Source organism: Acidovorax sp. GW823-FHT01C06 (assembly GCF_058798375.1).
Genome location: NZ_JBXAKN010000012.1, coordinates 1 through 186,576 on the forward strand (window position 1 = coordinate 1; position 186,576 = coordinate 186,576).

The following is a 186,576-nucleotide window of genomic DNA, read 5'->3' on the forward strand; positions in this document are numbered from 1 at the left end:
TTGGGCAGGCCCGTCAGCGCGTCGAAGAACGCCAGGCGCTCGATCTCCTGCTCCGCTCGCTTGCGGTCCGTGATGTCGCGGCACACGCCCAGCACGCCGGTCACGCGGCCGTGCAGGTCGCGGATGGGGGTCTTGATGGTCTCGAACTGGCCCTGGTAGCCATCCTCGGCGAAAGTGAGCGTTTCCTCGTACACCAGCGGCTGCCAGGCCTGCATGGCGCGCAGGTCGTAGTTGCGGAACCGCTCGGCCTCGGGCTGCGCCACCAGATCGAAATCGCTGCAACCCACGATCTGGCGCTCCGGCCGCCCGGCAAAGCGCTCGAACACGGGGTTGACCGACAGGTAGACACCCTGCGCGTCCTTGAGGAACACCATGTCGGGCATGGCGTTGACCACGCGCGCAAGGTGTGCCTTCTGGTGCGCAAGCTCTTCCTCGATGCGCTTGAGCTCGGTGAGGTCGTAGGCGAACAGCACCACGGCGGGCACGCCCTGGTCCGTCACGCTTTCGGGGGCGATGGTGGTGTGGTGGCACTGGGTGCCGCCGGGTCCGTCGATGCGGTTCTCGAACACCGCCGCCTCGCCCGCGAACGCCTTGTCGAAATGAGGCTGCATGCGCTGCATCACTTCGGGCTCCAGTACATCGCTCAGCAGTTGCCCCTGCAGCTGCGCGGGCTCGCGGTGCAGCCAGCGGGCCTGCTGTTCATTGACGTAGAGCACGCGCAGGTCGCGGTCCAGCCGTGCCACCCCGCCAGGCACCTGCCGCAGCATGTTGGCCATCAGGGCCTCGTGCGCGTGGGAGGCTTCCTCGGCCAGGTGGTGCGCGGTGATATCGGTCTGCACACCGTCCCACATCACCCGGCCATCGTCGAGCCGGCGCGGCGAGGCGCTCAGGTGCATCCAGCGCAGCTGGCCGTCCGGGCGGCGCATCCGGAAGACCTCTTCCACCGCCGCCATGTTCACGAAGGAGTTCTCCTGGGCCCGCAGCAGGCGCGCGCGGTCTTCCTCGAGGATCTGCCCGTACAGGACGCTGGGGTTGCGCACCACGTCCTCGACGCTGACCCCGTTGAGGCGGGCAATGGCCTCGCCCATGTGCACGAAGTGCGTGCGCCCGTCGTGCTCGCGCACCACCTGGTACAGCACGCTGTGGGGCAGGTTGCGCCCAAGCAGCGACAGGCGGCCCTGGCTTTCGCGCAGCAGCCGCTCGGCCTCCTGCACACGCGCAAACGGCTGGCGGATGCCCGCGTTGAACACCGCCTGGTACAGGAGCGCATAGGCCACGATGCGCCAGCCGTGGGCGAGCGGGCCGCCCACGGGAGAATGGCCGCCCAGCAGGCCCACCGAAAGTTCACCGCAGGCGAAGGCCGCCGCCGCCCAGGCGAAAACGCGCTCGCGCGCCTGCCCCCGGCGCACCGCATCGCGGTGCAGCAGCAGGGCCACCGCCGCCAGCACCAGCACGAGCCCGAACGCCAGGTACTGCCGCAAGGCTCCGCCCGCGGCCTGCGCAAACGATACGGGCAGCGGCCCCAGCGCCGTTCCCAGCAGCAGCAGCGCCATGCCGGCGGAGGCGGCCAGCCACGCCTTGGCAGGGCCCGCGGCGGTGAGGTGCACCGCCGTGAGCAGCAGGGTGAGCGTCTCCGCCACCCGGGCCCAGCTGCTGAGCCACAGCGAGATGCCGGCCGTGCCCGTGGGCATGTGGACCGAGGTCGAATGCGCCAGCACGCCGTGGAGAAAATTGCATGCCGCCGCCACGCCGAAACCCGCCACCAGCACGTTGGCACGGGTTTGCTCGGGGGCTTCGAGGGTGTGCAGCGATACCGACACCACCAGCAGCCCGAGCAGCACGGCCACCAGTTCCATGAAAGGCTCCAGGCCGTGCTGGGAACCCGCGCCATCGCCCATCATCTGCGCCAGCGGCACCATCACGGCCGCCAGCGCGGCCACCACCAGCACCACCGTGACGGCTGGTGTGTCCGTCAGCAGCGCGCGATAGGGCCTGAAGCGGGTGGAAGGGGGCATACGGGCGTGAGGCAGTGCGGGACTCTATTTCGACACAACGTCACAAGTGTATCGGCGAGTAAGCAGGCATTCACATTCTTTACGGTCTCCCTGGCACACGGCTGACTGGGCGCGCGGCCCCCGGGGCGCGGCGCCGCAGCGCCGGCCACCCCCGCATCATCTTCAGCCGGCCAGCAGCTGGCGCAGCACAAAGGGCAGGATGCCCCCCGCCTGGTAGTAGTCCACCTCGATCGGCGTGTCGATGCGCAGCGTGACCGTGACCTCCTGGCGCGAGCCGTCCGCGCGGCGGATGACGAGCTGCGCATCGCTTTGCGGGGTGAGCGCGGGGTCCGGCACCACATCGATCACCTCGCTGCCGGTGAGCCCCAGCGTCTCCCACGACTCGCCCGCCCGGAACTGCAGGGGCAGCACGCCCATGCCCACCAGGTTGGAGCGGTGGATGCGCTCGAAGCTGCGCGCCACCACGGCCTTGATGCCCAGCAGCTGCGTGCCCTTGGCCGCCCAGTCGCGGCTGGAGCCCGTGCCGTATTCCTCGCCGGCGAAGATGACCGTGGGGGTGCGCTGGGCGATGTACTGCATGGCGGCGTCGAAGATGAACATCTTCTCGCCCTGCAGCGCGCCCTCGTTCTGGAACACCGTGACGCCGCCCTCCTCGCGGGAGCCGTCGGCCGTGGGGGCAATCATGAGGTTCTTGATGCGCACGTTGGCGAAGGTGCCGCGCATCATCACGTCATGGTTGCCGCGCCGCGCGCCATAGCTGTTGAAGTCCTGCTTCATCACGCCGTGCTGCAGCAGCCACTGGCCCGCGGGCGAGCTTTCCTTGATGGAGCCTGCGGGCGAGATGTGGTCGGTGGTGATGGAGTCGCCGAACAGCGCCATGATGCGCGCACCCAGCACGGACGGAAGTTTTTCGTCATTTTGGCCGCCAGCGCTTGATGCATCTGCGCTGGCAGCTCCTTTTTCAAGAGCAAACTGGGCAAAAAACGGCGGCTCGGCGATGTAGGTGCTGGCGGGCCAGGTGTAGGCATTGCCGCCCACGCCCTTGATCTTTTCCCAGAGCTTGCCGGGGTCGGAGCCCACCTTGGCGTAGTTCTCGCGGAAGGCCTTGCCGTTCATCGCGAACTTCATCAGCTGGTGGATCTCGTCGCTGGTCGGCCAGATGTCGCCCAGGTAGACGTCGCGCCCGCCCTTGCCCTTGCCGACGGGCTCCGTCATCAGGTCCTTGAGCACCGTGCCCGCGATGGCGTAGGCCACCACCAGCGGCGGGCTGGCCAGGAAGTTGGCCTTGAGGTTGGGGTGGATGCGCGCCTCGAAGTTGCGGTTGCCCGAGAGCACGGCCGCGCACACGAGGTCGTTGCTGGTGATGGCCTCATTCAGCTCGGGCGTGAGGTCGCCCGCATTGCCGATGCAGGTCGTGCAGCCGTAGCCGGCGAGCGCGAAGCCCAGCTTTTCCAGGTAGGGCAGCAGGCCGGTCTGCGTGAGGTATTCAGTGACGATGCGCGAGCCGGGCGCCAGCGATGTCTTGATGTGCGGCTTGACCTTGAGCCCCGCCTCCACCGCCTTCTTGGCCAGCAGGCCCGCGGCCAGCAGCACGCTGGGGTTGCTGGTGTTGGTGCAGCTGGTGATGGCGGCGATCAGCACGTCGCCGTTGCCCAGGGTCACGTCGCCAGCGCGGCTGGCCTGCTGGGCGGGCACCTCGGCGTGCGCGGCGGCCAGGGTGGGCTTGTTGTGCTCCATCTCCACCACGAAGCGCGGCGCGCCCGAGGGCAGGGGCTTCTCGGCGGGTGCGCTCACCTCGGCCGGCGCGTCGGACGGGCGCACATGGTGGCGGGTGTGCAGCAGCTCGGCCGGGCGGTTGAAGCCGTTTTGCGCGATGGGCTTGCTGAACAGGTCGGCGAACTGGCTGCAGACCTTGCCCAGCTCGATGCGGTCCTGCGGGCGCTTGGGGCCCGCCAGGCTGGGCGTGACGTCGCCCAGGTTCAGCCGCACGACCTGCGAGTAGTCGATCTCGCCCGCCAGCGGCACGCCGAACAGGCCCTGGGCCTTGAAGTACGCCTCGAAGGCCTCGATCTCGCCCTTGGTGCGGCCCGTGCCCTGGAAGTAGTCGATGGTCTTTTCATCCACCGGGAAGAAGCCCATGGTGGCGCCGTACTCGGGCGCCATGTTCCCGATGGTGGCGCGATCGGGCAGCGACAGCGTGCGCGTGCCCTCGCCAAAGAACTCCACGAACTTGCCCACCACCTTGTGCTGGCGCAGGATCTCGGTCACCGTGAGCACGAGGTCGGTGGCCGTCACGCCCTCGCGCAGCTGGCCCGTGAGCTCGAAGCCCACCACGTCGGGCGTGAGGAAGTACACCGGCTGGCCCAGCATGGCGGCCTCGGCCTCGATGCCGCCCACGCCCCAGCCCACCACGCCGATGCCGTTGATCATGGTGGTATGGCTGTCGGTGCCCACCAGGGTGTCGGGGTAGTAGACGCCGTCCTTGCGCTTGTGCACGCCGCGCGCCAGGTATTCGAGGTTCACCTGGTGCACGATGCCAAAGCCCGGAGGCACCACGCCGAAGGTGTCGAACGCCTGCATGCCCCATTTCATGAACTCGTAGCGCTCGCGGTTGCGCTGGAACTCGAGCTTCATGTTCAGGTCGAGCGAATTCTTCTTGCCGTAGTGGTCGATCATGATCGAGTGGTCCACCACCAGGTCCACGGGCACCAGCGGCTCGATCTTCTTGGGGTTCTTGCCCAGCTTCACGGCCACGCTGCGCATGGCGGCCAGGTCGGCCAGCAGCGGCACGCCGGTGAAGTCCTGCAGCACCACGCGCGAGACCACAAAGGGAATCTCGTCCTTGCGGTCTGCCTTGGGCACCCAGTGGGCCAACTCCTTGACATGCTCGGCGGTCACCTTGCGGCCATCGCAGTTGCGCAGCACCGATTCGAGCACGATGCGAATCGACACGGGCAGGCGGTGGATCTGGGGAAACTGCCGGGCCAGCGCGGGCAGGGAGTAGAACTGGCCCTCCTTGCCGGACGCTGTCCTGAAACTCTTGAGGGTGTTGGCAAACGCGTGACGGGCGGGCTTGGGCGATGAGGCCATGGCGAACTCCTGTGAAAGGCAACAAGGCCTATTCTGGCAGTCCTGCGTGACGGTGCAATCGTGGGGCTATGCGGGCCGCCGGGCCCCGGTGCCGGTGCGGCGCAGGCCGGTGCTCCGGCCCACGCCGCCGCCGCATGGAAGATGAATCAAGAATGCCCCTGGCGCTTGTGCGACAAGCGCCAGATGCTATTAATTCAAGAGCAAACGATGGATGCCCATCAAGCGGCGGCCCATGCGGGCAGGCGGCGCACGCCCATCCACTGCAGTTCGGCCAGCAGGGCGACGGACACCACGTGCACCAGCAGATAGGCCTGGCCCAGCAGGGTGGGCGCGGCCGCGGAGCCCAGCAGCAGCGCCAGGCTGGCCAGCGCCCAGGCGAAGTTGCCAACGATCAGCACCCACAGCCAGCCACGGGGCATGGGCTCGGACCGCGCGATGGCGGTGGCCAGGGCGGCGTAGCCCAGCAGCAGCACGCCCGAGGCCTGCAGCAGCCCCGGCGCGAGACCCAGCCACCCGGCCAGCGGCGCCGTCAGCAGCAGGTGCAGGGCACCGAGCAGCACACCGGTGGAGGCATCGAACCAGACCACGGCGCGCAGGAATCGGGGGGAAGACATCAGGTTGAACATGGAAGACTCCTTGGTGGGTAAAAAAATGAAGAACAGGCCTGCATCGTTCCCGTCCCGGTGCACCGCGTCGATGACCTGGCAGGTAATGGCCTGCACGCTCTTTCCCCCTAGGATGTGGCCCATGACCTCCACATCCCCCCCTTCGCACCGCCCTGTGCGCCCCAGCCTGCCGCACCGCGCGGCGCCGCCGGGGCCCGCATCGTTTGGCGACCATCTGCGCACCTGGCGCCAGCAGCGGCACCTGAGCCAGCTGGAACTGGCCGACGAGGCCGACATCTCCACGCGGCATGTGAGCTTCATGGAAACCGGACGCACCAACCCGAGCCGCGACATGGTGCTGCGCCTGTGCGAACGGCTGGCCATCCCGCTGCGCGAGCGCAATGCCCTGCTCGTGGCGGCCGGCTACGCGCCGATGTACCGTGAGCGCGCACTGGACGACCCCGCCCTCGCGGCTGCGCGCCAGGCCGTCGAGCTGGTGCTCAAGGGGCACGAACCCTGCCCCGCCATCGCGCTCGACCGCTGCTGGAACGTGGTGGCGGCGAACCAGGCTGCCCAGGCCCTGCTGGCCTCGCACGTGAGCCCGGAACTGCTCGCGCCCCCGATCAACGTGTTTCGCCTGAGCCTGCATCCCCAGGGCCTGGCCCCCCGCATCGCCAATCTGCCGCAATGGCGGGCCCACCTGTTTGAACGCCTGCGCCAGCAAATACAGGCCACCGCCGACCCGGCGCTGATCGCCCTGCAGGCCGAGTTACAGGAATATCCCGCGCCGCAGGCACCGGGCGCGCCGGTTCTGGCGGGTGAAATGCTGGGCGTGGTAATGCCGTTCTGCTTTGAAAGCGTGCACGGAATGCTCTCGCTCATCAGCACGACCACGATATTTGGCACCCCGGTGGACGTGACCCTGCAGGAACTGGCCGTGGAATCATTCTTTCCGGCCGACGATTTCACGGCGGAGGTTTTGCGCAAGGTGGCCTCGCAACCACATCCGCAGGAACCCGCGTGATACCAATGGGCTCGAAGGGCCTTCAGCGGCCGCGAGCCCATAAAAATCCCTACCCCGCCGCCGCCGCCCCAAGAGGCCCCGGGGTACCCGGACTCATTCGCTGAATGCACGAAGTAAATGGCGCATAAAAAAAGCCCGCGGGTGCGGGCTTTATTTTCTGTGCGATGGCTGTGCAGCCATGCCGCACCGGGCCTTCAGGCGAATCAGGCCATCCGATATGCCTGAAGAATTCCTGGCGGCATCGGTTTGCCGCCTTTTTAAATGGCAAACTTCTCGCGGCTCTCGTTTTGAATCCACTTGGGCGCCTTGCCACGGCCCGTCCAGGTTTCGCCCGTGGCGGGATTGCGGTACTTGGGAGCCACCTTGGTGCCAGCGGTGGAGCTGCGCCCCGTGGCCTTGCCAGCGGCCTTGCCCGCGGGAAACACGTCCTGGGCGGTCAAGCCATATTCGGCCACCAGGGAACGAACCTGGGACACCGCGTCCGACAATTCACGCCGGCGGGCCTCGCTGATTTGTTGCTCAAGGGCTTCGCGCTGCTTCAACAGTTCTTTATAGCTGGTGGTCATGGTGTCAGGGTTCAGGGTGGAGGAAAGTGTGACGGATGAATTATATGAATAATCTGCCGCCTTTGCCATCCGCCCCTTCAAATTCATGGAATTTCCATATTACCTGCCATGCCCATAATGAATGGCACCCGGCGGCGGGGTATTGGTGCCGGGCCTTTCAGAGACTGGAGGCGGCCGGTGGCTCCGGCTGCGCCAATACCTTGTCGATGCGCTTGCCGTCGAGCTCGAGCACTTCAAATATCCATCCGGCGCAGCCGATTCTCTCGCCAATGGCAGGCAAATGTCCGGTTTCCGCCATCAAAAGGCCGGCCAAGGTGTTATAGCGCCCCCGCCCTTCACCGGGTAAATCCCGAATATCCAGCCGCGCCTTGAGCTCGGCCACCGGCACCAGGCCGTCGAGCAGCCAGGTGCCATCGCCCCGCGCGGTGGCCCATGCGTCCGTGGCCGCGCCCGGCTGCAATTCGCCGGTAATGGCTTCGAGTAAATCGCGCGGGGTCATGATGCCCTGCACCACGCCATATTCATCGACCACAAACACCATGCGCCCCGAGCGCGCGCGAAACTGCTCCAGCAGCTCCATGCCGCTCAGCGTTTCCGGAAGGAAAGCCGCGGGCTGCGCATGGCGCTCGAGCAGCCCCTGCGCCTGCGGGCCGAGTTCGAGAAGGCGCGCCACGCTCAGGAGCCCCACCACCTCATCCAGCGAGCCCCGGCACACCGGATACCAGGAATGCGCTCCCTGCTCCCCGCCGCTGCCGGCCATGCGCAACCCCTCGGCCACCGTCAGTCCGGCGTCCAGCCAGGCCACGTCGCTGCGGGGCACCATGAGCGAGGTGAGCGGCCGGTCATCGAGCCGGAACACGTTGCGCACCATCTGGTGCTCATGGTGCTCGATCACCCCGGCATCGCGGCCCTCTTCCAGGCTGGCCACGATCTCCTCCTCGGTGACGGCGCGCCCCGCCGCGTTGTCCACGCGCATCAGCGCCAGCACGCCCTGCGTCGAGAGCGAGAGCAGCCGCACGAATGGCTTGGCCACCTTCGCCACCCAGGCCATGGGGCGCGCGACCACCCGGGACACGGTTTCCGGATAAAGCTGGCCGATGCGCTTGGGCACCAGCTCGCCAAACACGATGGTGATGAAGGTGATGACCGTCACCACCAGCGCGGTGGCCGCGATGCCGGCGGGGCGGGCGGGCATTCCGGCCTCCTGCAGCCAGATACCCAGGCCGTCGCTGAAGGCCGCCTCGCCAATGATGCCGTTGAGCATGCCGATGGACGTGATGCCCACCTGGACGGACGAGAGGAACTGCGTGGGGTTGTCCAGCAGCGCCAGGGCCGCCTGCGCGCCCTTGTCACCGGCCTCGGCCATGGCGGCCAGGCGCGACTTGCGGCTGGACGCCAGGGCGAGTTCAGACATCGCGAACACGCCATTGAGCAAGGTCAGCAGCGCGATCAGCAGAAAATCCATGCTTCACCGGATAAGAAACACACCATGGCACTTTACTGTATCGGCGACATCCAGGGCTGCGACGCCGCACTGGGCCGCCTGCTGGACACCATCGGCTTTTCTGCCAGCCGCGACACCGTCTACCTGCTGGGCGACCTCGTCAACCGGGGGCCGGACTCCGCCGCGGTCCTGCGCCGCTGCATGGCCCAGGGCGACGCCCTGCGCTGCCTGCTGGGCAACCACGACCTGCACCTGCTGGCCGCCGCACACGGCGCGCGCAAGCCCTCGCGGCGCGACACGCTGGGCACGGTGCTGGACGCCCCCGACCGCGCGGCGCTGCTTGACTGGGTGCGCCAGCAGCCACTGGCCCGTGCCCACACGCATGCCGGGCAGGCGCTGCTGATGGTGCACGCGGGCGTGCTGCCCGTCTGGTCTGCCGCAGATACCCTGGGACACGCGGATGAAGTGCACGCGGTATTGCGCGGCCCCGATCTGCCCGGTTTTTTGCACGCGATGTACGGCAACACCCCCGACCAGTGGCGGGACGACCTGACAGGCGCTGACCGCCTGCGCGTGATCGTGAACGCGCTCACCCGGCTGCGCTTTTGCTCGGCCGACGGCGTGATGGATTTCGAAAGCACCGAAAGCGCGGATGCCGCACCGCCCGGCCTGATGCCCTGGTTCGACGTGCCGGGCCGGCGCACCGCGGGCACGCTGGTGGCCTTCGGCCACTGGTCCACGCTGGGCTGGCTCCACCGCAACGATCTGCTGGGGCTGGACACGGGCTGCGTGTGGGGCGGCTGCCTGAGCGCCGTGCGCTTTGGCGCGACGCTGGCGGAGCGCGAACTGCTGCAGGTGCACTGCGAGCAGGCCCAGGCCCCGGGCTGAATGCACCCTCAGGACGGCACGGGCTCCAGCAGGGCCGACATGGCCGCCGACTGCCAGACCCCGCCGTCCTGCCCGGCGATCAGCACGGCCAGCCCCGGCATGCGCTGCGCCAGTGCCCTGCCCGCCTGCGGGCCCCGCACCATCAGCGCGGCGCCCAGGCCGTTGACGGCCGCCACATCCCGCGCCACCAGGCTCACGCCATGCACGCCCGATGACGGGCGGCCGGTGCGCGGATTGAGCACATGGTGCTGGCGCCGGCCTTCGTGGAAGAAGAAACGTTCATAGTCGCCCGACGAGGCCACCACACCGGTGCCCGCCACGGCCACCACGCCCAGCAGATGCTCCGGGGAACGCGGGTCGCGCAGCCCCACGCGCCAGGGCCGGCCCTGCCACAACCCCTGGGTCAGCACATCGCCGCCGCCGTTGATCATGGCGTTCTCGACCCCCTCGGAGCGCAGCATGTTCATGCCGGCTTCCAGGATCGGGAGCTTGGCGATGCCGCCCAGGTCCAGCGCCATGCCCTGACGGGCCAGGAAGGCCGTGCCTGCGGCCCCATCCAGCACCAGGCCGCGCGCATCCACCAGCGGCAGCTGCCGCGCGATCTCGCTGGCGCCGGGCACCACCTTGTCGCCGGGACCAAAGTTCCAGGATTTGAAAGCCCCCACGGTCACATCAAAGGCCCCACGGCTCATCGCCGACACGCGCTGCGCGCCCTGCAGCACCGCCATGACTTCGGGTGGCACCGCCACGGGCATGATGCCCGCCGCGAGGTTGATGCGGCTGACCACGCTGCGGGGCTGGTAGCGGCTCATGAGCGCCTCCAGCCTCTGCATCTCCGCATAGGCCCGGTCCATGGCCTGGCGCAGCAGCGCGCGGTCAACGCCCTCCACCGCCATGTCCACCTGCGTGCCCATCAGGGGCCGCGAGCTGCGTTCAGACAACCCCCGTCCACCTGCGGCCGCTCCCGCACTCCAGACCGCGCCGCCCAGCAAGGGCAGCGCCATCACCAGGCGGCGGCGCGACAGGCCGTGGGGGCGCACAGATGCTTGCTGCATGGCGCCTCCGGTCAGAGCGACTTGTCGGCCATGAAGTCCACGGCGGCCTTGACCTCGGCATCGGTCAGGTTGGCGGAGCCCCCCTTGGCGGGCATCATGCCCTTGGCCCCGGTAAAGCCCTCGATCGCATGCTTGTACAGCGTGTCCTTGCCCTGGGCGATGCGCGGGCCCCAGTCGGCCTTGTCGCCCGGCTTGGGGGCACCGGCCACGCCAGCGGCATGGCACATGGCGCAGGTCTTGCCAAACACGCTCTTGCCCAGTTCGTTCTCTGCGGCGGCCGGGGCGGCAGGGGCCGCCGCGGGCGCGGGGGCCGGTGCCGCCGTGGCAGCGGGGGCCGCGGCCGGGGCGGGCTCCGGCTTCTTGTCGCCACAGCCGGCCAGCAGTGCAGCCAGGATCGCCACGGCGACCATCACGGTTTTCTTTTGCATCGCATACATCCTGTTCTTCGTCATTGAAACAACCAGTCCAAAGAGCCCGTGGCCCCGCGCGAAACGCGTCCACGGTGCAACCTGAAAGCAGCCCTGCGGGCCATGCCCGCGCCCTCTTCAGGCTGGCGTATTGACTGTAGGTGCAAGAGGCAGTTTTGGGCAGGTGCGGGCCCCGCCGAAGCATGATCCAGATCAAATTGATTCATATTATGTGAATCTATTATCCAGGCCATGCAAGATCACCACGCCCTCCGATCACTGCGCCTGTGGGTGCTGGCGTGGTTCGTCATGGCGCTCGGTGCCGCGGTGGCCTCGCCCATGCTGCAGCCACAGGCCGTCGAACTCATCTGCGCGGGCAGTGGCGGCGCCCAGCTTTTCCTGCGGACCGCCGACGGGCTGGTCTCCACCGACTCCGCCGGCATGCAATGCCCGCTGTGCCTGGCCGCCGACGCGCCGCCCGTGGCACCCGCCGCCGCACAGGCCTTCACGGCCCCGCCCGATGGCACGCCCCGCGCGCCCCTGCGCCGCTGCATGGCCGCCAGCGCACGGACCCACCCGCCCGCCCGGGCGCCCCCCTTTTTCAACTGAGCCATCCCAAAAGAGGAAAAACCATGAACGAGAGAAAAGACAGTCCGCAACCCGCCGCCGGCATGGGCCGACGCAGCTTCATCAACACGGCGGCCCTGGTCGGATTGACCGCCGGCGTCGCCGCCTGCACCGAAAAGCCCAATGCGGCCACCCCCGCGGCACCCGCTCCGGCCGCGTCCGCGGCAGGCCATGCCGGCACCGGCGCGAACCCGCACCTGAAGCCGGGCGAGCTGGACACTTACTACGGCCTGTGGAGCGGTGGCCACACCGGCGACATGCGCGTGCTGGGCCTGCCCTCGGGCCGCGAGATCACACGCATCCCCTGCTTCGTGCCCGACGCGCTCGTGGGCTGGGGCGTGACCAACGAGAGCAAGAAGATCATGGGCACCAAGCCCGATGGCAGCCTCAAGTACACGGTGGCCGACACCCACCACACGCACGCCTCGTACAAGGACGGCAACTACGACGGCCGCTACGCCTGGATCAACGACAAGATCAACAGCCGCATCGCGCGCATCCGCCTTGACTATTTCATCTGCGACAAGATCACCGAGCTGCCCAACGTGCAGGGCTTCCACGGCATCTTCCCGGACAAGGCCGACCCGGTGGACCCGGCCATCAACTACACCACGCGCGTGTTCTGCGGCGGTGAATTCGCCATTCCCATGCCCAACACCGGCACGGAAGATTCGAGCAAGTACCGCTCCATGTTCAGCTGCGTCGATGCAGAAACGATGGAAGTGCGCTGGCAAGTGCTGATCGACGGCAACTGCGACCTGGTCGCCACGTCGTACGACGGCAAGCTCGCGGCCACCAACCAGTACAACGTGGAGATGGGCGCGAAGTACGAGGACATGATGGCCGCCGAACGCGACGCCTGCCTGTTCTTCAACGTGGGCCGCATCGAGGCCGCCGTGAAGGCTGGCAAGTTCAAGACCATCGGCACCAGCAAGGTGCCCGTGGTGGACGGCACCCACGAGGCGAACAAGGACCCCAAGACGGCGCTTACCGCGTACGTGTCGGTGCCCAAGAACCCGCACGGCGTGAACGCCAGCCCCGATGGCAAGTACTTCATCTGCGCGGGCAAGCTCTCGCCCACCGGCACCGTGATCGAGCTGGCCAAGGTGCTCGACTACTTCGACGGCAAGCTCGAAAAGCTGGACTCCGCCATCGTGGCCGAGGTGGAGCTGGGCCTGGGTCCGCTGCACACCGCCTTCGACGGCCGTGGCAATGCCTACACCACGCTCTTCCTGGACAGCCAGGTCGTGAAGTGGAACGTGGAGGCCGCCATCAAGTTCCACGCGGGCGACAAGACCGCCAAGTACGTGGTGGACCGCCTCGATGTGCAATACCAGCCGGGCCACTTGAACGCCTCGCAGTCCGAGACCAAGGCCGCCGACGGCAAGTTCCTGGCCGTGGGCTGCAAGTTCTCCAAGGACCGCTTCCTGCCCGTGGGCCCGCTGCACCCCGAGAACGAGCAGCTCATCGACATCTCGGGCGAGAAGATGGTGCTGATGGCCGACCACCCCGTGCGCGGCGAGCCGCACGACTTCATCATCTTCAAGCGCGACCTGGTGCGCCCCAAGCAGGTCTACACGCTCGACGAGTTCCCGCTGGCCGTCAAGGACCCCAAGGAGTCCGGCGTGTTCCGCAACGGCAAGAAGGTCACCGTGAAGATGACTTCGCAAGCCCCGGCCTTCAGCCTGCGCGAGTTCAAGCTCAAGAAGGGTGACGAGGTCACGCTGATCCTGACCAACCTGGACAAGATCGAAGACCTGACGCACGGCTTCGCGATCCCGAACTACAACGTGAACTTCATCGTGAACCCGCTGGAGACCGCGTCCGTGTCCTTCGTGGCCGACAAGCCCGGTGTGTTCTGGTGCTACTGCACGCACTTCTGCCATGCACTCCACCTGGAGATGCGCACGCGGATGATTGTGGAAGCATAGCCAGGCGGCATCCCCCTGAGGCGCTGCGCGCCTTCCCCCTTCTCTCTGCGCGCTTCGCGCTCCGGGAAGGGGGACGATGCACTCGCTGCGGGGCGGCCCTTGCTCTGCATCCCTGGTCTGGGGGCGCGCCAGTTGCGTCGATGGCGCCCCATTTTTATGTCAAATGTTGCTCTATCGCTTTATCAATAAGCGCTAGCAGCTATCAAAAAGATAGTCCCATGATTTCCCTTCGTCGGCAGTTCGCCACGCTTCTTCTGGTCTTGTTGGCAGCACTTTGGCTGGCGCCGCGCGCGCATGCTGCGGCAGGCGCCTACGAGGCCGAGCTGCCTGCGGAACTCGCTACCGCGCGCGACATGTGCGCGCTGGTGCCGTGCAAGGACGTGTTTCCCGGCGCCAGTCATTTTTCTGAACGCAAGGGCCAGCCGCCCTATGTGGAGGCCTACGACAACAACAGTGCCCAGAAAAAGCTGCTGGGCTATGTGATGCTGTCCACCGACATCACGGACACCCCCGCCTACTCGGGCAAGCCCGTGGTCACGCTGATCGGCATGGACAAGGAGGGCCGCTTCGTGGGCGTGAAGGTGCTCAAGCATTCCGAGCCCATCCTGCTGCTGGGCATCCCTGAATCTGCGCTGCTCAAGTTCAACGCCCAGTACCTGGGCAAGTCGGTGGCCGACAAGATCGAGGTGGGCCAGTCGCGCCCCGATGAAAACGTGCTGGGCCTCGACGCCATCTCCGGCGCCACCGTCACCGTGATCGCGCAGAACCAGGTCATGATGGCCTCGGGCTCGGCCGTGGCGCGGCAGGTGGGCATCCTCGCGCCCACGGTGCGCGAGCCGGCCCGCTATGCGGAAACCGGCAAACGCCTGAGCTGGGCCGAGCTGGTGCAGCAAGGCACCGTACAGCGCCTGCGGGTGGCGCCCGAACAAGTGGGCCTGGACAAGGGCCCCGAGCCCTTCATCGAGCTGTGGTTTGGCGACCTGAACCACCCCGACATTGGCAAGAGCCTGCTGGGCGAGAACGGCTGGAACAACCTGCGCCTGCAGCTCAAGGAGGGCGAACACGCCTTCTTCATCATCCGCACCGGCGGCAAGGAATCGTTCAAGGGCTCGGGCTTCGTGCGCGGCGGCATCTACGACCGCGTGCAGGTGCGCCAGGGGGCGGATTCGTTCACATTCCGCGACCTGGACGCGCTCAACCTGTACGGCATCGAGGCCGCAGGCGCGCCCAGCTACAACGAGTCGGTCATTTTCATCATCCGCTCACCCGCGTTCTCGGCCGCCTACCCGTGGAAGCTGAGCTTTCTGGGCAACCGCGTGGACCGCGCCACGGGCGCGCGCAGCTTCACCAGCTTCGACACGCCCTACTGGCTGCCCGCCGCCATGCTGCAAGACGGGCGCCCCACCCTCGACGAGCCCGACGCCCCCTGGGTGCGCGTGTGGAAGTCGCGCGCGGTCGAGATCGCGCTGTTCGCCGTGCTGCTGGTCGCCGTGACCGTGGTGTATGCCCTGCGCGAGAAGCTCACGCGCCTGTCCACCCACAAGAACAAGTGGCCCGTCAACGCCTTCAAGTACAGCTTCTGGGCCCTCAGCATTGGCTGGATCGGCTTTGGCGCCATGGCGCAGCCCTCCATCACGCAGGTGCTGACCTGGTTCCATTCGCTGCTGTTCCAGTGGACCTGGTCGCTGTTCCTGTCCGACCCGTTCATCTTCCTGTTCTGGATCTTCATCATCGTCACGGTGTTCCTGTTCGGGCGCGGGTTGTTCTGCGGTTGGATGTGCCCGTTTGGCTCGCTGCAGGAGGGCATCTACAAGATCGCGCGCGCGGTGGGCCTCAAGCGCTTTCAGACCCAGCTGCCGCCAAAGTGGCACGACCGGCTCAAGTGGATCAAGTACGCGGTGTTCTTCGGGTTGCTAGTGGTTTCGATGTTCTCGATGGGACTGGCCGAAAAGCTGGCCGAGGTGGAGCCGTTCAAGACCACCTTCCTCGTCGGTGTGCTGAACCGCGCCTGGCCCTACAGCCTGTTTGTGGCGGCCATCCTGGGCGTTTCGATCTTCATCGAGCGGCCCTACTGCAAATACATCTGCCCACTGGGCGCCTCGCTGGCCATGCCCAGCACGTTCCGCTGGTTTGGCCTCAAGCGCAAGCAGGACTGCAACCGCTGCAAGGCCTGCGCCGTGGGCTGCGGTGCACAGGCCATCGACACCGATGGCCGCATCGACCACCGCGAATGCCTGCACTGCCTGGACTGCATGATTCTCTACACCGATACCAAGGGCTGCCCGCCCCTGGCCAAGGAACGCAAGCGCCGCGAGAAAGATGGTCTGGAAATCACGCCCATCGGCAAGAACGGCTATTTCATCCCGATCCACCCAGCCACGGTGCAGGACCAGATCTCGGCCAAGGCCGCCCAGGGGCCCGACCCACGCATGCCTACAACGCCTGCACACCCCGCCCACAAGGCTGGAAGCCAAGGCCTGCGCTGGATCTGGCTGGAGCTGGTGGACCACCTGTGGCCCTGGAGCCGCGAAGGCTGGGCCTCGCGGCGCGCGCTGCAGATCGCGGGCTTCTCGCTCGCCGTGGCCGCCAGCGTGGCCTGGGTGATGACAGCCCTGGGCACGTTGTCTTCGGGCGCCATCATCGGCTGGTGGTTTGGCTGGAGCGTGTACGAGGTGCTGATCCGCCTGTCGGGCAAGCGCTATGTGAAGGACGGCCCGTGGTGGCGCGACCAGTACCGCCGGGCGGGCGTGATGGACATGTTGAGCTACGTGGGCTTCAAGAACCTGCTGATCGGCGCGGCGCTTTTCCTGGCCATCAAGGCCGTGGTGGGATTGGCGTGATGAAGCCCCCCCTTGCTGCCACCGCATTCGCCGCATGCGTGGCGCTGGCTGCGTGCCTGCTGGCCCTGCCCGCCCACGCCGCCACCGTGTTGGTGCGCCCCGGCCAGGACCTGCAGGCCGCCATCACGGCCGCGGCGCCGGGCGACACGGTGGAGGTGCAGCGGGGCTTCTACCGCGTGAACCTGCGCATCGACAAGGCCGTGACCCTGCGCGGCATCGACCGCCCCACGCTCACCGGCGGCCAGACGGGGGACACCATCCGCGTCACCGCGCCCGACGTGGTGATCGAAGGCCTGATCGTGCGCGACTCGGGCACCAGCCTCAAGGACCAGAACGCGGGCATCTACATCTACCCCGGTGCACACCGCGCCGTGGTGCGCCACAACGACCTCACCTACAACCTGTTCGGCCTGTGGATCGAGAAGGCCAATGACGTGCAGGTGCTGCACAACACCATCACCGGCCTGCGCGATGTGAACTCGTCGCAGCGCGGCAACGGCGTACAGCTGTACAACACCACGGGCGCACGCATCGAGGGCAATCACATCAGCTTCGTGCGCGACGCGCTGTATGTGGACGTGTCGCACCACGCGGTGTTTCGCGGAAACCGGCTGCACCACAGCCGCTACGGCACGCACTACATGAACTCCTACTACAACCTGTGGGAGGACAACGATACCTACCTCAACCGTGGCGGCCTGGCGCTGATGGAGGTACGCGACCAGGTGGTGCGCAACAACCGCGCGTGGGGCAACAGCGACCACGGCATCATGCTGCGCACCCTGCAGGACTCGGTGATCGAGAACAACGTGGTGGCCGAAAACGCCCGGGGCTTCTTCATCTACGACGTGGAGTACATCACCCTGCGCGGCAACCTGGTGACCCGCAACACGGTGGGCGTGCACCTGTCGGCCGGCTCCAAAAACAACAAGGTCGAAGGCAACGACTTCATCGGCAACCGCGAGCAGGTGCGCTATGTGGGCGCCCGCGACGAGCGCTGGGGCACCGAGGGCGGCAACCACTGGAGCAACTACCTCGGCTGGGACCGCGACGGCAACGGCGTGGGCGACGTGCCTTACGAGGCCAACGACATGGTGGACCGCCTGACCTGGCGCCACCCCGCCATCAAGCTGCTGCTGGCCAGCCCTGCCGTGCAGGCGCTGCGCCTGGTGGGCCAGCAGTTTCCGGTGCTGCGCGTGCCCACCGTGGTGGACCCAAAACCCCGCATGCAACCGAACCAACCTCAACGGAATTTTCAGCGTGACACGCAACCCTCCCCCCATTGACCTGAGCGAGCCCCCCGCCATCGAGGTGCGGGGCGCGCACAAGCACTACGGCGCACTGCACGCCGTGGACGGCATCGACCTGCGCATCGCGCGCGGCGAGATCTTTGGCCTCATCGGCCACAACGGCGCGGGCAAGAGCACGCTGTTCAAGATGATCCTGGGCCTCACGCCCGCCACCTCGGGCGAGATCCGGGTGGGCGGCGCCACGGTGCAGGGCCGCGACTTTCGCGCCGCCCGCCGCCACCTGGGCTACCTGCCCGAGAACGTGGTGCTCTACGACAACCTGAACGGGCTGGAGACGCTGCGTTTCTTCGCCCGCCTCAAGGGTGCGCCCCTCGCGCAATGCCCCGCGCTGCTGGAACGCGTGGGCCTGGCCCATGCGGGCAACCGCGCCGTGCGCGAATACTCCAAGGGCATGCGCCAGCGCCTGGGGTTTGCACAGGCCCTGCTGGGCGAGCCCCGGGTGCTGCTGCTCGACGAGCCCACCAACGGCCTGGACCCGCAGGCCATCCGCGACTTCTACGCCACGCTGCGCGGGCTGCAGGCGGGTGGCGTGACCATCGTCATCACCTCGCACATCCTGGCCGAACTGCAGGAGCGCGTGGACCGCCTGGCCATCCTGGCCTCCGGCAAGCTGCAGGCCCTGGGCAGCGTGCAGGCGCTGCGCGAGCAGGCGCACATGCCGCTGACCATCCACCTCACGCTGGCCGCGGCCGACCGGCCTGCCGCGCTGGGACTGCTCGCTGCCGTGCCCGGCGTCACCGGGACGGAAACGCCGGAAGGCCTGCACGTGGACTGCCCGCGCGGCAGCAAGATGGCCGTGCTGGGTGCGCTGGCCCCGCTGGGCTCCGCGCTGCAGGACCTGCAGATCCAGGAGCCCTCGCTGGAGGATGTGTACTTCGACCTGCGCAAGGGCTAGCCATGGAATTCCAACAAATCTTCACCATCGCGGGCAAGGAGTTCCGCGACCGCATGCGCAACCGCTGGGTGCTGGCCGTGGCACTGGTGTTCACCGTGTTCTCGCTGGCCATCGCCTACTTTGGCGGCGCGCAGCAGGGCACGGTGGGCTTTCGTTCCATCGAATTCACCATCGCCAGCCTTGTCAGCCTGGTCATCTACCTCATCCCGCTGATCGCGCTGCTGCTGGGCTTCGACGCCATCGTGGGCGAGCGCGAGCGCGGCTCGCTCGACCTGCTGCTGTCATTGCCCATCACGCGGCTGGAGCTGCTGCTGGGCAAGTACCTGGGGCTGGCGGCGGCGCTCACGCTCTCGACGCTGGCGGGGTTCGGTCTGGTGGCGGTGCTGCTGGTGCGGCAGTTCAGCGGGGCTGCGCTGTTCCACTACGGCGGCTTCATGCTCAGCTCGGTGCTGCTGGGGCTGGCGTTCCTGAGCATGGCGGTGCTGCTCTCGGTGCTCACGCACGAGCGCACACGCGCCTCGGGCCTGGCGATTGCCGCCTGGTTCTTTTTTGTGCTGGTGTTCGACCTGCTGCTGCTGGGCGCCCTGGTGGCCACGGGCGGCAGCGTCGGCGGCGAGGCCATGGCCTATTTGCTGCTGCTGAACCCGGCCGACGTTTTCCGCATCCTCAACGTGTTCTCGCTCGACGACGTGCGCACCCTGTACGGCCTGACCAGCATCGTGCCCCCTGCCTTGGCCAAGCCATGGCTGATGGGCGCGGTGATGGCGGGCTGGATCGTGGTGCCCCTGGGCCTGGCGAGCTGGAGATTCAAGCCATGACGAAAAAATCCCACAACCAATACCAATGCGCCTGCGCCACACGGCGCCAACTGCTGGGCTGGGCGGCCCTCGCATCGCTGGGCACGCTCACCGGCCTCACGGGCCTGACCGGCTGCAGCCCGGCGGACAACAGCGCGCAGTCCCTGCAGCCCGTGGAGATCGACCGCACCACCAGTTGCGAACTCGACGGCATGCTGCTCGCCGACTACCCTGGCCCCAAGGCGCAGGTGCGTTTCGCGGGGCAGGACAGGCCATCCTTCTTCTGCGACACGGTGGAGCTTTTCAGCACCCTGCTGGCCGGCGAGCAGGTGCGCGCCGTGCAGGCCGTGTATGTGCAGGACATGGGCCAGGCCGACTGGAATGCCCCGCAGGGCCACTGGATCGACGGCAAGACCGCCCTCTACGTGGTGGGCGGCAAGCGCCACGGCTCCATGGGCCCCACCATCGGCAGCTTCGCGCAAGAGGCCGACGCGAAGAAGTTCGCCGCCGAATACGGCGGCAAGGTGCTGCGCTTTGCCGAGATCACGCCCGCCATGGTGGACCTGAGCGGCGGGGCACTGCACGACACGCGGATGTAGGCGATGCAGCCCCCCACGCCCCCACGGCCGGCCCCCTCGGCCCAAGCCCCGTCCCGCGCGCCCACGCGGCGCATGGCGCTGGCGGCGGTGCTGCTGGGCGCCGCCAGCCTGGGGGCCTGGCAATGGCCCCCGAGGTGGCGCCGCGCCCCGGCGGCAGCCGCCGATGCCGCGATGGTGGGCGACGATGTGTGCGTGGTGGCCCCGACGACGCCGTACGACCCCGCGCTGGGCCAGCCGCCACAGGCCGCCCGCGAAGTGCCCCCCGAGGCACGCTGCCCCGTGTGCGGCATGTTCCCGGCCCGCGCCCGCGACTGGGCGGCGCAGGTCATTTTTGCGGACGGGGACGCCCAGTTCCTGGATTCGCCCCTGAGCCTGATGATGTACCTGGGCAACGTGGGCCACTATGCGCGTGGGCGCACGGCGCAGGCCATCGTGGCCCGCTACGTCACCGATGCGGACACCGGCGCGTGGCTGGATGCCCGGCAGGCGCTGTATGTCCATGGATCTTCCGCGCGAGGGCCCATGCGCGCGGGCAACCTGCCGGCCTTTGCCGACGCTGCCGCGGCGCAGCACTTTGCGCAGCGGCGTGGTGGGCGGGTCTTGGGGTTCAGCGCCATCGACGCGGCGCTGCTGCGGTCATTGGCCCCGGGCAGGCGGCAGGACCACGCCGTCCATGCAGGCCCACCGCAGCCGTAGCCACGATCTCAATGCACTATCAAAAATAGAGCATCCAGCGCTTGCTCATCAAGCGCCAGCGGCCAATTTCACCCAATTATTGTGCCGACGTCTCGGTCTGCGGCTGAACTGCCTTGAACAGCGCGGCCACCTTGCGCTTGGGCTTGATGTTGGCCGACACGCTGCTGCGCGGCGCCGACTTGGCGGCTTCCCAGGCAGGGGCCGCATCGGCGGCGGTGCTGGCCTCGTACGGTTTCTCGAAGAAGGGATCGCGCGAAGCGACCGCAGGACGGAAGCCCCGGTGCTGCTCGCGTGTCTCGCGGGATTCGCGGCCGCCACGGTGCTCGCGCTCACGCTCGCGGCGGGGGCCCGCCGAGATCGCATCGCGCCCGTCGCCCGTCTCGCCCGCTTCGCGCCAGGCGCGGCGGCCGTCGTTGATGCGGCCACGCGGCTGGTCTTCCTCGTATTCGATGGCTTCGAGTTCGATCTTTTTCTTGATCAGCTTCTCGATATCGGCCACCAGGCGGGCATCGCTGCCCGACACCAGCGTGACCGCCAGGCCCGAGGCGCCCGCACGGCCCGTGCGGCCAATGCGGTGCACGTAGTCTTCGGCGTTGAACGGCACGTCGAAGTTGAACACCGCCGGCACGTCCTTGATGTCGAGGCCGCGGGCGGCCACGTCGGTGCACACCAGCAGGTCCACTTCACCCTTCTTGAACGCTTCCAGGGCCTTCAGGCGCTCGTCCTGGCTCTTGTCGCCGTGCAGCGCGGCCGTCTTGAGGCCTTCGCGCTCCAGGCTGCGCGCCAGGCGGGCACAGCCGAGCTTGCTGTTCACGAAGATGAAGGCCTGCTTCAAGCCCCGGGTCTTGAGGACCTGGTGGATGGCACGGCGCTTGTCGTCGTCGTTGGCGCTGTAGAAGCGCTGCTCCACCGTGGAGGCCGTCTCGTTCGGGCGGGCCACCTCGATGGTGACGGGGTTCTGCAGGTAGCTGCCGGCCAGGCGCTTGATCTCGGGCGAGAACGTGGCGCTGAACAAGAGCGTGGTGCGCTGCTTGGGCAGGTAGGACAGGATGCGCTGCAGGTCGGGCAGGAAGCCGATGTCCAGCATGCGGTCGGCCTCATCGAGCACCACGTACTCGACCTGGTTGAGCACCGCGTTCTTGGCCTCGATGTGGTCGAGCAGTCGGCCCGGCGTGGCCACCAGCACTTCGACGCCCTTCTTGAGCTCGATGGTCTGCGGCTTCATGTCCATGCCGCCGAACACCACGGTGCTGCGCAGCTTGGTGTACTTGGCGTACAGCGCGATCTGCTGGGCGACCTGGTCGGCCAGCTCCCGCGTGGGCAGCAGCACCAGCGCACGCACGGGGTGGCGGGCGGGAGAGGTGGAACTGCTCTCGTGCTTGAGCAGGCGTTGCAGCAGGGGCAGCGAGAACGCCGCCGTCTTGCCGGTGCCGGTCTGGGCCGCGCCCATCACGTCCTGGCCGGTGAGCACCACCGGAATGGCCTGCGCCTGGATGGGCGTCATGGACTCGTAGCCCATTTCGGCCACGGCGCGCGCCAGCGGCTCGGCCAGCGATAGATTGGAAAAGGAACTTGTCATTTAGCCCTCTATTGTCGCACCGGTGGCCCAAAATGCCATTTTTAGCGTTTTGGCGGCACGTCGGCAGCCGTAGTGCAGGGCATGCACGGCGGCCATTCACTATGTTTTTGATAGCTGCCAGCGCATAGGGGACAAGCGCTGCATGCCATCTGGACGGAAAACTACTCCAGCACCGCCCGCAGCTGGCGGGTGGTGGCCGCCAGGCGCCTCGCCCCGATCTGGGCGAGGTTATTCATCACCGTGAGCGCCGCCTCCGGGTACTGGCGGGCCCACGCGTCGAAATGCGCGCGGGACAGGCGCACCAGGTGTGCGCTGCCCCGCTCGGCCCCGGCGCTGGCGCTGCGGGCCGCCCCATTGAGGAACGCCATCTCGCCAAATGCCATGCCCGGACCGACGGTGGCCAGGCGCAGCCCCTTTTCCGGGGGCCACTGCGTGACCAGGGTGATATGGCCCGACTGCACCACGAGCAGGTCGTGGTCGGTGTCGCCCGCATTGAAGACCACGCCGCGTGCCGGCACCGTCTCGCGCTCGAGCAAGGCCAGCAGGGCATCGCTCGCCGCGCGCGGCACGCCTTCCCCGATCTCGCCCAGCAGGTCCCGGGCGGGATGGGCCGGGCGCTGCTCGATGGGCCGCTGCGACAGGATGCCGGCCTCCGCCCATTCCAGGGCCCGGTCCACATCGGAAAAGGAGCGCACATGGTCCCTGGCCTGTTCGGCGGCCAGGGGGTCCAGCGCCGCCACGGCCGCCGCGATGCCCTGGTGGCCCAGGTCGCGCACCAGGGCGCGCAGCTGCGCGAGCGCGGTGCTGTCCCACGCGGGCACGCGCCCCGCATCGAGAATCACCCACCGGTGGCGCGGCTGCAGCAGCAAACGCACCTGCTCGGCCAGGTGGGCGGCCACGCCAAACGACATCACTCCCTGCAGCTCAAAGACGGCGATCTGGTTCATGCGCGGAACGAGCCAGGTGTCGGACCCGGCCCGGCGCAGGCGGCGCGAGCGCAGTTCGCCATCGAGCCGCACATGCCGCAGCACCTTGGCGGCCGAGTCGTGCAGCAGCACGAACGTGGCCACGACCAGGCCCGCCACCAGCGCGCCCACGCCGCCCATGACGGCGAACACCAGCGCCACCAGCCAGCTCTGCGCCCAGGTCACGCGCGAGCTGCGCGCATAGCGCAGCGACCACATGAGGCCAGGCACCTGCAGCAGCCCCGCCAGCACCAGGCCGCCCGCCAGGCAGGCCATGGGCACCCAGTGCAGCCACCATGCGCCCGTGGCGGCCACGCCCAGCATGATCGCCGCATGCCACCGCGGCGCGTCGCGCGAGGCCCCGGCCTGCGCCAGCACGATGCGCGAACGCGATGCGCTGGTCGATGCGGGGATCATTCCGGCCAGGCCGCACAGCGCTCCGAGCAGGCTCTCGCGGCGCAGGGCCAGGTTGGCATTGCCGCGCAGCCCGTGCTCCAGTTCCAGCTCCTGGTTGAACACCAGGATCTCCAGGCTGTTGACCAGGGCCATCAGCAAGGCCAGCACGACCAGCGCCGAGCCCTCCTGCTGGGCCAGCGCCATCCAGGGGATGCCCGTCCAGTCGGGCCACAGCGGCCCGGCGAAGCTGCTGGGCTGCACGGCGGGTGCGAACACGGCCCCCAGGCCGCCGCCCCACAGCCCGGCCAGCGCCACCCCCAGCGTGACCAGGACCACCGCGGACAGCAGGCCCGGCGAACGGGGCCAGCGGTGGCGCAGCGCCCAGGCGATGGCCACCACGGCCGCGGCCGCCAGCGCATGCCAGCCGGTGCGCGCGTCCCACAGCGCGTCGGGCCCCGCGCCAAACCCATTGCGCACCTGGCCCACCACCATGGACAAGCCCACCCCCGCGGCGAAGCCGTGGGTCACCGAGATCGGCAGGAACCGCGCCACGGAAGCGAGCCGCAATACACCCAGCAGCCACTGGAACACGAAGGCCAGCCCCACCGTCGCCCCGCTCACGGCCAGCACCTGGCGCGCGCTCAGGCCCAGCGCGGGGGCCGCGCCGTGGGCGGTGGCCAGCACCGCCGCGAACAGCAGCGCGACCACGGTGGTGGGCGCATACACCACGCCGGCGCGCGGCGCGGCCAGCGTGAGCAGCAGCCCCGGCAGCGCGGCGGACCACAGCGCCAGTGCCGCCAGCGGGTAGTCGCCCGCCAGCGGTGCGAACGCCAGCAGGCCCAGCCCCACCGCATGGGGCACCGTGACCGCCGCGGCCGACCATGCCGCCGCGACCCCCGAGGAGGGCGGCTGCGGCAGGGGCCCGGCCACCCCGCTGCTGGCGCCGCCGGAGGGACCGTGGGTCGAAGCCGTCGAAGACAAGGCGGTGGCGGACATGGCAACCGTGTTTTTTCTCAGGGCTTGCGGGCCGCCGGACACCGGGTGCAACCCGCCGCGGCGGCCAGCGCGCTACAGGCTGCGGGCCGAGAAGGTGTCGCAGGCCTTGACGCTGCCGTTTTGGAGCCCGTTGTTGAACCAGCGCTGGCGCTGGGCGCTGGTGCCATGGGTAAAGCTCTCGGGGACCACCGCGCCGCCGCTCGAGCGCTGCAGCGCATCGTCGCCAATCTTGGCGGCCGCGTTCATGGCCTCCTCCACATCGCCCTGCTCCAGGATCTGGCGCGCGTTCTGCGCATGGTGGGCCCACACGCCCGCGAAGCAGTCGGCCTGCAGTTCCAGGCGCACCGACAGCGCGTTGTATTCCGTCTTGCTCACGCGCCCGCGCATCTGGTCCACCTTGCCGCTGATGCCCAGCTGGTTCTGCACATGGTGGCCCACCTCATGCGCGATCACGTAGGCCTGCGCGAAATCGCCCGGGGCGCCCAGGCGGCTCTTGAGGGTCTCGTAGAAACCGAGATCGATGTAGACCTTCTGGTCGGCCGGGCAGTAGAACGGCCCCATGGCCGCCTGGCCCGTGCCGCAGGCCGTGGGCGTGGCTCCGCGAAACAGCACCAGGCGCGGTTCCTGGTAGCTGCCGCCACCCTGGCGGAACACGGCCTTCCACACGTCCTCGGTATCCGCCAGCACGGTCGAGACAAAACGGGCCATGGTGTCATCCGCCGGCGGGCGCTGGGCGGGCCCCTGCGACTGCACCTGCGCCGGGGGGCCGCCACCGCTGAGCAGCCCCAGGATGGTCAGCGGGTTGATGCCCAGCACCCAGCCGCCCACGAGGGCGATGACGATGGTGCCGATGCCGATGCTGCGTCCGCCAAAAACCGGCGATCCGCCGCCGCCTTCGCCGCGGCGGTCCTCCACGTTGTCCGATTCGCGATTGCCTTCCCATTTCATACCGTATCTCCAGCGCCCTCGCCCTGCGGAAGGCATTGCCGCCATATTACGCGCCCGGCAGGAACTCCAAGGGCAGATTACGATGGCCTGCCTGTCCGCGCCCCGCGGGCATGCTCCACCATCGACCTGGCCACAACCCGTCCGCACTCCCTCCATGCTCCACGACGCATCGCACTACGCCCCCCTCGCGGGCGGGGTCATCCTGCTCACCGGGTTCGACCCTTTCGGGGGCGACGCCCTGAACCCCAGCTGGCTCATCGCCGAGGCCCTGCACGGGCAGCACATCGCCGGCAATCGCGTGGTGGCCGCGCAACTGCCGACCGTGTTCGGGGAATCGCTGCAGCAGCTGCGGGCCTTGGCCGAGGCCCACCGGCCCGCGCTGATCGTCTGCCTGGGCCAGGCGGGCGGGCGCGGCGCGCTCTCGCTGGAACGGGTGGGCATCAACATCAACGATGCCCGCATTCCCGACAACGCCGGCCGCCAGCCCGTCGACACGCCCGTGGTGCCCGGCGGCCCCGCCGCCTACTTCGCGAGCCTGCCCGTCAAGGCCATGCTGCGCGCCGTGCAACGCGCGGGGGTGCCCTGCGAGGTGTCGCAGACGGCGGGCACCTTTGTCTGCAACCATGTGCTGTACGGGCTGATGCACATGCTGCAGGCGCAGGACGCGGACCTTCCGGGCACCCGCGGCGGCTTCGTGCACGTGCCCTGGCTGCCAGGCCAGGGCACGCCCCACCTGGCGCTGCGGGAGATGGTGCGCGGCATCCATGCCGCCCTGTGGGCCGCCATGCTGGTCCGCCACGACATCGCGCTGGGCGCCGGCGCCACGCACTGACTGAATGCCGGTCTCCGCACCACGGGCTTGCCCGCTTCCCCGGCACCATGGCCCTGTATAAAGTCTCGCGATGCCTTCCCACCTTCTTTCCGGATCCCCCCGCGCGCTGGACGCCGCGGCCACCGCGGCATGCCTTCCCTGGGATGCGCTCGCCGACGAGATCGCGGCCCTGCTGCGGGACGGTTCGGTGGCGGTTCCTGCGCGCACGGTGGTGGCGCTGGCCGGGGGCGCCAACCTGTTCGTCATGCCCGCGGCCGACAGCCGCGTGGCCATGGCCAAGCTCATCACACTGACACCAGGCAACGCGGGAACCCACCGCCCCGCGATCCAGGGGGATGTGGTGGTGTTTGATGTCGCGACCGGCGAGCGCCGCCTGGTCCTCGACGGCCCCACGATCACCGCGCGGCGCACCGCGGCGGTGTCGCTGCTGGGCGCACGGCACCTCGCGCGCGCGCCCGAGGGGCCACTGCTCATCGTGGGTGCCGGCGTGCAGGGCCTGGCCCACCTGGAGGCGTTTGTTCTGGGCATGGCGGTGCGCGAGGTGTGGGTGGCCTCGCGCAGCGCGGCCAGCGCCGAGGCGCTGGTCCGGCGCGCCCATGCGCTGGGCGCCCGGGCGCGCGTGGTGGCGAACGCGGACGACGCGGTGCCGCACTGCCCGCTGATCGCCACCTGCACGCCCGCGCACGCCGTCGTGCTGGCCGCGCCGCCACGACCCGATGCCTTCGTGGCGGCGGTGGGCGCCTACACCCCCGCGATGGCCGAGCTGGCGCCGGCCCTGTGCCGCCACGTGGCGCTGCGGGGACACATCGTGCTGGACAGCGACGATGCGCGCCACGAGGCCGGCGATCTGCTGCAGGCAGGAATGGATGTGAGCGTGCTGCCTACCTTGCGGGACGTGCTGCACGGCCGGCCCATCCCCCCGGAAGGCCCCGTGCTGTTCAAGAGCTGCGGCTGGGCAGGCTGGGACCTGGCGGCGGCACGCCTCGCGGTGCACCCGCCGGTGTCGACAGGGCACGCCCCGCGGGCCACGCCATGACCCCCCTCCGCTTCTCGGACCACAGCCTGCGCGCCCAGATCGCGCTGGTGTTCGGCGCGCTGGTGGTGGGCCTGGCGGTGCTGCTGTCCCTTGCCTTCGGAGAGCTGCTCAAGCGGCGCATCGAGCGCGATGCCGGCACCGCCCTGCAGGTGATCGCCGAGAACGCCGGCAAGCTGCTGGCCAACGGCTTGCTGGAACGCAGCCGGGAAGCCGAGGTGCTGGCCGCCGCCGAAGTGGTCTGGGTCAAGGGGCTGGACACCCCCGAAGGCCACCACATGCTGGCCCGCAGCCAGGCCACCCAGCCCCACAGCGTGTGGATCGGCGTGGCCGACGCCCAGGGGGTGGTGCGCACAGCCACGGGCGGCCTGCTCGTGGGCCAGAGCGTGGCTCAGCGGCCCTGGTTCCAGGAAGGTCTGCAGAAACTGCACGTGGGGGACGTGCACGCTGCCAAGCTGCTGGAAAAGCTGCTGCCCCCCAACCCCTCGGGCGAACCCTACCGGCTCGTCGACTTCGCGGCCCCCATCCGCATCGGCCCCACCACCGTGGGCGTGGTGGGCATCCATGGCAGCTGGGAATGGACCCGCGAGGTCATGGTCAGCCTCACGCCCGCGCACACCGAAGACAGCGCGGTGGAACTCTTTGTCTTTGACCGCGAGGGCCAGCTCATCTATGCCCCCGGCGGCCAGACCCAGGCCCTGCGGGAGGCCGGGCAGCACCTGCCGGCCGGGGCCGCGGCGCCCGGAGACCGGGCCGCCAGCCCGGCGGCCGTGGTGCCGTGGAGGGACGGCCGCAGCTACCTCACGGCGATGGTCCCGCTGCGGGCGCGCAGCAGCGCCAGCGACCTCGGATGGCGGGTCGTCGCCCGTGAGCCCGTGGAGCTGGCCTTCGCCGAGGCGAGCCGCACCGTGCGCATGGCCCTGGCCATCGGGCTGGCTGCCGCGCTTCTGGCCTCGGTGCTGGCCTGGCTGGCGGCACGCCGGCTGAGCGACGATCTGTACGCGCTGGCCGATGCCGCCAGCGCCGTGGAAGCCGAAAAGGCCGGGGCCCGCATTCCGCAGGCGCACAGCAGCCGCGAGGTGCGCCAGCTGTCAAGTGCCCTCGGGCGCATGACGCACCGGCTTCTGGCATCCCGCGAGGCCATGGAAGAGAAGGTGCGCGTGCGCACGCTGGAGCTGGAGGCGGCCAACCGCGCGCTGGACCTGCAGGCCCGCACCGATGCGCTGACCGGCCTGCTCAACCGCCGGGGCTTCGAAACGCAGATGGCGTTTGCGCTGGCGCTGGCCCGGCGCAGCGGCCGCCCCTTGAGCCTGATCACGATCGACGTGGACCATTTCAAGCGCGTGAACGACACCTACGGCCACGAGGCGGGCGACGAAGTCCTGCGCCGGCTGGCACGCACGCTGGAGGTGCGGCTGCGCAACTCGGACGTGGTGGCGCGGTTGGGCGGGGAAGAGTTCGTGGCGCTGCTGCCCGATACCGACCTGGCGGGCGCCCAGGCCATTGCCCAGTCCCTGGTCGCGGCCATGGCCGCGCAGCAGGACCCGGTGGTCGGGCTCATCACCGTGAGCGCCGGCGTGGCCAGCATGCGCAGCCTGCAGGACAACGGCACGGACCTCCTGCGCCGGGGCGACGCCGCGCTCTACGAAGCCAAGGGACAGGGACGCAACCGGGTCTGCGTGGAGGCCTGAGAAACGGAGGGTGAGTGGATGGGTGGATGGTGCCGCGCTGGCGCTTGGCCCGGTGCCACCTAGGCCCCGTCGATGTCCGCCACGACGGCGCAGCCTTGCGGGGCCGTCGCGTCGAAATAGGCCTGGAGCCGCTCGGCCAATGCATTCAGGCCGCCGTCGTTCGCGGCGCGCGCCATGGCAAGCTGTTCCAGCGCGTAGGGCCGGTGTCCCAGCATCATCGCGGTGTTCACGCAATGGCCCGCCGCCGCCATCTTGAGGACGAAGGCATTGAGCGATTCGCACGGCCAATAATGCGCCTGCGGCCCGCCGTGCGGCTGCGAGGGCGCGAACCCGAGGTCGCCCGCGCCACAGGCGGCGTGCAGGGAAAGGCCCGTACCCCGGGCCTTGGCGGGTGTGAACGGCGCAGCAAAGGTCAGCATGGGAGGACTCCTTCTTGCCCACCGCGACATCGGGGTGGCATGACACGATGCTAAGAACCTTACCTGCGCTTGCACTTCAGCCAACGGGCTGACGCGCTGTAGGACGCGGCCCCTGGCGGCCCGCCGGCCGCGCAGGCGGCCGATGTCAGGCCTTGGGCTCACACACGGCGTCCTTGTCGCTCTCGAAGAACAGCAACTGCGCGCAGCCCTCGCCCGCGTAGATGCGCGCGGGCAGCGGCGTGGTGTTAAAAAACTCCAGCGTCACGTAACCTTCCCTTGGAAACAAGTTGCATTGGGAATTGCTCAGGGCTGGGTGAATTCCAGCGAATTCACTAGGCTTCGGTTGCCATCGTCACCCACCAGGTACAAGCTCGTACCCTGCAATTCAAAATGCGCCGCAATGCACGACGGAGTTCTGGTAGTGGTCGCGGCACACTTGATCGCTCTTGAGCTTCCAGCTTTTGCCGACGTAGTGACCTCCTTTAGGACCGGAATCGAGCTTGCCGCCCGGCTTAAAGTACTTGCGGAACAGCCGCACCTGCCGGCTGCGCTACGCGGCCAATGGCTGCTCGGTCGTGCCGTACTTGACCACCGCGGACCAGCCGCCGTCCTGGCCCAGGATATGCCTCGCCGTGATGACTCCTGTCTCCGCAAGCCGGGACAGGGTGCCATGGCCGATTGTTTCTGCCATGCCTCGCCTCGGTGTTTCAATGAATCCGCCGTGCGGACAACAGTTGGCAGTTAACGCAAACAACAGTTGTTTGCAATGAAACTTGCCTTACCGCCCGAGGCGATGTGGCTACTCCTTGGCCATGTCCAAGTCCACCTGACCACGCTTGCCCTTGGCCGTGGTGGGCGAAGTCAACGTCATCTGGACGGTACCGTCGCGGCCACCTGGGAGCGCCTCGGAGAATTTGAGTGTGACGAGGGCCTCCGCCTCGCTCTTGAGCTCCAGCGCCACCGGGACCTCCCGGCCTGCGCAGGGGTCGTCCCTGTTGCTGGTGAACGTTCGCCACGTGTTGCCCCCCTTGCCGAGTTGCAGCTTGGCTTCTTACGACCTCTTGGCGCCCTGCCAAGTGACCTTCCAGGTCCCGTGGAAAGACTCTGGCGACTGGGCGAGGGCGATGGACGCGAACAGCGCGCCCAGGGTAGCAATACAGGCTTGTTTCATGAATGGGACTCTATTTCCTATGGATTCAGTTTGGCCCTGGCGCTTTGTGGACAAGCGCCAGAAGCTCTCATTTTCATAGCAAGTAGAAAAATCAACAGTGCGCTGGCAACCTTTCTCACCTAAACCCTGCGGCGCCACGCCAGCAAGCCCAGCAGGGCCGCCAGCAGCACCAACCCCCACTCGCCCAGCGTGGGAATCGCCGCAGCCCCGCCGGGGCCAGGCGCCGCCAGCACCGCAACACCGCCCGGATCGACGATGCGCCCATTGGGCGCGCCGCCCTCATCGTCGCCCGCGCCGCCGTCCACCAGCGTGAGCACCGCCTTGTTCGCGGCCAGCGCGGCACCCGCGAACGGCCCCCACGCGCCGCCCTGGCGCTTCCAGTATTGCGCGCCCTGCGCCAGTGTGCCGGGGTAAGTGATGTCCACGGTGACGGGCGAGGTATCGCAGCCGTTCAGCACGAAATCCAGCACGCCGTGCGGAAAGCTCGGGCCCGCAGGCGCACCCGCGCTGGCGGCGGAAAGCAGCCGCACGCTCTCGAACGCACAGGTGGCTCCACCGCCCGAGACCGCCACCGCGACGGGGCCCGAGCCCGTGGACGACGGGGCCGAGAAAGCCTTGCTGTCGGCCAGCGGCGTGGCGGGGTTGGAGGGCAAGGGGGAGGTGGCGCTGCCCGCGCCGTTGGTGGCCTGCACGGTGAAGGTCTGGGTCTGCCCGTTGGGCAGGCCGGTGAACGTGCAGGTGGTGGCCGTGGGCGGTATGGGCGTGCAGGTTTGCCCGCCTGGCTGGGCGATGACCACGTAGCTGGTGATGCCGCCGCCGGTGTCGGCGGGCACCGTCCACGTCACCGTGACCTGACCGCTGCCGGTGGGCGTGGCCAGGATATGGGTGGGCACGCCGGGGAAGCTAGCGTTGATCACCACGCTCTGAATCTGCTGCGCGGCGGCGCTCCAGAGGGCATCGCCCGCCTGGTTGGCCGCGATGGTGCAAGTGCCCGCACTCACCATGGCTACCGTACTGCCCGACACGGTGCACACGCCCGGCGCCTGGCTGGTGTAGACGATGGCCGCGCTCGACAGGCCCGTGGCCAGCGGGCTGATGACAAAGGTGCCACCCGATGCAAACGGGCGGGACGCCTGCGTGGGGAAAGTGATGGTGTTCACGCCCAGGCCAATGGCAACGCTGCTGGTGGCTTGCAGCGCGGCGGCCCAGGCGGCACTGCCCGGCTGGTCGGCCGTGAGAACGCAGGCGCCCACGCCGGTCATCGTCACCGTGGTGCCCGACACCATGCAGACAGCCGCGTTCTGGCTGCCGTAGGTCAGCGGCTGACCCGACGTGACGCTGGCCATGGGGGCAATGGCGAAACTACCGCTGGGGGTGTAGCTGCGGTTGGCCACCGTCTGGGGCAGGAAGGTGATGGTTTGCGTGCCCTGGGGTGTGATGGTGTTGCTTGCCGTGGAAGAAGTGGCCGTGACCCCCTCGGCATTGGCCGCCGTCACGGTAAAGCTGTAGGACGTGCCATTGGTCAGCCCCGCCACCACGCAACTGACATCCCCCGGCCCTGCGGTGCAGCCGCTGCCACCACCTGCCACGGTGTAACCTGCCAGCGCACTGCTGCCACTGGACGCGCTGGGCGTCCAGCTCACCGTGGCTTGCCCGCTGCCTGGCGCGCCCAGCGCGGCCTGCACGCTGGTGGGCATGGCGGGGGCAACAACCTGGCGGTTGACGGTCACGGTATAGGTGCGGGTGGATACTTCGTCGCCCGACGTCACCGCCACGCTCAGGTTGTTGCCACCGGGGTTCAGCGCAATGGGCGCCGATGCGCTGCCGCTGACTGTGGGCACGCCATTGACCGTAATGGCTGCGTCATTCATCCACGCCGTGGGCACGAGCGTGGCGTTGGCGGCCCCCTGCACGGTGGCGGTGTAGTTCAGCGTGGCACTGTTGAATGCGGGGGACAAGGCCACGGGGCTGCTACCCACGACCAGCGCGAGATCAAGCAGGCGCGATTCACTGGAGAGTGCCCCGTTGGCGCTTTTGAACACGCCGCTGCCAAGGGTTCCGGCATAGATCGTTGTAGGTGTCGCGGGGTCGACGGCCAGGGAATACAGGGCGATATTGGCCAAGCCAGTCTTTGTGGCCGACCAGTGAGCACCGCCATCATCGCTCTTGAAAACGCCGTCACTGGCGCCGGCATACAGTGTCGAGGGCGTGGTGGGGTCGATGGCTAAAGCGTAGGGCGTCTCGGGCAACCCCGCCTGGGCACTTACCCAACTGGCGCCCCCATCGGTGCTTTTCAGTAGCCCGACGTAGCGGATAGCTGCGTACACAGTCGCAGAACTGTCGATCACCAAGACAGGGATTTCCCCACCTGCCCTGCTTACCGTCCAACTCGCCCCTGCATCGGTGCTTTTGTAAATTCCGCCCGTATTGAGACCCGCATAGAGCGTGGACGGCGAAGTGGGATCAATCGCCAGTGAAAACACGTACTCGGCCGGCAGCCCGGTACTGACCGGCAGCCAGGCGGCGCCCCCGTTGGTACTCTTGAACACGCCGATGTTGGTAGCCGCATACAGCACGGCCGGCGCCGCCGGGTTGATGGCCAACGCGAGAACCGTGTAGGTCGTCATTCCACTGTTGGATGGCGCCCAGGACGCTCCGCCGTTCACGCTTTTAAAAATGCCCCCGCTCCAAGTCCCTGCATAAAGTGTCGTGGGTGTACCCGGATCCATGGCCAATGCGCGGATGTCGGTAACCGTAAGACCCGCGTTGACCGCAGACCAGTGCATCCCGGCATCGTTGCTCTTGAAGACTCCGCCCGCCTCGACGCCCGCATAGACGGTAGAAGGCGAGACCGGATCAATCATCAGCGCGCGCACCGTACTGCTCGTAAGGCCGGTATTCGTCATCGCCCAGTTGGCCCCCCTATCCACGCTGCGGAATACGCCTCCAGAAGCGCCCATGTACACATTCGAAGCATGGATGGCCACCGACCTCACTCCAAGGCTCGGCCAATCCCCGGGCCCATGCTCAGCCCAAGTCAGCCCTGCATCCAGGCTTCTATACAAACGGCCATCGGTGCCGGCATAGACCGTCGAAGAGGCTGCAGGGTCGATGGCGATGGATATCGGCTGTTGGAACAATCCACTGCCCGCCGCAGACCAGTTGGCCCCGCCATCCATGCTCTTCATCATCAAGGGCCCCATGCTGCCCCCCGCATAGAGTGTGGCAGGGTTGGCGGGATCGATCGCCAGGGCACGCACGCCGCCAGTCGCCAAGCCTGTGGCGGACCAACTGGCGCCAGCGTCAACACTTTTGAAAACGCCCCCACCCGACGTGCCCACGTACAGTGTTGAAGGCGTAACGGGGTCAATCGCCAATGCAGCCGAATAGGTGCTCGTCAGCCCGAGGCTGGCAGCCGCCCAGTTCGCGCCGCCATCAACGCTCTTGAACACGCCGCTGTAGGTGCCTGCATACAAAGTAGTGGGCAAAGCGGGGTCGATTGCCAATGACAGCACGTAGGCTCCTGCAAAGCCGGGGCTGGCAATCGCCCAGTTCATGCCCCCATCCGTACTCTTGAAAACCCCGCCGCCACTGGTGCCGGCATACACCGTGGTCGAAGCCGTGGGATCGACGGCAACGGCAGCCACGAACCTGCGCGTCAACCCGTTGCTGGCTGGCGCCCAGTTCGCACCGGCATCGGTGCTTTTGAACACTCCGCCACCTTCAGTGCCGACATAAAGGGTCGTGGGCAGATTGGGGGCCACGGCCAATTGATTAATCCAGCCGCCCTCCGGCCCCAAGGTCTGCTCCCAGGCATTCGCCGCCCAGGCGGTAGACATACATCCCCAGGCGAGGACAAAGCTCAGCGCCAGCGCCAGCGCCAGCGCGAGTAGCCAGCGTAGTCGCCCAACAATGAGTTCACAGGGTTCTTTGTCTCCAGCGCTTTCTGGACAGGCGGTAGCAGCTCTTATTTTCATAGTGATTTTTTGAATAAACGCAGGCGCCCCAAATATCCCTGCTGCCGCAGCCGCGCGCCATCCTGCATTTGTAGGATGGCGCGGGCACGGCCCGGTCGGTAGGCTGAACGTGTGGTGGACGAGGGGAGTGGCGCAGGCCCGCCTCCGCCGCGACGACTGCACATTCATCGAAGAAAGGCCCACTGACATGACGATCCCAAAAACCACCTTGTGGCGCTGCTCGGCGCTTGCCAGCGCCGTTTTCGCACTGTCCGCCTGCGGCGGAAGTGGCGGGGGCGATGCCGACCCACCCGCCGAGCCTCCGGCTGCGGCTCCCACCACGCAGGAGCTGGTGGCGGCCTACGTGAAGGCCACCGAGGCGGTGCTGGCCCAGCAGATGCCCGCCAGCGGCGCCGAGCGCTTTGCGCTGGTGGATGCGTGCTACCTGGGCAACGGCAGCACAAAGGACATGCTGGTGTCCAACTGGAGCGCCGCGCAGGCGCAAAACACCGCCTATCTGGTGGGGCGCAAGATGGCCAACGTGCAGGTACTTGCAGAGCGCAAGACCACCAACGCCGACGGCTCGGCGCGGCACGAGGTGGACATCGGCTACGACGAGCAATACGCGGACGGCACCGCCGGCACCGGGTTGACCGAAACGCTGGTGGCCGGCAGCACCAGCGGCACCTGCGCCGCGCCGCAGACGGGCGATGCCCTCCGCGCGCTGGGCAACCGGCGCGTGGCGGCGGTGGGGCTGCTGTCGCGCAACCGGCTGGATGTACGCCGCCAACTCGCCAACGGAGAGCCGACCGTACAGCGGCCCAATGCGCTGCGACGCGAGGTGTTGTTCAGCATTACCGACCCGGCCAAGGTGGCGACCTATGCGGTGGTCTCCTGGACATCTGGCCAGGGCGGCAGCACGGCCCGCTCGCTCAAGTTCCTGTCGCCACGCATTGCACGCGATGCACCGGAAATGCAGGGCTTGCCCGGGAACGCCAGCTACGGTGACGGCGACCGCTTCCGCCAATGCGCCGCGAGTGACAACGGCACCGACGCCGCCACCGCCGACTGCACCACACTGGGGGTAACGTCGGACACGTGGGGATGGACCTTCGTGCTGAACAGCAACAACCCCAGCACCGCAGACCTAGCCATTGCGGATGCCGGCTTTGCAGCACAGGGCCTGGACACGGCAGGCGCCGAGTTCACCTTCGCCCTCTACGCCGACGACGGCTGGAAGACGGTGAACGGTCAACAAGGCAAGACGCCGGTAGCCATCTACAAGACGAAGCTCAAGAACGCCTCTTACCCGTTTGCGCAACTGCCGTTGTCGTCGTACCCCATGTTCACCAGCATTGCGCCCGAAGAGGCCAATATCGCGGCGGCTTTCAAGGCAACCGGCGGCACGGCCACGGCCGAACTGCAAGCGGCCAAGCAGCCCGCTGGCGGGTCACCCTTGGCGGCCCCCACCCTGTATTCCTTCCGCCAAGGCCCCAAGGACGCGTCGGCCACCGGCCCCGCCACCGTGCGCACGCCCATCATGGCCGGGACGGTCGCGAACGGTAAAACGGCCACCATCCCCTTTGGCGGCAAGCCTGAAGGCGCATCGGCCAGCACGTATGGCGAATTCGGCCTGACCTACGCCGACCGCAATGGCCGGGAGATGTTCTATAGCCTGAGCTACCGCTGAAACGCCACGACGCCGCGCCCGACACCAATCACAAGGACAAGAGGATTCGCAATGAAGACCATTCAGAGATTACTGCTGATCGCCGTCGCAATGGCCATGGGCACCAGCGCCATCGCCCAAACCGCCGACTTCCCCGAAGGCGCCGAACAGTTGACGCAAGAAGCCTTGCGCGAGGCCCTGGCTGGCAAGGTGTTCTCCATGACCCCAGTGAAAGGACCCGACTGGCGCTGGCAGTTCGACAACAACGGCTATTTCTTCTTCAACGCGGGCAGCTACACCAATTCCGGAAAGTGGAGCACCAAGGACAGCACCGTGTGCCAGGACACGGGCAAGACCACCGGCTGCAACCCGATGCGGCAAAAAGACGGCGTGCTGTACCTCAAGCGGGACAACGGTGAACTGCTGACCTTCAAGCCACAGTGATCCAGCCACCTCGCTCATTCATTCATTCACTCATTCGTTCATCCTTCATCGCCATGCGTCACGTTCAACACACCCTCCCCACCTGCCTCGCAGTCGCCACGCTGTGGGGCGCGGCCGGCATCGCCACCATCGCGCACGCTCAGACGCCCGCACCCTTCGTGGGCATCTGGACGGTGGCGTGGCAAGGCGTGCGAACACCCCAGCAGGCGCGGCTTGTCATCACCGAGTCCGGGGGCACCTACAAAAGCAATGCAACCTCGAGGGACGACCCCTGCGTGGGCAAGCAAGTACCCATCGTGCTCGAAGACGTCGATGGCGAGGAGGCCACAGTGCTCCTGAAGTTTTCAGAAGCGCTTCACGGCTGCACCGACAGAAAGCTCAAGATCAAGAAGGTCGACGACAAGAACATGATGGGCTCGTTCGGCAAAACGGCGGCGACCATCACGCGCGACTAACACGTCGCCAAGATGCTAGATTTTTAATAGCACTTTTCGCTGACTGCGAAAGCGCTGCAGGTCATTTTCCCTTTGACCACCGCCCTACCCGACCCGCAGAGCCTGCAGCAATTGCACCAGCTCCACCTGCCTGCGGCACCCTGTCTTGCCCAACAGATTGGCCAAGTGAGTGCGAGCGGTGTTCCAGGTGCAGCCCTGGATGGCGGCGAAGTCCTTGACGGTCTTGCCCGATGCCAGCAGCAGGGCCAGCCGGGCTTCGGTGGGCGACAGGCCCAGCATGTCACCCACCAGCGCGTGGTCCATGCCGGCCATGGCGCCCCCGGGTATGGCCGCCACGACCAGTGCCATGGGCACTTGGCGCAGTGCGGCCCAGGCGTGGTGGGCCTGCAGCGGCAACACGGTGACGGCCAGCCGCTGCGGCCCCTCTTCCGGCAGGGCCAGGACGGCGGCCCGGCCCGGGCTGGCGCAGGCGGCGGCAACCAGTTGGCGCAGTTGCGCATGCGCCGCGCCGTCGGCGCAGCCCATGCCCCCCTGCCGGGTGCGCAATGCTCCGGGTGCCGCCAGTAGCCGCTCCATGGCGGCATTGGCGTGGTGGATGCGGCATTGCGCATCCACCACGGCGATGCCCTGGCGCAGGCTGTCCAGCGCTGCCATGCCCAGGGTGGCGTTGCGCGCCAGGCTGAGCATGCGCGCGCGCAGGCGGGCTGCGCGGGCGATGTCGGGCACCAGCCGCTCGATGAAGCGCTTGTCGTGCGCCGAATAGGGCTTGGCGTCCCGGGGGCGCATGAAACTGATGAGGTCTGACGCACTGCCCTCCTTGCGCACGGCGATGCCCGCCGTGTGCCGGAGGCCCAGGGGGATAAGCCAGTCCGCGTACACGGGGTTGTGCAGCGCTTCGCGCTGGCTGAAGTGCTCGTGGTCCAACATGATCCCACCCGGCGCGAGACCCAGCGTCGCTGCCAGGCGCAGGTCGCAGCCCGCGTGCTGTGTTTCGTATTCGGCCATGTGCCCGGCATGCAGGCCAAAGCTCTCCAGGTTGCCCACGCTCTCGGGCGTGGGCGCACCGCTGGCGTCCAGCGTGAAGCAATGGAACACGCCTGCCTGCAGCCGGGCACGCATGGCATCCATGCCCGCGTGCCACGCATGGGGCTGCAACACACCCTCGTAGAAAAGGCCGGCGATGGCTTCAGGTTCCTGATGGCGCATGTGCTTTTCAACCCATGCGCAGCGACTGCAGCAGGCCCACCAACTCCGCCTGGCGGCGGCAACCCGTGCGGCGCAGAAGCTGCGCCAGATGCGCGCGGGCGGTGTTCCAGGTGCAGCCCTGGATGACGGCGAAGTCCTTGACGGTCTTGCCCGATGCCAGCAGCAGCGCCAGACGCGCTTCCGTGGGCGACAGACCCAGCATGTCGGCCAGCAGGCCAGGGGTCAGGCCGCCAGGGGCGTCCGGGTCTACCAGGACCACCAAGGCCATGGGCACCTGGCGAAGCGCTGCTGCATGATCAGCCTTAAGCGGTAGCACCGTGACCACAAGGCGAGACAAGCCGCCTTCAGGCCGGATGGCCCCTGCAGCGGTGGGTCCTGCACTGGCGCACGCAGCGGCCACAAGAGCCTGCCACCGGGCCTGGGACGCGCCATCACGGCAGTGCACCCGCCCGTACCGGACGCCTATCGAACCGTCCCGAGCAAGCAGCCTGGCGGCGGCGGCATTGCCATGCTGCACGCGACATTGCGCATCCACCACCGCGATGCCGTGCGGCAAGGCATCCAACGCCGCCAGGCCCAGGGCCGCCTGGCGGGCCAGCGGCCTGGCCTGCGCGCGCAGGCGGGTGGCGCGCAGCAGGTCGGGCATGAGCTGTTGCGCGAGGCGGCGGTCGGCATCGCCGAACGGGCGCTGGTCCCGATGGCGCATGAAACCCACGTATTCCTGCACGGTTCCTTCCACGCGCTGCATCAGCACCATGGTGTGCTTCATGCCCAGCGAGGCCAACCATTCCGCGTAGATGGCGCTGCGCGACATTTCGCGAGCGCTGAAGTGTTCATGGTCGAGCATGGCCTGCCCTTGGCACAGCCCCATGACCACGGGTAACCGCTCATCCGTCATGGCGTAGTGCTGTTCATAGGTGGCGACCGCTTCTGCGTCGTCAATGCCACCGCTGGCAACGCTGTCCACGACCGTGCCCAGTTGGTGGTCCAGCGCAAGCTGGTGGAACTTGAAACCGCCGACGGCATGGTTGAAGGCGTCCATGGCGCCATGCCAGTCTTCGGGCGACAGCACGCCGTCATACAGCAGGCCGGCAATGGTTTTGATCCGCCTCTGCATAGGGTCAACCCAGCCGCAATGACTGCAGCAGCCCGACCAGTTCCGTCTGCCGGCGGCAGCCCGTCCTGCGCAGGAGTTGCGCCAGGTGCGCGCGGGCGGTGTTCCAAGTGCAGCCCTGCAGGGCTGCGAAGTCCTTGACGGTCTTGCCCGATGCCAGCAGCAACGCCAGGCGCGCCTCGGCGGGCGACAGGCCCAGCACTTCGCCGATCAGGTCCGGGTTCAGGCCGCCAGGCGCCGCAGGGTTGGTGATCACCACCAGGGCCAGCGGCATTTGCCAATGCGCGGCCGCTGCGTGGCTGGCCTGGAGCGGCAGAACCGTGACCACCAGCCGCCCATGCTCCCCCGCAAGGCTTTGCACGCCAGCAGCAGCCGGCCCTTGGCATCCGCAAGCCTGCACAATGTGCTGCAGCAGTTGCGCATGGTCCGGAGCGTCGCTGCAATGCAGCCGTCCACGGCGCACCCGCAGCGCATCGGTGCTGGCCAGCAGGCGGTGGGCTGAAGGGTTGCCGTACTGTATGCGGCATTGCGCATCGACCACGGCGAGGGCTTGCGGCAGCGTGTCGAGCGCCGCCAGCCCCAATGCGGCCTGCCGAGCCATGTGGCTCGCGCGGGCGCGCAGTGCGGCGGCGCGGCGCAGGTCGGGCATCAGTTGGTGGACCAGCGCCTTGTCATTCGCTCCATAGGGCGCATGGTCCGCCGGGCGTATGAATCCCAGGAAATCGCGCGCGCCGCCTTCGTCGCGCACCAGCGCCCCCAGCGTATGTTGAAAGCCGTGGGGGCGCAGAAAGTCGGTGTACACGATGTTGCGCGACCTCTCGCGCGTGCTGATGTGCTCGTGGTCCAGCATGATTTGCCCCACGGGCATTTGCGCCAGGGCGGCCATGCGCAGATCGTGGCCGATGTAATGATCTTGGTACTCGCGCAGTTTCTCGGCGTGCAGGCCCGCCTTGCCTTGGTTGTCCACGCCGTTGAACACCTGGGAACTGGCGGTGTCCAACGTGAAGTAGTCGAACAGCCCGGCGCCTAGCGACCCGCGCAGGGCATCGAGACCGTCATACCAGCCTTGCGGAGACAGCACGCCGTCGTACAGAAATCCAGCGATGCGGCGGATGGATTCTTCCCTCATGCAGGAATTCTAGTAACAGTTGTGTCCATCACGCCATCCATGGTTGCCCCTCCTCCCAGGCCATGGATCTGCTCCTGCAGCACAGCATGCTGGCACCCGCATTGCATCGCCAAGGAGCTCTGCAGTTTGACGTCCGCGCAGCGCTTAGAAACCGTAATAGGGTAATACGCGCTGTAGGACGCGGCCCCTGGCGGCCCGCCGGCCGCGCAGGCGGCCGATGTCAGGCCTTGGGCAGGGTCACGCCCACCTGGCCCTGGTACTTGCCCCCGCGGTCGCGGTAGCTCACCTCGCACACGTCGTCCTTGTCGCTCTCGAAGAACAGCACCTGCGCGCAGCCCTCGCCCGCGTAGATGCGCGCGGGCAGCGGCGTGGTGTTGGAGAACTCCAGCGTCACGTAGCCTTCCCACTCGGGCTCGAACGGGGTCACGTTGACGATGATGCCGCAGCGCGCATAGGTGCTCTTGCCCAGGCAGATGGTGAGCACGTTGCGCGGGATGCGGAAGTACTCCATCGTTCGGGCCAGCGCGAAGCTGTTGGGCGGGATGATGCAGCTGTCGCCATGGAAGTCCACGAAGCTCTTCTCGTCGAAGTTCTTCGGGTCCACCACGGTGCTGTGGATGTTGGTGAACACCTTGAATTCGGGCGCGCAGCGGATGTCGTAGCCATAGCTGCTGGTTCCGTAGCTGATGATCTTGCGGCCCTCGGCCTCGCGCACCTGGCCTGGCTCGAAAGGCTCAATCATGCCGTGCTCGGCCGCCATGCGGCGGATCCATTTGTCGCTCTTGATGCTCATAGCAGAACTCCCTGCGCTGTGGCCCGCACAGTGGTGGACTGTCGGGCGCTATTAAATACGTAGCTGGTAGCGCATGAATATCAAGCGCTAGAGCCGTATTTTGCTTGAGAAATCACTGTTTCCTGCACCACCCGGTCGTCGCCGAGCACGATCAGCGCAAACAAAAGCTCATCCAGGTTGCGCGCCTGGCGGGTCTTGCGCGCCAAAAGGGGGGTGGCCTCAGGGTTCAGCACCAAAAAATCGGCCTCGCAGCCCGGCTGCAGATTGCCCACCACGCCCGCCAGGCCCAGCGCCTTCGCGGCTCCCGCCGTGTGCTGCCACCACAGCTGCCGGGGCGACAAACTCAGGCCCTGCTTGCTCTGCCCTTCGCGGCCCACATAGTAGGCCGCCAGCATGGTGTGGAACGGGCTGAAGCTGGTGCCCCCGCCCACATCGCTGGCCAGGCCGTAGCCAAAGCCCACGCGGTCCGCGCCCGCGTAGTCGAAGAAGCCGCTGCCCAGAAAGAGGTTGCTGGTGGGGCTGACGGCCGCCACGGTGCCGGTGTCGCGCATCAGCGCCCGGTCGTCGTCGTCGAAGTGGATGCAATGGGCGTACACCGCGCGCTCGCGCATCAGGCCAAAGCCGTCATACACCGCCAGGTAGCTGCGCGCATCCGGAAACAGCTCGCGCGCCCAGCGGATCTCGTCGCGGTTCTCGGCCACATGCGACTGGATCCATACATCCGGGTAGCGCGCGGCCAGCTCGCCCGAGCCGCGCAGCTGTTCATGCGTGCTGGTGGGCGCAAACCGCGGCGTGATCGCGTAGCCCAGGCGGTCCACGCCGTGCCAGCGCTGGATCAGGGCCTCGGTGTCGAGCAGGCTCTGCTCTGTCTCGTCGCGCACGCCGTCGGGCGAGTGGCGGTCCTGCAGCACCTTGCCGGTGATCAGGCGCATCTGCCGGCGCTGCGCCTCCCCAAACAGCGCATCCACGGATGCGGGGTGCGAGGTGGCGAACGCCAGCGCCGTGGTCACGCCGTTGCGCAGCAGCTCGTGGACGAAGAAGCCCGCCACCTCGGCGCCGTAGGCCGGATCGACAAAACGCGACTCGTGCGGAAAGGTGTAATTCTCCAGCCAGGGCAGCAGGCCCTCGGCGGGGGAACCAATCACATCGGTCTGCGGAAAGTGAATGTGCATGTCCACGAAGCCCGGCGCCAGAATGCGCCCCGGTAGGTGGACGACAGGCTCGCCGGCGTACCGGTGCGACAAGGCCTGCCACCCGCCCGCCGCCAGCACCCGCTGGCGGCCGCCGGCGTCGGGGCCCACGGCCAGCAGGCCGTCTTCATCGTAGAGGGCCGTGCCGTCATCGGCAAAGCGCAGGAGGGCGGATCGGTAGACAGGCATGGCGCAAGCTTATCCGCCCGCCGCGAGGAGCACATAAGCTCTGCCAGATACACACTATGACGGCACGCGAACTGCGCCTGCGGCGAATGCCCGGAGCCGACCGCGCCAGCCCTCCTGCGGGCTCAGTGCCCGTGCGCCGCCCCGCTCACCAGCGTGACGATGACCATGCCCGCGACGAGCCAGGCGATTTGCAGCACCGTCTCCCGTGCCGTGAGGCGCTTTTGCAGTTGCGGGATCAGGTCGGCCAGCGCCACATACACAAAGCTGCTGGACGCCACGGCCAAGAAGTAGGGCAGCAGGTCCTGCAGCTGCCCCACCAGGAAGTAGCCCACCACGCCGCCCAGCGCCGTCACGGCGCCCGCCAGGGACACCTTGACCAGCGCCATGCGGCGGTTGGGGCTGGTCTGGCGCAGCACCACCAGGTCGCCCATGTGGTGGGGCACCTCGTGCGCCAGCACCGACACGGCAGCGATCACGCCCAGCCGGATGTCGGCCAGGAAGGCGGAGGCGATCAGGATGCCGTCGCCAAAACAATGCACGCTATCGCCCGTCAGCACGGCCCAGCCGCCGGATCGCGGGGCATGGTGGTGGTGATGGTGGTCGTGGTGCGCATGGTCGTGCCTGCCGCCGTGGTCAGGGCCGTGGCCGTGTTCAGCGCCGAGCGGATGTGCCGGCGCCTGCGCCACATGGCTGTGCTCGTGCCCGTGGTGCCAGAGTTCCGCCTTGTCCAGCAGGAAGAAGAACACCACGCCCACGAGCAGCGTGGCGAACAGGTCGTGCGCGCCCGCCTGGCTCTCGAATGCCTCGGGCAGCAGGTGCATGAAGGCCGTGGCCAGCAAGGCGCCCGCCGCCAGGCTGAGCAGGTGCTGGGGGCCGACGCTGTCCGGGCGCCCGCCCAGGCCCAGCCGCATCAGCAGCGCGGCCAGCCACACGCTGCCAATGCCCGCGGCCAGTGTGGCCAGGATGATTGCTACCAAAGTCATAGCTTCTTGCGCTTTATAGATATGCCCTGGAGCCTATTTTCGTTCAAATACCGCATCCCGGATGCGAGATTAAAAAAGCCGCCCCGGGTGGGGGCGGCTGCGGTGGCCAGGGACTTCCCCTGCCGGGCCCGCGTGGGCCCACGCTGCCTCAGGCCACGCCGTGTGTCTTGAACCAGGCCAGGGCCCGCTTCCAGCCGTCCTCGGCCGCTTCCTTGCGGTAGCTCGGGCGGTAGTCGGCATGAAAGGCATGGGGCGCGTCCGGGTACACCACGAATTCCGACGCCTTGGCCTGCGGCGAACCGCTGGCCAGCGCGGCTTTCATCTTATCAATCGTGTCAAGGGCGATGCCCGTGTCCTTCTCGCCGTACAGGCCCAGCACCGGCGCCTTGAGGATGGGCGCGATGTCCACCGGGTGCTTGGGCGTGAGTTCGCCCGGCTGCCCCACGAGGCGGCCATACCAGGCCACGCCCGCCTTCACGGGGCCATGCGCGGCGTACAGCCAGGTGATGCGGCCGCCCCAGCAAAAACCCGTGATGCCCACGCGCGCGGCGTCGCCGCCATTGGCGGTGGCCCATTGCACCGCGCCGTCCAGGTCGGCCATCACCTGCGCATCGGGCACCTTGGACACCACTTCGGCCATGAGCTTGGCCACTTCGGTGTACTGGGACGGGTCGCCCTGGCGCGCATACAGCTGCGGCGCGATGGCCAAGTACCCGGCCTTGGCGAAGCGGCGGCAGGTGTCGGCGATGTATTCGTGCACGCCAAAGATTTCCTGGATCACCAGCACCACGGGCAGGCCGGTCTTGCCGGCGGGCGCGGCGCGGTAGGCGGGCACCTTGAAGCCGTTCACGGTAAAGCTCACCTCGCCCGCCGTGAGCCCGTCCGCCGGCGTGGCGATGGCCGTCTGCGCCATGATGGGCGCGGCCGCGGCCGCATAACCCAGCCCCAGGGCAGCCTGCAGCGCGGTGCGCCGCGTGGCGCCGGCGTCGGTGCTGCGGCCGGGCAGCAGGGCCCGGGCGTCGGAATGGAGGTCGTCATTGAACATCGGGTTTCTCCAGGAAAAGAAGGATGGGCAAGGGATGGGAACCGCAGTCTAGGGGGTTTGCCGCATCCCCGCTTCCCTGGGTACCGAAAAACAGGGACCGCTGCTAGACTTTCCGCAGACCGGCACCGCACCCAGCCGCTGGCCCCCTGGTTGTGCGCCACCACGGCGCTTCCTGGGGCGGTCGATCCCTTCACCAGAGAGACCCGTGACCGCCACCTTGGGAAACCCTGCACGATGAGCCCGCCCCCACCCCGCGAAGACCCGCTGGCGCTGCCGGTGGCGGGGCTCTGCGGCGTGGGCGGGCTGGCGCTGCTGGGCTGGGCCCTGGCGGGCCAGGATGCCGGCAACGGCACCGCGCGCGCCATGCTGGCCGCCGCGGGCGTGGCGCTGGCGGCGCTGGCCCTGCTGCACGGTCGGCTGACGCTGCGGGCCCGGCGCCTGCGCCGCGACGCCGCCGCATTGCGCCAGGCGGCCGGGCGCGCCAGCATGCAGCTGTCCGCCACCCTCGACATCCTGCCCGACGGGCTCGCGATCTACGACGCCGAAGACCGGCTCGTGCTGTGCAACGCGCAGTACCGCCAGGTGGCCGCGGACTCCGTGATGCCGCTGGAGTACGGCACCCGCTTCGAGGACGTGCTGCGCCGTGCCGCGCAATCGGGCAGGATCACCGCCGCCCTGCCCGACACCGAGGCCTGGCTGCGCGAGCGCATGGCGCGCCACCGCTCTCCGGCGGGCCCCGAGGTGCAGGAGATGCAGGGCGACCGCTGGCTGCGGATCACGGAACGTGGCCTGGACGGCGGGGGCGTGGTGGTGCTGCGCACCGACATCACCGAGGCCGTGCACAGCGAGCGCGCGCTCAAGCGGGCCCTGCACGACGCCGAGCGCGCCGAGCGCAGCCTGCGCGAGGCGGTCGACGCCATGCCGGCGGGACTCGAAATCTACGACGAGACCGACCGCCTGGTGCTGTGCAACAGCCACATGGAGCGCCTGCGGCCCCACCTGCGCTCGGAGACCTCGCTGGGCAAGACGTATGAGGAACTGCTGCGCGAAGGCCTTCGCCAGGGCATCCCCGAAGCGGCGCAGGGCCAGGAAGAGCTGTGGCTGGCGCACGAGATGGCGCTGCGGGGCCACCGCCCAGGCCCCGAGGTGCGCCATGAAGGGGGCGGCGCGTGGATCCACATGCACGAAAGCCGCACGCCGTCGGGCATGACGGTGTGCGTGCGCCTGGACATCACCGACCTCATCGAACAGCGGCAGGTGGCCGAGGCGGCCCGCCAGGAAAGCCAGCACACCCGCCAGCTGCTCGAGCGCGCCGTGGAGGCGCTGCCCGTGAGCATCGAGATCTTCGACGAGCAGGACCGGCTGGTGCTCTACAACCAGCAGTTGTCGCGCATGTACCCGCACATGAACTACGCGGAGCACCTGGGCAGGAGCTTTGCCGACATCCTGCGGCATTCGGTGGACCGGGGACTGATTCCGTCCGCCCACGGCCGCGAGGAGGCCTGGATCGCCGAGCGCCTGTCCGAGCATGGCAGCCGCACCTCCACCCTGGTGCAGCGGCTGGCCGACGGGCGCTGGATCAACATCTACGAGACCCGCACGCCCGAGAACTACGTGGTGGCGGTGCGCCTGGACATCACCGACCTGATCGAGCAGCGCCAGGCGCTGGAGGCCGCGCAGGAGGCCGCGCACAAGGCCCGCGAGCTGCTGCAGGACGCCGTGGAATCGTTGCCCGAGGGCTTTGCCCTCTTCGATGCCGACGACAGGCTCGTGGTGTGCAACGCCCAGTACCGCAAGCTGTACCCCATTTCCGCGCCCATGATCGTGCCCGGCAGCACCTTCGAGCAGATCGCGCGCTACGGTGTCGAGCGTGGCCAATACCTCGACGCGGTGGGCAACGAGGAAGACTGGATCGCGCAGCGCGTGGCCGACCACCGCGCCGCCAGCCAGGCCGTTCTGCAGCGCCTGCCCCACGGCCGGTGGCTGCAGGCCGACGAGCGGCGCACCCCGCAGGGCGGCATCGCCGGCGTGCGCACCGACGTGACGCTGCTCGTGCGCAAGGAGCAGGAACTGGCGGCCGCCAACGAGAAGCTGGCCCTGCTGTCCACCACCGATGGCGTGACGGGCATCGGCAACCGGCGCCGCTTCGACGAGCGGCTGGCCACCGAATGGCTGCGCTGCGGCCGCCACCAGGCGCCGCTGGCGGTGGTGCTGATCGACATCGACCACTTCAAGCTCTACAACGACCACTACGGCCACATCGCCGGCGACGCCTGCCTGCGCCACGTGGCGCAACTGCTGCAGGCCACCATCCGCCGCGCGGACGAGGTGGCCGCCCGCTACGGCGGTGAAGAGTTCGTGCTGCTGCTGCCCGACACCCTGCTGCCCGATGCCGTGACCGTGGCCCAGCGCTGCATGGACGGACTACGCGAGGCCGCCCTGCCCCACCCGCGCTCGCCCACGGCCCCCATGCTCACCCTGAGCATCGGCGTGGCCAGCCTGGTGCCCCGCCCCGATACCGGATCGGACACCCTGGTGCAGGCGGCCGATGCCGCGCTGTACCGCGCCAAGCATGGCGGACGCAACCGGTTCGAGGTGTTCTCCCCGCCGCCCTCCACGCTCACCGCGGCATGAAGTCCGGCGGGTACGTGAGCGAATCCACCAGCAGCAGGTGAGGCATCCGCATGCCCGGTTTCACCCACCCTGGGTGCAATGGGCGCGGTGAAGCATTTGTCGTACACGCGGTGTGCGTGCTGAACCAGGCCATCCCCGGGATTCAGGCCGGGTGGGCCGCAGGCCGGGCGGGTGGCAGGGTCGCGTCGCGGTACGCATGCCGAGCCAATGCGCTGGCCAGCACCAGCGAGGGGTTCACCAGCGCCACCCCGTCCAGGCGCGGGCTTTCGCTCAGCGCCAGCGGGATCTCGGTGCAGCCCATGATGAGCGTGGACACGCCGTGGCGCAGCTGCAGCGCCCGCGAGACGGACTCGAACCGGTCCCGCGCCAGGGCATAGTCGCCGGCCTTCACGCCGCCGTAGATGCCCTGCATCAGCGCGTCCTGCTCCGCGAGCGTGGGCACGAAGCACTCGATGCGGCTGTACGCCAGCTCGCGCTGGTACAGGCCCGCGTCGTAGGCGCCCCGGGTGGCCAGCAGGCCCACGCCCTGCACCCCGGCGGCGGCCAGGCCGCCCACCACCTCCTGCATGCCGTGCAGCACCACCATCTGCGGGAAACGCTGCTGCAGCAGGCCATGCCAGGCATGGGCCGTGTTGCAGGCAATGGCCACCACGCGGGCCCCCAGCGCCGCAAGCCGCCCCGTGGCCTGCAGCATGGGCTCGGCCGGCTGGTGCGCGCCCGCACGGGTGTCGCTCAGCGCCGCCGTGCGGTCCGGGATCGGCACCTGCGCCAGCCAATGCTCGGGATAGGCCTGGTCGTGCACGGGAATGCCCAGCGCGCCCATGCGCTCGGTACAGGCTTGCACGAACAGGCGCACGAAATCAGCCCCCGCAGCGGGGCCCATGCCCCCGAGGATTCCCACCACCTGCGGCAGCGGGCCGTGGCTTGCGGACACTGGCATGTGCTCTGCGGCTCGCGCTTCAAAGGGCCGGCTTGTCGCTCTGCGCCACCAGGTTCTCGCGCAGCTCGGTGCTCATGGGCAGGTTGAGGTTCTGGTTGCGTGGCGGCACGGGCGAGCTGAACCACTTGGTGTAGAGCTTCTCGAATTCGCCGGACTTCATCATCGTGCCGATCACGCCGTTGACGAGCGCCTGGAACTGCGGGTCGTCCTTGCGCAGCATGCAGGCGTAGGGCTCGACCTGCAGCGAGTCGCCCACCACCGCCCAGTCGGCCGGATTGCGCACATTGCCCATCAGGCCGAAGAGCAGGATGTCGTCCATGGCGAACGCCTCGGCGCGGCTGCTGTCCACCAGCAGCACGGCATCGTCGTGGTCCTTGCCCAGCACGATGTCCAGATCAAGGTTGTTGTCCCGGCTGTACTTGCGCAGCACCTGCGCATTGGTGGTGCCGGAGGTGCTCGCCACCTTCTTCTTGGCCAGGTCGGCGTAGTTCTTCACGCCCGACGACTTCTTGGTCAGCAGGCGCGTGCCGGTGTAGAAGTAGTTGATGGCGAACTGCACGTCCTTGCCGCGCGTGCTGTTGTTGGTGGTGGAGCCGCATTCCAGGTCGATGGTGCCGTTCTGCAGCAGCGGGATGCGGTTCTGCGAGGTGACCGCCTGCAGCTCCACCTTGAGCGCAGGGTTGTTCACGCGCTTCTTCACCGCGTCGACCACCGCGTTGGTGATGTCCACCGCGAAGCCCACCGGCGCGCCCGGGCCGGCCAGGTAGCTGAAGGGCACCGACGACTCGCGGTAGGCCACGGTGATCTTGCCCGACTCGGCAACCTTCTTGAGGGTGTCGGCACTGGCCACGGTGCTGGCCAGCAGTCCGGTGGCCACGATGGCGGCGGTGGTGAGGGCAGAGAGCTTCATGGAAATCCCTTTGTGCAAAAGCAGATGGATGGAGGAGGAGCAAGCAAGCAAGCGAACGAACGAACGAACATGAATCATGGAATGAATGCGAAAAATCCGGACGCAGGGGCACTGTAGGAATTTGCGCCGCCCTTGAACAATTCATTTGCACGGGTAGGCCATGACCAAAAGTTATGCCGCCAGACTGGTGCACGCCATCGCACCATCCGCGTGCCTCTTTCCACGAGGCCCTCGCAACTTCCGCACCCGCGCGCCCCCTTCCCGTGCGCGCATCCACATAACTTCCCGGCATGGCTGCCCCGCGCATTGGCATTGTTCAGGCGCCGGCCCGCGCCCTACATTGCGCTTCCATCCACCAAAAAGCCCACAAGATGCAGGTATGTGTCCTCGGCGCAGGCATCGTCGGCCTGGCCACCGCGTATGAACTCCACCAGCGCGGCATGCAGGTGACCGTGGTCGACCAGGCCCAGCCCGGCGCCGGTGCCAGCGGCGGCAACGGTGCGCAGCTGAGCTACAGCTACGTGCAGCCGCTCGCGGACGCGGGCATCTGGGCCCAGCTGCCCCGGCTGCTGCTGTCGCCCCAGTCCCCGCTCAAGCTGCGCCCGCAGTGGGACCCCCACCAGTGGCGCTGGGGCGTGGCGTTCCTGCGCGCCTGCAACCGGCGCACGTCGGAGCAGAGCACCCGGCAACTGCTCGATCTGGCCGCGCTGAGCCGCCGCCGGTTCGAGGCCATGCTGCGGGCCGAGCAGCTCGACTGCGACTTTTCGACCACCGGCAAGCTGGTGCTGTACGACACGCCCGCGGGCCTCGCGGGCGCGCGCCGGCAGATGGAACTGCAGCGCCCCTGGGGCCGCCCGCAGGAGGCCGTGTCCGCCGCGCAGTGCGTGGAGCTGGAACCCGCCCTCGCCCATTACGAGCGCCACATCGCGGGCGCCATCCACACGCCCAGCGAATGCGCGGCCGATTGCCTCAAGGTCTGCCAGGGCCTGCAGGACCTGCTTGCTGCGCGCGGCGTGCGCTTCGTGCTCGGCGCCCGGGTGGAGGACTTCGTGCGCGAGGGGCAGCACATCCAGGCCGTCCACACCAGCCAGGGGGCCATCGAGGCGCGGCAGTTCGTGCTGGCCTTGGGCAGTGCCAGCCACGCCGTGGCGCGGACACTGGGCGTTCGCCTCCCGGTCTACCCGCTCAAGGGCTACAGCATCACGCTCGATGCCACGGGCGACGCGGGTGCCGCGCCACGCGTCAACGTGACCGATGCGGCGCGCAAGGTGGTGTTCGCGCGCATCGGCCAGCGCCTGCGCGTGGCGGGCATGGCGGAACTGGTGGGGCACGATGCGCAGATTCCTCCCGCGCGCATCCGCAGCCTGTGCCAGGCCACGAGCGCGGTCTTTCCACGCTGCAGCGACTTTGGCGAGCTGCGCCCCTGGACGGGCATGCGCCCGGCCACGCCCACCGGCGTGCCCGTGGTGGGCCGCCATGTCCGTGCGCCCGCCAACCTGCTGCTGAACACGGGGCACGGCGCCCTGGGTTTCACCCTCGCGTTCGGCACCGCGGCCCAGGTGGCGCAGCTGCTCGCGCCGGCCTGAGCGTACGGCGCTGCCCGTGCCCGCCGCGGCGGGCTGCGGGAGCGCGCCGCCAGCTCAATCGGCCACGGGCAGGCCCACGGATTCCATGGTCTCGGCCACCGCCTGGCGCATGCAACGCGTCATGGCGCTGGCCAGCAGCGAGCTGGGCCGGTTCACGGTGCGCAGCGACTTGATGGGCACGGCGATATGGGGCGCGAGCGCCAGCACGTCGACCTTGCCGCGGTCCGCCGATGCGGCGGTGCACGCATCCACCACCGCCACCGCATGCCCGTGGTGCGCCAGCGCCAGCGCCGCGTGGTAGGTCTGCACGGTGATCGCCGTCTTCAGGCCCACGCCCGCTTCGCGGCACGCATGGTTGACCACGGTGCCGATGGGGTCGCGCACGTCCAGGCGCACCACGGGCGTCTCCACCAGATCGGCCAGGTGCACGGTGCCCGAGCGCACCAGCGCCGCATCGAGCATGCCCTTGGGCGCCACGCAGAGCATGCGCCCATCGGCCAGGTGCTCCTGCGTGAGCGAGGGGTGCGCCACGGCGCTGAACACGAAGCCCACGTCGGCTTCCTGCAGCACCAGGGCCGAGACGATCTGGGGCGAATGCAGCGCATCGATGGTGATCACCACATCCGGGTGCGCCTGGCGAAAGAACCGCAGCGCGCGCGGCAGCACTTCGTAGCTCAGCGCCAGCACGCTCAGGATGTGCAGCTCGCCTTCGCGCCGGTCGCTCTTCAAGCTGTTGGCCAGGCGCTGCACGTCGTCGAGCTGGGTGAACAGGCGCTCGATGTGGGGGTAGAGGGTCTGCGCCTCGGTGGTGGGCACCAGCCGGCCCTTGAGGCGGTGGAACAGCGGAAAACCGAGCTGCAGCTCCGCGTGGGCGAGGATGCGGCTCACGGCGGGTTGGGTGACGTTGATGAGGCGGGCCGCCGCGCTCACACTGCCGGTGAGCATGACGGCGTTGAAAACTTCTATGTGGCGAAGGCGCATGGTGCAACGATGCAAGGAACGCGCCGGGCACGCAATCCTTGAATCTCCCATTGCGGAAACGGGCTGCGGCAGCCCGGTCGGGCGGCTAGCTGGCGGCCGTAACGGTTCTCTCAGCTACAGCTACAACGACATCGACGGCCGCGCCGCCATGGCCGCGCGCCAGCGCAGCAGGTGCGGGTGCTGCTCGCCCGGCTTGTGCTTGACCACGCGCGCAAAATCCACCGCCACCACGGCCGTGATGTCGGCCACGCTGAAGCGGTCGGTGGCCATGAAGTCGCGCCCCGCCAGGCGCTCGTTGAGCAGCTGAAAGAACTGCCCCACCCGCACCAGCCCACGCTCGGCCAGGGCCGGGATCTGCGGATAGTCCACCGCGCCCGGCAGCGCCCGGTTGGCCATGGCGGGCGCGCTGTTGCGCAGCGCCTCGGCAATGGCCTGCAGGCCCTCGAACTCCATGCGCCAGTTCCAGCTGGCGATCTCGGCCTTCTCTGCAGGCGTCTCGCCCAGCAGTGCAGGCTGCGGGTAGCGCGCTTCGAGATACGCGGTGATCGCCGCGTTGTCGGTCAGCAGCAAACCCTCTTCGGTGCGCAACGCGGGCACTGTGCACTGCGGGTTGATCTGACGGTAGGCCTCGCCCAGTTGCTCGCCATTGCGCAGGTCCACCTGCACGGTGTCGTGGGCCACGCCCTTTTCTGCCAGCAGGATGCGCGCGCGGCGCGGGCTGGGCGCGGTGGCGCAGTCGTACAAAGTGATCATGGTGACGCCTTGCAAGAAAACTCAGCGTGCGGGTGAAGAAGCTGCTGCTGCCGCCGCCTCGATCTTGTCCTGCGTCTTGGTGTCAAAGTCGCTGGCGTCATGCCGCTCGCGCAACTGGCTGGCCGGGTCGCCATTGACGCGGTTGACCTTGCGCCCGCGCTGCACCGCCGGGCGCTTGGCAACTTGCTCGGCCCAGCGCACCACATGCGTGTACTCGTGCACCTGCAAGAACTCGCCTGCGTTGTAGGCCTGCCCTTTCACCAGCAGGCCATACCAGGGCCAGATTGCAATGTCGGCCACTGTGTATTCATCGCCCGCCACGTACTCCGTCACGGCCAGGCGCTGGTTCAGCACATCCAGCTGGCGCTTGGCCTCCATCGCATAGCGGTCAATCGCATATTCGATCTTGACCGGCGCATAGGCATAGAAATGCCCAAATCCGCCGCCCACAAACGGCGCACTGCCCATCTGCCAGAACAGCCACGACAGGCACTCGGCCCGCGCCGCGCCCTCTTTGGGCAAGAAGGCGCTGCCGAACTTCTCGGCCAGGTACATCAGGATGGCGCCGGACTCAAACACGCGCACTGGGTGGGCCGGATCCGTGCGGTCCAGCAGTGCAGGGATCTTGGAGTTGGGGTTCACGGAAACAAACCCGCTACCGAACTGCTCCCCCTCGTTGATGCGAATCAGCCACGCGTCGTACTCCGCGCCGCTGTGGCCCAGCGCGAGCAGCTCTTCCAGCATGACAGTCACCTTCACGCCATTGGGCGTGCCCAGCGAATACAGCTGCAGCGGATGCCTCCCCACGGGCAATTCCTTGTCGTGCGTGGCACCGGCGATGGGCCGGTTGATGCTGGCGAACTGGCCGCCGTTTTCCTTGTTCCATTGCCAGATGGCGGGTGGGGTGTAAGGGGTGGGATCGGGCATGCAGGGGCTCCAGGCAAATGTGGGAGAGGCGGCCATGCGGCCACGGGTTGCCTCACGAGTTTAGCGGCGACCCTGCGCGCCTGCATGGCTACCACCCATGCCCTTTCCGGCGTCCGCTTCCAGACTCTTTCATGGAGCAGGGCAATGCCGGGGGCACCGCAGAGCGGGGTCGACCAGGCAGCCTCGGCGGCCCGCACCGGAGGACCGCGACGCGGCTCAGAACGTATGCGCGATGCCGCTGCTGATCCCGGTGGCTCGGCTCTTGGGGGCCGCGCCCTGGTAGCCCGCGCGCCAGCGGGTACGGTCCAGCTCGGCGTAGAGCTTGGTGCGGCGTGAGAATTTATATTCTGCAAACAGCATGGTCCGGCTGTACCCGTCCTCCCTGGCCCCGGTGCGCTCGCGCTCCACGCGGTACCACGCCGCTGTGAGGTCGATCGTGTTCGTCGCCGACCAGGTGGCGCCGGCCGAATGGGTGCGCTGCCCGGTGCGGGCCGATGCTGACGTCTGCGCATGGTTGCGCGCGGTGTTGACCGCCAGGCGCACGCTGCCGGACTGGTAGGCAGCGCCCAGCGTGGCGGCACGCAGCGGCAGGTCTGCCGCCGTGGTGAACCGCTGGAACGCCCCCGAGATGACCCAGCCCCCGGCCGTGTACGCCAGGCCGGCACCGGCCGAGTGCTGGGCGGCGGTGGACCCGGCGTTTTCACCCACGCTGTACATCGCCCGGGCCGTGACCGGACCGAAGAAACCGGTGTATTTGAAGGAGTTGTCCAGCCGGTACGACCCGCTGGAAGACCCGGTGGCACCGTACTCCACCCCGAGGCCGTGGTTGCTCAAGGCCGCAGTGACGATGTTGGGATTGAAGGCCGCAAAGCGCATACCCACGGCATCCACCGGGCTGACGGCATCGGCCAACAGATTGGTCTGACGCCCAAGGGTGACCTGCCCCCACGAACCACCGACGCCAACGATGGCGGCTCGATCAAAGAACTTGGTGACGTTGGCCGTGCTGCCCGTGTCCACGTTCAGGCCCGTCTCCAGGTTGAAGAGCGCGTACATGCCATCGCCCAGGTCCTCGCGGCTGCGGAACCCGATGCGGCTGGTGTTGTCGACCCCGCTGGCCAGGCCGGTGGCCGACGCGGCGGCCGGTGCGTTGGCGGAGGTCATGCCCGAGGTGTGCCGCACGCTGGCGTCGACGATGCCATACACGGTGGGGCCACCCTGCTGGGCAAATGCGAAGGCCGGCACACTCAGTGCGGCGACGAGGACAGGAATCAAGCGGGTCATAGGACTCTTTTGTCGTTGTAGTGATGTGCGCGCAGCCGCCAGCCGCACCGTGCAAAGCCGGTGCCTGTCGTGTCTGAGGTGCGCGCAGGAAGGGGCATGCGCCCCGGGCGCAGGGGGCGTGCCTGGGCGGTGCCGGGAGTCGCCGCGTCAGCGAGCGGTGGCGGGCTCCATGCCGGTACTGCGGATGATGGGTGCTGCAGCCGACGCCGAAAGGAAGCGGATCAGATGGCGGGCCGCTTCCGGATTGGCCGACCCAGCCGCCACACCGGCCGAGAAAAACACGCGCTGCTGCACTTCGTCCGGCAACGGGCCGACAAACTCCAACTCCTTGAACGGTAACAGCTCACTCACCTGCTGAAAGCCGATCTCGGCATCGCCGCGCAGCACCACCGCGCCCACGCGTTCGCTGAATATCTTGGTGGCCTTGTCCTTGATCTGCTCCGCGACACCCAGACGCGGGAACAATTCGGTCGACAGATAGACGCCGCTCGCGCTGGCCGAGTAGGCGATGGATTTGGCATCGAGCAGCGTCTTCTTGAGCGCATCGACCGTGCTGATGTCGGGCTTGGGCGTGCCCTTGCGCACGCTCATGCCGATCATCGAACGCGCGAGATCCACGCGGCTGCCCTGCTGCACCTTGCCCTGGGCAATGAGTGCCTCCAGGCCCGAATCGGCCAGGATGACGATATCGAACTGCTCGTTGCGGGCAAAACGGCTCGGGATCGAATCGGGCGCGTTGCCCATGGATGCACCCCGCTCCGTGACCACCTTGTGGCCGGTGGCCTGCTCGTACAGCGGGATCAACTGGTCGTACGCAGCCGAGAAGCCGCCCGATGTGACCACGCGGATCTCTGCGGCCTGGACGCTGGCCGGCACGGCGCCCGCCATGCCCAGGCCCACCGCCAGCGCGGTGCCCAGCATGGCGTTCAGGAATCGTCGGCGCGGCGCCCGCGGAGGCCGGGTAGTCGTCGAATAGACGGATTGCATGTCTTGTCTCCTGATGTCTTGTTGGAATGCGGGGCGCTGCGCCTCAGTCCGCAGTGATCTTTCGCTCGCGCACGATGCGGCCCCACTTGCCGTGCTCTGCCGCGATGAACTTGCCCAGTTCTTCCCGCGTGCCGGGCGCAGCCGTCTGGCCGTGCTTGAGGAGGTTTTCGCGCACCTCGGGGGTGTTGAGCACCTTCACCAGCTCGACATTCCAGCGGTCGAGCAACGGCTTGGGCGTTTTGGCCGAAGCCACGAACGCATACCAGTTGGTGGCATTGAAGCCCGGGAACGTCTCGGCCACCGTGGGCACATTGGGCAGGTAGGCGGGGCGGGTCAGCCCGGTGGTGGCCAGCGGCACCAGCTTGCCCGATTCGATGTGGGGCAGCGCCGTGGGAGGCGCTGCATAGAACGACGTGACCCGCTCGCCCAGCACGTCCTGCAGCGCCGGGGCGCCGCCCTTGTAGGGCACATGCACGGTATCGATCTTGGCCACATCGTTAAGCAGCTCGCCCGCCAGGTGGGAGGCAGACCCAGGGCCGGTCGAGGCAAAGTCGAGCTTGCCAGGCTCACGCTTGGCCTTGGCCACAAATTCGCCCAGGGTTTTGATGCCGGTGCTGGCCGGCACCACCAGCACATTGGGGAAGCTCACGCCCATGGTGATGGGCGACAGATCCTTGAGCGGGTCGTAGCGCACGGCCATGAAATGGGGCGCGATGGTGAGCGGCCCGATCGACCCAAACAGCAGCACCGAACCATCCGATGGACCAGTGGCGACCTGCGTGTGCGCCAGATTACCGCCCGCGCCTGGCTTGTTGTCCACCACCACGCTCTGGCCAATGTTTTCGCCCAGCTTCTTGGCAATCAGCCGCGCAGCGATATCCGCCGAACCGCCGGCGGCAAAGCCCACGACCAGGGTGACCGGCTTTTTGGGAGGGAAGTCTTGAGCCTGGGCTGTGGTGTGGGCCAGCGCAAGGCTGACCGCCAGGGTGGCCGCCGCGATCAGTGAACGTCGTTGCATGTCGGTGATTTCCAGAAGCGGCCGAAGCACGGTCGGCCTTGCTAGGAGCGCAAGTCTAGGCAGGGCACAATGGTCTGTGAATTGCAATTTAAGGAGCGACTGTTGCATGGCACGCATCAAATTCGATATGGGTGAACTGCAGGCATTCGTGGCCACCGCGGAGAAGGCGAGCTTCCGGCTTGCCGCCGAAGCGCTATGCCTGTCGGCACCCGCCTTGAGCCGGCGCGTGGAGCGGCTGGAGCTGGCCCTGGGCGTGCGACTGCTGGAGCGCACCACCCGCAGCGTGGAACTGACCGCCATCGGCCAGGAGTTTCTGCACGAGGCTCGCACCGCGCTGGCCGGGCTGGATGCGGCCGTGCAGCGTGTGAGCGACCAAGTACACCTGCGCCGGGGGCGGGTCACGATTGCATGCATCCCGTCGGTGGCCAGCCATCTCCTGCCCCGTGTGCTGCGCGGCTTTGCAGTCGCGCAACCTGAAGTGCAGGTGCATGTCATGGACGAAAGCGCAAGCCAGGTCCTGGACGCCGTGCTCAGCGGCGCGGCCGATTTCGGGCTCAGCTTCACGGGAAGTCAGGAGTCTGCCGTTCGCTTTGAAGCCCTGACCAAAGAGCGCTACATGCTGGCCATGCCGCGCAGCCACCGCTGGGCCAAGCGCAAGGAAGTGCCCTGGGCCGAACTGGCCGGGATGCGGCTGGTGTCGGTATCGCGCGACAGCGCCAACCGCCTGCTGCTGGACCAGGCCACGGCCGACCTGCCCGAGCAACCGGTGGCTTGGTACGAATGCAATCACGTGGCGGGCGCGCTGGCCCTGGTGGAAGGTGGCCTGGGGCTGGCCGTTCTGCCCCAGCTGGCACTGCCGCCTGCTCACGCCGAGGTCTGCGGCGTGCCCCTCAGCGCGCCCGACTTGTGGCGCACCCTGGGTCTGCTGCAGCGGCGCGACCGTGTGCTGTCACCTGCGGCTGACGCGTTGAGGGCACGGGTGAAGCAGTTGCACGGCGCGGGTTGAGGAAGAACCGGCAGCCGCAATGCGTACTCTGGTGTGGCTTACCCACGGGCAATTCACCGTCACACGGCGCACCAGCGATGCGGGCTTGATGCTGGCTGTACCTTCCGAACCTGGAGAAGCTTGTCTTTGGAGTACCACTTCACTTCGAAGGTCGGCTGTTCGTGTTCTCACCCAGGGCGTAAACGGGTCTTGCGAGCAGCTAACTAGCCGCTCGTCTCTCCAGCGAGACGGCGACGCAGGCAACGACATAAAATTTGATAGCTGCCAGCGATTGCTGGATGAGCGCCGGGGCAAAAATACCGAAATTTCTGCCTCCCCGCGTCGGTTCTCTCCTGGGCCTCAGTGGGCCTTGTCCCAATTCGCCCCCACCCCCACCTCGGCCAGCAGCGGCACCTTCAGCGCAGCCACCTCCGCCATCAGGCGCGGGATGTGGCTCTTGAGCCAGTCCACCTCGCCCTCGGGCAGCTCGAACACCAGTTCGTCGTGCACCTGCATGATCATCTGGATGCTGGGCTTGTGCGCGTCCAGTTCCTTCTGTACGGCCACCATGGCCAGCTTGATCAAATCCGCCGCAGTGCCCTGCATGGGCGCGTTGATGGCCGCGCGCTCGGCGCCTGCGCGGCGGGGGCCGTTGGGGGAGTTGATCTCGGGCAGGTACAGGCGACGGCCAAACACGGTTTCGACATAGCCCATGGACTTGGCGGCGGCCTTGGTGTCGTCCATGTACTGCTTCACGCCGGGGTAGCGCTGGAAGTATTTGTCGATGTAGGCGGCTGCGGCCTTGGTTTCTATCCCTAAGTTCTTGGCCAGGCCGAAGCTGCTCATGCCGTAGATCAGGCCGAAGTTGATGACCTTGGCGTAGCGGCGCTGTTCGCTGCTGACCTGCTCCACCTCGACGCCAAACACCTCGGCCGCCGTGGCGCGGTGCACGTCCAGGCCCGCGTGGAAGGCGTGCAGCAGCGAGTGGTCGCCGCTGAGGTGCGCCATGATGCGCAGCTCGATCTGCGAGTAGTCGGCGCTGGCGATCACGCGGCCTGCGGGCGCCACGAAGGCCTCGCGCACGCGGCGGCCTTCGGGAGTGCGGATGGGGATGTTCTGCAGGTTGGGGTCGTTGCTCGACAGGCGGCCCGTCACCGCCACGGCCTGCGCGTAGTGGGTGTGCACGCGGCCCGTTCGCGGCAGCGCCAGCTGGGCCAGCTTGTCGGTGTAGGTGCCTTTGAGCTTGCTCAAGGATCGGTGCTCCAGCAGCTTGGCGGGCAGGGGGTAGTCCTCGGCCAGTTTTTCCAGCACCTCTTCGTCGGTGCTGCGCGCGCCGGTGGCGGTTTTCTTGACCACGGGCATGCCCAGCTTGTCGAAGAAGATTTCGCCCAGTTGCTTGGGGCTGCTGAGGTTGAAGGGCTGGCCTGCGATCTCGTAGGCCTCGGTTTCGAGCTGCAGGATGCGCTGGCCCAGCTCGTGGCTCTGCGTGGCCAGGGTGGGCGCATCGATCAGCACGCCGTTGCGCTCGATGCGGTACAGCGCCTCGCTGCTCTGCATCTCCAGCTCGTAGATGAAGCGCAGCTTGTCGTCCGCCTGCAGCAGCGGCCACAGCGCGTTGTGCACGTCCAGGGTCTGGTCCGAGTCTTCACACGAGTAGGCGGCAGCCTTGTCCACGGGCACCTGGGCAAACGGGATCTGGTGCGCGCCCTTGCCGCACAGGTCTTCATACGTGATGCCCTTGCGGCCGGTGTGGCGCTCGGCCAGGCTGGTCAGGTTGTGGGGCTTGTGCACTTCGAGCACGTAGCTTTGCAGCATGGTGTCGTGTGCGTAGCCCTGCACCTCGATGCCGTGGTTGGCGAACACATGGCGGTCGTACTTGATGTGCTGGCCCAGCTTGTGGTGCCTGGCGTTCTCCAGCCAGGGCTTGAGGCGGGCCAGCACCTCGTCCATCGGCAGCTGCGCGGGTGCGTCGGGGCCTTCATGCCGCAGCGGTATGTAGGCGGCCTCGCCGGGCTGCACACTGAAGGAAATGCCCACGATCTGCGCACGCATCTCGTCGAGCGAATCGGTTTCAGTGTCGATCGCCGCCAGCGGGGCCTTGTGCAGGCGTTCCAGCCACTGGTCAAAGTCGGCCCAGTTGAGGATGGTGTCGTACACCACGGTGCGGTGCTGGGCTTCTTCGGCCACGGTGCTGGCCGAGTGGTCGGCAAACAGATCACCACTTTGACCGGGCATGGCAACGGTGGGAGCTGTGGTGGCGGGGGCCGCTGCGCCCTTGATCGCGCTGGCCAGGCCCTTGAAGCCATACTTTTCGTAAAACGGCAGCAAGCCGGTGTTGTCTGGCGCGTCCAGCGTGATGTCGTCAAACGCAGGCAGACCGGGGATGTAGTCGGCCAGCGCGCAATCGGTCTTCATGGTGACAAGCTGACGGCTCAATGCCAGCTGACCGCTGGCAATCGCCTCGCGCAGATTGTTGCCCGCCGCGCCCTTGATGGCGTCGGCGTTGGCAATCAAGCTGTCGAGCGAGCCATATTCTTCAAGCCACTTGGCGGCGGTCTTGGGCCCTACCTTGGCAACGCCGGGCACGTTGTCCACGGTGTCGCCCACCAGCGCCTGGTAGTCCACCATCAGCGCAGGCGGCACGCCAAACTCTGCCGTCACGCCCGCCACATCGCGGCGCTTTCCGCTCATGGTGTCGATGATGGTGATGTGCTCGTTGACCAGTTGGCTCAAATCTTTGTCGCCGCTCGACACGATGACCTCAATGCCCTGTGCGGCCGCCACGTTGGCCAAGGTAGCGATCACGTCGTCGGCCTCCACGCCAGGCACGGCCACCACCTTCCAGCCCAGCAGGTCCACCACCTCGTGGATGGGCTCGATCTGGCTGCGCAGGTCGTCTGGCATGGGCGAGCGCGTGGCCTTGTATTCGGTGTAAAGGGCATCGCGGAAGGTGGGGCCCGAGGCGTCGAACACGCACACGGCATAGTCGGCCGTCACCTCCTTGCGCAGGGCCTGCATCATGTTGATCATGCCCCGGATGGCGCCCGTGGCGGCACTGGTCGGGTCGCCCGGCACGGCCCGCAGGTCGGGCATGGCGTGGAAGGCGCGGTAGAGGTAGCTGGAACCGTCCACCAGCACCAGGGTCTTTTTGTTGCTCATGCGGCAATTGTGCACGGCCGAGCCCCGCCCAGCCCGCGCCCTACAATCGCCCCATGCGCGCTCTTCACCTCCTTTTGCTGCTGGGCATTGCCTCCGGCACCGCCCTGGCCCAGAGTTCAAGCCCAAATGCCCCCCAGGGCACGGCAGACACGCGCGAGGCGCTCTCAAACCAGGAGCAACCTGCAGGCCGTTCCAACCAGCGCACCGAGCGCATCCATGTCGAAGACGCGGGCAACCGCGTGGATGAGCTGCGCGTGGGCGGCCAGACCCAGATCATTTCCGTGCAGCCCAAGACCGGCAACCTGCCCGGCTATGAAGTGCAGTCGCCCGACGGCGCCCGCAGCCGCGCGGGCAGCAACAGCGGCGCGGAGACCACCACCGCCCCGCGCGTCTGGAACGTGCTGAAGTTCTGAGGCCCCTGCGGCGCCGGGCAGCGCCACCGCGCTGCCCCCCATGAAGCCGCTGCACGCCCTGCCCTTTTGCTGTCAGTTTTTCATTTCTTTGTAACCCCCCTGAGCGATGGCCGTCTTTACCGAAGTCTCCAACACCGAGGCGCGCGAGCTGCTGCGCCGTTTGCAACTGGGTGAGCTGGTGGAGCTGCGCGGCATCGAGGGTGGCATCGAGAACACCAACTACTTTCTCACCAGCGACCAGGGCGAGTTCGTGCTGACGCTGTTCGAGCGCCTCACCGCCGCGCAGCTGCCGTTCTACCTGTACCTGATGAAGCACCTGGCGCACGGTGGCGTGCCCGTGCCCGATCCGCGCGCCGACCAGGACGGCGACATCCTGCACACCGTGTGTGGCAAGCCCGCCGCCGTGGTGAACAAGCTGCGCGGCAAGAGCCAGCTGGCGCCGCAGGCCGCGCATTGCGCCGCCGTGGGCACGATGCTCGCCCGCATGCACCTGGCGGGCCGCGACTTCGACCGCCATCAGCCCAACCTGCGCGGCCTGCCCTGGTGGAACGAAACGGTGCCGGTGGTGTTGCCGCACGTCGGCGCAACCCAGGCCGCCCTGCTGCGCGCCGAACTGGCCTACCAGAACCATGTGGCCGCCGGCGCCGCCTACGCGGCCCTGCCGCGCGGCCCCGTGCACGCCGACCTGTTCCGCGACAACGTGATGTTCGAGGGCGAAGAGCTCACCGGCTTCTTCGACTTCTACTTCGCGGGCGTGGACACCTGGCTGTTCGACCTGGCCGTGTGCCTGAACGACTGGTGCATCGACCTCGCCACGGGCCAGCACGATGCCGGGCGCGCCACCCGCATGCTCGACGCCTACCAGGCCGTGCGCCCGCTCACGGCGGCCGAGCGCGAACTGCTGCCCGCCATGCTGCGCGCGGGCGCCCTGCGGTTCTGGATCTCGCGCCTGTGGGACTTCCACCTGCCGCGCGAAGCCTCGATGCTGACGCCCCACGACCCCACGCACTTCGAGCGGGTGCTGCGCGCCCGCATTGCGCAGCCCGTGCACGCCTGAGATGAAGCCCCTGGAGCCGCCCGTGGGGCCCGCCCCCACCACGGGGATGTCGCGCTCGCGGCGGCGCGGCCCGTGCGGCATGTTCCGCGCCGGCACCGACCCCGCCGCAGGGGCCACGGCGGACGCGGAGCGCCCTGGATCACCGGAGCACGAAGACGCGAAGCGCCTTTCTTGACCGGCCCGGCGGAAAATCCGCGTTCAGGCCCTCGCGGCAGGGGGGATCCCTTGCACCGCGGCCGGAATGGGCCGCTGGGGTAAATTCCAAGCTATGCATTGCACTGCCAGCGGAAGCATCTCGGCTGCCAGCAGTGCCCGGGCGCAGGCCCCACCCTCTTTTCTCCTCCTAAGCATCCATGAAACTCCACATCGTCCCCGCCCGCACCGGCATGGCCTGGGTCAAGCTCGGCATCCGGACGTTCTGGCGGCAACCCATGGCGCTGGCGGCGCTGTTCTTCATGACCATGGCGTCCATGTCGCTGGCCACGCTGATTCCGCTGGTGGGCCCGGCCATCGCGCTGGTGCTGCTGCCCTCGGCCACGCTGGCCATGATGGTGGCCTCGGCGGAAGCCACGCAGGGGCGGTTTCCCACCCCCGCCGTGCTGCTGGTGGCGTTTCGCACCGGCCAGCAGCGGCTGCGCGACATGCTGGTGCTCGGCGCCCTCTATGCGGCGGGCTTCCTGGCGGTGATGGGCCTGTCGGCGCTGCTGGACGGCGGCCAGTTCGCGCGGGTGTACCTGGGCGGCGCCGCCCTGACCAAGGAAGTGGCGGAAGACCCCGCCTTCCAGGGCGCCATGTGGCTGTCCATGATGCTGTACCTGCCGCTGTCGCTGCTGTTCTGGCATGCCCCGGGGCTCGTGCACTGGCACGGCGTGCCGCCGGTCAAGGCGCTGTTCTTCAGCATCGTGGCCTGCGTGCGCAACTTTGGCGCGTTCCTGGTCTACGGGCTGGGCTGGCTGGGCGTGTTCCTGCTGGGGGGCGTGGTGGTCACGCTGGCGTCCGCGCTGCTGGCGGCGGCGGGGCTGGCCGGATCGACCGCGGGCGGCATCATGGTGGGGGCCGCGATGGTGATGGCGGCCATGTTCTTCACGTCGGTGATTTTCACCTTCCGCGACTGCTTCGAGCCCCCGTCCCATCCCGCCTCCGAGGCACCACCCCATGACGACGCACTGCCCCCACCCGCACCAGCTCCTGGGCCGCACTGAGGACGAGCTGGCCTGGTACCAGCGGCGCGGCCTGCTGCAGGCCGCAGCGCTGTGGATGGCCACGGGCGGCTGGGTGGCCGCGCACGCCCAGTCGCGCAGCAACATCGTGGAGCTGCGCGGCCAGGTGCTGCGCAACGGCGAGGCGCTGACCCCGCAGCACAGCATCGCCGCGGGAGACCGCCTTGAAACCGGGCCCGGCGCCACCGTGGTCTTTGCGGTGGGCGACGGCGCCTTCCTGGTGCGCCAGAACTCGCGCGTGGCGCTGGAGGGCGAGACGCCCACCGCCGTCAGGGTACTGCGCCTGGTCAGCGGCGCCGTGGCCAGCGTGTGGGGCCGGGGCGCGGAGCGCCAGGTGATCCTGCCCACCGCCACCGCCGGCATCCGGGGCACGGGGGTGTACGCCGAGGTCTTCGCCGATCAGGACAACCGGGGCTACTTCTGCAATTGCTACGGCACGGTGGACCTGGCGGCGGGCACCGAAAGCCTGGTCAGCGAGGCGTCATACCACCAGTCGTTCTGGGTCGAGAGCGCGCCGCGCAATGGCCGCCTGCTCACCCCGGCCGGCGCCATCAACCACACCGACGAGGAACTGGAGTTCCTGGCCAGCCTCATCCACCAGCGCACGGCCTGGCAGATCGCCGGGCGCAAGGGCACCAAGGACGGCAGCGGGCAGATGGGCTACACCGCGACGCCCGGCGCGGGCGGCACACCCGCCGCCACGCCGGCACGCCCCTCGCCCCCCGCCCCGCCGCCGCCCCCGGGTTCGGACTACTGAGCCCCTGCCCCCAAAACAAAAAGGCCGGCCCCCCTGGGCCGGCCTGCAAGCAACCAATCCATCAAGGAAGGTGAGAGGCCCATTCCCTCTCACCCCGCCCCGTCAGGTGCCCACGTTGCCGCCGTCGTTCTTCGTGATCACGATGGTGGCCGAGCGAGGGCGCTTGCCCGCGCCGTAGCCGGCGTTGGCGGGCCACTGGCTCTGGAACTTGGCGGGGTCGCCCAGGTTGGCCATGCCGGTGGACTCGCCCGGGTGCTGGATGTTCACGAAGATCGTCTTGCCGTCGGGCGTTTCGGCCAGGCCCGTGATCTCGCAGCCCTTGGGGCCGACCAGGAAGCGCTTGAGCGTGTCGGCCGTGGCGGCCTTGCCCACGGGCGAGACGATGTCGAACTTGCTGCCATCCGCCTTGGTGTAGGTCAGCGTCTTCTTGCCGCCGTCGCCCACCTGGCCGGGCACCGCCGCCAGCATCATGCAGTTGCTCGCATCGGTGTAGGCGCCGTCATCGGTCTGGATCCAGCAGATGCCCGTGGCCTTGCTGAAGGCCAGGCCGTCGGGGCTGGAGAAGTCCTGGTCGTCCGTCAGGGCCGAGATGTTGATCAGCGTCTTGTCGGCACTGGCTTCCGCGCCGAACAGGTACACGTCCCAGGTGAAGGCCGACACGGACGCACCTTCCTTCAGGCGCACCATGTGGCCGTTGGGGTTGCCTTCCTGCTTGGTCGTGCCCTTCATGTCGGTGTAGGCGCGGGGGTTGGCCGCGTCGGGCAGGTACTGGCCGCTGCCAGGGTTGGCGCTGCGGGCGCTGTTGTTGGTCAGTGTGAAGTACACCTCGCCGTTGGCGGGGTTCACGGCGTTCCACTCGGGGCGGTCCATCTTCGTGGCACCCACGGCGTCGGCGGCCAGGCGGGTGTTGATGACGATGTCGGCCGCGTCGGCGAACTTGTAGGTGGCATAGCCGCTGATGGCGGTGTTGGTGAGCGACAGCTCCACCCAGCCGCCGGTGCCGTCGGCGTTGAACTTGGCGGCGTACAGCTTGCCGCTGTCCAGGTACTTGTCGCCGATGGCCAGGCGGTCGCTGGCGTTGGCGTCGGCCGGGTTCCACGTGGCGGTGGACACGAACTTGTAGATGTACTCGCCGCGCGAGTCGTCGCCCATGTAGATGGACAGCGGCTGGCCGGCCACCACCTTGCCGAAGGCCGCGCTCTCGTGCGCGAAGCGGCCCAGGCCGGTGCGCTTCTTGGCCATGCGGGTCTTGTCGTAGGCGTCGATCTCGACGATGTAGCCCATGCCGTTCATCTCGTTGCGGTAGTCGTCCGTGCCGTCCACCGACGTGCCGGTCTTGCTGTTGTTCCAGCGCTGGTACTTGTCGTCGGTGCCGCCGCTTTCCCAGCCGTGGCGCGATGCGGCGCCCTGGTTGCGGCCATAGCGCTTGAGGGCCGTCACGCTCTTGTCGTTGCCGCGCGCGGCATCGTCGGCGGCGCCACGCGTGAAGTAGCCGAACCAGTTTTCCTCACCGGTCAGGAAGGTGCCCCAGGGCGTCTTGCCCGTGCCGCAATTGTTCAGCGTGCCGCGCGTGGTGGTGCCGGTGGGCGAGAACTTGGTGAACAGCTGCGCGCTGCCGCGGGCCGGGCCCGAGATCTCGATGGGGCTGAGCGACGTGAGGCGGAAATTCAGCGCGGAGTTCTGCGCGTAGGCCCACTTGCCACCGGACTTGGCCACTTCGATCACGGCGATGCCGTGGATGGCCGTTTCCTTGTCGATTTCCGCCGCGGGGCGGGGCAAGGTGGTGGTGCCGCCATTGGCGTGCAGGAAGTACGAAGACAGCTTCTCGTCGGTGGTGGCTTCGTGGTTGATGGCCAGCAGGCCGCGCTCGGTGGCGTTGTCGCTGCGCTTGCCGTCGGCGCCCAGGCCGAACCATTCCATGCCGTCATGGTGGTCGCCGGCGCGCTTGTCGAAGTCGCCGTCGGTGCCGTCGTTCTTGTACGCGGACACGCCCGCCGCAATGGGGTCGCCCAGCGCGAAGATCACGCTGGCGGTGTAGCCCGCGGGCACGGCCACCACGTCGGCCAGGCTCTTGGACACGGCGCCGAAGCCCAGCAGCTTGGGGCCGGCGGGGGGAGGCGTCACCACGGGGTCGTCGCTGCCGCCACAGGCACTCACGCCGAACCCGGCCAGCACGGTGGTGCCGACGGAGCCCACGCCGCCGCGCAGCAGGCCACGGCGCGACAGGCGGGCGCCCAGCACCGCGTCGAACGTGGGGTTGGCGGAGGTGTTGGCGTTTTCGTTGTTGAAGTCGATGGCCTGCTCGGGCGTATCCACGCGGTGGGTCATGGGGGTTCCTCGGGTTGTTGGTTACAAAACCCCTGGAGCGTAGAAACCGCGGGTGACATCCCCGTGAAGGTTTTGCGTCGGTTTGATGACAGGCGTTCCCGGCCAGGACCCAGGGAATTCGGCAAATACGAATCACTACCATTTGTATAATCCCTTCTCACTCCCGCCCACCCAGCCAGTCGTCTGTGCCCACGCTCGCGCGCAGGCCCCTTCCAGCCAGTGCGGCCCCGCCATCCACACCCATCCTTCGCGGTGCCGCCACCGGCCCATGGCCCGTGCGGCAGCCCGCGTGATTCCCTGGAGACCACTGCATGACATTCCCCTCCCTGAAGACGTCCCTGCTGGGGGCTGCGTTTTTCGCGGGTAGCTTCGCCTGCGCCTACAGCACCGGCGCTGCCGCCCAGACGGCACCGGCGGCGGCCCCGCAGGCCCAGGCGAAACAGGCAGTGACGGCCCAGGCCGTGGCGGCGCACTACGCGCAGCTGGTGCATGCCAACTACAGCGACACCCTGGCCAGCGCGCAGGCATTGCGCGAGGCCGTGCAGGCCTTCACCGCCAAGCCCTCGGCCGAGACCCTGGCAGACGCCCGCAAGAAGTGGCTGGCCGCGCGCGAGTTCTACGGCCAGACCGAGGCCTTCCGCTTCTACGGCGGGCCCATCGACAACGACAACGGACCTGAGGGCCGCATCAACGCCTGGCCCATGGACGAATCGTTCGTCGACAGCGTCCAGGGCAAGCCCAATGCGGGCCTGGTGAACAACCGCAAGTTCGTCATCAGCAAGAAGAACCTGTCTGCGCAGAACGAGCGCGGCGGCGAGGAGAACATCGCCACCGGCTGGCATGCCATCGAGTTCTTCCTGTGGGGCCAGGACCTGTCCGAGACCGGCCCGGGCGACCGCAGCTTCGAAGACTTCGTGGACGGCAAGGCCCCCAACGCCGACCGCCGCCGCCAGTACCTGACCGTGGTGACCGACCTGCTCATCGACGACCTCAACTCGCTGGTGAAGGCCTGGGCGCCCGACGCCAGGAACAACTACCGCGCCCGCTTCGCGCGCGGCGGCCAGGAGTCCGTGCGCAAGATGCTGGTGGGCCTGGGCTCGCTCTCGCGCGGCGAGCTGGCCGGCGAACGCCTGGAAGTGGCCCTGAACAGCCAGGACCAGGAAGACGAGCACTCGTGCTTCTCGGACAACACCCACCGCGACGCGGTGACCAACGCCAAGGGCATCCAGAACGTGTGGCTGGGCGAGTACCAGCGCGCCGACGGCAGCGTGGTCAAGGGCGCATCGCTGCGCGACCTGGTGGCCGCCAAGGACGCGGCGCTGGCCGACAAGACCACGAAGCAGATCGCGGCCTCGGTGGCTGCCGCCGAAGGCATCCAGGCACCGTTCGACCGCGAGATCATCGGCGGCAAGGACGCACCGGGCCGCCAGCGCATCCAGAAGACCATCGACAGCCTCACGCAGCAAAGCAAGGACCTCGTCGCCGCGGCCAACGCGATCGGCATCACCAAGCTGACCCTGGTCCAGCCCTGAGCATGAAGCCTGCGCAAGCCATTGCCCGCCGGCGCACCGTGCGCCTGGCGGCAGCCAGCACCGCCATCGTCGCACTCGCAAGCTTCGGCGGCTTGGGCCTGCAGTCGTTGACGGCGGCGCCCCAGCCCGACCCGCTGGGCGAAAAAACCGGCGGCGAGACCACGGTGTTCGCCACCGGGCGCAACGCCTTCTCGTTCCCGGCCGCCAACCTGACCGATGAGGAGCGCACGCGCTTCGTCATCGGCAACTCGTTCTTCCGCCGCAACTGGGTGGAGGCGCCCGCCTCCACCAAGGCGCGCGACGGCCTCGGCCCGCACTTCATCGCGCGCTCGTGCGGCGGCTGCCACGTGCAGGACGGCCGGGGCGAGCCGCCAGCGATCTTCAACCGCCTGGGCGAAACGAAGGACCCCACGGTGGCCCTGCTGATCCGCCTGTCCATACCCGGCACCGACGTGCACGGCGGGCCGGTGCACGACCCGGTGTACGGCGACCAGTTCAACAACGCGGCCATCCAGGGCGTCAAGCCCGAAGGCCGCGTGACCCTGCGCTACGACACCATCAAGGGCAAGTTTGCCGACGGCACGCCCTACACGCTGCAAAAGCCCATCTACGGCTTTGCCGACCTGGGCTACGGCCCCCTGCACAAGGACGTGATGACGAGCCCGCGCATCGCGCCACAGATCATCGGCGTGGGCCTGCTCGAAGCCATCGCCGAGGCCGACATCCTGGCCAACGCCGCCGATCAGGCCGCCGCCCCCGGCCCCATCAAGGGCGTGCCCAACAAGGTGTGGGACGGGCCCGCCGGCCGCATGATGGTCGGGCGCTTCGGCTGGAAGGCCAACGTGGCCACCATCGCGCACCAGACGGGCGGCGCCTTCCTGGGCGACATGGGCATCACCTCGCGCCACTTCGCGCAAGAGGCCTGCACGCCCACGCAGAAGGACTGCCTGGCCGCCCCGAGCGGCAAGAGCGGTGGCGACCAAGGCCAGCCCGGCGTGGAGATCGACGACAAGACCCTGGCCGACGTGATCTTCTACCAGGCCACGCTCGCCCCGCCCGCGCGCCGCAACATCAACGATGCACAGGTGCTGCGCGGCCAGGCGCTGTTTGCGCAGGCCCAGTGCGCCACCTGCCACCGGCCGAGCTACGTCACCAAGGAGGGGCCCTTCCCCCAGCTGACGAGCAAGGCACTGAACGGCCAGCGCATTGCGCCCTACACCGACCTGCTGCTGCACGACATGGGCGAGCGCCTGGCCGACGGCCGGCCCGACTTTGGCGCCAACGGCCGCCAGTGGAAGACCCCGGCGCTGTGGGGCACGGGCCTGATCAAGGACGTGAACGGCCACACCCGCCTGCTGCACGACGGCCGTGCGCGCGGCGTGCTCGAAGCCGTGCTGTGGCATGGCGGCGAGGCCGAGGAGGCCAAGAACCAGGTGCTCAGGATGAAGAAAGCCGACCGGGATGCGCTCGTGAAATTCGTGGAGTCGTTATGAGAATTTACCCCCACACTTCCCACTCCGTGTGGTCGCTGCCCCCTGAGGGGGCCGCGTTTTCATCTTGGGGCGGCCCGGCAATGAAAACATCCCTCCTTGCAGCCGCCCTGCTGCTGGCCACCCTGCCCCCTCTCACAGCGCAGGCACAGTCTGCGGCGCCCACTGCACCCGCCATCCCAGCCTGGCAGCGCAACGCCGTGCCGTTCTACGACACGGTGCACGCCCTGCAAGGGATCTACGGCCACTGGGCCCTGCCACGCGCACAGGACTTCGACCGCGATGCCCGCGCCCTGGTGCCCGCCGTGGCGGCGCTGTGCCAGGCGCCGGCGGCAGACGGCAAGGCCGCGCTCGACTCCGCACGCACTGCCTGGCAGGCCACGGCCCGCGCGTGGGAGCAGCTCGCCGCCGTGCCCGTCGGCCCCGTCATCGCACGCCGCAGCCAGCGCGCCATCGACTTCACGCCCACGCGCCCCGCGCTGATCGACAAAGCCATCGCTGCCCAGCCTCAGGGCGCCAAGGCCTTCGAGCGCATCGGCACGCCCGCCAAGGGCCTGCCCGCGCTGGAATGGCTGCTGTGGACGCGCCCTGCCCAGCCCGGCAGCCCCGCCTGCGGCTACGCGCACGAAGTGGCGCAGGATGTGGCGCGGGAATCGGCCGCACTGGCCAAGGCCTATGCCGATGCGGCGGCCACCGACTGGGGCGCCGAGGACGAGCAGGAGGCGTCCACCCAGGCCATCGGCGAATTCGTGAACCAGTGGGTGGGTGGCATCGAGCGCCTGCGCTGGGCACAGATGGACAAGCCGCTGCGCGCCGCTGGATCGGGATCCGGCGCCCGCACGCCCGACTACCCCCGCACCGCCAGCGGCACCACGCTGGCGGCCTGGGCGGCCACCTGGAGCGGCCTGCGCAGCCTGACCACCCTGCCCGCCAATGCCGACATCCCCGCCGCCGGCGAGGCGCTGGTGCCGCTCGAGATGTACCTGCGCGGCAAGGGCCTGAACCCGCTGGCCGACAAGCTGCGCCAGGCCACCGGCAAGGTCGATGCGTCGATGGCCCAGGTGCAGAAGTCCGGCCTGCAGAACAAGGCGGCCATCCAGCAGGCTGCCAGGGACCTGGCGGCGCTGAAATTCCTGGCCGAGTCCGAAGTGGCGCCCGCGCTGCAGGTGAGCATTGGATTCTCTGATGCAGACGGCGACTGATCTTCTGCACCGCCGGCACGCGCTGACCCTGCTGGGGGGCCTCGGTGCCTGCGTGATTGCGCCAGGAGCTGTCTTCGCCAAAACCGGTGACCGCGTGCACCTGGCTGCCGCATGGGAACACCAGGGCAGCTTCCACATCGGCGTGCTATCCACGCAGGAGGGTGCCGGGCAGGCGCTGCAGGTCCACGCGTCGCTGGAAGTGCCCACGCGCGCCCACGGCCTGTGCGTGCTGCCTGACGGCTCCGTGCTGGCCACCGCCCGCCGGCCCGGCGACTGGCTGGTGCGCTGGCAGCCGGACAAAGACAGCGAGCCCCAGTGGCTCTGGCAAGACGGCGAGCGCTCCTTCAACGGCCACGTGCTCGCCAGCGCCGATGGCCAGCGGCTGTACACCACCGAGACCGTCGCCGAGACCGGCGCGAGCTTGATCGTGGCGCGCGACGCCCACACGCTCGTGAAAACCGCCGAATGGCCTACCCACGGCATCGACGCGCATGAATTGCTCTGGGACACGCAGGGCGGCAAGAGCAAGGGCCAAGGCAGCGCCGCCCCCACGCTGATCGTCGCCAACGGCGGCGTGCCCACCGCGCCAGAAACAGGCCGCGTCAAGCGCGACCTGGGCACCATGGACTCATCGCTCGTGCGGCTCGACGCCCGCACGGGCCGGCTGCTGGGCCAATGGCGCCTGCAGGACCCCCGCCTGAGCCTGCGCCACCTGGCATGGAGCCCCGATGGAACCACGCTGGGCATCGCGCTGCAGGCCGAGCACGACGACGCAGCCGCCAAGGACGCCGCCCCGGTGCTGGCCCTGTTCGACGGCACGGCGCTGCGCGTGGTGGCTGCACCCCAGGCCATCGCCCAGGGCATCCACGGCTACGGCGGCAGCATGGCCGCCACGCCCGCCGGCTGGGCCGTGAGCTGCCCCCGCGCCCACGGCATTGCCACGTTTTCATTGCAGGGCGAGTGGCAGGGCCTGGTGCCCCTGCCCGAGGCCTGCCCCCTGGCGGTGCAAGGCGGCGCGCTGTGGGCAGGCGGCCTGGGCGCCAGCCTGCAGGGCGCGCAGGCCGCCGCGCCCCTGCGCCACCCGCATGGCCGGGGCTTGCAGGATGTGCGGCTGGACAACCACTGGGTGCTGGCGCAGAAAATTGGAGTGAAAAGTGCCCCCAGCGCTTGATGGACAAGCGCAACCAGCTATACAAAACATAGCAACCAACCCGCAAGCCTGCTACTGCTGCTGGCGCGCGTAGCGGCCGGGCGCCAGCCCGACATGGCGGCTGAACGCCGTGCTGAACGTGCTGGCCGAGCTGTAGCCCACGCGTTCCGCGACCTCATGAAGCCCCACGCCGCCACCGCTGCGCAGCAGGTTCTTGGCCAGCGCCATGCGCCAGGCGAGCAGGTATTCCATGGGCGGCACCCCCACGGCGCGCAGGAAGCGCTCGAAAAAAGTGGACCGTGACAACGCCGCCTCCCGGGCCAGCGCGTCCACCGTCCATGACCGCTCCGGGGCGCTGTGCATCAGGCGCAGGCCCACCGCCACGCGGGCGTCCGCCAGCCCACGCAGCAGCCCGGGGGGCGCACCATCGCGGTTGCTCGATCGCAGGGCCTCGATCAGCAGCACCTCCACCAGGCGGTCCAGCACCAGTTCACGGCCCGGCAGCGCGGCCAGGCACTCTTGCCGCACCAGTTGCACCAGGGTCGGCAGCCGCTCCACGCCGCGCACGTGCAGCATGTCCGGCAGCAGCGACACCAGCAACGCGGCGTCGGGGGAGTCGAACTCGAAGTAGCCGCCCAGCATGCGCATGTCCGGCGGGCCGTCGGGCGTGCCATGACGCAGCCCATGCTCGCCGTCTGGCGCGGGCATGCGGTGGGGGTCCATGAACACCGGCGCCGCCGGTTGCTCCATGCCCGACAAGGTGAACCCCGGTGTCGCCGGCAGAAGCACGAAGTCGCCCGCTTCCAGCGCCACGGGCTCTTGCCCCGCGAGGGCGAGCACGCACTGTCCCTCCAGCATGGTGCAAAAGCTCGGGCTGCCGAACTCGCCATAGCGCACGGCCCAGGGCCCCGCGCCGCTGATCAGCTTGGAGAACACGGCGCGCGGCCGCAGCAGAGCGATGACCTGCGCGAGGGGATCGACCACGGTCGGACTCCTGCAAAAGAAAATCAGACTTTAGATTGTAGTTAATCCGGCTCCGGCCCGATATCGTTGCACCACGTTCCATCGCAACCCATCCACGGAGTTTCACCATGAAGACCATCCTGATCACCGGCTGCTCGTCCGGCTACGGCCTTGCCACCGCCCGCCACTTCCACGCCCAGGGCTGGAACGTGATCGCCAGCATGCGCACCCCGCGCACCGACCTGCTGCAGCCATCGGACCGCCTGCGCATCCTGCCGCTGGACGTGACCCGGTCCGACAGCATCGCCCAGGCGCTGCAGGCCGCAGGCCCCATCGACGTGCTGGTGAACAACGCGGGCCTGGGCCTGTTCGGCGCCTTCGAGGCCACGCCCATGGCCACGGTGCGCGACATCTTCGACACCAACACCTTCGGCACCATGGCGGTGACCCAGGCCGTGCTGCCGCAGATGCGCGACCGGCGCGCGGGCCTGGTGGTCAACGTCACGTCCAGCGCCACCCTGGCACCCATGCCGCTCGTGGCCGCCTACACCGCCAGCAAGACCGCCATCGAGGGGTTCACCGCCTCGCTGGCCTTCGAGCTGGAGGCCTTTGGCGTCCGCGTGAAACTCGTGGAGCCCGGCTATGCGCCCACCACGCAGTTCACCGCCAATGGCGCCGAGCGCATGCAGGGGCTGATCCCGCCCGCCTATGCGCCCTGCGCCCAGTCCGTCTTCGCCGCCCTGGGCCAGCCCGCGGCCGTGACGACCGAGCAGGATGTGGCCGAGGCCGTGTGGGCGGCGGTGAACGATGCGTCAGCGCGGCTGCGCTATGCGGCGGGCGCGGATGCGGTGGCGCTGGCGGGCGCCCATGGCGCAGGCACCTTGGCGCATTGATGCGCTCTGTGGACTCGCAAGCGCGAACCCTCCGGGACGCGCAAGGTCACCGCCCGGTGAACATGAAATACGCCAGCACGCACACCGCCAGCGCCACGATGAGCCTGGCAATCCAGGGGGTGACCAGCCACGCGCCCAGGGCCAAGGCCACACGGCCCCACACATGCGGCGACTGCAGCGCGTTTTGGGGTTCCGCGGGCGAAGCGCCCTGGGCCTGCAGGGGGTAGCCGCAGGACGGGCAGGCGGGCGCCTTCGACGAGACTTCACGCCCGCATTCCGGGCAACGCACAAGGGCCATGGTCTACCTGCCTTCCCGGGACGGCACGCCGATGAGGATCTGGACGCGCCGGTTGAGCTGCCGGCCCTGCGGGTCGTCCCGGCCGTCCGGCGTGGTGTTGGGCGCCACGGGCTGGCGCTTGCCCTGGCCCTGCACAGCGGCCTGCCGGCCCGTCTGGCGGTGCAGTGCACGCGCCACGGCCTCGGCGCGGCGCAGCGACAGGCTGTCGTTGTAGGCGTCGGTGCCTTTGCCATCGGTGTGGCCCACCACCGTGAGCGGCGCCGCCGCATAGCTCTTGATGAGTTCCGCCGCCTTGTCCAGCGAGGACGCCGCGTCCGCGCGCAGGTCGGATTTGTCGAAATCGAACAGCACGTCCGCCGGCAGGTCGATGGAGATGGCCTGCTCGGGCGTGGGCCGGGCCTTGAGCTCCGCCAGCAGGGCGCGCGTCTGCTCCAGCCGCTCCCTGGGCACCTCGGCCTCGCGCAGGATCGTTTGCGGCCCTGCGCTGCGCTGCAGCGTGGTGTCCTGCCGCCGTCCCACCAGCCCGCCCGCGGGCTCCTGCGCGCGCAGCGTGGTCGATGGCGCGCCCGATGCGGGCACCAGCCGCGTGGGCACGGCGCCCAGCGCCCGGCCGCTGCGCACGACCTCCAGCGCATGTGCCGGCCCGCAAGCCGCCAGCGCTACCAGCAGGGCGCAGGCCGGCGCGACGGCGTGCGCCCCGGCGGCCGCCAAGCCCGGATGCCGCATCAGCCGCCCTGCAGCGGCAGGTCGACGACCAGCCCCGGCGCCACGATGTTGTCGCCCTGGTTGCCATCGTTGAACACGAGCTTGAGCTTGCGCGCCGACGGCGCCACGGCGCCCATGAACACGAGCTGGCCGTCCAGCGTCTCGCCCTCGCGGATGGTGATGTCACGGTTGTTGTCGGGCCGCTTGATGTGCAGGCGGGCACCGCTCTCATCCTGCAGGTAGGTGTCGGCCAGGGCCAGCATGGTGGTGTCGGTGATGCGGTTGGCGAACGAGATGCTCACGTCGAGCACCGTCGCGTCCGCGCCGATCTCGACCGCCTTGACGCGCACCGTGACGCCCGCGGCGGCCACGCCCTGGATGGACATGGGGACCTTCTTGGGCGTGGCGGCGGCTGGCGCGGCCGCCGGTGCCGGTGCTGGCGCTGCCTGGGTTGCAGGTGCAGTGGGTGCGGGGCCCGCGGCGGGCACGGGCGCGGTCGCCGCAGCCACCTGCGGCTCGGGCGCGCGCTCCTTGCACGCTGCCAGCACAACGGCGGCAGCGGCCACGGCCAGGGCCGCCCCCCTGCGCGATGGCGTCCACACGGGAGTCGTTGAATTCATGGTGTCTGGTGCTCCTGGTTCATCAATCACTGTCCATGGTGGTTGCCGTGGCGCGGTTTGCGAGGTGGCCTGCGGAACGGCGGGTCGGGCGCCACGCATCAGCGAATGCGGATGCTGTTGGTCTGGCCCGCCGCCCCCCCTGCCTTCGGGGGCTGCGGGCAATCGCCGGTGCGCACGTCATTCGCATTGCGGCCCTGCACGATGACCGTGCGGCCCTCCAGGCGCGCGCCCGATACGTCCACGCTGTTGACGGAGGCCGAGCCATCCGCGGCGCAACGTGTGCCGGACGCGGTATTGCCCGAGACCTCGATGCGGTTGCCCGCGCCCGCGCCGCTGGCAGCGCTGGTGGCAGGCTGCACTGGCGCGGCAGGCCGTGGCACGGGGTTCGCGCGGCCCTGGCGAGGCGGGTCCAGCGGCCCGGCGCGCTCGGGCCCGATGGGCCCCACGGGCCCCACCGGGCCTGCGGCCCGGACCGTGGCACACGCCAGCAGCAACAGCAGCGCGAACAATGATGTGCCGTTCATGGTGGGAAAACCTCGCATCAGGGCGGTGCCTTTCCGGGCGTTCCAGGCAAGCTGCCGCCAGGCACCGCAGCCGGAGCCGGCGCACCCGAGGCCGGGCGGGGCACGGCCGACATGCCCGGCAGGACGGAACCCGGCCGAACGGCCCCCGCCGCCGCGGGCCGCGGGTCACCGCCTTTGTCGGAGCCCTCCCCCGCGGCCTGGCGCTGGATGCGCGCCTCCAGTTCCGATGCGAAGCGCTCGGCCAGGGCCACTTCTTCCACGGCCATTTCCGCGCCCAGTTCGTTGATCACCGACACCACATTGCGGTGGGTGCCGGTGTCGGGCTGGCTCATGCGCTCCAGCAGGCGTGCATAGCCCAGGGCCCGCACGTTGTCCTTGGGGACGCCCTGGCCCTTGCGGTTCATCTCCGTCAGGCGCTGCATCGCGCGCGGATCGCCGCGCACGGCGGCCAGCAGGTACCAGCGGTAGGCCTGGCCCATGTCGCCCAGGCCGGACCGGGGGTTCTGGTACGCATCGCCCACGAACGAAAGCAGCTGCGGGTTCTGCGTGTTCAGGGCTTCGCGCTTCAGGCGCTCGAGCTCGTTGCGGTAGATCGGCCCCTGGCAGCCCAGCTCGGCCACGCCGCGCTCCAGCGCCTCGTTGCACGCTTCGAGGAAACGCGCACCCGCCGTGGCCCCGGGGGCCGCCGCCTGCTGTGCCGGCGTGGGCGCGGGTGCAGGCGCCGGCGGAGCGGCCGGCGGCAGCTGCGCGAAGGCGGGCGCATGCAGGGCAGCCCCCACCACCCAGGGCGCGCAGCGGTAGAACATGCGGGCGCCACGCATCATGTGCCAGCCTTCGTGCCCGCCGGGGCGCCGCCGGGCGCTGGCGCCGCACCGGCCAACGCGGGTGCCTGCGCCGTGTCCCAGGCCATGGGCACACCAAAGAACAGGGGCTCAAAACCCTGCCAGGTCATCACGTCCACGGCGCCCAGGGAGGGGTACCGCTGCGCATACACCTTCTCCAGCGCCTGCCGGGTCTCGTCGTCGTATTTCTGCGTCACCTGCAGCGGCTCGCCGTACTTGCGCAGCGTCACCTGGATCAGCCCCAGCTTGAGCTCGGGCGTCAGCCCGTTGTAGGCCGCGCGCATGTTCTCCACCACCACGGGGTCCGGCGTGCCGTTGGGAATGCAGCGCCAGTACGGCGTGTTGGTGGCCTTGCCGATCAGCTCCAGCACACTCAGGTCCACCAGCGTGCGGATGGCCGAATGGCGCCCCTGCAGGTACTTGCCTTCCAGCTTGAAGCCGAAGGCATCGCCGTAAAAGCCCAGGCTGGCGTTGTCCTCGGAGCTGAAGTTGAGCACCTTGACCACGTTGGAGGCCTGCACCTGGGGCACCATCTGCTGCGTGGAGAAACTCACGAGGTTCAGGTCCAGCGCCAGTGCCGAATAAATGGCCGTGCGCTTGATGTCGCCTCCCAGCGTGGTCTTGCCGTTGCCCTTGCCGAACTCGATGCCCGCCGAATTCACGCGCCCCGCGCCCGCGATGGCACGGTCGAACTCCGTGAGCGCCCCCGTGATCAGGAAGTCCGGCATGGTCACGCCAAACTTGGCGCCCAGCTGGGCCTGCGACACCAGGTAGTCCGGGTGGTAGGGCACATAGACCACGCGCGCACCGATGCGGTTGACGGCCGTGCGCACCATCTCGGTGATGTCGCCGGGAATCTCCGCCCCCACGAGCGGGCTGGAGAGGTTGGTGGCATCCAGGATGCTGCGCGTCTGCATGTAGATGACGGGATCGCCTTCCTTGTAGACATCGAGCATGCGCCCGAAGCGGCCGAGCGCCAGCGCGTAGGGGCTCAGGTTGGTGACCGGCAGCAGCTTGTCGGCCTCGCGCTCCTGCAGCAGCGTATTGGCGTCCTTGAGGGCGTTTTCCGTGGATGCACAGCCAGCGAGCGTGGCCACTGCCAGCGCCAGCGCTCCCCATCGCAATGTTCTTTTCGTCATGGTTCTTTGTTGTGGTGGTGGTATCAAAAGCCCCGCTCTCCCGGGGCTGCAAGGCAGAAGGCCCGCGGCCGTCAGCGGCCGGAATTGAGGACGGTGATGTTTTCCACGCCCTTGCCTTCCACGTACAGCGTCACGTTGCCGTTCACGTTGCCCTGGATCACGGGGCTGGCGATGCGCAGCGTGCCGTCGGGCGCGCGCTGCACATCGGAATACGTGGAACGGATCACGATGTTCTTTTGCCCGTCGGGCAGCTTCAGCGTGCCGTCGGGCTGCACCAGCGCGCTCTGGTCCACCAGCGTGTTCTGCGAGATGGCGCGGTTCACGCGGGCCTTGGCACTCACCGACGGATAGACCCCGTCGTTGAGCCGCACACCGCTTTGCGCCATGTCCTTGTAGGCACCCAGCTGTTCGCCGTAGTTCACCAGCTGGGCCTGCGCGCCGGCGCCCATCAGCGCCAGTGCCCCTGCCCCGCACCAAAGGCCCAGGGCGCGAAGCGTGCGCCGATGGGAGTTTTCGTCCAGATTTTTCATTGCGACTCCTTCATCCACTGAAAACCAAAAACGCGCCGCTGCGCACCCGCCAGGCAGCGCCGCCCTACATGCTGAGCAGGTTCACGGCCGGCAGCACCGTGACGGACTGGTTCACCACGCCCGTTGAGGGGATGGCGTACGTGTAGCCGGGATTGGCGGCAAACGGGGTGTTGCCCGCCACGCCGACCACGCCGGTGATGGCCCCGCCCACATTGCGCACGCTGCCAGAGGTCATGCCCGCCGCGGCCGCCGACATGTTTCCGACGATGGTCACCGCGCCCGTGATCACCCCCTGGTTGACCACCGAGTTGGACACGCCGCCCACGGCCGCATGGCCCTGGTTGCCGGCGATCACGACCGTGCCCGCCATCACGCCGTGGTTCACCAGCGAGTTGACCGTGCCGCCCAGCGTGGCGCTGCCCCGGTTGCCCGCGATCAGCACCCGGCCCGAGAGCTGGCCCCGGTTGTCCACGCTGTTGACGGTGCCGCCGCCCGTGGCATTGCCCTGGTTGCCGGTCACCACGACCTGCGCGCCCGCCATGCTGCCGCTGTTGTTCACACCGTTGACAAGGCCGCCGCCGCTGGCCCGGCCCGTGTTGCCCGCGATCAGGATCTGGCTGCCCTTGATGGAGCCCGATCCCGTGACGCTGTTGACCTTGCTGCTGGCACCCTGCGCACTGGCCTGGTTGCCCAGGATGGTGATGCTCGACGCCGTGATGCTCCCCCCGCCGCGCACGCTGTTGGCCAGCCCGCCGCTGGCCGACCCCGCGTTGCCGATGATGGTGATCTGGCTGCCCGAGATGCGGCCATCGCCCACCACGCTGTTGATCGCCCCGCCATCCCGCGCCGAGCCCTGGTTGCCCAGGATGGTGATGCTGCCGCCCTGCAGCGTGCCCGCGATGTCCACGCTGTTGGCCACCCCCTGCTCGCCCGAGCCCTGGTTGGCGGTCACGGTGACCGACGAGCCGGCCACGCGCCCACGGCCCTGCGTGCGCACGCTGTTGGCCAGCCCGTCCCGGCCGGCGGCGCGGGCGCTGCCCTGGTTGGCCACCACCTGCACCGCGCTGCCCTGCAGCGTCCCGTCGGCCTGCACGCTGTTGGCCAGCGCCGTGCTGCCCTGCTCGGCCTGGGTGGACACCGCCGTGTTGGCGGCCACCAGCGCCTGGACCCCGTCCACACGGCCACCGGAGCCCTGCGAAAAACTGTTGGCCGCCGCCAGGCCCTCGGTGGCGAACACACGCCCCGCCGTGTTGCCCATCAGCTGCAGGCTGGCCGCGCGCATGTCCCCCAGCACCTGGATGGCGTTGGCATTGGCCTGCCCCACGCCCCTGCCAAACGCGGCAAAGCCGCCCACCGTGCCCTCGCGCCCTTCGCTGCGCACGTCGGCCGCCGTGTTGCCCGCGAGCGTCAGCGCGCTGGCCTCCACGCGGCCCTGGGCGTTGACCGACAGCGCATTGGCGTTGATGCGGCCACCGTCAGCGTTCAGCTGCCGGGCCGTATTGCCCACCACCTGCAGGGTGCTGCGGGCCAGCGCCGTGGCGCCCGAGCCATCCATGTACAGCCCGTTGGCCGCCAGCACGCCATTGGACTTGGTGCCCACGCCCAGTGCCTGCGCGCCACTGCCGGCGGCGCGGATGTCCTCGCCCGTGTTGCCCGCGATGACCACCGGGCTGCCCTGCACCCGCGCGCCACGGTAGGCCGCCAGCGCATTGACCAGGGCGGTGCCTCCGGGCGCGTGCACGCCGCGCGCGGAGTTCCCGGCGATCAGCCAGGGCGAGGATGCATCCACCAGCGCATCGTCGTGCAGCACCAGGGCATTGGCGGCGGCCCGCGCACGGCTCTCGCGCCCGGCCAGCCCCCCCGCGCCGGAGACCGAATCCGCCGCGGTGCTCATGTCGCTGGCCGTGTTGCCGCTCAGCACACCCGCCGCCGACAGGCGCGAGGGCGCGCCCGCGCCGTTTTCCAATGCAATGCTGTTGGCCAGCAGCGCGCCTCCGCGTGCCGTCAGCCGCGATGCGGTGTTGCCCGCCAGCGTCAGCGTCTGCGCATCAAGCTGCGACCCCGTGACCGCCAGCGTGTTCGCCAGCGCGGCCGACTGCTGGCTGGCCGAAAACAGAAGCCCCCCGCCCGCCTGCGCCGCATAGCCGGTGGACCGCACCCCGTCGGCGCTGTTGCCCGCCAGGGTCAGGGCGGTGTCCTGCACGCGGCCCTCGCTCACCATCAGCGTGTTGGCCGCGGCCAACCCGCCCGAGCCCGTGATGGACTGGCCGTGGTTCCCGCTGACGGTGACGGCGGCGCGCTCCAGCGTGGACTGGTGGTCCGCCACCACGGTGTTGGCCAGTGCGCGGCCGTTGCGCTCCAGGGCGCCGACGAGGCCACCCCCAATGGTGCCCGAGCCTGCGGCCGTGCGCACCTGGTCGGCCACGTTGCCCGCCAGCAGCACGGTGCCAGCCCGCACGGTCGCGTTGTCCAGCCACAGGCTGTTGGCCGCCGCCCCGCCCCCGGTCGCGACCACATCGCGCGCCTGGTTGCCACTGAGGCGGTGCACGGGCCCCTCGGCCAGTTCGCCCCGGGTCACGGAGATGGTGTTGGCCAGGGCCGAGGCGGACACCCGCACGTCGGCCAGCGCCCCGCCGAGAATGGATCCTTCACCGCCCCAGGCCTGCACGTTGCGTGCGGTATTGCCCGAAACGCCCGCCTGGTAGCCCGCCGAACCGGCGAGCTTGTGGTCGGAAAAGCTGATGCTGTTGGCCAGGGCGCTGCCGCCCGTCGCGATGACCTGGGCCGCTTCATTGCCCGCCAGGACCAGTTGCGCGCCCTTGAGCTCGCTCGACGCCAGGGTGACCGCGTTGGCCGCCGCCACCCCCGTCAGATCCACCTGGGCAATGGTGCCGCGCCCCACGCCGGCGCTGCCGCCGCCTGCGCGCACGTCCTGCGCGCGGTTGCCGGTGTGCAGGATGCGGGTGTCCTCCAGGGTGGACCGGGCCGCGGTGAGCGCATTGGCGAGCGCCGATCCGCCGATGGAGGTGACGCCACGGGCCTCGTTGCCGACCAGCGCCACCTCGGAATTGCGCACGTCGGTCGCATCCAGCAGCACGCTGTTGGCCGTGGCGCGGCCGGGCATCTGCAGCGAACCGGTGCCCAGCAGCACCTCGGACTTGGCGCCGAAGGCCGCGACGTCGGCCGCGCGGTTGCCCTGCACGATCAGGCGGCTCGCCGTGAGCTGCTTCGTACCCGTGGCGCTGGCCGCCAGCACCATGTTGGCGGTGGCGGCACCGCCCAGGGCATGCACGAAGCCCGTTACCTGGTTGCCCAGCACCTGCACCTGGGACTGGCGCACATCCATCGCTGCCAGGCCGATGCCGTTGGCCTGCGCGGTGCCCGCCAGGTCCACGCGCATGCCGACATTGGCCAGGGCGGAGCCCTTGCCGCCGGTGGAGATCACCGGTCCCGTGGAGCGGTTGCCGAGCACCTGGATCTGGCTGCCCGCGTCCACCTGCGTGCCGGCACTGTTTTTGTGCCAGCCCACCCCGGCGAGCATGGACTCCTGCGCCTGACCGCGCAGCGGCGCCAGGGCCACGGAAAGACCGAGCAGCCAGAGCGCCGCGGCTTCATGGCGTTGCGTCTTGCGCGTTGTGTGCACTCACAGCCCCTTTTCTGGATGGACAGGATGGTCGGACGGCTTGCGGTCCGGCCGGCGGCTGCCGGACGGACCCGCGGCACGCCGGTCAGTTGATGTTGACGCTGTTCACGTTGGCCGTGCCGCCGATGGCCTTGATGTCGGTGGCTTCGTTGCCGCTCACGGTGATGTCCGAGTTGCGGATCTTGGAGCCGGTGATGTTGACGCTGTTGACGTTGGCCACGCCTTCCATCGAGATCTCGGCCACCTTGATGCCGGCCTTGCCGCCGCCAGCGATGACGTTGGTGGCCTTGTTGTTGGTGACGGTGATGCGGCTGTTGGTCACTTCGGAGCCGGCGGAGCCCTTGCCCGAGATCAGGCCAGGAATCGCGACGTTGCCGCTCTGGGCGAAAGCTGCGCTGCAGGTAAATGCGAGTGCTGCGACGGTGGTAATGGCAAGTTTGCGCATATCAATAATCCTTCGAAGGGTTGAAATTAATTGACGAAGCAGCCGCTTGCGGCCTGCGAACGAATTCTTGAGGCGCGCACCCGTCCACACCGTAAAGAAATGTAGGCCCGGCCCGGGCTGGCATTTTCCGAGTTATCCACAGGTCGTACCTCCCAGGATCCGCGCTATGAGCCGCCCGGGGTTTTGGCATGTAGGACAAGCACTTACTCCGCCAGCGGGTGCATTCCCACATTTGAACGATGCCGCCGTACTTCCATAATCCACTGTAAAAACAAACAAGTCTTTACACTTCAAATCATCATGAAACCCGCAATAACATTCAGAAATCCATACTTTCAAGAAAATGAATGGAATCTCCTGTTTTATTGTCACAAATATGAAATCAATTATCTTTCGTGGCTTTTTGTATATGGGGGCCGTGGGCGCCCTGGCGGCCTGCTCGCCCGCGGCCATCACCTATCCCAGCGATGCGCAGATTTCGGCGGCCCTGGAGACGCAGTTCGCCAGCGACCGCCACAGCGCCGCTGCGCGCGACCTGATCCGCACGCTCGGGGGCGAGAAGGGCAAGCTGCGCTATCAGATCCACCAGGTGATCTACCGCCAGGGCTCGTATGAGGCCCGCTACGACGCAGTGCTGGTGATGGGGCAGCCGGGGACCCAAAGCCTCCTGGGGCTGTACGGCAGCATGATCCCCGAGGCCGAGCGCGCCAAGCTGCCGCAGGCCAGCCTGGAGGCCTATGAAGGCTGGCTCAGGCAGCAGGCCGAAACCCTCCGGAAAACCTCGGCACAGCAGGCGGGTGCGCTGGAGGCGACCCTGGAACTGCTGGGCAAGTGCTACCGGGACCAGCAGGCCGGGGCCGAGGTCACGGTGATGCAGGGCCTGGGGGCGCTGATCTCGCCCGAGCGCAGCGGGCTATACGCTGAAAAGCTGGCGCTGCCGGACACCACGGCGCGCTGCCTCCCCGCCTAGCCGGCCGTGCGTTCGCGCAGCGCGGCCAGGATGTGCCTGGCCGCTTCGCCCGGGCTGCGGTACGCGGTGTCTACCACCAGCTGGTTGTTGTCCGCCGCCCAGGGCACGTAGTCGTGCCGGCACACGGCATCCCAGAGGGGCGGCACGAGACCGGGTACGTCGCTCACCCGCTGCTCGACCCGCCGGCGGTGCTCGGCGGGATCGCCGCAGACCACCTCCACGGCCAGCATCGGCGCCTGCGCGTCCAGGGCCACGCGGTGCCAGGACGCGCGCGTCTCGGCCCAGGGGTTCACGCAGTCCGCCAGAACGGACAGTCCTTGCGAAAGATGGGTGCGCGCCAGGGCATACGCCACCACATAGCCCGCGGCCCCCACGCCACTGCCTCCCAGCGCGCCGCAATCCCGCAGCGCCTGCTCGATGGTGTCGATGCGCAGGTACACCGCCGGCCACTGCCCCAGCAGCGCGCGGGCGATCGTGCTCTTGCCCACGCCCGGCAGCCCGCCGAGCACCACCAGCGCCGGAGCGGCGGGCGATGATTTCAATCAGTCCACCACCGTGAGCTTGGCCACCGACAGCGCCAGCCACTTGGTGCCATGGCGCGGAAAATTGACCTGCGCGCGCGCGTCGTCGCCCGTGCCTTCGATGGCCAGCACCTTGCCTTCGCCGAACTTGGTGTGGAACACCGCGATGCCCACCCGCAAGCCGTGGGCGGGCGCGGTCTTCTGCACGGGCACCGGCGGGCTGGCGAAGGTCTCGGACTTGAAGCCAAATGGGCCTCTAGCGCTTGACCCATAAGCGCCAGAAGCTCCTGAATTAGGAGCAAAGGAGCCAAACCCCTGCTGCTTGGGCGTGATCCACTTGAGCGCGCCCTCGGGCAGTTCGTCAAAGAAGCGGCTCTTGATGTTGTAGCGTGTCTGGCCGTGCAGCATGCGCGTCTGCGAATGGCTCAGGTACAGGCGCTTCCTCGCACGGGTGATGGCCACGTACATCAGGCGGCGCTCTTCCTCCAGTCCGTCGCGCTCGCTGGCGGAGTTTTCGTGCGGGAACAGGCCCTCTTCCATGCCGCCGATGAACACGCCATCGAACTCCAGGCCCTTGCTGGCGTGCACGGTCATCAGCTGTACCGCGTCCTGCCCGGCCTGGGCCTGGTTGTCGCCCGCTTCCAGCGCGGCGTGCGTGAGGAAGGCGGCCAGGGGCGAGAGGGTTTCGCCCGTGTCCGCGTCCACGATGCCCGGCACGGGCTTGAGCGGTTCGTCGACGACCGGGGCATCGGGATCCAGCCCCTGGCTGACCGTGCTCTGCGTGAGCGGCGTGCCATGCTCGTCCAGCGGCAGGGCCACGGCATCGCGGCCAAACCCCTCCTGCGTGACGAAGCTCTCGGCCGCGTTGACCAGTTCTTCCAGGTTCTCGATGCGGTCGGCGCCTTCCTTCTCGGTGCGGTAGTGCTCCACCAGCCCCGAGGATTCGAGCACCTGCTCGATGATGCCGCGCAGGTTCAGGCCCTGCGTCTGCTCGCGCAGCACGTCCACCATGGCGACAAAGGCGCCGAGGTTGGCGCCCGCCTTGCCGGGCACGGCGCTCACGCCGTCGTGCAGCGAGCAGCCGGCGGCGCGCGCTGCGTCCTGCAGCACCTCGATGCTGCGCGCCCCGATGCCGCGCGGCGGAAAGTTGACCACGCGCAGGAAGCTCGTGTCGTCGTGCGGGTTCTCCAAGAGGCGCAGGTAGGCCAGCGCGTGCTTGATTTCGGCGCGCTCGAAGAAGCGCAGGCCGCCGTACACGCGGTAGGGCACGCTGGCGTTGAACAGCGCCGATTCGATCACCCGGCTTTGCGCATTGCTGCGGTAGAGCACGGCGATCTCCTTGCGCTCGAAGCCGTCGCTGCGCACCAGCTGCTTGATCTCGTCGACCATCCACTGCGCCTCGGCCAGGTCGGTGCTGGCCTCGTACACGCGCACGGGCTCGCCGGGCCCCTGCGTGGTGCGCAGGTTCTTGCCCAGGCGCCGGCTGTTGTGGCTGATGAGCGTATTGGCCGAGTCGAGGATGTTGCTGTAGCTGCGGTAGTTCTGCTCCAGCTTGATCTGCTGCTGCACATCGAACTCGCGCACGAAGTCGGCCATGTTGCCCACGCGCGCACCGCGAAAGGCGTAGATGCTCTGGTCGTCGTCGCCCACGGCGATCACGCTGCCGCGCGCCTCGAAGCGCCCGCCAGTGTCGTTGCCCGCCAGCTGCTTGAGCCAGGCGTACTGCAGCTTGTTGGTGTCCTGGAATTCGTCCACCAGGATGTGCGCGAAGCGGCGCTGGTAGTGCTCGCGGATCGGGTCGTTGTCGCGCAGCAGCTCGTAGCTGCGCAGCATCAGCTCGCCAAAGTCCACCACGCCTTCGCGCTGGCATTGTTCTTCGTACAGTTGGTAAATCTCGACCTTCTTGCGGGCGTCGCTGTCGTGCGTGGGCACGTCGCCGGGGCGCATGCCCTCTTCCTTGCAGCCGGCGATGAAGTACGACAGCTGCTTGGGCGGAAAGCGCTCGTCGTCCACGTTGTGCTGCTTGCACAGGCGCTTGATGGCCGAAAGCTGGTCCTGCGTGTCCAGGATCTGGAACGACTGCGGCAGGCCGGCCGCCTTGTGGTGCGCCCGCAGCAGCCGGTTGCACAGGCCGTGGAAGGTGCCGATCCACATGCCGCGCACGTTCACCGGCAGCATGGCCGACAGGCGCGCCACCATTTCCTTGGCGGCCTTGTTGGTGAAGGTGACGGCCAGGATGCCGCCGGGCGTGGCGTAGCCGTTTTGCAGCAGCCAGGCGATGCGCGTGGTGAGCACCCGCGTCTTGCCCGAGCCAGCGCCCGCCAGGATGAGCGCATGCCCCGCCGGCAGGGTGACGGCGGCGAGCTGCTCGGGGTTCAGATGGGCCAGGAGGGGCGACGCAGCCGAGGGCGCATCAAGGGAGGTGGGCGCCAGCACATCTGGCCCCCCCGGGAACGGGTCTTGTGGGAACATCCAGCCATTGTAGAAAGCGCCCCGCCGCCCTCCCATTCTTTTATGAAAAACACTGCCCGCACCCTGGCCAGCCTCGTGGCCCTTGTACTCGCCCATGCACCCGCGGCCACCTGGGCCCAGGCCAGCTGCAGCAGCGACGGCACCCCACGGCCCACCGCCCTCTTCGAGCGCTTCCTCAGCGCGGACTGCGAGGCCTGCTGGACGGACCGCGCGCCCCCCGCGCCGACCGCCGGCGCCGGCACGGCGGTGCTGGACTGGATCGTGCCCGGCGCGGCGGGCGAGGATGCACCGCTGGCCGCCGCTGCCGCCCGCGACGCCCTGGTCCGGCTGGAGGCGCTGGGCCGCAAGTCGCCCCGGGCCACCGACGTGCACACCGCTGCGGTACAGGCAGCCCGGCCTGCCGGACTGCGGGTAGCCCACGGCATGCCGTTCAACGACTACCTGGGCACGGCGATCGCGTTCACCCCGGGCCGGACCGCCGCGCCTGGCCCCCTGGAGTTCTACCTGCTGCTCGTGGAGGCCGTGCCAGCGGGAACCGATGGCACGGCCGTGCCCCGGAATATCGTCAGGAACATGCTCCACGGCGCATGGGGCAAGCCCGGCCAGCGGCCGGTGTCGGGATTGGGGCCATCGAAATGGATGGAAACACGGTCCATGCGCATCCCCGAAGGGGCGCAGGCCGAGCGGCTGCGCATGGTGGGCTGGGTGCAGGATGCCCGGGGGACGGTCATCGCCGCGGCGCAATCCACCTGCCGGTGATACCGGTAATACCACCATCGTTATAGGGTGGAACGGACAGGCGGGTAGAATCAATCACCGGGCCCAAGTTTCTTGGCGTCCGGTTTTTTTGTGCCCGCGCACCGCGGGGTTCGGAGCGGCCTGAACGGCCCCGCCCACAAAGCCGGTCCCAAGCCAAGCGCCCACCGCCGCTGAAATTGTTTGGCTGCGTCCCTTTATGGAGCTTGGAATCTCATGGAAATCTTCGACTACGACAACGTTCTCTTGCTGCCGCGCAAGTGCCGGGTGGACAGCCGCTCGGAATGCGACGCCAGCGTGGAACTGGGCGGACGCTCGTTCCGGCTGCCCGTGGTGCCCTCCAACATGAAGACGGTGGTGGATGAAAAGATCTGCACCTGGATGGCACAGAACGGCTACTTCTATGTCATGCACCGCTTCGATCTGGACAATGTCCAGTTCGTCAAGGACATGCACGCCCAGGGCTGCTACGCCTCGATCTCGCTGGGCGTGAAGCAGCCCGACTACGACACCGTGGACCAGCTGGTGGCACTGGGGCTCACCCCCGAATACATCACCATCGACATCGCGCACGGCCATGCCGACAGCGTGCGGAACATGATCGGCTACCTCAAGCAGCACCTGCCCAAGGCCTTCGTGATCGCCGGCAACGTGGCCACGCCCGAAGCGGTGATCGACCTGGAAAACTGGGGGGCCGATGCCACCAAGGTCGGCGTGGGCCCGGGCAAGGTGTGCATCACCAAGCTCAAGACGGGTTTTGGCACGGGCGGCTGGCAGCTCTCGGCGCTCAAGTGGTGCGCGCGCGTGGCCACCAAGCCCATCATCGCCGACGGGGGCATCCGCAGCCACGGAGACATCGCCAAGAGCATCCGCTTTGGCGCCAGCATGGTGATGATCGGCTCGCTGTTTGCGGGGCATGAGGAATCGCCGGGCCAGACCGTCGAGGTCGACGGCGCGCTGTACAAGGAATACTACGGTTCCGCGAGCGACTTCAACAAGGGCGAGTACAAGCACGTCGAAGGCAAGCGCATCCTGGAGCCCGTCAAGGGAAAGCTGGCCGGCACCCTGATCGAAATGGAGCAGGACGTGCAAAGCTCCATCAGCTACGCGGGCGGCAAGAAGCTGATGGACATCCGCAAGGTGAACTACGTGATCCTGGGCGGCGACAACGCAGGCGAGCACCTGCTGATGTAGCACGGGCGGCCGGCACGGCAGCGCCGGCCCCTTGCGCCGCCACGGCACATGCAGATGGCGCAGCCCAGGCCAGCGGGCGCCACCCCTGCGCGAAGCCCGAGGGGCGGGAAACACGGGCAGCGCCGCAGGGGATTGCCCCCACTTCAGGCGCGCAGCAGGTTTTGCGCCATGTGGTGCAGGTCATGCCCCGGCCTGGCCAGGCAATCCACGATGCTGAAATGGTGCAGGCCCGGCAGTGCCTGGCTGCGGGGGACGAAATGGCTGCCCCAGGCGTCCTGCATGAGCTGGTTCTGCCGCAGGAACTCCGTACTTTCATCAGCCCCCACCACGCAGTAGAGCGTGCCCGCTGGCGGCTCCAGAAGCCGCGCGGGGCTGCACTGAAGGACCTGCTGCTCCGTCAGGTTCAGCACCGACTGGTACATGGGGGTGTGCATGATGGGCTCCAGATCGTGGATCCCGGAAATCGACAGCGCATTGCGCACCAGCCCATCGGGCAGCCCCTGGCCGACCAGGGGCCACACGCTGGTAAGCAGCATGGCGGCCAGTTGCCCTCCCGCCGAGTGCCCGGCCACCGTGATGCGCCGGGGGTCCCCGCCGTGGCTGGCGATGTGGCGCCACACCCATTCCAGTGCCTTCTCCATCTGCCGCACGATATGGGGAATGGTGACCGGCGCCTCCGGCGTGCCTGGGCACAGCGCGTAGTTCACCACCACCACACAGAAACCGGCCTGCGTGAAGGACGGGGCAATGAACGAATGATCGGACTTGTCCAGCGAGCGCCAATACCCGCCGTGCACGAACACCAGCACGGGAACACCGTCATCCGAGGCACGTGCGGACGAGAAAATATCCAGCGCCTCTCCCGTCCCGGTACCGTACGCCACGTCCAGCACGCACGGGTGGCTCGCCCGCACCCGGGCGGAATCGTCGGCCCAGCGCTGCAGATAGGCCATGTGGTCGGGCACCAGCGCGCGGTTGTTGTACATGCGCTCGAGCCAGGCGGGGTCGTGCAGGGGCAGGCTCATGGATGAAGTCTCCTGTGGCGGTGCGGCATCATCATTCCAATCCAACCATGCTGCAAGCTCCTTGACAGGGTGACGCACCAAAAAAGCACATGATGCACAGAGAGACAACCTTCCTGGGTGAATGACGCCATGACCACCACACCGCTTCGCATTGCAGTCCTCGGCATCGGAATGATGGGCCTGCCCATCGCGCGGCGCCTGAAGGACGCTGGACATCAGGTGCACGCATGGAACCGCACCCGCGCCAAGGCGGAGCCCCTGGCTGCATCCGGCATCACCGTGCATTCCCTGGCCGCCGATGCCGTCCAGAACGCCGACGTGGTGGTCAGCCTGCTTGAAAACGGCCCCGTGGTCGGCCAGGTGCTTTTCGAGGCCGGCGCGGCCAAGGCCATGCGCAAGGGCGCGCTGTTCATCGACATGGCCTCCATCCAGCCCCGCGAGGCCCGGGACCACGCCGCTCGCCTGGGAGAAATGGGGCTGTCCCACCTGGATGCGCCGGTGTCTGGCGGAACCGTGGGTGCGGAAAACGGCACGCTCGCCATCCTGGTCGGCGGTCGCCCCGAGGATTTTGCGCGGGCCCAGCCTCTCTTCGCCGCCTGCGGCCGCGCCACCCACGTCGGACCGCATGGCGCTGGCCAGCTCACCAAGCTGGCCAACCAGATGATCGTGGGCATCACCATTGGCGCGGTGGCGGAGGCTCTGCTGTTCGCCGCCAAGGGCGGGGCCGACATGGCCAAGGTGCGCGAGGCCATCCAGGGAGGCTTCGCCGACAGCCGCATCCTGCAACTGCACGGCCAGCGCATGGTGGAGCGCGACTTTGCCCCGCGCGGCCGCATGGCGGTGCAGCTCAAGGACATGCGCAACGCCCTGGCCACCGCCGGCGAGATCGGCTTCGATGCCCCCATCACGGCCCTCTTCGAGACCCTCTATGCCGAAGGCGTCGAGCATGGCCTGGGTGAACTGGACCACAGCGGCCTTTTTGTGGAACTCGCAAGCCGCAATGCGATGCAATAATTTTTTGCGGCGCTTGCCAACTCGCAGAAAATTGGTGCATAATTCGAGGCTCTGCAGCAATGCAGACAGATTAACAAGTTTGGGTTCTTAGCTCAGTTGGTAGAGCAGCGGACTCTTAATCCGTAGGTCGAGTGTTCGAGTCACTCAGGACCCACCAAACTAAAAAAAGCCGCTATAGCTATCAAGTTGTAGCGGCTTTTTTCATTCATTCCCAACACGGGAGCCGGGTAGATCGACGGCTTCCATCATCCCCTGATGGAAGCCCTCTGCCCGCCCCTGCGCCGTCAGGCCCCTGTCGGTGCAATCGCACCGGGCCCGGAGCAATCCATGCAGTTCCGGCCTGCGCCCTGCGGCTGGGCATGGGCGCGAGGCACGCGGGGGCACCGGTCGCAGCGCCACCCAGAAGCCCATCCTCATCTGAAGGAGCATGGTCCGTTCTCAAGCGAAGTCGCAAGAAAAAGCCAGGGCTCCCCACAACCCAAACGCAGCTCAGAAGGCCTTGGAGAATGCCATCCCATTGGGAAGCAACGTCGGCAAGGCGGCGCAATGGACTCCTGAGGCCTGCCCAACGGGCGTTTGCGCAGCTCCCGTAACCATTGCATTGGCCGTTCCGGCCCCAAAACGAACGGTGACATCCACTGTGCACGCGTTAAATAGCATCTGACCTGAGAGCTTCATGGTGTCTCCTGCCACCGTTCCTCCCAGCAGATCCCAGGTGTTCAGTTGGCTGGGCTCCACGTTGCCCACCAGGCTCGTCATGCGGATGCCACTGGCGGGGATGATCCCGTACACGGTGGCAAGCACACGGTCACCATTGGTGTGCACTGAAAGATATGAGCCCGATTGGCCAAGATTGACATAGACACCGTCATAGGACCCTGCTGCCATGGACGTCCCGCATACGAGCAATGCAAGGGCTGCAATCATCTTCTTCATTCGATAACTCTCTCGGTTGACGACAAAACTATTTTTGCCATTCCACATTTTCACCCCCGCGAGCCATCGGAATCGGTTGGAAGCAGCATCAAAGCGTCCAGTGGCCGCCACCCATGCGATGCCAGCGTCGCTCGCCAGCCTTTCCATCTTCGGTTCACAGGTGGGATGTGGGCATCCGCCTACAAACGCTGCCACCAATCAGGTGCAAGCTTTGTGATGACTGCGAAAGAGTTGCCCGTCGCGCCGCTGCGGGGCCACAGCCCGCCCGAAACCCTCATGAGCATCACCATCACCATCGCGCACACCCTTTCGCAGTACGACTATGCACGTGTTGAAACTCTTGCGCAGCAATTGCCTCATCGGGATGGCAACTTCAAGGGCCGGGTGATCGCCGTGCAGCGAGGGAATGCGACATCAGTTGCTGACAACGACGGGATGAGGGCGGCGCTTTTGGAGTTGATGGTGGACGGCGTGCTGCATTCCGAGGGCCGACCACGTTGACCGCAGGGATCTGGGGAAAGCCGCTAGGCAGCTAGCGGGACTTGTTGCCCGACCTTCGTGCGCAGTCGCCACATCCTCAGCGGTCACCCGCGCCCATCCTTTGTAAGCTTGGCCATCAGCCCCCACAGTTGCCTGCATTTTGGAGGCGGATTGAACCGCCTCAAACAATGCCGCCAGAACCCGCCCGGGATTTCCTTGGCTAGTATAGGCAACCCTTGCGCCCGCCACGCTGTCCAGGCCCGTGGCAGCCCGTGCTTCCCCCGGGTGCCTCCAATGCGCTGCATTGACAGGACGGCGGAAAGAAGAAGGCGCTCCACCACAGTATGCGAAACGAAAACTCTCCCGACATGACTGCTGCATTGCTCTTACGGCGGACGGCCCTGCTCACGGGGCTGGGTTTCCTCGCACCCACGGCGTTCCTGGGCGCCAACGGACAGGCACGTCCCTCCGCGGACCTGGCCAGCGGCGGCCAGTGGCCCGCATGGGACCGCTTCAAGGCGCAATTCGTCAGCGACGAAGGCCGTGTGATCTCCGACGATGGCGAAGGCGGGCGTACCTACTCCGAAGGCCAGGCATACGGGATTTTCTTTGCCCTGGTGGCCAATGACCGCAAGGGGTTCGATGTCCTCCTGCGCTGGACTGAAAACAACCTGAGCGGCGGCGACCTCGGCGCCCGCTTGCCCGCGTGGCTATGGGGCCGCCGGCCTGACGGTACCTGGGGCATCCTCGACAGCAACGCCGCATCGGACGCGGACCTCTGGATTGCCTATGCCTTGGGTGAGGCGGCCCGCTTGTGGCAAGTGCCGCGCTACCACGCACTGGGAGCCCGGCTGGCCGCACGCATCATTGCAGAAGAAACAGCCGACCTGCCAGGCCTGGGCCTGTGCCTGCTGCCCGCGCCACGCGGCTTTGTGGAAGCCGACGACCGATGGAAACTCAACCCCAGCTACCTGCCTTTGCAGGCAATGCAACGGCTCGGCGCGCTGTACCCGCAGACCGCCTGGAAGCAGTTGGTACCAAGCTCCGAGAAGGTCATCGTGGGCGCATCCCCCCAAGGCTATGCCCCGGACTGGGCCATTTACGACGCGCGGCAGGGCTTTCTCATCGACGAAAAGGGCAAGGAAAAAGGCCAGGGCACCTACAACGCGATCCGCGTTTACCTGTGGGCCGGCATGCTGCACCCGGCCGCCAGCGGCCGCAAGGCGCTGCTGTCGGCACTGGCCCCCATGGCCCGCTACGTGCGGGAACAGGGGCACCCCCCCGAATCCATCGATGTACGGAGTGGACAAGCCTCCGGGGCAGGCCCGTCGGGCTTCTCTGCCGCGATGCTGCCCTTCCTGCAGGCGCAAGGAGACAGCGCCGCGCTGCAAGCGCAACGCAACCGCCTGGCAGCAAGCCCCGTGCGCACCACGGCCTACTATGAGCAGACCCTCTCACTCTTCGGGCTGGGGTGGATGGAGGGCTGGTACCGGTTTTCGCCCGGGGGCCAGCTCCTGCCCAGGCGGCCCAGGCCCTGACGATCCCGCGGCAGCTCCACCGCCCGCCATCCCACGACGCCCCTTCCACCGCCCTTCGAAATTCATCCATGAACCCTAACGCCCACACGCTCTGGCGCGCTCCCCAATGGGCCCTGGCCGTCCTCCTCGCCGTGCTGGGCATGCTGGGGCCTTTCTCCATCGACACCTACATCCCCGCGTTCACCGGCATTGCGCAGGCGCTGGGCGCCACCCCCGTGGAGATGCAGCAGACCCTGTCGGCCTATCTCTTCGGTTTTGCGTTCATGAACCTCTTCCATGGCGCACTGGCGGACAGCTTTGGCCGGCGCCCCGTGGTGCTGTGCGGCATCGCGATGTTCACGCTGGCCTCCGCGGGCTGCGCGCTGTCGCAAAGCATCGGCCAGCTCATTGCATTCAGGGCGCTGCAAGGGCTATCGACGGGCGCCGGCATCGTGGTGTCGCGCGCGGTCATCCGCGACATGTTTCCCCCGGCACGCGCGCAGCAGGTGATGAGCCAGGTGACGATCTACTTTGGCGTGGCCCCGGCCATCGCCCCCATCGTGGGCGGCTGGCTGTTCGTGCACACGGGCTGGCACAGCATCTTCTGGTTCCTGACGCTGGTCGGCGTGGTCCTGTGGATCGCCAACTTCCGCCTGCTGCCCGAAACCCTGCAGCCCGAGCTGCGCCAGCCCTTCAACGTGCCCCACCTGATGCGCGGCTACTGGCAGCTGGGGTCCAGCCCACGCTTCGTGCTGCTGGCGCTGGCCAGCGGCGTGCCCTTCAACGGCATGTTCCTGTATGTGCTGGCGGCGCCGGCCTTCCTGGGCGAGCACCTGGCGCTGGCGCCCACGCAGTTCTTCTGGTTCTTCGTCCTCACCATCTCCGGCATCATGGGCGGCGCCTGGCTCAGCGGCCGTCTGGCCGGCAAGATCGCGCCGAAGCGGCAGATACGCCATGGCTTCGTGATCATGTTCACCGTGGCCATCCTCAACCTGGGGGCCAATCTGCTGTTCCCGGTGCATGCGGCGTGGGCACTCGCGCCGATCGCGGTCTTCGCGTTTGGCTGGGCCCTGATGGTGCCCGTGGTCACCTTGCTGGTGCTGGACCTTCACCCCGAGCGCCGCGGCATGGCCTCGTCCATGCAGGCGTTTGTAGGCTCCACCGCCAATGGCCTGGTGGCAGGGGTCGTGGTGCCGCTGGTGATGCATTCCACCGTCTTGCTGGCACTGGCCTCGCTGTTGATGATGTGCGTGGGCATGGCCGCATGGATCTATCTGCACCATCGCTGGCCCGATATTGGACGGACCGCCACGCCAGGCTGACCCGCCCGTTTGTGGAACCCCACGCATGCTGCAACAATGGGGCGAAATTTCATTCTCGACAGAACCCGTGTGCTCGCGCAGCGGACGAGGAGGCTCAGGCACTGGAGGACGACCATGCAGCTGCTGAAACTGGTTGAATCCAAGGTACGGGTGGGCGTGCCGCTGCCTTGGAATGTGCGCAACCAGGATTGCACCCTGCTGCTCGCCCGTGGGCACGTGATCCGCAACGACAGCCAGCTGGAAGCACTGCTCGAGCGCGGCATGTTTGTCGATATCGAAGAATTCAAGGCGGTGCAGGCGCTGGCGGCCCCTGCGGCAAAACCACCGGAAAGCATCTATACCCGCTGGGCGCTGGCCATTGACGCACTGGAATCGGCGCTGCCGCACCTGGGTGAAACCTCCGACAGCCTGGATGCGATCCAAGCGCTGGCGGACGAGATACTGGAGCTTGCCGACGCGGACCCCGACATCGGCCTGTTCATGGCCGTGCGGCAGGACCATGCAAAGCATCTGCGCTACGGATACAGCCATGCGGTCTACACAGCGCTGCTGGGCATATTGATGGCGCGGCAGCTCGGCTGGGCCGCCGTGCGCATCCGGCAGATCGCACTGGCGGCGCTGACGATGAACGCCAGCATCGCCGAGCTGCAGGGCCAGATGGCCGCGCAGGACTATCCGGCCCTGGACCGGCAACGCACCCAGATCCGCGCACACCCTGCCCTGAGTGCCGCGCTGCTGGAGAAAGCCGGCGTTACCGACGCGGAGTGGATCGCCGCAGTGATGCAACACCACGAGCAGCCGGATGGCAGCGGCTATCCACACGGCATCTCATCGGTGAGCGACGCTGCGCAGGTATTGCGCATGGCGGACCTGTTCATGGCACGCATCAGCCCCCGGCAGCTGCGCCAGCCGCTCTCCATCCAGGACGCCGCCCGGCTGATGTTCAGGGATGACAAGGGGGGCCCCTTCTCCACGGCGACCATCAAGGTGCTGGGCATCTACCCACCTGGCGACTTCGTGAAACTCGCGTCCGGAGAAATGGGGGTCGTGATGCGGCGGGGGGCCGAAGCACGCACCCCGCTTGTGGCCGCCGTGACGGACTCCCAAGGCAAGAGCGTGACCAGCACCCTGCAGCGCGACACGTCACAGACCGCCTACGCCATCACGGGCCCGGCCACGGATCGCAGCCTGCTGGCCAGAGTGCCTCCCGAGCGGCTGTACGGCTACGCGGTGCACACGGGCTGAATCCAGCCAGGGGCGGGCGTTTGCGCGGTGCGGCTAGCTGGCGTGCCGCCTGTCCAGGCCATTGTCCTGGTAGTAGCGGTTCTTTTCGGCATACATGGCCTGGTCGGCGCGGTTGATCGTCGCCTCCATCTGATCGCCGGATCGACACGACGCGACCCCCATGGCCAGGCTGATCGGCTGTCCCGGATAGAACTGGTTGTTCAGATCCAGCATCGAGAGGATGCGGTCCTGCAACGCAAAGGCACTGCGCTCATCCATGCCCGGCAGCAACACGGTGAACTCGTCGCCGCCAATGCGCGCGGCGCATGCCGGCGGATCCACCGCCTTGGCCAGCACTTCACCCACCCTTCGCAGCATCGAATCGCCCGCGGCATGGCCTTGCTCATCGTTCACGGCCTTGAGCCCGTTCAGATCGATCGCAATGATGGACAAGGGCCAGGGCCCCTTGCGCGTGACCCGGTTGAGCTCCTCGGCATAGAAGGCCCGGTTGCGAAGCTGGGTCAGCACGTCATGTTTGCCCAGGTATTCCAGGTAGGCCTCGGCCTTCTTGCGCGCGGTGATGTCCACCAGCGAGAGCAGCACCAGCCCCCAGTCCGCCAAATGGTCCGCCAGCACCGAGAACTGCATGTGGATGTGCACCGCGTCGCCCGACAGGGCGTAGTTGACGACTTCGCGCTGCTGAAAGGTCTTGCCCTCCCACAGATCCAGCAACTGGTCGGCGAAAGACTCGTGCATTTCCCCCCGGAACACCCGGCCGATGTTGTTGAGCAGCATCTCCTTGCTGGATGCTCCGAACATGCGCAAGGTCTGCTGGTTGACATCCACCACCCGGATCTCCTGCATGCAGCGCGTGACGAACTCGGGATGCACCGTGATGAAGGTCTTGAAGTCGTCGATGCCTTGCGCGCGCACGCCATCAAGCAGGTTCTTCACGGCGCTGAAATCCTCCACCCACAGGGAGACGGGCGAATGCTCGAACAGATCCCGGGCATATTGTTCGCTGCGCCGCAGCTGGCGCGCGCCCCGCATCTGGGCCGTGATGTCTTCCAGCGAGAGCAGGACGCGGCTCCAGTCGTCCTCATACCCTGGCAGGATGCGCGCGCGGATCTGCACATCGAGCCGCCGGCCGTCGAGCGCGTAGTTCACGGTCTGGTTCGAAAACTCCAGCTGCCCCGACCAAAGCGCCGCCAACTCATGGGAGACCGCATCGTGCATGTCATCCCTGAAGACCTTGTCCAGATTCGCCTCGAGCACCTGCTGGCTCGGGGCAGCGAACAGCTCCAGCGTGCGGCGGTTCACCTTCAGAACCTGGAGCGCGGCACTGCATTGCCGCACCCGTGCCGGGTCTTGCGCGAGGTGGGCACGGATATCCGTGACTCCGGTGGCGCGCCAGCCGTCCAGAATCTGCTTGAGTGCGCTGTAGTCCTCCAGCCAGAGGGACACAGGGGCCAGCTCGAACATGTGCTCAAAGTCCGCACCCGACGATAACGAAGACGACACTGCAGATTCCTCCCGGAAGGATTATTGTCGAGCCTCTCTCTATATTCTCGCGCCCGGCAGGCGGCGGCAACAAAAAAAGGCTGGCACCTTGCGGTGCCAGCCTTTCAGGGCTCGCGTCGAAACGACGGGGCGGCCGAATCAGCGCGCGGGGCGCGCAGGGCGCTTGCGCGCATCATGGGCCACGAAGGGCTTGCCGCCGCCACCGCCTGCGGGCTTGGCGAAGCCGGGCTTGCGGGGTGCGAACTCGCCACGGGGCGCGCCAGCGTCGCCTCGGGGGGCAAAACCACCCCGGCCTGCATCACCGAAACCGGGCTTGCGGCCATAGCCGTCACCGTCGCGGCGGGGAGCGAAGCCCCGGTCATCACGGGCACCAAAACCACCACCCTCGCCGCCACGGGCAGGGGCTGCTCGCTGGCTATCGCGGCCGGCGAATCCGCCGCCAAAGCCACCACCAAATCCGCCGCGGTCGTTGTTGCCGCGTGCGGGGCCGCCGAACTTGCGGTCACGGCTGTCGCGGTCGTAACCGCCACCGGGGCGGCCACGGCCACCAAAGTCACCACCGCGCGGTGCCTGGGGAGCACGTTGCGAAGGCTCCATGCCGGGAATCACATCGGCCTTGAACTGCTGGCGGCTGTACGACTCAATGTCGTAGATCTTGCGGCGGTCGCGGAACTCGGCAAACGTGATGGCCAGGCCATCGCGGCCCGCACGGCCGGTGCGGCCGATGCGGTGGGTGTAGTCCTCGGCCTTCATGGGCAGGCCGAAGTTGAACACGTGGGTGATCGTGGGCACGTCGATGCCGCGCGCAGCCACATCGGTGGCCACCAGGATCTGCACCTGGCCGGCACGCAACGCCATCAAGCGGCGGTTGCGCAGGCCCTGGCTCAGCGCGCCGTGCAGCGCCACGGCCGAGAATCCTTCCTGCTGCAGGTCGTTGGCCAAACCATCGCACTCCACCTGGGTGCTGGCGAAAACGATGGCCTGATTGATCGTGGTGTCGCGCAGCCAGTGGTCCAGCAGCTTGCGCTTGTGCTGGGCGTTGTCGGCCCAGTACAGCATCTGCTTGATGTTGGCGTGCTTCTCTTGCGGAGAATCGATGGTCACCTTCTGCACCGACGAACCGCCGTCGTGCATCACGCGCATCGCCAGTTGCTGGATGCGCGGCGCGAACGTGGCGCTGAACATCATGGTCTGCTTGCGCTGGGCGGTCAGCTGGTTCAGTTCGGCCAGGTCGTCCGAGAAGCCCAGGTCCAGCATGCGGTCGGCTTCGTCGACGACCAGGAACTGCACCTTGTCGAGCTTGATCTGCATCGAGCGCTGCAGGTCCAGCAGGCGGCCGGGGGTGGCGACCACGAGGTCGGCGTTCTGCAGCTTGGCGATCTGCAACTGGTAGGGCATGCCGCCCACCACGTTGGCCACGCGCAGACCACGGCAGTGCTTGACCAAGTCGATGGCGTCGTGCGCCACCTGCTGGGCCAGTTCACGCGTGGGGCACAGGATCAGGGCGCCCGGGGTGGCGGCCTTGAAGTTGCGCGAGCTGGTGGGGTCCTTGCGCTTGGCACGCTTGGGAGCGGGTTCGCCACGCGCAGCGGCTTCGGCCACGGCGCGCTCGAAAGCGGCGCGTTCCTCGGCTTCGGCGGCGGCTTGCTGGTTGATCAGCGTGTGCAGCACGGGCAGCAGGAAGGCGGCGGTCTTGCCGGAGCCGGTCTGGCTCGAGACCATCAGGTCGATGAACTTGGTGGAGTCGTTGCCACCGCCCATGGCCAGGGGAATGGCCTTGAGCTGCACGCTGGTGGGCTGGGTGTAGCCCAGGTCAGCCACGGCTTGCACCAGTTCGGGCGCCAGGCCCAGTTCGACGAAGCCATTGGGTTCGGCGGTGACGGCGGCATCGCCTTCAGCGGCGGCCACCACGGCGTCCAGGGGGGAAGGCTGCACGGAAAGGTCGGCAGCAAAGGAAGTTTCTGCAGGCGCGAATTCGCCCTGCACCAAAGAGGTGTCGGTCATGATTTTTCTCTCACGAAGACGATCGCAGGCGCAGCCTGCGAGTGGCTTCGTCAATGGTTAAAAAACATCAACCATCAAACGAAACCTGCATTGCTCTGGGCGGATGCTGGTGGGCGTTGTTCGCTAGTCCTGCACTGCACGAAGCAGTCGGCTGGCAAGCCCGGTGTGTGAGGGGAGATGCACAATCTGCGAGGAACCGTTTCCTGCGCAGCCGCTGATTATGGCATGAATAGGGGTTTCCCCGCAAGCCCCTTCACCTTGCAGCACGCTTCATGCCTCAGCGCGACCACGGTCTCGAAGGGATCGCAAGCCGGTCTCGCACAGGTGCAGCCCGGCCCGGCCGCGCGCAACGGGTCACACCGACAGCAGATGCCTGCGGTAGTGCGCCAACTCGTCGATGGACTCATGCACGTCGGCCAGGGCCGTGTGCTTCTGGGCCTTCTTGAAGCTCGTGTAGGCCTCGGGTTTCCAGCGCTTGGCCAGCTCCTTGAGGGTGCTCACGTCCACATTGCGGTAGTGAAAGAACCGCTCCAGCTTGGGCATGTAGCGCACCAGAAAGCGCCGGTCCTGCCCGATGCTGTTGCCGCACATGGGTGCCGTGCCCTTGGGAACATACTGGCTCAGAAAGGCAATGATCTGCTGCTCGGCCTGCGCTTCGGTCACGGTGGAGGCCTTGACCTTGTCGATCAGGCCGCTGCGGCCATGGGTGCCCTTGTTCCAGGCATCCATCTTGTTGAGGAGTTCGTCAGGCTGGTGGATCGCAAACACCGGGCCTTCGATGCGCGGCTCCAGGCTGGGGCCGGTCACGATGACGGCGATTTCGAGCAGACGGTCGGTATCGGGCTCCAGGCCGGTCATTTCGCAGTCGAGCCAGACGAGGTTCTGGTCGGACTTGGCAAGCGCCTGGGGGGTGGGATGGTTGGCTTCTGGCATGGCGCGCATTGTCGCCGATGGCCCGCAGCCCTTGCACCACAGTCCCAGGGGCTTCCCCATTAAACTCCCCCCACCACCATGCCCACCTCCTCCGACGCCCTCTCTCCTTCCTCGGTGCTGACGTTCGCCTTCGCGGCGGCACTCCTGCTGGGCCTAGCCCTCAAGCTCTGGCTGGCCACGCGCCAGATGCGGCACGTGGCCCGCCACCGTGGCGCGGTGCCGGCGCCGTTTGCCGAGCGCGTTGCGCTGGCAGCCCACCAGAAGGCCGCCGACTACACCATCGCCAAGGGGCGCCTGGGCCTGCTGGAGATGGCGCTGGGCGCCGCCGTGCTGCTGGGGTGGACGCTGCTGGGCGGCCTGGACGCCCTGAATCAGCTCCTGCTGGACGCACTCGGAGGCGGCATGTGGCAGCAGTTGGCGCTGCTGGCGGCGTTTGCGGCGATCAGCGGGCTGATCGACCTGCCCCTGTCGCTGTACCAGACCTTCGTGGTGGAGGAGCGCTTCGGTTTCAACAAGATGACCTGGCGCCTGTGGCTTGCGGATGCCGCCAAGGGCTTGCTGGTCGGTGCGGCCATCGGCCTTCCGATCGCCGCGCTGATCCTGTGGATCATGGGCGCTGCCGGCCCGCTGTGGTGGCTGTGGGCCTGGTGCTTCTGGATGGGGTTCAACCTGCTGCTGATGGTGGTCTACCCCACCTTCATCGCACCGCTGTTCAACAAATTCCAGCCACTCGAGGACGAATCCCTCAAGACCCGCGTGACGGCCCTCATGCAGCGCTGCGGCTTCTCGGCCAAGGGGCTGTTCGTGATGGACGGCAGCCGCCGCAGCGCCCATGCCAACGCCTACTTCACGGGCTTTGGCGCCGCCAAGCGCGTGGTGTTCTACGACACGCTGCTGCGCCAGCTATCGCCGGGCGAGGTGGAGGCGGTACTGGCCCATGAGCTCGGGCACTTCCGGCATCGCCACATCATCCAGCGCATCGTGGCCATGTTCGCGCTGAGCCTGGCCGGATTCGCGTTGCTCGGCTGGCTCTCCACCCAGGTTTGGTTCTACACAGGCCTGGGAGTGCGCCCCAACATCTCCTTCGACCCGGCAATGGCCGCCGCGCCGAACGATGCGCTGGCGTTGCTGCTGTTCATGCTGGTGGTGCCGGTGTTCACCTTATTCATCTCGCCCGTGTTCTCCCGGCAATCGCGCCGCCACGAGTTCCAGGCCGATGCCTATGCCGTTGCCCAGGCCAGTGGCGCCGACCTCTCTTCGGCCCTGCTCAAGCTCTACGAAGACAATGCCTCCACGCTCACCCCCGACCCGGTGTACGTGAAGTTCTACTACTCGCACCCACCCGCCACCGAGCGGCTGGCGCGCATGCACGCCCCCGCCCACCCATGACGACTATGCTGAAGAAAAAAGACTGGTCCACGCAGACCCGCCGTGCGCTGACAGCTACTGAAGTTGTAGCAAATCTGGCCAAACTCGAAGGCTGGAGCCTGACCGGAGATGGCGCCGACGTAGCCATCGAGAAGACCTACCGGTTCGCGAACTACTACGAAACCATCTCGTTCGTGAATGCACTGGCCTTCATCGCCAACGCGCAGGACCACCACCCCGACCTGTCGGTGCACTACAACCGCTGCGTGGTGCGGCTGAACACGCACGACGTGCACGGCATCTCGTCCACCGATTTCGAATGCGCGACCCAGTTCGATGCCCTGGTGGCGTGACCCCATGACGCCGCGCACCACCACCAACACAACATCCCATGGCTGAACGCAGCGCGCTCATGGAAGGCACCGTGGTGGCCAGCCATGGCCGCCACTGCATGGTGGAGACGCCCGACGGCGAACGCCGCATCTGCCATCCGCGCGGCAAGAAGAGCCAGGCCGTGGTGGGTGACCATGTGCTGTGGCAGGCCCCCCCGCCTGGCCAGGGCGAAGAGGGCACCATCGAAAAGGTCCAGGAGCGGCGCAACCTCTTTTACCGCCAGGACGAGATCCGCACCAAATCGTTTGCGGCCAACCTCGACCAGGTGCTGATCCTCATCGCGGCGGAACCCGTGTTCTCGGAAAGCCAGCTCTCCCGCGCGCTGATCGCCGCCGAGGCCGAAGGCATCACGCCCCTCATCGCGCTCAACAAGAGCGACCTGGTGGAACCCTTCGCCCGGGCCTGGGAGCGCCTGCTCCCCTACCGCCACATGGGCTCTGGCAAGCACTACGGCGTGCTGCCGCTGTCCCTGGCGCTATCGAGCGATGTGGACCGCGCGCTGCTGATGGAGCACCTGCAGGGCAAGACCACGCTGGTGCTGGGGCCCTCGGGCTCGGGCAAGAGCACCCTCATCAACCTGCTGGTGCCGGGCGCCTCGGTGCTGACCGGCGAAATTTCGCAGGCCCTCAACTCAGGCAAGCACACCACCACCAGCACCCACTGGTACTGGATGGACAAGGCCCGCACCACGGCCCTCATCGATTCGCCGGGTTTCCAGGAATTCGGGCTGCACCACATCGCCCCGATGCAGCTGGCCGCCTGCATGCCCGACATCGCCCAACACGCGACCCACTGCAAGTTCTACAACTGCACCCACCTGCACGAGCCGGGCTGCGGCGTGCTGGACGCAGTGAAACTGGGCCCTTCCGCAGGCGGGATCAGCCCTACACGCTACAAAATATATAGCGATTTATTCGAAGAGCTGAGCCATACGCGGTATTGACCGGTGCTGATCAGTATCGATGTATGCGCAGCGCCGACGGCCGGGTCGGAGCCGGAGATACGAGGGCATCGACGCGAACCGCCCTCCGCATGGCATGTACCACGCCAGCGCACCCGTGGAACTGGCTTTGCATGGCCATCGGGTGCGCCCCCTCCGGGGGAAGGCGCCGAAGGCTACTAGGGGGATTTCCAGCTACCCCAGCAAACGCGCCAGCGTGAGCAGCGCCAGCAGCAGCATCCACACCACCACCGAGCGCCACACCAGCCCCACCACGCTGCGCAGGTGGCCCACCTCGGGCTCCCGGCCCGGCGTGGAATCGCTGTCGCCCATGTCGGCGTCGATCTCCAGGCCCTGCGGCGCATGCAGCTCGGTGCGCGCCTTCAGCGCCTCGCCCCCCAGGCGCACATTGATCGCGCCCGCGGTCGCCGCCAGCACCACGCCGTCGTTGTCATTGGGAAAACGCTGCGCATGGAATCGCCAGCCCTCGATGGCTTCCTCAAAGCTGCCCACCACGGCAAAGCTCAGCGCGGTGAGCCGGGCCGGAAGCCAGTCGATGGCCGTCCACGCCTGGGCAGAAGCCTGCTGCAGCGAGGCACTGGCGGGCTGGGCGCCCGTGCGCTGCTTGTAGTGCCAGTAGCGCGATACGAATTCGGCCAGCCGGTACAGCACGGCACCCGTGGGCCCCAGGCCCAGCGCGGCCAGCACCGAGAACCAGGCCAGCACCCCGAACACATGCCGGTGGGCCGCCAGCACCGAGTACTCGATCACGTGGCGCACGATCTCGCTGCGTGGAAGCGCACCCACGTCCACCTGCTGCCAGTGGGCCAGGCGCTCCCGGGCGCCATCTTCATCGCCCTCTTCCAGCGCATCGCGGATGCCGGTGAAATGGTGGCTGAACTGCCGAAAGCCCAGGGTGATGTAGAGCACCGCCACGCTCCAGAGCACCGCGAAGGGCCAGCCCAGGCCCCACAGCAACAGCCAGTGGATGGCCAGCGTGAGGAGCGCGGGCACGACGACTGCGAGGCCCCAGGCCACCCAGCCATGGTGCGGCTTGCCCGCATCGAAATTGCGGCTGACGGACAAGGCCCACGCACGCAGACCTGCATGGATGGGATTGCTGCGTGCCAGCGGGCGGGCCTGCTCGATCAGCAAAGCGAACAGGATGGCGAAGAAACTCATGGGGGGCAATGATACTGGCGCCAAGCCGCAGGAGCGCGTGTTTGCGCCGAACCTCAGCGATACATCCACCATGAACAGCGCGACACACCCGCAGCCCGCGGAACTGGCGCGGCCCAGGCCCGCCCTCCCGCGCAAGGTCCGCCCCGCCGCGCCGGGGACAGCCCCGGCCGGGGAGGCCTCACTCGGCCATCATGAAGCGGTAGAAGTTGCGCAGCATGCCCGCCGTGGCACCCCAGATGTAGTGGTTCTTGCCACCATCCTGGTACGGCATCGAGAACCACTCGCGGTGCACGCCATCGCGGTCGAACACATGGCGCCGGTGGTTGGCGGGGTTCAGCAGGAAATCCAGCGGCACCTCGAAGAGGTCCGCCACCTCGTAGGGATTGGGCTGCAGGACACAGTCGGGCCGCACCAGCGCCACCACGGGGGTGATGATGAAGGACGACCCCGTGACATAGGTCGGCAGGGTTCCGAGCACTTCCACGAACTCGCGGCCGAGCCCCACCTCTTCCTGCGCTTCGCGCAAGGCCGTGTCGGCGGGGGAGGCATCGCCAGCGTCTGCCCGCCCTCCTGGAAAGGCCACCTGCCCCGAATGTGTGGACAGATGGGCCGTGCGCTCGGTCAGCAGCACCATGGGCTCTTCGCGCAGCACGATGGCGAGCAGGACCGACGCGTGGGCCGGCTCGCGGTTCATGAACTTCTTCTCCAGCAGCACCTCGGGCTCCCAGCGGAGCGGGTGCGCGAAGCGCGCGCGCAGCGCCTGCGGCGTCTGCGCAGCCGCCGGCACCGCGGGCAGGTGCGCATCCACCCCCACCACCGGCACGAGGCGGGGGTCGAAGTCGGGCAGGCTCGACAGCGGCGCAATGACCGACGAAACGGCAGGGATGGAAGATGGGTTCACGAAAGGGGGTTCAACGGACCAGAAAACAAAAAGCCGCTACAGGCAGATGCTGTAGCGGCCTTGTCAGGACGAGCCCGCGCCTTATGCGGCGGTGGCTGCAACCTTGACGCGCGAAGGCAGCTTTTCCTTGATACGTGCCGACTTGCCGCTGCGGTCACGCAGGTAGTACAGCTTGGCACGGCGCACGTCGCCACGGCGCTTGACTTCGATGCTGGCGATCAGCGGGCTGTAGGTCTGGAACGTACGTTCCACGCCCTCGCCGCTGGAGATCTTGCGCACGGTGAAGCCGCTGTTCAGGCCGCGATTGCGCTTGGCGATCACCACGCCTTCGTAGGCCTGCACGCGCTTGCGGGTACCTTCCACCACGTTCACGCTCACGATGACGGTGTCACCAGGGGCGAATTCGGGGATGGTCTTGTTCAAGCGGGCGATTTCTTCCGCTTCCAGGGTCTGGATCAGGTTCATGTGAGTTTCCTAGCGATCTTGTCCGCGCCAAAAATGGCTGCGTCGGGATTGACGTCTCAGTGTTTCGCGGGAGAACTCCCTGTCAAAACGGCCGGCCAGAGGATCGAAAAGCCTTTGATTATAGCAATTCAGGCGAGCTTGGCCAATACCGCCTCGTCAGCGGGCGCCAGCCGCCCTGCCTTTCGCGCGGCGTCGATGAGGTCGGGCCGGTGCCGGGCCGTGATGGCCAGGCGCTGGTCGCGCCGCCAGCGCTCGATGTGCGCGTGGTGGCCGGACATCAGCGCGGCCGGCACCTGCTGCCCTGCCCATTCCTCGGGGCGCGTGTAGTGGGGGCAGTCCAGCAGGCCATCGAGCGCCGGATTGAAGCTGTCGAGCTGGTGGCTGCCCTCGTCATTGAGTACGCCGGGCTGCAGGCGCGCCACGGCGTCCAGCAAGGCCATGGCTGCGATTTCGCCTCCTGACAGCACGAAGTCGCCCAGGCTCATCTGCACATCGACATGGGCGTCGATGAATCGCTGGTCGATGCCCTCGTAGCGCCCGCACAGCAGGATGGCCCCCGCGCTGGCCGACCAGCGCTCCACGGCCGCATGGTTGAGCGACTCGCCAATGGGCGAAAAAAGGACCAGCGGCGCCTGGCTGCCCTGGAGCTCGCCGCGCTCGGCCCGGATGGCCGAGAGGCACCGCGCGAGGGGCTCCGCCATCATCACCATGCCCGGGCCGCCGCCAAAGGGGCGGTCGTCCACACGGCGGTAGTTGCCGTCGGCATGGTCCCGCGGGTTCCACAGGCGCACATCAACCTGGCCGCTGGCGTAGGCGCGCCGGGTCACGCCGCTGGCCAGGAAGGGCGCGAACAGCTCGGGGAACAGGGTGATGAGGTCAAAGCGCATGGTGCGCGGCGCGGTCCGTCAAGGCCGATCAGTAATCAGGCTGCCAGTCCACCGTGATGCGCTTTTCCGGCAGGTCCACCTTGTCGACGAAGGCCGAGACAAAGGGAATCATGCGCTCCAGCGCCTTGCCGTCCTGCTCGTAGGCCAGCACCAGCACCGTCTGCGGACCGGTGGACATGAGCTCCCGCACCTCGCCGAGCGCCACGCCTTCGCGGTTGACGACCACAAGGCCGATCAGGTCGACCCAGTAGTACTCGTCGTCCGTGGTGGACGGAAAGCTCGATCGCGGCACGAAGATGCGCGCGCCGCGCAAGGCCTCCGCAGCATTGCGGTCGTCAATGCCCTGCGCCCAGGCCACCACGGTGTCGGAATGGTCCTTGGCCTGCCGGATGGGCAGCAGCACGGTCCCGGTGAACGTCCTGGCCCCGCGCTCGGACGGCTGCAGGTACCAGCGCTTGGAGGAAAACAGTGCCTCGGGGCTGCTGCTGTGGGGCAGCACCTTGAACCAGCCCTTGACCCCCCAGGCGTCGGCGATGCGGCCCACTTCGATGGCATCGGGGGGCAGCTCGGCGGGTTCGAGGGTCAGGGTGGCGGCCATGGTGGTGATTCCAGAATAGGAAAAGGGCGGGTTCCGCGCGGCAAGCCGACGGAACCCGCCCTTTTCAGGGAGCTTTAAGCAGCCTTCTTGGCGGCTTGCTTGATCAGGCGGTCCACGGTAGGCGAGGACTGGGCGCCCACGCTCTTCCAGTACGTCAGACGGTCTTGCACGATGCGCAGGCCTTCTTCGGATTCCTTGGCGGTGGGGTTGTAGAAGCCGATGCGCTCGATGAAGCGGCCGTCACGGCGCACGCGCTTGTCAGCAACGACGATATTGAAGAAAGGACGGCCCTTGGAGCCGCCGCGGGAGAGTCGAATGACGACCATGATTTATCCTTCGGGTGGTGAACTCCGGCAACATTTGCCTTGAGCCACAGTGTTCGCAACCATATTCGCAACGCTTGAGACACGCGACATGGCCACCCGGCCAGCGACACGCTGCAAAGCCCACGATTATATCCACTTCCCCGCAAATGCCTACCATCCGCCCCAGCCGCGACGAAGATATCGCGGCCATCACCGCCATTTATGCCCACCACGTCCTGACCGGAACAGGCACTTTCGAGATCGATCCGCCCACCGAAACCGACATGGCGGGCCGCCGGGCCGACGTGCTGGCGCGCAATCTGCCGTACATCGTGGCCGAAAAGGACGGGCGGGTGACGGGCTTTGCCTACGCCAACTGGTTCAAGCCACGCCCGGCCTACCGCTTTTCGGCCGAGGACTCGATCTACGTGGCCGACGACGCCCGCGGCGTGGGCGTGGGCCGCAAGCTGCTTGCCGAGCTGGCCGTCCAGGCCGAGGCGGCCGGGGTGCGCAAGTTGCTGGCGGTGATTGGCGATTCGGCCAACCTGGGCTCGATCGGCGTGCACCGGTCGCTGGGGTTCACCGACGTGGGCGTCATGCGCTCGGTGGGCTGGAAATTCGGCGCCTGGCGCGACATCGTGCTCATGGAAAAGACCCTGGGCGCGGGCGATACCAGTTCGCCTGAATAATCGGGGCATGGAACATACCCCCCACGCTCTCCCGCTTCGTGTGACCACGGCCCCCGAGGCAGCCGCATTTTTTCCCGGGACGGCCCGGCGATGAAGAACAAGACCCTGGCCGCCTGGCTGGCCTTCCTCGGCGGCCCCCTGGGCCTGCACCGCTTTTATCTTCACGGCCTGGGCGACCTGCTCGGCTGGCTGCTGCCGATTCCCACGGCGCTGGGCATCTACGGCATCCAGCGCGTGCAGCAGCTCGGCCAGGACGATCACTACAGCTGGATGCTGATTCCCCTGCTGGGCTTCACGATCGCCGGCTGCGCATTGCAGGCCATCCTGTTCGCGCTGAAAACACCCGAGGCGTGGAACGCGCGCTACAACCCAGCCGCCGCACCCGACGCCCCGGCCGGCAGGACGCAATGGATCACCATCGGCGCCATCGTGGTCTCGCTGATGGTCGGCACCGCCGTGCTGATGGCCAGCCTCGCGTTCAGCTTTCAACGGTATTTCGAGTACCAGATCGAGGAAGCCCGCAAGATCTCGCAGTGACCCCGCTGGCACCAGGACAAACGCCCCATTGAATTTGCATTCAATTGGGGCGTTAGCGCTTATCTGGATTTCCTTGTTAGCTACATATCTAATAGCAAATCAAGGATTCCAGGCTCAGAACATCTGCAGGCTGATCCAGTACGCCACGGCCGCGACGAACGCGCTGGCCGGGATGGTCAGTATCCAGGCCCAGACAATGTTGCCCGCCACGCCCCAGCGCACAGCGCTGGCGCGCTGGGTGGAGCCCACGCCGACAATCGCACCCGTGATGGTGTGCGTGGTCGAGACCGGGATGCCCAGCGTGGTCGCAAGAAACAGCGTCATCGCCCCACCCGTCTCCGCGCAGAAGCCGCCCACGGGCTTGAGCTTGGTGATCTTCTGGCCCATGGTCTTGACGATGCGCCAGCCGCCGAACATGGTGCCCAGGCCGATGGCCACATAGCAGCTCACGATGGCCCAGGTCGGTGGTGATGCGTCGGACGCCGAAGAATACCCCGTCGCAATCAGCAGCAGCCAGATGATGCCGATGGTCTTTTGCGCATCGTTGCCGCCGTGGCCCAGGCTGTAAGCGCCCGCAGACACCAGCTGCAGCCGGCGGAACCATTTGTCCACCTTGCTCGGCCGCGTTCGCCGGAAGATCCAGGCCACCGCCACCATCATGATCGAGCCCAGGGTGAAGCCCAGCAGCGGCGAGACGAAGATGAACGCCACGGTCTTGAGGATGCCGGCGGAGATCAGCGCACTGGCGCCCGCCTTGGCGATCACCGCGCCCACGATGCCGCCGATGAGCGCATGCGAGGAACTGCTGGGAATGCCGTAGTACCAGGTGATCACGTTCCAGGTGATGGCGCCCACCAGGGCGCCAAACACCACGTGCGTATCCACCACACCGGGCTGCACGATGCCCTTGCCCACCGTGGCGGCCACGCTCAGGTGAAAGACGAAGATCGCCACGAAGTTGAAGAATGCTGCGAACAGCACCGCCTGCGCGGGCTTGAGCACGCCGGTGGAGACCACCGTGGCAATGGAGTTGGCGGCGTCGTGGAACCCGTTCATGAAGTCGAACAGGATCGCCAGCGCCACGAGCAGGACCACAACCCAGAGGGCCGTTTGTACGGTTTCCATGCTGGTCAGCCCGCGGGGATCAGGAGTTCTCGAGGACGATGCCCTCGATGCAGTTGGCCACGTCCTCGCACTTGTCGGTGATCGTCTCGAGCAGCTCGTAGATCGCCTTGAGCTTGATCACCTCGCGCACATCGGGCTCCTCGCGAAAGAGCTTGCTCATGGCGCTGCGCATCACGCGGTCGGCGTCGGACTCGAGCTTGTCGATCTCCTCGCAGGTCTTGAGCGCGGCCTCGGCCACGGCCGGGTCGGCGATCTTGTCGAGCAGCTTGACGGCGTCGCGCAGGCGTTCACAGCACTTGAGGCTCAGGTCCGTGAGGCGCGTGATCTCCTCGGTCATGTGGCGCACGTCGTAGAGCGCCATGGTTTCGGCGGAATCCTGGATCAGGTCGGCCACATCGTCCATGGTGTTGATGAGCGTGTGGATCTGCTCACGGTCGATGGGGGTGATGAAGGTCTTGTGGATGGCCTTGTTCACCTCGTGCGTCACGCGGTCGGCGGCACGCTCGGCGTTGTCCACGTCCTGGTTGTACTTGTCGCGCAGGTGCGGGTCGTTGTAATTGGCCACCAGTTGCGAAAAAGCGCGGGCCGCTTCCACGATGCGGTCCGCATGCTGGTTGAACATTTCAAAAAAATTGCCTTCGCGTGGCAACAGCTTGGCAAACAGCATGGGGGCTCCTGGAGGGGGATCGGATTTCTGAAAAGAGGGACGGCGTCATGACAGAAACATGACTGTTCCGTGACCCGGGGAGTTTAACCGTCCGCCCCGCCGGGGCGCGGGCGGGCTCAGGCGCTTCGGAAGATGAAGTACACCGCACCCACCAGGCACAGGCCCGCCCACAGGTAGTCCCACTTCAGCGGCTGGCCCATGTAGAACACCGCGAACGGCACGAACACGGCCAGCGTGATCACCTCCTGCATGATCTTGAGCTGGCCCACATTGAACTGCGTGAAGCCGATGCGGTTGGCCGGCACCTGCAGCAGGTACTCGAACAGGGCGATGCCCCAGCTCACCAGCGCGGCGGTGTACCAGGGCGACGTGGCCAGGTTCTTGAGGTGCCCGTACCAGGCAAAGGTCATGAAGACATTGCTGGCGATCAGGAGCAGGACGGTCTGGAGCGAGATCGGCAGGGATTGCAGGGCGTTCATGGCGGTGCAGCGTGGACGGCAGAAAGACGGCAAGGGGCCAGATTATGGACAAAACAAGCCCATGGCGCCTGACGCATCACCCCTTTTTGCTACGAAATAGATAGCATATCAAGCACAGATGCCTTCCTGCCGCAGGCGGTTCGTGCCGCCATGAAAAAAGGCACTGCGGCTGGGCAGTGCCTTTTTTCCGGTGGCGCCCACGGCGCCCAATGCGCGGCAGGCGGGTTATTCGCCCAGGTAGGCCGCCCGCACCTTGGGGTCGCTCAGCAGTTCCTGGCCGGGGCCCGTCATCGTGATGAGGCCCGACTCCATCACGTAGCCGCGGTCGGCAATGGCCAGCGCGCGGCTCGCGTTCTGCTCCACCAGCAGGATGGTCACGCCCAGGGCGTACACGTCGCGCACCACCTCGAAGATCTTGTCCACCATGATGGGCGACAGGCCCATGGAGGGCTCGTCCAGCAGCAGCACCTTGGGCTGGCTCATCAGCGCGCGGCCCATGGCCAGCATCTGCTGCTCGCCGCCCGACATGGTGCCGGCCAGTTGGTCCTTGCGCTCGCGCAGGCGCGGGAAGATGGTGAACATCTTCTCGATGTCGGCCAGGATGCCCGCCTTGTCCCTGCGCGTGTAGGCGCCCATCTGCAGGTTCTCGGTGATGGTCATGCGCGCGAACACGCCACGGCCTTCGGGCACCATCACCAGACCCTTCTTCACCAGGTCCCAGGCGCCCTTGCCCTTGATGCTTTCACCCAGGTACAGGATGTCGCCATCGTTCATGCCCAGGGTGCCGGTGATGGCTTTCATGGTGGTGGTCTTGCCGGCGCCGTTGGAGCCGATCAGCGAGACCAGCTCGCCTTCGCGCACTTCGAAGTCCACGCCCTTGACGGCCTGGATACCGCCGTAGGCCACTTTCAGGCCCTTGACCTGCAGCAGTACCTTGTTGGATTTTTCGGCCATTCTCAATGTCCTCCGGTGCCCAGATAGGCCTCAATCACTTTTTCGTTCTTCTGCACTTCGGCGGGGTTGCCTTCGGCGATCTGCTTGCCGTAGTCAAGCACCGTCACGCGGTCGCACAGGCCCATCACCAGCTTCACGTCGTGCTCGATGAGCAGGATGGTGCGGTTGTCGTTGCGGATGCGGTCGATCAGCTCGCGCAGCAGCACCTTCTCGGTGGCGTTCATGCCGGCGGCGGGCTCGTCCAGGGCGATCAGCTGCGGGTCGGTGGCCAGGGCGCGGGCGATTTCCAGGCGGCGCTGGTCACCATAGCTCAGGGTGCGCGCCTTGTAGTCGGCGAACTTGCCGATGCCCACGTAGTCAAGCAGCTCCTGCGCGCGCTTGGCGATGGCGGCTTCTTCTTCCTTGAAGCCCTTGGTGCGCAGCACGGCGCCGAGCAACCCGGACTTGGTCCGGATGTGGCGGCCGACCATCACGTTCTCCAGCGCCGTCATCTCGGCGAACAGGCGAATGTTCTGGAAGGTGCGGGCGATGCCTGCCTTGGCCACTTCGTGCACGGCGGTGGGCTCGTAGGCCTTGCCGGCCAGCTCGAACGTGCCGCTGTCGGGGGTGTACAGGCCCGTGATCACATTGAAGAACGTGGTCTTGCCCGCTCCGTTGGGGCCGATCAGGCCATAGACCTGGCCGCGCTGGATGGTGATCCCGACGTCGGACAGGGCCTGCAGGCCGCCAAAGCGCTTGGAAATGCCGGCGACCTTCAGCACCACTTCATTGGATTTCTCTGTCATTGCTAACTTTCGGTGGTGTTCTGCTTCAGGTCTTCTGCGTCAGGCTCTTGCCGTGCTCAGGCGAGGGCCACAGGCCGCGGGGGCGAATCAGCATGATGACGATCATGGCCAGCGCGATCAGCAGCTGGCGCAGGATGGCGGAGTCCAGGCGGCCGTCCGTCATGGCCTGCAGCGGACCGGCGACGTAGCGCAGCACCTCGGGCAGGGCCGACAGCAGCACGGCCCCCAGAATCACGCCAGGGATGTGGCCGATGCCGCCCAGAACCACCATGGCGACGATCATGACCGACTCCATCAGGCTGAACGACTCGGGCGACACGAAGCCCTGGAACGCACCGAACATCGCACCCGACACGCCGCCAAACGAAGCGCCCATGCCGAAGGCCAGCAGCTTCATGTTGCGGGTGTTGATGCCCATGGCCTTGGCGGCGATCTCATCCTCGCGGATGGCCATCCAGGCGCGGCCGATGCGCGAATCCTGCAGGCGGTAGCAGATCACGATGGAGATCACCACCAGGATCAGGAACAGGTAGTAGTACAGCGTGACCGAGTTGATGTCGAAGCCGAACAGCTCCAGCCGCTTGCCCAGGTCCAGGCCAAAGACCTTGACCGAGTCGATCTGGCCCAGGCCCTTGGGGCCGTTGGTCAGGTTGACGGGGTGGTCCAGGTTGTTCAGGAAGATCCGGATGATTTCGCCGAAGCCCAGCGTGACGATGGCCAGGTAGTCGCCCCGCAGCTTGAGCGTGGGGGCTCCCAACAGCGCCCCGAAGAACGCCGCGAGCAATGCCGCCAACGGTATAACCAGCCACAGCGAGGTGTGCAGGCCGGTGGGGAACATGGCGGCAAAGGCCGCAAAGTTGTCCGCAAGGTGCGGCGAAGCCATCAAGGCAAACAGGTAGGCGCCCACGGCGTAGAACGCCACGTAGCCCAGGTCCAGCAAGCCGGCGTATCCCACCACGATGTTCAGGCCCAGGGCCAGCAGCACATACAGCAGGGCCAGGTCGGCGATGCGCACCCAGGCGTTGCCGAAGGATTGCAGGATCAGCGGCAGCACCAGCAGCGCGACGGCGCCGATGATCCAGTTGGTTTTGGTGTTCTTCATGGTCCTAGGCTCCTCAGGCGCGATCCGCCACACGCTCACCCAGCAGGCCCGAGGGGCGCAGCGTCAGGATGATGATGAGCACGATGAACGCAAAGATGTCGGTGTAGTGGCTGCCCAGCAGGCCGCCCGTGAGCGTGCCGATGTAGCCCGAGCCGATGGCTTCGATGAGGCCCAGCAGGATGCCGCCGACCACCGCGCCGGCCAGGTTGCCGATGCCGCCGAACACGGCTGCCGTGAAGGCCTTGAGCCCGGGCAGGAAGCCCATGGTGTGCTGCGCCGTGCCGTAGTTGGAGGCATACATGATGCCGGCCACGGCCGCCAGGATGGCGCCGATGATGAAGGTGGCGGAGATCACCATGTCGGGCTTGACGCCCATGAGCGAGGCCACGCGGGGGTTCTCGGCCGTGGCGCGCATGGCGCGGCCCAGGTTGGTGTGGTTCACCAGGTACACGAGGGAAGCGAGGGCCACGGCCGTCACGCCGAGGATCAGGATCTGCGTGGGGGTGATGAAGGCGCCGCCGACCTGGAACGGCGTGCTGGGCAGCATCGTGGGATAGGGCTTGTAGTTGGGCTTCCAGATGATCATCGCCAGCGTCTGCAGCAGGATCGACATGCCGATGGCGGTGATCAGGGGTGCCAGGCGCGGACTGTTGCGCAGGGGCCGGTAGGCCACCTTCTCGATCACGAAATTGAGCGTCGCGGCGACCACGCAGGCAATGAGGGTCGCCAGCAGCAGGATCAGCCAGCCAGGCGCGCCCGGCATCGCGGCCTGCATCATTCCTATACAGCTCCAACTGGTCAGAGCCCCGATCATCAGCACCTCGCCGTGGGCGAAATTGATCAGCTGAATAATGCCGTACACCATGGTGTAGCCCAAGGCTATCAAGGCGTACATGCTGCCGAGTACCAGACCGTTGATGATCTGTTGCAGCAAAATGTCCATAAGAGAAGTCCTTCGTTTGTAACGTACCCACCGCTTTGGCACCGGAATCGGTACAGCCTTGTGGGCCCGACTGCCATCTAGCAAAAAACCCGCCAGAAGTGCAGCTGTGCGGGTTTGTGGACGGGATTGTAGCGAGTAGTCACAAGCGGCCCCCGCCAAGCCGGGCGGGGTTTTCCCTCGGGTTGGGGCCACATCAGCGGGCAACGCAATCCATAAGCGCACATGATGCAAGCAGGAAAATTGATGTGCGAACTTATTACCCAATTCATGCCAAATCGGCATGAAGGGGGCGCGCCCCCGCCCCTGCCGGCCGATCAGGTGCCGCCGCCCTGCCCGTCCCCGGAATCGGCCGACGCATTGCGGTCCCGCAGTTCACGCAACTTCTGTGCGATCTTGATTTCGAGCCCGCGCTCCACCGGCGCGTAGAAACCGGGCTCCGGCATGCCTTCGGGCAGGTAGTTCTCGCCCGCCGCGAAGCCGCCCTCCTCGTCGTGCGCGTAGCGGTAGCCCTTGCCGTAGTCCAGCTGCTTCATGAGCTGGGTTGGTGCATTGCGCAGGTGCATGGGCACGGGGCGGGTCCCGTCCTTCTTCACCCAGGCGCGGGCCGCGTTGTAGGCCTTGTAGACCGCGTTCGACTTGGGTGCGACGGCCAGGTACACCACGCATTCGGCCAGGGCCAGTTCGCCCTCGGGACTGCCCAGGCGCTCGTACACCTCGGTCGCATCCAGCGCCAGGCGCAGCGCGCGCGGGTCGGCCAGGCCGATGTCCTCGCTGGCCATGCGCACCAGGCGGCGGGCCATGTAGCGCGGATCGGCACCGCCGTCGAGCATGCGCACCAGCCAGTACAGCGCGGCGTCGGGGTCGGAGCCCCGCACCGACTTGTGCAGCGCGCTGATGGTGTCGTAGAACTGCTCGCCGCCCTTGTCGTAGCGGCGCATGCGCTCGCCCAGCACCTTGAGCAGCCAGGCATCGGTGATCTCGGGCAGCTTCTCCTGGGCCGCCGCCATCGCCAGGGTTTCGAGCGTGTTGAGCAGGCGGCGGGCATCGCCGTCGGCGTAGGCCACCAGGCGCTCGATTGCTACATCTTCAATAGCTGGAAGCGCTTGCTCCGCCTGGGCCAGGGCCACAATCTGCTTCAAATCCTGCTCGGACAGCGGCTGCAGCACATAGACGGCGGCGCGCGACAGCAGCGCGGAGTTCACCTCGAACGAGGGGTTTTCGGTGGTCGCGCCGATGAAGGTGAACAGCCCGCTCTCCACATGCGGCAGGAAGGCATCCTGCTGGCTCTTGTTGAAGCGGTGCACCTCGTCGACGAAGACGATGGTGCGCTGCTGCATCAGCCCGTCGCGCGCTGCCTCGGCGCGTTCCACGGCCTCGCGGATGTCCTTGACCCCGCCCAGCACGGCGCTGATGCTGATGAACTGCGCATCGAACGCATCGGCCATCAGGCGCGCGATGGTGGTCTTGCCCACGCCGGGCGGCCCCCAGAGGATGCAGCTGTGCGGGCGGCCCGACTCGAACGCGAGCCGCAGCGGCATGCCCGGGCCCAGCACATGCTGCTGGCCGATCACCTCGCCCAGCGTGCGGGGCCGCAGGCGCTCGGCCAGGGGGCGGTGGAGCGCCTGCGAGGTTTCTGGGGGGGCGTTACGGGCGGCCATCTCAGTCCCCCGCGGCGCGGGCGCCAGAACGGGCGGCCGGGGCGCGCGGCCCGATGGCGAGGGCATGCAGAGAGGGCAGTTGGCGCGACAGGGCGCCAGGCACGCAAGGATCGGCTGGCTGCGCGGCCCGGGTGCGCAGGCGGAAAACGGTCTTCATGCCGCCATTCCAACACAACCGGTCGCCGCGCTCCGGCAAGGGCACCGTCGGGAACCAGGCCGCTGGCAGCACTCCTTCTTTCTTCGCCGCGCGCGCAAGGGGAGACACGCCCACCACCTGGCGCGCCCAGGTGACTGTGCCGGGCAACACCCGCGGCCTGAAATGGATTACCGTGGTGCCCTCGCACCGCACCCGCGGCCCTTGCCTGCCACCACCCCATGGAGTTTTCATGTCCCTTGCCGCCAATATCGTCGTCGGTCTGATCGGCCTCCTGCACGTGTACATCCTGGTGCTGGAGATGTTCCTCTGGGAAAAGCCCGCCGGACGGCGCGCCTTTGGCCAATCCCGCGAGCAGGCCGCCGCGACCAAGGTGCTGGCGGCGAACCAGGGGCTCTACAACGGATTCCTGGCGGCAGGCCTGTTCTGGGGGCTGACGCTGGGAGACGCCGGCCTGGGCGTGAAGGTGTTCTTCCTGCTGTGCGTGCTGGTCGCCGGCCTGTATGGGGCGGCCACGGCCAGCCGCAAGATCCTGTTCATCCAGTCCGTGCCGGCCGCCATCGGCCTTGCCTTGCTGTTGCTGGGGTGAGCCGCGCCCGGGCAGCCAGCGCCACCCTTGCGGTCCCTTGCGGCCGCTGGCGTGCTGCCAGAAAGCGCCAATAGCTATCTATTCAATAGCAGGCCGGCAATCCAGGCACCGGCAACCGGCCGCCGCAGAACGTTACTGCTTGACCACGTCCGCCCCGGCCGGGGGCTTGAACTGGAACGTGCCGGCGGGCAGCGCGGCATTGGCCTGCATGCCGGTGAAACGGATCAGCGAGCGCTGGCCGAAACTGTCCAGGATGTCCAGCGCCGCGAGCTGCTCGCCGGCAAAGCCCACGCGCACGCTCCTGAGCTGGCCGTCCTTGGCCTTGGGGCTGGCGAGCACCCACTGCAGGCCATCCTGGTCCGGCGCGGACTCCAGCGTGAATTCGGCCTTCAGCGCCGACAGATCGGGCGCCGAGGCCAGCAGCGCCGCCGGGGTGGTGCCCAGGGCCTGCGCCTGCGCGCGCTGGGTGACCTGGTTCAGGTCCACGTCGTAGAGCCACAGGGTCTGGCCGTCGGCCACGATGGTCTGCTCGAAAGGTTTCTTGTAGACGAACTTGAAGCGCCCGGGGCGCTGGAACTCGAAGCTGCCGCTGGAAGTCTTGGTGCGCGCTGTCTGCCCGTCCTTGGGCGGCGAGGTCACCGTCTGGCTGAAGTCCGCCCGGCCGGTCTGCGTGCCCTTCATGAAGGATTCAAGGCTTTTCAGGCCATCAGCGCTTGCCAGTGTCGCGCTGGCAGCTATCAAAATTGCAGTGGCGATCTTTTTCAACAAAAACTCCTGTAAGGGGCATGGGCCGGGCTTGGCGCCCCGCCCGGGTCACTCGCTGCGCGCCGGCACCAAAACCTCGCGCTGGCCGCTGGTGGTGAGGCCACTGACGAGGCCCGCCTTTTCCATGTCTTCCAGCAAACGCGCAGAGCGGTTGTAGCCAATGCGCAGCTTGCGCTGCACGTACGAGATGCTCGCCTTGCGGTCCTTGAGCACCACTTCGACGGCCTGGTCGTACATGGGGTCCTTCTCACCCCCGTCGCCGCCGCCCTCCCCTGACAGATCCCCCTCGCCATCCACAGTTCCGCCTTCGAGCACGCCATCTATGTAGTCCGGCTCCCCTTGTTCCTTGAGGTAGCTGACGACACGGTGTACTTCCTCGTCCGACACGAAGGCGCCATGCACCCGGATCGGCAGGCCGGTGCCGCTCGCCATGTAGAGCATGTCGCCCATGCCCAGCAGGGCTTCTGCGCCCATCTGGTCCAGGATGGTGCGGCTGTCGATCTTGGAGCCCACCGAGAACGCGATGCGGGTCGGGATATTGGCCTTGATCAGGCCGGTGATCACATCCACACTGGGCCGCTGCGTGGCCAAAATCAGATGGATGCCGGCCGCCCGCGCCTTCTGCGCCAGGCGGGCGATCAGCTCCTCGATCTTCTTGCCCACCACCATCATCAGGTCGGCCAGCTCGTCGATGATGACCACGATGTGCGGCAGGCGCTGCAGCGGCTCGGGCTCCTCGGGCGTCAGGCTGAAGGGGTTGTAGATGAACTCCTCGCGCGCCTTGGCTTCGTCGATCTTGACGTTGTAGCCCGCCAGGTTGCGCACGCCCAGCTTGGACATGAGCTTGTAGCGGCGCTCCATCTCGGCCACGCACCAGTTCAGGCCGTGCGCCGCCTGCTTCATGTCGGTCACCACGGGCGCCAGCAGGTGCGGAATGCCCTCGTAGACCGACATTTCCAGCATCTTGGGGTCGATCATCAACAGGCGCACGTCGCGCGCCTCGGCCTTGTACAGCAGCGAGAGGATCATCGCGTTGATCCCCACCGACTTGCCCGAGCCCGTGGTGCCGGCCACCAGCACGTGCGGCATCTTGGCGAGGTCTGCCACCACCGGATTGCCCACGATGTCCTTGCCCAGGCCCATGGTGAGCATGCTCTTGGCCTCGTGGTAGACCTGCGAGCCGAGGATCTCGGACAGGCGGATGGACTGGCGCTTGGCGTTGGGCAGCTCCAGCGCCATGTAGTTCTTGCCCGGGATGGTCTCCACCACGCGGATGGACACCAGGCTGAGCGAACGCGCCAGGTCCTTGGCCAGGCCCACGATCTGCGAGCCTTTCACGCCCGTGGCGGGCTCGATCTCGTAGCGCGTGATCACGGGGCCGGGCATGGCGGCTACCACGCGCACTTCCACGCCGAAATCCTTGAGCTTCTTCTCGATGAGGCGGCTGGTCATCTCCAGCGTCTCGGGCGCCACGGTCTCCTGGCGCTGCAGCGGGCCGTCGAGCAGGTCCACCAGCGGCAGCTTGCTGTCGGGCATCTCGGTGAACAGGGGCTTCTGGCGCTCCTTCACCACGCGGGTGCTCTGCGGCACCTCCACCAGCACGGGTTCGATGATCTGGATGGGCTCGGGATGGTGCACCTCGCTCTCGGTGCGCTCCTCCAGCACCACCACCTCGCGCTCGCGCGCGGCCTTGCGGCCCACGGCCACGTCCTTGGCCACCTCGCGCTGGGCCAGGCGCGACTGCACCAGCGCGTCGATGCGGCCGCCCACGAACTCCGCGACGTGGCCCCACGAGAAGCGGAACACCAGCGCCGCGCCCAGCACCGCCAGCACGATGGCCAGCAGGCCCGAGCCCGTGAAGCCCAGCCACTTCACGCTGGCGGGCCCCATGATGTAGCCCAGCACGCCACCGGCATGCCCGGGCAGGAAGGATTCAAACCGGTACAGGCGCGACCATTCCAGCGCGGTGCTGGAGCACATCAGCACCACCAGGCCGGCCCAGAAAAGTGCCCGCCGCCGCATCGGGCCCGCGGCCCCCGCAACGGACTCTCCGCCACGCATCCAGCGCGCCAGCGACGAAAGCCAGGCGCGCACGCCGGCCGCCACGCACCACCACACCGAAAACCCCAGCGCGAAGTAGCTGCCATCGGCCAGCCACGCGCCGAACCGGCCCGCCCAGTTGGCGACCATGCGCCCGCCCCGGGCGCCCGAGGTGGACCAGGCGGCATCCTGCGCCGAATAGCTGAACAGGGCCAGAAGCCAGAAAACCAGGGCCAGCAGCCCCACCATGAGGCCGATTTCATGGCCAAAACGGGCAGCGCCCGTGCGGGGCGGCGACTTGGCCGCCGCCGATGCATTCAGGGTATTGAGGGAATAGGTCATATGCGTGCCGGGCGAGCTTACCCCAACGAGCGGCTTCCCATGAGAGGTACGGCGCCATCCATTCCTGCGGAGATCCCCGTGTCAAACGCCAAAAGATGTCGCACGTGTGAATCAAATGTAAATCATTTAATCGGAACTCAAGGTTACACCCATTACAAAAGAAAATCACCAATTTGGGACTATATTTTATGTCCAAACATCCTCGAACAATCGAACGATGGCGATCAATTTCTTACCTCGGCCCATTTCCGCACCATCCTCCGTGGAAATTCAAGCGCTACACCATTTCTACCAGCAAGGCGCGTTTGAAAAAGCATATATCCAGGCCACTACCCTGACTCGCAGGTTTCCCAGACACGCATTGGCATGGGCCGTCTTGGGCAATATTCACCGCGCGAATGGCGAAAACAAGAAAGCAGCGACCTGCCTCAGAAAGGTTGTTGAACTGCGGCCGAGCGAACCGACTGGACACTTCAACCTGGCCAATACACTGCGGGACCTCGGCCGGCCTGCGGAAGCGGCAGCTCATTACCATCAGGCCTTAACAATCAATCCAGCCATGCCCCATGGGTTTTTCCACCTGGGGAATATGCAACACGAAATGGGGCAGCTTTTCAAGGCCGAGCGAAGCTATCGCAAAGCTTTGGAATATGCACCCCATCATATTGAAACTCTTAGCAATCTTGCACATGTATTGCAGGATGAAGGCCGGCTCAGCGAGGCGAAAAACCATTACGACCGCGCTCTGGAAATAGATCAAAATAATCCAGTACTGCATTACAACTATGCCGATTTACTCTTGGAATTGGGGCAGCTTGACGATGCAGAAAGTGCGGCACGCAAGGCCATCGAGATCGCACCCACCATGGCGACGGCATATGCCAAACTGGCCAATATTCTAGAAGCCCGTGGCGCGCTGCATGAGGCAGTACGCGCCTACACCAGAGCGCTTCGCATAGAGCCTGAAAACACTGATATCCACAGTAGTCTACTTTTCGTGCTGAACTACCTTCCGTCATGGAAGCCTTGCAGATCTCTTGAACATGCGCGGCGCTTTGAAAAAATCAGTTCACGCAAGGTGCAGGATTTCAAACATGAATGGAGAGGCTCCACCTCTCCTTCTCGGCTGCGAGTGGGACTTGTATCGGGGGATCTTAGAGATCATCCAGTAGGGCATTTTATTGAAGGCGTCGTCAAAGATCTGGATCCGTCCCGCATTGAACTTGTCGCACTGAATACCCAGCATTTCGAGGATGAATTGGCCCGCCGTATTCGCCCGAATTTTGAACAGTGGCACTGCATTGCCAATATGGCGGACACAACCGCTGCAGCCATGATTCGGGATCTAGGGCTGCATGTGGCAGTGGATTTGTCCGGGCACAGTGCTGGAAATCGCCTACCGTTATTTGCCCACCGTTTGGCGCCGGTCCAGGCCACGTGGCTAGGGTATTTCGCCACGACTGGACTACACGAAATGGACTACTTGATCGCCGATCCATTGACCCTTCCCAATGAACTGGAATCGCATTTCACGGAATCTATTTGGCGCTTGCCGGAAACCCGACTGTGCTTTACTCCACCCCAAGCGAACACCGCGGTCAATGAACTGCCAGCGTTTTCGAACGGCTTTGTGACTCTTGGCTGTACGAGCAACTTGCTTAAAGTGAATGAGATGGTTATCGCTTTGTGGAGCCGCATTCTCAAACGCGTTCCGCACAGCCGTCTTCTGATCCAGGCAAAGCAGCTGGGTTCTGCCGAGGCGGCCAATGCACTGATCAAGCGGTTTCTACGGCACGGAATACCTCCAGATCGGCTAGTGCTCGAACCTCCCGCGAAACGCAGCCTCTACCTCAATACTTACCACCACATAGATTTTTGCCTTGATACCTTCCCCTACCCAGGAGGAACAACGACGGCAGAGAGCCTTTGGATGGGCGTACCCGTTCTCACCTTGAAAGGTGCCCATTTCCTCGGAAGGCAGGGAGCAGGCTTGATGACCAATGTCGGCTTGCAGGACTGGGTGGCCACGGACGAGGCAGACTATGAGGCCCGTGCCGCGTCTTTCGCAGAAAATCTTGAAGTTCTTGCCGCCCTGCGTGCCAATTTGCGTCCTTGCGCACTGGCCTCGCCCATTTTTGATTCCTCGCGTTTTGCGCTGAATCTTGAAAACGCCTTTTGGGGAATGTGGGAGCAAAAAAGGAAAGCGCTGGGTTGAGGGTGACTCAACCCAGGGCGTTCAGCCGGTCCTTGAGCAGGGTGGCGCCGCTGGGCAGGACCTCGACGAAGCCACGCTCTTCCAGGTCCTTCATCACGCGGCTGACCATCTCGCGCGAGGCGCCCACCATCTTGGCCAGGTCCTGGCGCGAGATCTTGTCCTTGATCACGAGCTGGCCCTGGGCATCCGGCAGCGCGAAGTCCAGCAGCGCATGGGCCACCCGGCCGTACACGTCCAGCAGCGCCAGCGACTCGATCTTGCGGTCGGCATGGCGCAGGCGCTTGACCAGGCCGCGCATCACGACCAGCGACATCGAGGCGTTCTCGGTCAGGCAGCGGGCGAACTCGGCGCGGCCGAGCATGAGCACGTCGGTCTGCACCTCGGCACGCACCGTGGCTGAATGGGGTTCGTTGTCGATGATGCTCATCTCGCCCAGGTAGTCGCCCTGCGAGAGCGTGGCCAGGATCACCTCGCGCCCCCGGCTGTCGGAGGTCATCACCCGGGCGCGTCCCGTGAGCAGGATGAACAGCGCATTGGACTTCTGCCCCTGCTCCACCAGCGCCTCGCCCCGCTTGAAGCGGCGCTTGATCACCGCGCCACTGATCACCTCGGCCTGCGTCACCGTCAGCAGCGAGAACAGCGGAACCCGGCGCAGCAGGTCCAGGTTGGACAACATCGTCGACATGAAAACTTCTCCTCTCAGGTGCGCGACCCAACCGGAGTCGCAACGGGTCATCAATGGGTTCTTACAATCGCCGTGATTGAAAAAGGGGCCGCTTGCACCCACGGCCGCCGGTTGATACTCGGCGGCTCAGCCCCAGCTTTCCCAACAGCGCCCCATGTAGCGGGCGCAAAACACAGGCTTTTACCATGTCCACCACCCAACACGCGAAAGTTCTGATCCTTGGCTCTGGCCCTGCGGGCTACACCGCTGCGGTTTATGCCGCCCGCGCCAACCTGAACCCGGTGCTCATCACCGGCATGGCCCAGGGCGGCCAGCTGATGACCACGACCGAGGTGGACAACTGGCCCGCCGACGTGCACGGCGTGCAAGGCCCCGAGCTGATGCAGCGCTTCCTGGAGCACGCCGAGCGCTTCAAGACCCAGGTGATCTTCGACCATATCAACAAGGTCGATTTCAGCCAGCGTCCCTTCACGCTCACCGGCGACAGCGGCACCTACACCTGCGACGCGCTGATCCTGGCCACGGGCGCCTCCGCCAAGTACCTGGGCCTGCCTTCGGAAGAGGCCTTCATGGGCAAGGGCGTGTCCGGCTGCGCGACCTGCGACGGTTTCTTCTACCGCGAGCAGGACGTCTGCGTGGTCGGCGGCGGCAATACGGCGGTGGAAGAAGCACTGTACCTGTCGAACATCGCCCGCAAGGTCACCCTGGTGCACCGCCGGGACAAGTTCAAGGCCGAGCCCATCCTGGTGGACAAGCTCCACGAGAAGGTCGCTGCCGGCAAGATCGAGCTCAAGCTGTTCCACACGCTCGACGAGGTGCTGGGCGACAACACGGGCGTGACCGGCATCCGCATCAAGAGCACCAAGGACGGCAGCACGCAAGACATCCAGCTGCAAGGCTGCTTCATCGCCATCGGGCATGCGCCCAACACCGAGATCTTCCAGGGCCAGCTGGAGATGGAAAACGGCTACATCATCACCCAGGGCGGGCTCAAGGGTTTTGCCACCCAGACCAGCGTGCCGGGCGTCTTCGCCGCGGGCGACGTGCAGGACCACGTGTACCGCCAGGCCATCACCAGCGCCGGCACGGGCTGCATGGCCGCGCTGGACGCCCAGCGCTTCCTGGAACAGGAGAGTTGATCAAAAACTGGGCATCAGGCTATAATCTGCGGCTTTGCTGAATTCGGCCCGTTTTTGCGGTCCTTTCGAAACAGGCAAATCGGGTTACCGCCACCCTTTATTCTGGCGAGGTGAGGCCGCAAGCCATCCCGGGGAAACAACCCCAGGGCCCAGCGAACGGCCGTTAAAAGTATCGGAGTGTCCTCATGGCACGCGTCTGCGACGTAACGGGCAAGAAGCCCATGGTCGGAAACAATGTTTCCCACGCCAACAACAAAACCAAGCGCCGGTTCCTGCCGAACCTGCAATACCGCCGTTTCTGGGTCGAGACCGAAAACCGCTGGGTTCGCCTGCGTGTTTCGAGCGCTGCCCTGCGTTTGATCGACAAGAACGGTATCGACTCGGTGCTCGCAGACCTGCGCGCACGTGGTCAGGCTTAAGGAGAAGCACCATGGCAAGCAAAGGCGGACGCGACAAGATCAAGCTGGAATCCACTGCGGGTACCGGCCACTTCTACACCACGACCAAGAACAAGAAGACCATGCCCGAGAAAATGCTGATCATGAAATTTGATCCAAAAGCTCGCAAGCATGTGGAATACAAGGAAATGAAGCTGAAGTAATCGTTCAGCCTCGTTTTCTCCCCAAAGAACCGTCCGGACCCCGGGCGGTTTTTTTATGCCTGTTTCCCCCTGCGCCTGCCCAGACCCGTGCGCAGGGCAGCGCTGGCGGCCCCCTAGGCAACCTTGCGCGAGGCGTGCGCCCGCACGGCCAGTTGGTCCGCCATCAAGGCACCCAGCGTGCGGTAGCCCTCCTCCACCTGCGCGGTGAAGGGCATGCCGCAGCTCAGGCGCAGGAAATGTTCATAGCGCCCCGTGTTGGTGAACATGGGCCCGGGGGCGATGCGGATGCCGTTTTGCAGCGCCTGGTCGTACAGCAGCGTGGACGAAATGCCGGCCGGCAGCTCCAGCCACAGGCTCAAACCTCCCGGAGGCAGGCTCAGCCGCGTGCCGGTCGGAAAGTAGCGGGCCACGGCCCGCGCGGACTGCTCCCTCTGCAGGCGCAGCTGCACACGCATGCGGCGCATGTGGCGTTCATAGGCCGGGGAATCCACGCTGCGCGCGGCCAGCAGCTGCGACCACGTCTGCATGTTGCGCGTGCGGGCGAACTTGAGCATCTGCACCCGGGCCTGCCAACGCCCCGCGCTCATCCATCCCTGGCGCAGGCCGGGGGCGAAGCTCTTGCTGAGCGAGGCGCAATAGATCACCTGCCCCGCATCGCCCGGCCGGTCCCAGGCCTTGGCGGGGCGCAGCACATGCGGCGACTCCACGAATTCGCGGTAGATATCGTCCTCGATGAGGGCCAGGCCATGCTCCACGCACAGCGCCACCAGGCGCTCCTTGTGCGCGTCGGGCATCACGCTGCCCTGCGGCATCTGCAGATGAGGAACCACCACCACGCCCTTGAGCCGCGGCTCGTTGCGCGCGGCCAGTTCCAGCGCCTCCAGCGATATGCCGGTGTGGGGGCTGCAGGGGATCTCCAGCGCGCGCAGCCCGCGCACCTCGATGGCCTGCAGGATGCCGAAGAAGGTGGGCGATTCGACCGCAATCACGTCGCCCGGCCCGGCCACCGCATCCAGCGCCAGATTCACCGCCTCGGAGTTTCCGTGGGTGGCGCCGATGTCCGCCGGGGCCACGCACACGCCAAAGGTGAGCGCATGCCGCGCCATGGCCTGCTGGAACTCGGGATGCGTCGTGGGTGCCGAAGGGCCATACACCAGGATGTCCGGCTGCTCCCGCAGCAGGCCATGGGCAAGCCGGTTGAGCGCCTTCGCATCGAACAGGCTGGGCGCCGGCATCGCGCTGCCCAGGTCCAGCGGCAGGGGGCCTGCACGGCGGGCCTTGTCCAGAAAAACCGAAATGCGCTCATTGATACCCGCAAAGGCTTGGGGGTCGCTGGCCAGCGGTTCATGCACCTCGGGTTCGCGCGCCTCCGGGAGCGCCACGCCGCCCAGTTCGCGCACGAAGTAGCCCACGCGCTCGCGCGCCTCCACGCACCCCTGGGATTCGAGGTGGCGTAGCACCTGCAGCGCCGTGGTCAGGCTCACCTGATGGCGCTGGCACAGTTCGCGCACGGACGGCATGCGCATGCCGGACTTGAGGCTGCCCGCGGCGATCGCCTGCTCGTACAAGCCCGCCAGTTGGCGGTAGAGGGGAGGTTCCCGGGTGTCGGAGGAGCGTGGCATGGCTGGAGAACGAAGGGTGCCGCTGCGCCATGGGATGGGCGCCGCAGCGGGTCTGTGGATGGTGCCTGAACGCCATCCACGGGTACAGATACAGGAAAGGGCAGAAGCAACCATAACAGCATGCCCGCTATCGCCGCTGTTCTACCTCCTCACGGGGGAGCGTGTACCTGTTGCGGCGGGGCGGCATTTCCTACGCTCAAGCCCTCGCTACAGCCTTTTGTCCCCGGAGGACCCGCACCATGAAACCGCGCCCCCAGCTCACCGCCATCCCCACCCCTTTCCTCACCCTGCATATCGCGCCCGGCCAGAGCCTTTGGGCCTGCCTCGCACCCGGCAGCCGGGTGCACGCGACCCGGGGGGACGTGGCCATCCGCCTTGCGCCCCGCTCTCTCGGGCACGCGCTGCACTCGCCACCATTGGCGCGGTTGAAGGCGGGCGACCACCTGCCGTGGGTGGTGGAGCACCGCCAGGCCACCTGGGTGCAGCTTGGCAGCGCCACGCAGGGCCCGGCGGAAGTCAGGATCGTGGAAGGCACACCCGTGCCCGGACTGGGCCAGAAAGCCTGGAGACGCCTGCGCAGGGCTTTCTCGGCGGGCGAGAAGGCCCGCAAGGAGGGGACACTTGGCGGCGCCTTGCACGCCGCACGGTGAAGCGGCAAGGCGGCAGAAAAGAAAAAGGCCTTGCCGGACGGCAAGGCCTTTTTCCTTCGTATCCGGGCGCCGCGGCAGGCGGCCGGCCGCCTCTAGGCCTGGGCCGCACGCAACCGCAGCGAGAACTCGCGCAGCGCCGCAATGCCGCTTTCCTCGGCGCGGCGGCACCATGCCTGCAGATCGGCCGTCAACTGCTCGCGGGAGTGCGAGGTATTGAGCCACAGCTGGCGCAATTCTTCCCGCATGGTCACCATCTTGTCGAGGGCCGGGTGCGCGGCGCGCGCCTGGGCCAGTTGTGGCAGGGCCACGGCAGGCACCTTCTCCGCATCGCGGTGAAGCCAGCGCTTGGCGGCCTTGAGCACCGACGCATCGGCCTGGCGCGCCTGCAATGCGGCAATCTCCTCCTTGCAGGCCTGGCGCACACCGCGCGCATAACCGGCCATCACCTCGTAGCGGTTGGCGATGAGGGCTTCCAGCGTCTTTTCGTCCGCGACGGGCTTCACATCGCCCAGCTGCAGCTTGGGTGGAACCTTCTTGACGGTGGCCCAGCCGATCCTCTTCATCAGACTGATGTAGACCCAGCCGATATCGAACTCATAGGGCTTGACCGAGAACTTGGCCGAGGTGGGGTAGGTATGGTGGTTGTTGTGCAGTTCCTCGCCGCCAATGATGATCCCCCAGGGCGACAGGTTGGTGCTGGCATCCTGCGCCTCGAAGTTGCGGTAGCCCCAGTAGTGGCCCACGCCATTGACCACGCCCGCCGCCCAGAAGGGAATCCAGAGCATCTGAACCGCCCACACGGCAGCGCCCAGGGCACCGAACAGGGCGAGGTTCAGGATCAGCATGAGGCCCACGCCCTGCCAGCCGTAGCGGGTATAGACGTTGCGCTCCATCCAGTCATCCGGCGTGCCGTGGCCGAACTTCTTCATGGTCTCCATGTTCTTCGACTCGGCGCGGTACAGCTCGGCACCACGCCACATCACGGTATCGAGGCCCCGTGTCTGGGGACTGTGCGGGTCGTCCACCGTTTCGCACTTGGCGTGGTGCTTGCGGTGGATCGCCACCCATTCCTTGGTGACCATGCCCGTGCCGATCCACAGCCAGAAGCGGAAGAAGTGCGAGGGGATGGCATGCAAATCCAACGCGCGGTGCGCCTGGGCGCGGTGCAGGAAAATCGTGACCGCCGCGATGGTGATGTGGGTCGTCGCCAGGGTGTACAGGATGATCTGCCACCAGGCCAGGTTCCACAAACCATGGCCGAGCCAGTCAATGGCGGCGTTCAGCACAGCCCAATCGGGTAACAGCATATTCGGGAAGCCTTACTACAGAGAACCCGCTCGCCAGCGGAGCGGGTACCTGATTTTAGAGGGAGTACCCCGTGCAGAGTTCAGGGGTATCCACAGTATTTACGCGTATTTAGAAACTTTAGAGCGGTAACTCAGCTCTTTTTGGACCAGATGGCGGCGAAAAAGCCGTCCGTCTGGTGCCGGTGGGGCCACAGGCGCAGAAAACCACTGCCTGTCTCGCCGCCGCTGCACAGGCCCTTGGCGCCCTCGACCTTGAGCTGCTCCAGCAGTTCGCCGGCGTCTAGCAGTTCGAAATCAGGGTGCGTGGCGCTGAACGCGTCCGCGATGGCCTCGTTTTCCTGCGGCAGGATGCTGCAGGTGGCATACACGAGGCGGCCGCCGGGCTTGAGCAGGCGCGCCGCGCTGTCCAGGATGGCGGTCTGCTTGGCCACCAGCTCCTCGACGGCCTTGGGCGACTGGCGCCATTTGAGGTCGGGATTGCGGCGCAAGGTGCCCAGGCCCGAGCAGGGCGCATCCACCAGCACGCGGTCGATCTTGCCCGCCAGCCGTTTGACCCGGTCATCGCGCTCATGGGCGATGGCGGCGGGGTGCACGTTCGACAGGCCGCTGCGGGCCAGGCGCGGCTTCAGCGCATCCAGGCGGTGCGCCGACACGTCGAACGCATAGAGTCGCCCCGTGCTGCGCATGCCCGCGCCGATGGCCAGCGTCTTGCCGCCCGCCCCGGCACAGAAATCCACCACCATCTCGCCGCGCTTGGCGTCAAGCAGCAGGGCCAGCAGCTGCGAGCCCTCGTCCTGCACCTCGATGGCGCCGCGCGTGAACGCATCGAGCTTGGTCAGCGCGGGCTTGTCGTCAATGCGCAGGCCCCAGGGCGAATACGGCGTGGGGCTGGCCTTGATGCCGGCCTTGGCGAGCTCCTTTTGCACATCGGCGCGCTTGTCCTTGAGCGCGTTGACGCGCAAATCCAGCGGTGCGCTCTGGGCCAGGCTTTCCACCAGCGGCCAGAAGCCTTCGCCCAGCTGGTCCTTCAAGGGCTTGACGAGCCATTCGGGCAGGTTGTGGCGGTGGCGCTCCATCAGGTCATCGACCGTGACGGCGTCGCACTGGTCGAGCCAGTTCTTCTCCTGGTCGGTCAGTGCGCTCTTGAGGAAATCGCGCGGGCCGTAGAAACCCAGGATGGCCAGGCGGCGTTCCTTGGGGCCCGAGCCGGAGGGCGCCATGTGGTCGAACAGCAGCTTCTTGCGCAGCACGGTGTAGACCGTTTCGGCCAGCGTGGCCCGCTCGCGGGGCCCCAGGCCCCGGTTGTCGCGGAAGAACCGTGACACCACCGCGTCGGCGGGGTGTTCAAACGTGAGGGTGAGCCTGACCAGTTCGGCGCAGGCGTCGAGAAGAACTTTGGGATGCATCCCCGTATTGTCCACCCCCTGAGCTGCTTCCCGTCACCCCCCGGAGGGGTACGCCGTGTGCAACTCACCGTGCAGACGAGAAAGGGACGAGCAAAAAGTTGGCCATCAACGGGCATAGATCGGATCGAACGCATGGCGCTCGATTTCCTTGAGCGAAGGAGATTCGCCCGCCCACAGCGCCAGCGCGGGGCCCGGAAGGCTCAGATTGCGCTCCAGGGCGCGGCACAGGTGGTAGCGGCTTTCGTCGTCCATGCCTGGCAGCTCCAGGAACACCAGGTACGCACGACGCTGCGGATGCTCGCGCAGGTTTTTGCGCACCAGCCAGCAACGGGCGAGGGGCGCACAACGGGCCAGCTCCGATTGCAGCTCGGCCAGCTCGAAGGAGCTCAGGTCGTGCCGCACGATCTGGCTGAAGAACGAGGTGCCCGACAGCTCTTCCCAGGCCCGCTCCTCCGACTCCTGGGCGCGCTCCAGCCGTTTGCGCCACTGCTTGAAGGCGGCGGCATCGTGGTCCAGACCCAGGCGGGGTGTCTCCAGCTCGGCCAGGGCGGTGCGTGCCGCCCAGTAGCGGTCGCTGCTGCCCGCCTCCCACACCCGGTGCAGCAGCTGGAGCTTGCTCTCGCGGTCATCGTCGGGCAGGCAAGGCACCAGCCCGCGCAGGGCGGCGGGGTATTCGGGACTGCGTTCCAGCGCCAGCTCGTAGAGGGCACGCACATCGGCACGGGGGTCCAGATGGCGCTGGAGGCGCGCCAGCTCCACCAGGTCGGCGGCGCTGCTCTGGGCGGTCGATGCACCCAGGGCCTCGGCACGTGCGCGCACGCGCCCCAGCCACGCATGGTGCTGCTTCCACTCCGTGGCGTTGTCGCGGCACCACTGCTTGTCGAAGTGGGCCACCCAGCGCCTGGCCTCCGTGCCCAGCAGGGCCAGCGCGTTGCCGCGCGACCAGTCCGGCAGCGTGGGCGTTGCGTCCAGCGCCTCGATGCGGTCGCGCAGGCCAGGGTGGGTGTCGTCCACGCTGCTCAGGCGCTTGAGCGCCTGGCGCAGCGCGTCGTTGGCGAACGCCGGGTCGGGGGCTTTCGCCAGGCAGCGGCGCATGGCGCGATAGGGGCCCACGGGAAGCGGGTTGCCCGCGGCCTCGCACCAGTGGTTTCCCCAGAATTCCGCCTGCAGCCACGCGCCACGGATCTCGATTTCAGCCAGCGCGGCGGCCGCCACCTCTCGGCCCAGCAGCTTGCCCGCGATGCGATCGGCCTCGTACTCGTCCTGGCGCGCCAGCGCGAAGGTCTTGGCGGAAAAGCGCGGAAAGTACCACCGCATGAAGGCCTGCGTGGCGGCGGCCACCGGGCCTTCGTCGTCCGCCAGGCTGTGGTTCAGGCGCATCCAGGACAGCCGCGTGCGGTAGATCCACGCCGCAAACCGGCCATGGTCGCCGCGCAGATGCCCGTATTCATGCGCCAGCACGGCCAGGAAACGCGGCCGATCCAGTGCCATGAGCAGGGGCAGCCCGATGCTCAGATGGTTGACCGCGCCCCCCAGCAGGCCAAAGCGGGGCAGCTGCTGGATGCTCGCGTTGAACTCGTCGTTCAGCGTGACCTTGTGGATGGGCGGGCCCTTGATCTTGCGGCGGATGCGGTCGAGCGCCTCGAACAGTTCGGGCGCTTCCAGCACCGTGATCTCCACGCCGGCGGGTGCGTCAAAGCGCACCCACAGGGCCCGCAGGCTCACCCACAGCAGGCCGCCAGCCCCCAGCAGCAGCCACACCATGGCAAAACGAAAGCGACCGTGCAGGAGCTGCGGCACCACCCACGCCAGGATGCCCACGGCCAGGGCCAGGCAGCCGAGCACCCACGCATAGCCCAGCGCCGCGAACGCGGCCACGCTGCGGCGGTACGCTCGGCTGTTGTCGGCACTGGCATGCTCGCTCATGCGCACCATGTGCACAAAATCTGCCTGATCCACTGGCGTCCCCCCACTCTTGGTTGATTTTCAGCCGCCATCCTAACCATGAACGACAACGACCTCCCCGCGCTCATCCGCACCCCGCCGGGCCTGTACCGCCACTACAAGGGCATGCTCTACGAGGTGATCGACACCGTGCGCCACAGCGAGACCCTGGAGCCCATGACGCTGTACCGCGCACTCTATGGCCAGCGGGGGCTGTGGGTACGCCCCGCCGCCATGTTCGAGGAGCAGGTGCTCATCGATGGCGTGGCGCGGCCCCGGTTCGAGAAATGCGGCGACGAGGCCGGTCCCGGCTGAACCCGGTCCGGCCACGCCACGGCACGGCACGCGCGAAGGCGGTATCGGCCAGCTGGAACGCGTTGCGCTGGCGCCACGGGTTTCTGGTCGCGCAGGGCGACATGCCCCCGAACGCAGGGCACCTACCCCGACGGCCCGCCGCGTCCTACAGCGCCCCGGCCAGATGCGGCCTACCGTGGGCTCTGGGCCCGCATGCCCTGGCACCCGGTGGGAGGCTGCCAGCTCCCTGCAGCATTCCTCCCACCCACATCGCCGGGCACGGAGGGCCCGGCTTGATCCCAGGAGGTTCCCATGGGCTATCTACTCCAAGGGCTGTTCGGAGAACGCTCACTCACCAAGGTCGCCGGCCTGTTTGCCCAGCAAAGCCAGGCCGAGACCTCCATGGCGCAGATGCTGCGCATCGGCGGCCTGCAGGCCGGACAGGTCCGGCTGCTGGGCCCGCAGGATGCGCGCGCATCGCGCCGCGACCTGTTCGCGCGCTCGCTCGAGCCGGAACCGCGCGGCATTGCCCGCACCTTCTTCCAGACCCACATCGTGGTGGGCGCCGCCGGAGCCGTGGCAGGCCTGGCGCTCTTTGCCTGGTTCTACAACGCAGGCCACCCCATGATCGTGAGCAGCCCCCTGCTGGCCTTCATCGCCCTGGTGGGTTTTGGCACCACGTTCGGCATGCTGGGCGGGGGGCTCCTGTCGATGCGGCCCGACCACGTCCTGCTCATCACCAAAGTGCGCTCGGCGTTGCGCCACAACCACTGGGCTGTGGTCGCCCACCCCACCAGCGCGGAGCAGGCGGCCAGGGTCAAGGAGGTGCTGCAGGGCCACTCGGCCGAGGTGGTCAGCACCCTCTAGCCCGCTCACCACGGCGCATCCCCGCGCAATGGCGGGTGCGCTACGGGGCCCGCACCAGCGCCCGCACGGCGCGGGGGTAGATCACGTGTTCCTGCGTGAGCACGCGGGCGGCCAGGGTGTCTGCCGTATCGCCCGGCAGGACTGGCACCACCGCCTGGTCCAGGATGGGCCCGACGTCCAGCTCCGCCGTCACCTGGTGCACCGTCACCCCCGCAAACCTGCAGCCCGCGTCGATGGCGCGCTGGTGCGTGTGCAGCCCCGTGAAAGCCGGCAGCAAAGAGGGGTGGATGTTGATCAGCCGCCCCGCATAGTGCGCCACGAAGCCGGGCGTGAGGATGCGCATGAACCCGGCCAGCACCACCAGCGCCGGGGCGTGGCGGTCGATGGTGGCGGCCAGTGCGGTGTCAAATGCCTCGCGGCTCGCGAACGCCCTGTGGTCCAGCGCCTCGGCGGCGATGCCCTGCTCGCGCGCGAAGGCCAGGCCGGCGGCCTCCGGCTTGTTGCTGACCACGGCGGCCACACGGGCGCCATGGCGCTGCTCCCAGTTCTCCTGCTGCGCGGTCCGCACGATGGCGGCCATGTTGGAGCCGCTGCCGGAGATCAAAATCACGATGTTCTTCATAAATTGCACTGCGACGCTCAACCCCGGATTATCCCTGCCATGCCATTCGACCCCGCAACCCGCCCCCTGACCCCGAACGAGGCCCGCGTGCTGGCCACGCTGATGGAAAAAGCCCGCACCGTGCCCGACAGCTACCCCATGTCGCTCAACGGCCTGCTCACGGGCTGCAACCAGAAGACCAGCCGCGACCCGGTGATGCACCTGAGCGACGCCGACGCCCAGGAGGCCTTGGACTCGCTCAAGCTCCTCACGCTGGCCTTCGAGACCACCGGCAACCGCACCACGCGCTGGGAGCACAACTTCCAGCGCGGCGTGGGCGTGCCCGAGCAGTCGGCCGTGCTGCTGGGCCTGTTGATGCTGCGCGGGCCGCAGACGGCGGGCGAGCTGCGCATCAACGCCGAGCGCTGGTACCGGTTCGCCGACATCTCCTCGGTGGAGGCCTTCCTGGACGAGCTGCAGGAGCGCAGCGCTGAAAAAGGCGGCCCGCTGGTGGTGCTGCTGCCCCGCGCGCCCGGCGCGCGCGAGCAGCGCTGGGCGCACCTGCTGTGCGGGCCGGTCGATACCCACAGCGCCGCCGTTCCCGCCCCGGGCAGCGGCGGTGGCGGCACGCCGGCCGCACTGCAGGCGCGGGTGGAGGCGCTGGAAGCCCAGGTGGCGGGCCTGCGCGCCACCGTGGAACGGCTGTGCGCCGAGCTGGGCATCGCCCCCGCGCCGGATGGAATGTCGCCACCCGGACAGGAATAAAACGAACGACCGTGCTACAAACAGGACTTCTCAGGAGACAAGCCGCATGGATCTCGCATTCACCCCCGAAGAACAGGCCTTCCGCGAAGAAGTTCGCGCATGGGTCCACGCCAACCTACCCCAGGAAATTTCCCACAAGGTCCACAACGCCTTGCGCCTGACCCGTGCAGACATGCAGGGCTGGGCCAAGATTCTGGGCAAGAAGGGCTGGCTCGGCTTCGGCTGGCCCAAGGAATTCGGCGGCCCTGGCTGGACCGCCGTGCAAAAGCACCTGTTCGAAGAAGAGTGCGCGCTCGCCGGCGCGCCGCGCATCATCCCCTTCGGCCCCGTGATGGTGGCCCCGGTGATCATGGCCTTCGGCAATGCCGAACAGCAAAAGCGCTTCTTGCCCGGCATCGCCAGCGGCGAAGTCTGGTGGAGCCAGGGCTACAGCGAACCGGGCTCGGGCTCGGACCTGGCCTCGGTCAAGACCCGCGCCGAGCGCGTGGGCGACAAGTACATCGTCAACGGCCAGAAGACCTGGACCACGCTCGGCCAGCACGGCGACTGGATGTTCAACCTGGTGCGCACCAGCACCGAGGGCAAGCCCCAGACGGGCATCTCCTTCCTGCTGCTGGACATGAAGTCCAAGGGCGTGACCGTGCGCCCCATCAAGCTGCTGGACGGCGAGTGCGAGGTCAACGAGGTGTTCTTCGACAACGTCGAAGTGCCCGCCGAGAACCTGATCGGCGAAGAGAACAAGGGCTGGACCTACGCCAAGCACCTGCTCTCCCACGAGCGCACCAACATCGCCGACGTGAACCGCAGCAAGCGCGAGCTGGAGCGCCTGAAGCGCATCGCCAAGACCGAGGGCATGTGGGACGACCAGCGCTTCCGCGACCAGATCGCCTTGCTGGAAGTGGACGTCGTGGCCCTCGAAATGCTGGTGCTGCGCGTGCTCTCGGCGGAAAAATCGGGCAAGAACTCGCTCGACATCGCCGGCCTGCTCAAGATCAAGGGCAGCGAGATCCAGCAGCGCTACGCCGAACTGATGATGCTGGCCGCCGGCCCGTTCAGCCTGCCCTTCATCGAAGAAGCGATGGAAGCGGGCTGGCAAGGCGACTTCCCTGGCGGCGTCAGCGCCAACGCGCCCCTGGCGTCCACCTACTTCAACCTGCGCAAGACCACCATCTACGGCGGCAGCAATGAAGTCCAACGCAACATCGTGGCTCAGACCGTCCTCGGCTGAACCCAAGTTCCAGGAGACAAGAACATGGATTTCGATTTTTCTGACGACCAGGAACAACTGCGCGATGCCGTGCGCAAGTGGGTGGACAAGGGCTACACCTTCGAGCGCCGCCGCGCCGCCGTGGCCGCTGGCGGTTTTGACCGCGCCGCCTGGGGCGAACTGGCCGAGCTGGGCCTGACCGCACTCACCGTGCCCGAAGCCCACGACGGCATGGGCCAGGGCGCCATCGACGCCATGGTGGTGGCCGAGGAACTGGGCCGCGGCATGGTGCTCGAGCCCATCGCGCAGGCCTTCATCGCCAGCAGCGTGCTGTCGCAATACGGCACTGCCGCCGTGCAAGCCGCCTGGCTGCCCCGCGTGGCCAGCGGCGAGGCGCTGGTGGTACTGGCCTACCAGGAGCGCAAGGCGCGCTACCGCCTGGACGTTTGTGAAGCAAAAGCCACTCAAGCGCAATCAGGACATGTGGTAACAGCTACAAAAAGCATAGTAGCCGCCGGCGACCAGGCCGATGCCTTCATCGTGCCGGCGCAGCTGGACGGCAAGATCGCCCTCTTCCTCGTGGAACGTTCGGCCGCTGGCGTGACCACGCGGGGCTACGTCACGCAGGACGGCAGCCGCGCGGCGGAAGTGCAGCTGGCCAACGCCCCCGCCACGCTCCTCACCACCGACGGCCTGGCCGCGCTGGAGCTGGCCGTGGACACCGGCATCGCCGCCACCTGCGCCGAGGCCGTGGGCGTGATGGACAAGACGGTGTCGCTGACCGTCGAATACATGAACCAGCGCAAGCAGTTCGGTGTGTTCATCGCCAGCTTCCAGGCGCTGCGCCACCGCGTGGCCGACATGAAGATGCAGCTGGAGCTGGCCCGTTCGATGAGCTACTACGCCAGCCTCAAGCTGGGCGCCCCCGCCGCCGAACGCCGCGCCGCCATGGCGCGCGCCAAGGTGCAGCTGGGCCAATCGATGCGCTTCGTGGGCCAGCAATCGGTGCAGCTGCACGGCGGCATCGGCGTGACCGACGAATACATCGGCAGCCACTACTTCAAGAAACTCACGCAGCTGGAAATGACCTTTGGCGACACGCTGCACCACCTGGGCGAGGTGTCGAGCCGCATGCAGGACACCGCAGGCGTGTTTGCCTGAAGAGGACTGTCACGCAACCGTGCAATGCTCGTGGGCCCACCGGTCCACGGGCATTTTTTCTTTCTGGAGCCCCCTCATGAACAACACGCACTTGCTGCCACGCCGCTCCCTTCTGGTGGCCGCCGCTGCCGCCGCCAGCCTGGCCCTGGCGGGCTGCGCCACCCGCAGCCCCAGCCTGGCGGAGGCGCCGCCCATCGTCTTCGTGCATGGCAACGGCGACACCGCCGCGCTGTGGCAGACCACCTTGTGGCGGTTCGAGTCGAACGGCTGGCCGCGCGAACGCCTGCACGCCATCGACGTGCCCTACCCCCTCTCGCGCGACGAGGACGGCAAGCCCCAGCCCGGCCGCACCTCGGCGGCGGAGCACATGGCCTACCTGAAGGCCGAGGTGGACAAGGTGCTCCAGGCCACCGGCGCCCGACAGGTCGTGCTGGTGGGCAACTCGCGCGGCGGCAATGCCATCCGCAACTACGTCTACAACGGCGGCGGCGACCAGACCGTGAGCCACGCCATCCTCGGCGGTACGCCCAACCACGGCGTGTGGGCGGTTCCAGGCTTTCGGGAAGGCAACGAGTTCTCGGGCACCGGCCCGTTCCTCAAGGCCCTGAATGCCGCCAAGAACGCCGCAGGGGACGAGGTGAGCGGCCCGGTGAAATGGCTGACCATCCGCTCGGACAACAACGACAAGTTCGCCCAGCCCGACGGCGTGTGGATCGGCGCCAAGGGCACGGCCACCAACGTCACGGCCGCAGGCCCCGAGCTCAAGGGCGCCACCAACGTGGTCATCCCGCGCATCGACCACCGCGAGACATCCTATTCACCCGCCGCGTTCGAGGCCACCTACCGCTTCATCACCGGCAAGGCCCCGGCACGCACCGAGATCGCCGCCGAGAAGGCCGTGGTGCTGAATGGCAAGGTCACCGGCCTGGGCGTGGATTCCACCGACCCCAGGACCGGCAATTTCAGCAACAACCTGCCCCTGCCGGGGGCGCAGCTGGAGGTGTACACGACCGCCCCCCCCACCGGCGCCCGCACCGGCAGCGCCTTGCTGCGCAAGGCCGTGGGCGCGGATGGCCAGTGGGGCCCGCTCGCCGTCCCCACCGGCTCGCCCATCGAGTTCGTGATCACCGCGCCCGGCTATGCCACCACCCACATCTACCGCAGCGGCTTCCCGCGCGGCAGCGACCTGATCCACCTGCGCCCTGAACGCATGGCCGACGCGGACAAGGGCGCGGACAGCATCATCACCCTGGCCCGCCCCCGCGGCTACCTGGACCCGGCGCGCGACAGGATGCTGCTGGACGGCGCCCCGCCCGCTGGCGTGCCCCCCGGAGCGGGCGTGGCATCCGCCAAGGTCAAGCCCGCTGGCGGCGTGCGCAGCATCGCGGCCGAATTCAACGGCGAACGGGTAACGGGCCAGACCTGGCCGGCGGCGCAAGGGCATGTGGTGATGCTGGAATTGAGCTACTGACAGGGTCGGCACGACGTTTTCGGGCGCGCCCCAAAGCGGCGCTGGGCGCTCCCCGGCCGACAGCTCACCAATGCCGCAAGCCACAAAACAAATCCACGATAATTCACAGTTCGCCTGCGGCAGCCACCGCAGCTCAGCCAAGATGCCTGGCGGCGTCCTGCTTTTGTCCACTCTTCCTCTGCCCATGAGCGCCACCGCAACCGATCCCAATCTCAAGCACCTGACCCGAGCCCGCGAGCAGATCGCCAAAGGCGATCTCAAGAATGCGGCACTGACGCTGAACAAGGCCAATGCCCAGTGGCCGCAGGACCCCCGTGTGTTCATGCTGGGAGGGCTGATGGCCGAAAAATCCGGCAACGTGAAAGGTGCTTTCGAAGGCCTTCGCAGGGCGGTGTCGTTGGCGCCCGACTGGGGGCCTGGCCTGCTGGAACTGGCGCTGCTCCTGGCCCGCCAGAATCAGTTCCAGGAGGCGGTGGAAACCGCCGAGAAAGTAGCAGCACTCGAACCAAGGAATCTGCAGGTGCTCGCGGGTGTCGTGGACATTGCCCACCGCGCCGGGCACACCGAGATGGCGGTGCGCCATCTGCGCAGGGGTCTCGAACTGGTGCCCGGCGATGTCGCCTTGAGGCGCCTGCTGGCCAGGGACCTGAGCGAGCAAGCCAACCACGACGAATCGCTGGAGCTGTGGACGGGTTTGTTGGAAGAAAACCCCACGGACACCCAAGCCCTGGTGGGGCGCGTACAGACGCACGTCGTTGCCGGTACGCCCGCCAAGGCCATCAAGGATGCAGAGACCCTGCTGGAGCTCGCTCCTGACGATGCGGTTTATCAGTACTACGCCCAACTGGCACGCGGTGAAACCCCGGCTCATCAACCGATAGAGCTGACGCGCCCATTGTTCGATGGCATGGCTGAGTTTTACGATGCCCATCTGGTGCACGGCCTGAAGTACCAACTGCCTCGGCAGATCGCCGATAAAATCCTCGCACGCCACCCCGACAAGAAAATCAATGTGCTTGACCTGGGTTGTGGCACAGGGCTGCTGGGGCTCTACCTGGGCCGCCTGGATGGGTACCTGATCGGGGTAGATCTTTCGCTCAAGATGATCGAACAGGCAGCGCGTCACAACGTGTACGACAGATTCCACAGCGTGAACCTGCACGATGCGCTGCGCGACACGCCGGACGGGCTCTACCAGGTCATCGCGGCACTGGACGTGTTCATCTATGCAGGCGATCTGACCACAGCCGTCATCAACGCGCAGCGGGTTCTCGCGGCCGGCGGCCAGTTGTTTTTTTCATGTGAAACCGCCAGCGAGGACGGGGCCGACCTGGTCCTGCAGCCCACGGGACGCTACGCGCACAAACGCAGCCATGTGCAAGCCGTGTGCAAGGCCGCAGGATTTGACAGCGTTGAAATCGAAGACACCGTGCTGCGCCACGAAAGCCAGCAACCCGTGCACGGTTTCGTGGTGACGGCCCACAAGCCTAGCTGACCGAAGGACGCTTGGTCAAAATGACCAAGCGCAAGCCCGGGTCTGACCAACTCCTTTGCACGCCCAGCCGGAGGGTGTTCTCAGGCCAGCAGGCGCGAGGACTTGGGCACGTGCGCCATCAGGAACTCCATCTGGTCGGCCAGGATCCGCCGGTTGCGCAGGATGAAGTCCTCCCACAGGCTGGGCACGTAGGGCGCGTACAGCAGTGGCATATGCGCCTGTTCGGGGGTGCGCGGCCCCTTGCGGTGGTTGCAGGGACGGCAGGCCGTGACCACGTTCATCCAGTGGTCCTGCCCGTTGCGCGCGAAGGGCACGATGTGCTCGCGCGTGAGGTTGTCTTCGTGAAAATGCCCGCCGCAGTAGGCGCACACATTGCGGTCGCGGATGAAGAGCTTGCTGTTGGTCAGGCCGGGCTTGAGGTCGAACGGGTTGATCGTGGGCACGCCCTTGGTGCCGATGATGCTGTTGACGGCAATCACCGACTGTTCACCCGTCACGGCGTTGTGCCCGCCGCGGAACCGGGCGATCTGGCCGCCGGATTCCCAGCGCACCTCACCGGCGGCGTAATGAATCACCGCCTGCTCGAGCGAAATCCACGATTGGGGCAGCCCTTGGGCCGACAGCTTCAAGACCTTCAAAACACGCCTCCTGGAACGGTAAGTACACAAGGATTCGGAACGCTGATGTCTCGCGGGCAGCCCCGTACCGGGCCGTCCGTGGGTCACAATATACTCCGTTTTCATGACAAATTGGCGTCTTGCGCTTGATGCACCTGCGCATGCTGCTATCAAAAAGATAACAAACCGATGAAGATCTTTCGCGGATTCCACCATCCTGGCATCGCCCGCTCGTGCGCGCTGACCATCGGCAATTTCGATGGCGTGCACCGGGGCCACCAGGCCATGCTCGCCCTGCTCAACAGCGAGGCCGCCCACCGGCAAGTGGACAGCTGCGTGCTGACCTTCGAGCCCCATCCGCGCGACTATTTCGCCGGGGCGCTGCACAAGCCCGAGCTGGCGCCCGCGCGCGTCGGCACGCTGCGCGACAAGCTCACGGAGCTGGCGCGCTGCGGCGTGCAGCAGACGGTGGTGCTGCCTTTCGACGCGGCGCTGGCCGCGCAGTCGCCCGAGGCCTTCATCGACGAGGTGCTGGTGCAGGGGCTGGGCGCCCGCTACGTGCTGGTGGGCGATGACTTCCGGTTCGGGCGCCAGCGCGCGGGCGACTACGCCATGCTGGACGCGGCCGGCCAGGCCCGGGGCTTTGACGTGGCGCGCATGAACAGCTACGAGGTGCACGGTTTGCGCGTCTCCAGCTCCGCCGTGCGGCAAGCGCTGGCCCAGGGCGACATGGACGCGGCCGCGCGCCTGCTGGGACGGCCCTACACCATCTCGGGCCATGTGGTGCATGGCCGCAAGCTCGGGCGCGAGCTGGGCGCCACGGCCGAGGGCGCGGGCGACGGCTTTCGCACGCTGAACCTGCGCTTTGCCCACTGGAAGCCCGCCGCCAGCGGCATCTTCGCCGTGCTGGTGCACGGCCTGGGGCGCGAGGGCGATGCTCCGCTGCAGGGCGTGGCCAACCTGGGCGTGCGCCCGTCGCTCGACCCCGACGACGTCAACGGCGGGCGGGTGCTGCTGGAGACACATTGCCTGCAATGGCCCGTCGAGCTGGGGGCCGAAGGGGCGTACGGTAAAATCGTGCGCGTGGAACTGCTGCACAAACTGCACGACGAGCTCAAGTACGACGGTCTGGCTGCCCTGACGGCGGGCATCGCCAAGGACTGTGCGGATGCGCGCGCCTACTTCGCGTCGGCCCAGGCACCCAATCACACCGAGACCCGGCGCCAGACCACGCGCGACCGAATTTGAGGGGGCTGCCTGCGCAGCGCCTGCCCGGCAGGCCCGACACCTCTTCACGCCTCCTCTTTTCCCGTTTTCTCCGGGCCTGCCCCGGAATGCCCCGTTTTAAGGCTCCCTCATGTCCGACAACGCCAGTACCACCGAATCCACCGCCACGGACTACCGCAGCACCCTGAACCTGCCCGACACCCCCTTCCCCATGCGCGGCGACCTGCCCAAGCGCGAGCCGGGCTGGGTGAAGGAATGGGAAGACAAGGGCCTGTACAAGCGCCTGCGCGACGCACGCTGCGGCGCGCCCAAGTTCATCCTGCACGACGGCCCGCCCTACGCCAACGGCCAGATCCACATGGGCCACGCGGTCAACAAGATTCTCAAGGACATGATCACCAAGGCGCGCCAGCTCGAGGGCTTCGACGCGCTGTACGTGCCCGGCTGGGACTGCCACGGCCTGCCGATCGAGAACGCCATCGAGAAGAAACACGGCCGCAACCTGAGCCGCGACGACATGCAGGCCAAGAGCCGCGCGTTTGCCACCGAGCAGATCGCGCAGCAGATGGTGGACTTCAAGCGCCTGGGCGTGCTGGGCGAATGGGACAACCCCTACAAGACCATGAATCCCGCCAACGAGGCGGGCGAAATCCGAGCGTTCAAGCGTGTGATGGAGCGTGGTTTTGTCTACCGCGGCTTGAAGCCCGTTTACTGGTGTTTTGACTGCGGTTCGTCGCTGGCCGAGTTCGAGATCGAATACCAGGACAAGGAGAGCACCACGCTCGACGTGGCCTTCAAGGCGCACGAGCCCGCCAGGCTGGCGTCCGCGTTTGGCCTGCCCGCGTTGACCAAAGACGCCTTCGTCGTCATCTGGACCACCACCGCCTGGACCATCCCCGCCAACCAGGCGCTCAACCTGAACCCAGAGATCAGCTACGCCCTGGTGGACACCGGCGAACGCATCCTGCTGGTGGCCGAGCCGCTGGTGGCCTCGTGCCTGGAGCGCTATGGCCTCACGGGCAGCGTGCTGGCCACCACCCTGGGCAAGAACCTGGGTGGGCTGGAGTTCGAGCACCCGCTGTACGATGTGAAAAGCGAGGACGGCAGCCAAGGCTACCAGCGCCTGTCCCCCGTGTACCTGGCCGACTACGCCACGGCCGACGACGGCACCGGTATCGTGCATTCCTCGCCTGCCTACGGGCTGGAGGATTTCAACTCCTGCGTGTCCCACGGCCTGGCGCTGGACGACATCCTGAACCCCGTGCAGGGCAACGGTACCTATGCGCCGGACTTCCCGCTGTTCGGCAGCCAGCACATCTGGAAGGCCGTGCCCGTCATCATCGAAGCACTGCGCGATGCCGGCCGCCTGATGGCCACCAAGGAGATCACGCACAGCTACCCCCACTGCTGGCGCCACAAGACGCCGGTGATCTACCGCGCGGCCGCGCAATGGTTCATCCGCATGGACGAAGGCGAAGGCGTCTTCACCCAGCCCGGCATGAAGCCTGCCAAGACGCTGCGCCAGATCGCGCTGGACGCCATCGAACACACCAGCTTCTACCCCGAGAACGGCAAGACCCGCCTGCACGACATGATCGCCGGGCGGCCCGACTGGTGCATCTCGCGCCAGCGCAGCTGGGGTGTGCCCATCCCGTTCTTCCTGCACAAGGATTCGGGCGAACTGCACCCGCGCACCATGGAAATCATGGACCAGGCGGCCGACATCGTGGAAAAGGGCGGCATCGAGGCCTGGAGCCGCGTGACGCCCGAGGAAATCCTGGGCGCCGAGGACGCGGCCCGCTACACCAAGAGCACCGACATCCTGGAGGTGTGGTTCGACTCGGGCTCCACGTTCAGCCATGTGCTGCGCGGCACGCACCCCGACGTGCACCACGACACGGGCCCCGAGGCCGACCTGTACCTGGAAGGCCACGACCAGCACCGCGGCTGGTTCCACAGCTCCCTGCTCTTGGCATCGGCGCTGGAAGGCCGCGCGCCCTACCGGGGCCTGCTGACCCACGGCTTCACCGTGGACAGCCAGGGCCGCAAGATGAGCAAGTCGCTGGGCAACGGCATCGATCCGCAGGAGATCAACAAGAAGCTGGGCGCCGAGATCATCCGCCTGTGGGTGGCCGCCAGCGACTACTCCGGCGACATCGCGGGGGACGAAAAGATCCTGGCCCGTGTGGTGGATGCCTACCGCCGCATCCGCAACACGCTGCGCTTCCTGCTGGCCAACGTGAGCGACTTCGACCCGGCCAAGGACGCCGTGCCGTTCGACCAGATGCTGGAGATCGACCGTTACGCCCTCACCCGCGCATCCGAGTTCCAGGCCGAGGTGCTGGCGCACTACAAGGTGTATGAGTTCCACCCCGTGGTCGCCAAGCTGCAGCTGTACTGCTCGGAAGACCTGGGCGGGTTCTACCTGGACGTGCTCAAGGACCGCCTGTACACCACCGCGCCCAAGAGCCTGGCGCGCCGCAGCGCGCAGACCGCGCTCTACCAGATCACGCATGCCATGCTGCGCTGGATGGCGCCGTTCCTGTCCTTCACGGCCGAAGAGGCCTGGAAGTTGTTCGGCCAGTCCGACTCCATCTTCGTGGAAACCTATGGCTCCATCGCCAGGGCCGACGAGGGCCTGCTGGCCAAGTGGGGGCGCCTGCGCGAGATCCGCGATGCGGTGAACAAGGAGATCGAGGCGCTGCGCGCCGCCGGCCAGGTGGGCTCTTCGCTGCAGGCCGTGGTCACCCTCACGGCCGCGCCCGAAGACCATGCGCTGCTGGCCAGCCTGGGCGACGACCTGAAGTTCATCTTCATCACCTCTGCTATTGAATTGGTAGCTGGTAGCGCACTGCAGATCAGCGTCAAGCCCAGTTCTGATGCCAAATGCGAGCGCTGCTGGCACTACCGCCCCGACGTGGGGCAGGATGCCGCGCACCCCACCATCTGCGGCCGCTGCACCAGCAACCTCTACGGGGACGGCGAAAGCCGGGCGCACGCGTGATGGCGCGCGGCGCGGCACTGGCGGGGCGCTCCGGCGCGGGCATGTGGCCCTGGCTGGCCTGGGCCGTGGTGCTTCTGGTGGCCGACCAGATCACCAAGACCTGGATCATCCAGAACTACCAGCTGGGCGATGCCACGTTCATCACCAGCTTCTTCAACATCGTGCGGGCGCACAACACCGGCGCGGCGTTCTCCTTCCTGCGCGACGCGGGCGGATGGCAGCGCTGGCTGTTCACCGGCATCGGCGTGGCGGCCACGATCTTCATCGTGTGGCAACTGCGCGCGCACCCCGGCCAGAGGCTGTTCAGCTTCGCGCTGTCCAGCATCCTGGGGGGCGCGGTGGGCAACGTGGTGGACCGGCTGATGCACGGCTACGTCGTGGACTTCCTGGATTTCCACTGGAATTTCCTCGCCGGGATCTTCCACGGCGGCCATTTCCCGGCCTTCAACCTGGCGGACACGGCCATCAGCGTGGGGGCCGCCTGCCTGATCCTGGACGAGCTGCTCAGAGCGCGGCGCGCGCGCTGAAGCAACACCCCCGCTCCCTGCATCCCAGGCCCGCCGCGCGCGGGCCTTTTGCCAGGCGAAAGGCGGGGAGCGGATTCACCGGCAGGGGCCTGCCCCACCTGTGTAGTGCCCGTGCGGCAGGCGCCACACGCCGTGCCCCGCCCGGCAAAACCCGGACTGCTATCCATGCTATGGAATCGGGAGTATGCTTATATGTCAGTTTTGTGACAAATGACGGAGGGGTGCCTTGCCCGCGCCCGCCCCGCCCCGGAAGCCGCGCCGCCCGGCACCGCAGACCCGTCTGCCCTGGCCTCCGGGCACAAAAGTGAACACGCCACCCTGGCCAGGGGCGCATGATGTGCCCTGCGTCCGCCGTGGGCCAGGCGCCGCGTTTGCGCACGTCACAAGAAGAAGAAACAACGGTTTTCCATGAAGCATCTCTTGAATCTCCTGGCAGCGGTGTCGCTGCTGATCTGGGGCACCCACCTGGTGCGCACCGGCATCCTGCGCGTATTCGGCGCCAACCTGCGCCAGCTGATCGCGCACAGCGTCAGCAACCGGTTCACGGCCGTGCTGTCGGGCATCGGGGTGACCGCCGTGGTGCAGTCGAGCACCGCCACGGCGCTGATCGTGTCGTCCTTCGTGGGCCAGGGCCTGGTGGGCCTGCCCGCCGCGCTGGCCGTGATGCTGGGCGCCGACGTGGGCACCAGCGTGATGGCCGTGGTGTTCTCCATGGACCTGTCCTGGCTCTCGCCGCTGTTCATCTTCGCGGGGGTGGTGCTGTTCATCTCGCGCAAGGACACGGCGGCCGGCCGCGTGGGCCGGGTGCTGATCGGCCTGGGCCTGATGCTGCTGGCGCTGCGCCTGATCACCGAGTCCACCACCGTGCTGACCCAGTCGCCCACCGTGCGCACGCTGCTCTCCGCGCTCACCAGCGACCTGCTGCTCGAGATTTTCACGGGCTCGGTGCTCGCCATCGTGGCCTATTCCAGCCTGGCCACGGTGCTGCTCACCGCGGCCCTGGCGGGCTCGGGCGGCATCCCGCCCGACGTGGCGCTGGGCCTGGTGCTGGGCGCCAACCTGGGCAGCGGCGTGCTGGCGGTGCTGACCACGCTCAAGGCCGACGTGCAGACGCGGCAGGTGCCGCTGGGCAACCTGATCTTCAAGATCATCGGCGTGGTCATCATGACGCCGCTCACGGGGCTGTGGCTGCAGCACGTGCGGCCCTACGTGCCGGAAATCGCGACGCTGGTGGTGCTGTTCCATCTGGCGTTCAACATGGTGGTGGGCATCATCTGCATCGGCCTGACCGGCACGGTGGCCCGCGCGGTGCAGCGCCTGCTGCCGCAGGAGAAGACCCAGGCCGCGGCGGGCACGCGCCCCCAGCACCTGGACCCTTCCGCCCTGGCCACGCCCTCGCTGGCCATCTCCTGCGCCGCGCGCGAGGCCCTGCACCAGGCCGACGTGGTCGAGTCCATGCTGCTGGGCCTGCACAAGGTGATCCGCACGGACGACCTCAAGCTCGCGCAAGACCTGCGCAAGCTCGACGACGAGGTGGACGGCCTGTACTCGGCCATCAAGTACTACATGACCAAGATCTCGCGCGAGGCGCTGGATGAGCGCGAGGGCCGCCGCTGGGCCGACATCATCAGCTTCACGATCAACATGGAACAGATCGGCGACATCATCGAGCGCGTGCTGATCGACATCGAGGACAAGAAGATCAAGAAGGGCCGCCAGTTCTCCGAGGCCGGCATGGAAGAGATCAACGAGCTGCACGCGCGCCTGATCGACAACCTGCGCCTGGCGATGAGCGTGTTCCTCAACGGCAGCGTGCGCGATGCGCAGAAGCTGCTGGAGGAGAAGGCCCGCTTCCGCGACCTGGAGCACGCGTATTCGGCCACCCACCTGGCGCGCCTGTCCGACAACACGGTGCAAAGCATCGAGACCAGCTCGCTGCACATCGACCTGATCAGCGAGCTCAAGCGCATCAACTCGCTGCTGTGCTCGGTGGCCTACCCGATCCTGGAGTCGGCGGGCGCGCTGGCGCCCAGCCGCCTGAGGGCCATGGTGGACCAGGCCTGAGGCGGCGGCTTGCGCCCACGGCGGCCCGCCGCCCTGGCACAGGGGGCAGCGCCCGCAAGGGCCGCCGCGTCAGGCGCCCAGGAAGCCCGCGATCACCAGCCCGGCTTCCAGGGTGAACGCCCCTTGCGCCACCTGTTCGCGCAGGCTGTCGAGGGAAAGCAGATCGAACCGCTCGACCTCCCCGTCCTGGTTGCAGGGCTCCAGGCCGTCGGGCACCTGGGCGCGGAACCAGTCGATGCGCTCCACCATGAAGCCCACGCCCCCGCCCTCGCGGCTGGGCCGGCTGAACAGCACGTGGCCGCCGTGCGCCACGCCCGCCAGGGCTTCGATGCGCAGCCCGGCCTCCTCCCAGGTCTCGCGCGCCAGCGCCTGCGGCAGGGTGTCGGCGGCCGCCACCATGCCGCCCATCAGCGTATCCCACAGGCCCGGGTTGTTGGGCTTGGTCAGCGCCCGCTTTTGCACCCACATGCGGCCGTCCGGGGCCAGCCCCACCAGGTGCACGGCCCGCGTGGCGATGCCCAGCACGCGCACGGCGCCGCGCTCCACGGTGGCCACCACGTCGCCCTGCGGATTGCACACGGCCAGTTGCTCATTGCGCCAGGGGCCGCACCGGCCGGCGCCCCGCAGCACCGCCGCCAGGGCGTTGAGCGCCTCGGTGGCCCCTCCCGGGGGCGATTGCAGGTGCCAGGCGGGTGCCCCCTGATGCTCTGTTTTTGATAGCTCGAAGCGCTTGTCGATGGCGCGCGAGGCACCAATCTGCTCCAAGAACCCTTCGGCCACCGAGCCCACCACCTGCCCCGCCGCCAGCAAGGCCTGGCGGGACTGGGCGGCGGGCTGCCGCGCGGCCTGCCGGGCGCCCGCCAGCCAGTGCCCGAACGGCGTGCTGCCGTGCGCCGCGCTCACAGCGTGAGGATGGTGGAGCCGGTGGTCTTGCGCGCCTCGAGGTCGCGGTGCGCCTGCTGCACCTGCGCGAGCGGGTAGCGCTGGTCGATGTGAATCACGACCTGCCCGCTGGCCACCACGCTGAACAGATCGTCCGCCATGGCCTGCGTGCTCTCGCGCGTGGCGATGTGGGTGAACAGTGTCTGGCGCGTGACGTACAGCGAGCCCTTGGCGCCCAGCGCGCCCGGAGCGAACGGCGGCACGGGGCCCGATGCATTCCCAAAGCTGGCCATGAGGCCAAAGGGGCGCAGGCAGTCGAGGGACTTGTCCCACGTGTCCTTGCCCACCGAGTCGTACACCACCTTCACGCCCTGGCCGGCGGTGATCTCTTTCACGCGGGCCGCGAAGTCCTCGGTGTTGTAGTTGATCGCATGGGCCGCGCCATTGGCCAGCGCGAGCTGGCACTTGGCGTCCGAGCCCGCCGTGGCGATGAGGGAGAGCCCGAGCGCCCTGGCCCACTGCGTGGCGATCAGCCCCACCCCGCCGGCGGCGGCGTGGAACAGCACGTGGTCGCCGGCCTGCAGGCCTTGCACGGGCAGCGTCTTCTTGAGCAGGTACTGCGCGGTCAGGCCCTTGAGCATCATGGCCGCGCCGGTTTCGAAGCTGATCGCGTCGGGCAGCCGGCACACGCACCTGGCGGGCATCACGCGCTGCTCGCAGTAGCTGCCGGGCGGCTGGCTCGCGTAGGCCGCGCGGTCGCCCACCTTCAGGTGCGTGACACCTTCGCCCACGGCCTCGACCACACCGGCGGCCTCCATGCCGATGCCCGCGGGCATGCCGAGCGGGTACAGGCCCGTGCGGTGGTACACGTCGATGAAATTCAGGCCGATGGCATGGTGGCGGATGCGGATCTCGCCGGGGCCGGGCTCGCCCACGGCGACGTCAACGATGTGGAGTTCTTCGGGACCACCGTGCTGGCGGATCTGGACGGCAAGGCTCATGGCTAACGCTCCTGTAACGGTGAGACAAACGGCGGCCATCCTGCCACGAATCCCGCGAGCCTGCCGCAGGCCGGGCTACTTGCCGGAGGGCACCGCCACGCCGTGAGGAGACGGCCCTGGGCGATGGCGGGTGGGCGTGTGGACGGGCTGCGCCGCCCTGGGGCCTTGTGGCCGCGCGCAGCGGGGTGGCACGCGCGCCGTTACAGTCCAGCCCCATGACACAAAAACTCACGCCCGGCACGGCGGCGTTGCTGGTGGTACCGCCGATGCTCTGGGCCGGCAATGCCGTGGTGGGGCGGCTGGTGCACGACCTGATCCCGCCCCTCACCCTCAATTTCATCCGCTGGGTGCTGGCCTTCGGCATCCTGCTGCCCCTCGCGCACGGTGTGCTGCGCAAGGACAGCCCGCTGTGGCCGCACTGGCGCCGCTACGCGCTGCTGGGGCTGCTGGGCATCGGGCTGTACAACGCGTTCCAGTACATGGCCCTGCAGACCTCCACGCCCATCAACGTGACCCTGGTGGGCTCCAGCATGCCGGTGTGGATGCTGGGCGTGGGCGCGCTGTTCTTCGGCGCGGGCGTCACGCGGCGGCAGCTGCTGGGGGCGCTGCTGTCGATCTGCGGCGTGCTGCTCGTGCTCAGCCGTGGCGAATGGGCGCAGCTGATGGCCTTCCGGCTCGTGCCGGGCGACCTGTTCATGCTCCTTGCCACGATTTCATGGGCGTTCTACAGCTGGCTGCTGTCGCGCACCACCGAGCCCACCCGCATCCGCGGCGACTGGGCAGCGTTCCTGATGGCGCAGATGGTGTTCGGGCTCGCATGGTCGGGCAGTTTCGCCGGGGCGGAATGGGCCTCGGGCCGCTCGCACGTCGCATGGGGCTGGCCGCTGGCGGCCGCGCTGGCATTCATCGCGGTGGGGCCCGCGGTGCTGGCCTACCGCTTCTGGGGCGTGGGCGTGCAGCGCGCCGGGCCCGCCGTGGCGGGCTTCTTCGTGAACCTGACACCCCTGTTCGCCGGCATCCTGTCGGCCGCGTTCCTGGGGGAGACGCCCCAGCTCTTTCATGGCATCGCGTTCGCGCTGATCGTGGGCGGGATCGTGGTGTCCTCTCGCCGATAGCGCCGCTGCGGCGGCTCTACTCCTGCACCCGCAAGGTGCCGGCAGAGGACCCAAAACCCGGTTCTTGCGCCGGGAAGTCCGCCACGGTGGCGTTGTAGTTCACGCCCACCATGTGGCCGTTCAGGTCCGTGAGGTACATGAGGTTGCGGACGTCGGTATCGGCGGCCGGCGCGGTGCTGTCCATGCGCACCCAGGCACGCCCGCCAATGGTGACCAGCGAGGCGTCGCGCATCACCAGGCCCGGGGTGAGCCTGGGCAAGGTTGTTTCCATGGCGGACATGAACGCGGGCAAGGCATCGGGCGTGAGCGGTTTTTGCGCCATGCGCGACCAGGTCACGGCCACGGTGCTGCTGCGCCGGGCGTTGCCCCAGGCGGCCAGCGGCCTGCGCCCGTGCCGGCCGAACTTGGTCTGCAGCTCCTCGTCGGTGAGCGCGGTGTAGCCCGCCGGCGCCTGCAGCCGCAGCGTCCCGCTGGGGGTCTGGACGGCGACGGGCTCGGCGGCGGCCAGGGTGCAGGCAGCGGCTGCGGCACATGCCAGGGTGGCCCATGCAGCCAGGCGCCCGCGCGCCGTGGCGCTGGCGGCGGGTCGGGTGTGCGGAGAAGGGTGCATATCGGACCTCGCCATCAGCACAATGGAAAGAGCGAACGGAAGGAACACCATGCGGCCGGCGACTGGCGGCTCAGTCCGCTGCGCCGCCGGCGGCCGGGGGCGAGGTGGCGGCCTGGGCGGCCTGGGTGGCCTCGGCGGCGTTCTGCAGCAGGACTTCCAGGTCGGCCACGGGCCCGGGCATCCCGAGCAGGTAGCCCTGGAAGAGCTGGCAGCCATAGTCCGCCAGCAAGGTCTTCTGCGCCGGGGTTTCCACGCCTTCGGCGATCACGTCGAGCTCCAGGTTGCGGGCCATGCCGATGATGGTCTGCACGATCACGTCGTCGGTGTGCCGCACCCCCAGGTTGTGCACGAAGGACTGGTCGATCTTGAGCTGGTCCAGAGGCAGGCGCGTGAGGTAGGCGAGCGACGAGTAGCCCGTGCCGAAATCGTCCACGGAGAAGCGCACGCCCTTGGTCTTGAGCAGGCCCATCTTGGCGACGGTGTCGTCCACGTTGTCCAGCACCAGCGACTCGGTGAGTTCCAGCTTGAGCAGGTGGGGCCGCGCGCCGGTTTCCCGCAGCACCTCGACGACGCGGGCCACGAAATCGCGCTGGCGGAACTGGCGGGCGCTCACGTTGACCGACAGCTGCACATGCCGGTAGCGGGCATCGTTCTGCCACGCCGCCAGCTGCTCGCAGGCGGTGCGCAGCACCCAGTGGCCCATCGGCACGATGAGTTCGCTTTCTTCCGCCACGCCAATGAAATCACCCGGGGCGATCAGCCCGCGGTCGGGATGGATCCAGCGGATGAGCGCCTCGGCGCCCACGATGCGGCCGTCCAGGTGGAACTGGGGCTGGTAGTGCAGCACGAACTGCCGTGCCGTCAGCGCCGCCTGCAGGTCCCCTTCCAGCTGGGCGCGCACGCTGATGGCGATCTGCATCTGCGGATCGAAGAAGCACAGCGCGTTGCGCCCCTGCGACTTGACCTGGTACATGGCGATGTCGGCCTGCTTGAGCAGATCGACCGAGGGCTGCAGCGCTCCTCCCATCAGCGTGGCGCCGATGCTGGGCGTGCTGTGGTGGGTGTGCCCCCCCAGCGAGTACGGCGCGTTGAGCGTGCGCAGGATTTTTTCGCCCACGCGCCGGGCATGGGCAGCCGCCTCCTCGCTGTGCTGCGACAGCTCGTGCAGCATGACGACGAACTCGTCCCCGCCCAGGCGCGCCACGGTGTCCTCCCGCCGCACACAGGTCTTGAGCCGCTCGGCGACCTGGCGCAGCAGCAGGTCGCCCACTTCGTGGCCCAGGGTGTCGTTCAGGGTCTTGAAGTGGTCGAGGTCCAGGAAGAGCAGCGCGCCGTACTGCCCGCTGCGCAGGCTGGCCGCGATGACCTGCTGCATGCGGTCCATGAGCAGCCGGCGGTTGGGCAGGTTGGTGAGCGGGTCGTAGAAGGCCAGGCTTTCGATCTCGGCACTGGCCCGGCGCAGGGCGGTCACATCGTGGTACGTGATGACCAGCCCCCCTTCGGGCGTGGGCCGTTCGGTGATCTGGATCGTGCGGCCATTGGGCAGCACCTGTTCATGGGGCTCCTGGTGCTGCTTTTGCTTGAGCAGGCGCAGCTCCACCCAGCGCATGCGCTCGTCCTCGCTGGCGCGCGGCAGGTGGTGGCGGGAGGTTTCCTCCATCACGCGCCGGAACGGCACCGTCGGCGCGATCACGCTGCGCAGCCACGGAAATATCTCCTCGAACCGGCTGTTCCACTGCACCACGCGGTACTCGCCGTCGAGCAGCAAGAAGCCGCTCACCATCGACTCCAGCGCCTGGTCCAGCGTGGCCTTGGACTGCGCGATCGCGATGCGCGCCTGGGAGATGCGGTCCAGGTAGCGCAGCGCCAGATTGCCGGCCGCTGCGATCATGGCGACGAACAGCAGCCCCGTGAGCGCGATGGCGTTGCGCTGCTCGCGCCAGCCCGCCAGCGCATCGCGCAGCGGGATGCTCGCGGAAATGCGCAGGTCCTGGTACAGGATGGGCCGGTAGACCACCAGCGCGGGCTCCCCGCTGAGGCGGGCCGGCGCTTTCCATTCCTGGCCCTTTTCCGCGAGTTCGTGGAGCGGCGGACTGAGCGTGGGCGTGATGGACTCCTCGCGGTTGGGCACGCTCAGCAGCAGCAGCCCTCCCGCGCGCTCCAGCGTGACCTGCAGGCCGCTGATGTCCACCCCCTGCACCAGCACCGAACTGAGCGCGCCGACGGGCACCTCCGCCACCGCGACCACGCGGGCGCTGTCGGCCATGCGCAGGTGGCGAGCGAAGTACAGCACGCGCTCGGACGTGGCGAAGCTCACCACCGGCGGGCTGATCATGAGGGTGGAGACGGGCTGCTCCAGCACCGTCGCCAGGAAACCGGGCGGCAACTGCACGGGCAGCGCGCTGCCGGCGGCGTCGGAGGACGCCATCGACTTGCCGTTGGCGTCCAGCAGGGCCACGTAGCGCACCATCAGGTTCTGCCGCGCCGAGCTGCGCAGCCGCTGGCTGGCCAGCTCGGGATCGATCCAGTCGCGCATGGCGCCGGACAGCCCGAGCAGTTCATCCATGCTGGCCAGCAGCACATCCACCGCCAGCAGGGACCGGTTGAGCGCCGCCTCGGCGCCCGCCACGAAGCGCGTGGCCTGGGCTTCGTTGTCGTCCAGCGCCACCTTGCGGGCGTTCCATGCCAGCGCGGCGGAGACCAGCACCACCGCCGCCATGAACACCGCCGCCCCGGCCCATACGAAGGCCTTGATCCGCAGCGGGGTGTTGGACTCACTCATTTCGCGGGGGCCGCCGCCAAGCCGCGGACGGGGCCGATCGTCTGGTTCCACACCTGGGCGCAACGCACCCCGCAGCGCTGCACCCAGCGCGGCAGCACGGTGGAGGCGAGGATCTCGTGCCGGTTGCGCTCGTCCTGCGACGACACCGGCACCACCACCATGCTGCCCTTGCGGCCCCCCACGCAGGCAGGGGCGCCACGGTTGCAGGCCATGCCATCGGAGGTCTCGCGCTCGGACTCTTCCCAGATGGCGGCCTCCAGCCTGGGCAGCTCGCGCCGCAGCAGCGCACGCAGGTCGGGCGGCAGCGCCTCCCAGGCGGCCTGGTTGGCGCCGAAGATGGCCAGCCCCCAGGTCACGGGCAGCGCATGCATGTGCGAGGTGATCGCGGGCAGGCCCAGGGTGTTGCCCGACATGGTGCCGGTGATCGCGCATTCCGTGTTGCCCGCGGTGAGGCTGGGCACGATCTGCGCGAAACCGGTGAGCACCGGCACGCCGCCCAGCGCCCCGACGAAATCGGCCTGCGTGGAGGAGGACACCCGGGTGCGGCGCCCCGCCAGGTCGGCCAGCGCGCGCAGCGGCTTCTTGCAGAACACCACCTGGGCGGGGTACACGTACACCGCCAGGGCCTCCACGCCATGCTGGTCGCGCAGGACCTTCTCCAGGTAGGGCCGGAATGCCGCCAGCGTGGACTTGAGCGTGGCGATGTCGGGATTGAGGCCGGCCAGGTCGGGCGCGGTGTACTCGGGGTACTGGGCCGTGAATGAGCTCATGAGCGTCGTGCCGAAAGGCACCACGCCCAGCTGCAGCAGGCGCAGCATCTCGGCGCCGGGCACGCCGGCCCGGTCAAAGGGCACGATCTCGGCGTCGAACCGTCCGCCGCTCATGCGCAGCAGCTCCTTCGTCCAGAACGGCTCCTCCTGGCGGGTGTACTGGTTGATGCCCGCCAGGCCGCCCACGATGCGCAACTTGTAGGGCGCTGCGGCGGCCGTCGCCGGGGGCGCGGCCGTCTGGCCCATGGCCTGGGGCAGGCCGCCCAGCGCCGCGCATGCCGCGCACAGCAGCACCGCGGCGCGGCGGCGAAGGCGAAACCTCAGAGCGGGCATGGGCTGCATGGGGGGTTCTGGTACTGCAGCCCGCACGCGGAGCGAGGCCATGAACGGAGCGCCTTCGCGCCCTGGGCGCGGCGAAACCCACAGCGGTATCGGCGGATACCGCATGGATTCGCAACGCTGCCCGGGAGGGGAGTGCGCAGTGTCATGTTCCGGTGCTTTCGGGTTGGAGGACTGGGGGCCCCATTCTTCACCAAGTTTTTCCACCCGGAGGAAAAGCTGTCGGCAAAATGCCACGAGGTACCACCGCAGAACCTGCCGCGCGCACAAGAACCCACCGCCCGCGGGTGGCCGGAAAGCACCCCGCGCCGCCCCCCCCCCCAGCACGCAGCCCGGGCGCGCCAGCAGCGTTTTCGACGCGCAGGCTCAGGCAGGCGCCTGCGCCGCCGCCCGGATCAGAAGGTCAGAAAGTGCCCGGGTAGGCGCCGCCGTCCGCCAGCACGTTCTGCCCCGTCATGTAGCCCGCCTGCTGGCTGCACAAGAACGCGCAGATGGCTCCGAACTCCTGGGCCGTGCCGTAGCGCCCGGCCGGAATCTGCGCCTGCTGGGCGCTGCGCACGTCGTCCACGCTCTTGCCAGCCTTGCTGGCGGCCGCGTTCACGGTGGCGGCGAGCCGGTCGGTGTCGAACTTGCCGGGCAGCAGGTTGTTGATGGTCACGCCGCGCGCGGCGATCTTGCTGCGCGAGACGCCGGCCACGAAGCCGGTGAGCCCGCTGCGCGCGCCGTTGGACAGGCCCAGGATGTCGATGGGCGCCTTCACGGCACTGGAAGTGATGTTGACGACGCGGCCAAAGCCCCGTGCGGCCATGCCGTCCACCGTGGCCTTGATCAGTTCGATGGGCGTGAGCATGTTGGCGTCCACGGCCTTGATCCATGCGTCCCGGTCCCACTCGCGGAAGTCGCCCGTGGGGGGGCCGCCGGCATTGGTCACCACGATGTCGAAGTCACGCCCTGGCCCGCCGGCCACGGAGAACACGGCCTCCCGTCCGGCGGCGGTGGTGATGTCGGCGGCCACGGCCAGCACCCGTGGCTTTGGCTGATTCTGCCCGCCAGCGCTAGAATTTTGTGCGGCTTCAGCTATCAATTGAGTAGCAGCCTGATCGAGGGCGTCCGCATTGCGGGCGTTGATGACCACATTGACGCCCTCGCGCACCAGGGCCAGTGCACAGCCATAGCCCAGGCCCTTGCTCGCGCCGCACACCAGCGCCCATTTGCCTGCGATACCCAAATCCATAACAATCTCCGGTTCTGACGGCTGCACCCTGCGGCCTTTGAAAACCATCATACCTGGAGAGTTGCAAGATGAACTGGCTGCACCGCGGAGCCCTTGCCGCCTGGCTGGCATTGGCCGCATTGGCGCCCCTGGGCGCGCAAGCGCAGGAGTCCGCCGTGGTCAAGCGCGCCACGCAACTGCGCGACACCCCCGCCGACACTGGCGCGAGCGTGGCGCCCCTGGAGGCCAACACCGTGGTCACCCGCAGCAACGAGCGCAAGGGCCCCTGGACCCGGGTGAGCACGCCGCAGGGCGCGACGGGCTGGGTGCACATGTTCGACCTGGGTCCGCAGTCGGGCTCGGCCGCACCTTCCAACAACGCGGCCACGAGCGGCCTGCGGGGCCTGGGCGGTCTGTTCGGCGGCAACAGCGGCCCCACGACCACGGCCACATCCACCGTGGGCATCCGCGGCCTGGGCGCCGAAGACATCGCCAACGCGCAGCCCAACCCGGCCGCCGTCGGCCAGGCGGAGGGCCTGCGGGTGAATGCGGACCAGGCACGCCAGTTCGCGACCACCGCCTCCCTGCAGCCACGCACCGTGCCGCCACTGGCGGCGCCCCAGCGTCCGTCGTCCAGCGGCAGCCCGGGAGCGACGGGCTCCTCGGCCAATCCTTCCGACCCCAACTTCAGCCCCAACTGAGGAAAGCCGCCATGCGACTGCCCTTTTCCCCTGCCTGCACGCGGCCGCTGGCCGCTGCGTGCGCCGCCCTGGCGCTCACCCTGGTGCCGGTCTGCGGCCATGCCCAGAACGTGATGAACCTGCTCAACTCGCTGGGTGGAGGCACCAGCAGCAGCGGTGGCGGCCTGCTGGGCGCCGTCACCGGCGGCGGCGGCAATGCCGCCCGGGGCGACGACCTCATCAGCCTGCTCACGCGCTCGGTGGAGAGCATCGACGAGCCGAAAGAGATTGAAATCGGCCGCCAGCTCGCCGCCGTGCTGCTGGGCAGCAAACCGCTGCACCCGGACATGGCCCTGCAGCGCTATGTGAACAACCTCGGGCGCTGGATCAGCCTGCAGTCCGAGCGCCCCCATCTTCCCTGGACCTTCGTCGTGCTGGACGATCCCGGGTACAACGCATTCGCCGCGCCGGGGGGCTACGTGTTCGTGACCAAGGGCCTGATCGACCGCTGCGCGGACGAGGCCGAACTGGCGGGCATCCTCGCCCACGAAATCACGCACGTCACCGCCAGGCACCACCTGCACGCCATGCGCAAGACCGCGCAGTCCGGCATGTTCACGCAGCTGGTGGCGTCGCAGATCAAGACCAACGCCGTGGGGAACCTGGTGGCCTCGCAGTTCCTCGCGCTGGGCCGCAACCTGTATGCGCGCGGCCTGGACCAGGCCGACGAGTACGACGCGGACCGCACCGGCGTGGCCCTGGCCACGCGCGCGGGCTTCGATCCGTATGGGCTGGTGGCGGTGCTGCAGCAGCTGCGCACGGCCGCGCCCGACAACCCCATGTTCACGCTGGCCCTGGCCACCCATCCGCCCGCCCAGGCACGGCTGGAGCAACTGGAGCTGGCCATGGGCAAGAACCTGGATGGCTTCATGGGCGTGGCGCCCGTCACGGTGGCGCAGCGCCTCAACCCCCAGCCTTCGGCGGCCTCTGGCCCCGCCGCCGCGGTGCCAGGCGCGGTGAATCCGGCGGCGGCGCCCGCCCGCAAGCCCGCGCCGCCCGCGCGGAAAAAGACCTCGTAGCGGAGCGGTGCCCGGGGCCCCCAAAAGGCGTGCCCGCGCGGCGGGACAACAAGAAAAAAGGGCAGCGCGCGCTGCCCTTTTTCATGCCCGACAGCGCCCCTCCCCCCGGCCGTATGGCGTGGCATTCGGAGCACCACGGCAAGGGCCTTCATCAGGCCTGCTGGCGGCGCGCGAGCTGCGTGAGCACGAAAATGCCGGCGATGACCAGCGCCGTGCCCGCGGCCACCCACACCGTGAAGGGTTCGCCCAGGATCCAGACACCCATGAGGATGGTGGACAGCGGCCCCACCATGCCGGTCTGCGCGGTCATGCCGGCGCCCACGCGCTCGATCGCCATCATCACCATGAGCACGGGCGCGGCCGTGCACAGCGTGGCGTTGAGCACCGACAGCCAGATCACCTCGGGCGCCACCACGGCCGCGCTGAAGGGCCGCAGCACCACGAACTGCAGCAGGCAGCACAGGCACGCCACCGTGGTGGCCAGCCCCACCAGCCGCAACGACCCCAGGCGCCGCACCAGCTCGCCGCTGTAGACCAGGTAGATGGCATAGCTCACCGCGCTCAGGAACACCAGCAGGGTGCCCCAGGCCGCATCGGCGCCCTGCAGGTTGGCCTCGTGGCCGAACACCAGCACCACGCCGCAGTAGCTGATCAGCATGCCCACGGCCTGGCCCCAGTGGATGCCGCGCCGGTACAGCACCCAGCCGAGCATCACCACCAGCGTGGGGTTCAGGTACAGGATGAGGCGCTCCAGGCTGGCGCTGATGTAGGCCAGCCCCGCGAAGTCCAGAAAGCTCGCCAGGTAGTAGCCCGTGAGCCCCAGGCCCAGCACGCCCAGCCAGTCCTTGCGCGACAGGGGCGGCTTGCCCCGGCTGGCCCACCAGGCCATCACGGCGAAGATGGGCAGCGCAAACAGCATGCGGTACATGATGAGCGTGACCGCGTCCACTCCGTAGCGGTACGCGAGCTTGACGATGATGGCCTTGCCGCTGAAGGCGATGGAACCCAGCAGGGCGAGCAACAGGCCGGTTGCTACATTTTTTCTAGCTGCTAGCGCTTGTACTGATTGGGCTGGAGGCACTTTTTTCTCAAATCTCATCAATAGCCGGCCACCTGGCCATCGCGGCGCGGATCGCTGGCGGCCAGGTAGCCCTGCACCTTGGGGTCGCCCATGCGCCAGATGAACTGGCCGGCACCGAAGTCCTGGTAGGAGTCCTGCAGCACCTCCATCTGGTGCCCCAGGCCGAGCAACCCCTGCACCGTGGCGGCGGGCATGGCGGCCTCGACGTTGATCGACAGCCCTTCGTTGAAGCGCCAGCGCGGCGCATCACAGGCCGCCTGCGGGTTCTGGCCATAGTCCAGCATGCGCACCAGGGTCTGCAGGTGGCCCTGGGGCTGCATGTTGGCCCCCATCACGCCGTAGCTCATCACGGGCTGGCCGTTCTGTGTCAGGAAGGCGGGGATGATGGTATGAAACGGCCGCTTGCCCGGCGCCACCAGATTGGCGGAATTGGGGCCATCGGGGTCGGTGCTGAACGCCTGGCCCCGGTTCTGCAGACTGATGCCGAACGTGGGCTCCACGCAACCCGAGCCAAAGCCCATGTAGTTGCTCTGGATGAAGCTCACCATCATGCCGTTCTCGTCGGCCGCGGTCAGGTAGATCGTGCCGCCCTTGGCCGGATTGCCCGCCCCGAAATCCTGCGCCTGCTTCATGTCGATCAGTTTGGCACGGGATGCCAGGTACGCGTCATCGAGCATTTGGGCGGGTGTCACCTCCATGGACGATGGCTCGGCCACGTAGCGGTACACATCGGCGAACGCGAGTTTCATCGCCTCGATCTGCAGGTGCTGGGACGCAGTGCCATCCACGGGCAGGCCCGCCAGATCGAACTGGTCGAGGATGCCCAGCGCGATGAGGGCGGCGATGCCCTGCCCGTTGGGCGGAATCTCGTGCAGCGTGTGGCCCCGGTAGTTGCGGGCCATGGGGGTGACCCATTCGGGCCGGTGCGCCGCCAGATCCGCCAGCGCCAGGCTGCCGCCCTGGGCCTGCGAGAAGGCCACCAGCGCCTGGGCGATTTCGCCCGTGTAGAACGCCTGCCCCCGCGTGGCGCCGATGGCGCGCAAGGCACGCGCAGCCGCCGCGAACTGGAACAGCTCACCCACCCGCGGCGCGCGCCCCCAGGGCATGAAGCTCCGCGCAAACCCTGGCTGCGACTGCAGCTCGGGCACGGCGGCGGCCCATTTCTGCTGCACCACCACCGGCACCAGGTAGCCACGCTCGGCGATCTCGGCGGCGGGCTCCATCAGGTCGGCAAAAGGCAGCTTGCCAAAGCGCTCGGACAGGGCCACCCAGGCGCTGACGGCGCCCGGCACGGTGACGGCATCCATGCCGCGCCGGGGCGGCGTCGCCTGCCCCCTGCCGTAGCGGCTGTGAAAGTACCCGGGCGTCCAGGCGGCGGGCGCGCGGCCCGAGGCGTTGAGCCCCTGCAAGGCCTGCCCGTCCCAGAGGATGCAGAACGCATCGCTGCCCAGGCCATTGCTCACGGGCTCGCAGATCGTCATGGCAGCGGCCGCCGCCACGGCCGCATCGACGGCATTGCCGCCCTGCTGCAGCATGCGCAAGCCCGCCTGGGCAGCCAGCGGGTGGGACGTGGAAACGACATTGCGCGCAAACACCGGCAGGCGGGTGCTGGCATAGGAAGAGGTGTAGCTGAACGGCATCGGGCCATTATCTGCCGCTGCCGGCGGCTGCGCCCCGCCCCCTGCGCGGCTTCAATGGCGCTTGCGGAACACCTTGTGGTGCAGCCTTCGCAGAGACCACCAGACGCCCACGGCCACCACCGGAATCGCAATGGCGGCCGTCGTCTCGGGGGAAAGCGGCCAGCCCAGCTTCTGCGCTCCCTTGGCCAGGTAGCTCACCAGGCCAACGATGTAGTACGTGATCGCCGCCACCGAGAGGCCTTCCACCGTGGACTGCATCTGGAGCTGCAGGTCCTGGCGGTGGTTCATGGTGGTCAGCAGCGCCTGGCTGCTTTGCTGCTGCTCGATCTCCACCCGGGTGCGCAGCAGGTTGCTCATGCGCGAGACGCGCTGCGACAGCGCATCCTGCCGGCGGGTCGCCCACTCGCAGGTGCTGCGCGCGGGCGTGAGGCGCCGGTCCATGAACTCGCGGATGGTCTGCATGCCCGCCAGGCGCGATTCGGCGATGTCCTCGATGCGGCGGTCCAGCAGCTCGAAGTAGGCGCTGCTGGCCGAGAAACGCGAGTGCGTGGCGGCGTACTGGCTTTCCACCTGCCCGGCCAGCCGGGTCAGGCGGTCCAGCAGCACGGGCTCGGCATCGCGGTTGGCGGTGCGGATGGCGTCGGCCAGCTCGGCCAGCTCACGCTCGGCGAACGCCAGCACGCTGGCCGCCTCGCGCGCCGCGGGCAGGCCCAGCAGGGCCGCCATGCGGTAGGTCTCGATTTCGAGCAGGCGCTGCACCAGCCGCCCCAGGCGGCGCTGCGTCATGCCCCCCGCAAGCAGCACCATGCGCGAGAAACCGTCGGCATGGATGGCGAAGTCGGTGTAGACCTCGCCATGCCCGTCGGCCACGGTGGAGGCCACCAGCGTGTCCTCGTGCAGCACGTGCTTGACCAGCGAGCCCGAGCCAAAGGTGTGCGTGGGCAGCACCCAGAGATTCAGGCTGCACAGGCATTGCCCGGGCAGGGCCGCCAGCCACTCGCGGGGCACGGCATCCACCGCGCTGGCGGGCTCCCGCTCGCCGAAGGCATCCGCCGTCGCGGGCACCATGAAAGTCCAGGAGACGAACTCGGTGTGCAGCTCCCACCGCATGCGGTAGGCGCCCAGGTCCATGCGCAGGTGGGTGGTGTGCGCATCGGGCAGGGCCATGTGGTGGTCGCGCAGGAGGGCGGCGGCATGGGCCCGGCTCGCTTCGCGCCCGGCCGCATCGGCCAGCATCACGATGTGCGCGATGGCCAGGGGGGCCGTCATGGCCTCGGGCGGGCGGGCGTGGATTTCGTTGTGCAGCATCGCCCGGTGGGGATGCTGCGGCAGATGGAATGGAGTGGACATGCGGACCTCTGCCCGCGATTGTCCACTGGCGCCGAGGGTGCGCAGGCCCCCAGGCTCTCCAAAAAACAACGGCACCCGAAGGTGCCGCTGTTCTGGAGTCGGATGGGAAAAGAGGTGCGATCAGTCTTCCACGAACGCTTCCTCGCGCTTGTTCTTCACCGAAGGCAGCAGCACGATGACGAGCAGCAGCGCAGCGGCAGCGAGCAGGCCGGCCGACAGCGGACGCGTGACGAACACGCTCCAGTCGCCACGCGACAGCAGCAGCGCACGGCGCAGGTTCTCTTCCATCATCGGGCCCAGGATGAACCCGAGCAGCAAGGGTGCCGGTTCCGTGCCCAGCTTGTGGAAGATGTAGCCCACCAGGCCGAAGATACCCACCATCCAGATGTCGAAGGTGTTGTTGTTGGTGGAGTACACGCCCACCGCGCAGAACAGCACGATGGAAGGGAACAGCCAGCGGTACGGCACGGTCAGCAGCTTGATCCAGATGCCGATCAGGGGCAGGTTCAGGATCACCAGCATCGCGTTGCCGATCCACATCGAAGCGATCAGGCCCCAGAACAGTTCGGGGTTGCTGGTCATCACCTGGGGACCAGGCTGGATGTTGTGGATGGTCATCGCGCCCACCATCAGCGCCATCACGGCGTTGGGAGGGATACCGAGCGTCAGCAGCGGGATGAAGGAGGTCTGCGAACCGGCGTTGTTGGCCGACTCGGGAGCCGCCACGCCACGGATGTTGCCTTGGCCGAAGGGGACTTCACCGGGCTTGAGCTTGGTCTTCTTCTCGACCGTGTAGGCCGCAAACGCCGCCAGCAGCGCACCGCCACCGGGCAGGATGCCCAGCGCCGCGCCCAGTGCCGTGCCGCGCAGCACGGCAGGAATCATGCGCTTGAAGTCTTCCTTGGTGGGGAACAGGCCTTCCACCTTGGCAGTGAACACTTCGCGCTCGTCATCGGGGCGCGAGAGGTTGGCAATGATTTCACCGTAGCCGAACACGCCCATGGCGATGGTCACGAAGCCGATGCCGTCGGTCAGTTCAGGGATGTCGAAGCTGAAGCGGGCCACGCCCGAGTTCACGTCGGTACCCACCAAGCCCATCAGCAGGCCCAGCACGATCATGGCCACGGCCTTGAGCAGCGAACCCGAAGCCAGCACCACGGCACCGATCAGGCCCAGCACCATCAGCGAGAAGTATTCGGCGGGGCCGAACTTGAAGGCCACTTCGGTCAGCGGGGGCGCGAAGGCCGCCAGGATCAGCGTGCCCACGCAGCCGGCGAAGAACGAGCCCAGCCCGGCCGCCGCGAGCGCCGGGCCCGCCCGGCCCTTGCGCGCCATCTGGTAGCCGTCGATCACGGTCACCACCGAGGACGATTCACCCGGCAGGTTCACCAGGATGGCGGTGGTGGAGCCGCCGTACTGGGCGCCGTAGTAGATGCCGGCCAGCATGATCAGCGCCGCCACCGGGGGCAGCGCATAGGTGGCGGGCAGCAGCATGGCGATGGTGGCCACGGGGCCGATGCCGGGCAGCACGCCGATCAGCGTGCCCAGCAGGCAGCCGATGAAACAGTAGATCAGGTTCTGGAACGTGAAAGCCACGCCAAAACCCATCGAGAGATTGTCAAATAATTCCATGGTCGGTGCTCCTGCTCAACCCGTGATGAAACTCGGCCACACAGGGAACTGCAGCTTGAGCGCCCAGACGAATGCCACGTAACTGCCGACAGCCAAGACCGTGGCCAGCACGAACACGGACTTCGCATGGAACTCCTGGCCAGCCAGGCTCGAAATGAAGGTCAGCGCATAGATGCCCACGATGAGGCCCATGGCCGGAATGCCCAGGCTCGGCAGGCCGCCCAGCAGGATGCCGAACGCGAAGTTGGCGGCCAGGATGAAGAACAGCGGCTTCCAGGCCCACTTTCCGATCTTGTCGCCATCCTGGGTTTCCACCGTGGTGGCCTTGAAGGTGATCGCGCTGCCGATGATGGCCAGCAGAATCCCCAGCAGCAGCGGGAAGTAGCCCGGGCCCATGCGGGCACCGTTGCCGACGTTGTACGTGGTTGCACCCCACGCGAACGCCACACCGACACCCATGAACATGAGGCCGGCAAAGAAGTCTTTTTGACTTTTGATTTTCACGAATTGTCTCCTTGGCGGAAATCTCGACTGCGCGATTGTGGGGGCAACCAGGGCGCGCGCGGATGTGGATTCCACCTACATCCGGTAACGACTGGCCGCCCAGGCCCCGCCCGCGCGGCGGACTTCACTCCAGGGGTGGCGTCGCGGTGATCACCTCGTCCAGCGTGGTCAGGCCTTCGGCCACCCGCAAGGCGCCCGCCAGGCGCAACGGCCGCATGCCGTCCTGCACGGCCTGGCGGCGCAGCATGTCGATGGAGGGTGCCTGGTTGATCTTTTCCTTGAGCGCCTCGCTCACCGTGAGCAGCTCATACAGGCCCATGCGGCCGCGAAAGCCGCTCATGCGGCAGTCCACGCAGCCCACGGGCTTGTACGGCTGGTAGCCGCCGCTGAGCTTCCAGGGCTTGACCACCGCCATCAGGGTCTCGCGGTCCGCCGCATCGTCCTTCTGCTTGCACTGCCTGCACAGGGTGCGCACCAGGCGCTGCGCCAGCACCCCGAGCAGGGTGGCGTTCAGGAGGTACGGCGGCACGCCCAGCTCCATCATCCGGGTGATGGCGGACGGGGCATCGTTGGTGTGCAGGGTCGAGAACACCAGGTGGCCCGTGAGCGCCGCCTGGATGGCCATCTCGGCCGTCTCCAGGTCGCGGATTTCACCCACCATGATGATGTCCGGGTCCTGGCGCATCAGGGCGCGCAGGCCTTCGGCGAAGTTGAAGTCGAGCTGCGGCTGCACCTGCGTCTGGTTGAAGCTGGGCTCGATCATTTCGATGGGGTCTTCCACCGTGCTGACGTTGACCTCCTCGGTCGCCACCCGCTTGAGCGTGGAATACAGCGTGGTGGTCTTGCCCGAGCCGGTGGGCCCGGTCACCAGGATGATGCCGTGCGGGCGCTTGACCAGCCCTTCCCAGCGGGCGGCGTCGTGCTGGGCAAAACCCAGGGCATCGAGGTCCTTGACGGCGTTGTCCGGGTCGAAGATCCGCATGACCATCTTCTCGCCGAACGCCGTGGGCAGGGTGGACAGCCGCATTTCCACCTCGTCGCCGCGCTGGTTGCGCGTCTTGATGCGGCCGTCCTGCGGGCGGCGCTTTTCCACCACGTCGATGCGCCCGAGCAGCTTGATGCGCGAGACCATGGCGTTGTGCACCCCCATGGGCATCTGGTAGACGGGGTGCAGCACGCCGTCGATGCGAAACCGGATCACCCCCTGGTCGCGCCGCGGCTCCAGGTGGATGTCGCTGGCGCGCTGGTCGAACGCGTACTGCCAGAGCCAGTCCACGACCTTGACCACGCCCTGGTCATTGGCGTCGAGCTGCTTGTTGCTCTTGCCCAGCTCGACCAGCTGCTCGAAGCTGCTGCCCCCGGAATTGCCCCCCGCCTTCTGGGCGGCGCGCACCGACTTGGCCAGCGCGAAGAACTCCGCCGTGAACCGATGGATGTCCAGAGGGCTGGCCACCACGCGGCGCACGGTCCGCCGCGACTGCCGCTCCACCTCCGCGACCCAGTCGTCAATGAAGGGCTCCGAGGTGGCCACCACCACTTCCTTGGGGGTCACCTGCACGGGCAGCACCTTGTGGCGTTCGGCATAGGTGGCGCTCATGGTGTCGGCCACGCGCCCCACGTCCACCTTGAGCGGATCGATGCGCAGGTAGGGCAGTCCTGCCCGCTTGGCCAGGTACTCGGACAGGGTCTCGATGTCCAGCGGCTTGCCATCGCTGGCGCGCTCCATGGCCACGTTGGCCAGGCGCACCAGCGCATGCTGCGAGCTTTCGGCCTGCGAGCAGCGCGCGATGGTGCGCTGCGCCTCTTCCGGGGAGATCACCTGGTCATCGCTGAGCCACTGCACCACCCGGCGCCAGTCCACCGGCCCCGCATAGGGCCGGACCGCCACGCCATCCGGAGAAACAAGGGATGTTTTCATCGAGAACCTTTCCAGAATGAAGCCATGGGCCGGCGGTGGTCAGGCCACCACCGGCTTGAAGGCCCGCAGCCACTTGGCGGTGGGCAGATCCCAGCGGGCCTGGATGGCCTCGGCCCGCGCGGCCAGTTCGGTGCGCTTGGGGCGGGTGGGCGTGCGCTGCGCGAGCACCACGGTGTTGCCCTCGCGCGTGGGCTTGAACGACCAGAGCGCCTCTTCGCCGAAAGCGGCCGCCATGCTCTGCAGGCTGCGGCCGTAGCTCGAGGCCCGGCCAAACAGGTTGACGGTCATGCTGCCGGTATCGGTCAGCAGCGCGCGGCAGTCCGCGTAGAAATCCGGGCTGTCGAGCACGGGCGCGGCCGCCTCGTGGTCATACAGGTCCACGGCCAGCGCATCCACCGTGCCCAGCCACATGGGGTTCCTGATCTCCTGCGCGGCATCGGCCAGCACCACGCGCAGCTTGGGCCCGTCGGGCGGCAGCTTGAACCACTGCCGGCACACCGCCAGCACCTGGGGGTTGAGCTCGATGGCCGTGGTGCAGATGCGCAGCTTCTTGTGGCAGAACTTGGTGATGGCGCCCGCCCCCAGCCCCAGCTGCATGGCATGCCCCTTGGACACCTGGGAGGGCTCGGCGAACAGCAGCCAGGCCATCATGCGCTGCACGTATTCCAGCTCCAGCTCGAAGGGCTCGGCCACGCGCATGGAGCCCTGGATCCAGGGCGTGTCCAGGTGCAGGTGCCGCACCTCGCCATCGTCGGAGACGCTGACTTCGGGCAGTTCGCGGGGGGTGGTGTTCTTTTTTCGGGTCATTCCAGGCAGTCAAAGCAGTCCGTGGGCGGCCATTAGCTCCGCCCAGGCGGCCAATTTACGTTCAAAGCTCCAGGAGGCGTTGGCCGGGCTGGTGGAGGGCAGGCGCACGGCATCGACCGGCGGCAGGCACATCGGCCCCAGGCTTCGCAGCACCGCCGGGGCATGCCGGTAGCTTTCGGCACCGTTGTGGGCCACGGCCGCCAGTCGGGGGCAGCGCCCGTGCAGGCGCGCAAAGTCGTTGACCTTCGCGTTGCGGATGCTGGTGTCCAGGCTGCCTTCCCGCTCGCAGCTTTCATAGACATCCCACAGCCCCAGCCCCCGAGCCAGCAGCCATTCGCAGCGCTGCGCGTAGGGATCGCCGCTCCCTGCGGGCGGCAGGGGGTGCCCTGGCCAGAGGGCCTGCAGGATCTTCCAGAAATGGTTCTGCGGATGGGCATAGTACTGGCGCGCCCGCAGCGAGGCCGCGCCCGGAAAGCTGCCCAGGATCAGCACCACCGTCCCTTCGCCAGCGATGGACGGCAGCCCCTGCCACCGGGTGGTGGCGGGCACGGGCATGGAACCAGGTGCATGGACGTCAGGCATGCGCCGATTCTGGACTGAAACCGCGCCAGCCCCTGTGCGCGTTCACAAAAAAAGATAGCTGCAAACCGTGCACCACACAGCCGAAACCTCCAAAATTACTCCTCATTTGGAGCTTCCAGCGGCACCAGCGCCGCGATCCGGGGCAGCGCCGCACGGGCATTCGCGGTGGTGGCCCGCGCGAGCATCCGCGCGGACTGGCCCCGCAGCTGCGCCAGCGCCTGGGCGATGCGCGGCAGCTCTGCCGGCGCGTTGCGGCCCTGGGGCCGGCCTTCGGCGCGCTGCGCCGCCGTGGTGTACAGCCAGTGGGGCGGGATGTCGGGCGCATCGGTCTCCAGCACCAGTGCATCCCCGGGCAGCTCGGCCGCCAGGCGGCGCAGCTGCAGCGCCCGGTCGTAGGTCATCGCGCCGCCGAAACCCAGCTTGAACCGCAGCCCGATGAAGGCCTGCGCCTGCTGCAGGCTGCCGTTGAAGGCATGGGCGATGCCGCCCTGCACGGGCAGCTCCCGCAAGCCCTTGAGCAGCCTGTCGGCGGAACGCCGCACATGCAGGATCACGGGCAGATCGAACCGGCGCGCCAGCTGGAGCTGCGCGCGGTAGAACCGCTCCTGCCGGACGGGGTCCAGGCCGCCCACGAAATAGTCCAGACCGATCTCGCCGATGGCGGCAAGGCGCGGGTCCGCGTGGTGCTGCTCCAGCTCCTGCGCCAGGAGATCCAGGTCCCCGTCGTCGGCGCGCCCCGTGCACAGGGGGTGGATGCCAAGCGCATAGCTGTCCCCATGCCGGTGCGCCAGTTCCCGCACGGTGCCCCAGTTGCCGCGCTCGACGGCCGGGATCACGCAATGCGCGACGCCGCGTGCACGCGCCTCCTGGCGGACCGCGTCGCGGTCGGGGTCGAACTCCGGGGCATCCAGGTGGCAGTGCGTATCGATCCAGGCGGTCATCCGGCCATGATGCCTGACGAAACCTTGGATGTGCATCCGGCCGCGATACGTGCTAACGTGAAAACCATGCGCTTTTCCCCGGCGCAGTAGAAAAGGTGACTAGGATGCCCCGGCCCGCCCTCTACAGCAGCTCCCGCCCTGCCCGCCGCCCCCCGGCGCAAGCGGCGGCCACGCTCCCCGCACCCACGGCCGATGCCGATGGAGCCGCCCCCCTTGCGCCTCCGTCTCCTGCGCCTGCCGCCACCACGGGCGGCACGATGCTGTCCCGGCGCCACGTGCGCGGCCTGTGGACCATGATCGCGCTGCTTGGCGCCCTGCTCATCGCCAGCCTGTGGCTGCACCAGGGCCCCGCCCCCCGCAGGATCACCCAGGAAGACATCGATGCCGCCGTGCTGCGCACGCTGGAGACCACCACCCCGCCCTCCGCCGCTGCGCGCGCGGCGGAAGCGATTTCGCCCTCGGTGGTGCGTGTCGTGGGCTACGGCCGCGGCAAGAATGGCAAGGAGGAAGTCGAGCGTGGCGTGGGCACCGGCGTGGTCATCGTCGACAAGGGCATCATCCTGACCAACCTGCACGTGGTGGCGGGCTCCGACCGCATCGCCATCACCTTCCATGACGGCCTGGAGACCACGGCCAGCATCACCGGCGCACAGCCCGAAAACGATCTGGCCGTGTTGCAGGCCCACAAGGTGCCCGACGACCTGTTCGCCGCCCCGCTGCGCTCCACCCAGGACCTGCGCCCCGGCGACCATGTGGTGGCCGTGGGGTTTCCCTTCGGCATCGGCCCCTCCGCCTCGGCCGGCGTGGTGTCGGGCCTCAAACGCGAATTCACCTCGCCCGAGGGCAAGCGCCAGCTCAGCAACCTGATCCAGTTCGACGCCGCCGCCAACCCGGGCAACTCCGGCGGGCCGCTGATCACGCTCGACGGCGAGGTCGTGGGCATCGTCACCGCCATCCTCAACCCCACCCCGGCGCGCACCTTCATCGGCATCGGCTTCGCGGTGCCCATCGAGAACGCGGCCTCGGCCGTGGGCATGCCGCCGTTCTAGCATGCAATACCCCCTGAGTCGCTTCGCGCCTTCCCCCTCTCCTTCGGGAGGGGAACGCACCCTGTGGCGTAGGCCGCGTACGGCTCGCAGCATCGTTGAACCCTGACAAGGAAGGAAAGCCATGGAAGCCACAACGAACACCGCCACCCTGATGGAACAGGTGCTCTACGAAGTCAAGCGCGTGGTGGTGGGCCAGGACCGCTTTCTGGAGCGCGTCATGGTCGCCATGCTCGCCCAGGGCCACCTGCTGGTCGAAGGCGTGCCGGGACTGGCCAAGACGCTCACCGTGAAGACGCTGGCCAGCACCATCCAGGGCAGCTTCAAGCGCATCCAGTTCACGCCCGACCTGGTGCCCGCCGACCTGGTGGGCACGCGCATGTACAACCAGAAGACCGGCGAATTCAGCACCGCGCTGGGCCCCGTGTTCACCCATCTGCTGCTGGCCGACGAGATCAACCGCGCGCCCGCCAAGGTGCAGAGCGCGCTGCTGGAGGTGATGCAGGAACGCCAGGTCACGATCGCGGGCGAGACCCACAAGGTGCCCGAGCCCTTCCTGGTGATGGCCACGCAGAACCCCATCGAGACCGAGGGCACCTACGCGCTGCCCGAGGCCCAGGTGGACCGCTTCATGATGAAGGTGCTGCTGGGCTACCCCACCGAGGAAGAAGAGTTCGTGATCGCCCAGCGCGCGCTGGACCTGCCCGTGCAGGTGCTGCCCGTGGCCACCACCGCGCAGCTGGCGGCGCTGCAGGCCGAATGCCGCACGGTGTATGTAGACCCGTCGATGCTGCAATATGCCGTGAAGCTGGTGGCCGCCACCCGCGAGCCCGCGCGGCATGGCCTCAAGGACCTGGCCGGCTACATCAGCTGCGGCGCAAGCCCGCGCGCCACCATTGCCCTGGCCGAGGGCGCTCAGGCCCTGGCCATGCTGCGCGGGCGCAACTACGTGCTGCCCGAGGACATGACCGCCCTGGCGGCCGACGTGCTGCGCCACCGCGTCGCCCTGTCGTACGAGGCGCTCTCCGAAGGCCTGGACGCCGACGCGCTCATCCAGCGCATCATGGCCAAGATACCGGCGCCCGCGCGCCCGCTGCACCATGAGCAAAAAGCCGCCTGACCCCCCCGGCGCCACGGTCCACGTCCTGCCCACCCTGCCGGGGCAGGCCGACCGCCTGCTGCGCGAGCTGGAGTGGAAGGTCATCCGCCGGCTCGACGGCCTGCTGCAGGGCGACTACCGCACCCTGATGCGCGGCACCGGGCTGGACCTGGCCGACCTGCGCGAGTACCAGCCGCACGACGACGTGCGCCACATCGACTGGAACGTGACCGCGCGGCTGAACACGCCGCACGTGCGCGTGTTCACCGAAGACCGCGAAATGACCGCCTGGTTCCTGCTGGACCTGAGCCCCTCCATCAGCTTCGGCCCCGAGGGCCATGCCAAGCGAGACATCCTCACGGGTTTCGTGGCCGTGCTCTCGCGCCTGCTCACCCGCCACGGCAACCGCGTGGGCGCCATGCTGTACGGCGGCGCCAGCGGCCAGGCCGAACGCGCGGTGGACGCCGTGCTGCCGCCGCGCAGCAGCCGCGCCCATGTGCTGCACCTGGTGCACCGCCTGCTGGCCCCTGAAAAGGCGGCCACGCCCACACGCGCGAAGGGCGGCGGCGCCGCCACCGAACTGCACCGGCTGCTGCAGGCGGGGCTTGCCAACCTGCGCCGCCGCGCCACCGTGTTCGTGGTGTCGGACTTCATCAGCGCGCCCGGCTGGGAGAAACCCCTGGCCCAGCTGGCGCAGCGGCACGACGTGGTGGCCGTGCGCCTGCTGGACCCGCTGGAGCTCGCGCTGCCGGACGTCGGCCTCATCACGCTGCGCGACGCCGAAAGCGGCGAGCAGCTGCAGGTGGACACGCACGACGCGGCCTTTCGCCGCCGCTTCGCCCACCTGGCCGCCGAGCGCGAGGCCGCGCTGCGCGAGGGCCTGGCCCGCGCCGGCGCCGACACGCTGGAACTGTGCACCGACGACGACCTGGTCGATGCGCTGCTGCGCTTCATGGACCTGCGCCAGCGCCGCGTGCGGGCCCCGCGCGCCCCCTCCGCCCCCGTGCCCTCGGAAGCGGCCCTGCCCACCGCCGCCTGAACCACCACGCCACCAAGGACCGCACCATGGTTTTTCTCTGGCCCACCCTGCTCTGGCTGCTGCTGGTCGCGCCCTTGCTGGTACTGCTGTACTGGTGGCTGCTGCACCGGCGCAAGAAGACGGCGCTCAGCTACTCCAGCCTGTCGCTGGTGCGCGAGGCCATGGGCCCCGGCCAGCGCCTGCGGCGCCACATCCCGCCCGCCCTCTTCCTGCTGGCGCTGATCGCCCTGCTGCTGGCGGCCGCGCGCCCGCTGGCCGTGATCACCCTGCCCTCGCAGGACCAGACCATCATGCTGGCCATGGACGTGTCGGGCAGCATGCGCGCCGCCGACGTGGAGCCCGACCGGATCACCGCCGCCCAGAATGCCGCCAAGGCCTTCATCGCCGAGCTGCCGCGCCACGTGCGCGTGGGCATCGTGGCGTTCGCGGGCAGCGCGCAGCTGGCCCAGCTGCCCACGCAAAGCCGTGAAGACCTGGTCAAGGCCATCGACAGCTTCCAGCTACAGCGCGGCACGGCCACGGGCAACGGCATCATGCTGTCGCTGGCCACCATTTTTCCGGATGCGGGCATCGACATCGCGGCGCTGGGGGGCCGCCAGGCGATGCGTCCCAAGCCCATCGACGAGATCGGCAACAAGCAGGACCCCGCCAAGCCCTTCACCCCGGTGGCGCCGGGCTCCTACACCTCGGCGGCCATCATCATGCTGACCGACGGGCAGCGCACCACGGGCGTGGACCCGCTTGAAGCCGCCAAGTGGGCGGCGGACCGCGGCGTGCGCGTGTACACCGTGGGCGTGGGCACCGTGCAGGGCGAGACGATAGGGTTCGAAGGGTGGTCGATGCGCGTGCGGCTCGACGAAGAAACCCTGAAGGCCGTGGCCACGCGCACGAACGCCGAGTACTTCCACGCGGCCACGGCGGCCGACCTCAAGAAGGTCTACGAAACGCTCAGTTCGCGATTGACGGTGGAGAAGAAGGAAACCGAGATCTCTGCCCTGCTGGCACTGGCGGGCGCCGTGCTGGCTCTGCTGGCAGCAGCACTCTCGGTCTGGTGGTACGGGAGGGTGATGTAGGCCCCCGGCGCCACGCGCGAGCCCGCAGGCAGGCAACCACGCCCGCGGGCATGCACGGATAGCGGCCCATGGCCGCCGTGCCGGGGATCATGGCTCGAACCTGAGGAGACATTTCATGCGCTTCCTGATCCAGATCGCAGCCGTGGCGCTGCTCGCCATGGCCGCCGGCTCCGCGCTGGCCCACAACTGCCCCAACGAGATGAAGGCCATCGACGCCAAGCTGGCGACCCATCCGGCGCTGACGGCTGACAACGCCGCCAAGGTCAAACAGCTGCGCGCGGAGGGCGAGGCCCAGCACAAGGCCGGCAAACATGACGACTCGATGAAATCCCTGGCGCAAGCCAAGAAGATCCTCGGCATCTAGACCCGCCCCGCCATCCTCGCACCCCGCGCAGGCCGCCGGCCGCCGGCCACCGGCTGGCGAGGCGAAGAACGCCGGGCCCGGGCCAGATATCAGGTCAGGTGGCCGAGCACCAGCCTCACCACGCGGCTGCAGCGCACGGCCAGGGATTCGTCGTGCGTGACCATCACGAACGCCGTGCCCTGGTCCCGCGCCAGCTGCATCATCAGTTCAAACACGCCGTCGGCCGTGGTGCGGTCGAGATTGCCCGTGGGCTCGTCGGCCAGCACGCAGGCCGGACGGGTGACCAGCGCCCGGGCGATGGCCACGCGCTGGCGCTCCCCCCCCGACAGCTCGGCCGGACGGTGGTGCAGGCGCTCCTTCAGCCCGACGGCGGCCAGCACCTTCGCGGCCTCGTGCTGGCACTGCTCGTACGGCATGCGGCGGATGCGCAGCGGCATGGCCACATTGTCCAGCGCGCTGAACTCGGGCAGCAGGTGGTGGAACTGGTAGATGAAGCCCAGGTGCTGGTTGCGCAGCTGGCCCTGCCGTTCGGCGGAGAGGGACGACATGGCCTCCCCCTTCAGGCGCACGGTGCCCGAGGTGGGCGCATCCAGCCCGCCCAGCAGGTGCAGCAAGGTGCTCTTGCCCGAGCCCGAGGCGCCGACGATGGCCAGCGTCTCGCCCGCGTGGACCCGCAGGTCCACGCCCTGCAGCACGGTCACGTCCAGGCGCCCTTCGGTGAAGCGCTTGGTCAGGCCGTGCGCCTCCAGAACCACCGGGCCATTCAAGCCCGCGTGGGCGGCGGGCGCCGCCTCGAAGGGCCGCGGGGACACGCCGGTGCCGAGCGTGGGGGTCGTATTACTCATAGCGCAGGGCCTCGGCAGGATTCACACGGCTGGCACGCCAGCTGGGGTAGAGCGTGGCCACGAAGGCTAGCGCGAGCGAGATGATGCCGATGGGCAGGATGTCGCTGCTCTGCGGCTCGCTGGGCATCTTGCTGATCAGGTAAATGTCCTTGGGCAGGAAACTCGCGTTCAGCGCCCTCTCGATGGCCGGCACGATCACGTCGATGTTGAAGGCAATGGAGAGCCCCAGCAGCAGGCCCACGGCCGTGCCGATCACGCCCACCATGGCGCCCTGCACCACGAAGATGCCCATGATGCTTTTCGGGCTGGCGCCCAGCGTGCGCAGGATGGCGATGTCGGCGCGCTTGTCGGTCACCGTCATCACCAGGGTAGACACCAGATTGAACGCCGCCACCGCCACGATGAGCGTGAGGATGATGAACATCATGCGCTTTTCAAGCTGCACGGCCGCGAACCAGGTGCGGTTTTGCTGCGTCCAGTCGCGGATGAGCAGCTGGCCGCTTAAGGACCCCGCCAGCTGCTGGGCCACGTCGCGCGCCTGGTGCAGGTCCTTGAGCTTCAGGCGCACGCCCGTGGGGCCTTCCAGGCGGAAGATGCGCTGGGCGTCCTCATGGTGCAGCAGCACCAGCGCCGAGTCGTATTCGTAGTGGCCGGAATCAAACGTGCCCGCCACCGTCATCTGCTTGAGGCGTGGCACCACGCCCGCCGGGGTCACCTGGCCCGCGGGGGCGATCAGGGTGACCACATCGCCGGCGCGCACGCCCAAAGCGCGGGCCAGCTCGCCGCCCAGCACCACGCGGAATTCGCCGGGCACCAGCAGATTGAGCGTTTTTTCGTTGGTGGCGGCCAGGTCCGTCACCGCGCCTTCCAGCGCCGGGTCGATGCCGCGCACCAGCGCGCCCTTCATATCCTCGCCACGCGCCAGCAGCGCCTGCGCCGCCACGAACGGCGCAGCGCCCACCACGTTGGGGTTCTGCTTGGCCTCGGCCAGCGTGCGCGCCGGGTCGGGCAGCGCCGCGCCCTGGGGCGCAAAAATCTCGATGTGCGAGACCACGCTGAGCATGCGGTCGCGCACTTCCTTCTGAAAGCCGTTCATCACCGACAGCACGATGATGAGCGCCGCCACCCCAAGCGCGATGCCCAGCATGGACACGCCCGAGATGAACGAGATGAAGCCATTGCGCCGCGTGGCGCGGCCCGCGCGCGTGTAGCGCCAGCCCAGGGCCAGTTCGTAGGGGATTTGCATGAATAAGGAAAGAAGGCACTGCAGGGTGCGGAATGCACGCCACAGGCCGGCCAGATTGTGGCATCCCGGACAATAGGCCCATGTCGGACACCACCCATTTGCTCATTCCCTACGCCGCCAGCGCCTCCCCGGGATGCCAGCAAGCCCTGCAGGGCCTGGCCCTGCCCCACCTGGACCGGCTTCTGGCCCGGCTCAGCCCCCATCCCGCCCAGAGTGACAGCGGCGAGGAAACAACCTTCTCCGCCCCCCACGAACGCGCCCTGGCGCGCGCCCTGGGCCTGCCTGCGCAGGACGGCCGCATCCCCTGGGCCGCGTGGCACCGCCACCAGCAGGGCCAGCCCACCGATGGAGCGGCCTGGGCCTTTGTCACGCCCTGCCAGTGGCAGGTCAGCACCGACCACGTCACGCTGCGCGACCCTGAACTCCTGGGACTGGACGAGGCCGCGTCGCGCGCGCTGCTGGCCATCGTGTCCCCCTGGTTCGCCGAAGACGGCATCACCCTGCACTACGACCAGCCCACGCGCTGGCTGGCCCGCAGCCCGCTGTTTGCCCTGCTTGCCACCGCCTCGCTGGAACGCGTGCTGCTGCGCGACGTGCGCGCCTGGATGCCGGATGCGCGCGAGGCCCGCACGCTGCACCGCCTGCACAGCGAGATGCAGATGCTGCTCTACACCCACGCCTTCAACGACGAGCGCACGGCGCGCGGGCTGCCGGTGATCAACTCGTTCTGGGTGCATGGCACCGGCCCCCTGCCTGTGCCCGCCCCCACCTCCGCCACTGCGCCGACGGTGCCCACCACCCTGCGCGGCGCGGCGCTGAATGAAGACTGGCGCGCCTGGGCCGCCGCCTGGACCGCGCTGGACGCAGGCCCCGTGGCCGGCCTTCTGCGCAAGGCCGAAGACGGCGTGCCGGTGCAACTGACCCTGTGTGGGGAGCGCAATGCGCTGGCCTTCCACAGCGCGCCCCGCACGCTGGCCCAGCGTTTTCAAAGCCTTTTCAGGCCCCAGCGCTTTGCAGAACTGCGCGAGAAGCTATGAAAATAGTAGCAAGAGACATCCCCCCCCGCGCCGCCTGGGCGCTGGAGCAAGCCGGCGTGCACCCGCTGCTGGCCCGCCTGTATGCCGCGCGCGGCGTGCGTGCCAAGGACGAGCTGGACGACGGCCTGGGCCGCCTGCTCCCTCCCTCGGGTTTGAAAGGCATTGACACCGCCGCCCGCCTGCTGGCCGACGCCATGGCGCAGAACAAGCGCCTTGTCATCGTGGCCGACTACGACTGCGACGGCGCCACCGCCTGCGCCGTGGGCGTGCGCGGACTGCGGTTGCTGGGCGCGCAGCACGTGGACTACCTCGTGCCCGACCGCGTGACGGACGGCTACGGCCTCACGCCCCCCATCGCCCGGCGCGTGGCCGAGCGCGGCGCCGACGTGCTCATCACCGTGGACAACGGCATCGCCAGCGTGGACGGCGTGGCCGAGGCCAAGGCGCTGGGCCTGCAGGTGCTCGTGACCGACCACCACCTTCCCGGGCCCGAACTGCCGGCGGCCGACGCCATCGTCAACCCCAACCAGCCCGGCTGCGCGTTTGAGAGCAAGTCCATGGCCGGTGTGGGCGTGATGTTCTACGTGCTGCTGGCGCTGCGGGCCGAGCTGCGCGCACGCGGAATCTTTGATGCGCCGAGTGCCGCCGGGCCGCCCCAAGGCGCGAGCGCCCCCCTGGGGGGCAGCGAACCACACGTAGTGGGGAGCGTGGGGGCGCACCAGCCCTTGCAACCCAAGCTCGACCCGCTGCTCACGCTCGTGGCGCTGGGCACCGTGGCCGATGTGGTGAAGCTCGACGCCAACAACCGCCGCCTGGTCGCCCAGGGCTTGAAGCGCATCCGCGCGGGCCAGATGCCCGCAGGCATCGCCGCGCTGTTCCATGCCGCAGGCCGCAAGGCCCCGGTGGCCACCACGTTCGACTTTGGCTTTGCGCTGGGCCCGCGCATCAATGCCGCGGGTCGCCTGGCCGACATGACGCTGGGCATCGAATGCCTGCTGACCGACGACGCAGGCCGCGCCGCCGAGCTGGCGGGCCTGCTCGACGGCATCAACCGCGAGCGCCGCGAGATCGAGGGCGGGATGCGCGACCAGGCCATGCTGATGGCCGAGAGCCTGTTCCAGGAAGACGAGGAGCCGCCCCCGGCCATCAGCGTGTTCGACCCCGACTTCCACGAAGGCGTGGTGGGCATCGTGGCCAGCCGCATCAAGGACAAGCTGCACCGCCCCACCTTCGTGTTCGCGGCCAGCAGCGCACCGGGCAAGGAGCACGAGCTCAAGGGCTCGGGCCGCTCCATCCCCGGCTTTCACCTGCGCGATGCGCTCGACCTGGTGGCCAAGCGCCACCCGGGCGTGCTGCTGAAGTTCGGCGGCCATGCCATGGCGGCGGGCTGCACCGTGGCCGAAGAAGCGTTCGAGGTGTTCGAGCGCGCCCTGGCCCAGGTGGCGCAGGAGTGGCTCGATGCCTCCACCCTCACCCGCCGCATCGAGACCGACGGCCCCCTGGCCCCCGAATACTGCCGCGCCGACATGGTGGACACCCTGCACCACGAGGTCTGGGGCCAGGGCTTTGCGCCCCCCACGTTCAGCGAAGAAGTGCAGATCGTGAGCCAGCGACTGGTGGGCGAGTCCAAGAACCATCTGTCGATCAAGCTCATGCACCAGGGCAACCCGGTGGATGCCATCTGGTTCGGCCACACCGAGCAACTGCCCGCGCGCGTGCTGCTGGCCTTCCGCCTCGATGTGAACGAGTGGAAGGGCGAGCGGAAGGTGCAGTTTTTGGTGGAAGGGGCGCAGCTGTAGGTCGGAGTCGCCGCCGAAATCAGGGGCCAAGCCGCCTGATTGCGACCTGTCGCAGATGCCTCCCCCGTCCCTTCGGGCTGAGCCTGCCGAAGCCAGGGCACTTTGCACGAACAGCCCCTTCGGCAGACTCCAGGCAAACGACCTGCCTCCGGTCGCCACTTATCAAGCCAAATTGGCCTCTAGCGCTTGATAGTCAAGCGCAAGCAGCTACGCTCTCAGTAGCAAAAGCAGATGCTTGCTCAAACGCCCTCACCCCTGCGGCGACAAAAACTGAATAGGCCGCAGCGGCAACCGCCGCCGCGCCTGGTCCGTCAGCTTGCCGTAGTGCTCCACCCACAGGTCAAACAAGGTGTCCAGTCCAATCAGCGTGATGCGGCGCTTCTCCTGGGTGCGCGCCTCGGTAGCAGCATCCTTGGTAAAGCCGCCCGTGCACACAAACAGCCCCACATCGCTATCGCCCAGCAGCGCCATGAACGAGCGCAAGCCATCCACACTGACAGACTCCTTTTGCCGCTTCACCTGCACCTTGATGCGCGGCGGCCGGGTGGCCAGCACATCCGGCTGGGCCAGGATGTCAATGCCGCCATCCTTGCCCGGCGGCGACACCCAGCTCACGTAATAGCCCATGGCCCGCAGCAGGTCGGCCACCAGCTCCTGAAACTCGTAGGGCGGCATGTTGCGCAGATACTGGGCAATCTCGGCCCAGGCGTGCTCCTCGGCTTCTTCAAACGTAATACTCACAGCCTTGGCGGTGTTGTCTTGGGCTAGCGGGTCGGGGTCTGGCGCGGTGCTGGGCGATGGAGCTGGATCTGCATCGGGCTGGGCTGCCTTCCATTCGGCATACAGCTTGCAAGCGCGGCGGTAAAAAGCCTCCGGGTCCGCCAGCTCGGCATAGGCCTTGCGGCCCTCGTCGGTAATCGTCCAGATCCCCTTTTCTTTCACGAGCCAACCAGCCTTCACGCAGTCCACAGTGGCAAACCGCACGATCTTGTCAAAGCGTCGCCCGCCAGACTCGTAGTTATCTGCCTCGTAGGGTGTCAGGGTCACGCGCTCTGCCAGTGCAGACAACGCCGCACTGGCCTGTAAGCCTTCGGGCGCGGCCATCAGCAGCTTGAACAACTCGCGCAAAAGTTCGCCGGTGCGGCGGCGGGTGATTTCAGCCATTCATAGTCTCCGTTTAACTCTCATCCGTCTCACACCTGCAGCGCCACCACCAGCTCCTCGCCCAGCATGTCAATGATCTTCACCGCGACCGTGCTACCAAGAGGCGGCGCTGGCAGCTCGTAGCGGCCTGCCACCAAGTCCTGCTTGCGCTCGGGCACATCGGCCAGGGCCACGTTGAATACCTGGCCGTTGTACGCGGGGTCGATCAGGATGCAGTCCACCACCGCCCGCCAGTCGGTAATCTGCGCGCGGAACACGCCTTGCTCCAGGTTCAGCCGCTGCATGATGGTGGGCGACACCACGTCCTGCACCTCCACCACCAGTTGATCACCCTCGCGCCGGGCGCTGGCCTGCACCGCCAAGGGTTCGTGTTTGATGATGCCGCCCAGCTTGCGGTCGGTGCGCAGCTCCACCACATGCAGCTTGTTCACCGGGCGGTTGCGGTTGTAGGCATCCACCCAGGCGCGGGCGTCCAGCTGCCAGCCCAGGCACACCACCATCACATCGCGCTCTTCGCTGGGGCGGGTTTTCAGCTCGTCGCGCACGGCCTCTAGGTCCAGCGGGGTCAAGGGGTGGTTAAAGGGCACGATCTTCACCAGCCGCCCGCCTTGCGTGCCGTCAAAAAACGCATCGGTGCGCGTGCGCGCCACACCCAGGTGCTGGCAGGCCAGCTCCACCGCCTCGTTGTGCTGGATCTGCAGGTCGTAGTCGTTGACGCGATAGGTCGCAAAGCTAAGTTGGCTGGGGCGCTGCGGGGTGTCGCCGCCCTCTACCAAATCGCTTTGTTGGGGCACGGTGGCCGTGGCGGCTTGGGCGCGCATCAATTCCTGAATGCGCTTGGCGGTGGTTTGGATCGCGCCTTTGTTGATGTCGCAGCCGATCCAGCGACGGCCTAGACGCTGGGCCGCCACGACGGTGGTGCCGGAGCCTACAAAACAGTCGAGGATCAGATCTCCTGCATTCGAAGAAACGGTAATCAAACGATCAAGCAGGGTGTCGGGCTTTTGCGTGGGATACCCAGAACGATCTAGCGCTTGGGAATTGACAGGGGCAATATCTTCCCAAATGTTCTGAAGCGGGATTCCAGGCATTTCGTCCAGATAGCGCTTGTAGCGTGGGACACCACCAGGCTTAGGCTGCACGATTCTGCCGGCAGCAATTAGGTCTTCCGCCCGAGATTTACTGAATCTCCAATGCTTGGATACGCCAAGAATCTCGTAAAACGGGTTGCCCTTCTCCGCTCCGCCAGGGCCAGTGATATCGAAAAGTTGATAGCGACGACCATCCTCCTCAACTTGGCTGTACTTCTTCAGGTACTCATCCTCGTACGGGACGTATTGAGTATTGAAAGTAAATTGATCGCTTTTCGTGGCAACAAGGATGACGTCATTGATGCTTCCAAAGGACTTGTTGCCTTGCGCGGTGTTGCTATGTGCGCTTGTCCGCTTCCAAATTACTTCACTCACGAAGTTCTCTGAACCAAAAATCTCTTCAACAAGGCAGCGCAAATGGTGGTGCTTTCGCCAATCGCAGTGGAGATATAGCGTGCCATCGTCCGCCAACAACTCCCTCAACATCAACAACCGCTCGTACATGAACTGCAAGTAGTTGTCGTTCGCCCAAATATCGCTGTACTGCACCTGCTCGCCCAGCGTGTAGTCCTCGCCATCGATCTTTACCGTGCCCTTGGCACCGCGCAGTTGCACCTTGCGCACGTAGTCGGCACCGCTGTCAAACGGCGGGTCGATGTAGATGAGCTTGACCTTGCCGCGAAGCCGTTGGCCAGCAGGTGGGCCAGCACGTCTTTGTTGTCGCCGTGGTAGAGCAGGCCGCCCTGGGGCAGGTCTTGGGGCCAGTCGCTCCAGTCGGCGCCGTGCAAGGCGGCGGGCTGGCCGCTGGTGGCGTCAAACCGCTCAATGGCCTGCGCCGGGTAGGCGCGCACGCGGGCCAAGGGCTTTTTGCCCACCCAGGTGAGCATGGGGCGGCCCTTGGCCTTGGTGATGGTGACGTCCTTGGACTTTTTGGTGTTCTCGGTCATGGCGGTATGTATACGGGGTGCGGGCGCGCAGCGGTCAGGTCTGGTGCGGAGATGTGGCTGTGTCGGTGTCGGCGGTTCAAGCGCCGCGAATGAAGTCGCGCACCTGGGCGTAGCCCTCGTGCTTCAAGTCGCTGCCATCGGCAAACATGACGTGGTAGGCCAGCTTGTCGGGGTTCAGGCCCTCCCACTGCTTCAGGGCCACGGCTTTTTTGCCTTCCGGCGTTTGCGGCGCTTCGCCCCGGCCCAGGCGGGCCATGTCGGCGGTGATGTCGGGGCTGAAGCCGTCGCGTTTAATCTCGACCACCAAGTGCTTGCCATCGGCGCGGCGCAGCACAAAGTCAGGGGTGTAGCGGTGCCAGCGGCCATCGTCGCCCAGGTATTCGGCGTACAGGTCGGTCTTGGCGGGGTCGGTGATACCGCCGGTAAACCACACGCCTTCGATGTGGTGTTCGCCAGGCTTTAGCTGGGTCAGCGCCCATTTCAAAAACTCAGCCTCGGGCTGGGAGTCAAAGTTGTAGCCCTCGTAGTGAAAGCTGTGCGCCAGGGCGTGCGCGGCGTTGGCGGCATCTACTGTGTTGGTGGCACTCAGGTAGAGCTTTTCTTTGTCTTTGGCAAAGCTGATGCGGGCGGTGTACACGGTTTGGCCGCCGCGCTCGGTGCGGTCAAAGCCGTCGGCTTTCACCAAGGCAATGGCCACGTCGATCTCTTCCAAGTGGGCTTCGTACTGCGCCCGCTGCGCCTCTATCTGCAGGCCCAGCGCGTCGAGGTGATAGTTGGGCACATCTGCGCCCACCCCGTAGGCTTGGCGCAGGGCGGCCAGCACTTCGGCGGTGTGCAGGTGGTAGTTGGCGGCCAGCTCGGCGGCGGCGGTGTAGGCGTCCAGCTCGGGCGGCGGAGCGGGCAGCAGGTCGCCACCGCCATCGACCTTTTGCAGCGTGGTGTTGCCTGATGCGGTTTGCACGGGTGTCAAGGTTTCTACCGTGATGCCTGCGGGGACGGCCACATCGGTGGGCACGGTGAAGTGCAGCGGCGCGGTGCTGGCGGGGTCGCTTGCCTTGCGGCGGTAGCGCAGCACACGCTTTTTGATGAGCAGCGGCGGCAGGTGCGGCCGGTGCAGCACGATTTCTCGCTCTACCCGCTCGGCCTGCTGGGCGCCCAGGTCTTTGAGCGATGTGCCGTAGGTTTCGGCCAGCTGAGATTCGAGCGTTTTTTTGTTGCTGTCGGTCAGGTACACGCGGGCGGGCACGGTGTTACCCGGCACCTGGCGCAGACAGCGGGTGGCGGCTTGCAGCACAAAGTTGTTGCTGTTGGCCAGCTTGCGCACCAAGGCCGTGGCAAACAGGCTGGGGCAGTTCCAGCCCTCGGTGCCCATGTTGACCAGCAGCAGCACGCGCTCGGGGGCCTCGGGGTTGCGGGCCACGGCCTCAAACTGGCGGCGCGTGGCTTCACTGCTTTTGCCGTCCACGGCCAGGAGGGTGTCGGTGCCAATGCCGCGCAGAGCCAGGGCCGATTCCACCGCGCCGCGCAGCTCGTCGCGGGTTTCGATGTTGGGAAAGTACAGGGCCAGGCGGGCAGGTGCGCCGGGGCTTGCGCCCACGGACGGCAGGCGCACGGCCCAGTAGTCGCGCACAAAGTCCTCAATCACGCTGGCCACCAGGGTGTCGGCCTCACCGTCGCCCAGGTCAAACACCTTGATGTTGTTGGCCAGCTCTTTCAACACGCCGTCGCGTATGCCTTCGCCCAGCCCGTACCACACCACCACGTCGCGCAGGGGCTGGCGCTCAAAATACGGCGTCCCGGTGGCGTTGATGACGACGACAAGGTTGGTCTCGGCGGCCAGGTAGTCGATGGTGCGGCGCACCTTTTTGATGCCGTCGTCCTTGAACACCAGTTCGCCGGTTTCCTTGTCCTTCTCCCACTTGCCCAGCAGTTTTTGGCCGTAGGTGTGGTGGGCTTCGTCCGAGAACACGGCCAGGTGAGGCAAGGAGGCCACAGCCTGCAGGCGCAGGTTGGCCAGCTCGGTTTGCTCTTCCACCTTGGTGCCCGCAAACAGAAGCGCTTGCTGGGCATTGGCGCGCACGTTGGGCTTTTGGATGCGGATTTTTTCGGTGTTGGTGACGATGACGTTGAACGTGCTACCCCAGACGATGGGGATTTGCTTGTCGCCGTCGCGCGTGAAGGTGAGCTTGAGGCTGGCCGCAAACGGCTTGTGCATGCGGGGCGGCAGCAACTTGTCGTAGGGCACATCGGCCAGCTCGCGCAGCGCACTCAAAATGGTTTTGCCGGGCGCAAAGATGAGCGCGTTTTGCACAAACGGGCCTTCGGGGTATTCCATGGCCATGGCAAATTCGGTGGCCACGATGGAACCCATCAGAATGGTTTTTCCCGCGCCCATGGCAAGCGCCAGGATGTAGCTGGCGTAGCCGAGCGTAAGGGATTCGCGCAGGCTCTCCAGGTGGTTGTCGCGCACAAACTGGTTGTCTTCGCGCACCCGCTGGATCAGAGCCGTGTAGTTGTATTTGGCTTCCTTGAACAGCTTTTCGTTGACGCCCATGGCATCGAGCCGGTCGGGCAGGTCTTCAAACAGTTGCTCATACAGCTCAGGCACCTTAGGGGTGCCCAGCACCAGGCGCAGGTACCAGTAGGTTTCCAGGGCGCGCAGTTGCGCACGGCGCAGGTAGCGCAGTTGGCCTGATTCGCCCTCTTCCAGCGCGAACTCCAGAATCTCTCGGATGGCGGGAAATTCGTCGCACGGATAGTTGTCGGAGCGCCATGCGTCTACGCGCTGGGAGAGCGCTTGGTACAAATACGTCATTGGCTTTGTGTTTCTACGGAACTCATGATTCTCACCGCTTACCCAGCAAGGGCGAGCGGCCGATTTTCTTGCGGGCTCACTAGCTTCGGTGGTGCCGAAAACCCTTCAAACGCCTCCCCCGCCTTCCAATCCCCCACCGCATACACCCGCGCATCGCGCAGGCCCTGCACGCCCTCGGCCCAGGCCATCAGCATGCGTTTACCGATGTCTGCAAACCCTGGGTGCTGCGCCATGGCCTGGCGCACCTGGGGCGCCACGTCGGCCACGGCGTCGCTGATGGCTTGCAGCATGTGCTGTTGTTCTTTGGGCTGGATGCCAAAGGTGGCGGCGATGAACTTTTGCAGGTTTTTGCCGGGCGCCCAAGTGCGTTTTCCTATGAAGTCGATAGCGGGCGGGTTGTGCTGAAAACCTGCGTACACGCTGGTGGTGAACATGTCGTAGGCGGGCGATAGGTGGGCGTTGGCCCGGCTGGTATAGAGCAGGGCCAGGTTTTTGGCGTGGCAGTCGGCATTGCGCAGGGCATACGTCAGCAGCAAGGTGGTGGCCAGCTGGCGATAGGTGGCCAGCCGCTGGGCGCCAGGCACGTGGTCGCGCACGGCTTTGGCAATGCGCTCCCAGGTGGTGTCGTATTTGGCGGCGGGGCGCAGGCCCAGCAGGCTGCAAAAGTCTTCCATGCCCCACAGGGGCTGGCCGTGTTCGTCCACATCAAAGCGGTGCACCACCAGGGCCTGGCCGTCGTCAGACACTTCGGTCTGGGCGGCGGGCATGACCCGGCGGGCGACCTGCATGCACAGGTGCTCGTTGAGCGCGACAAAGGGCAGCTGGGCGCTGGAGCCTTTGATGATGTGGCGGCGGGTGGTGAGGCGGGCTTTGGGGTGGGGCCCGAGTGCGGGTTCGGGCTGGTGCAGGGCGTCGACAAGCTCAGCCTGAACGGCGGGGGGAGCGGTTTGCGCGTCCAGAAACTTGGGCACCACGCCCGATACGCCGCTGGTGGCGTGCTGGCGCACGAGCGCGGCAAAGGCGGCTTCGGAGTTGTCGCCTTTAAGCAGCGCGGCCACTTCGATGGACTGGGCGGGTTCGTTGAGCTGCACCCCGGGCGCGGCCACCTGCAGGCGGCCCACCATGTTGCGGCCGATGACGGACAGCAAAGCAATGGGGCTGGCCCCGATGTGCGGGCCAAACTGTTCTTGCAACACCTGCAGGAGGTAGCCCTCGGGCAGGTTCATCTGGAGCACGGGCGGGAGTTGGTCGTCCCACACGTAGCTTTCAAGCCGCACGGGCATGGTGAGGGAGACGAAGTCGTCTGCCGCCACGTGCGGGTGGTAGGTGAGCACGCTTTTGAAGTCGCCGGATTGTTCCAGCGTGGCCACTTCGCGGCCGAGCACGTAGACGGACAACTGCATCACCGGCTCCCCGTCTTCTTGAAAGTGCCGCGCGCATCGGCCGCGTTGGCCACACGGGGAGCGGTGGTCTGCGCGCGTTCGCGGCGCAGTTCGTCCAGGTTGCCTGCCTGGCCTTGCACCATGATCTCTAGCTCTGCACCCAGCACGGCCAGCACGGCCAGCAGCTTGCGTGAGCCAAATTCGGCCGACCTGCCGCGCTCAAAGCGCGACAGCGATTCCGCCGTCACCCCCGCCTGAGCCGCGACATCGCCCTGCTTAAGGCCTAGCAGCTTGCGACGTTTGGCGACGGCTTCACCGAGTTCTTGAAGAGTTTGCAATTGATATTTGCGTCAAAATTTTCACCATGCTAATGATTTTTGATGCAAAAATCAAAAAATGGTCCCCATACTATTCTCTGCACCTAAGCGCTGACGCCATATCTGCTCACACGACCAACTGCGTCGGCCCTTTGCGCCGCTTGCGGATCACCGTGACCGGCTCGCCGCCCTGCCCCCAATTGTCCGGGTCCACCTCGTCGATGATGACGGTGACACTCTCGGGCCGTTTGTCCAGCACCTGTTGCATGAGCTGGGTCACGCCTGCGATCAACGCGGCCTTTTGTGCAGCGGTGGTGGGCAGGTCGCGCCGCGCCAGGCGAATGTTGACCAGGGGCATCGTCAAGTCCTTTCGGATGTGAACAAAAACAAAAGGCAGCGTGCGCTGCCTTTGCGAGAGATGTAAAGGATTTCAAGCCAAACTGGCCTCTAGCGCTTATCCAGAAAGCGTTAAAAGCTATCAATTTTAAAAAACCACCTTGTCAGAAGCTTTCCCAATCGTCATCCCCGCCTTTGGCTGCAGCCCGGGGCGCAGGTGCAGCAGGCGCGGCCGATGGGCTAGGGGTGGCAGCGGGGCGTGCAGCGGCGGGGGCCGGTGGTGCCAAGCGAGCGGCGGCGGGTGCCTTGGTCGGCTTGGGTACTGCGGGTTGGTTGCCGAGGGCGGTTCTGGCCGCAGGCGCTGGCCGGGGCGCCGCAGACGGAGCCGGACGGGGCGCTGCCGGTGCGCGAACCGCCATCGCGCCCACATTGAACACCGACACCACCTCGGCCAGCCTCTGCGCCTGGTCGCGCATCGAGGCTGCAGCGGCGGTGGACTCTTCCACCAGCGCCGCGT

The 186,576-nt window shown here is 67.5% G+C and carries 162 protein-coding genes, 1 tRNA gene and 1 pseudogene; 69 read left to right on the forward strand and 95 right to left on the reverse strand.

Features of this window, described 5'->3' with window-relative positions:
- The 3 genes from AC1RCS_RS21090 to AC1RCS_RS21100 all read right to left on the reverse strand — a co-directional run.
- The coding region (locus AC1RCS_RS21090; RefSeq protein ID WP_492245835.1) for a PAS domain-containing protein at positions 1 to 2,015 on the reverse strand (2,015 nt) is incomplete at its 3' end.
- A gap of 162 nt (positions 2,016 to 2,177) precedes the next feature.
- Entirely contained in the window at positions 2,178 to 5,105 is a 2,928-nt protein-coding gene (locus AC1RCS_RS21095) for an aconitate hydratase (protein ID WP_492245836.1), read from the reverse strand.
- Between the two features lie 218 nt (positions 5,106 to 5,323).
- Positions 5,324 to 5,731, reverse strand: coding sequence for a hypothetical protein (locus AC1RCS_RS21100; protein WP_492261997.1), 408 nt, complete (start codon positions 5,729 to 5,731; stop codon positions 5,324 to 5,326).
- A 121-nt stretch (positions 5,732 to 5,852) separates the two neighbouring features.
- Here AC1RCS_RS21100 and AC1RCS_RS21105 point away from each other — a divergent pair, with 121 nt between their 5' ends.
- Positions 5,853 to 6,734: a helix-turn-helix domain-containing protein gene (locus AC1RCS_RS21105; protein WP_218293648.1), complete on the forward strand. Its 882-nt coding sequence runs from the start codon at positions 5,853 to 5,855 to the stop codon at positions 6,732 to 6,734.
- Positions 6,735 to 6,991: 257 nt separating this feature from the next.
- Here AC1RCS_RS21105 and AC1RCS_RS21110 read toward each other — a convergent pair whose 3' ends face one another.
- Both AC1RCS_RS21110 and AC1RCS_RS21115 read right to left on the reverse strand, forming a co-directional pair.
- Complete coding sequence (locus AC1RCS_RS21110) at positions 6,992 to 7,300, reverse strand: H-NS histone family protein (protein ID WP_218294417.1); 309 nt, start codon at positions 7,298 to 7,300, stop codon at positions 6,992 to 6,994.
- 157 nt (positions 7,301 to 7,457) lie between these two features.
- Complete coding sequence (locus tag AC1RCS_RS21115; protein ID WP_492245837.1) at positions 7,458 to 8,765, reverse strand: hemolysin family protein; 1,308 nt, start codon at positions 8,763 to 8,765, stop codon at positions 7,458 to 7,460.
- Between the two features lie 24 nt (positions 8,766 to 8,789).
- On the opposite strand from AC1RCS_RS21115, the gene AC1RCS_RS21120 reads away from it, so the two are divergent.
- Positions 8,790 to 9,632 (forward strand): symmetrical bis(5'-nucleosyl)-tetraphosphatase, encoded by an 843-nt coding sequence (locus tag AC1RCS_RS21120; protein WP_492245838.1) that lies wholly within the window; start codon positions 8,790 to 8,792, stop codon positions 9,630 to 9,632.
- Between the two features lie 8 nt (positions 9,633 to 9,640).
- Here the strand turns inward: AC1RCS_RS21120 and AC1RCS_RS21125 are convergent, their stop codons facing one another.
- Together AC1RCS_RS21125 and AC1RCS_RS21130 are read right to left on the reverse strand one after the other, a co-directional pair.
- Entirely contained in the window at positions 9,641 to 10,687 is a 1,047-nt protein-coding gene (locus AC1RCS_RS21125) for an FAD:protein FMN transferase (protein ID WP_492245839.1), read from the reverse strand.
- A gap of 11 nt (positions 10,688 to 10,698) precedes the next feature.
- A complete protein-coding gene (locus tag AC1RCS_RS21130; protein WP_218293645.1) occupies positions 10,699 to 11,115 on the reverse strand; it encodes a c-type cytochrome in 417 nt (138 codons plus the stop codon).
- Between the two features lie 231 nt (positions 11,116 to 11,346).
- Between AC1RCS_RS21130 and AC1RCS_RS21135 the strand changes: the two genes are divergently transcribed.
- The 8 genes from AC1RCS_RS21135 (at position 11,347) to AC1RCS_RS21170 (ending at position 20,789) form a co-directional block, all read left to right on the forward strand.
- On the forward strand, positions 11,347 to 11,703 hold the full coding sequence (locus tag AC1RCS_RS21135) for a hypothetical protein (protein WP_218293644.1): 357 nt from the start codon (positions 11,347 to 11,349) through the stop codon (positions 11,701 to 11,703).
- 23 nt (positions 11,704 to 11,726) lie between these two features.
- Entirely contained in the window at positions 11,727 to 13,652 is a 1,926-nt protein-coding gene (nosZ, locus tag AC1RCS_RS21140) for a TAT-dependent nitrous-oxide reductase (RefSeq protein WP_218341441.1), read from the forward strand.
- Between the two features lie 218 nt (positions 13,653 to 13,870).
- Positions 13,871 to 16,492: a 4Fe-4S binding protein gene (locus tag AC1RCS_RS21145; RefSeq protein WP_492245840.1), complete on the forward strand. Its 2,622-nt coding sequence runs from the start codon at positions 13,871 to 13,873 to the stop codon at positions 16,490 to 16,492.
- On the forward strand, positions 16,492 to 17,778 hold the full coding sequence (locus AC1RCS_RS21150; RefSeq protein ID WP_492245841.1) for a nitrous oxide reductase family maturation protein NosD: 1,287 nt from the start codon (positions 16,492 to 16,494) through the stop codon (positions 17,776 to 17,778). The genes AC1RCS_RS21145 and AC1RCS_RS21150 overlap by 1 nt, the downstream gene beginning before the upstream one ends.
- Positions 17,753 to 18,697 (forward strand): ABC transporter ATP-binding protein, encoded by a 945-nt coding sequence (locus AC1RCS_RS21155; protein WP_492245842.1) that lies wholly within the window; start codon positions 17,753 to 17,755, stop codon positions 18,695 to 18,697. The genes AC1RCS_RS21150 and AC1RCS_RS21155 overlap by 26 nt, the downstream gene beginning before the upstream one ends.
- A gap of 2 nt (positions 18,698 to 18,699) precedes the next feature.
- Positions 18,700 to 19,515, forward strand: coding sequence for an ABC transporter permease (locus tag AC1RCS_RS21160; protein ID WP_057228618.1), 816 nt, complete (start codon positions 18,700 to 18,702; stop codon positions 19,513 to 19,515).
- Positions 19,512 to 20,093: a nitrous oxide reductase accessory protein NosL gene (locus AC1RCS_RS21165; RefSeq protein WP_492245843.1), complete on the forward strand. Its 582-nt coding sequence runs from the start codon at positions 19,512 to 19,514 to the stop codon at positions 20,091 to 20,093. The genes AC1RCS_RS21160 and AC1RCS_RS21165 overlap by 4 nt, the downstream gene beginning before the upstream one ends.
- Before the next feature lie 72 nt (positions 20,094 to 20,165).
- The gene (locus AC1RCS_RS21170; RefSeq protein WP_218294414.1) at positions 20,166 to 20,789 is read left to right on the forward strand and encodes a nitrous oxide reductase accessory protein NosL; all 624 of its coding nucleotides are present in this window, start codon (positions 20,166 to 20,168) and stop codon (positions 20,787 to 20,789) included.
- A 76-nt stretch (positions 20,790 to 20,865) separates the two neighbouring features.
- Here the strand turns inward: AC1RCS_RS21170 and AC1RCS_RS21175 are convergent, their stop codons facing one another.
- From AC1RCS_RS21175 to ypfJ, 3 genes are all read right to left on the reverse strand, one after another.
- On the reverse strand, positions 20,866 to 22,368 hold the full coding sequence (locus tag AC1RCS_RS21175; RefSeq protein WP_218341446.1) for a DEAD/DEAH box helicase: 1,503 nt from the start codon (positions 22,366 to 22,368) through the stop codon (positions 20,866 to 20,868).
- A 161-nt stretch (positions 22,369 to 22,529) separates the two neighbouring features.
- A complete protein-coding gene (locus AC1RCS_RS21180) occupies positions 22,530 to 24,725 on the reverse strand; it encodes a SulP family inorganic anion transporter (protein WP_255591720.1) in 2,196 nt (731 codons plus the stop codon).
- Between the two features lie 72 nt (positions 24,726 to 24,797).
- The gene (gene ypfJ / locus AC1RCS_RS21185; RefSeq protein WP_218293637.1) at positions 24,798 to 25,673 is read right to left on the reverse strand and encodes a KPN_02809 family neutral zinc metallopeptidase; all 876 of its coding nucleotides are present in this window, start codon (positions 25,671 to 25,673) and stop codon (positions 24,798 to 24,800) included.
- Between the two features lie 154 nt (positions 25,674 to 25,827).
- On the opposite strand from ypfJ, the gene pcp reads away from it, so the two are divergent.
- The 3 genes from pcp to AC1RCS_RS21200 all read left to right on the forward strand — a co-directional run bounded on the left by pcp (position 25,828) and on the right by AC1RCS_RS21200 (position 29,229).
- On the forward strand, positions 25,828 to 26,505 hold the full coding sequence (gene pcp, locus AC1RCS_RS21190; RefSeq protein WP_492245844.1) for a pyroglutamyl-peptidase I: 678 nt from the start codon (positions 25,828 to 25,830) through the stop codon (positions 26,503 to 26,505).
- 70 nt (positions 26,506 to 26,575) lie between these two features.
- Complete coding sequence (locus AC1RCS_RS21195) at positions 26,576 to 27,541, forward strand: delta(1)-pyrroline-2-carboxylate reductase family protein (RefSeq protein ID WP_492245845.1); 966 nt, start codon at positions 26,576 to 26,578, stop codon at positions 27,539 to 27,541.
- The gene (locus tag AC1RCS_RS21200; protein WP_492245846.1) at positions 27,538 to 29,229 is read left to right on the forward strand and encodes a sensor domain-containing diguanylate cyclase; all 1,692 of its coding nucleotides are present in this window, start codon (positions 27,538 to 27,540) and stop codon (positions 29,227 to 29,229) included. The genes AC1RCS_RS21195 and AC1RCS_RS21200 overlap by 4 nt, the downstream gene beginning before the upstream one ends.
- 59 nt (positions 29,230 to 29,288) lie before the next feature.
- On the opposite strand, the gene AC1RCS_RS21205 is transcribed toward AC1RCS_RS21200, so the two are convergent.
- The 4 genes and pseudogenes from AC1RCS_RS21205 to AC1RCS_RS21220 form a co-directional block, all read right to left on the reverse strand.
- Positions 29,289 to 29,648 carry a hypothetical protein gene (locus AC1RCS_RS21205; protein WP_218293631.1) on the reverse strand — a complete coding sequence of 120 codons (360 nt, stop codon included), beginning with the start codon at positions 29,646 to 29,648 and terminating at the stop codon, positions 29,289 to 29,291.
- A 157-nt stretch (positions 29,649 to 29,805) separates the two neighbouring features.
- A pseudogene (gene dcd, locus AC1RCS_RS21210) lies at positions 29,806 to 29,922 on the reverse strand (dCTP deaminase); the annotation flags it as partial.
- A 276-nt stretch (positions 29,923 to 30,198) separates the two neighbouring features.
- A complete protein-coding gene (locus AC1RCS_RS21215) occupies positions 30,199 to 30,339 on the reverse strand; it encodes a hypothetical protein (protein ID WP_492245847.1) in 141 nt (46 codons plus the stop codon).
- 599 nt (positions 30,340 to 30,938) lie between these two features.
- Positions 30,939 to 33,446, reverse strand: a complete 2,508-nt coding sequence (locus tag AC1RCS_RS21220; RefSeq protein WP_492245848.1) for an IPTL-CTERM sorting domain-containing protein — start codon at positions 33,444 to 33,446, stop codon at positions 30,939 to 30,941.
- Positions 33,447 to 34,983: 1,537 nt separating this feature from the next.
- On the opposite strand from AC1RCS_RS21220, the gene AC1RCS_RS21225 reads away from it, so the two are divergent.
- From AC1RCS_RS21225 to AC1RCS_RS21235, 3 genes are read left to right on the forward strand one after another with little or no spacing between them, the layout of a single operon-like run.
- Positions 34,984 to 36,465: a hypothetical protein gene (locus AC1RCS_RS21225; protein WP_492245849.1), complete on the forward strand. Its 1,482-nt coding sequence runs from the start codon at positions 34,984 to 34,986 to the stop codon at positions 36,463 to 36,465.
- A gap of 51 nt (positions 36,466 to 36,516) precedes the next feature.
- Entirely contained in the window at positions 36,517 to 36,888 is a 372-nt protein-coding gene (locus tag AC1RCS_RS21230; protein WP_492245850.1) for a hypothetical protein, read from the forward strand.
- 53 nt (positions 36,889 to 36,941) lie between these two features.
- Positions 36,942 to 37,343: a hypothetical protein gene (locus tag AC1RCS_RS21235; protein ID WP_492245851.1), complete on the forward strand. Its 402-nt coding sequence runs from the start codon at positions 36,942 to 36,944 to the stop codon at positions 37,341 to 37,343.
- 84 nt (positions 37,344 to 37,427) lie between these two features.
- On the opposite strand, the gene AC1RCS_RS21240 is transcribed toward AC1RCS_RS21235, so the two are convergent.
- From AC1RCS_RS21240 to AC1RCS_RS21270, 7 genes are all read right to left on the reverse strand, one after another.
- Positions 37,428 to 38,549, reverse strand: coding sequence for a LuxR C-terminal-related transcriptional regulator (locus AC1RCS_RS21240; protein ID WP_492245852.1), 1,122 nt, complete (start codon positions 38,547 to 38,549; stop codon positions 37,428 to 37,430).
- A gap of 7 nt (positions 38,550 to 38,556) precedes the next feature.
- Positions 38,557 to 39,666 carry a helix-turn-helix transcriptional regulator gene (locus AC1RCS_RS21245; RefSeq protein WP_492245853.1) on the reverse strand — a complete coding sequence of 370 codons (1,110 nt, stop codon included), beginning with the start codon at positions 39,664 to 39,666 and terminating at the stop codon, positions 38,557 to 38,559.
- A gap of 4 nt (positions 39,667 to 39,670) precedes the next feature.
- Positions 39,671 to 40,792 carry a helix-turn-helix transcriptional regulator gene (locus tag AC1RCS_RS21250; protein ID WP_492245854.1) on the reverse strand — a complete coding sequence of 374 codons (1,122 nt, stop codon included), beginning with the start codon at positions 40,790 to 40,792 and terminating at the stop codon, positions 39,671 to 39,673.
- Positions 40,793 to 41,012: 220 nt separating this feature from the next.
- Positions 41,013 to 41,585 (reverse strand): dCTP deaminase, encoded by a 573-nt coding sequence (gene dcd / locus AC1RCS_RS21255; RefSeq protein WP_056167817.1) that lies wholly within the window; start codon positions 41,583 to 41,585, stop codon positions 41,013 to 41,015.
- Between the two features lie 80 nt (positions 41,586 to 41,665).
- On the reverse strand, positions 41,666 to 42,964 hold the full coding sequence (gene guaD, locus AC1RCS_RS21260) for a guanine deaminase (protein WP_492245855.1): 1,299 nt from the start codon (positions 42,962 to 42,964) through the stop codon (positions 41,666 to 41,668).
- Between the two features lie 122 nt (positions 42,965 to 43,086).
- Positions 43,087 to 43,947, reverse strand: a complete 861-nt coding sequence (locus tag AC1RCS_RS21265) for a ZIP family metal transporter (protein ID WP_218295663.1) — start codon at positions 43,945 to 43,947, stop codon at positions 43,087 to 43,089.
- Positions 43,948 to 44,095: 148 nt separating this feature from the next.
- A complete protein-coding gene (locus tag AC1RCS_RS21270; RefSeq protein ID WP_218340053.1) occupies positions 44,096 to 44,992 on the reverse strand; it encodes a dienelactone hydrolase family protein in 897 nt (298 codons plus the stop codon).
- 234 nt (positions 44,993 to 45,226) lie between these two features.
- Between AC1RCS_RS21270 and AC1RCS_RS21275 the strand changes: the two genes are divergently transcribed.
- Positions 45,227 to 47,626 carry a sensor domain-containing diguanylate cyclase gene (locus AC1RCS_RS21275; protein WP_492245856.1) on the forward strand — a complete coding sequence of 800 codons (2,400 nt, stop codon included), beginning with the start codon at positions 45,227 to 45,229 and terminating at the stop codon, positions 47,624 to 47,626.
- Between the two features lie 142 nt (positions 47,627 to 47,768).
- Here AC1RCS_RS21275 and AC1RCS_RS21280 read toward each other — a convergent pair whose 3' ends face one another.
- Positions 47,769 to 48,566: an aspartate/glutamate racemase family protein gene (locus tag AC1RCS_RS21280; protein WP_492245857.1), complete on the reverse strand. Its 798-nt coding sequence runs from the start codon at positions 48,564 to 48,566 to the stop codon at positions 47,769 to 47,771.
- Between the two features lie 19 nt (positions 48,567 to 48,585).
- A complete protein-coding gene (locus tag AC1RCS_RS21285; protein WP_492245858.1) occupies positions 48,586 to 49,476 on the reverse strand; it encodes a transporter substrate-binding domain-containing protein in 891 nt (296 codons plus the stop codon).
- A gap of 371 nt (positions 49,477 to 49,847) precedes the next feature.
- On the opposite strand from AC1RCS_RS21285, the gene AC1RCS_RS21290 reads away from it, so the two are divergent.
- Positions 49,848 to 51,062 (forward strand): D-amino acid dehydrogenase, encoded by a 1,215-nt coding sequence (locus AC1RCS_RS21290; RefSeq protein ID WP_492245859.1) that lies wholly within the window; start codon positions 49,848 to 49,850, stop codon positions 51,060 to 51,062.
- Between the two features lie 54 nt (positions 51,063 to 51,116).
- Here AC1RCS_RS21290 and AC1RCS_RS21295 read toward each other — a convergent pair whose 3' ends face one another.
- The 6 genes from AC1RCS_RS21295 to AC1RCS_RS21320 form a co-directional block, all read right to left on the reverse strand.
- Complete coding sequence (locus AC1RCS_RS21295; RefSeq protein WP_218340050.1) at positions 51,117 to 52,043, reverse strand: LysR family transcriptional regulator; 927 nt, start codon at positions 52,041 to 52,043, stop codon at positions 51,117 to 51,119.
- A 120-nt stretch (positions 52,044 to 52,163) separates the two neighbouring features.
- Complete coding sequence (locus tag AC1RCS_RS21300; RefSeq protein ID WP_218295670.1) at positions 52,164 to 52,796, reverse strand: glutathione S-transferase family protein; 633 nt, start codon at positions 52,794 to 52,796, stop codon at positions 52,164 to 52,166.
- 21 nt (positions 52,797 to 52,817) lie between these two features.
- Entirely contained in the window at positions 52,818 to 53,723 is a 906-nt protein-coding gene (gene yghU / locus AC1RCS_RS21305) for a glutathione-dependent disulfide-bond oxidoreductase (RefSeq protein WP_492245860.1), read from the reverse strand.
- A gap of 216 nt (positions 53,724 to 53,939) precedes the next feature.
- Positions 53,940 to 55,007, reverse strand: a complete 1,068-nt coding sequence (locus AC1RCS_RS21310; RefSeq protein ID WP_492245861.1) for a porin — start codon at positions 55,005 to 55,007, stop codon at positions 53,940 to 53,942.
- A gap of 147 nt (positions 55,008 to 55,154) precedes the next feature.
- Complete coding sequence (locus tag AC1RCS_RS21315; RefSeq protein ID WP_492245862.1) at positions 55,155 to 55,994, reverse strand: substrate-binding domain-containing protein; 840 nt, start codon at positions 55,992 to 55,994, stop codon at positions 55,155 to 55,157.
- Positions 55,995 to 56,037: 43 nt separating this feature from the next.
- Positions 56,038 to 57,012: a Bug family tripartite tricarboxylate transporter substrate binding protein gene (locus AC1RCS_RS21320; protein WP_369643051.1), complete on the reverse strand. Its 975-nt coding sequence runs from the start codon at positions 57,010 to 57,012 to the stop codon at positions 56,038 to 56,040.
- Between the two features lie 106 nt (positions 57,013 to 57,118).
- On the opposite strand from AC1RCS_RS21320, the gene AC1RCS_RS21325 reads away from it, so the two are divergent.
- Entirely contained in the window at positions 57,119 to 58,018 is a 900-nt protein-coding gene (locus tag AC1RCS_RS21325) for a LysR family transcriptional regulator (RefSeq protein ID WP_218295675.1), read from the forward strand.
- Between the two features lie 339 nt (positions 58,019 to 58,357).
- On the opposite strand, the gene polA is transcribed toward AC1RCS_RS21325, so the two are convergent.
- Positions 58,358 to 61,156: a DNA polymerase I gene (gene polA / locus AC1RCS_RS21330; RefSeq protein WP_492245863.1), complete on the reverse strand. Its 2,799-nt coding sequence runs from the start codon at positions 61,154 to 61,156 to the stop codon at positions 58,358 to 58,360.
- 53 nt (positions 61,157 to 61,209) lie between these two features.
- Between polA and AC1RCS_RS21335 the strand changes: the two genes are divergently transcribed.
- The 4 genes from AC1RCS_RS21335 (at position 61,210) to AC1RCS_RS21350 (ending at position 64,603) form a co-directional block, all read left to right on the forward strand.
- Complete coding sequence (locus AC1RCS_RS21335) at positions 61,210 to 61,569, forward strand: hypothetical protein (RefSeq protein ID WP_492245864.1); 360 nt, start codon at positions 61,210 to 61,212, stop codon at positions 61,567 to 61,569.
- A 106-nt stretch (positions 61,570 to 61,675) separates the two neighbouring features.
- Positions 61,676 to 62,626, forward strand: coding sequence for a homoserine kinase (locus tag AC1RCS_RS21340; protein ID WP_492245865.1), 951 nt, complete (start codon positions 61,676 to 61,678; stop codon positions 62,624 to 62,626).
- Between the two features lie 353 nt (positions 62,627 to 62,979).
- Positions 62,980 to 63,828 (forward strand): BPSS1780 family membrane protein, encoded by an 849-nt coding sequence (locus tag AC1RCS_RS21345; protein ID WP_492245866.1) that lies wholly within the window; start codon positions 62,980 to 62,982, stop codon positions 63,826 to 63,828.
- Positions 63,782 to 64,603: a FecR family protein gene (locus AC1RCS_RS21350; protein ID WP_492245867.1), complete on the forward strand. Its 822-nt coding sequence runs from the start codon at positions 63,782 to 63,784 to the stop codon at positions 64,601 to 64,603. The genes AC1RCS_RS21345 and AC1RCS_RS21350 overlap by 47 nt, the downstream gene beginning before the upstream one ends.
- 102 nt (positions 64,604 to 64,705) lie before the next feature.
- Here the strand turns inward: AC1RCS_RS21350 and AC1RCS_RS21355 are convergent, their stop codons facing one another.
- Positions 64,706 to 66,931 carry a PhoX family protein gene (locus AC1RCS_RS21355; RefSeq protein ID WP_369643055.1) on the reverse strand — a complete coding sequence of 742 codons (2,226 nt, stop codon included), beginning with the start codon at positions 66,929 to 66,931 and terminating at the stop codon, positions 64,706 to 64,708.
- A gap of 311 nt (positions 66,932 to 67,242) precedes the next feature.
- On the opposite strand from AC1RCS_RS21355, the gene AC1RCS_RS21360 reads away from it, so the two are divergent.
- The 4 genes from AC1RCS_RS21360 (at position 67,243) to AC1RCS_RS21375 (ending at position 72,326) form a co-directional block, all read left to right on the forward strand.
- Positions 67,243 to 68,463 (forward strand): imelysin family protein, encoded by a 1,221-nt coding sequence (locus tag AC1RCS_RS21360; protein ID WP_218340041.1) that lies wholly within the window; start codon positions 67,243 to 67,245, stop codon positions 68,461 to 68,463.
- A gap of 2 nt (positions 68,464 to 68,465) precedes the next feature.
- Positions 68,466 to 69,956: a di-heme oxidoreductase family protein gene (locus AC1RCS_RS21365; RefSeq protein WP_492245868.1), complete on the forward strand. Its 1,491-nt coding sequence runs from the start codon at positions 68,466 to 68,468 to the stop codon at positions 69,954 to 69,956.
- A gap of 80 nt (positions 69,957 to 70,036) precedes the next feature.
- Positions 70,037 to 71,155, forward strand: a complete 1,119-nt coding sequence (locus AC1RCS_RS21370; RefSeq protein ID WP_492245869.1) for an imelysin family protein — start codon at positions 70,037 to 70,039, stop codon at positions 71,153 to 71,155.
- On the forward strand, positions 71,139 to 72,326 hold the full coding sequence (locus tag AC1RCS_RS21375; protein ID WP_492245870.1) for a DUF1513 domain-containing protein: 1,188 nt from the start codon (positions 71,139 to 71,141) through the stop codon (positions 72,324 to 72,326). Before AC1RCS_RS21370 ends, AC1RCS_RS21375 begins: the two co-directional genes overlap by 17 nt.
- A 51-nt stretch (positions 72,327 to 72,377) precedes the next feature.
- On the opposite strand, the gene AC1RCS_RS21380 is transcribed toward AC1RCS_RS21375, so the two are convergent.
- Complete coding sequence (locus tag AC1RCS_RS21380; protein ID WP_218295685.1) at positions 72,378 to 73,289, reverse strand: AraC family transcriptional regulator; 912 nt, start codon at positions 73,287 to 73,289, stop codon at positions 72,378 to 72,380.
- A gap of 107 nt (positions 73,290 to 73,396) precedes the next feature.
- Here AC1RCS_RS21380 and AC1RCS_RS21385 point away from each other — a divergent pair, with 107 nt between their 5' ends.
- The gene (locus tag AC1RCS_RS21385; protein WP_492245871.1) at positions 73,397 to 74,161 is read left to right on the forward strand and encodes an SDR family oxidoreductase; all 765 of its coding nucleotides are present in this window, start codon (positions 73,397 to 73,399) and stop codon (positions 74,159 to 74,161) included.
- 46 nt (positions 74,162 to 74,207) lie between these two features.
- On the opposite strand, the gene AC1RCS_RS21390 is transcribed toward AC1RCS_RS21385, so the two are convergent.
- The 9 genes from AC1RCS_RS21390 to AC1RCS_RS21430 form a co-directional block, all read right to left on the reverse strand.
- Complete coding sequence (locus AC1RCS_RS21390) at positions 74,208 to 74,459, reverse strand: zinc ribbon domain-containing protein (protein ID WP_218295687.1); 252 nt, start codon at positions 74,457 to 74,459, stop codon at positions 74,208 to 74,210.
- A gap of 3 nt (positions 74,460 to 74,462) precedes the next feature.
- Positions 74,463 to 75,185, reverse strand: a complete 723-nt coding sequence (locus AC1RCS_RS21395) for an OmpA family protein (RefSeq protein ID WP_218340037.1) — start codon at positions 75,183 to 75,185, stop codon at positions 74,463 to 74,465.
- Positions 75,185 to 75,784, reverse strand: coding sequence for a DUF4352 domain-containing protein (locus AC1RCS_RS21400; RefSeq protein ID WP_218340036.1), 600 nt, complete (start codon positions 75,782 to 75,784; stop codon positions 75,185 to 75,187). The genes AC1RCS_RS21395 and AC1RCS_RS21400 overlap by 1 nt, the downstream gene beginning before the upstream one ends.
- A 98-nt stretch (positions 75,785 to 75,882) precedes the next feature.
- The gene (locus tag AC1RCS_RS21405) at positions 75,883 to 76,308 is read right to left on the reverse strand and encodes a hypothetical protein (protein ID WP_492245872.1); all 426 of its coding nucleotides are present in this window, start codon (positions 76,306 to 76,308) and stop codon (positions 75,883 to 75,885) included.
- 17 nt (positions 76,309 to 76,325) lie between these two features.
- Positions 76,326 to 77,132 (reverse strand): SEL1-like repeat protein, encoded by an 807-nt coding sequence (locus tag AC1RCS_RS21410; RefSeq protein WP_255594733.1) that lies wholly within the window; start codon positions 77,130 to 77,132, stop codon positions 76,326 to 76,328.
- On the reverse strand, positions 77,129 to 78,289 hold the full coding sequence (locus AC1RCS_RS21415; protein ID WP_492245873.1) for a hypothetical protein: 1,161 nt from the start codon (positions 78,287 to 78,289) through the stop codon (positions 77,129 to 77,131). Before AC1RCS_RS21415 ends, AC1RCS_RS21410 begins: the two co-directional genes overlap by 4 nt.
- 71 nt (positions 78,290 to 78,360) lie before the next feature.
- The gene (locus AC1RCS_RS21420) at positions 78,361 to 78,819 is read right to left on the reverse strand and encodes a hypothetical protein (protein ID WP_218295691.1); all 459 of its coding nucleotides are present in this window, start codon (positions 78,817 to 78,819) and stop codon (positions 78,361 to 78,363) included.
- A gap of 64 nt (positions 78,820 to 78,883) precedes the next feature.
- On the reverse strand, positions 78,884 to 82,462 hold the full coding sequence (locus AC1RCS_RS21425) for a beta strand repeat-containing protein (RefSeq protein ID WP_492245874.1): 3,579 nt from the start codon (positions 82,460 to 82,462) through the stop codon (positions 78,884 to 78,886).
- Between the two features lie 85 nt (positions 82,463 to 82,547).
- Positions 82,548 to 82,907 carry a hypothetical protein gene (locus AC1RCS_RS21430; RefSeq protein ID WP_218295692.1) on the reverse strand — a complete coding sequence of 120 codons (360 nt, stop codon included), beginning with the start codon at positions 82,905 to 82,907 and terminating at the stop codon, positions 82,548 to 82,550.
- Positions 82,908 to 83,283: 376 nt separating this feature from the next.
- Between AC1RCS_RS21430 and AC1RCS_RS21435 the strand changes: the two genes are divergently transcribed.
- The gene (locus AC1RCS_RS21435; protein WP_255594735.1) at positions 83,284 to 83,877 is read left to right on the forward strand and encodes a hypothetical protein; all 594 of its coding nucleotides are present in this window, start codon (positions 83,284 to 83,286) and stop codon (positions 83,875 to 83,877) included.
- On the opposite strand, the gene AC1RCS_RS21440 is transcribed toward AC1RCS_RS21435, so the two are convergent.
- On the reverse strand, positions 83,874 to 84,419 hold the full coding sequence (locus tag AC1RCS_RS21440; RefSeq protein ID WP_492245875.1) for a P-loop nucleotide/nucleoside kinase family protein: 546 nt from the start codon (positions 84,417 to 84,419) through the stop codon (positions 83,874 to 83,876). The genes AC1RCS_RS21435 and AC1RCS_RS21440 overlap by 4 nt on opposite strands.
- Positions 84,420 to 86,870 carry a UvrD-helicase domain-containing protein gene (locus AC1RCS_RS21445; protein ID WP_492245876.1) on the reverse strand — a complete coding sequence of 817 codons (2,451 nt, stop codon included), beginning with the start codon at positions 86,868 to 86,870 and terminating at the stop codon, positions 84,420 to 84,422.
- Between the two features lie 42 nt (positions 86,871 to 86,912).
- Between AC1RCS_RS21445 and AC1RCS_RS21450 the strand changes: the two genes are divergently transcribed.
- Together AC1RCS_RS21450 and AC1RCS_RS21455 are read left to right on the forward strand one after the other, a co-directional pair.
- On the forward strand, positions 86,913 to 87,629 hold the full coding sequence (locus AC1RCS_RS21450; RefSeq protein WP_218295695.1) for a hypothetical protein: 717 nt from the start codon (positions 86,913 to 86,915) through the stop codon (positions 87,627 to 87,629).
- Between the two features lie 213 nt (positions 87,630 to 87,842).
- A complete protein-coding gene (locus tag AC1RCS_RS21455; RefSeq protein ID WP_218295696.1) occupies positions 87,843 to 88,820 on the forward strand; it encodes a GMP reductase in 978 nt (325 codons plus the stop codon).
- 143 nt (positions 88,821 to 88,963) lie between these two features.
- On the opposite strand, the gene AC1RCS_RS21460 is transcribed toward AC1RCS_RS21455, so the two are convergent.
- On the reverse strand, positions 88,964 to 89,845 hold the full coding sequence (locus tag AC1RCS_RS21460; protein WP_492245877.1) for an alpha/beta hydrolase: 882 nt from the start codon (positions 89,843 to 89,845) through the stop codon (positions 88,964 to 88,966).
- A gap of 129 nt (positions 89,846 to 89,974) precedes the next feature.
- Here AC1RCS_RS21460 and AC1RCS_RS21465 point away from each other — a divergent pair, with 129 nt between their 5' ends.
- Together AC1RCS_RS21465 and AC1RCS_RS21470 are read left to right on the forward strand one after the other, a co-directional pair.
- Entirely contained in the window at positions 89,975 to 90,859 is an 885-nt protein-coding gene (locus AC1RCS_RS21465; protein WP_369643069.1) for an NAD(P)-dependent oxidoreductase, read from the forward strand.
- Positions 90,860 to 90,940: 81 nt separating this feature from the next.
- Positions 90,941 to 91,016 (forward strand) — tRNA-Lys (locus tag AC1RCS_RS21470).
- A 332-nt stretch (positions 91,017 to 91,348) separates the two neighbouring features.
- Here the strand turns inward: AC1RCS_RS21470 and AC1RCS_RS21475 are convergent.
- On the reverse strand, positions 91,349 to 91,795 hold the full coding sequence (locus AC1RCS_RS21475; protein ID WP_492255482.1) for a hypothetical protein: 447 nt from the start codon (positions 91,793 to 91,795) through the stop codon (positions 91,349 to 91,351).
- A 276-nt stretch (positions 91,796 to 92,071) separates the two neighbouring features.
- Here AC1RCS_RS21475 and AC1RCS_RS21480 point away from each other — a divergent pair, with 276 nt between their 5' ends.
- The 4 genes from AC1RCS_RS21480 (at position 92,072) to AC1RCS_RS21495 (ending at position 96,359) form a co-directional block, all read left to right on the forward strand.
- Positions 92,072 to 92,296 carry a hypothetical protein gene (locus AC1RCS_RS21480; RefSeq protein WP_492245879.1) on the forward strand — a complete coding sequence of 75 codons (225 nt, stop codon included), beginning with the start codon at positions 92,072 to 92,074 and terminating at the stop codon, positions 92,294 to 92,296.
- A 347-nt stretch (positions 92,297 to 92,643) separates the two neighbouring features.
- Positions 92,644 to 93,813 (forward strand): cellulose synthase complex periplasmic endoglucanase BcsZ, encoded by a 1,170-nt coding sequence (gene bcsZ, locus AC1RCS_RS21485; protein WP_492245880.1) that lies wholly within the window; start codon positions 92,644 to 92,646, stop codon positions 93,811 to 93,813.
- A gap of 68 nt (positions 93,814 to 93,881) precedes the next feature.
- Positions 93,882 to 95,114: a multidrug effflux MFS transporter gene (locus AC1RCS_RS21490; protein WP_218295705.1), complete on the forward strand. Its 1,233-nt coding sequence runs from the start codon at positions 93,882 to 93,884 to the stop codon at positions 95,112 to 95,114.
- A gap of 114 nt (positions 95,115 to 95,228) precedes the next feature.
- On the forward strand, positions 95,229 to 96,359 hold the full coding sequence (locus AC1RCS_RS21495) for an HD-GYP domain-containing protein (RefSeq protein ID WP_492245881.1): 1,131 nt from the start codon (positions 95,229 to 95,231) through the stop codon (positions 96,357 to 96,359).
- Positions 96,360 to 96,392: 33 nt separating this feature from the next.
- Here AC1RCS_RS21495 and AC1RCS_RS21500 read toward each other — a convergent pair whose 3' ends face one another.
- From AC1RCS_RS21500 to orn, 3 genes are all read right to left on the reverse strand, one after another.
- Positions 96,393 to 97,820 (reverse strand): sensor domain-containing diguanylate cyclase, encoded by a 1,428-nt coding sequence (locus AC1RCS_RS21500; RefSeq protein ID WP_492245922.1) that lies wholly within the window; start codon positions 97,818 to 97,820, stop codon positions 96,393 to 96,395.
- 177 nt (positions 97,821 to 97,997) lie between these two features.
- Positions 97,998 to 99,863 (reverse strand): DEAD/DEAH box helicase, encoded by a 1,866-nt coding sequence (locus AC1RCS_RS21505; protein ID WP_492245882.1) that lies wholly within the window; start codon positions 99,861 to 99,863, stop codon positions 97,998 to 98,000.
- A 354-nt stretch (positions 99,864 to 100,217) separates the two neighbouring features.
- On the reverse strand, positions 100,218 to 100,796 hold the full coding sequence (gene orn, locus AC1RCS_RS21510; protein ID WP_492245883.1) for an oligoribonuclease: 579 nt from the start codon (positions 100,794 to 100,796) through the stop codon (positions 100,218 to 100,220).
- A 78-nt stretch (positions 100,797 to 100,874) separates the two neighbouring features.
- Here orn and AC1RCS_RS21515 point away from each other — a divergent pair, with 78 nt between their 5' ends.
- The 3 genes from AC1RCS_RS21515 to rsgA are packed head-to-tail and all read left to right on the forward strand — an operon-like array spanning position 100,875 to position 103,500.
- Complete coding sequence (locus AC1RCS_RS21515; RefSeq protein WP_492245884.1) at positions 100,875 to 102,185, forward strand: M48 family metallopeptidase; 1,311 nt, start codon at positions 100,875 to 100,877, stop codon at positions 102,183 to 102,185.
- A complete protein-coding gene (locus AC1RCS_RS21520; protein ID WP_218295710.1) occupies positions 102,182 to 102,517 on the forward strand; it encodes a 4a-hydroxytetrahydrobiopterin dehydratase in 336 nt (111 codons plus the stop codon). The genes AC1RCS_RS21515 and AC1RCS_RS21520 overlap by 4 nt, the downstream gene beginning before the upstream one ends.
- 38 nt (positions 102,518 to 102,555) lie before the next feature.
- Positions 102,556 to 103,500: a ribosome small subunit-dependent GTPase A gene (gene rsgA, locus AC1RCS_RS21525; RefSeq protein WP_218295711.1), complete on the forward strand. Its 945-nt coding sequence runs from the start codon at positions 102,556 to 102,558 to the stop codon at positions 103,498 to 103,500.
- Between the two features lie 192 nt (positions 103,501 to 103,692).
- On the opposite strand, the gene AC1RCS_RS21530 is transcribed toward rsgA, so the two are convergent.
- The 6 genes from AC1RCS_RS21530 to rpsP all read right to left on the reverse strand — a co-directional run bounded on the left by AC1RCS_RS21530 (position 103,693) and on the right by rpsP (position 107,856).
- Complete coding sequence (locus tag AC1RCS_RS21530; RefSeq protein WP_218295712.1) at positions 103,693 to 104,679, reverse strand: CobD/CbiB family protein; 987 nt, start codon at positions 104,677 to 104,679, stop codon at positions 103,693 to 103,695.
- Between the two features lie 178 nt (positions 104,680 to 104,857).
- A complete protein-coding gene (locus AC1RCS_RS21535; RefSeq protein ID WP_492245885.1) occupies positions 104,858 to 105,580 on the reverse strand; it encodes a CoA pyrophosphatase in 723 nt (240 codons plus the stop codon).
- An 81-nt stretch (positions 105,581 to 105,661) separates the two neighbouring features.
- Positions 105,662 to 106,045, reverse strand: a complete 384-nt coding sequence (gene rplS / locus AC1RCS_RS21540; RefSeq protein WP_218295714.1) for a 50S ribosomal protein L19 — start codon at positions 106,043 to 106,045, stop codon at positions 105,662 to 105,664.
- Between the two features lie 128 nt (positions 106,046 to 106,173).
- Complete coding sequence (gene trmD, locus AC1RCS_RS21545; protein ID WP_218340024.1) at positions 106,174 to 106,932, reverse strand: tRNA (guanosine(37)-N1)-methyltransferase TrmD; 759 nt, start codon at positions 106,930 to 106,932, stop codon at positions 106,174 to 106,176.
- A gap of 28 nt (positions 106,933 to 106,960) precedes the next feature.
- Positions 106,961 to 107,530 (reverse strand): ribosome maturation factor RimM, encoded by a 570-nt coding sequence (rimM, locus tag AC1RCS_RS21550; RefSeq protein ID WP_492245886.1) that lies wholly within the window; start codon positions 107,528 to 107,530, stop codon positions 106,961 to 106,963.
- A 74-nt stretch (positions 107,531 to 107,604) separates the two neighbouring features.
- Positions 107,605 to 107,856 (reverse strand): 30S ribosomal protein S16, encoded by a 252-nt coding sequence (gene rpsP / locus AC1RCS_RS21555; RefSeq protein ID WP_008904984.1) that lies wholly within the window; start codon positions 107,854 to 107,856, stop codon positions 107,605 to 107,607.
- Between the two features lie 146 nt (positions 107,857 to 108,002).
- Between rpsP and AC1RCS_RS21560 the strand changes: the two genes are divergently transcribed.
- Both AC1RCS_RS21560 and AC1RCS_RS21565 read left to right on the forward strand, forming a co-directional pair.
- Complete coding sequence (locus AC1RCS_RS21560) at positions 108,003 to 108,524, forward strand: GNAT family N-acetyltransferase (RefSeq protein ID WP_492245887.1); 522 nt, start codon at positions 108,003 to 108,005, stop codon at positions 108,522 to 108,524.
- A gap of 90 nt (positions 108,525 to 108,614) precedes the next feature.
- Complete coding sequence (locus AC1RCS_RS21565; protein ID WP_218295718.1) at positions 108,615 to 109,061, forward strand: TM2 domain-containing protein; 447 nt, start codon at positions 108,615 to 108,617, stop codon at positions 109,059 to 109,061.
- A gap of 114 nt (positions 109,062 to 109,175) precedes the next feature.
- On the opposite strand, the gene AC1RCS_RS21570 is transcribed toward AC1RCS_RS21565, so the two are convergent.
- From AC1RCS_RS21570 to AC1RCS_RS21605, 8 genes are all read right to left on the reverse strand, one after another.
- Entirely contained in the window at positions 109,176 to 110,186 is a 1,011-nt protein-coding gene (locus AC1RCS_RS21570; RefSeq protein WP_218295719.1) for an inorganic phosphate transporter, read from the reverse strand.
- 19 nt (positions 110,187 to 110,205) lie between these two features.
- The gene (locus AC1RCS_RS21575; RefSeq protein WP_010463500.1) at positions 110,206 to 110,853 is read right to left on the reverse strand and encodes a DUF47 domain-containing protein; all 648 of its coding nucleotides are present in this window, start codon (positions 110,851 to 110,853) and stop codon (positions 110,206 to 110,208) included.
- A 116-nt stretch (positions 110,854 to 110,969) separates the two neighbouring features.
- Positions 110,970 to 111,332: a DMT family protein gene (locus AC1RCS_RS21580; RefSeq protein WP_218340022.1), complete on the reverse strand. Its 363-nt coding sequence runs from the start codon at positions 111,330 to 111,332 to the stop codon at positions 110,970 to 110,972.
- A 225-nt stretch (positions 111,333 to 111,557) separates the two neighbouring features.
- Positions 111,558 to 112,286 (reverse strand): ABC transporter ATP-binding protein, encoded by a 729-nt coding sequence (locus AC1RCS_RS21585; RefSeq protein ID WP_218295721.1) that lies wholly within the window; start codon positions 112,284 to 112,286, stop codon positions 111,558 to 111,560.
- 2 nt (positions 112,287 to 112,288) lie between these two features.
- A complete protein-coding gene (locus AC1RCS_RS21590; protein WP_218295722.1) occupies positions 112,289 to 113,071 on the reverse strand; it encodes an ABC transporter ATP-binding protein in 783 nt (260 codons plus the stop codon).
- Positions 113,072 to 113,096: 25 nt separating this feature from the next.
- Positions 113,097 to 114,173: an ABC transporter permease subunit gene (locus AC1RCS_RS21595; protein WP_369643083.1), complete on the reverse strand. Its 1,077-nt coding sequence runs from the start codon at positions 114,171 to 114,173 to the stop codon at positions 113,097 to 113,099.
- Between the two features lie 13 nt (positions 114,174 to 114,186).
- Positions 114,187 to 115,116, reverse strand: coding sequence for a branched-chain amino acid ABC transporter permease (locus AC1RCS_RS21600; RefSeq protein ID WP_218295724.1), 930 nt, complete (start codon positions 115,114 to 115,116; stop codon positions 114,187 to 114,189).
- A 314-nt stretch (positions 115,117 to 115,430) separates the two neighbouring features.
- Positions 115,431 to 116,774 carry a replication-associated recombination protein A gene (locus tag AC1RCS_RS21605; RefSeq protein WP_218295725.1) on the reverse strand — a complete coding sequence of 448 codons (1,344 nt, stop codon included), beginning with the start codon at positions 116,772 to 116,774 and terminating at the stop codon, positions 115,431 to 115,433.
- A gap of 386 nt (positions 116,775 to 117,160) precedes the next feature.
- Here AC1RCS_RS21605 and AC1RCS_RS21610 point away from each other — a divergent pair, with 386 nt between their 5' ends.
- Entirely contained in the window at positions 117,161 to 117,517 is a 357-nt protein-coding gene (locus AC1RCS_RS21610; RefSeq protein ID WP_218295726.1) for a DUF1304 domain-containing protein, read from the forward strand.
- Positions 117,518 to 117,649: 132 nt separating this feature from the next.
- Here the strand turns inward: AC1RCS_RS21610 and lolA are convergent, their stop codons facing one another.
- Together lolA and AC1RCS_RS21620 are read right to left on the reverse strand one after the other, a co-directional pair.
- Positions 117,650 to 118,282: an outer membrane lipoprotein periplasmic chaperone LolA gene (gene lolA, locus AC1RCS_RS21615; protein WP_492245888.1), complete on the reverse strand. Its 633-nt coding sequence runs from the start codon at positions 118,280 to 118,282 to the stop codon at positions 117,650 to 117,652.
- Between the two features lie 48 nt (positions 118,283 to 118,330).
- Positions 118,331 to 120,664, reverse strand: coding sequence for a DNA translocase FtsK (locus tag AC1RCS_RS21620; protein WP_218340019.1), 2,334 nt, complete (start codon positions 120,662 to 120,664; stop codon positions 118,331 to 118,333).
- 217 nt (positions 120,665 to 120,881) lie between these two features.
- On the opposite strand from AC1RCS_RS21620, the gene AC1RCS_RS21625 reads away from it, so the two are divergent.
- On the forward strand, positions 120,882 to 122,879 hold the full coding sequence (locus AC1RCS_RS21625; RefSeq protein ID WP_492245889.1) for an O-linked N-acetylglucosamine transferase, SPINDLY family protein: 1,998 nt from the start codon (positions 120,882 to 120,884) through the stop codon (positions 122,877 to 122,879).
- A 7-nt stretch (positions 122,880 to 122,886) separates the two neighbouring features.
- On the opposite strand, the gene AC1RCS_RS21630 is transcribed toward AC1RCS_RS21625, so the two are convergent.
- Positions 122,887 to 123,564, reverse strand: a complete 678-nt coding sequence (locus tag AC1RCS_RS21630) for a Crp/Fnr family transcriptional regulator (protein ID WP_369643086.1) — start codon at positions 123,562 to 123,564, stop codon at positions 122,887 to 122,889.
- Between the two features lie 185 nt (positions 123,565 to 123,749).
- Here AC1RCS_RS21630 and trxB point away from each other — a divergent pair, with 185 nt between their 5' ends.
- The 3 genes from trxB to rpmG all read left to right on the forward strand — a co-directional run bounded on the left by trxB (position 123,750) and on the right by rpmG (position 125,304).
- Positions 123,750 to 124,703, forward strand: coding sequence for a thioredoxin-disulfide reductase (gene trxB, locus AC1RCS_RS21635; RefSeq protein ID WP_492245890.1), 954 nt, complete (start codon positions 123,750 to 123,752; stop codon positions 124,701 to 124,703).
- A gap of 185 nt (positions 124,704 to 124,888) precedes the next feature.
- Positions 124,889 to 125,122, forward strand: a complete 234-nt coding sequence (gene rpmB, locus AC1RCS_RS21640) for a 50S ribosomal protein L28 (RefSeq protein WP_007859763.1) — start codon at positions 124,889 to 124,891, stop codon at positions 125,120 to 125,122.
- An 11-nt stretch (positions 125,123 to 125,133) separates the two neighbouring features.
- Positions 125,134 to 125,304 (forward strand): 50S ribosomal protein L33, encoded by a 171-nt coding sequence (gene rpmG / locus AC1RCS_RS21645; protein WP_008904999.1) that lies wholly within the window; start codon positions 125,134 to 125,136, stop codon positions 125,302 to 125,304.
- Between the two features lie 113 nt (positions 125,305 to 125,417).
- Here rpmG and AC1RCS_RS21650 read toward each other — a convergent pair whose 3' ends face one another.
- The gene (locus AC1RCS_RS21650; protein ID WP_492245891.1) at positions 125,418 to 126,926 is read right to left on the reverse strand and encodes an aminotransferase-like domain-containing protein; all 1,509 of its coding nucleotides are present in this window, start codon (positions 126,924 to 126,926) and stop codon (positions 125,418 to 125,420) included.
- Positions 126,927 to 127,165: 239 nt separating this feature from the next.
- Between AC1RCS_RS21650 and AC1RCS_RS21655 the strand changes: the two genes are divergently transcribed.
- Positions 127,166 to 127,576 carry a hypothetical protein gene (locus tag AC1RCS_RS21655; RefSeq protein ID WP_492245892.1) on the forward strand — a complete coding sequence of 137 codons (411 nt, stop codon included), beginning with the start codon at positions 127,166 to 127,168 and terminating at the stop codon, positions 127,574 to 127,576.
- A gap of 92 nt (positions 127,577 to 127,668) precedes the next feature.
- On the opposite strand, the gene AC1RCS_RS21660 is transcribed toward AC1RCS_RS21655, so the two are convergent.
- The 3 genes from AC1RCS_RS21660 to AC1RCS_RS21670 all read right to left on the reverse strand — a co-directional run bounded on the left by AC1RCS_RS21660 (position 127,669) and on the right by AC1RCS_RS21670 (position 132,248).
- Positions 127,669 to 128,883 (reverse strand): DesA family fatty acid desaturase, encoded by a 1,215-nt coding sequence (locus AC1RCS_RS21660; RefSeq protein WP_492245893.1) that lies wholly within the window; start codon positions 128,881 to 128,883, stop codon positions 127,669 to 127,671.
- 131 nt (positions 128,884 to 129,014) lie between these two features.
- Positions 129,015 to 130,289, reverse strand: coding sequence for an RsmB/NOP family class I SAM-dependent RNA methyltransferase (locus tag AC1RCS_RS21665; RefSeq protein ID WP_492245894.1), 1,275 nt, complete (start codon positions 130,287 to 130,289; stop codon positions 129,015 to 129,017).
- A gap of 105 nt (positions 130,290 to 130,394) precedes the next feature.
- Entirely contained in the window at positions 130,395 to 132,248 is a 1,854-nt protein-coding gene (locus AC1RCS_RS21670; RefSeq protein WP_492245895.1) for a M48 family metallopeptidase, read from the reverse strand.
- A gap of 45 nt (positions 132,249 to 132,293) precedes the next feature.
- On the opposite strand from AC1RCS_RS21670, the gene AC1RCS_RS21675 reads away from it, so the two are divergent.
- Together AC1RCS_RS21675 and AC1RCS_RS21680 are read left to right on the forward strand one after the other, a co-directional pair.
- Positions 132,294 to 132,548, forward strand: a complete 255-nt coding sequence (locus AC1RCS_RS21675) for a DUF1653 domain-containing protein (protein WP_218340014.1) — start codon at positions 132,294 to 132,296, stop codon at positions 132,546 to 132,548.
- A 291-nt stretch (positions 132,549 to 132,839) separates the two neighbouring features.
- Positions 132,840 to 133,394 (forward strand): hypothetical protein, encoded by a 555-nt coding sequence (locus tag AC1RCS_RS21680; protein ID WP_218295737.1) that lies wholly within the window; start codon positions 132,840 to 132,842, stop codon positions 133,392 to 133,394.
- Positions 133,395 to 133,434: 40 nt separating this feature from the next.
- On the opposite strand, the gene purN is transcribed toward AC1RCS_RS21680, so the two are convergent.
- Positions 133,435 to 134,016 carry a phosphoribosylglycinamide formyltransferase gene (gene purN, locus AC1RCS_RS21685; protein ID WP_492245896.1) on the reverse strand — a complete coding sequence of 194 codons (582 nt, stop codon included), beginning with the start codon at positions 134,014 to 134,016 and terminating at the stop codon, positions 133,435 to 133,437.
- A gap of 39 nt (positions 134,017 to 134,055) precedes the next feature.
- On the opposite strand from purN, the gene AC1RCS_RS21690 reads away from it, so the two are divergent.
- The 5 genes from AC1RCS_RS21690 (at position 134,056) to AC1RCS_RS21710 (ending at position 140,094) form a co-directional block, all read left to right on the forward strand.
- Complete coding sequence (locus AC1RCS_RS21690) at positions 134,056 to 134,760, forward strand: YceH family protein (RefSeq protein ID WP_218295739.1); 705 nt, start codon at positions 134,056 to 134,058, stop codon at positions 134,758 to 134,760.
- 46 nt (positions 134,761 to 134,806) lie between these two features.
- On the forward strand, positions 134,807 to 135,988 hold the full coding sequence (locus tag AC1RCS_RS21695; RefSeq protein WP_218340011.1) for an acyl-CoA dehydrogenase family protein: 1,182 nt from the start codon (positions 134,807 to 134,809) through the stop codon (positions 135,986 to 135,988).
- A 24-nt stretch (positions 135,989 to 136,012) separates the two neighbouring features.
- Positions 136,013 to 137,128 carry an acyl-CoA dehydrogenase family protein gene (locus AC1RCS_RS21700; protein WP_492245897.1) on the forward strand — a complete coding sequence of 372 codons (1,116 nt, stop codon included), beginning with the start codon at positions 136,013 to 136,015 and terminating at the stop codon, positions 137,126 to 137,128.
- 76 nt (positions 137,129 to 137,204) lie between these two features.
- Positions 137,205 to 138,599 (forward strand): alpha/beta fold hydrolase, encoded by a 1,395-nt coding sequence (locus AC1RCS_RS21705; RefSeq protein ID WP_492245898.1) that lies wholly within the window; start codon positions 137,205 to 137,207, stop codon positions 138,597 to 138,599.
- Positions 138,600 to 138,783: 184 nt separating this feature from the next.
- Entirely contained in the window at positions 138,784 to 140,094 is a 1,311-nt protein-coding gene (locus AC1RCS_RS21710; RefSeq protein WP_492245899.1) for a tetratricopeptide repeat protein, read from the forward strand.
- An 80-nt stretch (positions 140,095 to 140,174) separates the two neighbouring features.
- On the opposite strand, the gene AC1RCS_RS21715 is transcribed toward AC1RCS_RS21710, so the two are convergent.
- Positions 140,175 to 140,732 carry an HNH endonuclease gene (locus AC1RCS_RS21715; RefSeq protein ID WP_218295747.1) on the reverse strand — a complete coding sequence of 186 codons (558 nt, stop codon included), beginning with the start codon at positions 140,730 to 140,732 and terminating at the stop codon, positions 140,175 to 140,177.
- Between the two features lie 168 nt (positions 140,733 to 140,900).
- On the opposite strand from AC1RCS_RS21715, the gene AC1RCS_RS21720 reads away from it, so the two are divergent.
- The 4 genes from AC1RCS_RS21720 to AC1RCS_RS21735 all read left to right on the forward strand — a co-directional run bounded on the left by AC1RCS_RS21720 (position 140,901) and on the right by AC1RCS_RS21735 (position 147,533).
- Positions 140,901 to 141,959, forward strand: a complete 1,059-nt coding sequence (locus AC1RCS_RS21720) for a bifunctional riboflavin kinase/FAD synthetase (protein ID WP_492245900.1) — start codon at positions 140,901 to 140,903, stop codon at positions 141,957 to 141,959.
- A gap of 109 nt (positions 141,960 to 142,068) precedes the next feature.
- Positions 142,069 to 144,942, forward strand: coding sequence for an isoleucine--tRNA ligase (gene ileS, locus AC1RCS_RS21725; protein WP_492245901.1), 2,874 nt, complete (start codon positions 142,069 to 142,071; stop codon positions 144,940 to 144,942).
- Positions 144,942 to 145,469 (forward strand): signal peptidase II, encoded by a 528-nt coding sequence (lspA, locus tag AC1RCS_RS21730; protein ID WP_218340276.1) that lies wholly within the window; start codon positions 144,942 to 144,944, stop codon positions 145,467 to 145,469. Before ileS ends, lspA begins: the two co-directional genes overlap by 1 nt.
- Positions 145,470 to 145,877: 408 nt before the next feature.
- Positions 145,878 to 147,533, forward strand: a complete 1,656-nt coding sequence (locus tag AC1RCS_RS21735; RefSeq protein ID WP_218295750.1) for a Na/Pi cotransporter family protein — start codon at positions 145,878 to 145,880, stop codon at positions 147,531 to 147,533.
- 69 nt (positions 147,534 to 147,602) lie between these two features.
- Here AC1RCS_RS21735 and AC1RCS_RS21740 read toward each other — a convergent pair whose 3' ends face one another.
- Both AC1RCS_RS21740 and AC1RCS_RS21745 read right to left on the reverse strand, forming a co-directional pair.
- Positions 147,603 to 148,436, reverse strand: coding sequence for an NUDIX hydrolase (locus AC1RCS_RS21740; RefSeq protein ID WP_218295751.1), 834 nt, complete (start codon positions 148,434 to 148,436; stop codon positions 147,603 to 147,605).
- Positions 148,433 to 149,416 (reverse strand): quinone oxidoreductase family protein, encoded by a 984-nt coding sequence (locus AC1RCS_RS21745; protein ID WP_218295752.1) that lies wholly within the window; start codon positions 149,414 to 149,416, stop codon positions 148,433 to 148,435. The genes AC1RCS_RS21740 and AC1RCS_RS21745 overlap by 4 nt, the downstream gene beginning before the upstream one ends.
- Before the next feature lie 215 nt (positions 149,417 to 149,631).
- Between AC1RCS_RS21745 and AC1RCS_RS21750 the strand changes: the two genes are divergently transcribed.
- Positions 149,632 to 150,531, forward strand: coding sequence for a DMT family transporter (locus tag AC1RCS_RS21750; protein WP_218295753.1), 900 nt, complete (start codon positions 149,632 to 149,634; stop codon positions 150,529 to 150,531).
- A 16-nt stretch (positions 150,532 to 150,547) separates the two neighbouring features.
- Here AC1RCS_RS21750 and AC1RCS_RS21755 read toward each other — a convergent pair whose 3' ends face one another.
- From AC1RCS_RS21755 to AC1RCS_RS21770, 4 genes are all read right to left on the reverse strand, one after another.
- Positions 150,548 to 151,141, reverse strand: coding sequence for a hypothetical protein (locus AC1RCS_RS21755; protein WP_492245902.1), 594 nt, complete (start codon positions 151,139 to 151,141; stop codon positions 150,548 to 150,550).
- A 70-nt stretch (positions 151,142 to 151,211) separates the two neighbouring features.
- Complete coding sequence (locus AC1RCS_RS21760; protein WP_255591084.1) at positions 151,212 to 153,923, reverse strand: bifunctional diguanylate cyclase/phosphodiesterase; 2,712 nt, start codon at positions 153,921 to 153,923, stop codon at positions 151,212 to 151,214.
- Positions 153,920 to 154,939: a TRAP transporter substrate-binding protein gene (locus AC1RCS_RS21765; RefSeq protein ID WP_218295836.1), complete on the reverse strand. Its 1,020-nt coding sequence runs from the start codon at positions 154,937 to 154,939 to the stop codon at positions 153,920 to 153,922. The genes AC1RCS_RS21760 and AC1RCS_RS21765 overlap by 4 nt, the downstream gene beginning before the upstream one ends.
- Before the next feature lie 496 nt (positions 154,940 to 155,435).
- Positions 155,436 to 156,266, reverse strand: a complete 831-nt coding sequence (locus tag AC1RCS_RS21770; protein WP_218340002.1) for an SDR family oxidoreductase — start codon at positions 156,264 to 156,266, stop codon at positions 155,436 to 155,438.
- Between the two features lie 68 nt (positions 156,267 to 156,334).
- Here AC1RCS_RS21770 and AC1RCS_RS21775 point away from each other — a divergent pair, with 68 nt between their 5' ends.
- Both AC1RCS_RS21775 and AC1RCS_RS21780 read left to right on the forward strand, forming a co-directional pair.
- A complete protein-coding gene (locus AC1RCS_RS21775) occupies positions 156,335 to 156,946 on the forward strand; it encodes an SH3 domain-containing protein (protein ID WP_218340000.1) in 612 nt (203 codons plus the stop codon).
- Positions 156,947 to 156,957: 11 nt separating this feature from the next.
- Positions 156,958 to 158,004, forward strand: a complete 1,047-nt coding sequence (locus AC1RCS_RS21780) for a M48 family metalloprotease (RefSeq protein WP_492245903.1) — start codon at positions 156,958 to 156,960, stop codon at positions 158,002 to 158,004.
- Positions 158,005 to 158,155: 151 nt separating this feature from the next.
- Here the strand turns inward: AC1RCS_RS21780 and AC1RCS_RS21785 are convergent, their stop codons facing one another.
- From AC1RCS_RS21785 to AC1RCS_RS21825, 9 genes are all read right to left on the reverse strand, one after another.
- Positions 158,156 to 159,103, reverse strand: a complete 948-nt coding sequence (locus AC1RCS_RS21785) for a DMT family transporter (RefSeq protein ID WP_492245904.1) — start codon at positions 159,101 to 159,103, stop codon at positions 158,156 to 158,158.
- Positions 159,103 to 160,725 carry a gamma-glutamyltransferase family protein gene (locus AC1RCS_RS21790; protein WP_492245905.1) on the reverse strand — a complete coding sequence of 541 codons (1,623 nt, stop codon included), beginning with the start codon at positions 160,723 to 160,725 and terminating at the stop codon, positions 159,103 to 159,105. Before AC1RCS_RS21790 ends, AC1RCS_RS21785 begins: the two co-directional genes overlap by 1 nt.
- A 51-nt stretch (positions 160,726 to 160,776) precedes the next feature.
- Entirely contained in the window at positions 160,777 to 162,075 is a 1,299-nt protein-coding gene (locus tag AC1RCS_RS21795) for a DUF3422 family protein (RefSeq protein WP_492245906.1), read from the reverse strand.
- Positions 162,076 to 162,195: 120 nt separating this feature from the next.
- Positions 162,196 to 163,707, reverse strand: coding sequence for a tripartite tricarboxylate transporter permease (locus AC1RCS_RS21800; RefSeq protein WP_218295761.1), 1,512 nt, complete (start codon positions 163,705 to 163,707; stop codon positions 162,196 to 162,198).
- Between the two features lie 15 nt (positions 163,708 to 163,722).
- Positions 163,723 to 164,211 (reverse strand): tripartite tricarboxylate transporter TctB family protein, encoded by a 489-nt coding sequence (locus AC1RCS_RS21805; RefSeq protein ID WP_218295762.1) that lies wholly within the window; start codon positions 164,209 to 164,211, stop codon positions 163,723 to 163,725.
- A 124-nt stretch (positions 164,212 to 164,335) separates the two neighbouring features.
- Entirely contained in the window at positions 164,336 to 166,129 is a 1,794-nt protein-coding gene (tfpB, locus tag AC1RCS_RS21810) for a type IV pilus assembly ATPase TfpB (RefSeq protein ID WP_218295763.1), read from the reverse strand.
- Between the two features lie 39 nt (positions 166,130 to 166,168).
- Positions 166,169 to 166,936, reverse strand: a complete 768-nt coding sequence (locus tag AC1RCS_RS21815) for a class I SAM-dependent methyltransferase (RefSeq protein ID WP_492245907.1) — start codon at positions 166,934 to 166,936, stop codon at positions 166,169 to 166,171.
- Positions 166,937 to 166,945: 9 nt separating this feature from the next.
- Entirely contained in the window at positions 166,946 to 167,518 is a 573-nt protein-coding gene (locus AC1RCS_RS21820) for a DNA-deoxyinosine glycosylase (protein ID WP_492245908.1), read from the reverse strand.
- Between the two features lie 95 nt (positions 167,519 to 167,613).
- The gene (locus tag AC1RCS_RS21825) at positions 167,614 to 168,459 is read right to left on the reverse strand and encodes a TatD family hydrolase (RefSeq protein ID WP_492245909.1); all 846 of its coding nucleotides are present in this window, start codon (positions 168,457 to 168,459) and stop codon (positions 167,614 to 167,616) included.
- Between the two features lie 104 nt (positions 168,460 to 168,563).
- On the opposite strand from AC1RCS_RS21825, the gene AC1RCS_RS21830 reads away from it, so the two are divergent.
- The 5 genes from AC1RCS_RS21830 (at position 168,564) to AC1RCS_RS21850 (ending at position 173,080) form a co-directional block, all read left to right on the forward strand.
- Entirely contained in the window at positions 168,564 to 169,508 is a 945-nt protein-coding gene (locus AC1RCS_RS21830) for a S1C family serine protease (RefSeq protein ID WP_492245910.1), read from the forward strand.
- A gap of 121 nt (positions 169,509 to 169,629) precedes the next feature.
- The gene (locus AC1RCS_RS21835; protein WP_218295767.1) at positions 169,630 to 170,625 is read left to right on the forward strand and encodes an AAA family ATPase; all 996 of its coding nucleotides are present in this window, start codon (positions 169,630 to 169,632) and stop codon (positions 170,623 to 170,625) included.
- On the forward strand, positions 170,606 to 171,643 hold the full coding sequence (locus AC1RCS_RS21840; RefSeq protein ID WP_218295768.1) for a DUF58 domain-containing protein: 1,038 nt from the start codon (positions 170,606 to 170,608) through the stop codon (positions 171,641 to 171,643). Before AC1RCS_RS21835 ends, AC1RCS_RS21840 begins: the two co-directional genes overlap by 20 nt.
- Positions 171,644 to 171,669: 26 nt before the next feature.
- Complete coding sequence (locus tag AC1RCS_RS21845; RefSeq protein ID WP_218295769.1) at positions 171,670 to 172,716, forward strand: VWA domain-containing protein; 1,047 nt, start codon at positions 171,670 to 171,672, stop codon at positions 172,714 to 172,716.
- Between the two features lie 115 nt (positions 172,717 to 172,831).
- The gene (locus AC1RCS_RS21850; RefSeq protein ID WP_218295770.1) at positions 172,832 to 173,080 is read left to right on the forward strand and encodes a PA2433 domain-containing protein; all 249 of its coding nucleotides are present in this window, start codon (positions 172,832 to 172,834) and stop codon (positions 173,078 to 173,080) included.
- A gap of 89 nt (positions 173,081 to 173,169) precedes the next feature.
- Here the strand turns inward: AC1RCS_RS21850 and lolD are convergent, their stop codons facing one another.
- Entirely contained in the window at positions 173,170 to 173,925 is a 756-nt protein-coding gene (gene lolD, locus AC1RCS_RS21855; protein ID WP_492245911.1) for a lipoprotein-releasing ABC transporter ATP-binding protein LolD, read from the reverse strand.
- Positions 173,918 to 175,171 carry a lipoprotein-releasing ABC transporter permease subunit gene (locus tag AC1RCS_RS21860; protein WP_492245912.1) on the reverse strand — a complete coding sequence of 418 codons (1,254 nt, stop codon included), beginning with the start codon at positions 175,169 to 175,171 and terminating at the stop codon, positions 173,918 to 173,920. Before AC1RCS_RS21860 ends, lolD begins: the two co-directional genes overlap by 8 nt.
- An 80-nt stretch (positions 175,172 to 175,251) precedes the next feature.
- Between AC1RCS_RS21860 and AC1RCS_RS21865 the strand changes: the two genes are divergently transcribed.
- Entirely contained in the window at positions 175,252 to 176,208 is a 957-nt protein-coding gene (locus AC1RCS_RS21865) for a phosphoglycerate mutase (RefSeq protein WP_492245913.1), read from the forward strand.
- The gene (gene recJ, locus AC1RCS_RS21870; protein WP_492245914.1) at positions 176,205 to 178,007 is read left to right on the forward strand and encodes a single-stranded-DNA-specific exonuclease RecJ; all 1,803 of its coding nucleotides are present in this window, start codon (positions 176,205 to 176,207) and stop codon (positions 178,005 to 178,007) included. Before AC1RCS_RS21865 ends, recJ begins: the two co-directional genes overlap by 4 nt.
- Before the next feature lie 249 nt (positions 178,008 to 178,256).
- Here the strand turns inward: recJ and AC1RCS_RS21875 are convergent, their stop codons facing one another.
- From AC1RCS_RS21875 to AC1RCS_RS21905, 7 genes are all read right to left on the reverse strand, one after another.
- Complete coding sequence (locus AC1RCS_RS21875; protein ID WP_492245915.1) at positions 178,257 to 179,171, reverse strand: restriction endonuclease; 915 nt, start codon at positions 179,169 to 179,171, stop codon at positions 178,257 to 178,259.
- Between the two features lie 29 nt (positions 179,172 to 179,200).
- The gene (locus AC1RCS_RS21880) at positions 179,201 to 180,886 is read right to left on the reverse strand and encodes a site-specific DNA-methyltransferase (protein ID WP_492245916.1); all 1,686 of its coding nucleotides are present in this window, start codon (positions 180,884 to 180,886) and stop codon (positions 179,201 to 179,203) included.
- On the reverse strand, positions 180,847 to 181,209 hold the full coding sequence (locus AC1RCS_RS21885; RefSeq protein WP_492245917.1) for a hypothetical protein: 363 nt from the start codon (positions 181,207 to 181,209) through the stop codon (positions 180,847 to 180,849). Before AC1RCS_RS21885 ends, AC1RCS_RS21880 begins: the two co-directional genes overlap by 40 nt.
- Before the next feature lie 76 nt (positions 181,210 to 181,285).
- Positions 181,286 to 184,024 carry a DEAD/DEAH box helicase gene (locus AC1RCS_RS21890; RefSeq protein ID WP_492245918.1) on the reverse strand — a complete coding sequence of 913 codons (2,739 nt, stop codon included), beginning with the start codon at positions 184,022 to 184,024 and terminating at the stop codon, positions 181,286 to 181,288.
- 38 nt (positions 184,025 to 184,062) lie between these two features.
- Complete coding sequence (locus AC1RCS_RS21895) at positions 184,063 to 185,427, reverse strand: type II toxin-antitoxin system HipA family toxin (protein WP_492245919.1); 1,365 nt, start codon at positions 185,425 to 185,427, stop codon at positions 184,063 to 184,065.
- Positions 185,427 to 185,744, reverse strand: coding sequence for a helix-turn-helix domain-containing protein (locus AC1RCS_RS21900; protein ID WP_492245920.1), 318 nt, complete (start codon positions 185,742 to 185,744; stop codon positions 185,427 to 185,429). The genes AC1RCS_RS21895 and AC1RCS_RS21900 overlap by 1 nt, the downstream gene beginning before the upstream one ends.
- A 106-nt stretch (positions 185,745 to 185,850) precedes the next feature.
- Positions 185,851 to 186,081, reverse strand: coding sequence for a tautomerase family protein (locus AC1RCS_RS21905; protein WP_492245921.1), 231 nt, complete (start codon positions 186,079 to 186,081; stop codon positions 185,851 to 185,853).
- Between the last annotated feature and the right edge of the window lie 495 nt (positions 186,082 to 186,576).

Coding starts and splice junctions, on each gene's coding strand:
- AC1RCS_RS21735 (WP_218295750.1), top strand. CDS start 145,878: ATGAAGCATCTCTTGAATCTCCTGGCAGCGGTGTCGCTGCTGATCTGG.
- AC1RCS_RS21520 (WP_218295710.1), top strand. CDS start 102,182: ATGACGACTATGCTGAAGAAAAAAGACTGGTCCACGCAGACCCGCCGT.
- lspA (WP_218340276.1), top strand. CDS start 144,942: ATGGCGCGCGGCGCGGCACTGGCGGGGCGCTCCGGCGCGGGCATGTGG.
- AC1RCS_RS21755 (WP_492245902.1), bottom strand. CDS start 151,141: ATGCACCCTTCTCCGCACACCCGACCCGCCGCCAGCGCCACGGCGCGC.
- AC1RCS_RS21785 (WP_492245904.1), bottom strand. CDS start 159,103: ATGAGATTTGAGAAAAAAGTGCCTCCAGCCCAATCAGTACAAGCGCTA.
- AC1RCS_RS21650 (WP_492245891.1), bottom strand. CDS start 126,926: ATGCCACGCTCCTCCGACACCCGGGAACCTCCCCTCTACCGCCAACTG.
- AC1RCS_RS21355 (WP_369643055.1), bottom strand. CDS start 66,931: ATGACCCACCGCGTGGATACGCCCGAGCAGGCCATCGACTTCAACAAC.
- AC1RCS_RS21590 (WP_218295722.1), bottom strand. CDS start 113,071: ATGACAGAGAAATCCAATGAAGTGGTGCTGAAGGTCGCCGGCATTTCC.
- AC1RCS_RS21475 (WP_492255482.1), bottom strand. CDS start 91,795: ATGAAGAAGATGATTGCAGCCCTTGCATTGCTCGTATGCGGGACGTCC.
- AC1RCS_RS21110 (WP_218294417.1), bottom strand. CDS start 7,300: ATGACCACCAGCTATAAAGAACTGTTGAAGCAGCGCGAAGCCCTTGAG.
- AC1RCS_RS21410 (WP_255594733.1), bottom strand. CDS start 77,132: ATGATGCGTGGCGCCCGCATGTTCTACCGCTGCGCGCCCTGGGTGGTG.
- pcp (WP_492245844.1), top strand. CDS start 25,828: ATGCTCCACGACGCATCGCACTACGCCCCCCTCGCGGGCGGGGTCATC.
- AC1RCS_RS21285 (WP_492245858.1), bottom strand. CDS start 49,476: ATGAAGCTCTCTGCCCTCACCACCGCCGCCATCGTGGCCACCGGACTG.
- rpmG (WP_008904999.1), top strand. CDS start 125,134: ATGGCAAGCAAAGGCGGACGCGACAAGATCAAGCTGGAATCCACTGCG.
- ypfJ (WP_218293637.1), bottom strand. CDS start 25,673: ATGAAATGGGAAGGCAATCGCGAATCGGACAACGTGGAGGACCGCCGC.
- AC1RCS_RS21675 (WP_218340014.1), top strand. CDS start 132,294: ATGAACGACAACGACCTCCCCGCGCTCATCCGCACCCCGCCGGGCCTG.
- AC1RCS_RS21480 (WP_492245879.1), top strand. CDS start 92,072: ATGAGCATCACCATCACCATCGCGCACACCCTTTCGCAGTACGACTAT.
- AC1RCS_RS21905 (WP_492245921.1), bottom strand. CDS start 186,081: ATGCCCCTGGTCAACATTCGCCTGGCGCGGCGCGACCTGCCCACCACC.
- AC1RCS_RS21325 (WP_218295675.1), top strand. CDS start 57,119: ATGGCACGCATCAAATTCGATATGGGTGAACTGCAGGCATTCGTGGCC.
- AC1RCS_RS21530 (WP_218295712.1), bottom strand. CDS start 104,679: ATGAGTTTCTTCGCCATCCTGTTCGCTTTGCTGATCGAGCAGGCCCGC.
- trmD (WP_218340024.1), bottom strand. CDS start 106,932: ATGCGCTTTGACCTCATCACCCTGTTCCCCGAGCTGTTCGCGCCCTTC.
- AC1RCS_RS21605 (WP_218295725.1), bottom strand. CDS start 116,774: ATGGCCGCCCGTAACGCCCCCCCAGAAACCTCGCAGGCGCTCCACCGC.
- AC1RCS_RS21150 (WP_492245841.1), top strand. CDS start 16,492: ATGAAGCCCCCCCTTGCTGCCACCGCATTCGCCGCATGCGTGGCGCTG.
- AC1RCS_RS21770 (WP_218340002.1), bottom strand. CDS start 156,266: ATGGATTTGGGTATCGCAGGCAAATGGGCGCTGGTGTGCGGCGCGAGC.
- AC1RCS_RS21570 (WP_218295719.1), bottom strand. CDS start 110,186: ATGGAAACCGTACAAACGGCCCTCTGGGTTGTGGTCCTGCTCGTGGCG.
- AC1RCS_RS21100 (WP_492261997.1), bottom strand. CDS start 5,731: ATGTTCAACCTGATGTCTTCCCCCCGATTCCTGCGCGCCGTGGTCTGG.
- AC1RCS_RS21850 (WP_218295770.1), top strand. CDS start 172,832: ATGCGCTTCCTGATCCAGATCGCAGCCGTGGCGCTGCTCGCCATGGCC.
- AC1RCS_RS21500 (WP_492245922.1), bottom strand. CDS start 97,820: ATGTTCGAGCTGGCCCCTGTGTCCCTCTGGCTGGAGGACTACAGCGCA.
- AC1RCS_RS21115 (WP_492245837.1), bottom strand. CDS start 8,765: ATGGATTTTCTGCTGATCGCGCTGCTGACCTTGCTCAATGGCGTGTTC.
- AC1RCS_RS21205 (WP_218293631.1), bottom strand. CDS start 29,648: ATGCTGACCTTTGCTGCGCCGTTCACACCCGCCAAGGCCCGGGGTACG.
- AC1RCS_RS21625 (WP_492245889.1), top strand. CDS start 120,882: ATGGCGATCAATTTCTTACCTCGGCCCATTTCCGCACCATCCTCCGTG.
- AC1RCS_RS21225 (WP_492245849.1), top strand. CDS start 34,984: ATGACGATCCCAAAAACCACCTTGTGGCGCTGCTCGGCGCTTGCCAGC.
- AC1RCS_RS21235 (WP_492245851.1), top strand. CDS start 36,942: ATGCGTCACGTTCAACACACCCTCCCCACCTGCCTCGCAGTCGCCACG.
- AC1RCS_RS21430 (WP_218295692.1), bottom strand. CDS start 82,907: ATGCGCAAACTTGCCATTACCACCGTCGCAGCACTCGCATTTACCTGC.
- AC1RCS_RS21455 (WP_218295696.1), top strand. CDS start 87,843: ATGGAAATCTTCGACTACGACAACGTTCTCTTGCTGCCGCGCAAGTGC.
- AC1RCS_RS21505 (WP_492245882.1), bottom strand. CDS start 99,863: ATGACCGACACCTCTTTGGTGCAGGGCGAATTCGCGCCTGCAGAAACT.
- AC1RCS_RS21630 (WP_369643086.1), bottom strand. CDS start 123,564: ATGTCGACGATGTTGTCCAACCTGGACCTGCTGCGCCGGGTTCCGCTG.
- dcd (WP_056167817.1), bottom strand. CDS start 41,585: ATGAGCATCAAGAGCGACAAATGGATCCGCCGCATGGCGGCCGAGCAC.
- AC1RCS_RS21830 (WP_492245910.1), top strand. CDS start 168,564: ATGCCCCGGCCCGCCCTCTACAGCAGCTCCCGCCCTGCCCGCCGCCCC.
- AC1RCS_RS21265 (WP_218295663.1), bottom strand. CDS start 43,947: ATGACTTTGGTAGCAATCATCCTGGCCACACTGGCCGCGGGCATTGGC.
- AC1RCS_RS21720 (WP_492245900.1), top strand. CDS start 140,901: ATGAAGATCTTTCGCGGATTCCACCATCCTGGCATCGCCCGCTCGTGC.
- AC1RCS_RS21315 (WP_492245862.1), bottom strand. CDS start 55,994: ATGCAATCCGTCTATTCGACGACTACCCGGCCTCCGCGGGCGCCGCGC.
- AC1RCS_RS21105 (WP_218293648.1), top strand. CDS start 5,853: ATGACCTCCACATCCCCCCCTTCGCACCGCCCTGTGCGCCCCAGCCTG.
- AC1RCS_RS21290 (WP_492245859.1), top strand. CDS start 49,848: ATGCAGGTATGTGTCCTCGGCGCAGGCATCGTCGGCCTGGCCACCGCG.
- rplS (WP_218295714.1), bottom strand. CDS start 106,045: ATGAACCTGATCCAGACCCTGGAAGCGGAAGAAATCGCCCGCTTGAAC.
- polA (WP_492245863.1), bottom strand. CDS start 61,156: ATGAGCAACAAAAAGACCCTGGTGCTGGTGGACGGTTCCAGCTACCTC.
- AC1RCS_RS21885 (WP_492245917.1), bottom strand. CDS start 181,209: ATGACCGAGAACACCAAAAAGTCCAAGGACGTCACCATCACCAAGGCC.
- AC1RCS_RS21690 (WP_218295739.1), top strand. CDS start 134,056: ATGCCATTCGACCCCGCAACCCGCCCCCTGACCCCGAACGAGGCCCGC.
- AC1RCS_RS21170 (WP_218294414.1), top strand. CDS start 20,166: ATGGCGCTGGCGGCGGTGCTGCTGGGCGCCGCCAGCCTGGGGGCCTGG.
- AC1RCS_RS21275 (WP_492245856.1), top strand. CDS start 45,227: ATGAGCCCGCCCCCACCCCGCGAAGACCCGCTGGCGCTGCCGGTGGCG.
- rpsP (WP_008904984.1), bottom strand. CDS start 107,856: ATGGTCGTCATTCGACTCTCCCGCGGCGGCTCCAAGGGCCGTCCTTTC.
- AC1RCS_RS21495 (WP_492245881.1), top strand. CDS start 95,229: ATGCAGCTGCTGAAACTGGTTGAATCCAAGGTACGGGTGGGCGTGCCG.
- nosZ (WP_218341441.1), top strand. CDS start 11,727: ATGAACGAGAGAAAAGACAGTCCGCAACCCGCCGCCGGCATGGGCCGA.
- AC1RCS_RS21375 (WP_492245870.1), top strand. CDS start 71,139: ATGCAGACGGCGACTGATCTTCTGCACCGCCGGCACGCGCTGACCCTG.
- AC1RCS_RS21310 (WP_492245861.1), bottom strand. CDS start 55,007: ATGACCCGCTTGATTCCTGTCCTCGTCGCCGCACTGAGTGTGCCGGCC.
- AC1RCS_RS21860 (WP_492245912.1), bottom strand. CDS start 175,171: ATGCAAATCCCCTACGAACTGGCCCTGGGCTGGCGCTACACGCGCGCG.
- purN (WP_492245896.1), bottom strand. CDS start 134,016: ATGAAGAACATCGTGATTTTGATCTCCGGCAGCGGCTCCAACATGGCC.
- AC1RCS_RS21165 (WP_492245843.1), top strand. CDS start 19,512: ATGACGAAAAAATCCCACAACCAATACCAATGCGCCTGCGCCACACGG.
- AC1RCS_RS21160 (WP_057228618.1), top strand. CDS start 18,700: ATGGAATTCCAACAAATCTTCACCATCGCGGGCAAGGAGTTCCGCGAC.
- bcsZ (WP_492245880.1), top strand. CDS start 92,644: ATGACTGCTGCATTGCTCTTACGGCGGACGGCCCTGCTCACGGGGCTG.
- lolD (WP_492245911.1), bottom strand. CDS start 173,925: ATGAGTAATACGACCCCCACGCTCGGCACCGGCGTGTCCCCGCGGCCC.
- AC1RCS_RS21215 (WP_492245847.1), bottom strand. CDS start 30,339: ATGGCAGAAACAATCGGCCATGGCACCCTGTCCCGGCTTGCGGAGACA.
- AC1RCS_RS21175 (WP_218341446.1), bottom strand. CDS start 22,368: ATGACAAGTTCCTTTTCCAATCTATCGCTGGCCGAGCCGCTGGCGCGC.
- AC1RCS_RS21435 (WP_255594735.1), top strand. CDS start 83,284: ATGAAATCAATTATCTTTCGTGGCTTTTTGTATATGGGGGCCGTGGGC.
- AC1RCS_RS21825 (WP_492245909.1), bottom strand. CDS start 168,459: ATGACCGCCTGGATCGATACGCACTGCCACCTGGATGCCCCGGAGTTC.
- AC1RCS_RS21415 (WP_492245873.1), bottom strand. CDS start 78,289: ATGACGAAAAGAACATTGCGATGGGGAGCGCTGGCGCTGGCAGTGGCC.
- AC1RCS_RS21565 (WP_218295718.1), top strand. CDS start 108,615: ATGAAGAACAAGACCCTGGCCGCCTGGCTGGCCTTCCTCGGCGGCCCC.
- AC1RCS_RS21655 (WP_492245892.1), top strand. CDS start 127,166: ATGAAACCGCGCCCCCAGCTCACCGCCATCCCCACCCCTTTCCTCACC.
- AC1RCS_RS21130 (WP_218293645.1), bottom strand. CDS start 11,115: ATGCAAAAGAAAACCGTGATGGTCGCCGTGGCGATCCTGGCTGCACTG.
- AC1RCS_RS21780 (WP_492245903.1), top strand. CDS start 156,958: ATGCGACTGCCCTTTTCCCCTGCCTGCACGCGGCCGCTGGCCGCTGCG.
- AC1RCS_RS21660 (WP_492245893.1), bottom strand. CDS start 128,883: ATGCTGTTACCCGATTGGGCTGTGCTGAACGCCGCCATTGACTGGCTC.
- AC1RCS_RS21385 (WP_492245871.1), top strand. CDS start 73,397: ATGAAGACCATCCTGATCACCGGCTGCTCGTCCGGCTACGGCCTTGCC.
- AC1RCS_RS21710 (WP_492245899.1), top strand. CDS start 138,784: ATGAGCGCCACCGCAACCGATCCCAATCTCAAGCACCTGACCCGAGCC.
- AC1RCS_RS21400 (WP_218340036.1), bottom strand. CDS start 75,784: ATGAATTCAACGACTCCCGTGTGGACGCCATCGCGCAGGGGGGCGGCC.
- AC1RCS_RS21560 (WP_492245887.1), top strand. CDS start 108,003: ATGCCTACCATCCGCCCCAGCCGCGACGAAGATATCGCGGCCATCACC.
- AC1RCS_RS21490 (WP_218295705.1), top strand. CDS start 93,882: ATGAACCCTAACGCCCACACGCTCTGGCGCGCTCCCCAATGGGCCCTG.
- AC1RCS_RS21180 (WP_255591720.1), bottom strand. CDS start 24,725: ATGTCCGCCACCGCCTTGTCTTCGACGGCTTCGACCCACGGTCCCTCC.
- AC1RCS_RS21775 (WP_218340000.1), top strand. CDS start 156,335: ATGAACTGGCTGCACCGCGGAGCCCTTGCCGCCTGGCTGGCATTGGCC.
- AC1RCS_RS21270 (WP_218340053.1), bottom strand. CDS start 44,992: ATGTTCAATGACGACCTCCATTCCGACGCCCGGGCCCTGCTGCCCGGC.
- AC1RCS_RS21745 (WP_218295752.1), bottom strand. CDS start 149,416: ATGAGCCTTGCCGTCCAGATCCGCCAGCACGGTGGTCCCGAAGAACTC.
- AC1RCS_RS21700 (WP_492245897.1), top strand. CDS start 136,013: ATGGATTTCGATTTTTCTGACGACCAGGAACAACTGCGCGATGCCGTG.
- AC1RCS_RS21450 (WP_218295695.1), top strand. CDS start 86,913: ATGAAAAACACTGCCCGCACCCTGGCCAGCCTCGTGGCCCTTGTACTC.
- AC1RCS_RS21705 (WP_492245898.1), top strand. CDS start 137,205: ATGAACAACACGCACTTGCTGCCACGCCGCTCCCTTCTGGTGGCCGCC.
- AC1RCS_RS21820 (WP_492245908.1), bottom strand. CDS start 167,518: ATGCCTGACGTCCATGCACCTGGTTCCATGCCCGTGCCCGCCACCACC.
- AC1RCS_RS21840 (WP_218295768.1), top strand. CDS start 170,606: ATGAGCAAAAAGCCGCCTGACCCCCCCGGCGCCACGGTCCACGTCCTG.
- AC1RCS_RS21120 (WP_492245838.1), top strand. CDS start 8,790: ATGGCACTTTACTGTATCGGCGACATCCAGGGCTGCGACGCCGCACTG.
- AC1RCS_RS21835 (WP_218295767.1), top strand. CDS start 169,630: ATGGAAGCCACAACGAACACCGCCACCCTGATGGAACAGGTGCTCTAC.
- ileS (WP_492245901.1), top strand. CDS start 142,069: ATGTCCGACAACGCCAGTACCACCGAATCCACCGCCACGGACTACCGC.
- AC1RCS_RS21125 (WP_492245839.1), bottom strand. CDS start 10,687: ATGCAGCAAGCATCTGTGCGCCCCCACGGCCTGTCGCGCCGCCGCCTG.
- AC1RCS_RS21350 (WP_492245867.1), top strand. CDS start 63,782: ATGACGACGCACTGCCCCCACCCGCACCAGCTCCTGGGCCGCACTGAG.
- AC1RCS_RS21460 (WP_492245877.1), bottom strand. CDS start 89,845: ATGAGCCTGCCCCTGCACGACCCCGCCTGGCTCGAGCGCATGTACAAC.
- guaD (WP_492245855.1), bottom strand. CDS start 42,964: ATGCCTGTCTACCGATCCGCCCTCCTGCGCTTTGCCGATGACGGCACG.
- AC1RCS_RS21145 (WP_492245840.1), top strand. CDS start 13,871: ATGATTTCCCTTCGTCGGCAGTTCGCCACGCTTCTTCTGGTCTTGTTG.
- recJ (WP_492245914.1), top strand. CDS start 176,205: ATGAAAATAGTAGCAAGAGACATCCCCCCCCGCGCCGCCTGGGCGCTG.
- AC1RCS_RS21340 (WP_492245865.1), top strand. CDS start 61,676: ATGGCCGTCTTTACCGAAGTCTCCAACACCGAGGCGCGCGAGCTGCTG.
- AC1RCS_RS21800 (WP_218295761.1), bottom strand. CDS start 163,707: ATGGAATTATTTGACAATCTCTCGATGGGTTTTGGCGTGGCTTTCACG.
- orn (WP_492245883.1), bottom strand. CDS start 100,796: ATGCCAGAAGCCAACCATCCCACCCCCCAGGCGCTTGCCAAGTCCGAC.
- AC1RCS_RS21370 (WP_492245869.1), top strand. CDS start 70,037: ATGAAAACATCCCTCCTTGCAGCCGCCCTGCTGCTGGCCACCCTGCCC.
- AC1RCS_RS21465 (WP_369643069.1), top strand. CDS start 89,975: ATGACCACCACACCGCTTCGCATTGCAGTCCTCGGCATCGGAATGATG.
- AC1RCS_RS21620 (WP_218340019.1), bottom strand. CDS start 120,664: ATGACCTATTCCCTCAATACCCTGAATGCATCGGCGGCGGCCAAGTCG.
- AC1RCS_RS21680 (WP_218295737.1), top strand. CDS start 132,840: ATGGGCTATCTACTCCAAGGGCTGTTCGGAGAACGCTCACTCACCAAG.
- rsgA (WP_218295711.1), top strand. CDS start 102,556: ATGGCTGAACGCAGCGCGCTCATGGAAGGCACCGTGGTGGCCAGCCAT.
- AC1RCS_RS21580 (WP_218340022.1), bottom strand. CDS start 111,332: ATGAACGCCCTGCAATCCCTGCCGATCTCGCTCCAGACCGTCCTGCTC.
- AC1RCS_RS21890 (WP_492245918.1), bottom strand. CDS start 184,024: ATGACGTATTTGTACCAAGCGCTCTCCCAGCGCGTAGACGCATGGCGC.
- rimM (WP_492245886.1), bottom strand. CDS start 107,530: ATGGCCGCCACCCTGACCCTCGAACCCGCCGAGCTGCCCCCCGATGCC.
- AC1RCS_RS21320 (WP_369643051.1), bottom strand. CDS start 57,012: ATGCAACGACGTTCACTGATCGCGGCGGCCACCCTGGCGGTCAGCCTT.
- AC1RCS_RS21790 (WP_492245905.1), bottom strand. CDS start 160,725: ATGCCGTTCAGCTACACCTCTTCCTATGCCAGCACCCGCCTGCCGGTG.
- AC1RCS_RS21345 (WP_492245866.1), top strand. CDS start 62,980: ATGAAACTCCACATCGTCCCCGCCCGCACCGGCATGGCCTGGGTCAAG.
- AC1RCS_RS21765 (WP_218295836.1), bottom strand. CDS start 154,939: ATGGGCCAGACGGCCGCGCCCCCGGCGACGGCCGCCGCAGCGCCCTAC.
- AC1RCS_RS21515 (WP_492245884.1), top strand. CDS start 100,875: ATGCCCACCTCCTCCGACGCCCTCTCTCCTTCCTCGGTGCTGACGTTC.
- AC1RCS_RS21600 (WP_218295724.1), bottom strand. CDS start 115,116: ATGGACATTTTGCTGCAACAGATCATCAACGGTCTGGTACTCGGCAGC.
- AC1RCS_RS21665 (WP_492245894.1), bottom strand. CDS start 130,289: ATGCATCCCAAAGTTCTTCTCGACGCCTGCGCCGAACTGGTCAGGCTC.
- AC1RCS_RS21300 (WP_218295670.1), bottom strand. CDS start 52,796: ATGATCACTTTGTACGACTGCGCCACCGCGCCCAGCCCGCGCCGCGCG.
- AC1RCS_RS21365 (WP_492245868.1), top strand. CDS start 68,466: ATGAAGCCTGCGCAAGCCATTGCCCGCCGGCGCACCGTGCGCCTGGCG.
- AC1RCS_RS21750 (WP_218295753.1), top strand. CDS start 149,632: ATGACACAAAAACTCACGCCCGGCACGGCGGCGTTGCTGGTGGTACCG.
- AC1RCS_RS21575 (WP_010463500.1), bottom strand. CDS start 110,853: ATGCTGTTTGCCAAGCTGTTGCCACGCGAAGGCAATTTTTTTGAAATG.
- AC1RCS_RS21695 (WP_218340011.1), top strand. CDS start 134,807: ATGGATCTCGCATTCACCCCCGAAGAACAGGCCTTCCGCGAAGAAGTT.
- rpmB (WP_007859763.1), top strand. CDS start 124,889: ATGGCACGCGTCTGCGACGTAACGGGCAAGAAGCCCATGGTCGGAAAC.
- AC1RCS_RS21220 (WP_492245848.1), bottom strand. CDS start 33,446: ATGACGACCTACACGGTTCTCGCGTTGGCCATCAACCCGGCGGCGCCG.
- AC1RCS_RS21280 (WP_492245857.1), bottom strand. CDS start 48,566: ATGCCAGTGTCCGCAAGCCACGGCCCGCTGCCGCAGGTGGTGGGAATC.
- tfpB (WP_218295763.1), bottom strand. CDS start 166,129: ATGAAAACATCCCTTGTTTCTCCGGATGGCGTGGCGGTCCGGCCCTAT.
- AC1RCS_RS21095 (WP_492245836.1), bottom strand. CDS start 5,105: ATGGCCTCATCGCCCAAGCCCGCCCGTCACGCGTTTGCCAACACCCTC.
- AC1RCS_RS21200 (WP_492245846.1), top strand. CDS start 27,538: ATGACCCCCCTCCGCTTCTCGGACCACAGCCTGCGCGCCCAGATCGCG.
- AC1RCS_RS21585 (WP_218295721.1), bottom strand. CDS start 112,286: ATGGCCGAAAAATCCAACAAGGTACTGCTGCAGGTCAAGGGCCTGAAA.
- AC1RCS_RS21195 (WP_492245845.1), top strand. CDS start 26,576: ATGCCTTCCCACCTTCTTTCCGGATCCCCCCGCGCGCTGGACGCCGCG.
- AC1RCS_RS21445 (WP_492245876.1), bottom strand. CDS start 86,870: ATGTTCCCACAAGACCCGTTCCCGGGGGGGCCAGATGTGCTGGCGCCC.
- AC1RCS_RS21795 (WP_492245906.1), bottom strand. CDS start 162,075: ATGTCCACTCCATTCCATCTGCCGCAGCATCCCCACCGGGCGATGCTG.
- AC1RCS_RS21895 (WP_492245919.1), bottom strand. CDS start 185,427: ATGCAGTTGTCCGTCTACGTGCTCGGCCGCGAAGTGGCCACGCTGGAA.
- yghU (WP_492245860.1), bottom strand. CDS start 53,723: ATGCCCGATCCCACCCCTTACACCCCACCCGCCATCTGGCAATGGAAC.
- AC1RCS_RS21360 (WP_218340041.1), top strand. CDS start 67,243: ATGACATTCCCCTCCCTGAAGACGTCCCTGCTGGGGGCTGCGTTTTTC.
- AC1RCS_RS21230 (WP_492245850.1), top strand. CDS start 36,517: ATGAAGACCATTCAGAGATTACTGCTGATCGCCGTCGCAATGGCCATG.
- AC1RCS_RS21390 (WP_218295687.1), bottom strand. CDS start 74,459: ATGGCCCTTGTGCGTTGCCCGGAATGCGGGCGTGAAGTCTCGTCGAAG.
- AC1RCS_RS21245 (WP_492245853.1), bottom strand. CDS start 39,666: ATGCAGAGGCGGATCAAAACCATTGCCGGCCTGCTGTATGACGGCGTG.
- AC1RCS_RS21875 (WP_492245915.1), bottom strand. CDS start 179,171: ATGGCTGAAATCACCCGCCGCCGCACCGGCGAACTTTTGCGCGAGTTG.
- AC1RCS_RS21815 (WP_492245907.1), bottom strand. CDS start 166,936: ATGACCCGAAAAAAGAACACCACCCCCCGCGAACTGCCCGAAGTCAGC.
- AC1RCS_RS21865 (WP_492245913.1), top strand. CDS start 175,252: ATGTCGGACACCACCCATTTGCTCATTCCCTACGCCGCCAGCGCCTCC.
- AC1RCS_RS21760 (WP_255591084.1), bottom strand. CDS start 153,923: ATGAGTGAGTCCAACACCCCGCTGCGGATCAAGGCCTTCGTATGGGCC.
- AC1RCS_RS21335 (WP_492245864.1), top strand. CDS start 61,210: ATGCGCGCTCTTCACCTCCTTTTGCTGCTGGGCATTGCCTCCGGCACC.
- AC1RCS_RS21295 (WP_218340050.1), bottom strand. CDS start 52,043: ATGCGCCTTCGCCACATAGAAGTTTTCAACGCCGTCATGCTCACCGGC.
- AC1RCS_RS21595 (WP_369643083.1), bottom strand. CDS start 114,173: ATGAAGAACACCAAAACCAACTGGATCATCGGCGCCGTCGCGCTGCTG.
- AC1RCS_RS21395 (WP_218340037.1), bottom strand. CDS start 75,185: ATGCGGCATCCGGGCTTGGCGGCCGCCGGGGCGCACGCCGTCGCGCCG.
- AC1RCS_RS21135 (WP_218293644.1), top strand. CDS start 11,347: ATGCAAGATCACCACGCCCTCCGATCACTGCGCCTGTGGGTGCTGGCG.
- AC1RCS_RS21610 (WP_218295726.1), top strand. CDS start 117,161: ATGTCCCTTGCCGCCAATATCGTCGTCGGTCTGATCGGCCTCCTGCAC.
- trxB (WP_492245890.1), top strand. CDS start 123,750: ATGTCCACCACCCAACACGCGAAAGTTCTGATCCTTGGCTCTGGCCCT.
- AC1RCS_RS21420 (WP_218295691.1), bottom strand. CDS start 78,819: ATGAAAAATCTGGACGAAAACTCCCATCGGCGCACGCTTCGCGCCCTG.
- AC1RCS_RS21240 (WP_492245852.1), bottom strand. CDS start 38,549: ATGCGCCATCAGGAACCTGAAGCCATCGCCGGCCTTTTCTACGAGGGT.
- AC1RCS_RS21250 (WP_492245854.1), bottom strand. CDS start 40,792: ATGAGGGAAGAATCCATCCGCCGCATCGCTGGATTTCTGTACGACGGC.
- AC1RCS_RS21405 (WP_492245872.1), bottom strand. CDS start 76,308: ATGAACGGCACATCATTGTTCGCGCTGCTGTTGCTGCTGGCGTGTGCC.
- AC1RCS_RS21845 (WP_218295769.1), top strand. CDS start 171,670: ATGGTTTTTCTCTGGCCCACCCTGCTCTGGCTGCTGCTGGTCGCGCCC.